196 protein-coding genes, 3 tRNA genes, 3 pseudogenes and 3 riboswitches (2 of these 205 only partly in view) are annotated in these 229,087 nt (G+C 71.3%); of the genes and pseudogenes, 86 read left to right on the top strand and 116 right to left on the bottom strand.

Annotated features, from left to right (window positions below):
* Together ACZ7LE_RS01235 and ACZ7LE_RS01230 are read right to left on the bottom strand one after the other, a co-directional pair.
* Positions 1-292, bottom strand: the 5' portion of a protein-coding gene (locus ACZ7LE_RS01235) for a transglycosylase domain-containing protein (RefSeq protein ID WP_470401584.1). The gene continues 2,270 nt to the left of window position 1, outside the view; 292 of the gene's 2,562 nt are visible here — the first part of the coding sequence; the start codon lies at positions 290-292; the stop codon falls past the left edge of the window.
* Positions 293-519: 227 nt separating this feature from the next.
* Positions 520-2,901, bottom strand: a complete 2,382-nt coding sequence (locus ACZ7LE_RS01230) for a transglycosylase domain-containing protein (RefSeq protein ID WP_470401583.1) — start codon at positions 2,899-2,901, stop codon at positions 520-522.
* A gap of 453 nt (positions 2,902-3,354) precedes the next feature.
* On the opposite strand from ACZ7LE_RS01230, the gene ACZ7LE_RS01225 reads away from it, so the two are divergent.
* Both ACZ7LE_RS01225 and ACZ7LE_RS01220 read left to right on the top strand, forming a co-directional pair.
* Positions 3,355-4,002: a PadR family transcriptional regulator gene (locus ACZ7LE_RS01225; RefSeq protein ID WP_470401582.1), complete on the top strand. Its 648-nt coding sequence runs from the start codon at positions 3,355-3,357 to the stop codon at positions 4,000-4,002.
* A complete protein-coding gene (locus ACZ7LE_RS01220; protein ID WP_020013536.1) occupies positions 3,999-5,090 on the top strand; it encodes an inositol-3-phosphate synthase in 1,092 nt (363 codons plus the stop codon). The genes ACZ7LE_RS01225 and ACZ7LE_RS01220 overlap by 4 nt, the downstream gene beginning before the upstream one ends.
* Before the next feature lie 201 nt (positions 5,091-5,291).
* Here the strand turns inward: ACZ7LE_RS01220 and ACZ7LE_RS01215 are convergent, their stop codons facing one another.
* Positions 5,292-9,302, bottom strand: a complete 4,011-nt coding sequence (locus ACZ7LE_RS01215; RefSeq protein ID WP_470401581.1) for a carboxypeptidase regulatory-like domain-containing protein — start codon at positions 9,300-9,302, stop codon at positions 5,292-5,294.
* Positions 9,303-9,781: 479 nt separating this feature from the next.
* On the opposite strand from ACZ7LE_RS01215, the gene ACZ7LE_RS01210 reads away from it, so the two are divergent.
* The gene (locus ACZ7LE_RS01210; RefSeq protein ID WP_470401580.1) at positions 9,782-10,585 is read left to right on the top strand and encodes a winged helix-turn-helix domain-containing protein; all 804 of its coding nucleotides are present in this window, start codon (positions 9,782-9,784) and stop codon (positions 10,583-10,585) included.
* 31 nt (positions 10,586-10,616) lie between these two features.
* Here ACZ7LE_RS01210 and ACZ7LE_RS01205 read toward each other — a convergent pair whose 3' ends face one another.
* Positions 10,617-11,960 (bottom strand): MATE family efflux transporter, encoded by a 1,344-nt coding sequence (locus tag ACZ7LE_RS01205; protein ID WP_470401579.1) that lies wholly within the window; start codon positions 11,958-11,960, stop codon positions 10,617-10,619.
* A gap of 382 nt (positions 11,961-12,342) precedes the next feature.
* Between ACZ7LE_RS01205 and dnaB the strand changes: the two genes are divergently transcribed.
* On the top strand, positions 12,343-14,931 hold the full coding sequence (dnaB, locus tag ACZ7LE_RS01200; protein ID WP_470403263.1) for a replicative DNA helicase: 2,589 nt from the start codon (positions 12,343-12,345) through the stop codon (positions 14,929-14,931).
* Positions 14,932-14,983: 52 nt separating this feature from the next.
* Here dnaB and ACZ7LE_RS01195 read toward each other — a convergent pair whose 3' ends face one another.
* Positions 14,984-15,202 (bottom strand): hypothetical protein, encoded by a 219-nt coding sequence (locus tag ACZ7LE_RS01195; protein WP_470401578.1) that lies wholly within the window; start codon positions 15,200-15,202, stop codon positions 14,984-14,986.
* Between the two features lie 120 nt (positions 15,203-15,322).
* Positions 15,323-15,994, bottom strand: coding sequence for a Type 1 glutamine amidotransferase-like domain-containing protein (locus ACZ7LE_RS01190; RefSeq protein ID WP_470401577.1), 672 nt, complete (start codon positions 15,992-15,994; stop codon positions 15,323-15,325).
* 140 nt (positions 15,995-16,134) lie between these two features.
* On the opposite strand from ACZ7LE_RS01190, the gene ACZ7LE_RS01185 reads away from it, so the two are divergent.
* Entirely contained in the window at positions 16,135-17,325 is a 1,191-nt protein-coding gene (locus tag ACZ7LE_RS01185; RefSeq protein ID WP_470401576.1) for an AI-2E family transporter, read from the top strand.
* A 40-nt stretch (positions 17,326-17,365) separates the two neighbouring features.
* Positions 17,366-18,643 carry a cytochrome P450 family protein gene (locus ACZ7LE_RS01180; protein ID WP_470401575.1) on the top strand — a complete coding sequence of 426 codons (1,278 nt, stop codon included), beginning with the start codon at positions 17,366-17,368 and terminating at the stop codon, positions 18,641-18,643.
* Between the two features lie 27 nt (positions 18,644-18,670).
* Here ACZ7LE_RS01180 and ACZ7LE_RS01175 read toward each other — a convergent pair whose 3' ends face one another.
* Together ACZ7LE_RS01175 and ACZ7LE_RS01170 are read right to left on the bottom strand one after the other, a co-directional pair.
* Entirely contained in the window at positions 18,671-19,876 is a 1,206-nt protein-coding gene (locus ACZ7LE_RS01175) for a cytochrome P450 family protein (RefSeq protein ID WP_470401574.1), read from the bottom strand.
* Between the two features lie 80 nt (positions 19,877-19,956).
* Positions 19,957-20,889 (bottom strand): alpha/beta hydrolase, encoded by a 933-nt coding sequence (locus tag ACZ7LE_RS01170; protein WP_470401573.1) that lies wholly within the window; start codon positions 20,887-20,889, stop codon positions 19,957-19,959.
* Positions 20,890-20,993: 104 nt separating this feature from the next.
* On the opposite strand from ACZ7LE_RS01170, the gene ACZ7LE_RS01165 reads away from it, so the two are divergent.
* Both ACZ7LE_RS01165 and ACZ7LE_RS01160 read left to right on the top strand, forming a co-directional pair.
* Positions 20,994-21,869, top strand: coding sequence for a helix-turn-helix domain-containing protein (locus ACZ7LE_RS01165; RefSeq protein WP_470401572.1), 876 nt, complete (start codon positions 20,994-20,996; stop codon positions 21,867-21,869).
* On the top strand, positions 21,866-22,231 hold the full coding sequence (locus tag ACZ7LE_RS01160; RefSeq protein ID WP_470401571.1) for a DUF2255 family protein: 366 nt from the start codon (positions 21,866-21,868) through the stop codon (positions 22,229-22,231). Before ACZ7LE_RS01165 ends, ACZ7LE_RS01160 begins: the two co-directional genes overlap by 4 nt.
* Here the strand turns inward: ACZ7LE_RS01160 and ACZ7LE_RS01155 are convergent.
* The 7 genes and pseudogenes from ACZ7LE_RS01155 to ACZ7LE_RS01125 form a co-directional block, all read right to left on the bottom strand.
* Entirely contained in the window at positions 22,218-23,078 is an 861-nt protein-coding gene (locus ACZ7LE_RS01155; RefSeq protein ID WP_470401570.1) for an alpha/beta fold hydrolase, read from the bottom strand. The genes ACZ7LE_RS01160 and ACZ7LE_RS01155 overlap by 14 nt on opposite strands.
* A 28-nt stretch (positions 23,079-23,106) precedes the next feature.
* Positions 23,107-23,523: a VOC family protein gene (locus ACZ7LE_RS01150; RefSeq protein ID WP_377229095.1), complete on the bottom strand. Its 417-nt coding sequence runs from the start codon at positions 23,521-23,523 to the stop codon at positions 23,107-23,109.
* A gap of 139 nt (positions 23,524-23,662) precedes the next feature.
* Entirely contained in the window at positions 23,663-24,271 is a 609-nt protein-coding gene (locus ACZ7LE_RS01145) for a DinB family protein (protein WP_470401569.1), read from the bottom strand.
* A 78-nt stretch (positions 24,272-24,349) separates the two neighbouring features.
* Positions 24,350-25,477: an RDD family protein gene (locus ACZ7LE_RS01140; protein ID WP_470401568.1), complete on the bottom strand. Its 1,128-nt coding sequence runs from the start codon at positions 25,475-25,477 to the stop codon at positions 24,350-24,352.
* Positions 25,478-25,516: 39 nt separating this feature from the next.
* Positions 25,517-26,632, bottom strand: coding sequence for a mannonate dehydratase (locus ACZ7LE_RS01135; protein WP_470403262.1), 1,116 nt, complete (start codon positions 26,630-26,632; stop codon positions 25,517-25,519).
* A gap of 133 nt (positions 26,633-26,765) precedes the next feature.
* Positions 26,766-27,941, bottom strand: a pseudogene (locus ACZ7LE_RS01130) (beta-galactosidase small subunit-related protein); the annotation flags it as partial.
* Between the two features lie 99 nt (positions 27,942-28,040).
* Positions 28,041-29,744: pseudogene (locus ACZ7LE_RS01125) on the bottom strand (glycoside hydrolase family 2 TIM barrel-domain containing protein); the annotation flags it as partial.
* 107 nt (positions 29,745-29,851) lie between these two features.
* Between ACZ7LE_RS01125 and ACZ7LE_RS01120 the strand changes: the two are divergent.
* The 4 genes from ACZ7LE_RS01120 (at position 29,852) to ACZ7LE_RS01105 (ending at position 32,760) form a co-directional block, all read left to right on the top strand.
* The gene (locus ACZ7LE_RS01120; protein WP_470401567.1) at positions 29,852-30,340 is read left to right on the top strand and encodes a nitroreductase family deazaflavin-dependent oxidoreductase; all 489 of its coding nucleotides are present in this window, start codon (positions 29,852-29,854) and stop codon (positions 30,338-30,340) included.
* Between the two features lie 30 nt (positions 30,341-30,370).
* Positions 30,371-30,700: a TfoX/Sxy family protein gene (locus tag ACZ7LE_RS01115; RefSeq protein ID WP_470401566.1), complete on the top strand. Its 330-nt coding sequence runs from the start codon at positions 30,371-30,373 to the stop codon at positions 30,698-30,700.
* A gap of 88 nt (positions 30,701-30,788) precedes the next feature.
* Complete coding sequence (locus ACZ7LE_RS01110; protein WP_470401565.1) at positions 30,789-32,183, top strand: AAA family ATPase; 1,395 nt, start codon at positions 30,789-30,791, stop codon at positions 32,181-32,183.
* Between the two features lie 58 nt (positions 32,184-32,241).
* Complete coding sequence (locus tag ACZ7LE_RS01105; RefSeq protein WP_470401564.1) at positions 32,242-32,760, top strand: RloB family protein; 519 nt, start codon at positions 32,242-32,244, stop codon at positions 32,758-32,760.
* 17 nt (positions 32,761-32,777) lie between these two features.
* On the opposite strand, the gene ACZ7LE_RS01100 is transcribed toward ACZ7LE_RS01105, so the two are convergent.
* A complete protein-coding gene (locus ACZ7LE_RS01100; protein WP_470401563.1) occupies positions 32,778-34,193 on the bottom strand; it encodes an aminotransferase-like domain-containing protein in 1,416 nt (471 codons plus the stop codon).
* Between ACZ7LE_RS01100 and ACZ7LE_RS01095 the strand changes: the two genes are divergently transcribed.
* The 5 genes from ACZ7LE_RS01095 to ACZ7LE_RS01075 all read left to right on the top strand — a co-directional run bounded on the left by ACZ7LE_RS01095 (position 34,192) and on the right by ACZ7LE_RS01075 (position 37,893).
* Complete coding sequence (locus ACZ7LE_RS01095; RefSeq protein ID WP_470401562.1) at positions 34,192-35,121, top strand: DMT family transporter; 930 nt, start codon at positions 34,192-34,194, stop codon at positions 35,119-35,121. The two genes, ACZ7LE_RS01100 and ACZ7LE_RS01095, sit on opposite strands and share 2 nt — an antisense overlap.
* Positions 35,122-35,185: 64 nt before the next feature.
* A complete protein-coding gene (locus tag ACZ7LE_RS01090) occupies positions 35,186-35,548 on the top strand; it encodes a DUF3817 domain-containing protein (protein ID WP_470401561.1) in 363 nt (120 codons plus the stop codon).
* Between the two features lie 63 nt (positions 35,549-35,611).
* Positions 35,612-36,118, top strand: a complete 507-nt coding sequence (locus ACZ7LE_RS01085) for a VOC family protein (RefSeq protein ID WP_470401560.1) — start codon at positions 35,612-35,614, stop codon at positions 36,116-36,118.
* 22 nt (positions 36,119-36,140) lie between these two features.
* Positions 36,141-36,959 (top strand): MerR family transcriptional regulator, encoded by an 819-nt coding sequence (locus ACZ7LE_RS01080; protein ID WP_470401559.1) that lies wholly within the window; start codon positions 36,141-36,143, stop codon positions 36,957-36,959.
* 427 nt (positions 36,960-37,386) lie between these two features.
* The gene (locus tag ACZ7LE_RS01075) at positions 37,387-37,893 is read left to right on the top strand and encodes an FBP domain-containing protein (protein ID WP_470401558.1); all 507 of its coding nucleotides are present in this window, start codon (positions 37,387-37,389) and stop codon (positions 37,891-37,893) included.
* Positions 37,894-37,986: 93 nt separating this feature from the next.
* Here the strand turns inward: ACZ7LE_RS01075 and ACZ7LE_RS01070 are convergent, their stop codons facing one another.
* A complete protein-coding gene (locus ACZ7LE_RS01070; RefSeq protein ID WP_470401557.1) occupies positions 37,987-38,244 on the bottom strand; it encodes a hypothetical protein in 258 nt (85 codons plus the stop codon).
* 91 nt (positions 38,245-38,335) lie between these two features.
* Here ACZ7LE_RS01070 and ACZ7LE_RS01065 point away from each other — a divergent pair, with 91 nt between their 5' ends.
* The gene (locus ACZ7LE_RS01065; RefSeq protein ID WP_470401556.1) at positions 38,336-38,854 is read left to right on the top strand and encodes a mycothiol transferase; all 519 of its coding nucleotides are present in this window, start codon (positions 38,336-38,338) and stop codon (positions 38,852-38,854) included.
* Positions 38,855-38,919: 65 nt separating this feature from the next.
* Positions 38,920-39,687, top strand: a complete 768-nt coding sequence (locus ACZ7LE_RS01060; RefSeq protein WP_470401555.1) for a GH25 family lysozyme — start codon at positions 38,920-38,922, stop codon at positions 39,685-39,687.
* A 21-nt stretch (positions 39,688-39,708) separates the two neighbouring features.
* Here ACZ7LE_RS01060 and ACZ7LE_RS01055 read toward each other — a convergent pair whose 3' ends face one another.
* Positions 39,709-40,224, bottom strand: a complete 516-nt coding sequence (locus ACZ7LE_RS01055; protein ID WP_470401554.1) for a GNAT family N-acetyltransferase — start codon at positions 40,222-40,224, stop codon at positions 39,709-39,711.
* 131 nt (positions 40,225-40,355) lie between these two features.
* Between ACZ7LE_RS01055 and ACZ7LE_RS01050 the strand changes: the two genes are divergently transcribed.
* Positions 40,356-41,546 carry a cytochrome P450 family protein gene (locus tag ACZ7LE_RS01050; protein WP_470401553.1) on the top strand — a complete coding sequence of 397 codons (1,191 nt, stop codon included), beginning with the start codon at positions 40,356-40,358 and terminating at the stop codon, positions 41,544-41,546.
* A 40-nt stretch (positions 41,547-41,586) separates the two neighbouring features.
* Here the strand turns inward: ACZ7LE_RS01050 and ACZ7LE_RS01045 are convergent, their stop codons facing one another.
* Positions 41,587-42,858 (bottom strand): cytochrome P450 family protein, encoded by a 1,272-nt coding sequence (locus ACZ7LE_RS01045; RefSeq protein WP_470401552.1) that lies wholly within the window; start codon positions 42,856-42,858, stop codon positions 41,587-41,589.
* Positions 42,859-42,966: 108 nt separating this feature from the next.
* Entirely contained in the window at positions 42,967-44,076 is a 1,110-nt protein-coding gene (locus ACZ7LE_RS01040) for a DNA glycosylase AlkZ-like family protein (protein WP_470401551.1), read from the bottom strand.
* A 77-nt stretch (positions 44,077-44,153) separates the two neighbouring features.
* Here ACZ7LE_RS01040 and ACZ7LE_RS01035 point away from each other — a divergent pair, with 77 nt between their 5' ends.
* The 4 genes from ACZ7LE_RS01035 to ACZ7LE_RS01020 all read left to right on the top strand — a co-directional run bounded on the left by ACZ7LE_RS01035 (position 44,154) and on the right by ACZ7LE_RS01020 (position 47,452).
* A complete protein-coding gene (locus ACZ7LE_RS01035) occupies positions 44,154-44,795 on the top strand; it encodes a SigE family RNA polymerase sigma factor (protein ID WP_470401550.1) in 642 nt (213 codons plus the stop codon).
* Positions 44,792-45,928, top strand: coding sequence for a PASTA domain-containing protein (locus tag ACZ7LE_RS01030; RefSeq protein ID WP_470401549.1), 1,137 nt, complete (start codon positions 44,792-44,794; stop codon positions 45,926-45,928). Before ACZ7LE_RS01035 ends, ACZ7LE_RS01030 begins: the two co-directional genes overlap by 4 nt.
* Before the next feature lie 76 nt (positions 45,929-46,004).
* Positions 46,005-46,454, top strand: a complete 450-nt coding sequence (locus ACZ7LE_RS01025; protein WP_470401548.1) for an SRPBCC family protein — start codon at positions 46,005-46,007, stop codon at positions 46,452-46,454.
* 347 nt (positions 46,455-46,801) lie between these two features.
* On the top strand, positions 46,802-47,452 hold the full coding sequence (locus ACZ7LE_RS01020) for a C40 family peptidase (RefSeq protein ID WP_470401547.1): 651 nt from the start codon (positions 46,802-46,804) through the stop codon (positions 47,450-47,452).
* 95 nt (positions 47,453-47,547) lie between these two features.
* Here ACZ7LE_RS01020 and ACZ7LE_RS01015 read toward each other — a convergent pair whose 3' ends face one another.
* Both ACZ7LE_RS01015 and ACZ7LE_RS01010 read right to left on the bottom strand, forming a co-directional pair.
* Entirely contained in the window at positions 47,548-48,609 is a 1,062-nt protein-coding gene (locus ACZ7LE_RS01015; RefSeq protein WP_470401546.1) for a S8 family serine peptidase, read from the bottom strand.
* Between the two features lie 139 nt (positions 48,610-48,748).
* Positions 48,749-49,642, bottom strand: a complete 894-nt coding sequence (locus ACZ7LE_RS01010) for a hypothetical protein (RefSeq protein ID WP_470401545.1) — start codon at positions 49,640-49,642, stop codon at positions 48,749-48,751.
* Positions 49,643-49,807: 165 nt separating this feature from the next.
* Positions 49,808-50,001: riboswitch (cyclic di-AMP (ydaO/yuaA leader) on the top strand.
* 1 nt (position 50,002) lies between these two features.
* Here ACZ7LE_RS01010 and ACZ7LE_RS01005 point away from each other — a divergent pair.
* Positions 50,003-50,737 (top strand): C40 family peptidase, encoded by a 735-nt coding sequence (locus tag ACZ7LE_RS01005; protein WP_470401544.1) that lies wholly within the window; start codon positions 50,003-50,005, stop codon positions 50,735-50,737.
* A 178-nt stretch (positions 50,738-50,915) separates the two neighbouring features.
* Here ACZ7LE_RS01005 and ACZ7LE_RS01000 read toward each other — a convergent pair whose 3' ends face one another.
* Together ACZ7LE_RS01000 and ACZ7LE_RS00995 are read right to left on the bottom strand one after the other, a co-directional pair.
* A complete protein-coding gene (locus ACZ7LE_RS01000; protein WP_470401543.1) occupies positions 50,916-51,851 on the bottom strand; it encodes a hypothetical protein in 936 nt (311 codons plus the stop codon).
* A gap of 5 nt (positions 51,852-51,856) precedes the next feature.
* Complete coding sequence (locus ACZ7LE_RS00995) at positions 51,857-52,123, bottom strand: GlsB/YeaQ/YmgE family stress response membrane protein (protein ID WP_470401542.1); 267 nt, start codon at positions 52,121-52,123, stop codon at positions 51,857-51,859.
* A gap of 211 nt (positions 52,124-52,334) precedes the next feature.
* Here ACZ7LE_RS00995 and ACZ7LE_RS00990 point away from each other — a divergent pair, with 211 nt between their 5' ends.
* Positions 52,335-53,171, top strand: a complete 837-nt coding sequence (locus ACZ7LE_RS00990; protein ID WP_470401541.1) for an ion transporter — start codon at positions 52,335-52,337, stop codon at positions 53,169-53,171.
* Here the strand turns inward: ACZ7LE_RS00990 and ACZ7LE_RS00985 are convergent.
* Positions 53,168-55,156, bottom strand: coding sequence for a class I tRNA ligase family protein (locus ACZ7LE_RS00985; protein WP_470401540.1), 1,989 nt, complete (start codon positions 55,154-55,156; stop codon positions 53,168-53,170). The two genes, ACZ7LE_RS00990 and ACZ7LE_RS00985, sit on opposite strands and share 4 nt — an antisense overlap.
* A 450-nt stretch (positions 55,157-55,606) precedes the next feature.
* Between ACZ7LE_RS00985 and ACZ7LE_RS00980 the strand changes: the two genes are divergently transcribed.
* The 3 genes from ACZ7LE_RS00980 to ACZ7LE_RS00970 all read left to right on the top strand — a co-directional run bounded on the left by ACZ7LE_RS00980 (position 55,607) and on the right by ACZ7LE_RS00970 (position 59,316).
* Positions 55,607-55,996 carry a hypothetical protein gene (locus tag ACZ7LE_RS00980; protein ID WP_470401539.1) on the top strand — a complete coding sequence of 130 codons (390 nt, stop codon included), beginning with the start codon at positions 55,607-55,609 and terminating at the stop codon, positions 55,994-55,996.
* Between the two features lie 184 nt (positions 55,997-56,180).
* Positions 56,181-57,659 (top strand): RNA polymerase sigma factor, encoded by a 1,479-nt coding sequence (locus tag ACZ7LE_RS00975; RefSeq protein WP_470401538.1) that lies wholly within the window; start codon positions 56,181-56,183, stop codon positions 57,657-57,659.
* A gap of 199 nt (positions 57,660-57,858) precedes the next feature.
* The gene (locus tag ACZ7LE_RS00970; RefSeq protein WP_470401537.1) at positions 57,859-59,316 is read left to right on the top strand and encodes a sigma-70 family RNA polymerase sigma factor; all 1,458 of its coding nucleotides are present in this window, start codon (positions 57,859-57,861) and stop codon (positions 59,314-59,316) included.
* Here ACZ7LE_RS00970 and rlmC read toward each other — a convergent pair.
* From rlmC to ACZ7LE_RS00940, 6 genes are all read right to left on the bottom strand, one after another.
* The gene (rlmC, locus tag ACZ7LE_RS00965; RefSeq protein ID WP_470401536.1) at positions 59,283-60,455 is read right to left on the bottom strand and encodes a 23S rRNA (uracil(747)-C(5))-methyltransferase RlmC; all 1,173 of its coding nucleotides are present in this window, start codon (positions 60,453-60,455) and stop codon (positions 59,283-59,285) included. The genes ACZ7LE_RS00970 and rlmC overlap by 34 nt on opposite strands.
* A 69-nt stretch (positions 60,456-60,524) precedes the next feature.
* The gene (locus ACZ7LE_RS00960; protein WP_470401535.1) at positions 60,525-61,730 is read right to left on the bottom strand and encodes a M15 family metallopeptidase; all 1,206 of its coding nucleotides are present in this window, start codon (positions 61,728-61,730) and stop codon (positions 60,525-60,527) included.
* A gap of 198 nt (positions 61,731-61,928) precedes the next feature.
* Positions 61,929-62,552, bottom strand: coding sequence for a DinB family protein (locus ACZ7LE_RS00955; RefSeq protein WP_470401534.1), 624 nt, complete (start codon positions 62,550-62,552; stop codon positions 61,929-61,931).
* A gap of 29 nt (positions 62,553-62,581) precedes the next feature.
* A complete protein-coding gene (locus ACZ7LE_RS00950) occupies positions 62,582-63,277 on the bottom strand; it encodes a DUF2306 domain-containing protein (RefSeq protein WP_470401533.1) in 696 nt (231 codons plus the stop codon).
* A complete protein-coding gene (locus ACZ7LE_RS00945; protein ID WP_470401532.1) occupies positions 63,264-64,037 on the bottom strand; it encodes an ABC transporter permease in 774 nt (257 codons plus the stop codon). Before ACZ7LE_RS00945 ends, ACZ7LE_RS00950 begins: the two co-directional genes overlap by 14 nt.
* Positions 64,034-65,005 (bottom strand): ATP-binding cassette domain-containing protein, encoded by a 972-nt coding sequence (locus tag ACZ7LE_RS00940; RefSeq protein WP_470401531.1) that lies wholly within the window; start codon positions 65,003-65,005, stop codon positions 64,034-64,036. The genes ACZ7LE_RS00945 and ACZ7LE_RS00940 overlap by 4 nt, the downstream gene beginning before the upstream one ends.
* 119 nt (positions 65,006-65,124) lie before the next feature.
* On the opposite strand from ACZ7LE_RS00940, the gene ACZ7LE_RS00935 reads away from it, so the two are divergent.
* The gene (locus tag ACZ7LE_RS00935) at positions 65,125-65,973 is read left to right on the top strand and encodes a TetR/AcrR family transcriptional regulator (protein ID WP_470401530.1); all 849 of its coding nucleotides are present in this window, start codon (positions 65,125-65,127) and stop codon (positions 65,971-65,973) included.
* Between the two features lie 120 nt (positions 65,974-66,093).
* Positions 66,094-66,735, top strand: coding sequence for a DNA-3-methyladenine glycosylase I (locus ACZ7LE_RS00930; RefSeq protein ID WP_470401529.1), 642 nt, complete (start codon positions 66,094-66,096; stop codon positions 66,733-66,735).
* Between the two features lie 3 nt (positions 66,736-66,738).
* On the opposite strand, the gene ACZ7LE_RS00925 is transcribed toward ACZ7LE_RS00930, so the two are convergent.
* Positions 66,739-67,611: an LLM class F420-dependent oxidoreductase gene (locus ACZ7LE_RS00925; RefSeq protein WP_470401528.1), complete on the bottom strand. Its 873-nt coding sequence runs from the start codon at positions 67,609-67,611 to the stop codon at positions 66,739-66,741.
* A 52-nt stretch (positions 67,612-67,663) separates the two neighbouring features.
* Positions 67,664-68,284, bottom strand: coding sequence for a TetR/AcrR family transcriptional regulator (locus tag ACZ7LE_RS00920; protein ID WP_470401527.1), 621 nt, complete (start codon positions 68,282-68,284; stop codon positions 67,664-67,666).
* Positions 68,285-68,433: 149 nt separating this feature from the next.
* Between ACZ7LE_RS00920 and ACZ7LE_RS00915 the strand changes: the two genes are divergently transcribed.
* Positions 68,434-69,708 carry an NYN domain-containing protein gene (locus ACZ7LE_RS00915; RefSeq protein WP_470401526.1) on the top strand — a complete coding sequence of 425 codons (1,275 nt, stop codon included), beginning with the start codon at positions 68,434-68,436 and terminating at the stop codon, positions 69,706-69,708.
* 60 nt (positions 69,709-69,768) lie between these two features.
* Here the strand turns inward: ACZ7LE_RS00915 and ACZ7LE_RS00910 are convergent, their stop codons facing one another.
* From ACZ7LE_RS00910 to ACZ7LE_RS00895, 4 genes are read right to left on the bottom strand one after another with little or no spacing between them, the layout of a single operon-like run.
* Positions 69,769-70,887, bottom strand: a complete 1,119-nt coding sequence (locus ACZ7LE_RS00910) for an App1 family protein (RefSeq protein WP_470401525.1) — start codon at positions 70,885-70,887, stop codon at positions 69,769-69,771.
* Between the two features lie 17 nt (positions 70,888-70,904).
* Positions 70,905-71,816: a carbohydrate ABC transporter permease gene (locus ACZ7LE_RS00905; RefSeq protein WP_470401524.1), complete on the bottom strand. Its 912-nt coding sequence runs from the start codon at positions 71,814-71,816 to the stop codon at positions 70,905-70,907.
* Between the two features lies 1 nt (position 71,817).
* Entirely contained in the window at positions 71,818-72,792 is a 975-nt protein-coding gene (locus ACZ7LE_RS00900; RefSeq protein WP_470401523.1) for a carbohydrate ABC transporter permease, read from the bottom strand.
* A 14-nt stretch (positions 72,793-72,806) separates the two neighbouring features.
* A complete protein-coding gene (locus tag ACZ7LE_RS00895) occupies positions 72,807-74,105 on the bottom strand; it encodes an extracellular solute-binding protein (RefSeq protein WP_470401522.1) in 1,299 nt (432 codons plus the stop codon).
* 206 nt (positions 74,106-74,311) lie between these two features.
* Between ACZ7LE_RS00895 and ACZ7LE_RS00890 the strand changes: the two genes are divergently transcribed.
* The 3 genes from ACZ7LE_RS00890 (at position 74,312) to ACZ7LE_RS00880 (ending at position 78,182) form a co-directional block, all read left to right on the top strand.
* Positions 74,312-75,349 (top strand): LacI family DNA-binding transcriptional regulator, encoded by a 1,038-nt coding sequence (locus tag ACZ7LE_RS00890; protein ID WP_470401521.1) that lies wholly within the window; start codon positions 74,312-74,314, stop codon positions 75,347-75,349.
* Between the two features lie 164 nt (positions 75,350-75,513).
* Positions 75,514-77,388 (top strand): glycoside hydrolase family 2 protein, encoded by a 1,875-nt coding sequence (locus tag ACZ7LE_RS00885; protein WP_470401520.1) that lies wholly within the window; start codon positions 75,514-75,516, stop codon positions 77,386-77,388.
* 152 nt (positions 77,389-77,540) lie between these two features.
* A complete protein-coding gene (locus tag ACZ7LE_RS00880) occupies positions 77,541-78,182 on the top strand; it encodes a lysophospholipid acyltransferase family protein (RefSeq protein WP_036958689.1) in 642 nt (213 codons plus the stop codon).
* Between the two features lie 97 nt (positions 78,183-78,279).
* Here ACZ7LE_RS00880 and ACZ7LE_RS00875 read toward each other — a convergent pair whose 3' ends face one another.
* From ACZ7LE_RS00875 to ACZ7LE_RS00830, 10 genes are all read right to left on the bottom strand, one after another.
* Complete coding sequence (locus tag ACZ7LE_RS00875; RefSeq protein ID WP_470401519.1) at positions 78,280-79,443, bottom strand: golvesin C-terminal-like domain-containing protein; 1,164 nt, start codon at positions 79,441-79,443, stop codon at positions 78,280-78,282.
* 179 nt (positions 79,444-79,622) lie between these two features.
* Entirely contained in the window at positions 79,623-80,078 is a 456-nt protein-coding gene (locus ACZ7LE_RS00870) for an Hsp20/alpha crystallin family protein (protein ID WP_470401518.1), read from the bottom strand.
* 139 nt (positions 80,079-80,217) lie between these two features.
* Positions 80,218-81,162, bottom strand: coding sequence for a methylenetetrahydrofolate reductase (locus ACZ7LE_RS00865; protein WP_470401517.1), 945 nt, complete (start codon positions 81,160-81,162; stop codon positions 80,218-80,220).
* A 4-nt stretch (positions 81,163-81,166) separates the two neighbouring features.
* Positions 81,167-81,283, bottom strand: a riboswitch (SAM riboswitch).
* 94 nt (positions 81,284-81,377) lie between these two features.
* Positions 81,378-82,301, bottom strand: coding sequence for a carbohydrate ABC transporter permease (locus ACZ7LE_RS00860; protein WP_470401516.1), 924 nt, complete (start codon positions 82,299-82,301; stop codon positions 81,378-81,380).
* On the bottom strand, positions 82,301-83,176 hold the full coding sequence (locus ACZ7LE_RS00855; protein ID WP_470401515.1) for a carbohydrate ABC transporter permease: 876 nt from the start codon (positions 83,174-83,176) through the stop codon (positions 82,301-82,303). Before ACZ7LE_RS00855 ends, ACZ7LE_RS00860 begins: the two co-directional genes overlap by 1 nt.
* Positions 83,177-83,247: 71 nt before the next feature.
* Positions 83,248-84,492 carry an extracellular solute-binding protein gene (locus tag ACZ7LE_RS00850; protein WP_470401514.1) on the bottom strand — a complete coding sequence of 415 codons (1,245 nt, stop codon included), beginning with the start codon at positions 84,490-84,492 and terminating at the stop codon, positions 83,248-83,250.
* Between the two features lie 218 nt (positions 84,493-84,710).
* Positions 84,711-85,565 carry a hypothetical protein gene (locus tag ACZ7LE_RS00845; RefSeq protein ID WP_470401513.1) on the bottom strand — a complete coding sequence of 285 codons (855 nt, stop codon included), beginning with the start codon at positions 85,563-85,565 and terminating at the stop codon, positions 84,711-84,713.
* 191 nt (positions 85,566-85,756) lie between these two features.
* Complete coding sequence (locus ACZ7LE_RS00840) at positions 85,757-86,614, bottom strand: hypothetical protein (protein WP_470401512.1); 858 nt, start codon at positions 86,612-86,614, stop codon at positions 85,757-85,759.
* A 178-nt stretch (positions 86,615-86,792) separates the two neighbouring features.
* Positions 86,793-87,011 (bottom strand): hypothetical protein, encoded by a 219-nt coding sequence (locus tag ACZ7LE_RS00835; protein ID WP_020013596.1) that lies wholly within the window; start codon positions 87,009-87,011, stop codon positions 86,793-86,795.
* Between the two features lie 9 nt (positions 87,012-87,020).
* A complete protein-coding gene (locus ACZ7LE_RS00830; RefSeq protein WP_470401511.1) occupies positions 87,021-90,509 on the bottom strand; it encodes a phosphodiester glycosidase family protein in 3,489 nt (1,162 codons plus the stop codon).
* A 338-nt stretch (positions 90,510-90,847) separates the two neighbouring features.
* On the opposite strand from ACZ7LE_RS00830, the gene ACZ7LE_RS00825 reads away from it, so the two are divergent.
* Complete coding sequence (locus ACZ7LE_RS00825) at positions 90,848-91,669, top strand: 2-phosphosulfolactate phosphatase (protein ID WP_397390429.1); 822 nt, start codon at positions 90,848-90,850, stop codon at positions 91,667-91,669.
* On the opposite strand, the gene ACZ7LE_RS00820 is transcribed toward ACZ7LE_RS00825, so the two are convergent.
* The 6 genes from ACZ7LE_RS00820 to ACZ7LE_RS00795 all read right to left on the bottom strand — a co-directional run bounded on the left by ACZ7LE_RS00820 (position 91,666) and on the right by ACZ7LE_RS00795 (position 98,544).
* Positions 91,666-92,109, bottom strand: a complete 444-nt coding sequence (locus ACZ7LE_RS00820; RefSeq protein WP_470401510.1) for a (deoxy)nucleoside triphosphate pyrophosphohydrolase — start codon at positions 92,107-92,109, stop codon at positions 91,666-91,668. The genes ACZ7LE_RS00825 and ACZ7LE_RS00820 overlap by 4 nt on opposite strands.
* A gap of 113 nt (positions 92,110-92,222) precedes the next feature.
* A complete protein-coding gene (locus ACZ7LE_RS00815; protein ID WP_285100614.1) occupies positions 92,223-92,447 on the bottom strand; it encodes a helix-turn-helix domain-containing protein in 225 nt (74 codons plus the stop codon).
* A gap of 207 nt (positions 92,448-92,654) precedes the next feature.
* Positions 92,655-93,026 (bottom strand): glycine cleavage system protein GcvH, encoded by a 372-nt coding sequence (gene gcvH / locus ACZ7LE_RS00810; protein WP_377229829.1) that lies wholly within the window; start codon positions 93,024-93,026, stop codon positions 92,655-92,657.
* A gap of 20 nt (positions 93,027-93,046) precedes the next feature.
* A complete protein-coding gene (gcvT, locus tag ACZ7LE_RS00805) occupies positions 93,047-94,216 on the bottom strand; it encodes a glycine cleavage system aminomethyltransferase GcvT (protein ID WP_470401509.1) in 1,170 nt (389 codons plus the stop codon).
* 87 nt (positions 94,217-94,303) lie between these two features.
* Positions 94,304-97,252 carry an aminomethyl-transferring glycine dehydrogenase gene (gene gcvP, locus ACZ7LE_RS00800; protein WP_470401508.1) on the bottom strand — a complete coding sequence of 983 codons (2,949 nt, stop codon included), beginning with the start codon at positions 97,250-97,252 and terminating at the stop codon, positions 94,304-94,306.
* Positions 97,253-97,412: 160 nt separating this feature from the next.
* A riboswitch (glycine riboswitch) is annotated at positions 97,413-97,531 on the bottom strand.
* A gap of 107 nt (positions 97,532-97,638) precedes the next feature.
* Entirely contained in the window at positions 97,639-98,544 is a 906-nt protein-coding gene (locus ACZ7LE_RS00795) for a LysR family transcriptional regulator (RefSeq protein WP_285100610.1), read from the bottom strand.
* Between the two features lie 188 nt (positions 98,545-98,732).
* Here ACZ7LE_RS00795 and ACZ7LE_RS00790 point away from each other — a divergent pair, with 188 nt between their 5' ends.
* Complete coding sequence (locus tag ACZ7LE_RS00790; RefSeq protein ID WP_470401507.1) at positions 98,733-99,125, top strand: CBU_0592 family membrane protein; 393 nt, start codon at positions 98,733-98,735, stop codon at positions 99,123-99,125.
* Positions 99,126-99,225: 100 nt separating this feature from the next.
* Positions 99,226-99,636: a VOC family protein gene (locus ACZ7LE_RS00785; protein WP_470401506.1), complete on the top strand. Its 411-nt coding sequence runs from the start codon at positions 99,226-99,228 to the stop codon at positions 99,634-99,636.
* A gap of 49 nt (positions 99,637-99,685) precedes the next feature.
* On the opposite strand, the gene ACZ7LE_RS00780 is transcribed toward ACZ7LE_RS00785, so the two are convergent.
* Positions 99,686-100,558, bottom strand: coding sequence for an endonuclease/exonuclease/phosphatase family protein (locus ACZ7LE_RS00780; RefSeq protein WP_470401505.1), 873 nt, complete (start codon positions 100,556-100,558; stop codon positions 99,686-99,688).
* Between the two features lie 116 nt (positions 100,559-100,674).
* Here ACZ7LE_RS00780 and ACZ7LE_RS00775 point away from each other — a divergent pair, with 116 nt between their 5' ends.
* Positions 100,675-102,720, top strand: a complete 2,046-nt coding sequence (locus tag ACZ7LE_RS00775) for a SigE family RNA polymerase sigma factor (RefSeq protein ID WP_470401504.1) — start codon at positions 100,675-100,677, stop codon at positions 102,718-102,720.
* A 39-nt stretch (positions 102,721-102,759) separates the two neighbouring features.
* On the opposite strand, the gene ACZ7LE_RS00770 is transcribed toward ACZ7LE_RS00775, so the two are convergent.
* Positions 102,760-103,446 (bottom strand): PAS and ANTAR domain-containing protein, encoded by a 687-nt coding sequence (locus tag ACZ7LE_RS00770; protein WP_470401503.1) that lies wholly within the window; start codon positions 103,444-103,446, stop codon positions 102,760-102,762.
* A gap of 200 nt (positions 103,447-103,646) precedes the next feature.
* On the opposite strand from ACZ7LE_RS00770, the gene ACZ7LE_RS00765 reads away from it, so the two are divergent.
* Positions 103,647-104,447: an SDR family oxidoreductase gene (locus tag ACZ7LE_RS00765; protein WP_470403261.1), complete on the top strand. Its 801-nt coding sequence runs from the start codon at positions 103,647-103,649 to the stop codon at positions 104,445-104,447.
* Here the strand turns inward: ACZ7LE_RS00765 and ACZ7LE_RS00760 are convergent.
* From ACZ7LE_RS00760 to ACZ7LE_RS00740, 5 genes are all read right to left on the bottom strand, one after another.
* Complete coding sequence (locus tag ACZ7LE_RS00760; RefSeq protein ID WP_470401502.1) at positions 104,444-107,080, bottom strand: PEP/pyruvate-binding domain-containing protein; 2,637 nt, start codon at positions 107,078-107,080, stop codon at positions 104,444-104,446. The two genes, ACZ7LE_RS00765 and ACZ7LE_RS00760, sit on opposite strands and share 4 nt — an antisense overlap.
* Complete coding sequence (locus ACZ7LE_RS00755) at positions 107,077-107,892, bottom strand: TetR/AcrR family transcriptional regulator (protein WP_470401501.1); 816 nt, start codon at positions 107,890-107,892, stop codon at positions 107,077-107,079. The genes ACZ7LE_RS00760 and ACZ7LE_RS00755 overlap by 4 nt, the downstream gene beginning before the upstream one ends.
* A 107-nt stretch (positions 107,893-107,999) precedes the next feature.
* Positions 108,000-109,547, bottom strand: coding sequence for a hypothetical protein (locus tag ACZ7LE_RS00750; protein WP_470401500.1), 1,548 nt, complete (start codon positions 109,545-109,547; stop codon positions 108,000-108,002).
* Between the two features lie 89 nt (positions 109,548-109,636).
* The gene (locus ACZ7LE_RS00745; protein WP_470401499.1) at positions 109,637-110,797 is read right to left on the bottom strand and encodes a hypothetical protein; all 1,161 of its coding nucleotides are present in this window, start codon (positions 110,795-110,797) and stop codon (positions 109,637-109,639) included.
* Between the two features lie 245 nt (positions 110,798-111,042).
* Positions 111,043-112,596: a hypothetical protein gene (locus ACZ7LE_RS00740; protein ID WP_470401498.1), complete on the bottom strand. Its 1,554-nt coding sequence runs from the start codon at positions 112,594-112,596 to the stop codon at positions 111,043-111,045.
* 152 nt (positions 112,597-112,748) lie between these two features.
* Between ACZ7LE_RS00740 and ACZ7LE_RS00735 the strand changes: the two genes are divergently transcribed.
* Entirely contained in the window at positions 112,749-113,213 is a 465-nt protein-coding gene (locus tag ACZ7LE_RS00735) for a DUF6328 family protein (RefSeq protein WP_470401497.1), read from the top strand.
* 35 nt (positions 113,214-113,248) lie between these two features.
* Here ACZ7LE_RS00735 and ACZ7LE_RS00730 read toward each other — a convergent pair whose 3' ends face one another.
* Together ACZ7LE_RS00730 and ACZ7LE_RS00725 are read right to left on the bottom strand one after the other, a co-directional pair.
* Positions 113,249-114,418 (bottom strand): aminotransferase class I/II-fold pyridoxal phosphate-dependent enzyme, encoded by a 1,170-nt coding sequence (locus ACZ7LE_RS00730; RefSeq protein WP_470401496.1) that lies wholly within the window; start codon positions 114,416-114,418, stop codon positions 113,249-113,251.
* Positions 114,419-114,470: 52 nt separating this feature from the next.
* Positions 114,471-116,426: a SigE family RNA polymerase sigma factor gene (locus ACZ7LE_RS00725; RefSeq protein WP_470401495.1), complete on the bottom strand. Its 1,956-nt coding sequence runs from the start codon at positions 116,424-116,426 to the stop codon at positions 114,471-114,473.
* Positions 116,427-116,542: 116 nt separating this feature from the next.
* On the opposite strand from ACZ7LE_RS00725, the gene ACZ7LE_RS00720 reads away from it, so the two are divergent.
* Entirely contained in the window at positions 116,543-117,178 is a 636-nt protein-coding gene (locus tag ACZ7LE_RS00720; RefSeq protein ID WP_470401494.1) for a DnaJ family domain-containing protein, read from the top strand.
* 7 nt (positions 117,179-117,185) lie between these two features.
* Here ACZ7LE_RS00720 and ACZ7LE_RS00715 read toward each other — a convergent pair whose 3' ends face one another.
* The 4 genes from ACZ7LE_RS00715 to ACZ7LE_RS00700 form a co-directional block, all read right to left on the bottom strand.
* Positions 117,186-117,479 carry a hypothetical protein gene (locus tag ACZ7LE_RS00715; RefSeq protein ID WP_470401493.1) on the bottom strand — a complete coding sequence of 98 codons (294 nt, stop codon included), beginning with the start codon at positions 117,477-117,479 and terminating at the stop codon, positions 117,186-117,188.
* 89 nt (positions 117,480-117,568) lie between these two features.
* Positions 117,569-118,759 (bottom strand): alpha/beta hydrolase, encoded by a 1,191-nt coding sequence (locus tag ACZ7LE_RS00710; protein WP_470401492.1) that lies wholly within the window; start codon positions 118,757-118,759, stop codon positions 117,569-117,571.
* Entirely contained in the window at positions 118,756-119,691 is a 936-nt protein-coding gene (locus ACZ7LE_RS00705) for an NAD(P)H-binding protein (protein WP_470401491.1), read from the bottom strand. The genes ACZ7LE_RS00710 and ACZ7LE_RS00705 overlap by 4 nt, the downstream gene beginning before the upstream one ends.
* A 58-nt stretch (positions 119,692-119,749) precedes the next feature.
* Positions 119,750-120,247 carry a low molecular weight protein-tyrosine-phosphatase gene (locus ACZ7LE_RS00700; protein WP_470403260.1) on the bottom strand — a complete coding sequence of 166 codons (498 nt, stop codon included), beginning with the start codon at positions 120,245-120,247 and terminating at the stop codon, positions 119,750-119,752.
* A gap of 419 nt (positions 120,248-120,666) precedes the next feature.
* Between ACZ7LE_RS00700 and ACZ7LE_RS00695 the strand changes: the two genes are divergently transcribed.
* Positions 120,667-121,497: an alpha/beta fold hydrolase gene (locus ACZ7LE_RS00695; protein WP_470401490.1), complete on the top strand. Its 831-nt coding sequence runs from the start codon at positions 120,667-120,669 to the stop codon at positions 121,495-121,497.
* Here ACZ7LE_RS00695 and ACZ7LE_RS00690 read toward each other — a convergent pair.
* On the bottom strand, positions 121,487-123,487 hold the full coding sequence (locus ACZ7LE_RS00690) for a hypothetical protein (protein ID WP_470401489.1): 2,001 nt from the start codon (positions 123,485-123,487) through the stop codon (positions 121,487-121,489). The genes ACZ7LE_RS00695 and ACZ7LE_RS00690 overlap by 11 nt on opposite strands.
* 244 nt (positions 123,488-123,731) lie before the next feature.
* On the bottom strand, positions 123,732-124,580 hold the full coding sequence (locus ACZ7LE_RS00685) for a class I SAM-dependent methyltransferase (RefSeq protein ID WP_470401488.1): 849 nt from the start codon (positions 124,578-124,580) through the stop codon (positions 123,732-123,734).
* Between the two features lie 71 nt (positions 124,581-124,651).
* Here ACZ7LE_RS00685 and ACZ7LE_RS00680 point away from each other — a divergent pair, with 71 nt between their 5' ends.
* Positions 124,652-125,908 (top strand): anhydro-N-acetylmuramic acid kinase, encoded by a 1,257-nt coding sequence (locus tag ACZ7LE_RS00680; RefSeq protein WP_470401487.1) that lies wholly within the window; start codon positions 124,652-124,654, stop codon positions 125,906-125,908.
* A gap of 597 nt (positions 125,909-126,505) precedes the next feature.
* Entirely contained in the window at positions 126,506-128,851 is a 2,346-nt protein-coding gene (locus tag ACZ7LE_RS00675; RefSeq protein WP_470401486.1) for a hypothetical protein, read from the top strand.
* A gap of 181 nt (positions 128,852-129,032) precedes the next feature.
* Here ACZ7LE_RS00675 and ACZ7LE_RS00670 read toward each other — a convergent pair.
* Positions 129,033-129,116 (bottom strand) — tRNA-Leu (locus tag ACZ7LE_RS00670).
* Between the two features lie 240 nt (positions 129,117-129,356).
* Here ACZ7LE_RS00670 and ACZ7LE_RS00665 point away from each other — a divergent pair.
* Genes ACZ7LE_RS00665 through pknB form a run of 7 tightly spaced genes read left to right on the top strand, consistent with a single transcriptional unit; the run spans position 129,357 to position 139,015 of the window.
* The gene (locus tag ACZ7LE_RS00665; protein ID WP_020017306.1) at positions 129,357-130,073 is read left to right on the top strand and encodes an FhaA domain-containing protein; all 717 of its coding nucleotides are present in this window, start codon (positions 129,357-129,359) and stop codon (positions 130,071-130,073) included.
* A gap of 10 nt (positions 130,074-130,083) precedes the next feature.
* The gene (locus ACZ7LE_RS00660) at positions 130,084-130,575 is read left to right on the top strand and encodes an FHA domain-containing protein FhaB/FipA (protein ID WP_470401485.1); all 492 of its coding nucleotides are present in this window, start codon (positions 130,084-130,086) and stop codon (positions 130,573-130,575) included.
* Between the two features lie 7 nt (positions 130,576-130,582).
* Complete coding sequence (locus ACZ7LE_RS00655) at positions 130,583-132,106, top strand: PP2C family protein-serine/threonine phosphatase (protein ID WP_470401484.1); 1,524 nt, start codon at positions 130,583-130,585, stop codon at positions 132,104-132,106.
* Positions 132,103-133,608: an FtsW/RodA/SpoVE family cell cycle protein gene (locus ACZ7LE_RS00650; protein ID WP_470401483.1), complete on the top strand. Its 1,506-nt coding sequence runs from the start codon at positions 132,103-132,105 to the stop codon at positions 133,606-133,608. Before ACZ7LE_RS00655 ends, ACZ7LE_RS00650 begins: the two co-directional genes overlap by 4 nt.
* Positions 133,605-135,140: a peptidoglycan D,D-transpeptidase FtsI family protein gene (locus tag ACZ7LE_RS00645; RefSeq protein WP_470401482.1), complete on the top strand. Its 1,536-nt coding sequence runs from the start codon at positions 133,605-133,607 to the stop codon at positions 135,138-135,140. Before ACZ7LE_RS00650 ends, ACZ7LE_RS00645 begins: the two co-directional genes overlap by 4 nt.
* Positions 135,137-136,993, top strand: a complete 1,857-nt coding sequence (locus ACZ7LE_RS00640) for a protein kinase domain-containing protein (RefSeq protein WP_470401481.1) — start codon at positions 135,137-135,139, stop codon at positions 136,991-136,993. The genes ACZ7LE_RS00645 and ACZ7LE_RS00640 overlap by 4 nt, the downstream gene beginning before the upstream one ends.
* The gene (gene pknB, locus ACZ7LE_RS00635) at positions 136,994-139,015 is read left to right on the top strand and encodes a Stk1 family PASTA domain-containing Ser/Thr kinase (RefSeq protein ID WP_470401480.1); all 2,022 of its coding nucleotides are present in this window, start codon (positions 136,994-136,996) and stop codon (positions 139,013-139,015) included.
* 60 nt (positions 139,016-139,075) lie between these two features.
* Here pknB and ACZ7LE_RS00630 read toward each other — a convergent pair whose 3' ends face one another.
* Genes ACZ7LE_RS00630 through ACZ7LE_RS00615 form a run of 4 tightly spaced genes read right to left on the bottom strand, consistent with a single transcriptional unit; the run spans position 139,076 to position 141,551 of the window.
* Positions 139,076-139,738 (bottom strand): aminodeoxychorismate/anthranilate synthase component II, encoded by a 663-nt coding sequence (locus ACZ7LE_RS00630; protein WP_470401479.1) that lies wholly within the window; start codon positions 139,736-139,738, stop codon positions 139,076-139,078.
* 9 nt (positions 139,739-139,747) lie between these two features.
* A complete protein-coding gene (locus ACZ7LE_RS00625; protein ID WP_285100577.1) occupies positions 139,748-139,906 on the bottom strand; it encodes a hypothetical protein in 159 nt (52 codons plus the stop codon).
* On the bottom strand, positions 139,906-140,739 hold the full coding sequence (locus ACZ7LE_RS00620) for a class E sortase (RefSeq protein WP_470401478.1): 834 nt from the start codon (positions 140,737-140,739) through the stop codon (positions 139,906-139,908). Before ACZ7LE_RS00620 ends, ACZ7LE_RS00625 begins: the two co-directional genes overlap by 1 nt.
* Positions 140,736-141,551 carry a DUF881 domain-containing protein gene (locus tag ACZ7LE_RS00615; protein ID WP_470401477.1) on the bottom strand — a complete coding sequence of 272 codons (816 nt, stop codon included), beginning with the start codon at positions 141,549-141,551 and terminating at the stop codon, positions 140,736-140,738. Before ACZ7LE_RS00615 ends, ACZ7LE_RS00620 begins: the two co-directional genes overlap by 4 nt.
* Before the next feature lie 144 nt (positions 141,552-141,695).
* Between ACZ7LE_RS00615 and ACZ7LE_RS00610 the strand changes: the two genes are divergently transcribed.
* Positions 141,696-141,968 carry a cell division protein CrgA gene (locus ACZ7LE_RS00610; protein ID WP_285100574.1) on the top strand — a complete coding sequence of 91 codons (273 nt, stop codon included), beginning with the start codon at positions 141,696-141,698 and terminating at the stop codon, positions 141,966-141,968.
* A gap of 122 nt (positions 141,969-142,090) precedes the next feature.
* Here ACZ7LE_RS00610 and ACZ7LE_RS00605 read toward each other — a convergent pair whose 3' ends face one another.
* Together ACZ7LE_RS00605 and ACZ7LE_RS00600 are read right to left on the bottom strand one after the other, a co-directional pair.
* Positions 142,091-142,972, bottom strand: coding sequence for a rhomboid family intramembrane serine protease (locus tag ACZ7LE_RS00605; protein ID WP_470401476.1), 882 nt, complete (start codon positions 142,970-142,972; stop codon positions 142,091-142,093).
* A gap of 82 nt (positions 142,973-143,054) precedes the next feature.
* Positions 143,055-143,594, bottom strand: a complete 540-nt coding sequence (locus tag ACZ7LE_RS00600) for a peptidylprolyl isomerase (RefSeq protein WP_285100572.1) — start codon at positions 143,592-143,594, stop codon at positions 143,055-143,057.
* A gap of 122 nt (positions 143,595-143,716) precedes the next feature.
* On the opposite strand from ACZ7LE_RS00600, the gene ACZ7LE_RS00595 reads away from it, so the two are divergent.
* A complete protein-coding gene (locus ACZ7LE_RS00595; protein ID WP_470401475.1) occupies positions 143,717-144,721 on the top strand; it encodes a hypothetical protein in 1,005 nt (334 codons plus the stop codon).
* A 75-nt stretch (positions 144,722-144,796) separates the two neighbouring features.
* On the opposite strand, the gene ACZ7LE_RS00590 is transcribed toward ACZ7LE_RS00595, so the two are convergent.
* Entirely contained in the window at positions 144,797-145,999 is a 1,203-nt protein-coding gene (locus tag ACZ7LE_RS00590; protein WP_470401474.1) for a beta-1,3-glucanase family protein, read from the bottom strand.
* Between the two features lie 350 nt (positions 146,000-146,349).
* On the opposite strand from ACZ7LE_RS00590, the gene ACZ7LE_RS00585 reads away from it, so the two are divergent.
* On the top strand, positions 146,350-146,856 hold the full coding sequence (locus tag ACZ7LE_RS00585; RefSeq protein ID WP_470401473.1) for a hypothetical protein: 507 nt from the start codon (positions 146,350-146,352) through the stop codon (positions 146,854-146,856).
* A 161-nt stretch (positions 146,857-147,017) separates the two neighbouring features.
* On the opposite strand, the gene ACZ7LE_RS00580 is transcribed toward ACZ7LE_RS00585, so the two are convergent.
* The 6 genes from ACZ7LE_RS00580 to gyrB form a co-directional block, all read right to left on the bottom strand.
* Positions 147,018-147,090: transfer RNA gene (locus ACZ7LE_RS00580), tRNA-Ala, on the bottom strand.
* 12 nt (positions 147,091-147,102) lie between these two features.
* Entirely contained in the window at positions 147,103-147,222 is a 120-nt protein-coding gene (locus tag ACZ7LE_RS00575; protein ID WP_253874143.1) for a DLW-39 family protein, read from the bottom strand.
* A gap of 35 nt (positions 147,223-147,257) precedes the next feature.
* Positions 147,258-147,331 (bottom strand) — tRNA-Ile (locus ACZ7LE_RS00570).
* 139 nt (positions 147,332-147,470) lie between these two features.
* Positions 147,471-148,709, bottom strand: a complete 1,239-nt coding sequence (locus ACZ7LE_RS00565) for a DUF3566 domain-containing protein (protein WP_470401472.1) — start codon at positions 148,707-148,709, stop codon at positions 147,471-147,473.
* The gene (gene gyrA, locus ACZ7LE_RS00560) at positions 148,709-151,369 is read right to left on the bottom strand and encodes a DNA gyrase subunit A (protein ID WP_470401471.1); all 2,661 of its coding nucleotides are present in this window, start codon (positions 151,367-151,369) and stop codon (positions 148,709-148,711) included. Before gyrA ends, ACZ7LE_RS00565 begins: the two co-directional genes overlap by 1 nt.
* A gap of 142 nt (positions 151,370-151,511) precedes the next feature.
* Positions 151,512-153,590, bottom strand: a complete 2,079-nt coding sequence (gyrB, locus tag ACZ7LE_RS00555) for a DNA topoisomerase (ATP-hydrolyzing) subunit B (RefSeq protein WP_470401470.1) — start codon at positions 153,588-153,590, stop codon at positions 151,512-151,514.
* A gap of 700 nt (positions 153,591-154,290) precedes the next feature.
* Between gyrB and ACZ7LE_RS00550 the strand changes: the two genes are divergently transcribed.
* On the top strand, positions 154,291-154,983 hold the full coding sequence (locus ACZ7LE_RS00550; protein ID WP_470401469.1) for a hypothetical protein: 693 nt from the start codon (positions 154,291-154,293) through the stop codon (positions 154,981-154,983).
* Positions 154,984-155,151: 168 nt separating this feature from the next.
* On the opposite strand, the gene ACZ7LE_RS00545 is transcribed toward ACZ7LE_RS00550, so the two are convergent.
* From ACZ7LE_RS00545 to dnaA, 5 genes and pseudogenes are all read right to left on the bottom strand, one after another.
* Positions 155,152-155,667, bottom strand: a complete 516-nt coding sequence (locus tag ACZ7LE_RS00545) for a DciA family protein (RefSeq protein WP_400537132.1) — start codon at positions 155,665-155,667, stop codon at positions 155,152-155,154.
* 19 nt (positions 155,668-155,686) lie between these two features.
* Positions 155,687-156,925, bottom strand: coding sequence for a DNA replication/repair protein RecF (recF, locus tag ACZ7LE_RS00540; RefSeq protein ID WP_470401468.1), 1,239 nt, complete (start codon positions 156,923-156,925; stop codon positions 155,687-155,689).
* A 26-nt stretch (positions 156,926-156,951) separates the two neighbouring features.
* A pseudogene (gene gnd, locus ACZ7LE_RS00535) lies at positions 156,952-157,920 on the bottom strand (phosphogluconate dehydrogenase (NAD(+)-dependent, decarboxylating)); the annotation flags it as partial.
* Between the two features lie 43 nt (positions 157,921-157,963).
* Positions 157,964-159,097, bottom strand: a complete 1,134-nt coding sequence (dnaN, locus tag ACZ7LE_RS00530; protein WP_470401467.1) for a DNA polymerase III subunit beta — start codon at positions 159,095-159,097, stop codon at positions 157,964-157,966.
* Between the two features lie 659 nt (positions 159,098-159,756).
* A complete protein-coding gene (gene dnaA / locus ACZ7LE_RS00525) occupies positions 159,757-161,193 on the bottom strand; it encodes a chromosomal replication initiator protein DnaA (protein ID WP_108492793.1) in 1,437 nt (478 codons plus the stop codon).
* A 432-nt stretch (positions 161,194-161,625) separates the two neighbouring features.
* On the opposite strand from dnaA, the gene rpmH reads away from it, so the two are divergent.
* From rpmH to rsmG, 6 genes are all read left to right on the top strand, one after another.
* Positions 161,626-161,763 (top strand): 50S ribosomal protein L34, encoded by a 138-nt coding sequence (gene rpmH, locus ACZ7LE_RS00520; protein WP_010849920.1) that lies wholly within the window; start codon positions 161,626-161,628, stop codon positions 161,761-161,763.
* A 3-nt stretch (positions 161,764-161,766) separates the two neighbouring features.
* Positions 161,767-162,144, top strand: a complete 378-nt coding sequence (gene rnpA, locus ACZ7LE_RS00515; RefSeq protein ID WP_470401466.1) for a ribonuclease P protein component — start codon at positions 161,767-161,769, stop codon at positions 162,142-162,144.
* Entirely contained in the window at positions 162,141-162,449 is a 309-nt protein-coding gene (gene yidD / locus ACZ7LE_RS00510; RefSeq protein WP_285100560.1) for a membrane protein insertion efficiency factor YidD, read from the top strand. The genes rnpA and yidD overlap by 4 nt, the downstream gene beginning before the upstream one ends.
* An 83-nt stretch (positions 162,450-162,532) precedes the next feature.
* Positions 162,533-163,741 carry a membrane protein insertase YidC gene (gene yidC, locus ACZ7LE_RS00505; protein ID WP_470401465.1) on the top strand — a complete coding sequence of 403 codons (1,209 nt, stop codon included), beginning with the start codon at positions 162,533-162,535 and terminating at the stop codon, positions 163,739-163,741.
* Between the two features lie 11 nt (positions 163,742-163,752).
* Positions 163,753-164,304 (top strand): Jag family protein, encoded by a 552-nt coding sequence (locus tag ACZ7LE_RS00500; protein WP_377234796.1) that lies wholly within the window; start codon positions 163,753-163,755, stop codon positions 164,302-164,304.
* A gap of 111 nt (positions 164,305-164,415) precedes the next feature.
* A complete protein-coding gene (rsmG, locus tag ACZ7LE_RS00495; RefSeq protein ID WP_470401464.1) occupies positions 164,416-165,087 on the top strand; it encodes a 16S rRNA (guanine(527)-N(7))-methyltransferase RsmG in 672 nt (223 codons plus the stop codon).
* Positions 165,088-165,199: 112 nt separating this feature from the next.
* Here rsmG and ACZ7LE_RS00490 read toward each other — a convergent pair whose 3' ends face one another.
* A complete protein-coding gene (locus ACZ7LE_RS00490; protein WP_470401463.1) occupies positions 165,200-165,697 on the bottom strand; it encodes a hypothetical protein in 498 nt (165 codons plus the stop codon).
* Positions 165,698-167,086: 1,389 nt separating this feature from the next.
* Between ACZ7LE_RS00490 and ACZ7LE_RS00485 the strand changes: the two genes are divergently transcribed.
* Both ACZ7LE_RS00485 and ACZ7LE_RS00480 read left to right on the top strand, forming a co-directional pair.
* Positions 167,087-168,850: a ParA family protein gene (locus tag ACZ7LE_RS00485; protein ID WP_470401462.1), complete on the top strand. Its 1,764-nt coding sequence runs from the start codon at positions 167,087-167,089 to the stop codon at positions 168,848-168,850.
* 94 nt (positions 168,851-168,944) lie between these two features.
* Positions 168,945-170,225 (top strand): ParB/RepB/Spo0J family partition protein, encoded by a 1,281-nt coding sequence (locus ACZ7LE_RS00480; RefSeq protein ID WP_470401461.1) that lies wholly within the window; start codon positions 168,945-168,947, stop codon positions 170,223-170,225.
* Between the two features lie 120 nt (positions 170,226-170,345).
* Here ACZ7LE_RS00480 and ACZ7LE_RS00475 read toward each other — a convergent pair whose 3' ends face one another.
* From ACZ7LE_RS00475 to ACZ7LE_RS00440, 8 genes are all read right to left on the bottom strand, one after another.
* On the bottom strand, positions 170,346-171,371 hold the full coding sequence (locus ACZ7LE_RS00475) for a D-alanine--D-alanine ligase family protein (protein ID WP_470401460.1): 1,026 nt from the start codon (positions 171,369-171,371) through the stop codon (positions 170,346-170,348).
* A gap of 98 nt (positions 171,372-171,469) precedes the next feature.
* The gene (locus ACZ7LE_RS00470; RefSeq protein WP_470401459.1) at positions 171,470-172,780 is read right to left on the bottom strand and encodes an aminotransferase-like domain-containing protein; all 1,311 of its coding nucleotides are present in this window, start codon (positions 172,778-172,780) and stop codon (positions 171,470-171,472) included.
* Positions 172,781-173,002: 222 nt separating this feature from the next.
* Entirely contained in the window at positions 173,003-173,329 is a 327-nt protein-coding gene (gene trxA, locus ACZ7LE_RS00465; RefSeq protein ID WP_377227371.1) for a thioredoxin, read from the bottom strand.
* 68 nt (positions 173,330-173,397) lie between these two features.
* Positions 173,398-174,393, bottom strand: a complete 996-nt coding sequence (gene trxB / locus ACZ7LE_RS00460; RefSeq protein ID WP_470401458.1) for a thioredoxin-disulfide reductase — start codon at positions 174,391-174,393, stop codon at positions 173,398-173,400.
* 241 nt (positions 174,394-174,634) lie between these two features.
* Positions 174,635-176,506, bottom strand: coding sequence for a protein kinase family protein (locus tag ACZ7LE_RS00455; protein ID WP_470401457.1), 1,872 nt, complete (start codon positions 176,504-176,506; stop codon positions 174,635-174,637).
* Positions 176,507-176,675: 169 nt separating this feature from the next.
* Positions 176,676-178,406, bottom strand: a complete 1,731-nt coding sequence (gene murJ / locus ACZ7LE_RS00450; RefSeq protein WP_470401456.1) for a murein biosynthesis integral membrane protein MurJ — start codon at positions 178,404-178,406, stop codon at positions 176,676-176,678.
* Positions 178,407-178,491: 85 nt separating this feature from the next.
* The gene (locus ACZ7LE_RS00445; RefSeq protein ID WP_470401455.1) at positions 178,492-180,735 is read right to left on the bottom strand and encodes a DUF6049 family protein; all 2,244 of its coding nucleotides are present in this window, start codon (positions 180,733-180,735) and stop codon (positions 178,492-178,494) included.
* Positions 180,732-181,367, bottom strand: coding sequence for an NUDIX hydrolase (locus tag ACZ7LE_RS00440; protein WP_470401454.1), 636 nt, complete (start codon positions 181,365-181,367; stop codon positions 180,732-180,734). The genes ACZ7LE_RS00445 and ACZ7LE_RS00440 overlap by 4 nt, the downstream gene beginning before the upstream one ends.
* 258 nt (positions 181,368-181,625) lie before the next feature.
* Here ACZ7LE_RS00440 and ACZ7LE_RS00435 point away from each other — a divergent pair, with 258 nt between their 5' ends.
* Both ACZ7LE_RS00435 and ACZ7LE_RS00430 read left to right on the top strand, forming a co-directional pair.
* Positions 181,626-183,062, top strand: coding sequence for a CCA tRNA nucleotidyltransferase (locus ACZ7LE_RS00435; RefSeq protein WP_470401453.1), 1,437 nt, complete (start codon positions 181,626-181,628; stop codon positions 183,060-183,062).
* An 85-nt stretch (positions 183,063-183,147) separates the two neighbouring features.
* Positions 183,148-183,441, top strand: a complete 294-nt coding sequence (locus tag ACZ7LE_RS00430) for a GIY-YIG nuclease family protein (RefSeq protein WP_470401452.1) — start codon at positions 183,148-183,150, stop codon at positions 183,439-183,441.
* Positions 183,442-183,503: 62 nt separating this feature from the next.
* Here the strand turns inward: ACZ7LE_RS00430 and ACZ7LE_RS00425 are convergent, their stop codons facing one another.
* Entirely contained in the window at positions 183,504-184,454 is a 951-nt protein-coding gene (locus ACZ7LE_RS00425; RefSeq protein ID WP_377227364.1) for a ribose-phosphate diphosphokinase, read from the bottom strand.
* Positions 184,455-184,514: 60 nt separating this feature from the next.
* Between ACZ7LE_RS00425 and ACZ7LE_RS00420 the strand changes: the two genes are divergently transcribed.
* Positions 184,515-185,858, top strand: a complete 1,344-nt coding sequence (locus tag ACZ7LE_RS00420) for an SMI1/KNR4 family protein (protein ID WP_470401451.1) — start codon at positions 184,515-184,517, stop codon at positions 185,856-185,858.
* Between the two features lie 268 nt (positions 185,859-186,126).
* Here ACZ7LE_RS00420 and ACZ7LE_RS00415 read toward each other — a convergent pair whose 3' ends face one another.
* The 9 genes from ACZ7LE_RS00415 to ACZ7LE_RS00375 form a co-directional block, all read right to left on the bottom strand.
* On the bottom strand, positions 186,127-187,650 hold the full coding sequence (locus ACZ7LE_RS00415) for an MDR family MFS transporter (protein WP_470401450.1): 1,524 nt from the start codon (positions 187,648-187,650) through the stop codon (positions 186,127-186,129).
* A gap of 151 nt (positions 187,651-187,801) precedes the next feature.
* Positions 187,802-189,094, bottom strand: a complete 1,293-nt coding sequence (locus ACZ7LE_RS00410; RefSeq protein WP_470401449.1) for a M23 family metallopeptidase — start codon at positions 189,092-189,094, stop codon at positions 187,802-187,804.
* Positions 189,091-189,717 (bottom strand): hypothetical protein, encoded by a 627-nt coding sequence (locus ACZ7LE_RS00405; protein ID WP_470401448.1) that lies wholly within the window; start codon positions 189,715-189,717, stop codon positions 189,091-189,093. The genes ACZ7LE_RS00410 and ACZ7LE_RS00405 overlap by 4 nt, the downstream gene beginning before the upstream one ends.
* A complete protein-coding gene (locus tag ACZ7LE_RS00400) occupies positions 189,717-191,714 on the bottom strand; it encodes a hypothetical protein (protein WP_470401447.1) in 1,998 nt (665 codons plus the stop codon). Before ACZ7LE_RS00400 ends, ACZ7LE_RS00405 begins: the two co-directional genes overlap by 1 nt.
* On the bottom strand, positions 191,711-194,242 hold the full coding sequence (locus ACZ7LE_RS00395; RefSeq protein WP_470401446.1) for an ATP-binding protein: 2,532 nt from the start codon (positions 194,240-194,242) through the stop codon (positions 191,711-191,713). The genes ACZ7LE_RS00400 and ACZ7LE_RS00395 overlap by 4 nt, the downstream gene beginning before the upstream one ends.
* 6 nt (positions 194,243-194,248) lie before the next feature.
* The gene (locus tag ACZ7LE_RS00390) at positions 194,249-195,031 is read right to left on the bottom strand and encodes a hypothetical protein (protein WP_470401445.1); all 783 of its coding nucleotides are present in this window, start codon (positions 195,029-195,031) and stop codon (positions 194,249-194,251) included.
* 115 nt (positions 195,032-195,146) lie between these two features.
* Positions 195,147-195,431 (bottom strand): hypothetical protein, encoded by a 285-nt coding sequence (locus ACZ7LE_RS00385; RefSeq protein ID WP_285100538.1) that lies wholly within the window; start codon positions 195,429-195,431, stop codon positions 195,147-195,149.
* A gap of 14 nt (positions 195,432-195,445) precedes the next feature.
* Positions 195,446-196,594: a hypothetical protein gene (locus ACZ7LE_RS00380; RefSeq protein WP_470401444.1), complete on the bottom strand. Its 1,149-nt coding sequence runs from the start codon at positions 196,592-196,594 to the stop codon at positions 195,446-195,448.
* Complete coding sequence (locus ACZ7LE_RS00375) at positions 196,591-196,926, bottom strand: hypothetical protein (protein ID WP_470401443.1); 336 nt, start codon at positions 196,924-196,926, stop codon at positions 196,591-196,593. The genes ACZ7LE_RS00380 and ACZ7LE_RS00375 overlap by 4 nt, the downstream gene beginning before the upstream one ends.
* A gap of 229 nt (positions 196,927-197,155) precedes the next feature.
* Here ACZ7LE_RS00375 and ACZ7LE_RS00370 point away from each other — a divergent pair, with 229 nt between their 5' ends.
* From ACZ7LE_RS00370 to ACZ7LE_RS00320, 11 genes are all read left to right on the top strand, one after another.
* A complete protein-coding gene (locus ACZ7LE_RS00370) occupies positions 197,156-198,013 on the top strand; it encodes a hypothetical protein (RefSeq protein WP_470401442.1) in 858 nt (285 codons plus the stop codon).
* Between the two features lie 437 nt (positions 198,014-198,450).
* Positions 198,451-199,149, top strand: a complete 699-nt coding sequence (locus ACZ7LE_RS00365; protein ID WP_470401441.1) for an SAF domain-containing protein — start codon at positions 198,451-198,453, stop codon at positions 199,147-199,149.
* Between the two features lie 4 nt (positions 199,150-199,153).
* On the top strand, positions 199,154-200,071 hold the full coding sequence (locus ACZ7LE_RS00360) for a hypothetical protein (protein WP_470401440.1): 918 nt from the start codon (positions 199,154-199,156) through the stop codon (positions 200,069-200,071).
* On the top strand, positions 200,068-201,723 hold the full coding sequence (locus tag ACZ7LE_RS00355) for a CpaF family protein (protein ID WP_470401439.1): 1,656 nt from the start codon (positions 200,068-200,070) through the stop codon (positions 201,721-201,723). Before ACZ7LE_RS00360 ends, ACZ7LE_RS00355 begins: the two co-directional genes overlap by 4 nt.
* On the top strand, positions 201,720-202,598 hold the full coding sequence (locus ACZ7LE_RS00350; protein WP_470401438.1) for a type II secretion system F family protein: 879 nt from the start codon (positions 201,720-201,722) through the stop codon (positions 202,596-202,598). The genes ACZ7LE_RS00355 and ACZ7LE_RS00350 overlap by 4 nt, the downstream gene beginning before the upstream one ends.
* Position 202,599: 1 nt before the next feature.
* Positions 202,600-203,520 carry a hypothetical protein gene (locus ACZ7LE_RS00345; protein ID WP_377227349.1) on the top strand — a complete coding sequence of 307 codons (921 nt, stop codon included), beginning with the start codon at positions 202,600-202,602 and terminating at the stop codon, positions 203,518-203,520.
* Between the two features lie 85 nt (positions 203,521-203,605).
* Positions 203,606-203,893, top strand: coding sequence for a hypothetical protein (locus tag ACZ7LE_RS00340; RefSeq protein ID WP_470401437.1), 288 nt, complete (start codon positions 203,606-203,608; stop codon positions 203,891-203,893).
* 11 nt (positions 203,894-203,904) lie between these two features.
* Positions 203,905-204,282 (top strand): TadE family protein, encoded by a 378-nt coding sequence (locus tag ACZ7LE_RS00335; protein WP_377227347.1) that lies wholly within the window; start codon positions 203,905-203,907, stop codon positions 204,280-204,282.
* Positions 204,282-204,719, top strand: coding sequence for a TadE/TadG family type IV pilus assembly protein (locus ACZ7LE_RS00330; protein WP_470401436.1), 438 nt, complete (start codon positions 204,282-204,284; stop codon positions 204,717-204,719). The genes ACZ7LE_RS00335 and ACZ7LE_RS00330 overlap by 1 nt, the downstream gene beginning before the upstream one ends.
* Before the next feature lie 38 nt (positions 204,720-204,757).
* Positions 204,758-205,204 (top strand): pilus assembly protein TadG-related protein, encoded by a 447-nt coding sequence (locus ACZ7LE_RS00325; protein ID WP_470401435.1) that lies wholly within the window; start codon positions 204,758-204,760, stop codon positions 205,202-205,204.
* The gene (locus tag ACZ7LE_RS00320; RefSeq protein ID WP_470401434.1) at positions 205,204-209,817 is read left to right on the top strand and encodes a LysM peptidoglycan-binding domain-containing protein; all 4,614 of its coding nucleotides are present in this window, start codon (positions 205,204-205,206) and stop codon (positions 209,815-209,817) included. The genes ACZ7LE_RS00325 and ACZ7LE_RS00320 overlap by 1 nt, the downstream gene beginning before the upstream one ends.
* Before the next feature lie 80 nt (positions 209,818-209,897).
* Here the strand turns inward: ACZ7LE_RS00320 and ACZ7LE_RS00315 are convergent, their stop codons facing one another.
* Positions 209,898-210,104, bottom strand: a complete 207-nt coding sequence (locus tag ACZ7LE_RS00315) for a hypothetical protein (RefSeq protein WP_470401433.1) — start codon at positions 210,102-210,104, stop codon at positions 209,898-209,900.
* Between the two features lie 285 nt (positions 210,105-210,389).
* On the opposite strand from ACZ7LE_RS00315, the gene ACZ7LE_RS00310 reads away from it, so the two are divergent.
* Entirely contained in the window at positions 210,390-210,983 is a 594-nt protein-coding gene (locus ACZ7LE_RS00310) for a DUF6318 family protein (protein WP_470401432.1), read from the top strand.
* 44 nt (positions 210,984-211,027) lie between these two features.
* Complete coding sequence (locus ACZ7LE_RS00305; protein ID WP_470401431.1) at positions 211,028-211,903, top strand: PKD domain-containing protein; 876 nt, start codon at positions 211,028-211,030, stop codon at positions 211,901-211,903.
* Between the two features lie 24 nt (positions 211,904-211,927).
* On the opposite strand, the gene ACZ7LE_RS00300 is transcribed toward ACZ7LE_RS00305, so the two are convergent.
* On the bottom strand, positions 211,928-212,452 hold the full coding sequence (locus tag ACZ7LE_RS00300) for a PDDEXK nuclease domain-containing protein (protein ID WP_470401430.1): 525 nt from the start codon (positions 212,450-212,452) through the stop codon (positions 211,928-211,930).
* A gap of 287 nt (positions 212,453-212,739) precedes the next feature.
* Here ACZ7LE_RS00300 and ACZ7LE_RS00295 point away from each other — a divergent pair, with 287 nt between their 5' ends.
* Positions 212,740-213,405: a hypothetical protein gene (locus ACZ7LE_RS00295; protein ID WP_470401429.1), complete on the top strand. Its 666-nt coding sequence runs from the start codon at positions 212,740-212,742 to the stop codon at positions 213,403-213,405.
* 488 nt (positions 213,406-213,893) lie between these two features.
* The gene (locus ACZ7LE_RS00290) at positions 213,894-214,376 is read left to right on the top strand and encodes a hypothetical protein (RefSeq protein ID WP_470401428.1); all 483 of its coding nucleotides are present in this window, start codon (positions 213,894-213,896) and stop codon (positions 214,374-214,376) included.
* 15 nt (positions 214,377-214,391) lie between these two features.
* Here the strand turns inward: ACZ7LE_RS00290 and ACZ7LE_RS00285 are convergent, their stop codons facing one another.
* Positions 214,392-215,282, bottom strand: coding sequence for an HNH endonuclease (locus tag ACZ7LE_RS00285; RefSeq protein ID WP_470401427.1), 891 nt, complete (start codon positions 215,280-215,282; stop codon positions 214,392-214,394).
* A 153-nt stretch (positions 215,283-215,435) separates the two neighbouring features.
* Between ACZ7LE_RS00285 and ACZ7LE_RS00280 the strand changes: the two genes are divergently transcribed.
* The gene (locus tag ACZ7LE_RS00280; protein ID WP_470401426.1) at positions 215,436-215,852 is read left to right on the top strand and encodes a DoxX family protein; all 417 of its coding nucleotides are present in this window, start codon (positions 215,436-215,438) and stop codon (positions 215,850-215,852) included.
* 13 nt (positions 215,853-215,865) lie between these two features.
* On the opposite strand, the gene ACZ7LE_RS00275 is transcribed toward ACZ7LE_RS00280, so the two are convergent.
* A complete protein-coding gene (locus ACZ7LE_RS00275) occupies positions 215,866-216,588 on the bottom strand; it encodes a response regulator (protein ID WP_470401425.1) in 723 nt (240 codons plus the stop codon).
* A gap of 39 nt (positions 216,589-216,627) precedes the next feature.
* Positions 216,628-219,900: a DEAD/DEAH box helicase gene (locus tag ACZ7LE_RS00270; RefSeq protein WP_470401424.1), complete on the bottom strand. Its 3,273-nt coding sequence runs from the start codon at positions 219,898-219,900 to the stop codon at positions 216,628-216,630.
* Between the two features lie 96 nt (positions 219,901-219,996).
* Between ACZ7LE_RS00270 and ACZ7LE_RS00265 the strand changes: the two genes are divergently transcribed.
* Positions 219,997-220,806: a hypothetical protein gene (locus tag ACZ7LE_RS00265; protein ID WP_470401423.1), complete on the top strand. Its 810-nt coding sequence runs from the start codon at positions 219,997-219,999 to the stop codon at positions 220,804-220,806.
* Between the two features lie 8 nt (positions 220,807-220,814).
* On the opposite strand, the gene ACZ7LE_RS00260 is transcribed toward ACZ7LE_RS00265, so the two are convergent.
* Entirely contained in the window at positions 220,815-221,219 is a 405-nt protein-coding gene (locus ACZ7LE_RS00260; RefSeq protein ID WP_470401422.1) for a hypothetical protein, read from the bottom strand.
* Between the two features lie 105 nt (positions 221,220-221,324).
* Positions 221,325-222,626, bottom strand: a complete 1,302-nt coding sequence (locus tag ACZ7LE_RS00255; protein WP_470401421.1) for an MFS transporter — start codon at positions 222,624-222,626, stop codon at positions 221,325-221,327.
* A 126-nt stretch (positions 222,627-222,752) separates the two neighbouring features.
* Between ACZ7LE_RS00255 and ACZ7LE_RS00250 the strand changes: the two genes are divergently transcribed.
* Positions 222,753-225,176 (top strand): esterase-like activity of phytase family protein, encoded by a 2,424-nt coding sequence (locus tag ACZ7LE_RS00250; RefSeq protein WP_470401420.1) that lies wholly within the window; start codon positions 222,753-222,755, stop codon positions 225,174-225,176.
* Positions 225,177-225,273: 97 nt separating this feature from the next.
* Here ACZ7LE_RS00250 and ACZ7LE_RS00245 read toward each other — a convergent pair whose 3' ends face one another.
* From ACZ7LE_RS00245 to ACZ7LE_RS00235, 3 genes are all read right to left on the bottom strand, one after another.
* A complete protein-coding gene (locus ACZ7LE_RS00245; protein ID WP_470401419.1) occupies positions 225,274-226,713 on the bottom strand; it encodes an alpha-amylase in 1,440 nt (479 codons plus the stop codon).
* 154 nt (positions 226,714-226,867) lie between these two features.
* Positions 226,868-227,056: a PspC domain-containing protein gene (locus ACZ7LE_RS00240; RefSeq protein WP_285100509.1), complete on the bottom strand. Its 189-nt coding sequence runs from the start codon at positions 227,054-227,056 to the stop codon at positions 226,868-226,870.
* A gap of 110 nt (positions 227,057-227,166) precedes the next feature.
* On the bottom strand, positions 227,167-227,364 hold the full coding sequence (locus tag ACZ7LE_RS00235) for a PspC domain-containing protein (protein ID WP_470401418.1): 198 nt from the start codon (positions 227,362-227,364) through the stop codon (positions 227,167-227,169).
* Positions 227,365-227,613: 249 nt separating this feature from the next.
* On the opposite strand from ACZ7LE_RS00235, the gene ACZ7LE_RS00230 reads away from it, so the two are divergent.
* Positions 227,614-229,087 carry the 5' portion of a hypothetical protein gene (locus tag ACZ7LE_RS00230; protein WP_470401417.1) on the top strand. 890 nt of this gene lie beyond the right edge of the window, so only the first 1,474 of its 2,364 coding nucleotides appear in the window; it begins with the start codon at positions 227,614-227,616; its stop codon lies beyond the right edge, outside the window.

Raw genomic sequence — 229,087 nt, 5'->3', positions numbered from 1 at the left:
GGATCGTCCGGTCGACGGCCGCGAACTTCCCCATCACCTTGCCGTCCTCGTAGTAGACGGTGGTGGTCTCCGAGCCGATCTCGGCGCGCGCGTCCGGCACCGGCCAGCCGATCCACCCGGCGGTGAACACGCCGACGGCGAGCGAGAGCAGGGTCAGCCCGGTGCCGACGACCACGCGCCAGGACGGGATCCACGCGCGCAGGCCCGTACGGTGCGGCCGGGGGTAGTTCCAGATGCCACGCCGGCGTCGGGGCGTCTGCGGCCAGATCGGAGTAGGACTCCAGTTCGCCACGTCTTCCTCGTTCCTCGAATCGGTCCAGCGAGAGCGCCGGACAGGGTCCAGTGAGGGCACTGAACCGTCGAAACGATAGAGGATCGATGTTGGCAGCAAGTAGCACAAACGCGGTTTCTCTGTGTACGCCCCGTGTCCGAGACACAGGTCTCAACGGGCTCTGCCAGCACTTTTCGGGCCTTTTCACCCGGTACTTCACCCGACGCCGGCAGAGCCCGCCCGACCCCCTACCCGAAGATGCCTCCGCCGTCCCCGGACGGGTCGTCGGTCGGGTCGTCACCTGACCCGGTGGAGATCACGAGGGTCACCTCGCTGCCCTTCGGCACCTCGGAGCCCTCGCCCGGGTCCACCGAGATCACCGAGCCCTCGGGCACGGTGTCCGACGGCGCCTCCTGGATCACCGGCGTGAGCTCCGCGTCCTGGAGCTGCTGCTCGGCGTCGCCCTGCTCCCGGTTGGTCAGGCCCCACGGCACCGTGGTGGTCTCCACTTCGGCCTGGGACCCGTTGGAGACCTGGACCTCGATCTCCGAGTTCCGGTCGACCTCCTCACCCGCGTGCTCGACGGCGAGCACGGTGCCCGGGGGCTCGGCGCTGTCCACGTCCACCTGCACGGGCACGAGCTGCAGCCCGCCGAGCACCGCCGCGACGGCCGCGAACTGCTGGTTGACCAGGTTGTCGGGCACCACGACCGTCTCCTCGGGCTCCTCGGAGGGGCTCGTGGACGGCGACGGCGTCTCGGAGGGCTCCGGCGCCGGCGGCGTGTACTCGGGGAGGGGCAGGACGTCCATACCCTCGGTGGCCTTGAGCATGTAGGCGGTCCACGCCGTGACCGGCCAGGTACCACCGGTGATCTGCTCGTAGCCGCCGAACGGCTTGATCTGCTCGTACCTGTTCGCGTCGGTGTTGTACTCGTAGAGACCGACGACGGTGGTGAGCTGCGGCACGAAGCCGGCGAACCACGCCGACATGTTGTCGTTCGAGGAGCCGGTCTTTCCGGCGGCCGGCCGCTCGAGCTCCAGCGCCGGCATGCCGGACCCCTCCTCGACGACCTTGCTCATCGCGTACGTCGCCGCGGCCATGACCTCGGGGTCGAACATCTCCTCGCTGGTGCTCGAGCCCTCGTAGATCAGCTCTTCGCCGTTCTTCACCTCGACCACCATGTGCGGCGTGGTGCGGTAACCCTGGGCGGCGATGGTGGAGTAGGCGTGCGCCAGGTCGACGTTGGTCACGTAGGCGGTGCCGAGCACGTTGGCCAGGTTGCCGCCGATGGCGCAGCAGTCGCGGGTGTCCGGGTCGTCATCGGCCTGCGGGATGCCGAGGTCGTAGCCGACCTGCGCCGTCGCCTCCGGGCCGATGTCCTTGTTGAGCTGGCCGTAGACCACGTTCACCGAGTTCGCGGTGGCGTCGACCAGGTCGAGGCTGTTCCACGAGTCGTTGTTGAAGTTGTACAGCGGCACGTCGGGGCCGTCGGGCGTCTGCTTCCAGCCCTCGATCACCGTCCCGTCGACCGCGCTGTATCTCTTGTTGAGCTGGAAGCCCTCCGTCAGCGCCCCGATCAGGGTGAACGGCTTGAACGTCGACGCGCCCTGCGCCTCGAACGTCGCGGCGTTGGTCGGGTAGACCGAGTAGTCCGGGCCGCCGTACATCGCCTTGATCTCGCCCGTCGCCGGGTCGATCGACGTCAGCGACGCGCGCGCGTACTTGCTCGCGTCCTCGGGCAGCTTCATGGTCTCGGCCGCGGCGGCCTGCATCTTGCGGTCGATCGACGTGTGGATCTCGTAGCCCATCTTGGTGAGCTGGTCGGCCGCGATGCCCTTCCGGTCGAGCTCGTTGGCCACCTGCTCCAGCAGGTAGGCGGTGCGGTTGTCACCGGAGCCCTGGGTGTACTTGACGAGCTTGGGGTACTCGGCGGCGTTCTGGTCGTCCTGCGTGATGTAGCCCTGCTCCACCATCAGCCTCAGCGTGCGCTCCCAGCGCGCCTTCGCCTGCGCCTCGGCGCCCTCGCCCTGCCGCGGGTCCCAGTAGGTCGGGTTCGGGATGATGCCCGCGAGGAACGCGGACTCCGAGATGGTCATCTCCTTGGCCGAGTGCCCGAAGTACGCCTGCGACGCGGCCTCGACGCCATAAGCACCACGACCCAGGTAGATGGTGTTGACGTACCCCTCCAGCACCTGGTCCTTGGACTGCTGCTGCGTCACCTTGAGGGCGATGATCGCTTCCTTGAGCTTGGTCGCGTACGTCGCGTACTCCACGCCCACGTAGTAGTTCTCGACGTACTGCTGCGTCAGCGTCGACGCGCCCTGCCGGTCGCCGCCGGTCACGTTGTTGAGCGCCGCACGGGCGATGCCCAGGGGGTTGATCCCCATGTGGGTCCGGAAGCTCTGGTCCTCCGACGAGATGATCGCCTCCGTCACCTGCGGCGGGAGGTCGGCCAGGGCCACGATCGTGCGGTCCTGCGCGGCGAACTTCCCGAGCGGCTTGCCGTCGGAGTAGTACACGGTCGTCGTCTCGGAGCGCACCGTGTCCAGCTCGCCGGGGACGGGGACGCTGACCCAGGCGGCCATCAGGACGCCGGCGACGAGCGACGTTCCGGTGAGCAGCGTTCCCACGACGAACCGCCACGACGGGATCCACGCACGGATCCCGGTGCGGTACGGCCGGGGATAGTTCCAGATCCCCTCCCGGCGCCGGGGCGTCTGCGGCCAGATCGGAGGGGGACTCCAGTTCGACACAACAGCCTCTTCCTCGTTCGGACTCGGAGCCCGCCGGTGTGCGGTCGACGCACCTGCCACGGCGGACCACCCGAAACCATAGGGGATTCACCCTCTAGCGCAGTAGCCGGATCCGTCCACATCACCCCACGCGTGATATTTCACCGCATGGTCAGCCCAGTCCGTCTGCCCTCACTTCACATTTCTTTCACCTCTGCGATGGAACCCCCGCACGACCGCGACGGATTGCGCACCGACGGCACCATGCTTATTCTCTCGATGTATCGACTCGATACATCGTGTAGAAGAAGTTGACCCGGCCTACCGGGTTCTTCCGGGGAGGAGGTCGCCGTGCGTAGTCGGTCCGACGTGCTGGAGACCGCCGTCCTCGGCCTCCTCAACGAGTCCCCGTTGCACGGCTACGAGCTCCGCAAGCGCCTCAACCTGGTGCTGGGCTCGTTCCGTGCCTTCTCTTACGGCACGCTCTACCCGGCCCTGAAGGGCCTGGTCACACGCGGTCTGATCGCGACCACCGAGAGCGAGCCGACGCCGCCGGCACCCCGCAAGGGGAAGGCCGGGATCCCCGGCCGGACCGCCAAACCCATGCCCCTCGGACGCCGTCGTGTGGTCTACGAGCTGACCGCCGAGGGCAAGGAGCACCTCCAGTCCGTCCTGGCCAGCGCCGGGCCCGCGGCCTGGGAGGACGACAACTTCGACGTGCGGTTCGCCCTCTTCGGGCAGACCGACACGGAAACCCGTCTCCGCGTGCTGGAGGGCCGGCGCACCCGGCTGACCGAGCGCCTGGAGACCCTTCGGGAGTCGACGACGCACCCGCGTTCGCGGCTCGACGAATATGCGCTCGAGCTCCGGCGCTTCGGGCTCGAGAAGGTCGAGCGCGAGGTGCACTGGCTCGACAGCCTCATCTCCACCGAGCGGGGACGCGCCGCGGCGCAGAGCCCCGCACCGCAGCAGGAACAAACGAAGAAGGAGCGAGGATGACCTCCATCCGCGTGGGCATCGTCGGCGTAGGAAACTGCGCCTCGTCCCTGGTCCAGGGCGTGCACTACTACCGTGACGCCGACCCGGCGAGCACCGTCCCGGGCCTCATGCACGTGCAGTTCGGCGACTACCACGTGTCGGACCTCGAGTTCGTCGCGGCGTTCGACGTCGACGCGAAGAAGGTCGGGTTCGACCTGGCCGAGGCCATCAACGCGTCCGAGAACAACACCATCAAGATCGCCGACGTCCCGCCGACCGGCGTGACGGTCCAGCGGGGCCCGACCCTCGACGGCCTCGGCGACTACTACCGCGCCACGATCGACGAGTCCACGAAGGAGGCCGTCGACGTCGTCGCCGCGCTGCGCGCCGCCGAGGTCGACGTGCTCGTCTGCTACCTGCCGGTGGGCTCCGAGGAGGCCGCCAAGTTCTACGCGCAGTGCGCGATCGAGGCCGGTGTCGCGTTCGTGAACGCCCTGCCGGTGTTCATCGCGTCCGACCCCGAGTGGGCCGCGAAGTTCGAGGAGGCCGGCGTGCCGATCGTCGGCGACGACATCAAGTCGCAGGTCGGCGCCACGATCACGCACCGCGTGCTGGCCAAGCTGTTCGAGGAGCGCGGCGTCGTCCTCGACCGCACCTACCAGCTCAACGTGGGCGGCAACATGGATTTCAAGAACATGCTGCAGCGCGACCGGCTGGAGTCGAAGAAGCTGTCCAAGACGCAGGCCGTGACGTCCAACCTCACCGGCCCCCTGGCCGGCAAGAAGGAGGACCGCAACGTCCACATCGGCCCGTCGGACTACGTCGCCTGGCTCGACGACCGCAAGTGGGCGTACGTGCGGCTCGAGGGCCGCGCCTTCGGCGAGGTGCCGCTCAACCTGGAGTACAAGCTCGAGGTGTGGGACTCGCCCAACTCCGCGGGCATCATCATCGACGCGGTGCGGGCGGCCAAGATCGCGAAGGACCGCGGCGTGGGCGGCCCGATCCTGTCGGCGGCGACCTACTTCATGAAGTCCCCGCCCGTGCAGATGGAGGACACCGCGGGCCGGGCCCAGCTGGAGGCTTTCATCCGCGGTGACATCGAGCGCTGACGCGGAGTGCAGCGCAGGCTGGAGGCCGAGGAACGAGGCATCCGGCCGGAGCGGAACGCAGCGTCAGCGCGACCAGAAGCGTTCGAGAGGTGACACGGAGCGCCTGACGCGCCGGACGCCCGCCCGGCCGGCCGCCCTGTCGATACCCAGACCTCGACAGGGCGGCCGCCGGACGGGCGACCTACTTCGTGGGACCGCCTGTCACAGCGCGGTCAGCCCGAAGTTGTAGACCGTCGTCTGGCCCGCGATGATCTGGGCCTTCTTGGTCGCCGGGACGTACCCGTCGGCCGAGACGGTCACCTGCAGCGGGGCGTTCGACTTCTGCATCCAGTACGAGTACGTACCTTCGGCGTCGGTCCGCAGCACCACGTCGTACGAGACGCCGTCGAGGGAGACGACCGCGTCCTCGATCGGCGCGCCGCCGCCGCTCACCGTGCCCGTGATCTTGCCCCAACCCGCGGGCGCCTTCACCGACATGGTCGCCGTCACCGGGGTGACGTCGTACGGCGTGTTGTTCCCGATGTTGATCGACGCCGTGTAGGTGCCCGGCTGGTCGACGGCGGCCGTGATGGTCGCCACCGCGGTCACGCTCTTGCCCGGCGCCAGGGTGAACGACGGCGGCTGGACGTCCAGCCACTCGACGCCACCACCGCTGCCGGCCACCTCACCGGTCACGTCGATGACCAGGTTGGAGTCCGGGAAGCCCAGGCTGTCGGCGGTGGTCGGCTCCGGCGTACCGCAGCCGTCCGAGGCGAGGTAGGTCGGGCTCGTCTCCGCGGCGGGGTTGCCGCCCACGTAGATGGCCGCGCCCGCGACCTCGACCACCAGGATGTCGTCCGGGGCGATGGTCGCCGAGGCGTCGATCGGCACCGTGTACCAGGAGCCGAAGTCGTCGGTCACGGTGACCTGGCCCGACCCGATCGGGGTCAGGTTGGCGTACGTGAACGCGCCCGAGAGCGTGTAGAGGGTGACGGTTGCCGTGGTCGACGGCGTGGCCACCTCCTGGATCCCGAACGTGACGCTGGTCGGCTGGAAGCCGGCCGTGATGCCGAAGTCACCCGGGGTGTAGGTGCGCAGCAGCTTGGTGATGCCCGACGGGCAGGCCACCGAGCTCGCCGCGACGATCTCGTGCGAGGTCGAGTGCGACAGGACCACCTCGTCGGCGGCCACGTCCGGGTAGGCCGCCGCGGCGACCTGGCCCGTCGCGGCGCCTGCGGAACCGCTGCTGCGCAGCCCGGTGAGCTTGCTGCCGCCGGACGAGAACGGCAGCTTGGCCGCCGTCGCCTTGCCCTGGACACCCTTCACGACGCCGCTCGTGGACGCGGTGTCGCCACCGAGCACGACGTACTCGCCGCCGCGCGCAGCCAGGTCCACCTCGGCCGGCGCGGAGCCGGTGTTGGTGATCTTGATGTTGCGCGACGCGGAGCCGCCGATCGCCAGGCTGGCGTCGATGGCGGTCTTCGAGACCGTCAGCTTGCCGGCCTTGAGCTGCGCGCTCACGGTGACGTCGGAACCCTCGCCGACCACGGACGCGCTCTTGGTGGCCGATTGGTAGTCGTCCGCCGCGATCTCGACCGCGTAGTCGCCCAGGCTCACCAGGGTGGAGTAGGTGCCGTCCGCCGCGGTGGTCGCGGTGACCTCCGTGCCGTCCGCCGAGGTCAGGGTGACGTCGGCGCCCTCGATCGGCTCCTGCGTGTTGTAGTCCTCGACCACGCCCGCCACCGTGGCGACCGGCGGGGCGTCGAACGCGATCGACAGACCCTCGGACAGCACCGCGGAGTTGTACGAGAACTGCGTGGCGACGGTACCGCTCGCGTTCTCCACACCGATGGTGGCCGAGTTGCCCTTCGCGCCGGCGGAGTCGGTCACGGCCCCGTACCCGAAGGTCACGTCACCGTTGGCCAGCAGCGTCACCGAGAAGTTGAGCCGGTCGGTCGCTTCGTCGTACTTCCGGATGTTGCGCCACTCCAGCACGTAGGCGTCCACGCCGTCGACCGTGGTCGTCGCCGAGTACAGGCCGGCGGCCGAGTCGAGGTTGAGGTCGTCCCAGTACGGGTAGAGCGCCGCGTTGGGCACGGCCGCCGACGGGATCGTCGTGTTGGCGTACGAGGTGGTGGCGGCCAGGAAGTTGATGTGGCCGTTGGTCGTCACGAACGCCCGCGCGTACTCCTCGCCGTAGAACGGGAAGGAGAACGGCAGGTTCACGGACGTCGACGCGTCGTCGCCCGACAGGGTCACGCGGGTGTCGCCCTGGCGGTAGTCGGCGGTCGTGACCGAGCACGAGTAGCCGCCGGCGTCGACGTTCGGGACGATCGCGATGTCCACGTCCTCCGCGCCGTCGACCACGAGCTCGCCGTCGTACGGAGCGGCGCAACCGCCCAGCTGGACGGACAGCGAGTAGGTGCCCTCGGGCACGTCGGCGAACGCGAACGTGCCGTCCGCACCGGTCGTGACCGGCTCGAACGGTGAGCCGCGGAGCGTGACCGGCGTGCCGGCGACCGGCTCGCCCGAGCCCTCGAGCTCGACCGTGCCCGTGACGGCGTGGCGCGGGGCCGACTCCAGGGTGATGGTGACCGTCTCGGTCTCGTCCACGTCCACCGTCACGGCGGCGGGCGCCGAGGTGAGGTAGCCGAAGGCCGAGGCCGACACGCTGTAGTCGCCCGCGAGGACCGCGGCCGACCAGGCGCCGGACTCGTCCGTGGAGACCGTCCGGTCCCGCTCGCCGTCCACGACGACCGACGCGTTCGCGATCGGCGCGCCGGAGGCGTCCACGACGGTGCCCGAGACGGTGCCGGTACCGGCCGTCGGAGCGGCGTCCACGAGCGCGGCGACGTCGAGCTTGCCCTCGCCCCAGACGTTGTTGCGCTCCGGGGTACCGCCGCACGAGAGGTCCTCGGTGTCGACGGCGGTCTCGTCGAGGAGCGCGATGGTGCCCTCGATGTCGCCGACCAGCGACGGGGCGGCGCTCCACAGCAGCGCGATGGCGCCCGCGAGGTGCGGGGTGGCCATGGACGTACCGCTGTAGTTCGCGTAGCCACCACCGGGGATGGAGGAACGCACGTTCACACCCGGGGCCGCGATGTTCGGCAGCAGGGTGCCGTCACGCCCCGGACCACGCGCCGAGAACGACGCGATGGCACCGTTCACGTCGAACGCGCCGACCGAGTAGGTGTGCGTGAACGTGCCGGGGAACCGGCCGGACTCGCAGGACGGGCCCTCGTTGCCGCCGGCCCAGGCGCCGAAGATGCCCGCGGCGTTCCAGGCCTGCGTCTCGGCGCTCATCCAGTCCTGGGGCAGGTTCACGCCCGGCGGGATGCCCCACGAGTTGCTGACCACGTGCGGCCGCTTCGACGGGTCCGCGTCGCTGCCGTCCGTGCGGGTCGGAGCGAGGAACCACTGCGCGTTGGCGAGGTAGTCGTCCCACTCGCAGCCGGCGTTGTCGATGCAGTTCGAGGCGATCCAGGTGGCGTCGGGCGCGACGCCGATCTGGTTGGTGCCCGTGCCGCCGACGATGGTGCCCATGGTGTGGGTACCGTGCTCGCCGGAGTCGCAGGGGGCGCCGCCGCCGCAGGTGTCGGGGATGTCGAAGTAGTTGTAGTCGTTGTCGTACGTACCGTCGGCGTTGTACCCGCGGTACTTGCTCTGCAGCGCCGGGTGCGTGCCGTCCACGCCGGTGTCGAAGTTCGCCACCACGATGCCGGCGCCGGTGTAGCCCTGCTCCCACACCTCGGGTGCGTTGATCGCGTCGAGGCCCCACTCGACGGCGGCCGCGGTCTTCTCGCCGGACGGCGTCTTCTCGACCGGCTTCTCGTACTGCATGGTGATCTGCTCGTGGATGCCGGCGACCGTGCTGCTGGACGCGAGGCTCTCGGCGAGCGCGAGCGAGCCGTCGTCGACGAAGATCGCGTTGTTGATCCAGTAGCTCTGGTAGCTCGCGCCGGCCGCCGTCAGCTCCTTGGCCACCGCGGCCTGGGACTTCTTGGCCGTGGCGTGCAGCGCGTCGTAGACGAACTGACCACGCTCGTCCCAGTCGGCGATGTCCTCGGCCGGGGCCAGGTCCGCCTTGTCCGTGAACTGGATCCAGAAGTCCGCGGTCTTCTTGTCCTCGAGCTGGGCGAGGACCTTGGCGCTGAGCTTCTCCTCGGGCTCGTCGGCGGCGGCAAGGGTGGTCGTCGGGACGGTCTGGGCGAGCGCTGCTGGCGCAACGGTCACCGCTGAGGTTGCGAGGAGCGCGAGCGCCGTTGTGACGGCGGTCGTCGCCCTCCCTGCAATTTTCCTGCGACGGTACATGGGGCCTCCATGCTCGGGCGCACCCGCTGCGTTTCGGCGGGAGCGCGCGACGGCGATCCACTTGCTGTGAACCGCCCCCTACCGTCTGCTGGACGCCTCCTGGGAACAAGGTCGATTCGCGGTCGAGCAACGGTCAGTTTCCGGTCAAGACACGGGCGAAGCCCGGCGGCCGCCCTTGTCAAGAGTCCGGAATTGATTTCACCCCAAGAGCCGTAAAGTTCACCCTATATGACTTCAATTGACGCAATACCGTCACCCGGGCGGGAATGCGCCATATCCCGCACGCAACGGGCAGGTAACGAAAAATTGACCCACGCGGTACGACTCGGGGGCAAACTGGCGCGCGCCGGCCAGGTTTAACCCGGTCCGCGCCTGAACGGTCGACCATGGAGGGTGAGTCAATGACGCACGACCCCGCACCAGGATCCACCCCCGGCCTCGTCGTCTGCGTGGGCCTCCCCTCCGACCAGATCATCGAGATCGCCCGGCTCCTGCGCGGCCAGGCCACGGTGCTCGCCACGCCCGACGCCGACGGGGCGCGCGCCGTGCTCACCCCGCAGACCGCACCACGGCGCGCCGGCGACGCACCCTGGCGCGGCCTCGGCGCGCAGCCCGAGCGGTTCGACAACCCCGGGCCGGCGGACGAGCGGGCCTACGGCCGGCACCTCTCCGGGCACCCGACCGACCGGCTCCCGGACAACCTCACCGACCCGGTGGTGCACCCCGCCCCGGAGTTCCTGCCCGCGCAGTGGACGGCGTCCCCCGTGCTGCCGGTGGCGACGATCCCCGCACCGGCCCGGCCGGTGACCGGCACGATGCCGGTCGTCACCGAGGCGATGCGTCCCGTCACGGGTCCGGTTCCCGCCGTGACGGGTGCCGTCCCGATGGTCGCGCCGCCCGCGCTCGACCCGCTGGTGGCCGGGCCGCTCCTCGTGGACCTGGCCGCCCGGGAGGTCACGGCGCTGGGCCGGCGCGTGTACCTGTCGGCGCGGGAGTTCGACCTCCTCGCGACGCTCGCCCTGGAGGCCGGCCGGGTGTGGTCGTTCGCCGAGCTCACGGCGCGGGTGTGGCAGCTGCCCTACCTCGGCGACTCCGACCCGGTGACGTCCGCGGTCAAGCGGCTCCGCAAGCGGCTCGCGCCGGTGCGCGACGTGGAGGTCGCGTCGGTGCGCGGGGTGGGCTACCGGCTCAAGGTGTGGGCCTGACCCGAACCGGCAGGACAGGGGGCGCCGGGCGTCAGGCGCCCGTCACCAGCCACCGGTCGCCGCGGGCGCGCCAGCCGGTGGTCACGGCGCGCGCAGCCATGAAGACGCCCGCGAACGCGAGCCAGAGCCAGGCGAGACCACGTGCGCCGTCGGGCGCCCAGGCGGCGACCGCGAGCGCGAACGGGAGATAGACCACGAGGGTCGCCATGCCCGCCCAGGCGAGGAAGCGACCGTCGCCGGCGCCGATGAGGACGCCGTCGAGCACGAAGACCCAGCCCGCCATCGGCATGAGCACGCCGCACACGGCGATGCCGAGGGCGATGGCGACGCGGACGTCGGGGTCGGGCGAGAAGAGGGGCGCGATCCACCAGCCGGCGGTCGCCAGGAGCAGGCCGAGCACGGCCCCCGCGCCCACGCCCCACTGCAGGCAGCGGCGCAGCACGCCCCGGACGTGGCCGACGTCGCCGGCCCCGAGACCGTGCCCCACCAGCGCCTGCGCGGCGATGGCGAGCGCGTCGAGCGCGAACGCCGCGAGGCCCCACAGCGAGCTGACCACCTGGTGCCCGGCGAGCGCGACGTCGCCGAGGCCGGTCGCGATCACCACCGTGAGCAGGATCGCGGCACGCAGGCTCAGGGTGCGGACCATCAGCGGCGCGCCCGCGCGTGCGCCGGACAGGATGCCGGCCCGGTGGGGCCGCAGGCTCGCGCCGCGCCGGCGGGCGCCGCGCACCACGATCGCGCCCAGCACGACGGCCATGAGCAGCTGGGTGATCGCCGTCCCGAGGCCTGACCCGGCGATCCCCATGCCGACGCCGTACACGAGCGCGATGTTGAGCACCGTGTTGAGCACGGCGCCCGCGGCGGCGACGACCAGCGGGGTGCGCGTGTCGCGCAGGCCGCGCAGCACGCCGGTCGCGGCCTGGACCAGGAGCATCCCGGCGAGCCCCGGCGCGGACCACCGCAGGTAGGTCACGGCATGGTGGGCGACGTCGCCGTGGGCGCCCAGGGCGGTCACGGTCAGCGGGGCGGCGAGCAGCAGGAGGACGACGAGGACCGCCCCGATCCCGAGCGCGAGCCACATCCCGTCGATGCCGGACTGCAGGGCCTGGCGTTCCCGGCCCGCCCCGGTCAGCCGGGCCACCGAGGCGGTAGTGGTGTACGCGAGGAAGACACAGAGCCCGACCAGCGTGAGCAGCACGTTGCTCGCGAGCGAGAGCCCGGCGAGCTGGGCCGTGCCGAGGTGACCCACGACCGCACTGTCCACGAGGACGAAGACGGGTTCGGCGATCAGGGCCCCGAGCGCAGGTACCGCGAGGGCGAGGATCTCCCGGTCGATGGACCGCGAGGAACCGGGGGTGTGGCGAGGCTCGCCCAACTTTCTTTCCTCCACAGGCTGGGGGTTACGTCAACGCAGGTCAGAGGGCATGTCGATGTTTTACACAGGGGTTATCCACAACTGGGGACAGGGTTGTCCACCCGCTGTGCACAGCCCTGGGCCACCTTTCCACATGGATGTGCACAGGCCTGTCCACAGGTCTCGTTGCGCTCGGGTGCGCGGAGGCCTAGCGTCAGCGGGGCTGGCTTGCTGGTCTGATGTCCGGGGACTGTCGTGCACGACACAAAGGCGTGTCGGGGCCGATGTCCCGAGAGTGTCGGTGGCGAGGAGTAGAACAGGTGTAGGACATCGACCGGACGCACGCGTAGCGTGTGCCCGGGTGTCACGGGATGTCATGAGATCGGGAAGGCTGGAGGCGCGGATGTCGATCGAGGAGCTCGAGTCGAGCTACTCCGGCGGGAGCCCCGGCCTCGACCGGACGCCGCCGCAGGACGTCCCCGCTGAGATGAGCGTGCTGGGCGGCATGCTGCTGTCCAAGGACGCGATCGCCGACGTGATCGAGCAGATCCGCGGCAACGACTTCTACCGGCCCGCGCACGAGGCCATCTACGACGCGATCATCGACCTCTACGGCCGAGGCGAGCCGGCCGACGCCATCACCGTGGTCGCCGAGCTGCAGCGCCGGGGTGAGCACGCCCGCGTGGGCGGCGCCCCGTACATCCACGACCTCATGGCGGGCGTGCCCACGGCCGCCAACGCCGGGTACTACGCCAAGATCGTGCGCGAGCGCGCCATCATGCGCCGCCTGGTCGAGGCCGGTACGCGCATCGTGCAGATGGGCTACGCCACCGACGGCGGCGAGGTGGACGACGTCGTCAACAACGCGCAGGCCGAGGTCTACGCCGTGACCGAGCGGCGCGCGTCCGAGGACTACCTGCCGCTGGCCGAGATCATCGGGCCGACCTTCGACGAGATCGACGCCGCGCAGGGCCGTGGTGAGGGACTCACCGGCGTGCCGACCGGTTACTCCGACTTCGACCGCCTGACCAACGGCCTGCACGGCGGCCAGATGATCGTCGTGGCGGCCCGTCCTGCTGTGGGTAAGGCGCTCGCGCTCGATACCCCGCTACCGACACCGTCGGGGTGGACCACCATGGGCGAGGTCAAGGTCGGCGACCTCGTCCTCACGGCGGACGGCGCCCCGACCCGGGTGGTCGCGGCGACCGAGGTCATGCAGGGCCGCCCTTGCTACGAGGTAGAGTTCGACGACGGCACGGTGATTGTCGCGGACGCCCAGCACCAGTGGGTGACGAGCACTCGCGTGCAGCGCCGCAAGGTTCGCGTGGGTACCGCGCCGGAGACCTCCGTCCACACCACCGAGGAGATCCTGGCGACGCTGCGGACCGCGACGGTCGACCAGCGTGCCAACCACTCGGTGTCGACCGCCCGCCCCCTCGTCCTACCTCCGGCGGAACTGCCGATCCACCCCTATGCCCTGGGCGTCTGGCTGGGCGACGGCACGTCGCGGCGTGCCGAGTTCACGTCGGCGGACCCCGAGATCGCGATGATGATCGAGGGCCTGGGCTACGTGGCGCAGCCTCGGGGCACGGCGAAGGGTGCGGCTCGCACCTACTCGATGCTGCTTCCGGAGCCCAAGGCTCAGACGCGGGCGTGCATCGTCTGCGGCACTTCCTTCGTGCCGAAGATGGCTTCGCTGCTCGCGTGCAGCAAGTCCTGTGCGGCGCGCTCTCGAGGCATGGCCCGCCCCGCGCAGCCGACCTGCCCCGATTGCGGCAAGCCAGGCTGGGGGTTCCGGCGGTGCCAGTCGTGCCACAACACGAACGGCACGATGGGCGGCCGGCTGCGCAGCCTCGATCTGCTCCAGAACAAGCACATCCCGACCACGTACCTCCGTGCGAGCGAGGACCAGCGGCGTGCTCTGCTCGCGGGCCTGCTCGACTCCGACGGGACGGTCAACCCCCAGGGCAGCGTCCAGATCGCGCTGACCAACGAACGGCTCGCCCGGGACACACGTGAGCTGATCCTGTCCCTCGGGTACCGCACAGGCTGGTCAGAGAAGCGGGTCAACGGTCGTACCGAAGCATCTTCCACCGTGTTCACGATCACCTTCACGACCGAGGACGACGTCTTCACCCTGGAGCGCAAGCGGCTCACGCACAAGGACCGCCGCCGGCCCGCGACCGCCAAGCTCACCTCGCGGTTCGTGGTCGACGTCCGGCCGATCGAGTCGGTGCCGGTGCGCTGCATCGAGGTGGAGGACCCGTCGCACCTCTACCTCGCGAGCCGGTCGATGGTCCCTACCCACAACTCGGTGCTGGGCATCAACGTCGCATCTCACGCGGCGATCCACCACGACATGGCCTCCGTCATCTTCTCCCTGGAGATGAGCCGCAACGAGATCGTCATGCGAATGCTCGCCGCCGAGGCGCGCGTGCCGCTCACCAAGATGCGCAGCGGCAACATGGACGACGGCGACTGGCAGAAGCTCGCCGCCACCATGGGGAAGGTGTCCGACGCCCCGCTGTTCATCGACGACTCGCCCAACATGTCGCTGATGGAGATCCGCGCCAAGTGCCGGCGCCTCAAGCAGAAGCACGACCTCAAGCTCGTGGTCATCGACTACCTCCAGCTCATGTCGTCCGGCAAGCGCGTCGAGTCGCGTCAGCAGGAGGTCTCCGAGTTTTCCCGGTCGCTCAAGCTGCTCGCGAAGGAGCTCGAGGTGCCCGTCATCGCCATCTCGCAGCTGAACCGAGGCGCCGAGCAGCGCAGCGACAAGAAGCCGCAGATGTCAGATCTTCGCGAATCGGGATCTATCGAACAGGACGCCGACGTCGTGATCCTGCTGCACCGCGAGGACGCCTACGAGAAGGAGTCGCCGCGCGCCGGCGAGGCCGACCTGATCGTGGCCAAGCACCGTAACGGCCCCACCGACGTGATCACGGTCGCGTTCCAGGGCCACTACCAGCGCTTCGTGGACATGCAGGTGTGAGCCCCTGGCGGTGCCGACGAGGCGCAGGGCCGACCTGCGCCTCGTCAACAGGTCACGGACGATACCTGTCGTACTGGCTGGGCACCTCGGCCTGCGCCGTGCAGGCGTTGCAGTACAGGGTCGATGTGACCGACCTGACCCCGTCGACGCGCGTGAACCGCTGACCCAGCTCCACGGTCGGATCGTCGACGTCGCACACCGGACAGGTCCAGGGGCCGTGGCCTGCGTCCCGTACCGAGCGGAAGATGACGTTCCACTGTTCGTCGCTCACGACGAGACCGTACCGGTCAGCCGAACCGCTGGACGCCGATCGCCGCGAGGAGCTCGATCTGCCCGGCGTCAGGGCCGGCGGGGACGGACCGGGCACGAGCCGGGGCCGTCCCCTGCCGGCTCAGCCGCCGAGGTACCTCCACTGCCCCTCCGAGGCGACCTCGACCGCGCCGTCGACCACCGCGATGGCGGTGTCGTCGTCGATCGCGTACGCCGGACCATCGAGCCCGGCCGCCCATCGTTCGGCCGCCGCCATCGTGTTCTCCGGCAGCATCGGGTGGTCGACGTGCGGGAAGATCGAGAAGTCGACGATCCCGAGCGTGGCGTCGTCCCCCGACGGGGGCGCCCACTCGACGAAGTCCTGGCCCACGCGCGGTGTCAGCACCATGCTGCCCGCGCTCATCCCCACGTACACCGTCTCGGTCAACGACGGCAGGAGCCCGGCGAAGCCCGACTCCCGCATCCAGTGGCTCAGGTACAGCGCGTCGCCGCCCGACACGAGCAGGACGTCCGCGTCCCGGACCAGCGGCACCCAGTGCTGCTCGTCGATCGAGGGCAGCGCGGTGAGCTCCAGGACTCCCACGGACTTCCAGCCCAGCTCGGTCATGGGCTCGTCCGACCGGCCGGCGATGAATCTCCACGCTCCGGCTCCCGGTCCCACCTGGGGGTGCCCGTACATCGCCGTCGGGATGCAGAGGGCGTGGCACTCGGCGATCGGCCGGCCGAGAAGGCCGAGCAGGGCGTCGTGGATGCTCGGGTTCCTGATGCCTGCCGAGGTGAGCAGTAGGCGCATGACGGCTCCTGGGTCGGACGAGGACGAGACCATCGGTAGACCTGGTTCGGCCAGGAGAGTCATCGGTTCCGTCGCGCGACCTGAGCGTGACGGCACTAGCGTCGGCACGGCCGGTACCAGCTGCACACGGAGGACAGGCGATGGGACTTTTCGGCCGCCGCACACGACGCCCTGCCGGCGCGGACGCACAGGACCAGCCGGAAGAGCTCCGGGCGCCCGCCGAGAGCCCCGCGTCCCGGCTGTGGTCCGACGGCTTCGGCCGGGTCGGCACGCGGTCGCTGCAGATCCTCGCGGTGGTCGCGATCATCGCCGTCTTCGGGTACGTGGGCACCCGCCTGACCCTCGTCGTCATCCCGGTGCTCATCGCGCTCGTGCTGGCGGCGGCCATCTCGCCGCTGGTGTCGTACCTGCGCCGCCACGGGTGGCCCTCGCTGCTGGCCACGTGGGTCTCGCTCCTGGCCCTGGTCGCGATCCTGTCCGCGATCGTGTGGCTCGTGGTGCGGGCCGTCGCGGACCAGTGGGACGAGCTGGGCCGACAGGCGCTCGACGGGTTCGACTCCCTGGAGACGTACATCCAGAACCTGCCCTTCGAGATCACCGACGAGCAGATCGCGTCGGTGCGGGAGTCCGCGCTGAACCTGCTGCAGTCCGACACGGTGGGCTCCGGCGCCATCGCGGGCGTCTCCCAGACCGCCGACTTCATCGCGGGCTTCTTCATCATGATCGTCGTCCTGTTCTTCTTCCTGAAGGACGGTCCGGCGATGTGGGAGTTCCTGCTGCGGCCGTTCGAGGGCCACCGGTACGAGCGCGGGCAGCGGGTAGGCGCCGCGACCGTCAGCACGCTCGGCGGCTACGTGCGCGGCACGGCGATCGTGGCGCTGGTCGACGCCGTCGGCATCGGGATCGGCCTCGCGATCGTGGGCGTGCCGCTCGTCGTCCCGCTGTCCGTGCTCGTGTTCCTGCTCGCGTTCATCCCCCTGGTCGGCGCCACGCTCGCCGGCATCATCGCGGCCCTGGTCACGCTCGTCGCCGTCGGACCGGTCGAGGCGCTGATCGTCGTCGCGATCGTGGTCGCCGTGAACCAGCTCGAGGGCGACTTCCTCCAGCCGATCGTCATGGGCCGCACCCTGCGGCTGCACCCGCTCGTCATCCTGTTCGCCCTGACCGCGGGGACGGTGCTCGCCGGGATCACCGGCGCCGTCCTCGCCGTGCCGGTCGCCGCGTCGATCTGGCGCGCGATCCAGGTGTGGGACGGGCCTGACCTGCCGGCTCGCTTCGCCCGGCAGAAGCGGCCCGAGACGGTGACCGGTCTTCGAGATGAGAAATCCTGAGGCCTTCCGCGCACACGACGGTCGTGGTCAGATGTCGCCCATGATCCCGCAGACGACCCGGAGCACGGCCGCGCTGGAGAGCCACACCGGGCTCACCTCCCTCACCGAGATCACCAGCAGCCCGGACCCGCAGGAGCACTACGCGCGGTTGCGCGCACAGTGGGGCCCGGTGGCGCCGATCGAGATCGAGCGCAAGGACGACGTCGTGATCCCGGCGTGGCTGGTCCTGGGCCACTCCGAGAACTGTCACGTGATGCGCTCCGAGTTCGACTTCAGCAGGAACGCGGCCAACTGGCGGTGGAACGCCGAGCACCTGCTGCCCGCCGGCACGGCGATCGGCATCTACACCCCGGCGGAGCCACGCCCGACGGCGTTCTACCACGACGGCGACGAGCGCAAGCGGCTGCGCGAGCCGCTGGACGACGCCCTGGCGGCCCTCGACGAGCGAGTGGTCCGCGAGCGGACCACGGACATGTGCGAGCGCGTCATCGACCGCATGGGCCCGTCGGGGAGCGGTGACCTGGTCAAGGCGTACTGCCGGCCCATCGGGTTCCTCGCGATGACCACCACCCTCGGGTTCGACCTGGAGACCGGGGCCATGCTCATGGCCGACGCCGCGGCCGTGGTGAGCGGTGACGGCGACCAGGTCGCCCGGGCCCAGGCGAACACGGCGGCGATCGTCCTGGAGCACATCCGCCGGCGGCGGCAGGAGAGCGGGGACGACCTGGTCTCATACCTCGCGGTCCACAAGAACTTCGCGCACGACGGCGAGATCGCCAGCAGCTCGATCGTGCCCGTCAGCGCGGCGGCGATCTTCCTCACCGCGTGGATCACGCAGACGCTGCACCAGATCCTGACGGACCGGAGCCTCGCCGCCCGGGTCGCCGGCGGCCGCCTGACGCTCGACGGCACGCTCGACGAGGTGCTGTGGCGCAGGTCCCCCATCGCCCAGTCGCCCGCGCCGCGGTTCGCCCTCACTGACCTGGACCTCGGCGGACACCGGATCCGCCGGGGCGACGCCCTGGTCCTGGCGATCGCCGCGGCGAACCGGGACCCGGCCGTGCACACCGGCGACGTGTGGGACGAGGTCGACAACCGCTCCCACCTGTCCTGGGGCACCGGGCCGCACGCCTGCCCGGCACCCCGGCTGGCCCGGCTGATCGCCCGCACCGCCGTCGACCAGCTCCTGCGGCACATGGACGTGCAGCTGACCGGGTCTCCCGACGACCTGCCCTGGGCGTCCTCGGCATGGGTGCGGCACGCCGAGCGGCTGCCCGTGACCTGGCAGGCCGCCGACCACGGCGTGGTCGGCGGCTGACGTTCGGCGGCTTGGCCCGCGGGCGCGTCAGCCCGCGCGCTCGGCGCCCAGGACGGCCGGCACGCGGGCCGGGCCGTTGGCGACGAACCCGGGCACCTGGCCGTGGTCGCCGTCCGGCTCGGCGAGCCGCAGGTCGGGGAAGCGGTCGAACAGCGCCGGCAGGGCGGTCTCGGCCTCCAGCCGGGCCAGCGGCTCGCCGACACAGTGGTGGGCGCCGGCGCCGAACGCCAGGTGCGTCCGGTCCGCACGCGCCGGGTCGAACAGCGCGGCATCCTGGTGCACGGTCTCGTCACGCCCCGGAGCACCGAAGACGGCGATGATCGGGTCGCCCTGGCTGATCGCCACCCCGCCGAGCTCCAGGTCCTCGACGGCGAAGCGCAGCGGGATGTAGATCACCGGCGGCGCCACCCGCAGCGTCTCGTCGACCACGGCCGACCACGTGACCTCGCCGGCGCGGACCGCGGCGAGCACGTGCGGATGGGTCAGCAGCAGGTGGACGGCGGAGGCCAGCAGGTTCACGGTGGTCTCGTGGCCCGCGACCAGCATCAGGTTGCTCGTGGAGACGGCCTCGTCGTCGGCCAGCTCGGCCGCGACCGTGCTGATCAGGTCCTCCGCCGGGTCCGCCCGCTTGGCGCGGACGAGCGCGCCGAGCAGCTCGCGCAGCTCGGTCTGGGCGGCACCCTGGGCCTCGCGCGTGGCACCGGTGTTGATCAGCGTGTCGGCGCACCGGCGCATGTCCTGCCGCTGACCGTCCGGGACGCCGAGCAGGTCGCAGATGACCTCGACCGGGATGGACGAGGCGAACACCTCGCGCAGGTCCACGACCGCGCCGTCGGCGCCCTTCGCGGCGAGCTCGTCGAGCGTCGCGGTGACGGCGGCCGTGACGCGGGGTTCCATCGCCCGCGTCCGGCGCGCCGTGAACCCGCGCGCCACGACCTTGCGCAGCGCACGGTGCGTGCTGCCGTAGGCGTTGAACATCGACGTGCCGGTGACCCAGGTGTACAGGGGCCACTGCGGCGTGATCTCGCCGTCGATCAGCGCCGTCCAGTGCTGGCGCGAGTCCTTCGAGATCCGCGGGTCGACCAGCATCGGACGGAGCAGGGCCAGGTCGGTGACCGCCCACGCCTCCACCCCGCCCGGCAGGGCGACCCGCGTCACCGGTCCTCGCTCGCGCAGCCGCGCGACCTCTTCCAGCGGTGCCCTTCCAGCGGCATCCAGGACCAGGGTCTCCACGAGCACTCCTCACGCCGAACGGGCAGGTCAGTGGCCACAGTCTTTGCGGAGATGCCCGCTTTGTCCATGTCGACGGACGGCTACGCCGCGGCGAGCCCCTGGGTGAAGAACCCGGTCAGCTTCTCGACGACCGGCCCGGCGAACTCGGGCCGGTCGTAGAGGTCCACGTGGCTGGCCCCCTCGACCCAGTGGAGCTCCTTGGGCTCGTGGGCCTCGGCGAAGGCGAGGGTGCCCATGTGCTTGGTCACGGCCTCCGTCCCCTGGACGACGAGCAGCGGTCGCGGCGCGATCAGGCCGACGAACCGGAACTGGTCGGACGTCGCGATGCGGTCGACGCTCGACCAGGTGAACTCCTTCGCGGAACGCGGGTGCGCCCCGCGCTCGGTGCGGTAGTACTCGAAGCCCTCGAAGCCGTGCCGGCCGCCGAGCACCCGGGCCTCCTCCGCGGTGTCCGGGAAGACCGGGAACATGCCGACACCCTCGCCTCGGACCTCGGCGGTGCGGGCGGCCGCGGCGGCGTCGAGCATCCCCTGGACCACGGCCGGGGGCTGGGCCCCGTCGGCGCCGTCGCGGAACTGGCGCCCGACGTCGACGCCGCTCACGGTGGCCAGTGCCCGCACCCGGTGGTCGCCCGCGGTCGCCGCGATGCCGTAACCGCCGGAGGCGCAGATGCCGAGCATCCCGATCCGCCCGGCGTCCACCTCGGGGCGGGTGGTGAGGTACGAGACCGCCGCCTTGAGGTCCTCGACGCGGTGGGCGGGGTCCTCGAGCCCGCGCGGCAGTCCGCCGCTCTCGCCCTGGTAGGCGGCGTCGAAGGCGAGCGTGACGAAGCCCTGCTCGGCCAGGCGCGCGGCGTACGTCCCCGCGGTCTGCTCCTTGACCCCGGTCCCGGGGTGGCCGACCACGACCGCGGGGAGCGGGGCGGCGTCGGCGGCGGCGTCGGGCGACGGAAGGTAGAGGTGGCCCGCGAGGGAGATCCCGGCACTGTCGAAGGTGACGTCTGTTCGGTTCATGCGACCAGGTTGTGCCGCTCGCTCGCACCGCAACAGCGTCGGGTTCTTCCCCGGGAAGGATCCTGCCCTCCCACGGCCGCCCGGCCGCTCGCAGAATGGTTCGCATGACCCCACCCGTCGACCCCGACGAGCTCGGCGCGTTCCTCAAGGCGCGCCGGGCCGAGCTCGACCCCCACGCCGCCGGCCTCCCCGAGACCCTGTCCCGCCGCAAGGTGCCCGGGCTGCGCCGGGAGGAGGTGGCCCAGCTCGCGGCGATCAGCGTGGACTACTACACCCGCCTCGAACAGGGTCGCGTCGCGGCGTCCGCCGCGGTGCTCGCCACGCTCTCGTCGGCCCTCCGCCTCGACGAGGACCAGCAGCGCTACCTCTACGAGATCGCCGGCAAGGCCGATGCCCGGCCCCGTCGGCGCCGCGCCCGCCAGGCCCTGCGCCCGGCGATGCGGCGGCTGCTCGACCGGCTCACCGACACGCCGGCGATCGTGCTCGGCAAGCGCATGGACGTCCTCGCCTGGAACGCCGCCGCCGCGGCTCTCTTCGTCGACTTCGGGGAGATCCCCGCCGCGCGACGCAACTACGTCCGGCTGCTCTTCACCGACCCGACCGTCCGGGCGCTCAACGTCCGGTGGGAGCACGACGCGCGGGACGCCGTCGCCGCCCTGCGCATGGAGGCCGCCGCCGACCCCGACGACCCCGACCTCGCCCAGCTGGTCGGCGAGCTCGCCGTGGCCGACCCCGACTTCCGCCGCTGGTGGGCCGAGCACCGTGTGAACAGCGCCACGTACGGCATCAAGCAGTACCGGCACCGCGTGGTCGGCGACCTGACGCTCGACTGCGACACCTGGTCCAGCCCGGACGGCAGCGGGCAGCGGCTGATGGTGCTCACCGCCGAGGCGGGCTCGCCGTCCGACGAGGCGCTGCGCATCCTGGCCTCCTGGACGGCCGACGCCGACACCACGACCACCGCGACGGACGCGCGATGACCACGTGGACCGCACCCACCCCCGCGACGCTCCGCGACGCACCGTCGCTACACCTCTCCGCCGGCCCCGTCGACCCGGACGCCCGGGCCCCGGAGGTCGAGGTCGGCATGGTCCTCGTCGACGGCGAGCTCTACGTCCGGTCGCAGCGCGGCACGACGTCGGAGTGGTATCGCGCCGCCGTCAGCCACGGTTCGGGACGGGTCCGGGTGGCCGGCGAGACCGTCGCGGTGCGCTTCGATCCCGCCGGGCCGGCCGCCCGGGCGGCCGTCGACGCGGCCTACCGGCACAAGTACGGCGCGCTGGCGTCGTTCGCCGTCGGCGAGCCCGCGCGTCGGGCGACGCTCCGCGTCACACCCCGCTGAGCCCCGCCGCCAGCCCCGCCAGCACCTCGGCCGCCGCGCGCGGGCGGACCAGCCACGACAGGTGGCTGGACGCCAGGGTGTGCACGTCGTACGGGTTGCCGGGCGTGAGCGCGTCGGCCTCACGGATCATCCGGTCCTGCATCGCGAGCGGGATGCTCGTGTCGGCGTCGAGGCGCACGTAGGACCGCGGGATCGTGCCCCAGGTCTCCGCCCGGGCCCGGTCGTCCGACCTGCCGACGTCGAGGTTCTCGTCCGGCTGGAACGTGGCGAGGAACGCGCGGAGCTCGTCGTCGGTGCCGTCGGCGAGGAACGCCTCCTTGAGGCCGGCGAGCACCGCCGGGTCGGCCGTCCGGAAGTTGGCACGCAGCAGGCCCAGCGCCGCCGGGTCGCCCGCGAGGACGGCCGCGAGCGCCCCCGCGTCGACGTCGGCCATCTCGGGCTGGGCGTAGTAGTCGCTCGCGCCGAGGTCGACGGGGGCCCAGGCGGAGACGTAGACGATCCGGTCGACCAGGTCGGGGCGGGCGTTGCCGACGGCGGTCAGCGTCATGCCGCCCCGGCTGTGGCCGACGAGGATCACGGGGCCGTGCTCCTTGGCGCGTTCGAGGGTCTCGATGACGCGTGCCGCGTTGTCGGCGAGGGTCACGCCCTTGATGACGCCGGGTGTGGTGGCGAGGCCGGCGGGGTCCTGCGGTGCCTGGTAGGCGGCCGGGTAGGTGGCCTCGAACCCGTGGCCGGGCAGGTCGACGGCCGCGGAGCGGTGTCCGTGCAGGGCGAGCTCGGCCTGGAGCGGCGCGAACGAGAACGAGTTGGCGAAGGCGCCATGGACCAGGACGAACGTGGGTGACATGGCGCCAGAGGCTACCTGGGCGGCCCGGTCAGCCGCCGGGATTTTCGAGGAACGCCTCCATCCCGCCGCCGTCGGCGAGGCCGATGATGTTGCCCGCCGGGTCGGTGAACCAGGCGCCGTCGCCGCCCTCCATGAATCCGCGCACGATGCCCTTCTCGTCCTGGTCGAACCCTTCGTAGTGCTGGAAGGTCACGCCCTTGGCGGCGAGCTCGTCGACCACCTCGTCGACGTCGTCGACCGTCAGGTGCATGACGGTGAACGGCGCGGGGACGTGGTCGTCCTTCTGGTAGACGAAGACGGCGGCGCCGTCGCCGAGGTCGAGCACGATGCCGGCCCCCTCGTCCAGGGTCGACACGCTCATGCCGAGCGTGTCGGCGTAGAACGCGCGCACCGCGTCGATGTCGTTCGCCGCGAACGTCGGCAGCACATTTCGAACGTTGACCATCGCTGTCTCACTCCTTCGTGATCTCCGGCGACCGCACGGCGTGTTCCCGTCGGGAGCGCCGGACACTTTCCAGGCTGCCACCGTCGGGCGCGCGCGCAAGCGGCCGGCGGGGGCCGGCCCGGACATCACCCGCGGGCGGTCACTGGCCCACGCGGCCGTCGATGCGTTCGCGCAGGATGTCGGCGTGCCCGCAGTGCCGCGCGTACTCGACGATCTGGGACACGATGCCGTCGCGGACCTGCAGGTCGCCCCCCTCCGGCCCGAGGTCGGAGACGCCGACGTTCCAGCTCTCGAGGTCGGTCACCGTGTCGAGGTAGCGGTCGGTGGCGGCCATCTCGGTGTGCCACTGCTGCCAGGCGTCCTCGGCGACGGCCGGGTCGGCGACGGCGCCGTTCCAGTCGCCGTCGCGGTCGTCGTCGGTCCGGTAGAGCGGCGGTGCGTCCTCGCCGGCCAGGACCCGCCGCAGGTGTCGTTCGCCGTCGGCGAGGTGTCGCACCAGCCCGAGCAGGGACATGGTGGACGGCGGCGCGGACCGGCGGGCGAGCTGCTCGGCGTCGAGCCCCGTGCACTTGAGCTCCAGGGTGAGCCGGTAGTAGCGGAGGTAGTCGAGCAGCATGGCGCGCTCGTCGCCGGGTGGGACGTCGGTCTCGCGGGGGTCGTCGTCGGGGTCCACCCACATGTCGGGGAAGACGGTCGAACCGGTCCACCGGGTCGCTGGTGCTTCAGTGTCGTGCTCCGTGGGTTCCATACGACCCAGGGTGGACCGTGCGGGGCCCACGGACCACGGGATTTCCGCCGGACCTGGTCTCAGGCCGACGCCCGCGGGCTACGGCGCGGTCCAGGCCGCCGCACCACCGCACGCCACGAGCTCCTCGCCGTCGGCGAGGATGCGCACGTCGAACCACGTGCCGGCGTCGACGTCGAGGTCGGAGCCCGGTTCGGCGAGGTTGACCTCGGCGTCGTGCCGGTCCTCGTCCGCCGAGTCGATCCGGCTGTGCGTGAACCCGGCGTCGCCCTCCCCGGAGTCGACGCTGCCCGTGCCGATGTCCCAGGACCGGGAGACCACCGGTTCCTCGCCGGGTCCCGGCCGGACGTCGAGCTCGACCCGGTACCCGGTGTCGCGCGCCGACGGGTCGCTGGTCCACGCGATCGTCGCGCCCGGGCTCACCGTGCGGGTCTCCCGGACGGTCCACATCCGGCGGTCCCCGTTGACCGACACGGACGCGGCCGGGGTGATCTCTCCGCTGGTCAGGGCTGGTCCGGCGTGCTCCACCTCGCACAGGGGCTCGCCGACCAGGCTCTCGCTGCTCGCGCTGCCGATCGGCACGCAGTAGCCGACCCCGAGCGCGCAGGTGACCGCCGCCGCCACGTACACGGCGACGCGCGGCCGCCGCGGGAGGTCGAGGACGTCGCGCACCACGACGGTCCGCGCGATCGAGTCGGCGAAGGTCTGCCGCTTCGCGTGCCAGAGGGGTCGCAGGTAGCCGATCAGGAAGATCGCGTCGAGCACGTGCAGCACCCAGCGCGCCGCCGTCCGCCACAGCCCGGCCGGCCGGTGCTCGTCCTCGCGGACCACCCTGATGCCGGTCACGAGCTTGCCCGGGGTCCAGCCCGTCAGTGCCTGGAGCACCAGCAGGGCCACGAGGGCCGCGACCGGGATCAGGACGAGCGGGCCGCGCCCCCAGTTCTCGGTGCCGGCCGCGGCGAACACGGGCGTGAGTGTGACGGGGGAGAAGCCCGTCCCGAGCGTCAGCCAGGTGACCCCGGCCAGGATCGCGTCGTCGAGGATCGCCGCGACCACACGCTGCCCCCAGGTCGCGTACGCCGGCCTGTCGACGGCGGCCGGCCCCGCGGGGACGGCGTCCGGCGCACCGCCCGGCACGACGGCCACGCCTGACCGTGCGTCACCGGACGGCGCACCGCCGTCGGGCCCGGGCCCCTCGCTGCTCACCATCCCTGGATCATGGCAGCCAGGGCGCCCGCCCGCGACGAATCAGCCCTGGTAGCGGTACGCGTCCCAGGCGCCGAGCAGGTACTGGATGCCCAGCGCCCGGTCGTACAGGCCGTACCCGGGGCGGGGCTTGTTCGTGGTGTTCTCGTCCCACAGGTGCCGGCCGTGGTCGGGCCGGATGTAACCCTCGTAGCCGGCCTCGGCGTACGCCTTCATGATGCCGGTGGTGTCGACGCTGCCCTCGCACGCCCGGTGCGCGACCTCGGTGAAGTCGCCGTTGTCGAAGTGCTTGATGTTGCGCACGTGCGAGAAGTGGATGCGGTCCATGAAGGTCCGCACCGCGTCGACAGGGTCCTGCTCCGGGTTGGCGGAGAAGCTGCCCAGGCACAGCGTGAGGCCGTTGTACGGGCTCGGGTTCAGGTCGAGCACGCGCGCGATGCCCTCCTTGGTCGAGACCACGCGCGGCCAGCCGAAGACGTCGAAGGGCGGGTCGTCGGGGTGCACGCCGAGCTTCACGTCGACCTCCTCGCAGGTGGGGATCACCGCGTCGAGGAAGTACTTGTAGTTGGCGTACATGTCGTCGTGCGTCACGCCCTCGTACGCCGCGTTCAGCTCGCTGAAGCTCGCCAGCCGCTCCGGCTCCCAGCCCGGCAGGGTGAGCCCGTGCGTGTTCGCCTCCATGTCGGCGATCAGACTCTCGGGCGACATCTTGTCGACGACGGCCTTCTCGTAGAACAGGGCGGTCGAGCCGTCCGGCAGCGGGTGCCACAGGTCGGTGCGCAGCCAGTCGAAGACCGGCATGAAGTTGTAGCAGACCACCTTCACGCCCGACTGCCCGAGGCGGCGGATCGTCGTGACGTAGTTCTCGATCGCCTCGTCGCGGCTCAGCCCGAGCACGGTGCGGCCCAGCTTGATCGACTCGTGCACGTTGACGGACTCGACCACCTCGGCGTCGAACGTCTTCGTGATCCCCTGGGCCCGGGCCGCGTCCGAGAGGCCCGTGATCTTCGCGATCTCGGCGTCGATCTCCGCCTGCTCCCACACCTCGCCGGCCTGCTTGTGGTGCAGGCTCCACACGATGGTCTCCACGCCAGGGATCTGGCGCACGTGATCCAGGGTCACGGTGTCGTTGCCCTCGCCGTACCAGCGGAAGCCCATCTTCACAGCGGTTCTCCTCGTCGTCGTCGTCCAGCCGCTCTTGTATACATCATGCCCGCCCCGGCGGGCGGGGCGGGCACGATGCTCACGGAGCGGTCCGCACGGGGGTTCCCCGAGCTGGTCCGACGGCGGCTCAGCGAGCCGTGAACCGCAGCCGCATCCGGACAGGCGTGGCGTGCAGCTGGGCGTTCGGCAGCACGCCCGGGCCGCAGGCCGCCGTGCCGACGCCGTGCTGGGCGGCATCCAGGTGCAGCCACAGCCGCCCGTCGGGCACGAGCTCGTGCGGGTGGGCGGCGGCCTCGAGCGCCTCGTCGGACCAGGGGCGCAGCGACAGCTCGAATCCTGTCCGCTCCCGGCCCCCGACCAGCACCTCGCCCGCGTCGATCCGCAGGCCGGAGCCGTCCGCGAAGGACAGGTCGGCGCTGGTGACGCCGCGCCGGGCACCGTTCTCCTGCGGGTGCGTGTACCGGGTCTGCCAGTCGGCGACCGTGTGCTGCCACGCCCCGCCGAGCGCCGCCGCCGTCGAGTCCGCGTACGACTCGTCCGGGCCGAGGCCCGTCCAGCGCACGCCGGCCTCCGCGGCCCGCGGGTCGTCGAGGGCCAGCAGCAGGCCGAGCCGCGCGACGCTCTGCGGTGCCGGGCCCTCGGGCCGGATGTCGACGAGCAGGTCGACGGCATCGGGCTCGTCGGTGACCGGCTGCCAGCGGTAGTGCGTGGCGAAGCCCGTCCGGACGGCCGGCCCGGCGACGCGCGCGTCGATCCGCAGCGCGCCGTCCGCGCCGACGTCCACCCCGGTCCTGCGCTCGCCGAGCAGTGTCAGGCCCGCGCGGTACCACACCGCCGCGTCGGCCTGGTCGCCCCGGCCCGGACGCCGGTCGTTGTCGGTCGAGGCCCGCCAGGCATCGGCGCGGAACAGGTGCACCGCGCGGCCCGCGAGCTCACGGAGCTCACCCCGGCCGTCGAACCGTGCCGGACCCGCCCGGAACCCGCCGTCGGCCTCCTTCGTCACGCGGCCCGCCGGTTCCGCGAGCGCCGCGCGCTCCACGAGGCGGAGCTGGCCGGACCCGAGCACGAATCCTGGTTCGAGCCAGGTGTCCTCGAGCTCGTCGGGCTTGTCCTGGACGGCGCGCAGCGTCCACCAGACCGGTGCCTCGCCGGGCTCCGGCAGGGTCAGGTCCGCGGGCGGGCGGACGACGGCCTGGGCCCCGGCGTCGAGCACGAGGTCGAGGGTGCCGGTGGCGAGCTCGTCGTCGCCGCGGTGGAGCGTCCAGCGGAGCTCGGCGTGGCTGGTGTCCCGGAACGCGTAACGGTTACGCACCAGCAGGGTGCCGTCCGGCTGTGCGTCGATGCGGACCGGTGCGAACACCGCGGCGGTCTCGCGCAGCCCCGGCGAGGGTGTCCGGTCCGGCAGGAGCAGCCCGTCGGCGATGAACGTGCCGTCGTGGAGCCGTTCGCCGAAGTCTCCGCCGTAGGCGGAGAACAGGGTCCCGTCGGTGTCGGCGCGGGTCAGGCCGTGGTCGATCCACTCCCAGATGAACCCGCCGAGCAGCCGGGGGTACCGGTCGAACAGGGTGTCGTAGTCGGACAGGCCGCCGGGGCCGTTGCCCATGGCGTGCGCGTACTCGCACTGGAGGAACGGCATCGCCCGGCGGCGGCCGTCGGACTCGGCACGCTCGAACGGTGGCTCGATGCCCTGGCCGATGAGGTCGACCTCCGCGGTCTCGGCGTACATCCGGGAGTAGACGTCCACGTGGTCGCTCGACCAGTCGCCCTCGTAGTGGATCGGGCGGCTCGGGTCGAGCGCGCGGACGGCGGCGGCCATCGCGGCGAGGTTGCGGCCGACGCCCGCCTCGTTGCCCAGCGACCACATGATGATGCTCGCGTGGTGGGCGTCGCGGCGGACCATCCGGGTGACGCGGTCGACGAGCACGTCGGTCCAGGCCGGGTCGTCGACCGGGTTGCGGGTCCAGCCGTCGACCTCGAAGCCGTGGGTCTCCAGGTCGTTCTCGTCGATCACGTAGAGCCCGTGGCGGTCGCACAGGTCGAGGAAGTGCGGGTGCGGCGGGTAGTGGCTCGTGCGGACGGCGTTGATGTGGTGCCGCTTCATGAGCAGCACGTCCTCGAGCATGCGTTCCGGCGTCACGGACCGGCCGCGCAGCGGGTCGAACTCGTGCCGGTTGACGCCGCGCAGCTTGATCGGCCGCCCGTTGACGAGGAAGACGCCGTCCTCGATCGAGATGGTGCGGAAGCCGACGGCGAGCGTGACCGTCTCGGTGTCGGTCGCGACCACGACGTCGTAGAGCCGCGGCCGCTCGGCGCTCCACGGCTCCACGGTCATCTCGACGTCGACGCCGGACGTGGACTCGATGCCGAGCTCGGGCACCGTGACCCGTGCGGCCACCACGCCCGGCGCACCGACGACGGCCGCGGCGTCCACGCGCAGCGTGCCCACGCCGGTCGCGTGGTCGTAGGCGGCGTGCACGCGCACGTCGTCGAGGCCGCCGTCGGGGCGGTGCTCCAGGGCGACGCTCCGGAAGATGCCCGAGAGCCACCACTGGTCCTGGTCCTCGACGTACGACATGGCCGACCACTGGGTGACGCGAACCGCGAGCAGGTGCTCGGCACCCGGGCGCAGGCGTCCGGTGAGGTCGATCTCGGTGGGCAGGCGGGAGCCGTGCGACGTGGCGAGGAGCTCGCCGTCGAGCGAGGCCTGGAACCAGGAGTCGACGCCCTCGAACCTCAGCACGGTGCGGCCGCCCTCGGGCCAGTCCGCGGGCAGGCGCAGCGTGGTGCGGTACTCGCCCGTCGGGTTGTCGTCGGGCACGTGGGGCGGCTCGACGGGGAACGGGAACACCACGTTGGTGTAGGCGGGCGTCCCGTACGGCCAGGCATCGGGGGAGCCCGCGAGCTGCCAGTGCCCGGGCACCGCGAGACGGTCCCAGTCCTCGCCGGGCTCGGCCCGGTCCACGCCTGTGTCCGCGTGCGGGAACAGCCGGAACCGCCAGTCGCCGTCGAGCGACAGCGCGGTGGCGCTGGAGGCGCCGGCCGGCGGGCGGAACCGCGGTGCGACCACGCCGTCCGGCGGGGCGACGGTCTCGTGGGTGGTGGTCATGACTCCTCCAGGCGGCGTCGGGTGGGGAAGCGGGCGGCGGGGACGCCGGTCGTGACGCTACCCCGCATCGTGGTGCCGACTGCGCCACCGCGTCAGATCATGGACAGATGTCCAGCCTGCTGCACGCCGTCCGCTCGGCGGTCGCCCCGTTCACCCGCACGCGGTTCTTCCGCACCGTCGGCCCCGTGGTCCTGCCACCCGCCGAGCGGGTGCTCGCCTGGGGCTCCGGCGGGCGCCTGCAGATCAGCGCGCTGCTGGTGCCGTCGCTCGTGCTGCACACCCGGGGCGCGCGGTCCGGGAAGCCGCGCGACACCTACCTCATGTACACGCCGGACGGCCGGGACCGGGCGATCGTCGCGGGCTCCGCCTTCGCCCAGGACAAGCACCCCGCGTGGACCTACAACCTGCTGGCCCACCCCGACGCGAGCATCAGCGTGCGCGGCCGCCACATCCCGGTCCGGGCCACCCTGATCGAGGACGGCGAGCGGGACGCCGTCTGGGCGCAGATCGAGCGGCAGTGGCCCGGGTACCGCGGCTACGAGCGGACGTCAGGGCGGGAGGTGCGCCTGTTCCGCCTGGAACGGCCGCAGCGGTAGAGCGACCGCAGCGGGCGTAGCCTCGCAGGCATGGCGTACGACCAGGTCCTGGCCGACGAGATCCGGCATGCCCTGGCCGGCGAGGACGGGCTGTCCGAGAAGCGCATGTTCGGCGGGCTGTCGTTCCTGGTGGGCGGCAACCTCGCCGTGGCGGTGCGCGGCGGCGGCCTGCTGGTCCGGGTCGGGGCCGACGACGCCGCAGAGCTGGCGCGCACCACGACCGCCGAACGCGCGGTGATGGGCGCCCGCGTCATGGCGGGCTGGCTGGCCGTGCCGGCGGACGCCGTCGCCACCGAGGCCGACCTCGTCACGTGGGTGCGACGCGGGGTGAGCTGGGCCCGTACGCTGCCGGCCAAGTGAGCCACGTCGCCTGCGCTCGTATCACGTTATCCACCCGATTTTGGTCGAACTTCGACCGATCAACCCGTGTTAGTGCAATCATTGGCCCATGATCCTCCTGCGCTTCCGGGTCGAGAACCACCGAAGCATCCGCGACGAGGCCGAGCTGTCGCTCGTCAGGCCGTCGCTGACCACCGTGCGCCCCAAGGACGGGGACTGGGCCGGCGCCACGACTCGGGTCGCGGGGATCTACGGAGCCAACGCGTCGGGCAAGTCCACGGTCGTGGACGCGTTGAAGTTCTTCCGAGCGATGGTCGTCGAGTCCGCGACGTCGTGGAGCCTTCGCAAGAGGCTCCCGCAAGAACCGTTCAAGCTCACTGCCAGCACCACGGTGCGCCCATCGGGTTACGCGGTCGATTTCGTGCTCGACGAGGTCCGCTACCAGTACGGCTTCGAGATCGACGAGGCCGCCGTCCGACAGGAATGGCTCTACGACTATCCCAGCACGAAGCACAGGGTTCTCTTCGAGCGCGAAGGCGGCGAATACAAGTTCGGACGCACCTTGATCGGCGCGCCCCGGCGCCATGCGGCGGTAACAGGCGACAGGATGCTCTTCCTGTCCAAGGCCGCGGGGAACGGGCACGCACTGCTGGGCCGACTTTCGACCGCCTTCGCAGACCATATTGCTGTCGCCGACTTCTCGGAACAGGACCGTCAACGTCGCCTTGAGCAGATCATGGACGGGATCGCCGAGGAAGAGATCGACCTCGGCGACGTGAAGACGCTCCTTCAGGTGGCCGATATCGGCATTACCGACGTCAGTATCGACGAATCCTCCGTGTCAGGACCCCTTGGCGAAGCCTTCAGAGTCATCAACGACCTCGCTGCCAAGAAGGTGGAGGTCATTCCCCGGTACGTCGTGACAACAGCGGAGAACACGAAGCGGACGGTGAGGATCGATACCCCCGCCCGGGACCCGAACGATCTTCAGGAGCGCAACATCGGGTTCGTCGAGCACGCCCTGATGTTCCAGCACGCGGGTCACGACGGCGCCTTCGCCCTACCTCTCGGCGAGCAGAGCACAGGGACCCTCTCCTGGCTCAGCCTCGCCCTTCCAGCAATCAGGATCCTGCGCTCGGGCGGACTGCTGGTCGTCGACGAGATCGACGCCAGCCTGCATCCGCAGCTGTCACAGGTGATCCTGCGGATGTTCAAGGACCCCGACTACAACCACACCGGCGCCCAGTTGGTATTCACGACACACGACACGTTCCTGCTCTCCAACCAGTCGGACTCGATGCTTGCTCCGGAAGAGACGTGGTTCACGGAGAAGGGTCGCGACGGAGCCACGTCGCTCTTCTCGCTCTCGGACTTTCCAACCCGCGCGGACCAGAACTTTTCAAAGCGCTACCTCGACGGCCGTTACGGCGCTGTGCCCAGAACAGCCCGGTCGTTCCTCGCGTCTCTTCTCGACCCAGAGGTACGGGAGACGACGGATGCGTAAGGGCGGTTCCCTCGTCAGGAACCGCCCGACGCGTCAGGAGAACAGGAGGCTCCTGGTCGTGACCGAGGGCGAGATCACGGAGGTCCAGTACCTGCAAGGACTGCTCCAGCACTTGCGGAGGGCGGGTGTCACGGTGGTCCCCCATGCGCTCAAAGGCGGCGGCGGAGAACCCTCACGAGTCCTGGCCAAGGCGCGCAAGCTCGCGGCGAAGGATGACTACGAGGCGGTGTGGGTCGTCGTCGACGTCGATGATCACGCCTCGTTGAACGACGTCCTCCGCGAATGTGCCGGAAGCGCCGAAACAGTAGTCGTCTCCAACCCACAGTTCGAGGTCTGGCTGCTCTGGCACCTGACCGACAGCGGCGCGGCGCACACGGCGACGTCGCTCAAGAAGGAACTGAGACGACACGGGTTCACGGGCACGTGCAAGCACCTCCCCACCGGTTTTCCGTTCGACAACGTCGAACAGGCGGTCGCCATGGCAACGCACAGGAATCGCGCAACAGGCCTGAACAGCCGTGGCCCGAACCCGTCGAGCGCGATGCCACACCTGGTTGAGGCGCTCCGTGGCCGTTGAGAATCCGCGGGACGGACTTACTGGTCCATCTGCCGGGCCAACATCTCGCCGATCACGCGCGCGCCCTCCGGGAACGCGCCCGGATTGGGGCCGGAGTAGTTGAGCCGCAGGTAGGCGCCGGTCGGCTCGGCCGGGAACCACTCGTGACCCGCCGCGATGATCACGCCCGCCGCCTCGCAGTCCCGGACCAGACGGGCGACGTCCGTCGGGTCGGGCAGCCGCACCCAGAGGTTCAGGCCGCCCCGGGGCACTGCCTCGACACGCGCGGCCGGGACGTGCTCCCGCAGCGCCCCGAGCAGCAGGTCGCGCCGGCCGGCGAGCTGCTGGCGCAGGCCGCGCAGGTGGGTGCGCCAGGCCGGCTGCGTCACGACGTCGAGCGCGACGGCCTGCAGCATGCCGCTGACGTACATGGACTCGGCCTGGGCGCCGGCGAGGATGCGGTCGCGAGCCGGCCCGCGCGCGACGAGTCCCGCCACCCGCACCGCCGGCGAGACGCTCTTGGCCAGGGAGCGCAGGTAGACCACGTGGCCGTTGTCGTCGCGGGTCGCGAGGGGCACCACGTCCTCGGCGATGCCGAAGTCGTGCGCCCAGTCGTCCTCGATCACGTACGCGCCGTGCCGCCGGGCCAGCCGGAGCACCTCGTCGCACAGGTCGGGCGACCAACGGGCGCCCGTCGGGTTGGCGAAGTGCGGCTGGGCGTAGAAGGCGCGCGCCCCGGTCTGCTCGAACGCGCGCGCGAGCGCCTCCGGGTCCGGACCCTCGGGACCGCTGGGCACGGGTACGACCCGCACCCCGACCTGGTCGGCCGCGAGCAGGGCGCCCCAGTAGGTGGGCGACTCGACCAGCAGCGGTCGGCCCTCGCCGACCAGGGCGCGGAAGGTGATGCTGAGGCTGCTCTGGCTGCCGGGGAAGACGACGACGTCGCTCGGCGCGGGCGGGGCGACACCGGCCGGTGACGCACCGCCGACCTCGGCCGCGAACCAGGCCTGCAGCTCCGGGACCCCGGCGGCAGGCGACCGGGTCACTGCGGCCTCGCTGCGCGCCGCGCGGGTGAAGGCGGCACGGACCAGCCGCTCGGGCAGCAGCTCGCGGTCCGGGTAGCCCGAGTGCAGGGCTATGACGTCGTTCGGGACGGTGTGCTGGGCCCGGGAAAGCTGCTGGGCGGGCTGCTGGCGGGGGCCGAGCGCCGCCGTCTGCCAGCCGAAGTCGTGGGGGCGGGCCACCCGCACGGCCCGGACGAACGTGCCGACCCCCGGCCTGGTCTCCACCACGCCCTGCGCCACCAGCGTGCGCAGCGCCTTCTGCACCGTGACCGGGCTCGCCCCGTAGCGCGCCACGAGCTCCCTGCTGGACGGCAGGCGCGCGCCGGGGGCGGCGGTCGCGATCCAGTCGTGCAGCCCGGCGACGATCCGTCCACTGCTATCGTCATACATGACAGCCAACAGTAGCGCTACCCTCACGACAGACCACCCGCTATCGGCCTCGCGCGCCGGCCTCTGGTGGGGGCTCCTGGGGGTGCTGGCCTTCTCGTTCACCCTCCCCTTCACCCGCGTGGTCGTCGGCTCCGGCGCCATGTCGCCGCTGTTCGTGGCGTGCGGGCGCGCGGTCGTGGCGGCACTGCTGGCGGCGGCCGCGCTCGCGATCACGCGGCAGCGCCGGCCCCGCGGCGCCCAGTGGGCGCGGTTGGCGGTCGTCGCAGCCGGTGTGGTGGTCGGCTTCCCGGTGCTGACGTCGTTCGCGCTGACCACCGCGTCGGCCAGCCACGCGGCCGTCGTGATCGCGCTGCTGCCCGCCGCCACCGCGGTGCTGGTGGTCCTGCGCGGGCGCGAGCGGCCCCGGACGTCGTTCTGGGTGATGGCCGCACTGGGCGCGGTCGCGGCGATCGCCTTCGCCTCGGTCCAGGGCGACGGGTTCGGCGGCCTGCACGGGTCGGACCTGCTCCTGCTCGCCGCTGTGGTCGCCTGCGGGTTCGGCTACGCGGAGGGCGGGCTGCTCTCGCGCGAGCTCGGTTCGTGGCAGACCATCTCCTGGGCCCTGGTGCTCGCCGCGGTGCCGATGACGCTGCTCACGGCGGTCGCGGTGGTGCGGCAGCCGCCGTCGGGCACGCCGCTCGACTGGGCGCTGTTCGGCTACCTGGGGGCGGTGAGCATGTTCCTGGGCTTCGTCGCCTGGTACCGCGGCCTCGCGATCGGCCCGATGGCGCAGGTCAGCCAGGTGCAGCTGGTCCAGCCCGTGCTGGGGATCGGCTGGGCGGCGCTGCTCCTGCACGAGCAGATCGGCTGGCCCACGGCGCTCGGCGGGGCGGCCGTGATCCTCTGCGCCGGCATCGCCGTCCGGTCCCGCCTGCGGCAGCCCGGCTGAGGCGCACCGTCCGGCGTCGGGCAGACTGGGCGCACACCCCGACCCTCCTCCGGAAGGATCCCGCATGCCCCCGATGTCCCGCCTGGGCCGCCTGTTCGCCGTCGTCGCCTGGATCGAGGCGTTCACCTGGGCCGGACTGCTGGTCGGGATGTTCCTCAAGTACGTCACGGAGGCCACCGAGACCGGCGTGTGGCTGTTCGGGCGCCTGCACGGCGGGGCGTTCGTGCTCTTCGTCGTCGTCACGCTCGTCGTGGGCGTCCGGCTGCGGTGGGGCTGGTTCCGGACGCTCGTCGCGCTGGCGTCGGCAGTCCCGCCGCTGACCACGCTGCTCGCCGAGTGGTGGCTCCGGCGCACGGGACACCTCGCGGACCCGGCCGACCGCGAGGCTGCCCGCGAGCCGGACGCGGAGCTCCAGCCGACGCGCTGACCGCGCGGGCCTTCTCCCGGACGGCCTTGAACCTCACGCCGCGTGAGGGCCCAGCCTGGCGTCATGATCGACACCTACCCTGCTTTCGACGTCAGCCCTGTCCCCGTTCCCGGCCCGGACGCCCGGGCCCCCGAGCCGTTCCACGGCATCTACGGCATGCCGATGTTCGTCTCGGTGCCGACCGCCGACCTGGCGGCGTCCACGGATTTCTGGGTGCGCGGGCTCGGCTTCTTCGAGCTCTTCTCCGTACCCGGCCAGGTGGTCCACCTGCGCCGCTGGACGTTCCAGGACGTCCTGCTGGTCCCGACGGGCCGGCCCGCCGAGGCGCCCGCGCTGAGCGTGACCTTCTCGTGCGTGCTCGACCAGGTCGAGGGCATCGCCGCGGCCTGCGAGGAGGCGCTGCCCGGCAGCACCACGGGACCCCGGACGATGCCCTGGGGCTCGGTCGAGCTGGAAGTGGTCACACCGGAGAACGCGCGGGTGGTCATGACAGCCGCCCGCCCGTACGACCCCGAGAGCCCTGAGGCCCAGCACCTGCGGGACATGGGGATCGAAGGGCCCGGGGAGTGACCCGCCTGCGAGACTGGGCCGGATGACGTACGCGAGCGCCACCGACGCGGTGCCGCCGGACGGGCTGACCGTCGGCGGCGCCGCGTCCGTCGTGGGCGTGACCGTCCGGACGCTGCACCACTGGGACGAGGTGGGCCTGGCCCGCCCGTCGCAGCGCACGACCGGCGGGCACCGGCTCTACGACGCCGCCGACGTCGCCCGCCTGCATCGGGTGCGCCTCTACCGCGAGCTGGGTCTGCCGCTGGCGGACATCGCGGCGCTGCTGGACGCGGCGGCCGACGACGCCGAGCAGTCCCTGCTGCGGCAGCGGGACGAGGTGCACGAGCACATCGCGCGGCTGCGACGGTCGGCGGACGCGCTGGACCGGATGATCGAGGCGCGCCGGTCCGGGGTGCTGCTGTCCGCCGAGGAGCAGGTCGCGATCTTCGGGGAGCAGTGGCAGCCGTCCTGGGCGGCCGAGGCGCGCGAACGCTGGGGCGACAGCGAGCAGTGGGCCCAGTACGCCGAGCGGGCGGCGGACCGCGGCCCCGAGGACTGGCGTGACGTCGCGGCGGCCGTCGACGCGCTGCACACGGACCTCGCCGCGGCTTGTCGTGCCGGCGTGCGGCCAGGCAGCGCAGTGGCGGACGACCTCGCCGAACGCCATCGCGCGTCGATCGGCGCCTACTTCGACTGCACCCGCTCGATGCAGGTCTGCCTGGGCCGCACCTACGTCACGGACCACGGTTTCCGGTCGTTCTACGACGGCCTGGCGCCGGGCCTGGCCACCTGGCTGCGGGACGTGATCGACGCGAACGCGCGGGAGCACGGCATCGACCCGGAGACCGCCGGCTGGGCATGACGGCGAACGCCGTCGTCCCCGGGCAGGGCGGGACGTGCCGAAAAGCACATGTCCCCCGCGGGTCCCTGGGCGTAGCATCAGGTGGTCGGCTGTGCGGCACCCAGCCCGGCCGACCGACCGGTCACACACGAGGAGCGAGAGATGCGGGTATTCACCGCGGGAAGCGGGGCGGCCGTCGCGGCCTGCTCGGGCAGCTTCCTCACCCGCGCTCAAGCTCTCTGACCTGGCACTACGCCGCACCGCCCCGACCACTCGAGCGGTGGTGCGTGCTGCGGCCGGGTGTCGGAGGGCGGGCGCGACGTCCCCTGCCCTGCCGCCCGCCGGCCCGGTACGCCGACCATGTCGGTGACCGCGGCGCCGTCGTACACGTCTCGCGACGGCGGACGCCGGCCGGTGGCCTCCGCACGACCGGAAGCCGAGAAACCTGATGAACCCCCTGACCGAGAAGCAGATCCGCGCGTCGTTCCAGAACGCGAGCAAGCGAGAGGCCGCGCAGGCGACCCTCCCCGACCTCGACGCCCTCGACTGGGAGCGCCTCGACTACCTCGGATGGCGTGACCGCAAGGCGCCGCTGTCCGCCTACGTGGTGCTCGAGCTCGACGGCGAACCGACCGGGGTGCTGCTGCGCTCGACCGACGCCAAGGCGGGCGGCAAGCGCACCAAGGGCGTCTGCGCCTGGTGCGAGGACGTCGTCGTCACCGAGGACGTGTCCCTCTACGTCGCCAGGCGCGGCGGCGCCTCGGGCCGCAACGGCAACACGATCGGCACGCTGATCTGCACCGAGTTCGTCTGCTCCCGCAACGTACGGCGCACGCCCACGTTCACCGAGGCCGGCAACGACCCGGCCATGCGTGAGCTGATCACCGACCGCCGCATCGCCGGTCTGCGCGAACGCGCCGCTCGGTTCGTGGCAGAGGTCGGCAGTACGCGCTGATCCTCGCGTCGGGCGCACAGGCCCCGCGGGCCTGTGCGTCCGACATCCGCGGGTGCGGTGCGGACGCCCGGACCCAGGCGCACCGGTGCCGGTTCACGCCGGCACGCCGTCCTCGGCCCGCAGGCGCGCGGCGGCCGCAATCGCGGCCTCGCACCACACGACGGCCGGCCGGTCGACGGCGCCGCGCATCACGATCTGGCGGCACAGCTCGCCCAGGCCTTCGGTCGCCGCCCGTTCGGCGTCCACCCCGGGGAACATCCGGTGCACCGAGAAGACGACGGCGCGGCGGTGCGCGGCCCACTCCGAGGGGTTCGAGGCCAGTCCGTAGGTCCTGCTCTTCGTCGCGGTCATGCCCTACAGACGCGTCGACCCGGCCGATGTCACAGCACTTCGGCAACTTGCTTCGCAGCGGTTTCCCGGCGTGGCGACGTAACCTCGCCCCGTGCCCCTCTCCGACCGCGAGCCCCGCCTCGACTCCGCCGACACCCCGGTCCTCTTCGCCGCCTACCTGGACTACTACCGGCAGGCCGTGGACCGGAAGGTGCGCTCCCTGCCCGACGCCGACCTGCACGCCTCCCGGCTGCCGTCCGGCTGGTCGCCGCTCGAGCTCCTGATCCACCTGGTGCACATGGAGCGCCGCTGGTTCCGGTGGGGTTTTCTGGGCGAGCAGGTCGAGCGGCCCTGGGGCGACCACGCGGGTCAGGATCCGCACGGACCGTGGGCGGTGCCCGACGGCGTGGGCCCGGACGAGCTCCTCACCGCGCTGCACGCCGGGGGCGACGCGACGCGCGAGGTGCTCGCCACCCACGGCCTCGCGGAGCACGGGGCGCTCGGCGGCCGGTTCACCGAGGACCCGCCCACGCTCGCCTGGATCTGCTTCCACGTGCTGCAGGAGTACGCGCGGCACGCGGGCCACCTCGACATCGCCGCCGAGATCGCGGGCGGCGCGACGGGCGAGTAGCCGCCCGCACACGACCTGCACGGATGTCCGCCGTGGCCCGCGCATCTCGCGGCTAGCCTCCGGGCATGCGCACCCCGCCCGAACAGCGCCCGGCCAGGCCGGCAGCACGCACAGCCCTGTGGACGACGGCGGCCGGGGTGGCCGTCGTCGCCGTCCTCGGCGTGCTCGTGGCGACCGGGACCGTCTGGCCCAACCGGATCCCAGCGGCCGCCTACGAGGTGCGGGGCGTGGACGTCTCGCACTACCAGGGCGAGATCGACTGGGACGTGCTCGCCGCGCAGGACCTCGACTTCGCGTGGATCAAGGCGACCGAGGGCGCGTCGCACACCGACCCGCGGTTCGCGGAGAACTGGGCGGCCGCGACGCGGACGGACCTGCTCGTGGGGGCCTACCACTTCATGAGCTTCGAGAGCCCGGGGGCGGAGCAGGCCGCGCACCTCGCGAGCGAGGTACCCGCGACCCCGGGCACGCTCCCGCCCGTCGTCGACCTCGAGTTCTACGGCCCCTGGTTCGACGACCCGCCAGCACCGGAGCAGGTGCGCGCGATCCTCGACCCGCTCGTCGCGGGCATCGAGGAGCACTACGGCGTGCCGCCGATCGTGTACGCGACCAAGGAGGCGTACGACCTCTACGTCGCGGACCGCTACCCCGACCTGCCGGTCTGGATCCGGTCGGTCGCGTGGCCGCCCCGGCTGTCCGACGGCCGGGACTGGACCGTCTGGCAGTACTCGAACCGCGACCGGCTGGCCGGGTACGACGGCGTGGAGCCGTACATCGACCTCAACGTCTTCGCGGGCACGCGCGAGGAGCTGGCGGACCTCACCCTGCCGTGACGGCCCTTCTCCGAACGAGGGTCAGGGCAGCGTGAGGGTGCCGACCAGGCCGCCGTCCTGCTCGGCCACCTCGAAGCCGATCCGCTCCAGCGACCGCCGCGCCCGCGCGCTCGCCACGGTGCGCGCCACGAGCCGCCGGGCGTCCATGGTCCGCGCCGCCGCGAGCGCCCAGTAGGCGACCTCGCCGGAGATGCCGTGCCCGCGGTAGGACTCGCCGAGCCAGAGCCCGACCTCGCGTGCGCCGGGGTCGCCGTCGACCAGGGCGAGCCGGGCCGCCCCCACGATCCGGCCCCTGGCCTTGACCGCCCAGGTCACCTCGGGAACGGGGGTGGTCGGGTTGAGGCGGCACCGGCGGTGGTAGTCGCGGAACGCACCCTTGCGCAGCTCGGTCCACGTGGTTCGGGCCTCGTGGGCGGACTCACCGGAGGCGGGCGGCATCACCTCGCCGGGCTGAGCCTCGGCCACGGCCAGGGCGAGCAGGTCTTCGAGCACGTCCTCGCCCACCGGAACGAGGTCAACCATCATCTGTGATGTCACGTCGCGGATGATAGTCCGATTTCGTAGCACCCGATGCTACTGAAATATTCAACCACTTCCGGTATGGACAAAGCGGGCATGCCGGAAAAGACTGAGACCACCGTTTCTGGACCTGATCATGAGGAGTGCTCGTGGAGACCGTGGTACTTGACCCCGCCGGCGGGGCCGTGCTTGAGGAGGCCGCTCGCCTGCGCGCGACGGGCCCGGTCGCACGCGTCACGCTGCCCGGCGGGGTGGAGGCGTGGACGGTGACCGACGTGGCGCTGCTCCGCCCCCTGCTGGTCGACCCGCGGATCTCCAAGGACTCCCACCAGCACTGGACCGCGCTCGCCGCCGGCGAGATCACCCCGCAGTGGCCGCTGTACACCTGGGTCACGAGCAAGTCGATGTTCAACTCCTACGGGGACGAGCACCGTCGCCTGCGCCGTTCGGTGGCCCGCGCCTTCACGGCGCGGCGCACCCGGGAGATGCGGCCCGCGGTCGAGGCGGCGACCGCCGCCACGCTCGACCGGCTCGCCGCGGCGGGCGCCGACGGCGCGGTGGTGGACCTGCGCGAGCTGTTCGCCTACCCGATCCCCATCGAGGTGATCTGCGACCTGATCGGGGTGCCCGCCGAGGTGCGCGGCGACATGCGTCGGTGCGCCGACACCCTGATGGACACGAGCACGACGGCGGCGGAGGCCCTGGCCACCCAGATCGAGCTGGGCAAGCTCATCGCGAACCTGGTCCAGACCAAGCGCGAGACGCCCGGCGAGGACCTGACCAGCACGGTCGCGGCCGCACTCACGGACGAGGAGGCGGTCTCGACCGTCCGGCTGATGCTCATCGCCGGCCACGAGACCACCGTGAACCTGCTGGCCTCGGCCACCCGCCTGCTGCTGACCCACCCCCAGGTGCTGGCCGCGGCCCGCGCGGGCGAGGTCTCGTGGTCGGCCGTGGTCGACGAGACCCTGCGGGTCGCCCCGCCCGTGGTCTACATCCCGCTGCGCTTCGCGGTCGAGGACCTGGAGCTCGGCGGCGTGCAGATCCGGAAGGGCGACCCGATCATCGCGGCGTTCGGCGCCCCCGGGCGGGACCCCGCCGTGCACCGGGAGCCCACGGTGTTCGACCCCGCACGGGCGGACCGGACGCACCTCGCGTTCGGCGGCGGTGCGCACCACTGCCCGGGTGAGCCGCTGGCGCGCCTGGAGGCCGAGGTCGCGCTGCCCGCGCTGTTCGAGCGCTTCCCCGACCTCCGGCTCGCCGAGCCGGACGGCGACCACGGGCAGGTGCCCGGCTTCGTGGCGAACGGCCCGGCCCGGCTTCCCGCGTACCTGTCCTGACGGCGGCGGGCCGGGCGCCGCAGCGGCGCCCGGCCCTCCGTCAGGCGTTGACGTCGCCGTAGGCCGGGGCCCGCCGGTAGGTCACCGGCATCCGCTCGGGGTGCCGCACCCAGGGCGAGTGCGCCCAGGGCAGGCCCTCCTCCGGCACGTGCAGCTGCAGGTCCATGTGGCGCAGGAGCTGGTCCACCGCGATGCGCGCGATCAGGCGGGCCTGACGCGGCGCCGGGCACGCGTGCGGTCCGGTGCCCCAGGACAGGTGGGCGCGGTTGCCCACCTCGTCCCACGGGTCGCTGGTGTGCACGGCCGGGTCGCCGTTCGCGGCCGCGATCGACAGCACCAGGGCGTCACCCTTGTTGATCAGTCGCCCGCCCAGCTCGACGTCGTTGCGCGCGAACCGCAGCGCCGGGGACTGCGCGATCGGGGACTGCCGCCACAGCACCTCGTCGAGGGCGTCGTCCAGCCCGACCCGGCCGCCGGTCACCCGGGAGGCGAGCTGCCGGTCGGACAGCCGCAGGTGCAGGGTCTGCGTGATCCACGCGGTGAGGAAGATCGCGGCGGCGTGCATCGGGACCACGGCAGTCGAGGCGATCTCGCCGTCGTGCGCGAAGTTCTGGTGGACCGCGAGGAACGAGATCAGGTCCTGCCCGCCGTCCTGCCGACGCTGCTGGATGTGCTGCAGGATCGTGCCGGCGACCCGGGCCTGCGCGGCGGCCACCTCGTCGCCGTCGGCCACGACCACCTTGGCGGAGTCGGCCATGAGCTGCGCGCCCGTCTCGAGGTCGAACCCGAGCAGCGTCGTCATCGCGAGGAAGCCCATGGGCTGGCAGAACGCCCGGACCAGGTCGGTGGTGCCGCTCGGGCCCATGCGGTCGATGATCCGCCGGCACAGGTCGGTGATGCTGTCCCGGACGACCCGCTCGTCGAGCTGCTCCAGGGCGTCGTCCAGCGGCTTGCGGAGCCGGCGCCGCTCCTCGCCGTCGTGGTGGAACGACGACGGCCGCGGGTCGGCCGGCGCGAACGTGGCGATCGCCGTGCCGGGCGGCAGCAGGCCCTCCTCGTTCCACCGCCAGGTGCGCGGGTCCTTCGCGAAGGCCGCCTCGGAGCGCATCACGTGGCAGCTCTCCTGGTGGCCCATGACCAGCCACGCGGGCACCCCGGCCTCGATCTCGACCGGAGCCACGGCACCCCAGCGTGCCCGCAGCGCCTCGTACGCCGCCTGCGGGTCCGGACTGCTGGTCAGCGCCGTCAGGGAGACCAGACCCGTCAGGTTCGTCAACGAGTCCGTCTCGTACCGAATTGTCCGCTGCGTCATGGCCGCCATCCGACCACAGGCACCCGGCCGCCCGGAAGGTCCAGCCAGCACCGTGCCCGGGTGGTTTTTCCTCCCGCCGGATCCATTCCGGACGGGCCGCGCGTGCCGCTAGGCGGACCGCGCGTAGTCGACCCGGCCCAGCCCGAGCCACGTCGCGAGCCGCTCGATCTCGGCGTGCACCGCGTCCATCGTGGCCCCGTCGAACGGCAGGTCCTCGTGCACCGCGAAGACGTTCAGCACACCCTCCTTGCGGTCCGCCTTCGCGTCGAGCTTTCCCACGAACCGCTCGCCGTGCAGGATCGGCAGCGCGAAGTACCCCCAGCGCCGCTTCCCCTTCGGCTTGTACATCTCCAGCGTGTACTCGTAGCCGAACAGGTCGAGCAGCCGCGCGCGGTCGGCGGCGATCGCGTCGAACGGGGACAGCAGGGCGGTGCGCGGCTCGAACTCGTCGTCCACGTGGTCCAGCAGCTCCGGATCCACCCGCCACTCGCCGTCGACGCCGTCGACCTCGACCACCTCGCCCGGCAGGTCGACCCACCACGCGCCGTCGCCCGACCGGCCATGCGCCCGCTTGCGCGCGATACCCTCCGCGGCCAGCCGCCGGTCCACCCGCTCGCGCAGCGCGTCCGCCAGCGGCACCGCCTCGACCTGCGGATAGACCCGGTCGGCGAGGTCCCAGAGCCGCTGGCGGCCCTTGCGCCCCACCATCGCGAGCTTGCCCTGCATGTTCAGCGCCTCGAGCATCTCGGCCACGCTGCGCCGGCTGCTCCACCCCTCGGCACCCCACGTGAACGGGACCCGGGCCGTGTCGGGCACGTCCTTGGCGAGCACCGGCCCCTCCGCCTCGACCAGCGCCAGCACCTCGCGCTCGAACTCGGCGTTGTCGGCGAGCCACTGCCGCATGGTCTCGTTCTGCGGCCACTGCGCCATCTGCTCCAGGTACAGCGGCAGGTCGCCCATCGACCGCACGGTGCCGCGGAGCTGGAACAGCATGCGGTCCGTGATCGCGTCGTCGACCGCGCCCACCCAGTACTCGTTCCCGAGTCGCGACCAGGCGACGAGGTCCACGGCAGGGGCCACCGCCGACGTCGGGTCCACCGCGAGGAACGTGAGGTCCTCCACGAGGTGCACCAGGTCGACGGGCCGGTGGGCGTCGAGGAGCTGGGCACGGAGCGCGACGCGGCGCGCCTGCTGCACGGTGAGCCGGTGGGTGGCCATGCCGCGAGGATACGGAAGCACACCGACAGTCACCCGGACCCGCTCAACCTTTCGCCGTGCCGAACCGTGAAGGAGGCATGAGCATGCCAATGGTCGCGGGGCGCTCGAGCCCCGACCCGGTCCACACAGGCGAGACCGCCGCCGCCCTCGGCGACCCGACGGTCGACGTCACGGTGGCGCGCGACAAGGAGGCCGAGTTCGCCTCCTTCATGTCGCGGTCCGCCCCCGCTCTCGCCCGCACCGCCTGGTTGCTGTGCGGCGACACGCACCAGGCCGAGGAGCTGGTGCAGCAGGCCCTGATGAAGACGTACCTGGCCTGGCCGAAGGCCCGGCAGGGCGAGCCGCTCGCCTACGCGCGGCGCGTGCTGGCGAACCTGCGGATCGACGGCTGGCGGCGCCGGCGCCGGGAGGTCCTCATGGCCTCCGACGCCGTGCCCGACCGGCCGGACGGCGCCGGGAACACCGCCGACCTGCACGCCGAGCGGGACCGCCTGGTCCGTGCGCTCCGGCTGCTCCCCACCAGGCAGCGCCGGATCGTGGTGCTCCGGCACCTCGAAGGCCTCCCCGAGCGCGAGGTCGCCGAGGCGCTCGGCGTCACGGTCGGGACCGTGAAGTCCACCGCGTCCCGCGGCATCGTGCGCCTGCGCGAGATCCTGCAGGGCTTCGACGCGACCGACGCGACGGATCGGCCCACCGACAACGAGAGGAGCGGGTCATGAACCCCGACGAGCAGTTCGCCGAGTCCCTGCGCGCCCAGGTCACCCGGGTCGCACCGAGGATCGACGTCGACGTCACGCGCGTCGTCCCCGCCGCCCGACGACGGCGGGCCGCCCGGGCGGGCGGCGTCACCGTGGCCCTGGCGCTCGCCCTCGGGGGCGGCGCCTGGGTGGCCACGTCCCTGGTGCCCATCACGGTCGTGCCGGGCGGGTCGACGACGATGCCCGTCGAGCCGTCGCCGTCGCCGACCGGGCCGCCCCTGACGTCGAGCGAGGGCGATCGGCTGATCGACCGGTCCGACAACCGGCCCGAGGGCCCCGTCGTGCCACCGGACGGCTGGCGGGACGCGACGTACTTCCACGTCGTGACCAGCAGCATCACGACCAAGGAAGGCGAGGCGGACGACGACTACACGCCGCTGGGGATCGAGCGCTGGTACGGCGACGGCGTCAGCTTCGACCTCCTCGGACACGGCCCGGAGCTGCTCGACGTGCCCGGCTACCTCAACCTCGGGCACAACGAGGGCAACGTCAGCCTCACCTGGACGGAGGTCGCCGTGCTGCCCACGGACCCCGCAGACCTGCACACCGCGCTGCTCTCCATCTACGAACCGACCGGCGAGGGCGAGCAGGCCGTGCTGTATGCCGGGGCCGGCCTGGTCACCGATGCTCCCGCACCGCCGGCGGTGCGCGCCGCCGCGTGGGAGATGATCACCGGCCTGCCCGGCGTCGAGGTCGAGGACGACGTCCGGGACTCCGAGGACCGCCCGGGCACGGCCGTCAACTTCGAGCAGTGGGACCGGACGACGACGATCATCTACGACGAGGAGCGCGACATCGCGCTCGAGTCGACGGAGTCGATCGGCAAGATCCACAGCAGCCGGCTCTTCCTCGAGGCCGAGTTCGGGCCCCTCCCCGACGAGGTCGCCGACAGTGTTGTCGAGGTGCCCGACCTCACCGCGATGACGCCCGAGGACGTCGAGGTCGCGTGCCTGCAGAAGCATCTGACCTGTGTGCTCGAGGAGGCCGCGTCCAACACGGTGCCCGAAGGGACCGTCATCTCGTCCGACCCGGCGCAGGGGGCGCTCGTCAGCTGGGGCGCCCTCGTCACGGTGGTGCTCTCGACGGGACCCTGACCAGCACTCACCCGAAGGTCCGCCACGGGCCCCGGGCTGCGCCGGATGCTCCCGAGCCCGGCGTAGCCTGGGGCCCGTGGCTCACGCCTACCGCACCGGCGCCAGGATCGAGGCGCCCGCCGACGTCGTCTGGCAGATCCTGTCCGACGTCGAGCGCATGCCCGCGTGGACCACCGCCATGAGCCGCGTGACGCTGCTCGGCCCGGAGACGGCGCTCGTCGTGGGCTCCCGGGTCGAGATCGACCAGCCGGGTCTGCCGACCGCGGCCTGGGAGGTGGACGGCCTCACCGAGGGGCAGGGCTTCTCCTGGTCGAGCAGCTCCACCCCCGGCGTCCGGACCGGGATCGCGCACCGGGTCACGCCGCTGGGCGGCGCCACGTGCGAGGTCACGACGGCGGTGGCCCGGAGCGGGATGCTCGCCGGGCTGACCGACCTGGCGGCGGGGCCGAGATCGCGCGAGCTCGCCGACATCCTGCTGGCCGATCTGAGGGCGACAGCGGAGCTCCGGGTGCGGGACAAGGGCTGACACACCGCCGGAGAGGCGCGTGTCGCATCATTTCGTCCACTGTTCTTTCATAGCCGTCAGGACGGCATTTCGGCGTTGAAAATGCTCCTTACGCTGGGAAAAGGCATCTGGTCGAAAAGTTACGCGCGTTTCGGACAGGCCGATACTTCACGACAAGTGTTATCTGATCGAGACAAGGTGGGTACCCGTATGTAGCGTCAGATTCGCCGCGCCACCGGAGGCGCAGCCGCGGACCCCATTCCCCAGACCGGTACGGGACCGCGCAACCGGCGACTTGGAGAACTTCGGTGAGTACCACCGTCCGACGCGGTCGACACCGCGCCGATCACGCTCCTAGCACTCACTTCATGTCCGTCACACGCACCGCAGCACGTTCCGGCGCAGTGATCGCGGCATCATCCGGACTTCTCGCCACGGCGTTCGCACCCAGCGCACACGCGATCGCGGGAGACGGTTCGAACCGACTGGCCAAGGAAGTCGCGACGGCACCAGCCGTGCAGGTCGCGAACGACGCGCGGCTCACCATCGAGAGCAAGGCCGTCAAGGTCACCCCCGCTCCCGAGCCCGAGCCCGAGCCGGTCGTCGAGACCACCACAGAGCAGGTGACCGCAACGGCCGCGGGCACCGAGACCGAGCTGGCCACCCCGGACTACGCGTCCGACGGTTCCATCGGAGCCCAGGCCGTCTCGATCGCGATGCAGTACATCGGCATCGCCTACGCGTACGGCGGCAGCTCGCCCGCCACCGGGTTCGACTGCTCGGGCCTGGTCAAGTACGTGTACGCGCAGCTCGGGGTCGAGCTGCCGCACTCGTCGTCGTCGATGGTGGCCACCGGGTACCAGGTGTCGTCACCGATCCCGGGCGACATCGTGTGGACCCAGGGACACGTGTCCCTCTACGCCGGCGACGGCATGGTGGTCGAGGCCGCCAACTACGGCAGTCCTGTGCGCTACACCGAGCAGTGGCAGGACTACGCGGTCTACATCCGGCCCTACTGAGCCGCACGCGCAACGCACCCCCCAACCAGAGCGAGGGAGCACCGCGGCGCGTGCCGCGGTGCTCCTTCGCGCTCGTCCCACCGGTCGCGACGGCGTCAGTACCCGACCGCCGCGGCCGCGTCAACGACGCCGTACCCGTACAGCGGCGTCCACAGCCCCGTGAGACCCAGCAGCGGGTCGTGAGCCGTGCGGAGGATGGCACGCTCCACGTCGTCGACCGACCGCCCCTGCGCGAACAGGAGCGCCGCGACCCCGGCCACGTGCGGCGTCGCCATCGACGTGCCCGCGTACGAGTCGTAGCTGCCGCCCGCACAGGTGTCGGACCCCGTCCCCACGGGAACCGTCGACCAGACGTCGCCGTCGCAGCCGGTCAGCCCGCCCGACCCGCCGGGCGCCGAGACGCTCTTCAGGTCCAGCTTGACCGGCAGCTCCGAGTAGTAGGAGTGGAGGCCGGCCGAGTCGGTGGCCCCGACGCAGATCGCGACGCTGGTGAACGCCGGGTCGCTGCAGAGCGGGGTCGACGAGTTGCCGGCCGCCGCCACCGTGAGCACTCCGCGCTCGCGCGCGTAGGCGATGGCGTCCCGCATCAGGGTGTCGACGCCGATGATCGTCAGCAGCTGCCCGCCCAGGCCGGAGCCCAGGGAGAGGTTGATGACGTCGGCACCGTGGTCGGCCGCCCAGCGGATGCCGTCCGCGATGTCCTGCGACGAACCCGACCCGGCCTCGAGCACCTTGACCGGGAGAATCCTGGCGTCCGGCGCCACGCCCGCGACGCCGATGCCGTTGTCCGTCGCGGCGGCGACGATGCCTGCCACGTGCGTCCCGTGCTCGTCACCGTCGTTGGTGCCGTCGGGGCCCCTGAAGTCCCCGTCGCCGCACGGTCGGACGTCCGCGCAGCCCGTGAAGGTGGCACCCGGCAGGAGCTGCCCCGCCAGGTCGGGCTGGTCGAAGTCGACTCCGGTGTCGACCACGGCCACCACCGCGCCGTCGCCGGTGCTGGCCGCCCAGGCCGCCTCCGCGTTGATCTGGTCCAGGCCCCACTGCTTGTCCCGGAGGGGATCGCTGGTCGCGGCCTGTGCGCCCGGTGCGACGGCGACCAGTGCCGCCACGACGAGCGCCGCGGAGGTGGCGGCGCCGACGAGTGACTTCCTGTTCATATATGCCCCCATTGTTCGCACAGGGGCTGATTACCCCTGAACTGGGGCAAACCTAGGGGGACCTGGTCGGCGCCGAACAGGCCTCGGGTCCGGTGAGGGGTGAAATTTACACAATCGCAATCAGTAGGGGCACGACGTATCAGGCCCACGCCTCGGAGAGCTCGCTCTCGTCCGCGGCCTCCCGGGACAGCCGGAGCGCCGCGATGGCCGCACCGAGCAGCAGGGCGACCACCCAGGCGCCGAGCTGGTGCCCGTCGGCCACGATCGCGGCGGAGGCGATCTTGCCCGCGGCGATCGCCACGGCGGACAGCGGGTCCTCGGTGAGCGCGGAACCCGGCCAGATGTTCTCCTGCACGGCGAGGAGGGCGGGTCCGGCCGCCTGGAGCACCCACACGGCACCGGCGGCGGGCAGCCAGCCGAGCAGCTCGATCGGCCTGCTGTCCACGGTGAGGCCGAACGCGATGCCGAGCGCCACGGCGAAGACCCACCACGTGCCGGTCGGGGACACCTCGTTGCCGGGCACGAAGCCCCAGAACCAGCCGTCGACGAGCACCACCGGCAGGGCGAGGGCGACACCGCGCAGCGCCGCCGGCCCGAGGCCCGCCAGGAGCCCGGCCCCGAGGCCGACGATCCCGGCCGCGCAGGTGACCACGAGCATGCCGAGCGGCATGGCGTCGCCGGGGACGGTCTCGCGGGCCGCGAGCCACCAGGAGGCGCCGCCGGCTCCGGCCATCGCGAGCAGAGTCCCGGCGATCGCGGCCCCGGCACCCCCTCCGGCCGAACGGGCCAGGCGGGCGGTGGCCCCGGCGAGCACACCACCGAACAGCGCCATCACGACGAGGCCGACCACCGCGCCGTCGGCCGTGAAGGGAAGCGGAAGGATGCCCGCCGCGGCGGCGTCAGAAGCCTGCGCAACGCCGGTGACCTGGTACGACAGCTGCGCGAGCCAGGGCAGAAACCCACAGATCCACCAGACGATCGCACTGATGGGAAACACCCACCAGGCGGAGATACGGGAGTGCGATTCGCCCATGCCGCCGAACGCTAGCGGATGTGTGATGTCGGTCATAACCCCTGACGCCCGGAACGGCGCAAATCTGCGTCTTCGTTGGGTCAGACCGTAATGCGTAACCCGATCGTGACTTTTTCCGTGAACGTGTGTACTTTGACTTCTGCTCCACCCCCACGGTGGAGTCGCGATCCGGACGCCGAGTCCTGTCACCGGTTCGTGACCAGACGTTCAAGACAGGAGCGGGGGACCCATTCCCGGGCGACAGCAGGATCGTCGTCCTCGGGGTGAAGCCGGACGGAAACCCCCCAGTAGCCGTGCGGCCGGGTTGTACTCCTACCCGAACCCGACAGCTGACCTCGCAGGCGGTACAGGAGACATTAGGTGACGAACTCCCTCCGCGGACGGCATCGTGACAGCCGCCCGGCCCAGACACCGCTGACCATCCTCGCTCGTACCGCCACCGAGAACGCCGGCACTGTTGCCCGCCGCGGCGCGCTCGCCGCAGCCGCCGGTGGCGTCCTGATCTCCACCATCGCGACGACGGCCCACGCGGCCCCGGCGATGGACCTGAAGACCGACGTCAAGACCGCGAAGCTCAACTCGGTCGACCTCAACTCCCTCACCGCGGTGGCCAAGCAGTCCGTCGCCGCCGCCCCCACCGTGACCGTCCCGGCCGACGCGAAGATGCCGATCGAGATGGAAGCCCTGGGCGCCTCCACGGGGGCCGACGGCGAGAAGGGCGAGGGCCCGGCGGTCGTCTCGGTCGACGCGCCGGACCCCGTGCCGGTCGGCCAGCAGGCCGTCAACATCGCCTTCAACTATCTGGGCATCACCTACGTGCTGGGCGGCAACTCGCCGTCGGAGGGCATGGACTGCTCGGGCCTGATCCAGTACGTGTACGCGCAGCTCGGCGTCTCTCTGCCGCACTCCTCGAGCGCGATGCTCAGCTCCGGCTACCAGGTCACCTACCCCGAGCCGGGCGACATCGTCTGGACGCCAGGCCACGTGGCCCTCTACGCGGGCAACGGCATGATCATCGAGGCCTGGGCCGCCGGCATGCCGGTGCGCTACACCGAGATGTGGCAGAACAGCCCGACCTTCATCCGCGTCGTCTGAGCCGGAGGCGCAGCGCAGGGTGAGGGCCGAGGAACGAGGCACTCGCCCGGAGCGGAGCCGCAGGCTCAGACGACAAGAAAACAGAGCCTGAGCCGCCAGCAGGACCTTCGCGGGGCGCCGCCTTCGTACCGAGCCCGGTACGGAGGCGGCGCCTCTCGCGTGCGCCCGGGACGGCGGGCTACTCCGGCCAGTCGCAGCTGTCCGCGATGAAGGCGAAGAGGTCGGCGCGCGCCGAGTCCGGCATGGGCACGTAGACGACGTGCTGCGGCACGCCGTCGACGCTCGCCGTCACGGGCAGAAACGTGCCGCGCTTGTCCTCGCCCACGGCGTGGGCATCGCAGCGGGCAGGCACCACGGGCAGGGTGACGCTGCCGGAACGCTGCCCGTCGAGCGCGGAGCCGGTCCAGCCGGAGTCCTCGCCGTCCGGGTCGGGGTTGTTCATGATCGTGGTCCCGGCGATCCGGTCGACCGTGACCTCTGGCCCGCCGTCCACCGGGTCGACCCGCAGCGTGACCAGGGCGGTGAGCTCTCCGCCGCGCGTCCCGACGGGGATGTCCGGTTCGACGGCGAAGCTCGCGCCCGCCGCGACCGCGGCCGTGGCGCAGTCCACCGCGTGGTTCCGTGCGAGGTGCCCGCCGGGGTCGCCCACCTCCGCGACGACGACGTCGGAGGCCGGACCCAGGTCGTCGAACTCGCCCCGGGCCAGCGTGATCGTGGCCGACGGCGCGGCGTCCGGCACCGGCTCCTCCGGACCCGCCGGGAAGCCCGCGCACTCCGCCTCGCCCAGCTCGACGTAGACGTCCCGCGTGGTACCGGGCCGCAGCGCCGGGGTGCGGTTCTCCTTGGTGGGGTGGGACGGCCCGAAGCCGTCCGCGTCCAGGGCCCCCGACACCAGCGTGAGCGTCTCGTCCGAGTCGTTGGTGACCGCGAGGACGACCTCGCGGGCGGCGTACTGCGTGCGCCCCTGATCCACCTGGACGCTGAGGTGGTCGGCGATGTCGTCGGGTACGGGCCCCAGCGTCGACGACGGCGTGGGCGCGCCCGAACATGCGACCGCGGCCGCCCCGACCAACGACGTCAGGACGACGACGAGGGTGGTGCGGCCGCGGGCCACAGCGGTCAGGCGGTCTTGCGCCGACCGAAGATCGCCTGGGCGATCAGGATGACGATGATCGCGCCGATGACCGAGAACAGCCAGCTCTCCCACGACCAGAACTCGTCGAAGTTGATGTTGAAGATGAGTCCGCCCAGCCAGCCGCCGAGCATGGCGCCGAGCACGCCGAGAAGCAAGGTGACCCAGAAACCGCCCGGCTGCTTGCCCGGGATGACGATGCGAGCGATGACACCGGCGATCAGTCCGAGGATGAGAAAGGCCCAGAAGCCCATGGCATTTTCCTCCAGTCGTGTTGCTTGCTTGTGCTCTACTCAAGCACTGATTTGACTCAGTTGCCACCGGACCCGCCGATCAGTCCCATATCGGGACATTGCGCCCAGACAAGTCAGGGCACACCGCCGCGCTAAGGTTCGCCCGGGCAAGGGGCCCTGAGGCAAGGCCGGAGCGTGGGCTCCGGGCACGGAAAGTGGAGGAACACACCCGATGAACCACGAGATCGGCACCCAGGCCGCGCCGCGGACCGGACGAGAGCGGCTGCGTGCCTTCCTCGACCAGAAGTGGGTCACCAACCTCGTGCTCGGGGTGATCCTGGCGAACGCGCTGGTCCTGGGCGCGGAGACCATGGTGCACGGGGAGGCGCTCGAAACCCTGCGCGACATCGACCACGTCATGCTGGGCTTCTTCGTGCTGGAGCTGCTCCTGCGCCTGATCGCCTACGGCTGGCGCTTCTTCCGCGACCCGTGGAACGTGTTCGACCTGCTCGTGGTGGGGGTCGCCGTGCTGCCGGCCACCGAGTCGCTGTCCGCCCTGCGTGCCCTGCGGGTGCTGCGGGTGCTGCGGGTCATCTCCGCGGTGCCCGCGCTGCGCCGCGTCGTGGACGGACTGCTGCGGGCCGTGCCCGGCATGGGCGCCGTCGGCGCGCTGCTGGTGCTGGTCATGTACGTGTCGGCGGTCATCGCGACCGGGCTGTTCGGCGCGTCGTCCCCGGAGTACTTCGGCAGCCTGTGGATATCACTGTTCACACTCTTCCAGGCCATGACGGGCGAGGCCTGGCCCGACATCGCGCGCTCGGTGATGGAGAGCCATCCCGCCGCGTGGATCTTCTTCGTGCTGTACATCCTGGTGGTCAGCTTCGCGGTCCTGAACCTGTTCATCGCCGTGATCGTCAACGGCATGGAGGAGATCGCCGAGGAGGAGCGTGAGGACGACGAGCAGAAGGACGAGCGGCTCGACGCCCTGGCCGAACAGAACCGTGAGATCCTCGTCGAGCTCCGCGCCCTGCGCGCGAAGCTCGACGAGAACGACGGCGCGGCCGCCTAGCCTGGCGTCACATCGGGCGCCACGCCCGGCGTCCAGCCCGGCCCGGTCACGACGTTGACCAGGTGCGGCGGGCGGACCACGACCCGCCGCACCGGCCGGCCGCCCACAGCCCGCGTGACCGCCGGTCGCGCCAGGGCAGCCCGCTCCAGCTCGGCCGGGGCGACGTCCGCCGGGACCGGCATCCGGTCCCGCACCCGGCCGTCCACCTGGACCACGGCCTCGACCTCGGACGTCCCCAGGTACGCCGGGTCCACCTCCGGCCACGGCTGGGCCGCGACCGGCGTCGTGCGCCCCAACCGCTCCCACAGCTCCTGGGCGGTGAACGGCGCGAACAGGCTCAGCAGCACCGCGACGGCGGAGACGGCCTCGCGGTAGGCCTCCGCCCCGTCGTGCGTCGCGCCGTCGGACGGGGCCGCGCGCCGGACCTCACCCACCAGCTCCATCAGGCGCGCGATCGCGACGTTGAACCGCCCGGCCTCGACCAGGCCGTCGACGTCGTGCACGATCCGGTGCACCGTGCGGCGCAGGGCCTCCGCCGCGTCCGCCGGCCGAGCCTGTCCGTCTGCTGGTCGAGCCTGTCGAGACCCGGGTCTCGACAAGCCCGACCAGCGATGCTCCAGCCGCAGCACGCGCGCCAGGAACTTGCTCATCGCCTCGGGCGAGACGTCCGCCCAGTCGACGTCGTCCTCCGGCGGGCCCGCGAACAGCATCGCCAGCCGGACGGCGTCGACCCCGTGCCGGTCCAGCTCGGCCGCCAGGTCCACGCCGTTGCCCAGCGACTTGCTCATCGCGCGGCCGTGGTTGACCACCTGCCCCTGGTTCATCAGCCGGGCGTACGGCTCGGGCGACGGCACCAGGCCCATGTCGTACAGCACTTTGGTGACGAACCGCGCGTACAGCAGGTGCATCGTCGCGTGCTCGACGCCGCCCACGTACAGCGCGGCGGGCATCCACCGGGCGGCGTCCTCGGGCCGGAACGGTCCGCCGTCGTACCCGGGCGACAGGTAGCGCAGGAAGTACCAGGACGAGTCCACGAACGTGTCCATCGTGTCCGTGTCCCGCTCCGCCGGGCCGCCGCAGCGCGGGCACGTGGTCTCGACCCAGTCGCGAGCAGCGGCCAGGGGCGAGACGTCGCCCGGGGCCAGGCGGTCCCCCTCCAGGTGCGGCAGCTCGACGGGCAGCTCGTCGTCCGGCACCAGGACCTCCCCGCAGGGCGGGCAGTGCACCACCGGGATGGGCGCGCCCCAGTACCGCTGCCGGGAGATCAGCCAGTCGTGCAGGCGATAGGTGTGCTCGCCGTCCGGCCCCGTGGAGCGGCCGATCCAGTTGCGCTGCATCGTCAGCACGTGCGCGGGCCAGCCCGGCTCCAGCAGCGTCATGTCGTCCAGCAGCCGGTCCGCGTACGCGGTGGTCCGGAAGAACCACTGCGTCAGGCTGCGTGCGACGACGGCGGTGCCGCAGCGCTCGCACGCGCCGTCGACCACCTGCTCGTTGGCCAGGACCGTGCGGTCGTGCGGGCACCAGTTCACCTCGGCCGCGGCCCGGTAGGCCAGGCCCCGCTCGTGCAGGCGGGCGAACAGCCACTGCGTCCAGCGGTAGTAGCCCGGTTCGTGGGTGTGCAGCCGCCGCGACCAGTCGAACGAGACGCCGTAGCGCTCGATCGATGCCGCCTGCGTCGCGATGTTGGCCTCCGTGAACACGGCCGGGTGCTCGCCACGGCGGATCGCCGCGTTCTCGGCCGGCAGGCCGAACGAGTCCCAGCCCACCGGGTTCAGCACGTCGAAGCCCTTGGCGCGCCAGTGACGGGCGACGACGTCGGTGATCGCGAACACCTCGGCGTGACCCATGTGCAGGTCGCCCGAGGGGTACGGGAACATCGTCAGCAGATAGCGGCGGGGCCGGGCGCCGTCGTCGGCCGCCGCGAACGGGCGGGCCGCGGCCGGGCCGCCACGGGTGGGTCCAGGGGTGGTGCGCTGCTCGCTCATGGTTCTCGCTCTCCGGTGCGTCGATCGGGTTCCGGGCACGAAAAAGCCCCTCGCAAGGAGGGGCGGCCGCACCGGGTGTGCCCGCTCAGGAGCGGAACCGGTGCGGCTAGCTAAGCAGCGAGCGTGTCGTGCGCATGGCTCCACGGTACGCGGGCCGGCCGAGCCGGGTAAAGGAAGTTCGTGGGTCCCTCCGACGGCGGGGCCGCGCGGGACGGCCCGCGCGGGGACCCGAGCGCCGGATCGGTCCGCCGCCAGCGAGGTCCGAGCCGGCGCTCGCGCCGGAGAGCGGGAGATCGTGGCTCGGCGTGCCCCCAGCGCACTCCGAACCACGGTCTCCCACCCGACGCGCCGGAGCTCGGCCCGCCCCCAGCGAGGTCCGAACTTCGTCCGCGTCGCAGCTAAGACGCGGGCACGTCCCGGATGTCACAGCACTTTTCGATGCATTCACATGTGGCCTGGATCACAGACCTACCGGATGAAATTGCATCGCGCGCGCTGAACGGTGCCCTGGGCACCCATTTCGGACGCCGAGATCGGCCCGAACCGGACGCCACAGAACAATCCGAAGAAATTTCCAGAAGTGCTGTGACATCCGGGCGACTCGCGCGTCTGGGCTGCATGGAACACACCGAGCACCCCGAACTCGTTCGTCTGGGCGCCCAGTACCTGCGCGCGTACGCGGAGGGCGATGCCGTCAACCTCTATCGCCTGGCCGACGCATGGGGGGCGAGCGACCTGATCGCCGCCACCTGCGAGGTCGCACTCGCGATCATCCACGCGACGTCCGGACCGCAGGGCCTCGACGCAGTATCGACCACGTTCGCGACCACCCGGAGGTGAGCACCTGATGGAGACGACCAGGCCCGCGCCCGAAACCACGTCGGAGGCCCAGCCGGCCGCGCCCCCCAGCGGCGCCGGCACGCCGTCCGATCACGCCGGAAAGTTGCACAAACGTGCATCTGTGGTGCGATCATTGCCGAGCGAGTCGAAACCGGACACTATGCGCAGAGGGGAACAGGTTCGCGTGACGACCACAGGTGACCTGCGGATTGACGACTGGGTGGTGCATCGCCCCAACGTCGTGCGCTCCGTCGCAGCACGCGTACCCGGCATCGACGCCGAGGAAGCCACCAGCCGCGCCCTCGAAAAGATGGTCCGGATCGTCTCCACCGGCGGCACCATCGACGACCCCGCCCCCTACTGGCGACGCGCAGCGGTCAACGAAGCCATCAGCATGACCCGCGAGGCCGGCCGCACCCACCCCGTCGAGGACGACACCCTCGACGGCCTGACACCCCCCGCCGCCGGCGCCGAGCTCGACGCCGAACGCGAAGCCGACGTCTCCATGCTCCGCACCGCCCTGTCCGACCTCGGCGACGACGACCGCAAGATCCTCCTGGACCGCCACGTCCACGACATGGCCGTCACCGACATCGCCACCGGCCTGGGCGTACGACCCCACGCCGTGACCATGCGCCTCCGCCGCGCCGAAGAACGCCTCGCCGGCGCGTTCGCCGCCGCCCACGCACAAACCGTCAACGAACCCGAGTGCCGCACCACCCGCGCCGCCATGCACGACTACCTCAAAGGCCGCCTCCTGCCGCGCCGGCAACGCCGCCTGGAAGTCCACATGGACAGCTGCGGCGAATGCACCCGCGCGTTCATCGACGTCCGCGAGGTCTCCTGGATGCTCCGCGACCTCGGACAACACCTCATCGCCGGCGGACTCCTCACCGGCACCGCCGCCGCGGGCGCGGCGGGTGCCGCCGGTACGACCAAGCCCCGGTTCGGCAAGAAGGAGGCCGCCGTCGCGGCGAGCGTGCTCGCCGCGCTCGCCATCGGCGGCAGCGCCGCGGCCCTGATCGCCCATCAGCTCGGCGACCCGCCCGTCCAGGCCACGGACGACGCCGGGGCAGCCGGCGAGGGTGGCGGCGCGGGCGGTGCCGGTGGCGGCGACGGTGCAGGCGGGGGCGGCGGCGACGGCACGGACTCGTCCGACACGCCGGAGAAGCCGCCGACGGACGAGAAGCCCCCGTCGATCCCGCCGACGGACCCGCAGCCGCGCCCCGCGACCACGCCCAAGGAGGACGGCGCTGCCGCGCCCGCCGACGCGCCGGTGATGGCCGAGCCGGCGCCGGAGCCGGACTCCGGCGGCACTCCCGCCGACGCCCCGAACCCGCCCGCGGACTCCGGGCCGGACCCCGACTCCGGGTCGGGCCCGGACGGCGGCTCGGACGAGCCGGACCCGCCCCAGGAGCCTACGGAGCCCGAGGAACCACCGACCGAGACGGAGCCGCCGGCCGAACCGCCGGAGGTGCCGGAGGAGCCTGAGGAGGAGACGCCGGGCCTGGGTACCGCCCTGGACGACCTGCTCGCCAGCCTCGGGCTCTCCGACCTGCCCGGCATCGATCTCGCGACGACCACGCTGGACGAGATCTGGCAGCTGCTCTTCGGCACGTTCTCGGACGCGGCCGACGACACAGAGTCGGCGACCGGGGACTGATGGTCGTGCGGGCCTCCCACGGGGCCCGTGTCCTCTCCTTGCTGTGCCGAGGCACAGGTGATCTGGGCGCCGGCCCAAGATCGTCCCGCCATCACGGGGGACCCTTCCATGCGCATGCATTCTTTGCGAGCATGCACGCCCGGGGGCACGCGCGTCGAGGTGCCACGGGGTGCCACGTCGCGTGCAGGAGGGGGGCCGCGTGACCGTCACGAGCGCCGACCTCGGCCTGTGGGCGGCACACCGCCGCGCCGTGGTGTTCACGGTGTCCCGGCGGGTGCCGGGCATCGACCCCGAGCTCGCGACGAGCTGCGGCCTGGAGCTGCTCTGCGCGGAGCTCCTCAAGGCCCGCGACCTCGCCGACCCCCTCGCGTACTGGAGCGCTGCATCCATCGAGGTGGCGCAGCGGATGGCCCGGGAGCAGGAGCTGGCCGCCGAGGGATCCGACGGCGCCGCCGACGTCGCGCCGCAGCACGCCCTCGACCTCGAGGTGCTGAACCTCGCGATGGAACGGCTGCCGGCGGGCGAGCAGCAGCTCCTCTGGGACCACCACGTGGGATCCCGGCCCGTGGCGGCGATCGCCGACGAGATCGGCGTGCTCCCCTACGCCGCCAAGCGGCGCCTGCGCCGGGCCGAGAACCGGCTCGCGAGCACCTTCGCCGAGACCCACACCGGCACGGCCCCCGACCTCGAGTGCCGGACCACCCGGGCCGCGCTGCACGACTTCGTCCGGAACCGCCTGCTGCCTCGCCGGCGGCAGCAGGTCGAGGACCACATGGTCGGATGCGCCGGCTGCACGCGCGCGTTCGTCGACGTCCGGGAGTCCTACTGGATGCTGCGCGCCGCGGCCCCGGCCCTGCTGCTCGGCGCTGCGGCATCGGCGGGTCCGGGCGCGACGGCCGGTGTCGCGGCCGGGGCGGGCGGCGCGGCCGCTTCCACCGCGGCGGGTGTGGCGGGCGCAGGTGCCACGGGTGCCGGAGGCTGGCTCAGCGCCGTGGGGGCCCGGGCCGTCGTGACCGCCCGGAGCGTCCTGACCGACCCGATGAGCCTGACCGCGACCGTCGCCGGCGGCCTGTTCGTCACCACGGCCGTCACCACCGGGGTCGCGGGCGGCATCGACGCCGCGGCGTCGCTCCCGGAGACCGGCATCGTCTCGGTCTTCGCGCCGGACGACACGGGACCCGCCGTCCGGCAGGCCGCGCAGCTCTCCCCGCGCACGGATCCGGCGAACGTCCCCGACCTGACGGATGTGACCCCGACGAGCCTCGCCCCTTCCGCCCGGGCGACGACGGTGGAGGAGGACGACGTCCCGCCGGGCCTCGCGAAGAAGGACGGCGTTCCGCCTGGTCAGGCGAAGAAGGACAAGGTCCCGCCTGGTCAGGCGAAGAAGGACGACGTCCCGCCTGGTCAGGCGAAGAAGGACGACGTCCCGCCTGGTCAGGCGAAGAAGGACGACGTCCCGCCCGGCCAGGCGAAGAAGGACGACGTCCCGCCCGGTCAAGCGAAGAAGGACGAGACCCCGCCGGAGCAGGAGAAGAAGGACGAGACCCCGCCGGAGCAGGAGAAGAAGGACGAGACCCCGCCGGAGCAGGAGAAGAAGCAGGGCAAGAAGGAGGAACCGCCCGGTCAGGCGCGCTCGAGGAGCACCAGGACCTCGTAGTGCGAGGTCTGCGGGAACATGTCGAGCAGCCGCGCCCGCACGGGCCGGAGCGACGGCATGGCGGCGAGGTCCGTGGCGAGCGTGGTCGCGTTGCAGCTCGAGTACAGGACGTGGTCGATCCCCGAGGTCTCCAACCAGTGCGCCAGGTCCGCGCCGATGCCTCGCCGAGGCGGGTTCACGATCACCATCTCGGGCAGGTCGGGACCCTGCGGCCCGACGGCGAACGCCGTCGCGTCACCCGCGGCGAAGGCGACGTCCCGAAACCGGTCCGCCTGGCCGCCGTCGCGCAGCCGCTCCACGGTGCCGGACGCCGCCACGACCGCCTCGGCGCTGATCTCGATGCCCGTGACGGACCGGCCCGGCGCGGAGCAGTGCAGCGCGAAGCCGCCCACCCCGCAGTAGAGGTCCCAGAGGCTGCGTGGGCCCACCTCGTCGACCCAGGAGCGCGCCTGCCGGTACAGCTCGGTCGCGACCGCCGTGTTGGTCTGGAAGAAGCTCTGCGGGCGCAGGTCCAGCGTGATGTCGTCGATGCGCATCGGGAGCGTGGTGCGCTCGGTCAGCGGGATCTCGAGGTCGCCCTCCAGCACCGCGGCGTGCGCGGGCTGGATGTTCGCCGACGCCACCGCCAGGGCCGGGAGCTCGGCCTGCAACCAGGCCAGGTGCTTGCGGATCCGCGCGATCGCCTCCTGCGAGCGCAGCACGAACCGGACCATGAGCTCGCCGTCCGGCGACAGCGTGACCAGGAGGTACTTGAGCTCCCCGCGCTGCTGGGCGCGCTTTCCCGCGCCCGAGACCTGGTAGGGCTCCAGGTTCGCGCGTGTGACGAACGTCGTGAGCGGGCCGAAGGACGCCTGGAGCGCCTCGGGGTAGAGGCCGCAGTCGGTCAGGTCCACGCCGTGTCCGGCTCGGTCGAGGATGCCTAGCACGGGCTCGGCGACCGTGCCGCTGACGACCATTTTTGCCTTGTTCCGGAAGGCGGACTCGACGCTGCGGACCGCAGGGAGCCAGGTGGTCCCGTCGGAGACCGGGTCGAGGAGGTCGGCGACGTGCCGCTCCTTGTCGAGCACCTGGGTGGGGTAGGCGATCTCCAGGAGGGTGCACGAGCGGCAGCGTCCGGCGTCGTAGTGAGGGCACTGCACTCCCCCATTATCCAGTGCCCGCGCGCCGCCGCGGTCGGCGGCGGCGCGCGGTCGCACCGGAAGGGACGGTCAGCCCTCGTACTCGAAGTGCCAGGGCTCCTCGCGCCCGGCGCCCTGGCGGGCCCACTCCGGGTGCACCCAGCCGAACTGCGGCCCGTTGGCGGCGAGCCACTCGTACTCGGGCTGGCCGAAGCGGAAGCCGTCGTCCACAGGTACGTCCACAGCGAGCGCCCAGCCGTGGTTGGAGGTGCCGGGCGCCGCGACCTGCCCGCTGCCGAACTCGTCGAGCGCCTGGAGCTGCCAGTCGTAGGGCCGGTAGCCGTACTCGATGCGCAGCGGCTTGCCCAGCTCCTCCTCGAACGCCGCGCCGAGCTTGCCCCAGGCCTCGGCCGCGTCACACCGGAGGTACTGGTCCTGCCCCTCGGGACCGACACCCACCAGGCAGAGGTCGGCCTGCGCGAGCCGGCCGTTGGAGTCGTCGGCGACCGCAGCGCGGGCGGCCCACGCGGCGTCCTCGAGCGCGACGCGCGCCGTCTCGCGCTGCTGGCCGAGGGCCTTCACGGAGTTCAGCTTGCTCGTGTTCACGCCGGCCGCGAGCGCCGCCTCGCCCTCGGCGCGGCGGGTGGCCAGGGCCGAGCGGACGCCGTCGGGCGCCCCTACCTCCGCCGTCCAGTCGAGCGTGTACGCGGAGTCCCGCACGGAGATCTTGAGCTGGTCCGTGACCGTGGCGAGCGACGCCTTGGCGTCCTCGAGCTGCTGGGCCGTGCTCGCGGCCTGGTCGGCCTCCGACTGGGCCTGCGCCTGGGCGTCCTTGCGGTCCTGCTGCCACTGGCGGTAGGAGGCCTGCACGTCCTTGATCGCCGCCGTGAGCGTGGTCGAGGCGGTGCGCATGGACATCGACCACTCGGTCGCCGCGGCCTCCAGGGCGTCGAGGTCCTCGGGCGTGTCGAGGCCGGGGGCGCCGACCTCGGGGATCGACGGCGCCTCCTGTGCGCCGAGCTCCTTGGCCTGTGTGACGTGTGCGGCCAGGGCGGTGCGCACGGCGTCGTCGGCCACGCGGCCCTCGGAGGCCGCGAGCGTCTTCTCCGCCGCCGCGACCTGCTCGGCCAGGCCCTCCTGGGCCGTGCGCCCCTCGTCGACCGCCTGCACGACGTCGGCGCGCGCGGTGCTGAGCTGGTCCTGGTCACGCTCGCCGCCGACGTGGACGAGCGCGAACGCGATGCTGCCGATCAGCGCGGCCGCGGCGGCGACCAGGAAGACGAAGAGCGGACGCATGGAGCCGCCGTCGGGCCGCCCACCCGCACCGCGCGGCGGGACGATGTCCGATCTACCCGACGACATGTCGGGCGTCGGCGCGGACCGTGCGGGCTTCGGCGCTTCCGCGGGGGCTGGTGCGGGCGAGGGCCCGGAGGATGTGGACGGCTCCACGTTGAGGGGCATGGCCCGCAGTTTGGCGAATCTCGGACGCGGGCGCTAGTTGCCTGCCCGCTCGGCGAGATTCTTCAGCTTGTTGACGTATGCGGCCATCTGGTCGCCCTGCCAGTCGGGGATGTTGGTGTTGCCGGCGTAGAGCCCGACGGACCGGTCGGTGAGCTCGCGCAGGATGTCCGCGTGACCGGCGTGCCGGGCGATCTCGTCCGTGACGTGCACGATGATCCGGAACAGCGTGACCTCGCCGTTCTTCCACCACGGAACGCGCCCGACGGTGCCCAGCGGGAGGGCGTCGATGGTCTCGTCGCAGAACGCCCAGGCCCGGCGGTAGAGGTCCACGACGGAGGCGACGGACTCGTCCTCGGTCGCGTACCAGTCGGCCTGCGGGTCCTTCTCCCAGTTCTCCTGCGAGACGATCTCCGCCTGGTTCGGCCAGGGCCGCCCGAAGCACTCCCCGAGGTAGCCGATCTCGATGTTGGCGCAGTGCTTCACGATGCCCAGCAGGTTGTTGCCCGAGGGCACCAGGGGCCAGCGCGCCTGCTTCTCCGTGAGGCCCTCGAGCTTCCACACGAGGGCCTCACGGGTCTCCTGGAGGTACTTCTTCAGGATCTGCTTCTGCTCGAGCTCTGCCGCGTCGCCCGCGGTCCCGTCGTTCGTCTGTGTCATGGGGACAGTGTGTCCCCCGCCACTGACGTTCAACGAGACTTTTGCACGCGGGCCCGCCGCTTCGGCTTCCGGTGGAGCCACCACTCGGCGAACAGGAGGTTCACGGCGAACGACACCCAGGCCGATGCGGCCGCCGCACCGGCGATCTCGGGCGAGCCGAACTGGATGTCCGGGTCCGTGAGCGCTCCGGGCACGTAGACCGCGATGAGGAACGTGGACCAGAACCGGTTGGTCACGATCGAGAAGGCCAGCGCGGTGCTCCGGACCATCCACTCCCGGTGGTCGCCGAACCGGTGCTGTCGTACCGCCCGGTAGCCGAGCAGGGTGAACGTCAGGAGCAGCGTGCCCATCATCGTGTTCGCGACCTGCTGCGCCACGCCGGCGCTCGGGAACTGGGCGACGACCAGCGCGGCGATGGCGGTCGGGATCGCGGACGCAACGTAGACGCGCCCGCTCCACCGGTGCACGCGGGGGTGGTGGGCCCGCAGCCACGGCCAGAGCTGCAGCACCGCGGCACACAGCATGACCGACCCCGTGAAGATGTGGGTCACGAGGGCCGGGTAGAACGCCGGACCCCGGTCGGTCGGGACCAGGGACTGCGCCGGGTCCAGGCCCACGTAGCGCGGCAGCGCAGTCGCCAGGAAGACCGCCGTGACCACGGCGAGGGGCGCGATCCAGGGCCGGCGCCACCAGCGAATGGCCCGGGTCGGCTCAGCGCCGGGCACGGAACGCCACCCCCGCCGCCACGGCGAACACGAGCCCGAGGCCCACGCACCAGGTGATCGCCAGCGCTGCGACACCGCCCGGGTCGGTGACCCCGGCGCCGGCGGCGTCGCCCGCGAGCAGCCCGCGCACCGTCTCGATCACCGGCGTGACCGGCTGGTGCTCCGCGAACCCGCGCAGCCAGCCCGGCAGCGTGTCGACGGGTACGAAAGCGCTGGACACGTAGGGCAGGAACATCACGAAGAACGAGAAGCCGCCGGCGGCGTCGGGCGAGCGGACAAGCACGCCCACGAGCGTGGCGAGCCAGGTGATCCAGCCGACGAAGAGCAGGATCATCCCCACCGCGGCGAGCCATTCCAGGGCCGTGGCCTCGGGCCGGAACCCGAGCAGGATCGAGACGCCGAAGACGATCGCGGTGGTGGCCAGGTTCTTCACCAGGCTCGCCACCACGTGCCCGGACAGCACGGTCCAGGAGCTCACGGGCATCGACCGGAGCCGGTCGACCATGCCGCCGGACATGTCGCGCTCGACCGCCATCGCCGTGTTCGCCGCGCCGAATCCGGCGGCGAGCAGGATCACGCCCGGGGTCACGTAGTTGATGTACTCCGTGCCGGTGTCGAGGGCCCCGCCGAACACGAGGACGAACATCAGCAGGATGATGACGGGCAGCACCACCGCGGTGATCATGGCGTCCGCGTCCCGTGAGACGAGGCGCAGGCCGCGGGTGGTCATGGTCGAGACGTCGCTCAGCACGTGGCTCATGCCGCCACCCCCGCCGTCCGGGCCGGCTGGTCGGCCTGGCCGGCGTGCCCGGTCAGGGTGAGGAAGACGTCGTCGAGGCTCGGCGCGCGCACCTCCCAGTGCTCGGGCGCCACGCCGGCGTCGTCGACCACGGACAGCACCGAGCGCACGTGCGCGACCGAGCCGTCGGTGGGTACGCGCACGCGGGCGCCGTCGACCGTGGCGCCCACGAGCGCGGGGACGACCCGTTCGACGTCGGCCGCGGCGGCGAAGGTGAGCTCGACGCCCGCCTCGCCCACCTGGCGCTTGAGCTGGGCCGGCGTGCCGTCGGCGACGATCCGGCCGCCGTCCACGAGCGCGACCCGCTGGGCGAGGCGGTCGGCCTCCTCGAGGTACTGGGTGGTCAGCAGCACGCTGGTGCCGTCGGCGACCACGCTCCGGACGACGTCCCACAGCGCCTGCCGCGACCGGGGGTCGAGCCCCGTGGTGGGCTCGTCGAGGAACATGACCCGGGGCCGGGTGAGCAGACCCGCGGCGAGGTCGAGCCGCCGTCGCATGCCGCCCGACCAGGTGCCGACGTGCCGGCTCGCGGCATCGGCGAGGTCGAACGCCGTGAGCAGCTCGGCCACCCGGTCCCGCACGACGCGGCGGGGCAGGTGGGCGAGCCGGCCCATCATCGTGAGGTTCTCGGCGCCCGACAGCTTGTCGTCGACGGCGACCTGCTGCCCCGTGAGGCTGATGATCTCGCGCACGCGCCGCGCGTCCCGCACCACGTCGAACCCGCCGACCGTGGCGCGGCCCGCGTCCGGCCGCAGCAGCGTGGACAGGATGCGGACGGTGGTGGTCTTGCCCGCACCGTTGGGGCCCAGCAGCGCGAGCACCGCGCCCTCCTGGAGCTCCAGGTCGAGCCCGTCCAGCACGGGCGGGCTCGTCGAGCCCTTTCTCCCGAAGGACTTGCCCAGTCCCTCGGCCGTGACGATCGCAGTCATGGTCCCTCTCCGATCCGGTTACTGTTTATGACCTACGCGTTTTAGTGTGGAGCGTAAACAGTATGCGGTCAAGAGAGTTTCGGGTCGGATCTCGCGACGCGGCAGGGGAGGATGAGCCGATGCACACCGACAACACGTCCGAAGCCGCCGGGCAGGCCCAGGAGCTGCCCGTCGTCGTGCAGCGCCTGTGGGGGGACGCGGCGCCGCGGCGCCGCGGGCCCAAGCCCGCGCTGTCCGTCGCGCAGATCGTGCAGGCCGCCATGGCCCTGGCCGACGCCGAGGGCCTCGCCGCCGTCTCGATGGCCCGGGTCGCCGAGGCCGTCGGCTACACGCCGATGGCTCTGTACCGGCACGTGTCCGGCAAGGACGAGCTGCTGATCCTCATGTCGGACGCCGTCGCGGCCGACCTGCCCGACGTCCCGGCGGACACCGGCTGGCGTGCCGGGCTGGAGGCCTGGACCCGGGCCCAGATCGACATGGCCCTGACCCGGCGGTGGATGCTGGAACTGCCGCTGTCGGCCACTCCGCCCGGTCCCAACCGGGTGCGCTGGATCGACCAGGCCTTCGGCGTACTTCAGGACGTCGACCTGCCGGCCGACGAGAAGCTGGGCATCGTCGGCCTGCTCGCCCAGCACGTCCTGGGCGAGGCCCGCGTGCACGTCGAGACCCACCGCGCCGCCGCGCAGAAGGTGCGGCACGACGCCGGGGTGCCCGACGACACCCCCGAGGCCGAGCTCGACCCGGCCGCGATCGAGGCGGCCAACCCCTATGCGGACTTCGAGACGGTGCTCGGCCGGTACGCAGGTCCGGCGACGTACCCGAACCTGTTCGCCGCGTTCACCTCGTCGCCCGGGACGGCGATCGCGTCGCCCGCCGACGACGACATCTCGTTCGGCATCACCGTGGTGCTCGACGGGATCGAGGCCTACCTCCGACGCCGGGGCGCGATCGGCGACGCCGCCTCCTGAGACCCTCGGCACGGGACTGCAACGGTCCTGGCGCGACCACAGGCAGCGGATTTCGGACGTCGTGCACAGTCAGACGGCCGGCCGGTGCGGAGGGTCGGCGACGTGAGACAGAGTGGTGCCGTGACCAGTGACCACGTGACAGAGATCAGGACGGCGGCGGACGACGGCGCCGCCCCGGCAGTGCGCTGCTTCGGCGACGGCGACCCGCTCTACTCCGCTTACCACGACGACGAGTGGGGCGTACCCGTGCACGGCGAGGCCGCCCTGCTGGAGCGGATCGCCCTGGAGGGCTTCCAGTCCGGGCTCTCCTGGATCACCGTGCTGCGCAAGCGCCCGGCGTTCCGCGAGGTCTTCGACGGCTTCGACCCGGAGCGCGTCGCGGCGTTCGGACCGGACGACGTCGAGCGCCTGCTCGGCGACGCCCGCATCATCCGGAACCGCATGAAGATCGAGGCCACCGTCGACAACGCACGCGCGGTGGTCGCGCTGCACGACTCCGGGCGCACGCTCGACGAGCTGATCTGGTCGTTCGTCCCGGACCCGGCCCTCCAGGTGCGGCACGCCACGTTCGGCGACGTCCCCGCGTGGACGGCGGAGTCCAAGGCCCTGAGCAAGGCGCTCAAGAAGGAGGGTTTCCGGTTCGTCGGCCCCACCACGGCGTACGCGGCCATGCAGGCGTGCGGCCTGGTGGACGACCACCTGGCGACGTGCCCGGTGGTGCTCGGCCGGGCACGTGCCGGGGACGCCGGGTCGGCCGGCTGAGGGTCACAGGTCGGCGCAGGGCTCCACGACGGGGAGCACGGCGTCGCGCACCCACGCGGCGAGCGACGTGCCCGGCGGCCGCAGGATCACGGTGTCCACGCCGTGGCCGGCGAAGCCCCGCATCTCCTCGACGAAGGCGGCGGTGTCGTCCGGGCCGATCGGCCGCCCGCGGTGCAGCATCGTGATGCGGATGCCGGCGGGGTCGCGCCCGACGTCGTCGCAGTGCCGGTGCAGCACGTCGAGCAGGTGGCGCAGCCGTTCCGGCGTCTCGGCGAACAGGTTGCACGCGTCCGCGTACTGCGCCACGAGCCGGAGGGTCTTCCGCTCGCCGGAACCGCCGATCATGATCTCCGGACCCGACAGCGGCGGCGGCGAGCACAGCGTCTCGGCCAGCTGGAAGTGCTTGCCCTCGAACGGGCCGTTCTCCTCCGGGTCGTACATCTGTCGGGCGATCCGAACGGTCTCCTCGAGCATCTCGAACCGCTCCTTGACCGGCGGGAACGGCACGCCGAGCCCCGCGTGCTCCTTGTCGTACCAGGCGGCGCCGATGCCGTAGGTGGCGCGCCCGCCCGAGACCACGTCGAGCGACGCCACGATCTTGGCCAGCAGACCGGGGTACCGGTACGTGACGCCGGTGACCAGGGCGCCGAGCTGCGCCCGCTCGGTCACGCCGGCCAGGTAGCCCAGCGTCGTGTACGCCTCCAGCATCGGGTCCGACGCCGGGAACCCCTGGTGCTCCATCTGGAAGTAGTGGTCCATCACCGAGATCCACGAGACGCCGCCGTCGTCGGCATACCGGGCGGCGTCCGCCAGCTCGGTCCGCATCCGGGCGGGCTCCATCGAGTCGAAACGCATGAAGTGGGTGCCGATTCGCATGCCTCGATCCTCCTCCGCCGACGCGGGGCGTCAAGCGCGGGGCGTGGAGCGGTCAGACGCCGGTGGGGGCCAGCTCGTCCGCACGGCCGAGGACGCACGCCACGAGCCAGGTGATCGACTCGGCCGTCTCCCGCGGGGACGCCGTCGGCTGCATGACGTGGCTCAGCGCGGACCGCACCACGATGTCGATGACCGCCGCGATCCGCTCCGGACCCAGATCGATCTCGTACTGGTCCACCCGGTCCTGGACGACCACCTTGACGGTGCCGAGCAGGGCCTCCGAGTGCGTGGTGAGCAGCGGCAGCAGCTCGGTGTCGGCGCCGTGGGTCGCCGAGACCACCGCGCGCAGCAGCGCGTTCCCCTCGGCGAACGTGAGCGTGCTCTCCACCGCGTCGCGGATCGCGGGCAGCAGGTCGCCGGGGTGCCGGTCGAAGGCCTCGACGATCCGGAAGATGAACTGCGCCGACTCGGTGAGCACCATCGCCTCGGCCAGGTCGTCGCGGCTGCCGACGGCGTTGTAGACCGTCTGGCGGCTCACGCCGGCCTCGGTCGCGAGGCGGCCCATCGTCACCTTGGACCAGCCGTCCGCACAGGTCAGACGCGCGGCAGCACCGATGATCCGACTCCGGTTGGAGATCGGGTCGTCGTCGTTCGCGGCGGTCGCCTCGGCCATGGCCCGATCCTAGGCAACGGGTGAACTTTCGGGCCGATCGGGCGTCCTCGACACGGCATATTTCACCCGCTCTTCATTTCGCCCTGCGGAGCGGCGGCCCGGTGCGGCTGCGCCACCTCCCGCGCCGGTAACCCCCTAGAGTGGCGGGCATGGACCAAGAGGAACGCCTGGCAGTCTTCATCGACTACGAGAACCTGGCGCTCGGCGCCCGGGAGCACCTGGGCGGGATGCAGTTCGACTTCGGCCCGATCGCCGACGCGCTCGCCGTGCGCGGCCGGGTGGTCGCGCGCCGGGCGTACGCCGACTGGTCGTACTTCGACGAGGACCGGCGCATGCTCACGCGCCACCAGGTCGAGCTCATCGAGATGACGCAGCGCATGGGGGCCTCCCGCAAGAACGCCGCCGACATCAAGATGGTGGTCGACGCCATCGAGATGGCCTTCGAGCGCGACTACATCTCCACGTTCGTCATGTGCACGGGCGACAGCGACTTCTCGCCGCTCGTCCACAAGCTGCGCGAGCTGAACAAGCGCGTCATCGGCGTGGGCGTCGAGAAGTCGACGTCGCGCCTGCTGCCGGCCGCGTGCGACGAGTTCCTCTTCTACGACCGGCTCGAGGGCGTCGAGGTGCCCGACGAGGACCAGGGCGCCCCCGCCCCGAAGCGCGGCTCGCGCACCCGCAAGACGAGCACGACGGAACGCGCCGCCGCGCAGAAGGCGCCCGCCGCCTCGCGCCGCGCGAAGGCCGCCGAGGCGGTCGCGGAGGCCGTCGCCGGAACGACGTCGCCCGAGGCCGCGGCCGAGCCCGAGACGCCGGCCGAACCCGAGGCGAAGCCCGCGACTACCCGCCGGCGCAAGAAGGCGGAGCCCGCGCCGGCCCCCGTGGACGTCGCGCCCGAGGCCGAGCCGGACGTCGACGTCGCCGAGCAGGACGACGCCCCGGCGGCGGACGACGTGCCCATGGAGGTGCGTGTGGCACAGACCCTCGGCGACCTCCAGTCCTCGACCAGCGGCCCCGTCACCGCGTCCGCCCTCAAGCGGACGCTGCTGCGCAAGGACGCCACGTTCAGCGAGTCGGACTACGGCTTCCGCACGTTCGGCGAGTTCCTGCGGTTCCTCGCGGACCGCGGGTTCGTCGAGCTGGCCCCGGGCCCGTCCGCGGGCGACCCCGAGGTCTCACTGCCGGAGCAGGGCGACACCGACGCAGCGTTCGCGCTGCTGCGTGACGTGGTGCAGGAGTCGAACGGCTCGGCGGCCCTGTCGGGGCTGAAGAACGCCGTGCGCAAGCGGCGCCCGGACTTCTCCGAGAAGGCGCTCGGCTTCCGCGGGTTCCTCCAGTTCGCGAAGGCGGCGGAGACCGCGGGCACGGTGTCCCTGGCCTGGGACGACGACGCGGACGACTACCTGGTGACCGCCTCCTCCTGACCGGAACCCACGGGGCTCGGGCAGCCGCTCGGGCGGCTCCCGAGCAGCCCGGAGCGGGGCCTAGTCCGCGTCCCGGTCGTCGAGGACACCCGGGACGGACGCGAGACGGTCGGCGAGCTCGTCCCCGTCCCGGCCCGCGACGGTCGGCACCCGCTCGGCGGTCGGCACCCGCTCACCGGCGAGGGCCGCCGTCGTCGGGCCGGCGTGCGAACCGTTCCCCACGTGCGGGGCGTTCCCGGCGAGCACCTGCTGCCCGCCGGTGAGCTGCCGGATCGCGACGACCCGCACCCGGTCGGGGCGACGGCGTGCGACGTCCTCGTAGATCTCGACGTCGTGCTGGCCGTCGTCGCCGATGAGCACCCAGCGCACGTGCGGGAACCACGACATGAGCAGGTCGAGGCTGGCCCGCTTGTGGGCCTGGCCGCTGCGGAACCACCCGGTGAGCGTCGGCCCCCAGTCGGTGAGGAGCAGCGGGCCCGGCGGGTAGGCGTGCCGCGAGAGGAACGCGCGCAGGGTGCCCGCGGTGTTCCAGGCACCGGTCGAGAGGTAGAAGAACGGCGCGTCGGGGTGCGCCCGCTGGAGCGTCCGGTACAGCTCGGGCATGCCCGGCACGGCGCGTCGCGCGCTGGAGTGCCGCACGAACGTGTTCCACGCCGCGAGCAGCGGCCGGGGCACGGCGGTGACCATCGTCGTGTCGTCGATGTCGCTGACCACGCCGGTCCGCGGGCGCTCGTCGAGCACCCGGAGCGGGGCCTCGGCCTCGGCCGGTTCCGGCCCGTCGAGGCAGGTCAGCAGGGCCGTGTGCCAGCCGTCGGACAGCGGGGCGTCCGTGGGGTGCTCGACGTCGACGTAGCCGGCCCGGTCACTCGTCACCTCGGAGGAACCGCCGCCCACCTGGAGCCGCACCCGGCGGTGGGGCGCGGGCACGGTGAGGAAGTGCCGGAACCCGCGCCGGCCGGCCCGGAGGGCGTCACGGTTCGGGGTGCCGGGCCGCCGCGGTGAGAGCACCACGCGGGCGAGCACCCGGACCCGGTCCGGCGTGCCGTACCCGGCGTAGGCCTCCAGACGGGGACGCCAGCCCGCGCGGACGAGCACCCACCCCGCCGCGGCGTAGAGGTGGTCCTCCACGACCGCGGCGAGGTGCGGGCGCTGCGACGGGTGCGGGGTCGGAGTGGCCATCACCCGATTGTTGCCTACTACTGACCGCCCATGCCCGTGGTCGCGACACCCTGGACGATGCGGCGCTGGAACAGCATGAACACCACGAGCAGGGGCAGCGCCGCGATCATCGCGGAGGCCATGTTCTGCGCGTACTGCACGCCGTAGGCGTTCTTCACGGTGGACAGGCCGACGGGCAGCGTCATGAACTGCGGGTCGGTGGTGACGATGAACGGCCACAGGAAGTTGTTCCAGGCGCCGATGAACACGAAGATCGCCACGGCCACGAGGATCGACCGCGAGAGCGGCAGGACGATGGTCCAGAACAGCCGCCAGGTGCCCGCCCCGTCGATGCGGGCGGCATCGAGCAGCTCGCTCGGGATGGCGTCGAAGAACCGCTTGAGGATGAACACCATCACGGGCGCCACGACCTGCGGAAGGACGATGCCCGCGAACGTGTCCACGAGGCCCATGACCTGCATCTGCCGGAACAGCGGCACGATGAGGATCTGGCCGGGCATCATGATCGACGCGATCGTGAGCCACTGGAGCAGTCTCCGGCCCTTGAACACCGTCTGCGAGAACGCGAAGGCGGCCATCGCGGAGATCAGCACGGTCAGGAGGGTGACCAGCCCGGCGACGACGAGGCTGTTCCACATCCAGATCAGCAGGTCGCTGTTGCTGAGCACCTGCTGGTAGGCGTCGAGCGTCCAGCCCATGGTGGGCCACCACGACGCCGGCAGCGCCGCCTCGGCCTCGTGCTTGAAGCTGGTGACCGCACCCCAGGCCACGGGGAGCAGCCAGAGGGCGGCGAGGACGACGAGGGCGGCCAGGGAGGCGACACGCACCCAGGGCGAGGGCCCGATCGTCAGCTTGGTGAGGGCCCGGTTCTCGGCGCGCTCCAGCTGCGCCTTGGTCCGGCGGTCGGCGACCAGTTCGGCGACGGACACGTCAGGCCTCCTTCCTGGACGGCAGGAGCCGCACCAGTGCGAACACGAGAATCAGGGCGAAGAACACGTACGAGATCGCGGAGGCGTACCCGAGCCGGTAGTTGGTGAAGCCGGTGTCGTAGACGTACTCCAGGATCGGCCGCGTGCTCCCGTTCGGGCCGCCCGCGGTGAGCAGGTAGATCTGGTCGAACACCTTGAGCGACGCGAGGAGCTGCAGCACCACGATGACGCCGGTGATGTTGCGCAGCTGCGGCAGGGTGATGGAGAAGAGCCGGCGCCAGCCGCCCGCGCCGTCGATCGTCGCGGCCTCGTACTGCTGCTGGGGGATCCCCTGCAGGGCGGCCAGGTAGAGCAGGAAGTTGAACCCGACGGTCCACCAGACGGTGACGGCGGCGATGGAGAACATCGCCACGTTCTCGTCGGTGAGCCAGCCCACGGGCTGGAGCCCGAGCGCGGCGAACCACGTGTCGAGCAGGCCGATGTCGGGCTGGAACAGCCAGCTGCTCAGCGCGGACACGACGGCGCTCGTCAGCAGGTACGGCGCGAAGAACGACATGCGCCACACCCACTGGCCGGGCAGGCCCGTGTGCACGAGCAGCGCCATCACCAGGGCGACGACCACCAGCGGGACGGTGCTGAGCACCGTGAACCAGACGGTGTGCCACAGCGTCTGCCAGACCTGGGGGTCACTGAAGGCCTCGGCGTAGTTGGCGAAGCCGATGAACTCGGAGCCGGTGCCCGTGAGGCTCTGGTTCGTGAAGCTCATCCACAGGCCGTACAGCGTCGGCAGCAGCAGGAACAGGCCGGTCGCCACCGCGAACGGCGCGACGAAGAGGTAGCCGGACTTGTCCCGCTCACGCAGGGACTTGCCGGTCGAGGCGGTGCGGGTACCGGACCCGGAACGGCCGGAGGATTTCCGCGAGTCGGGCAGGGCCCGCCCGGGGGGCGCCGTGACGCCGGCGTTCGAGACAGTCATCGTCGTCCTCTCGATCAGGCGGGGTTGGGCTGGGAGAGGAACCGGTCCATCTCGCTCAGCATGCGGGTCACGGCGGTGCGCGCCGGGGCCTTGCCGGCCAGGGTGTCCGTCATGGCGTCGGCCATGCGCGTCTGGAAGTCGCTGCCGCCGCCGGTGAACCAGGCGTCGGGGTCGAAGACGGCGACCTCGGCCGCGGGCGCGTAGTCGCGCTGCGGGGTGAGCTCCTGGTAGGCGGGCTCCTTGACGATGGGCTGGTAGGCCGGGATGTGGCCGGCCGAGGCCCAGGTCAGGCCCTCCTTGAGGAGGCCCGCGAGCACGCGGTAGGTCGCCTCGCGCTTGGCGGGGTTCGGCGTGCCCTGCTTGGGCAGCACGAACGCGTGCGAGTCGGCGTAGTTGGCCGGGGTGTCGAAGATCGCCGGGAACTGCGTGGCACCGACGTCGGGGTTCGCACCCTGGAACATCGGCAGGTCCCACTCGCCGGCGAACATCAGCCCGGTGCGGTTCGACATGAAGCGGCCGGACGCGGCGTTGCCGTCCTGGTTCTTCGCGGCGACCTTGCCGTCGACCATCGCCTGCAGGAACTCGAAGACCTCGGTGGCGGCCTCCTCGTCGAGCGCAGCAGGGCGGCCCGGCGTGAGCTCGTAGTCGCCGCCGTTCTGGGAGTACAGGCCCCAGAACATGCGCCAGCAGCCGGCGGGGTCGCGCTGGTAGCCCCAGCTGACCCCGGTCTCGCCCGTGACCTCGGCCATGGCTCGCCCGGCTTCCAGGAAGCGGTCGGCCCCGGCGACGGCGGACAGGTCCAGCTTGCCGTCCGGCCCGGCGAGGCCGGCCTGCTGGACGATGTCGGGGTTGTGGAACGCGATGTACGGGTGCGTGTCCAGCGGCAGGGCGTAGAGCTGCCCCTCGAACTGGGCCTTCTGCCACACCGCCGGAGCGAAGTCGGCCTCGGTGATCCCCAGCTCGGCGAGCGCGTCGAGGTCGAACGGCTCCAGGAGCCCGCCCGGCGCATACCCGGCCAGCCGGGACATGTGCATGACGGCGGCCTCCGGCGGTCGACCGCCGGACGAGGCCATCGCCAGCTTCGTGTAGTACGGCGGCCCCCAGGCGAGGGTCGTGGTCTCGACGGCGATGTCCGGGTTGGCCGCGGCGACCACACCCGCCATCTCCTGCATGAGGGCGCCGTCACCGCCGGAGAAGAGGTCCCAGACCATCACCGAGGTCTTGCCCGCGCCGGCGGCGCTGGGGGTGGCGCAGCCCGCGAGCGCGCCACCGAGCGCGACCCCGCCGGCCCCGATCAGGGCCGCGCGGAGCACATCTCGCCTGCTCAGCCCTCCGGAACTACCCACGAGACTGCGGGCTCTCGACGCAGCCTCGGGGCTTCCTTGGCCCGGGATGCCACGTCCTCGTACTACGGTCATCATCGACCTCCAATGGTGCAACGTTGCGCTCCAACGTTGGATCACGATGGACTAGGACGGGCGTCCAGTCAAGAGGGCACATGGTGGAAGGAAGTGAAGGCTTGGCCGAGCAAGCGGGTCGACGGGTAGGGATCAAGGAGGTGGCCGCGGCGGCGGGCGTCTCGTGGAAGACCGTCTCCAACGTCGTCAACGACACGGGCCGGGTGGGGGACGTGACGCGGGCCCGGGTGGAGGCGGTGATCGCCGAGCTGGGCTACCGGCCCAACCTGGCCGGCCGGCAGCTCCGGCGGGGCCGCACCAACACGCTCGCGCTCGCGGTGCCCTGGGTGCACGCGCCGTACTTCTCGGTGCTGGCGCACGAGGTGATCGACGTGGGGAGCGCCCGCGGCTACCGCGTGCTCATCGAGGAGACCAGGTCCTCGCGCGACACCGAGCTGGAGGTGGCGCGCGGCTTCGACGTCCAGGCGATCGACGGCATCATCTTCTCGCCGCTGGAGCTGACCCCGGCCGAGATCGACGAGGTCCGCGGGCCCGTGCCCCTGGTGCTGCTGGGCGAGCGGGCCGACCCGGACCCGACGCGCGAGCGGCGCACGGACCACGTGAGCATCGACAACGTCGACGCCGCGGCGCAGGTCACCACGCACCTGCTCGACACGGGGCGGCGCCGGCTGGCCTTCCTCGGCGCCGAGCCGCGCGGCGCCGGCCGGACCGGGGCGCAGCGCGTGCAGGGCTTCTTCGACGCCCACGCGGCGGCCGGGCTGGAGGTCGACGAGCGCTGGGTGCTCCAGTGCCCGCAGTTCTCCCGGCCGTCCGGCGCCGCCACGATCGAGTCGGTGCTGCCCCGGATCGACCAGATCGACGGGATCGTGTGCGCCAACGACGAGCTCGCCCTCGGCGCGCTGCACGCGCTGCGCCTCAACGGTGTGCGGGTGCCCGACGACGTGGCGGTGACCGGCTGGGACAACACCGAGGACGGCCGGTTCTCGAACCCGACGCTGACGACCGTGGCGCCGGACCTGCGCGCCATCGCGGAGACCGCGGTGGACCGCATCATCGCCCAGCTCGAGAAGCCCGGCGTCGACCCGGTCGACGAGGTCGTGCCGTACCGCCTGCTGGTCCGCGAGAGCAGCCGCGTCTGACCAGGTGACGGCCTCGGCGCGGGCCCGCGGCGGGCCGGCCGACCGGCCGCCGACGGACCCGTCCGGCCGCCGTCGCCGGGTGAGGCCAGTGATACAACGTTGCATTCTGGTCGGAAGACGTGTTGAATCGCCGCGCACCTGTCGTAGACGCAATGGAGCAGCTGATGACTTTCCTCGACCGCTTCTCGCCCGAAGGGGCGCCAACGGCGACCGCCGTCCCGCGCCCCGAGTACCCGCGGCCCCAGATGGTCCGGGACCACTGGCTCAACCTCAACGGATCCTGGCAGTTCGAGATCGATCCGGGTGACTCCGGTCTCGAGCGGGGTCTTGTCGAGCGGCCGCTCCAGGACGAGATCACCGTGCCCTTCGCCCCGGAGTCCGAGCTCTCCGGGATCGAGAACACCGACTTCCTCGAGGCGGTCTGGTACCGCCGGGAGATCACCGTGCCCGCGGACTGGTCCGCCGTCGGCGACGACCCCCACGTGCTGCTGCACTTCGGGGCCGTGGACCATGACGCGACCGTGTGGGTCGACGGCACCGAGGTCGTGCGGCACCGCGGCGGGTTCACCCCGTTCGTGGCCGACCTGCACGGCATCGCCGCCCCCGGTGACACGGTCACCGTCGTCGTCCGGGCCCGGGACACGCGCCACGGGCCGCAAGCCCGCGGCAAGCAGTCCAACCGGTACGCCAACTTCGAGTGCAACTACACGCGCACCACGGGGATCTGGCAGACGGTGTGGCTGGAGCCCGTGCCGGCGACGCACGTGCGCCGCCCGCGGATCACGCCCGACCTGTCGAGCTCCGCGTTCGACGTCGTCGTGCCGCTCTCGGCCAACCGCCGGGGCCACACGGTCTCCGTCACGGTGACCGACGCCGACGGCGAGGTCGCGAGCGCCACCGCGCGCGCCGACCTCGATCTGGCGCCCGCGCTGCGCGTCGTCGTCCCGGCGGACCGCGTGCGCACCTGGGGCACGGAGGACCCGCACCTGTACGGGGTGGACATCGAGCTGCGGGACGCCGCCGGCGCCGTCGTGGACACGGTGCGCTCGTACGCGGGCCTGCGGTCCGTCTCGATCGACGGCCAGGCGATCAAGATCAACGGCGAGCACGTCTTCCAGCGGCTCGTGCTGGACCAGGGCTACTGGCCGGAGTCGCTCATGACGGCGCCGTCCGACGCCGCGCTGGTGCGCGACATCGAGCTGGGCCTGGAGGCGGGCTTCAACGGCGCCCGCCTGCACCAGAAGGTCTTCGAGGAGCGCTACCTGTTCCACGCGGACCGGCTCGGCTACCTCGTGTGGGGCGAGTTCGGCGACTGGGGCGTCAGCGGCTACGGCACCCCGCAGGACGGCCAGCGGCAGACGACGTCGTTCGTCGCCGAGTGGCTGGAGGCGCTGCAGCGGGACCACAACCACCCGTCGATCATCGGCTGGTGCCCGCTCAACGAGACGCACCAGGACCTGCACGACCGCATCACGCAGCTCGACGACGTGACGCGCGCCATGTGGCTCGCCACCAAGGTGGCGGACCCCTCGCGACCGGTGCTCGACGCCAGCGGCTACTCGCACCGCGTGCCCGAGACGGATGTCTGGGACTCGCACCTGTACGAGCAGGACCCGGCCAAGTTCACCGAGCTGGTCGGCGGCCTGGCCGACGGCAAGCCCTACGGCAACGAGCGGGACAACGGCACGCCGATCTCCCAGCCGTACAACGGGCAGCCCTACTTCGTCAGCGAGTACGGCGGCATCTGGTGGAACCCGGAGACGGCGGCCAGCGCGTCGGGCAACTCACCCGACTCGTGGGGCTACGGCCAGCGCGTCGTGGACGAGGAGGAGTTCCACACCCGGTTCGCCGGTCTCACGGACCCGCTGCTCGACGACCCGCTGATGTTCGGCTACTGCTACACGCAGCTCACCGACGTGTTCCAGGAGGAGAACGGCATCTACCGGTTCGACCGGAGCGTCAAGCTCGACGTCGACCGCGTCCGCGCCGTGCAGGTGCGCCCCGCGGCGTTCGAGAAGGGCACCGACGAGGCCTCCTGACCTCGCCCCTCCCCGTGTCAGACGTACAGGTCACCCGGGTGACCTGTACGTCTGACACGTCTACCGGACTGTGCACCTTGTAGGTCTCTTTAGTCTTTTTCACCACATAACACCCCACCCACAGCGACGCTTGGGGGGTGCACAATAGGCCGGTGACGTACCGGTTCCTCAAGCTCATCCTCTCGATCCTCGTGCTCGTGCTCCTGCGCCCGCGCGTGACTGGGCTGCAGAACATCCCGAAGCGTGGCGCCGTGATCCTCGCGAGCAACCACCTGTCGTTCATCGACTCGCTGCTGATCCCGATCATGGCTCCGCGGCACGTCGCGTTCCTCGCCAAGGCCGAGTACTGGACCGGCAAGGGCATCAAGGGCCGCCTGTCCCGCTGGTTCTTCACCAAGATGGGCGACATCCCGGTGCAGCGGGACGACCCGCGCGCCGGGCAGCGCTCCCTGGAGGACGCCCTCGCGGTGCTGCAGCGCGGCGGCGCGTTCGGCATCTACCCCGAGGGCACCCGCTCCCGGGACGGCAAGCTGCACAAGGGGCACACCGGCGTCGCCTGGCTCGCCCTGACCGGCAAGGCCCCCGTGGTCCCGGTGGCACTGCTCGGCACGGACAAGGTGAAGCCCATCGGCAAGATGCCGCGGTTCGCCCGGGTCGAGCTGCACTTCGGCACGCCGATCGACCCCTCGCGCCAGATCGCGGCCGGCACCAAGCCCGCGCAGGCGCGACGCGAGCTGACCGAGCAGGTCATGCAGTCCATCCAGGCGATGAGCGGGCAGGAGCGCGCGGACTGAGCGCGGCGCGGCACTCCTTGTTGCCGAGATAGAACCCTGGCGAGGTAGAACCCCGCTGCGGTTCTACCTCGCCAGGGTTCTACCTCGGCGGGGTGGGTCAGAGGCGGGTGATGCGGATCGCGTCGGCCACGACGTACGCCGTGCCCTGGGTCCAGCGGCTGACGGCGACCACCGTGCGGGTGCCCGCCGTCATCGCGTAGGTGCCGAGCGAGAGCCACGCACCGCCCGCAGCGGACTGGTCCACGCGGATGGTCGACGAGCCGGTTCCGGTGTAGACGATGAACGGCGTCGACGTGTTGTAGCCGGCGATCCCCGGGAACCACGCCTCCACCCGGTACGAGCCGCTCGACGGGATCGTGGCCGAGTACGTCGCCAGGTCGCTGACCTCCGCCGGTGTCGCGTAGCGGTAGTCGGCGCCGTACCGCTCGGCCGAGAAGGACGACGTCAGCCAGGAGGAGCCGGCGGAGAAGCCCGCCGAGGTGTTGTCCACGATCACCGACCAGCTCGTGCCCGCCAGGGCTGCCGCGACCTCGGACCGGAGCTGCGGCAGCATCGAGTACAGGACGTCGCCCGGGCAGGCCGTCGCCGTGTAGTCCCGGTGCCCGTAGATCTGGGTGGGCGCGATGCCGTACTGGTCGCAGATGTAGGCGCACAGCTCGACCAGCCGGCTCCAGAGCTGCGCCGGCGGCGTGGCACTCGTGTAGGTGCCCTGGTTCTCGATGCCGATGGCCTGGCTGTTCTGCCCGGGCGCGTGCGCGCCCACGACCGTGCCGCTGCCGTTCTGCAGCCGCGACAGCGATCCGTGCCGGCCCTCCATGACGTACCCGCCGCGGCTCACCGTGAGGTGCTGCCCGGTGTCCACCCAGCCGTTGGCGAAGTGCCACTGCTGGATGTCGCGGGCGATCTGGTACCCGGCGGCCTGGGAGTAGTCGGTCACGTTGGCCGACGCCGTGTGGTGGATCAGGATCTTGTTCGGGTTGGTCGAGACGGTGTCGATGGTCCCGCGGGCCGCCGCGGCGCCCCAGGTGGCGCAGCTCGCGATGGCCGGCGCGGCCACCTCGACCCCGGCCGCGGCGCCGGGCGGCGCGTCGGCGGGCGCCTCGGGGTCGGGGGCCAGGGACGGCGGGGCTCCGGGAGCGGCGACGGCGGGCGCGGCGGTCGTCGCGCCGGCGGCACCGATGCCGAGGACGACGGCGCCGCGCAGCAGGTCACGCCGGTCGAGCGAGAGGTGGTCGGTGGAGCTGTGGTCGTGGTCGTGCACGGTGGGGCCTCCACGGGTCGGTCGCGCTGGTACGTGCCGATTTCATCCGTAGTATCGGCCGACGCCACGACGCCCGGGTACATCACATCCGGGCTATACCGCGCGCACGATGCCCGTGCCCCGAACAGTCAGACGCCCAGGCCACCCGAGTGACCTGGGCGTCTGACAGGCTCGAACAGCTACTGCTCGATGGTCTGGCGACCCTCGGACGAGCCCTGGCCGATCGGCGTCGACCCGGCCGAGTGCGCCACGTCGATCTTGCGCGGCTTCGCCTCCTCGCTGACCGGGATCGTCAGCGCGAGCACGCCGTCGGCGTACGACGCCTCGATCCTGTCGAGGGCGAGACCGCGGCCCACGGTGAGCTGCCGGGCGAACGTGCCTGTCGGCCGCTCGCGCACGAGCCACTGTGCGCCGTCGTCCGAGCGCTGCGTGCGCTCCGCACGGACCGTGAGCGTCCGGTCCTCAACCGAGACGTCGATCGTGCCGGGGTCGACACCGGGCAGGTCCATCGAGAGGACGTAGTGGTCACCGGTGCGGAACAGGTCCATCGGCATGGCACCGGACTGCCGTGCGTTGCCGGCCATCGTGCTGAACATCCGGTCCATCTCCTGGAACGGGTCCCAGTAGGTAGCCATCGCGCATCACCTCCTACGACGACACGGCCCTGGCCCCTCCAGGGCCGCAGCGATCGGCGACGGCCCTGGCCGCCGCCTGGCTACCCTCCAATTCTGGCACTCGACACCCGAGAGTGCCAACCCCCGTGCCGGCGATCCGTCAGGCGGCGGCGCGGCCCGTCAGGCCCACCCGGTCCAGCAGGTCCAGGGCGGGGCGATGCTTGTTGAACGTGTACACGTGCAGGCCGGGCGTACCGGCGTCGAGCACCTCGCGCGCGAGCGCCGCGGAGTACTCGATGCCGTGCGCGTGCTGGGCCTCGGGGTCGACGGCGCCGTCGGGGGCGGTGAGCCGGTCGAGGTCGCGCAGGAGCTCCGCGGGCGCCGCCACCCCGGTGAGCTCCTGGACGCGGCGCAGTCGGCGGGCCTCCGTGGTGGGCAGGATCCCGGCGAGGATCGGGATGGTCACGCCCTCCGCCCGGGCCGCCTCGACGAACCCCGTGTACGAGTCCGCGCGGTAGAAGAACTGGGTGATCGCGAAGCTCGCGCCCGCCTCCTGCTTCTCCAGCAGCCGGCGCACCTCCTGCTCGCGCGTGGTGCCGGCCCCCGGGTTGCCGTCCGGGAACGTGGCGACGGCGATGGCCAGCGGCCGGGCGGCCGAGCGCAGCGCCGTGCTGACGTCGGCGGCGCACCGCCGTTCGTCCACCTGCCGCAGGAGTCGCACGAGGTCCACGCTGGAGCGCACGCCGTCGGCCGGCGGGCGCCAGTCCGGCTCGTCGCGCGGCGGGTCGCCGCGCAGGGCGAGGAAGGACCGCACGCCGGCCTCGAGGAACTCCTCGATCACCGCGGACACGTCCTCGCGCGAGGCGCCCACGCAGGTCAGGTGGGCCACGGGCAGCACGGGCGTGCCACGCAGCAGGGTGGCGAGCACCTCGCGCGCGGTGGCCCGGTCGCCGCCGGCCGCCCCGTACGTCACGGAGACGAAGTCCGGGCGGGCCGCCACGAGCCGCTGCGCCGTCTCCCAGAAGTTGGGCGCGGCGTTCGGCCGACGCGGGGGCATCAGCTCGAACGACACCGTGGGGCGGTGCGGGTGTACCTCGGCGACCATGGCTGCTCCATCGAACCTGGCGTGAGCACCTTGCGTCCCTCGCGCCGCGGCGACGCGGCGGAAGGTCGGCAGGTTGCTGCGGTGTCAGGGAGCCAGGACTCTCGACCGCTCTGGATGGGGTTCGCCACCATGCTAAGCGACCGTCCAGCACTGGGACAGAATTCGTCCGGAGGTCGAGACGGCCCGGTCCACGGTGTGTGGACCGGGCCTGCCCGCTACTTCACCGACCCGGCCACCAGGCCGCCCACCAGGCGCTTCTCGATGATCATGAACAGGATCACCACGGGCACGATCGCCACGACGGACACCCCGAACACGTACTGCCAGGACGTCTCGTACTGGCCCACGAACTTGGTGAGCGCCACGGACAGCGGCTGGTTGCCCGCCGTCGTCAGCAGCACCAGCGAGGCCGCGAACTCGTTCCAGGACGCGACGAACGTGAACACCACCGCCGTCACGATGCCCGGCCAGACGAGCGGCAGGTTGATCTTGGTCAGGACGGCGAACGTGCCGGCGCCGTCGAGCTGCGCCGCCTCGTCGACCTCCTTCGGGATGCCCGCGAAGAAGCTGTGCATGATCCAGACCGCGAACGACAGGTTGAACGCGGCGTTCACCAGGATCATCGCGACCCACGTGTCGAGGATCCCGATGGCGATGAACTGCCGGAACAGGCCCGACGTCAGCACCGCGGGCTGCACCATCTGGGTCACGATCACGAGGAACAGGAAGAAGAGCCGGCCCGTGAACCGGAACCGCGCCGTGTAGTAGGCGGCGGGCAGCGCCACGGCCAGCACGAGCAGCGTGGCGCACAGCGAGATCACCAGGGTGGAGATCAGGTTCTGCGCCAGCGGCGTCTCGGGCGTGGACCACATCGTGACGTAGTTGTCCCAGTGCCACTCGGTGGGGAAGTAGGTGGGGTCGACCGACCTGATCTCGGCCTTGGTCTTCACGGAGCCGAAGAACATGATCAGGTACGGCAGCAGGAAGACCACGAGCACCACGAGCCCGGCGAGCAGCCGGAGCAGCAGCGACCCGAGCGGCACCTGGTCCGTCGTGTACTTCCGCACCCGCCGCCGGTTGTCCGACGGCGGCCGGGCCGCGCTGCGCGCGGTGGTCCCCGAGTCCGTGATCGCGGTCATCAGACCTCCTCCAGGGGGCGGACGACCCGCACGTAGACGGCGACGATGGCGATGACCACCAGGAACGCGATGACGGACAGCGCGCTGGCCAGGTCGATCTGCCGCTGGTTCTGCATGTACTTGAAGATCATGGTCATGACGGTGTCCGCGTCGTAGCCGGGGATGGACCCCGTCATGACGCGCAGGATCGGCAGCGAGTTGAACACGTTGATGATGTTGATGAGCACCGCCACCGAGATCGCGCCCCGCAGCTGCGGCAGCACCACGCTGAAGTAGGTGCGGAACCCGCTGGCGCCGTCGATCCGCGCGGCCTCCACGGTCTCGCCGGGCACCGTCTGGAGCCCGGCGAGCACCGTGTAGGTGGTGAACGGCAGCGAGACGAACACGGCGACCGCCATCGCCCACGCGAACGCGGTGCCGGGATGCCGGGTCCAGCCGTAGCCCTCCGGCGTGCTGATCAGGCCGACGTCCACGAGGAACGAATTGATGATGCCGAAGTACGGCTCCAGGCCGTAGTGCACCACCAGCGTCGTCATGACCACGCTGGAGGCCCACGGCACGATGACGGCCATCCGCACCAGCCGGCGGCCGGGGAACGCCTTGTTCAGCAGCGCCGCGAGCGCCAGCGACCCGATCAGGGTGCAGGCGACGACCACGACGACCCACACGACCGTGCGGCCGAGGATGGGCCAGAAGTACTGGAAGCCGATCACCGTCGCGAAGTTCGCGAGGCCCACTCCCCCGTCGTCCACGCCGCTCTGGCTGATGTCGCGTGTCGAGTTCCAGAACATCAGGCCGACCGGGAACAGGACCACGGCCGCAATGAGTGCGACCGCGGGCCCGATCCACGGCAGGGCCTTCAACAGGTCCTTCACCAAGTTCCCCGTGCTTTCGGTTCGGCGTTGCGTGTGGTCAGCCGTGCCGGGCACGGCGGTCGGTGCGGGCGTCAGCCCGCGTCGACCTGCTCCTGGATCTCGGTCAGGACGTCCTGCGCCGACTTCTTCCCGTCGAGCTGACCGAAGAGCGCCTTGAACGCGGAGTCGGCCGCGGCCCAGTCCGGGTTGGTGCTCGGGTAGAACTGCGCGTCGGGCAGCACCTCGAGGAACGGCGCGAGCGCCTCCTCGCCGGCGAGCTGCTCGGAGCCCGAGAGGGTGGTGGGCAGGAAGCCCTCGGCCTGGACCCACGGCACGTAGACGTCGGCGGAGTAGAAGTAGTCGAAGAAGGCGGTGATGGCCTCCTGCTTGTCGCCGTCGTTCTGGAACGCCATCAGGTGGTCCGCGACGCCCAGCGTGAACGGCGAGCCGTCCTCGGTGGGGATGGGGTGGATCGAGTACTCCAGGTCCGGGTTGTCGGACTCGATCTGCCCGACGCTCGGCGGCAGGCCGATCTGCATGCCGACCTTGCCCTGGACGAAGATGTCGAACAGCGGGCTGCGGTCCGTCGCGCCGGCGTCGGCCTGCGTGGCGCCCTCGTCGATCATCTTCTTGGCGAACTCGGCGCCCGGGAGGTTCTCCGGGGTGTCGATGGTGATGGCCTCGGCGTCGCCGAAGGTTCCGCCGCCGCCCCACAGCCACACCGCTGCCTCGGCCTGCGCCTCCTCGGAGCCGAGCGGCATGCCGTAGCCGGCCACGCCGCCGCCGAGCTCGGAGACCTTCTTGGCGGACTCGAGCAGCTCGTCCCAGGTGGTGGGGACCTCGGCGCCGGCCTCCTCCAGGAGCGCGTCGTTGACGAACAGCGCGCGGGCGGAGGCGATGAACGGCAGGCCGTAGGTGGTACCGCCCACCTGGGCGTTCTCCAGGAACGTGGGCTGGAAGTCGGCGTAGGTCTCCTCGGAGGTGACCTCCTCGACCGGGTAGAGCAGCTCGTCCTCGGCGAAGCCGGCGAAGGGGCCGCCGTTGTAGATGTCGGGTGCGTCGCCGCCCTGGATCTTGGTGGCGATGACGGACTCGAGGTTGTCCCAGGACTCGACCTGGAGGTTGACGTCGATGTCGGGGTTGGCCTCCTCGAACCCGGCGATCACGTCGTCCCAGTTCCCCTGGGTGGCGTCGGAGTAGCTGGGGACGAGCAGGTCGAGAGTCGTCCCGTCGCCGGTCGCCTCCCCGCTGGACCCGCCGAACCCGCAGGCCGTCAGTCCGGTCGTCGCGGCGAGCGTGATCGCCATGATCCCGCCAAGCCTCTTGTACTGCGCCATTGCCGTCCCTCTCCTTCGTGGTGGTGCAGGTCACGTTTTCACTCGGGTCGTAATCTGTCAATGGTTCTAACAAACCTGTGACACACGGGTGACATGGCGTTTCCAGACCTGCTCCTGGGGCAGTCGTGGGGCAGCGAAAAGGGCCGCAGCCTGCGGCTGCGGCCCTTCTCCTGGCGGTCTTCCGGGCCGACGACGAGGCTCGCCGCCGGCGGCTGGGATCAGCAACCGCACTCGTCGGGCATGCCCTGTCCGATCCATGCCACGGACTCGGCGAAGCGAGAGGTCCCCGGGTACGTGACCTTCCAGTACCCCCTGCGGGACTCCACGACCGTCGTGATCCGCGCGTCGGAACCGATCTTCAGGTCCCGCACGAAGACGGGCCGCTTCGGCTCGTACGGCCCGTCCGGGTCGAAGGAGAGGATCGCCGCGCTCGAGCGGATCCGCAGCCACGAGAGGGAGCCGTCGTCGGCCACCCGCAGTACCTTCGCCAGCGCCTCGATCCGCGCCGGACGGCCGTCGGTCGCCTGCGACGAGATCTCACCGTTGACGTACGTGTAGCGCCGGAACTGCACCCGCTTCGCCTGGTCCACGTCGATGAGATGGCGGACCCGGGTGCCGTCGGGCTTGCGCACGACCGTGAAGATCTCGACACCCGCCCGGTAGGTCCCCGGGACGATCTTGCCGCTCAGATCGATGATGCCGCGGCTCACCATGCCGCTGCTGGTGCGCTTCATCTTGATCGTGCGCTTGCGCACCGGCTCGCGGTCGATCTTCTGGAGCGTGACCACGGCCTCCGCGCCCAGCAGGGTCCCGCCGGTGGCCTTCAGGGCGACGGAGTACCCGAACTCGGGCGAGTAGAGCACCTGCCGGTCGACGTCGCCGTTGATGACGGAACCAGAGGCGAACATCGACGTGGTGACCGTCGTGCCCTGGCGCGTGTGGACGTCGACCACCGGCAGCGCCTGTGCCGCCGGGGCCACGACGAGGCCCCCGGCGAGCAGGGCCGCGGCTGAAGTCAGCGCGACCAGGCCACGGCGGAGGAGAGAGCTACGAGACGTGCTGTGCAGAGACATCGTGCTGTTCCCGTCTTTCGGAGGATGCCCGCCCCGAGCACGTCGCTCGCCGTCGGGCCTTGTACACACCAGTACGGGAAGGTGCCGCGAAACGTTGTGGGTGAAGACGAGAGAGGGCCGCGGCCCACGGCCGCGACCCTCCCTTGTCCTACCTTCGTCCGACGGCGGAACCCGCCGCCGGCCCGGTGCGTTCAGCAGCCGCAGCCCACGACGCCCTGCCCGATCCACGCCACGGAGGTGCCGCGGCTGGACGTCCCCTCGTAGGTGACCTTCCACCAGCCCTTGCGGGACTCGACGACCGTCGTGATCCGGCCGTCGGTGCCGATCCTCAGGTCCCGCACGAAGACGGGCTTCTTCGGCTCGTTCGGACCGTCGGCGTCGAAGGAGAGGACGGCGGTGCCGAAGTGGTTCGGCGACCACGCGAGGGTCCCGCGGTCGATGGTCAGCATGCGCGTGGTGGCGTTGATCCGCGCGAGACGACCGTCCGTCGCCTGCGTGCTGATGGTTCCTTCGGTCAGAGTGTCGCGGCGGAGCTGCACCGACTTGCCGTCGCTCACGTCGACGAGGTGCCGGACCCGGGTGCCGTCCGGCTTGCGCACCACCGTGAACACCTCGACACCCACGCGATAGGTCCCCGGCTGGATGACCGCGGCGTTGAAGTTCAGGGTCCCCCGGCTCAGGAACCCGGTGGTGGTGCGCTTCATCTCGATGGTGCGCTTGCGCACCTGCCGGCTGTTGATCTTCTGGACCGTGACCTCGACCTCCGCGCCCAGCATGGTCCCGCCGGACGCCGCAAGGGAGACCGTGTAGCCCACCTTGGCGGGGTACAGCTTCTGCTGCTCCACGTCGCCCGTGATGATCGAGCCCGACGCGAACATCGACGTGGTGACCGTGGTGCCCTGGGACCGGTGGACATCGACCACCGGCAGCGACGAGGACTGCGCCGACGGGGCGACGACGAGGCCCCCGGCGAGCAGGGCCGCGGAGGTGGCCAGGGCCACCAGCCCCCGGCGGAAGAGCGGGGTGCGAGACGTGTTGAGCAGAGACATCGCGAGGTTTCCTGTCTGTTCGACGTACCTGTCCCACCGCGCACACCGCTCGGCGTCAGGCTCCACCGCGTTCCACGGACGGGAGCACCAGAACGTTGTGGGTGAAGAAAACACGAGAGCGCCCGCCCGGTCGAAACCGGACGGACGCTCCTCGGCTCGCGCTTCTACCGCGCGGTGCTCAGCGCTCCGTGGCGCCGATCATCGGCAGGCCGAACGACAGCCCGACGGCGAGGATGCCGCCCACGAACAGGTACGGCGACGACGCCGCGTCGCCGATCGAACCGACGGCCATCAGCGCGAACCCGCCCAGGAACAGGGCGAAGCACACGATGAAGCGAACCACCAGCGCCGCCGTGGGCTCCTGCTTCTGCCTGCGTGCCACCTCGAAGTTGCTCATGAGCCAAATCTACCGGCTCACCGTGACCGGCAGCTCGTCCCGCGCCCCGTTGACCGTGACGGTCACCGTGGCCCGGCCCGCGCGCAGGGCCGTCAGCTCGTGCGTCGCGGGGTCGAGCGCGACCACCGCGTGGCGGGAGCAGTCGCGCAGGGCGAAGCGGCCCTGCTCGTCCGTCACACACACGCCCGGGCCGTCCCAGCGCGCCGAGACGGGCCAGGCCACCGGCACCTCCCGGGTCTCGTCCTGCACGACGACGGCGCTCACCGCCGCGGTGCCGCCCACCTCGAGCGACTCCGGCCCGGAGACCGTCACCTGCGCGGCGCGGGTGTTGACCTCCCAGGCCAGCCACGGGTCGGCGGACCGGCCGCCGCCCGACGACGCCGGTACCCGACCCGACGCCGGGTGGACACCCAGCATGGACCAGCCCGTGAAGCCGCCGTCGGCCGGGGTGCTCGCCGGGCCCTTCCCGGAGTTGCCGTTGACCAGGTACGGCACGCCGTCCTGCGTGCTCGCGTGGAAGACGCCGACGTGCGAACCCACCGAGGCGATCGACTTGCCCGTCGTCTCCTCGAAGTCCTCGAACCATCCGCGCAGCGTGTCCGCCTCCAGGCGGTCGGTGAGCTGGCTGGCCTTGGTCGGCAGCGGGTCGTCGAGGGGGTGGTGCGCGAACACCAGCACGCCGGTGACCGTGCGGTCGGTCGCGGCGTCGTCGAGCGCCTCGCGCAGCATCTGCACCTGCGCGAAGTCCGTGCCCAGGCGGCCTGACGACGAGTCGAGCATGACGAGCCGCGTGGTGCCGCCACCGGGGCGACCGGGCCGCCCTGGCGTCGGAACGTCCAGCACGCGGGTCCGGTCGCCGAACTCCTCCTCGAAGTTGGCGATCGAGCCGCCCATCACCTCGTGGTTGCCGGGCAGGTAGTACCAGGGGAAGTCCGCGTCGGCGAGCTCCTCGGTGAGGACGCGCCGGGCGAGGTCGAAGTCCTCGGGCGCGGCCTCGTCCACCAGGTCGCCGTTGATGACCAGCAGGTCCGGGTCGTCGGCGACGATCTCGCGGAGCGCGTCCCGGGCACCCGCCACCGCACCCGACCCGGGGTCGCGCGCCACGAACTGGGCGTCCGACAGGACGGTCACGCGCAGGGGTGCGTCGTCCGTGGCGCCGTCGGCGGCCACGACCGGGTCCTCGACGCGGGGCGCCTCGGGGGCGTCCACCGCGGGTGGCACCTGCGCGGCGATCGTCGACAGCGTCAGCGCGCCCGTGTACTGCTCCCCGGCCGTCGTCTCCAGCGCGCGCACGCGCTGCAGCTTGAGCGGGAACGCGACGCCGTCGGGCACCGGGAAGGTGACCTGCCGCCAGCCGGTCCAGGTGACCTCGGGGCCGTCGAGCTGCGTGACCACGCCGTCGCCCTGCCGCACCTGGAGGCGCAGCCAGGCGCCGTGGCCGTCGCCGTCCACCCACATCGTCACCGCGCGCGGCGCGCCGGGCAGCTCGCGCCCGCCCGCGGCGGCCTCCGGGAGCACGACGTACTGGCCGCGGGTGGCCGTGGACCGCGTGAAGTCGTACGTCATCCGCAGGCCCGCGGCGCCGTCGTGCCCGGCGGCCGGGGCGAGCGAGCCGCCCGGGGCACGGTCGTTCGCCGAGGTCCAGGAGGCGGCGTCGGCGAAGTCGGCGACGACGTCCTCCTCCAGGCTGACCGTCACGGCCACCTCGGTGGTCAGGTCCGTCCCGCCGGGGCCGGGTACGGACAGCTCGAACGTGGTGCCGCCCACCGCCGCGAGCGCGCGGACCTCGAAGGACCCGTCGGCCTGGGGGACGAGCTCGGCGACCGGTTCGCGGGTCGCGCGCACCCCGGCGATCCGGGGCTCGCCCGGCTCGACGGCCGTCACGGTGACGTCCCGCGCCTCGATCGGCGCCGAGAACCCCTGTGCGTCGTAGCCGGTCAGCACGAGCGGCGCGGTCGCGTCGGCGTTCTCCAGCCCGACGACGGGGGTGTCCACGCCCGTGCGGACGAGGTCGCCCAGCACCTCCACCTCGGTGGTGCCGGCCGCGAGGCCGAAGCGGCTCAGCGAGGCCGCCGTCACAGTGGTGCTGCCGGTCCGGCGGCCCGTGACCACGCCGTCCCGCACGGAGGCGACCCGCCCGTCGCGGGCGCGCCAGGACGAGGGCTCGGTCGCGACGGGGCCCATCGCGTCGTCGTACCCCTTGCCGGTCAGGGTGCGGTGCAGGCCGGGGAACACGCGGTCGGCGTCGTCCGCCGGGACCGTGGTGCGCACGTCGTAGGCCGCGACGCGGCCCGAGCCGGCGGGGACGTACAGGCCGAGGCCGTTCGCGTCGGACCGCTCGTAGCCGTCGGACGGGCTGTTCAGGATCGTGGTGGCGGCGTCGCCGGGCAGCCGGGCGACCATCTCCGAGGAGCCGCCGCCGTCGAGGTTGATCGCGTCGTCGGCGCCGAGCTGGGCCATGAGCTCGCCCAGCTCGTAGAGGTTCATCCCGATGCTGTGGGTCTGGCGGCCGTCGACCACCACGAAGTACGCGCGCGTGCCGGACGCGTCGAAGCCGACCGCGGTCCGCGGGTGGCGCAGCTCCACGTGGTCGCCGGTCGCGGAGGTGACCTCGCCGTCCTCCAGCAGCGGGTCCTCCGGCCCGCCGCCGATCGCGACGGCGACGTCGCCCGCGTCCGCGCGCACGCCGTACGCCAGGTCCACGTGGTCGCCGGGCCGCAGTGCGGCCAGCGCGTCGGCCGCGGCGCCCGGCCGGGCCACGACGGCGCGCGTCCCGTCCGGGAGCTGTCCGTCCCCGGGGCGTCCGACGGCGGTCACGGTGCCGTCGGCGTCGACCGTCACCTCGATCCCCTGCTCGCCCGCCGCCAGGGGACGGGCGCGGGTGAAGGCGCCCCACCCGGCGTCGAACACGGCGGCCCCGCCCTGGGGCACGGCCGTGACGTTCAGGCCGCTGACCGGGACCTCGGTCCGGGCTGCGGCGTCGCCGCCGGACGCCGAGCCCGAGGCCCAGCTCACCGAACCCTCGAGGAAGATCTGGGCGAGCCGCCCCACGCCGTCCGCCCCGAACGCGACCGAGCGCTCCCGGCCGGGGGACGCGGACTTGACCAGCGTCCCGTCGTCGACGCTCGCGCCGAGCGCAGCACCCGAGTTGTTGATGTCGAAGTAGTCGCCGTTGATCGCCGCGATCGCGCCGCGGGAGGCGGCCATCTCGGAGACCGGCGCGGTGTCGGCGACGCGCTCCGGGCCCACGTAGCCGACGCGCACCGTGCCCCGGGGCACCTGCCCGTCCGCGCCCGCCGCTCCGAGGTCGGCGACGAGCACCTCGCCGCTGAGCCAGCCGTCCGCGCCCAGCCGCGCGAACCGCGTGAGCTCCAGGCCGGGCGCGATCCGCCGCTCGTCGCGGCGGGTGACAATGGCGTCACCGTCGTCGTCGAGCCGGAGCGGGGTGACTTCCCCGGAAGTTTCCGTGGATCCACCAGACGGCAGCGAAGCGCTCACGAAGGGCGTCGGAGCGGTCAGTGCCGTGTCCGCACGCGGGACGTCCTCCGGTGCGGGGAGGGGCGCCGCGAAGGCGCCGCTCGCGGGTGCCACAAGAAATGCGGTGGCAACTGTGCAGGTCAGCGCTTTGGTGAGTATTCCTCGCGGCTTTTCCGGCCGCGCGCCGGACAGGACTCGTCGCATGCTCGTTCCTTCTGGGGAGTCGGGGGGAGCGTTCTGCGGCAGGGTTGCGCGGCGAGGTTATGGCCCAACGACCAAAGTGTGAATATCACCCGAATCGCAACGTTGTTCACTGAACGCGAAACATGGGCGAGTTCGGGTGACACTACGATGCGTTCGTGGCAAACACGTCCCCGGCCTTCGACCAACGTCCTGCCCGTGTGCGCACGGACTGGGGCATCTCCGGTGCGCTCGCCCTCACCGCCACCGATGCGCGCTCGTCGCTGGTGGTCGTGGTGGACGTGCTCTCCTTCTCGACCACGGTCACCGTCGCCTGTGAGCAGGGCGCCGGCGTGTACCCGTTCCCGTACCACGATCCCGCCGGGGCGGCCCGGCTCGCGCGCACGATGCGCGCGGCCCTCGCCGGCCCGCGGTGGGAGGACGGCATCAGCATCTCGCCCGCGTCACTGCAGGACCTCGACGCCGAGCGCCTCGTGATCCCGTCCCCGAGCGCCGCGCAGATCTGCCACACCATCGCCAACCGGGGCGCACTGATCGTCGCCGGCAGCCTGCGCAACGCGAAGGCCGTGGCCGGCCTCGCCGCCGCGCACCTGGCCGCGTCCGAGCGGCACGACGTCGTGCTGGTCCCCGTGGGCGAGCGCTGGCCCGACGACACGCTGCGCCCCGCCCTGGAGGACTACCTGGCGGTCGGCTCCATCGCCGCGCGGCTCACCGCGATGCTGCCCGACGTGAGCATCTCCCCCGAGACCGAGGCCACGGTCACGCTGTGGAAGGGCACGCAGGACATCGTCGACTCCGTGGGCGGCACGGCCAGCGGCCGCGAGCTGCTCGACTCCGGGTTCGCGGACGACGTCATGATCGCCACCGAGGTCGACGCCACCGACGTGGTGCCGGTCCTGATGGACGGCGCGTTCGTGCCGCTCGGGCACCGCGTCGCCGCGGCCCGCAGCCGTCGGAACGTGGGCGCGAGCGCCCGCTAGCCCCGCGTGAGCCGGCCCGCGAGGGTCGTCACGACCTGGACGTCGCCGTCGAGCCAGGGCACGTCGTCCAGCTCGGCGGCCGTGAGCCAGCGCAGCTCGTCGTGGTCCTGGAGCGGCTCGGGCGTGCCGTCCGCCGGCAGCACGAACCACACCCGCATGCGGTGCCGTTCCGTGATCGGCCAGGCGCCGTCGTCGGGCCCGGGCACCTCGGCGCCGACGTCGACCCGTACCCCGAGCTCCTCGACGAGCTCGCGGCGCAGCGCGTCGACGTGCGCCTCGCCGGGTTCCACCTTGCCCCCGGGGAGCTCCCAGCGGCCGGCGAGCGCCGGGCGGCGCCGAGCGCCGGGCGGCGCCGAGCGCCGGGCGGCGAGCAGCCGGGTCGGCCGGTCGAGGTCGTCCACGATCGCGGCGGCGACCACGTCGATGAGGGTCTGCTGCATGCCGAGCAGTCTCCCACCCGGTCCGTCCGGCCCGAGGGACGAGTCACCGCGGCCGGACACAGCACGACGACGGCGCCTCTGGGGATTGGCGCCGTCGTCGGGGTGGCTGCGTGTCAGGCGACGATGTCGAACTCGTTCGCCTTGGCGATCGCCTCCGCGCGTGAGGACACGCCGAGCTTGCGGTACACACTGCGTACCTGCGTCTTCACCGTGTTGCGGGTGACGTAGAGCCGTCGAGCGATCTGCTCGAGTGTGGCGTCCTCGGTGAGGTTCGCCAGGATCACCCGCTCACGACGGGTCAGGCTGGGGAGACGGTGGTCAAGGGTCATCGCGGTCATGGTCGTTTTCCTCCACACAGCGGCCGGTTCTGGGGTTCCGGCCTACGGTTGCTGCTATGAGAAGGACTCAGCCGCCGCAACTTCATGACGCGGTTCTGAAAGAACTTCTTGACTGTTACCTTTCCGAGATCAAAACCGCCCCCCGAGCGCACGAAAGTGCATCTCAGGGGGCGGTTTCGCCCGCGGCCCGACCAGCCCCGGGACCGGTCAGGCCCCCGTGTGCTCCGCGTACTGCGCCGCGGTGAGCAGCTCGCCCGCGCCGGACACCTCGACCTTGAAGAGCCAGCCCTTGCCGTACGGGTCCTGGTTGACGATCTCCGGGTTGTCCACGGCCTCGGTGTTCACCTCGGTCACGGTGCCGCTCACCGGGGAGTAGAGCTCGGACACCGACTTGGTGGACTCGATCTCGCCCACCACGGAACCCGCCTCGATGGTGGCGCCCACCTCGGGCAGCTCCAGGTAGACCACGTCACCGAGCGCCTCGGCCGCGACGTCGGTCACGCCGATGACGGCGGGGGTGGACTGGTCCAGCCACTCGTGCTCGGTGGTGTACTTCAGGTTCTCGGGGAAGTCAGCCATGACAGCTCCTTGCGTGTAGGTCAGTTCTGAGGACGACGGTAGAACGGCATGGGCACCACCACGAACGGTTCGGCCCGGCCGCGCACGTCGACGGCGAGCTCGGTGCCCTCGGCCGACACCTCGGGCGTCACGTAGGCCATCGCGATCGGGTAGCCGAGCGTGGGCGACGGCGCACCGGACGTCACGCGGCCGACGACGGCGCCCACCTCGGTGCCGACGCCGCGCTGCACCACGTCGTAGTCCGCGCGCGCGGGGCGGCGCCCCTCGCCGCGCAGCCCGACGAGCACCCGCGCCGGCGCCGACTCCTTGCGTGCCGCCAGCGCGTCCCGGCCGACGAACGGGATGGGCGTGCCGTCCTCGGTCGCCTTGTCGAGCCGCACCACGCGGCCCATCCCGGCCTCGAAGGGCGTGGTCGTGGTGTCGAGCTCGTGGCCGTAGAGCGGCATGCCGGCCTCGAGCCGCAACGAGTCGCGGGCCGAGAGGCCCGCCGGGACCAGCCCGAGGGGCTCGCCCGCGGCGAGCAGGGCGCGCCAGAGCGCGACGGCCTTCTCGGCGGAGACCCAGAGCTCGAACCCGTCCTCGCCCGTGTAGCCGGTGCGGCCCACGAGGAGGGGCTCGCCCTGGAACCGCATGCCCATGCACGCGTAGTACTTGAGGTCGGCGAAGGCGGTGCCGCCCGAGATCTCGGCGTCCTCCACGAGGCCCTCGGTGGCGAGCAGGATCTCGACGGCCCGCGGACCCTGCACCGCGATCAGCGCCTGGCCCGGCTGGACGTCCTTGAGCACCACGTCGAACCCGGCGGTGCGCTCCTGCAGCTTGCCCAGCACGAGCTCGGCGTTGGCGGCGTTCGCGATGACGGAGTACGCACCGGGGGCGTCGTGGTAGACGATCAGGTCGTCCAGCACGCTGCCGTCCTCGGCGCAGATCATCGAGTAGCGGGCGCCCATCTCACGGACCTTCGAGATGTAGCCGACCAGCGCGTGGTCGAGGAACGCCGCGGCGTCCGGCCCCGTCACGTTGATGTTGCCCATGTGCGACAGGTCGAACAGGCCGGCAGCCTCGCGCACCGCGCGGTGCTCGGCCAGGTCGGACGTGTAGCGCAGCGGCATCAGCCAGCCGCCGAACGGCGTCATCGAGGCGCCGAGCGCCACGTGCTCGTCGTACAGCAGAGTCCTACGGTCCTCACCCATCGATCAATCCTCTCGTCGGCGACGTGTCAGACGTACGGGTCACCCGGGTGACCCGTACGTCTGACACGGGCGGCGTGTTCTGGCAGGTCACTCGGCGAAGGCCTCGACGGGCGGGCACGCGCACACGAGGTTGCGGTCGCCCTTGGCACCGTCGATGCGGCGCACCGGCGGCCAGTACTTGTTCCCACGGAGCGACGCCACAGGGAACGCGGCCAGCTCGCGTGAGTACGGCTTGGTCCACTCGTCCGTCATGACCGACGCCGCGGTGTGCGGCGCACCGCGCAGCGGCGAGTCCTCGGCGGTCCAGCGGCCGGCCGCGACGGCGTCGATCTCGCCGCGGATGGCGATCATCGCGTCGACGAACCGGTCGAGCTCGGCGAGGTCCTCCGACTCCGTGGGCTCCACCATGAGCGTGCCCGGCACGGGGAACGCCAGCGTGGGGGCGTGGAAGCCGTAGTCCATGAGCCGCTTGGAGACGTCCTCCGCGGTCACGCCGGTCTCGGCGGTGATCTTGCGCAGGTCGAGGATGCACTCGTGCGCCACCAGGCCGTTCGGGCCGGTGTAGAGCACGGGGAAGTGCGGGTCGAGCCGGCTCGCCACGTAGTTGGCGGTCAGGACGGCGGCCTTGGTCGCCTCGGTCAGCCCGTCCGGCCCCATGAGGGCCACGTAGGCGTACGAGATCGGCAGGATGCCGGCGGAGCCGTACCGCGTCGAGGCCACGGGGATGCCCGCGGCACCAGCGCTGGTCGAGCCCGTCGAGACACCCGGCGTCGGGTCGCCCGGGAGGAACGGCACGAGGTGCTCGGCCACCGCGACCGGGCCCACGCCCGGGCCGCCGCCGCCGTGCGGGATGCAGAACGTCTTGTGCAGGTTCAGGTGCGAGACGTCGCCGCCGAACTCACCCGGCCGGGCCAGGCCCACCAGCGCGTTCAGGTTGGCGCCGTCGATGTACACCTGGCCGCCGGCCTCGTGCACCAGGTCGCAGACCTCGCGCACGTGCTCCTCGTACACCCCGTGCGTGGACGGGTAGGTGATCATGATGCCCGCGACCTGGGGGCCGTGCTGGTCGAGCTTGGCGCGCAGGTCGTCGAGCAGGATCTCGCCGTCGTCGGCCGTGGACACCACGACGACGCGCAGGCCCGCGAGTGCGGCGGAGGCCGCGTTGGTGCCGTGCGCGGACGCCGGGATGAGCACGATGTCGCGGTGCTCCTCGCCGCGGGAGGCGTGGTAGCCCTTGATCGCGAGCAGGCCGGCGAACTCGCCCTGGCTGCCGGCGTTGGGCTGCACGGAGACGGCGGCGTAGCCGGTGATCTCGGCGAGCTGGGCCTCCAGCGCGGTGACGAGCTCGGTGTAGCCCTGGGTCTGGTCGACGGGGGCGTACGGGTGGATGTCCGCGAAGCCGGGCCACGAGATGGCCTCCATCTCGGCGGTCGCGTTGAGCTTCATGGTGCAGGAGCCCAGCGGGATCATGGTGCGGTCCAGCGCGAGGTCCTTGTCCGAGAGCTTGCGCAGGTAGCGCAGCATGCTGGTCTCGGAGCGGTGCTGGTGGAAGATCGGGTGGGTCAGGTACGACGTCGTCCTGGTCACCTCCTCCGGCAGGGCCGAACCGAGGACTGGGCCGGACACGTCGAAGGGCTCGTCCGAGAACACTGCGAGGACGTTCGCGACGTCCTGCGCCGTGGTGGTCTCGTCGGTACTGATCTGCACGTGGTCGGCGTCCGGCACGAACAGGTTGTACCCGGCGTCGGCCGCGGCACGCGCGATCTCCTGCGCCCTGCCCGGGACCGCGACGCGGACAGTGTCGAAGAAGACGTCGTGCTCGACCTTGACGCCTGAGGCGTGAAGACCCTCGGCGAGAGACAACGCGTACCCGTGGACCCGGGTAGCGATCGCCTTGAGGCCCTCGGGGCCGTGGTAGACCGCGTACATGCTGGCCACGATGGCCAGCAGGGCCTGGGCGGTGCAGATGTTGCTCGTGGCCTTCTCGCGGCGGATGTGCTGCTCGCGGGTGGCCAGCGCGAGGCGGTAGCCCGCGGCGCCGTCGACGTCGATGGAGACGCCGACCAGGCGGCCGGGGAGCTGGCGCTCCAGACCCTTCTTGACCGCCATGTAGGCGGCGTGCGGGCCGCCGTAGAACAGCGGGACGCCGAAGCGCTGCGCGGAGCCCACCGAGATGTCGGCGCCGAGCTCGCCGGGGCTGGCCAGGAGCGTCAGGGCGAGCAGGTCCGTGGCGACGGTGACGAGCGCCCCGGCGGCCTTGGCCTCGGCGATCACGCCGCGGGCGTCGAACACGCGGCCGGAGGCGCCGGCCTGCTGCAGCACGAGACCCACGAGCTGGCCGGCGGGCAGCTCGGCGGGGAGGCCCGCCTGCAGGCCGTCGGAGAGGTCCGCGACCACGACCGGGAGGCCGATCGCCTCGGCGCGGCCCTTGGCCACGGCGAGCGACTGCCCGAACAGGTCGGCGTCCAGGACGACGTAGCCCTCCTTGGCCCGCGAGGCGCGCCACATCAGGGCGACAGCCTCGGCGACGGCGCTGGCCTCGTCGAGCAGGGAGGCGTTGGCGATCTCGAGGCCCGTGAGGTCCTCGACCGCGGTCTGGAAGTTGAGGAGCGCCTCGAGCCGGCCCTGGCTGATCTCCGGCTGGTACGGCGTGTAGGCCGTGTACCAGGCGGGCGACTCGAGCACGTTGCGCCGGATGACGGCGGGCGTGTGCGTGCCGTAGAAGCCCTGCCCGATCATCTGGGTCTTGACCTGGTTCTTGCCCGCGAGCTCGCGGAGGTGCGCGAGCACCTCCGCCTCGGTGCGGGCGGCCGGCAGGTTCAGCGGCGCCTGGCTGCGGATCGCCTTGGGGACGGCCCGGTCGACGAGGGTGTCCATCGTGTCGATGCCGAGCTGGTCCAGCATGGTGCGGACCTCGCGGCCGCGCGGGCCGAGATGCCGGTCGGCAAAGACGTCGGGGTTGTGGGGCGTGCTCACGGCGGGCTCCTGGCTGTCCGAGGGCGTGGGGACGACTGCGGTCCCTCCCCGCTCTGTCATCGGACCCGTGCCCGCTCGCGGGCATGCGTCGACCTGAGAGTTTTGCCGGTCCGTCATGTTCCCTCCCGGACAGCGGGGAGGAGGGCGGGACGCGCCGGCTTGCACCGTCGGTGGAGCCGCCGCACCGGTTGCCCGGCGGCGGCTCGCTTTCCAGAGTTGCCTCGCCGCGGCGGTACGGGGGCCTGAGAGATTCCCGGGGAGGAAATTGCTCCTTCGGCGCCGGGTCGCGCGGCGTCTGGACGACGACGGCGCGGGGCCGGACTCTCCCGCCGCGGTTCTGGCGGCACGGTCCTGGTCGGGCTGATCGAGATCGAGCCGATCGAGCCAGGGCCGTTGAAGATGTTCAGTTATGCGGACATCGTAGCGGCGCGCGCAGGGTGGCGGCGCTACCCCAGGTCGATCTCCCGGGCCGCCACGACCATCTCGTCCACCACGGCCCGGACGATCGGGCCGGGCTCGTGCCGGTTCTGCCGGTGCCGCACCACGAGCCGCCGCGAGCCGAGCCCGGCGAGCGCCACCACGGCGACGCCGTCCGGCACCTCCTGCTGGAGGGCCAGGGCCGGCAGCATCGCGACGCCCTGGCCGGCGGCGACCAGGGAGATCGCGGTGTCGAAGTCGTTGTAGGCGTGGCGCGTCTCGAACGTGGTGCCGAGCTGCGCGGCGAGCCGGCTCGCGGCTCGCTCGGCCGCCGAGCCGGCCTGCGGGCCCACCCACGTGAGCGTCGCGAGGTCGTCCAGCCGCTCGGGCTCGGGCAGGCTGGTGGGGACCACGATGCGCCACGGCTCGTCGAGCAGCGGCACGTCGTGCGCACCGCGCGGGGCCGGGGCGTCCACGGCGACGTCGCGCTCCAGCACCACCGCGTCCAGGTCGCCGGCACGCAGCCGGCGCACGGAGTCGGTCGGGTCGTGCTCCTGCACGTCGACCTCGATGTGCGGGTGCCGTTCCGCGAGCGAGACGAGCATCGGCGCGACGACCGTGCGGATCGCCGTCTGGATGGACCCGACGGAGATCCGGCCCGTCAGCTCACCCTCCAGCGCGGCCACGGCCTGCCGCGCCTGGACCAGCTCCGCCTCGATACGTTCGGCCGCGTCCGCGAGCACCCGGCCGGCGGGCGTCAGCGTCACCCCACGCGGCCCCCGGTCCAGCACGTCGATCCCCTCTTCGGCCTCCAGCCGGGCGATCTGCTGGGACACGGCGGACGGCGTGACGTGCAGCAGGTCGGCCGCCGCGAGCACCCCGCCGGCACGATGCACGGCAAGGAGGAAAGCGAGTCTTCGCGGGTCAGTGGCCATGTAGCGATGCTACATCCCGGAGTCACAAACATTCGATTGTGCTGAAGGCGCAAGTGACTCATGATTGACCCTGGCAGCGGCTGGACCCAGCTCCTCCCGGACCGCCGGCCACCCCTTCCCCTGGATACCGGTTCTCGGTCTCCGCCACATCCTCGAATCGTTTCGAGCAGTTTCCCCAGGAGTTCCTCATGTCCCTCATGCTGGTCGTCACCGTCCTCGGCTGGGTTGGCGCCATCGCCGGCCTCGTGGCCTATGCCATGGTCAGCCGCGGGCGCTGGAGCGCCGATTCCCTCGCGTTCCAGGGCACCAACATGCTGGCGGCCGGGACCCTGCTGACGGTGGCCGCGGCGAACGGCATCTGGCCGTCCGCCGCGTCGAACATGGCCGCCATCCTCATCGGCGTGAACGCGGTGTACACCGTGGTGCGGGCCAAGAAGCGCGCCGCGAAGGAGGCGGCCGCGCTGCGGGTCGTCGAGGACGCCGTCGACACGGTGCCGGACCACGTCCCGGACCACCTCGCCGACCACGCACCCGCGCCGCGGCCCGCCGTCAGCTACCGCGCGTTCGCCGAGGCCGCCTGACGGCTCCCCCGTTCCCCGCTCCGTGGGATCCGGTGTCTCCCCCCGGATCCCGCGGAGCGCGTCCCGTTGCAGGGTGTGCACGATGTGGTGCGCTGGGGTCATGACCCCGCGCATCCGACAGGTGGTGTTCGACACCACCGACGCACGTGCACTCGCCGAGTTCTACCGGGAGCTCTTCGGGCTCCGGTACCGCCCTGGCGACGAGAAGCCGCCGGAGGGCGTGTCCGACCCGAACGGCAACGACTGGCTGGTCCTGCGCAACGACGACGGCGCGCACCTGGCGTTCCAGCAGGTGTACGACCTGCCGCGGTCGACCTGGCCGGAGTCAGGCATCCCCCAGCAGCTCCACCTCGACACGACGGTGCCGGACGTCGACGCGCTCGCCGAGGCACGCGACCACGCCCTCGCCCTCGGCGCGACGCTGCTCTACGACCGGTCGGACGATCCCGAGGAGCCGCTCTACGTCTTCGGCGACCCGATGGGCCACCCGTTCTGCGTGTTCGTGGGCTGACCGGCTCGGGCCAACGCCGAACGCGTGGGCGGACGCCGGACGCGTGGCGCTACGCCGTCGGACGGGTGAACGACACGTCCACGACCAGCGCGCAGTGGTCCGAGACCCCGGTGTCCACGACCCGGCCCTCCACGGAGCCGATGCCCCCGCCCGGGACGTCGCCGTCCGGCACCTGGGGCACGCCCTCGTCGAGGAGGACGTGGTCGATCTGGAACCGCGGGTCGTGCCGCGGGAACGTGTCGCCCGTCGCGAGGGGGCGCCAGCCGGTGCGGTCGGCGGGCACCGAGCCCCGCAGGTTGAAGTCGCCCAGCAGGACCAGGGGGCGTCGCAGCCCGACGAGCCGACGGCGCAGGTAGTCCACCTGACGTTCCGCGTGCCGCTCGCCCGCGGTGCCCCGGCGGTAGCCGGCGACCCGACGCGCCATCCCGCCCGCCCAGCTCACGGCGGAGAACTGATACACGCTCAGGTGCGTGCACACCACGGTGACCGGGCCTGACGGCGCGTCGACCCGGGCCGCGAGCGCCACTCGCGGCTCGTCCGTGCCGAGCTGGACGCGGCCCCACACCCAGGGCGTCGCGGGCGGCAGCAGCACGGTGTGCCAGCTCAGGACGGGGAACCGGGACAGGAGCGCGATGCCGTACCCGGGCGCGCCGGGCCGCTCCGCCCGGCGGGCGCGGCGTCGGATGCCGGGATAGCGGAACGGGCCGGCCAGCGCGGGCCGGAACCGGTGGTCGACGGCGCCCATCGCGGCCGCGCAGAGTGCCGCCTGGTCCGCGCCCCCGGATCGCACCTGCCCCTGGTCGACCTCCTGCAGCCCCACGATGTCGGCGTCGAGCGCGGCGACAGCCCGGGCAAGGCGGTCGTTGTCGACGCGGCCGTCCGGGCCGAGGCCGTGCTGGACGTTGAACGTGGCGATGCGCACGTGTCGATCCTGTCCTCGGCGTGCGGCGGGCGCCACCCCGGCTCGCGGGACCCGTGACCCGAACCTTTCTGCGGCGACCGTGCAACCTTTGACCCAGGTCCGCCGTAGTGGGTGGCATGACGCAGGAGAGCGGGGCGACCGTGGGCAACCTTCGGACGGGCGAGCCGTCGGGCGACGACCGGACGGGCGACGTGCAGGTCTCGGTGGTGCGCTCCCGCGACGCGGAGTTCACCGAGTTCGTCCGGGACTGCGGGCCGTACCTCTACCGGACGGCGTACCTGCTGTGCGGCGACCCGCACCGCGCGGAGGAGCTGGTCCAGTCGACGTTCGAGCGGGTCTACCGCACCTGGGCCAAGGTCAAGCCGGGCACGCAGCGCGCCTACGCGCGCCAGATCCTGGTCAACCTGCGGATCGACGGCTGGCGGCACACCCGCCGTGAGTCGTTCCCGGGCGACGACAAGATCCCCGTCGCGCCGGCGTCGGACCATGCCGGACACGTGGTGCTGCGCGACGAGCTGGTCCGAGGCCTGGCGCAGCTCCCGGTCAGCCAGCGGCGGGTCGTGGTGCTGCGGCACCTGCTGGACCTGCCCGAGGCCGAGGTCGCCCGAGAGCTCGGCATCGCCGTCGGCACGGTGAAGGCGGCCAACTCCCGCGGCCTCGCCCGCCTGCGGGACCTGCTCGTCGCGCAGACCGAGACGATCGAGCCCGCGACCTTCGACGAGCAGGCCGTGCTCGACCGGAGCCGGGCCGCGCTGCGCCGGCGCCGGGCCCGCCAGGCGGTGGGGGCCGCGTGCGTGGCGCTCCTGCTGGCGCTCGGGGTCGTGACGCGCGGGCCGGTGCCGCTGCCCGTCGTGGGTCCGGTGGTGCTGCCGGGCGGAGACCTGATCGCGCGCCTGCTCGACGACGGCCGCACCGAGGGGTTCACCCCGGGCCCGGCGCCGGACCTGGCGGGCGCCACCCCACTCGCCTGCCCCGAAGAGGTGCCCGCGCCGTCGCCGGCGCGACCCGCCGAACCGGGCGAGGACACCGGAGTGCTCGGCGGCGCCGCCGTCGTGGTCGACGCCGCCGACGCGCGCCCCTTGACCTGCTTCGACGTCAGCATCGAGGCGGTCACACCCGGCTCCCTCGACGACGCGGGGCTGCCGGTCGCGGCCGACGGCGACCCGCTGCCCGAGCCCCACGGGCTCTCGGACACCGGCAAGATCTGGAACTTCGACGACGCGCGCATCCGGACGAGCACATGGGCGGGTGACGGATCGATGTCATCCACCTCCCTGACGCGGTACCAAGGCCGGAGTACGTTCCCGACCGGCCTGGCCGTGACCGGGGAGCATGTGGTCTGGAGCGAGTACGGTGCGGCGGAGACGTCGCCGCGCCAGAGCTTCCTCCGTACGCTCAACCTCTCCGGCGACACCTTCACCACCGTGGTGGACCCCCTGGCCACCACCGAGGACAGCCTGTGGCTGCTGGCCACCACCCAGGACCGTGCCCTGTGGACGGTCGGGGCCACGGCTGACGACACCCGCCTGTTCACCACCACCCTCGACGGCGACGGCACGCCGACCGAGCTCGCGGCAGGCATCACCGCGCTCCCCTCGGCCGGCGTCACCGCGCTCGCCGCGGACGACGACGAGGCCGTCGCCGCCATCCGGACCCCCGGTGACGGCGGGACCAGCACGACGGCATTCCACCTGTTCGACACCGAGGCCGCCGGAGGCCTCGGTGGCAACCTGATCGCCGAGATCGATCATGACGCGTCGGTCCGGGTCACCGCGATCGCCATCTCGGACGACGTCATCGCGTGGACGGTGATGCCCGCCGACGCCGGATCCGGATCCGGCTCCCTCTACGTCCTCAACCGGGTCGGCGGCTTCGACAGCGTCGTACGGCTCCCCGACGGTGTCGTCGGCGACCTCCGCGCGTCGGGCAGCCTGATCTCGTGGACCAGCACCGACACCACCGCCCAGGACCCGAAAGACCTGGCCTACCTGTACCGCTCCGGGCAGTCGTCGTCCGGGTACGACGGTCCCGACCTCGCCCGCCTCCCGGGCGGTTCGGTGACGACGAGCGTGGCCGGCAACCGCACCGCCTGGCTCGAGACTGCGGATGCGCGCCTGTGGCTCGTCGAGGGCACCCTCGCCCCGTCGCTCGACCGCGGTTGACGGGCGCGTCCGGTCCGGCCGCGGTCGCCGCGGACCGTGTCAGAGGTCGCCGGGAGCGATCGGGGCGGCCAGGAACTCGTCGATCGCCTCGCGGGTGGGGAACACCGTCACGCCCGGGCCGGAGAAAAGGTGCACCAGCGTGAGGGCGATGTCCCGGACGGCGATGTTCGCCGCGTTCGACGCCTCGCGGAGCAGGTCGAAGGCCGCGTCCTCGTCGGCGCCGTAGACCACCATGAGCACGCCCTTGGCCTGCTCGATCACCGCGCGGCGCTCCGCCGACGCCCGGATCGAGGCCGTCGCGTCGCGGGCCGCCGCCTCCCGCTGCGAGTCGGTCACGTCGATGAAGTACCCGAACAGCTCGGTCACCCGGTCGGTCTCGGGATCGCGCCGCCCCTGGCCCGTCACCGCGAGCGTCCGCGTCTCGCCGTTGGCGTCGAGGATCCGGTGCACCGAGCTGAAGGGCTGTCCGGTCTCGGCCGCCTCCCGCAGCACGCCGTCCACGCGGGCGCGGTCGTCGGGGTGCTTGTGGGACAGCATCAGCGGAGTCGTGGGCACGATCTGACCCGGCTGGAAGCCGTGCATCTCGTACACCTCGTCAGACCATTCCCACTCGCCCGTGGCCAGGTCGAGCCGGTACCGACCGACCGGGGACGACTTGCCGGCGGCGAGCACCTGCTCGACGCCGTCCACGATCGCGGGCTCGCCGGGAGTCGATGAAGAGTTCACGAAACTCCTTGCAGGGTGATGTTCCGGGCCTGGTGGGACCGAGAGTACGGGATGTGCGGCCTGACGAGGCACGGGCTAGCGTGAACAAAGGTCGAAGAAGATCGCGTCGGCCGGGACCTCGCACGACGACGGAGGACTACGTGAGCCATGAACAGGCGTTCCCACCGCAGCAGCAGACCCCGCCGGGCGCCACGGACCAGATGGTCCCGACGCCCGACCACGGCGAGACGAGCTACGTCGGCACCGACAAGCTCCTGGGCCGGAAGGCCTTGGTGACCGGCGGCGACTCGGGTATCGGACGCGCGGTCGCCATCGCGTTCGCCCGGGAGGGCGCCGACGTCGCCATCTCCTACCTGCCCGAGGAGGAGCACGACGCGCGGGCGACGGCGGAGTGGGTGCGCGAGGCAGGACGCCAGTGCGCGCTGCTCCCGGGTGACCTGCGGGACGAGCCGACGGCGCGTGGCGTCGCGCACCGGGCGGCGGGCGAGCTGGGCGGCATCGACGTACTGGTGAACAACGCGGGCTACCAGATGGCGCGCCGCGAGTCGGTCGCGGACGTGACGACCGAGGAGCTCGACCGCGTGCTCAAGACCAACCTGTACGCCCTGTTCTGGGTGACACAGGCCGCGCTCGGGCACATGGGCGAGGGCGGCGCGATCATCAACAACTCGTCGATCCAGGCCTACCAGCCGTCAACGTCGCTGCTCGACTACGCGGCCACCAAGGCCGCGATCAACAACATCACGGTGAACCTCGCCGCCGAGCTGGGGCCGCGCGGCATCCGCGTGAACGCGGTGGCGCCCGGGCCGATCTGGACGCCGCTGCAGCCGGCCACCCAGCCCGAGGAGAAGATCGAGTCGTTCGGCAGCGACACCCCGCTGGGCCGGGCGGGGCAGCCCGCCGAGGTCGCGCCGGCGTTCGTCTTCCTGGCCTCGCCGACCACGGCGTCGTACGTGTCCGGGACGGTGCTCGGTGTGACGGGCGGCAAGCCCGTCTTCTAGGAGCGGGCCGAGGAGCGGTCGGCCGGCGCGATCACCTCGACCGTGCCGTGCTCGCCGTCCACCCGCACCAGGTCGCCCGTGTGCAGGCGCATCGTCGCGTTGCCGCACCCGACGACCGCCGGGATGCCCAGCTCGCGGGCCACGATCGCGGCGTGCGAGAGGGGCGCGCCGACGTCGGTCACGACGGCGGCGGCGCGCGGGAAGAGCGGCGTCCAGCCCACGTTGGTCACCGTGGTGACCAGCACCTCGCCGGGCTCCAGCGCCTCGCCGTCCTCCACCGAGCGCACCACCCGGGCGACTCCCTCGGTCACGCCCGACGCCCCGGGGAAGCCCCGGACCTGGTCGGAGCGTGCGGACTCCCGGCCGTGCTCGTCGTAGACGTCCGACCGCCGGTCGGGGTCGGCGGCCCACCGCACCGGGTCGAACCGGCCACGGATCACGGCCGGGTACGCCGGCAGGCTCCGGTACAGGTCGTAGGTGGCGCGGCGCACGGGGACGACCTCGCGCCCGCTCTCCCCGGTGCGCGACCCCGTGCCGGCGCGGAGCACGTCGAGCAGCTCGTCGACGGTCAGGTAGAAGACGTCGTCGCCGAGGCCGGTGAGATCGCCGGCCCGCACCGCGAAGGCGCGCAGGGCCCAGAACGTGCGGATCACCTCGGACCGCGCCCGCTCCCGGTCCCGCGCGTTCCGGGCCCACCGGTCGAGCTGGCTGCGCAGGCGTGCGGCCTTGCGCGGCGACAGACGTTCGAGCCGCTCCCAGACGGCGGCCCGCGCCCCCTCCTGCCGGTCGAGCAGCGCGTCGACATCGGTCCCGGCCGCCGCCGCGATCTGCCGGTCCAGCCAGGCGGGGTCCTCCGCCGGGCGCGGCCGGGAGACCTCGAACTCGTCGACGCACCGGTGCCCGTACCGCGTCACGTACGTCTCGCGGTCGAGCCGCCCGAGGGCCACCTCGCGCAGGTTGACCAGCGTCTCCATGCTGGCCAGGTGCTGTCCGCCGGAGGACAGGCCGGACGTCAGGGTCTCCGTGTCGGCGTCGCCGAGCAGCGTGCGCAGGTCGCGGCGCAGCGTCAGCAGCTTGGTGCCGTCCTGCCGGGCGGCGCCGCGCAGCACGCGCGAGGAGGCCTCCAGGTAGGGGCCGAGCTCCGCGGTCCAGAACTCCGCCAGCCCGGCCGGGTCGCCGACGTCAGCCGCGCGCCGGCGCAGGTCGGTGCCGCGCTGCTCGGCGGTGCCCAGGAATCCCGGCACGGCGCGGACGTCGCGCACGAGCGACGTGAGGTTCCGCCCCACCATCGGGAGGAGCCGCCGGAGCAGCTCCCCGCGGCCGATCGGGACCACCGGGATGTCGGGCTGACCCGGGAGCCGCCCGAACACCTCGCGGTACGCCGCGTCCACCGCCTTGCGCATGCCGAGTGCCTGGGCGACCGTCTCGGTGGTGCTGAGGTTCATGTAGAACCGGCCGCCGATGGTGCCGTACGCGGGGACGCCGATATCCGTGTCGGCCATCGCGTTCGCCATGAAGATCCGGACGAGCGACCAGGTCAGCGGTGTCATCACGCTGGGCAGCGCCTCGCCCAGGTTCGCGTTGGTCCACAGGAAGTCGCCCAGCAGGCTGTCGTTCCACACCTCCGTGACCGCGACCTGGCCCGCCGCACCCGTGACGGGGCGCGCCTGGAGGATCGCGGGGGCGCCGTCGTGCAGCGCCCACTCCACGTCCATCGCCACGCCGTACAGCTCCTCGATGCGGACGCCGAGCGCGGCGAGCCCCGCGGCCTGCTCGTCGGTGAGTGCGGGCTCGTCCCGCAGCGCGGCGGGGACCGGCTCGTTCCGGGTCCCGTCGGGGGTCCGCACCGTGCGGACCTCCTTGGTGCTCACCGTGCGCTCCACCGCGCCGCCGACCCGCGCCACCAGGAAGGTGTCAGGCGTGACCTGCCCGCCGACCACGGCCTCACCCAGCCCCCAGGTCGCGTTGATCAGCACGCGGTTGCGGGAGCCGGTCATCGGGTCGACTGTGAACAGGATGCCGGCGGCGTCGGCGTCGACCAGCCGCTGCACCACCACCGCGAGGGTGACCTCCTCGGCGGGGATGCCATGGCGCGCGCGGTAGCCGATCGCGCGCGCCGTCCACAGGGAGGCCCAGCAGTCCCGGACCGCCCGGAGCAGGGCGTCCTCGCCCCGGATGTTGAGGAACGAGTCCTGCTGGCCGGCGAACGACATGCCCGGGAGATCCTCAGCCGTGGCCGAGGAGCGGACGGCGACGGCGGGGGCGTCGTCCGGGGTGCCCGCGGGGGCGCCGTCCGCGGCGCGCAGGCTTGCGTACCCGGCCCGGACGGCGTCGGCGACCGCCGCCGGGATCTCCAGGCCGGCGAACACCGCAGCGATCCGGGCCGCCGCGGCCTCGTGCGTCTCGGGGCGGTCGGGGTCCACGTCCCGGGCCGCGGCGACGATCGCCTGCTGCGGCGCTCCGGCGACCACTGCCCGGTAGGCATCCGTGGTGACGTGGAAGCCGCCGGGAACCGGCAGGCCGGCGGCGGCCAGGCGGGCGAGGGACGAGCCCTTGCCGCCGGTCGCCGCCAGCTCCACCGCCGCGGGATCCGCGAGCGGCAGCGTGAACGAGTGCGTGACCTCGGTGCTCACGACGGGTCTCCTTCTGCTGGCGTGGGGTCTTCCTCGGGCGTGGGGTCTTCTTCCCCTGGGAGGTCGTCGTCGGGCGGGAGGTCGTCGCCGAGCGACTCCCGCAGCCGGGCCCGCGCCACGGCGTAGGCCTGGTCGACGAAGGCGCGGGTGGCGTCCGCGCAGACGACGCGCGCGGCGTCGGACGGCGGGTGGTCCGCGGCGAAGGCGCGCGCGAGCGCGTCGCCGATCAGCTCGCCGGCGCGTTCGTCGGACACCCGGAGGGAGTCGGGCATCATCCGCAGCGAGACGAGTGAGCCGTGCAGCACGGCGGCGACTAGGGTGAGGTGGTCCTCCAGGCTGAGGTCGTCCCGCACCAGGCCGTGCTCGCGAAGCGTGGCGAGGTACGCGCCGAACGGCGCCACCATCTCGGGCGTGGTCGTACTGGTCTGCTTGCGGGCCACGAGCTTGCCCAGCACCGCGGAGTCCTGGACCATCGCGGCCTGCAGCAGCGGACGCCGGTGGAGCTCGTGGGCGAGCAGGCCGAAGAGCCCGGGCAGGGTGGCGGACCCCGGGTCCTCGCGGAGCCGATTGCGGACGGCGCCGACCATCTGCGCCCGGTCCCACCGCATCAGGGCGGCGAACAGGTCCTCGCGGCTGCCCCAGTGCAGGTAGATGGTGCCCTTGGCGACTCCGGCGAGCCGGGCGACGTCGTCGATGGTGGTCTTGTCGTAGCCCCAGCGCAGCACCAGCTCGGTGGCGGCGTCGAGGATCCGCTCCGCGCGTTCGAGCCTGCGCTGCGCGGTACCGCGTCGCTGCGTCGTCGTCGCGCCCATGCCTGGTGCCTCCACCCCGGCCTCGTGAAAATATGACCAGATTCGTTCATCTGGTCATATTTGAGGCTAGACCCGCGCCGAGCAGGAGGTCAACCTGCTTTTTCGGGCTACCTGACCGTGATGGTCACGGCGTGCTGGGACGGCGCCTGGAGGGACGTACCCGGGTACTCGGCGATCCAGCGACCGGAGATGCTCGTGCCGACCTTCGTGGTGTAGGTGCCGCCCGAGCCCGTCTTCACGGTCTTCTTGTAGACCGGGCCGCGCGTGCCCGCGGGGTCGAAGTACAGCTTCACCGGGGTGTTGGGCGACAGCCGGTTCTCGACCTTCGTGTCACCGACCAGCTGAACCTTCCGCACCGCACCGCTCAGAGTGATGGTCTTCGGCCCCGTGAACGTCTTGGCCGACGCCGAGACGCTCGTGCTGCTGGCGCGCTTGACCGTCATGGTGGTGATGGTGCGGTCAACCAACACGAAGCGTGTCGAGCAGCCGGCGCGCCCGAACAGCGGAACCGCCGTGCAGACGGCGACGTGCTGTTCGTTGATCCCGACGTCATACACCCCGGCGGGCATCCACGGGCTGATCCGCACCTCGGCGTGATCCGACTGGGACTCCGGGGCGACCGAGCCGTCGGGCAGGACGGCCGCCGGCCAGTGAAGCTGCGGGCTGAACCCCGCACCGTTCGGGTACTTGCCCTCGCCGCGCCTGCTCTCGATCGACATGTGACTCGAGCTGCGCGTCCCGCCGAAACCGACGAATGCCAGGTCGAACCGTGCGGTCACGGAATGGAGGCCGATGACGACGTCGGGAGCGATGATCCGCACACCGCCCGAGTAGGTACCGACCGCCTTGACCGCCGAGCCGGAACGGACAGGTCGGTTGATGGCGCGGGTCTCCTGTGTGGCGTCCACCGGCGTCGACTCCACGTACCGGTCGGACTTCGGGACCACGGCCCGCCAGGTGCCGTCCGACGGCGCGACCAGCGTCTTCTCGAAGTAACCCCGAGCGTCGGGCGTCGCCGAACCGCGATACACCCGCGGCGCCGTGCCCTTCGGGTCGAACCAGATCTGGACCGGCTCACCGACCAATGGCGTCCACCCGGATGATCCGCGCAGCGCGATGCCCGAGACCACAACCTTCTTGCCTGCGGGAACGTTCGGCGGGGTCGTCTGGAAGTCACTGAGCCTGGCACTCGTGCGCACGAAGAACTCGACAATGTCCGTGCCCGCGACGCGGACCTCCACCGACCCGGCTTCGGTCTCCACATCGACGATCGCGTCGAACGAGACCAGGTACCGACCGAGATCCAGACCGATCGGAAGGTCGAAGTCAACGGCGTTCCACACCGTGCCACTTCCGTATTCGAACGCGGTCTCCCGAGCGTAGATCTGCTCGCTCCGCGGATCCATCACCCGGATCCTCGCACTGGTCAGACTCACGGAGGTCCCGTTGTGCCCGAGCCGGACGGACATGCTCTGACCGCCGTCGGGCACATAGATCTGCGCTGTGACCTGGACGTCTCCGTTCGAGCCGGTGATCGTTCGGACATTGGCGCTGGCAGATGCGGTACCGACCACCAGCCCCGCGCCCGTCAGGACCAACGCCGACAGGACACCTACTACTCGTCGCACCGACGCGCGCATGAACAGCCTCTCCACCTACCAAGGAATGTGCTCGGGATCCTGCCAGGCCCTTCGGCCTCCAAGACTCGATTCCGGGCCGGGGCCCGGGTGAATTCGCGACGCCGCTACTTCACCGTGATCGTCACGGCCCGCTCGGACGGCGCCTGGAGGTCCGTGCCCGGGTACTTCGCGATCCACTGGCCGGACCGGGTTGTGCGGTACGTCGTCGTGTAGACGCCCTTCGAGTTGGTCCGCACTGTCTTCTTGTACTGCGGCCCCGTGGCGCCGGCCGGGTCGAAGTACAGCTTGACCGGCGTGTTCGGCGACAGCCGGATCGCGGCCTTCGTGTTGCTCACGAGCTGCACCTTGCGCACCGCGCCGCGGAGCGTGATCGTCTTCGACCCGGTGAACGACGTCGCCGAGGCCGCGATGGTCGTACTGCTCGCCCGGCGGACGCGCACGGTGGTGACCACGTCCCCAGGCATCGAGACACGCGCCTCCCGGGCGTCCCAGCGATCCGTGTAGACGGCCATCTCGCCCGTGAACCTGACGTCGTACAGACCGGCCGGATGCACGGCGGACAGCCGGTAGGCGCGCGTCGCGCTGTAGTTCGTCCGCCACGGGAACTCGCCGCTGCTGTAGTAGACGTCGCCCGCACCGAACCGCCCTTCCGCACGGCGGTTGGTCATGAAGGGACCGGAGAACTTGAGGTTCCCGGGGTATCCCGCAGTCAGGAGCCCCGCGTCGACGTAGACCGTCTGCGGCTCGATCCGGGTCACGACGTCCTGCACGATCACCCGCGCCTTCGCGGTGTGCCCGTTCTTCGTACCGGACACCACGACCGACCGGACGGGCTGGGTGACCTTGCGGCTCGTGAATGTCGCGGTGCCCGGACCTAGGAGCGTGTCCTCGTCCTCGCCCGGCCGGACGATGTCGTAGGTGCCGGAGGTGCTGGGCCGCACGGTCTTGGCGAACCAGCCGTCGGCGTCGGTCGTCACGGTCGCGACGGCCTCGCGAGGCGCCGTCCCGACCGGATCGAAATAGATCGTCACGGGTTCCCCGGCTGCGGGCGAGTATGGACCGTGTCCGACGAAGCCGTGGACCTGGACCGGCGAGCCCGCCGGCGCCACGTTCGGGGCGAGGGCGATGTCGTTGTAGGTGTAGGTGGACAGGCCCACCTCGTCCTCGCCGGTCGGTGCCCCGACCGCCGCCGGCCCGCCCAGCAGGCTCCCGACGAGCGCCAGGCCGAGCACCTGACCGAACGACTTCCGGGCACGGACGACCATGGATACCTCGCAGGTGGGGGGTGGCCCGGCAACCGGGAACAGGCCTGATCCTGTCAGGCGCTGCGACAAAAGGTACGAGTCGGCTGAGAATCCCCGGGGTGAACTTTTGGGCACGCGGACAGCACAAAGGTCCGCCCCCACCAGGCAGTCAGGCATGGATCCGCGTGAGAACCCATGCCTGACCGCCTGGCGGAGGCGGACCTCCAGCCGGTCGCCGACGCCCGGTAGCCGCCGACGGCGGCGAGCTAGCCGACCGTCACTGTCACGGTCGCCTGCGACTTCGCCAGCAGGCTCGTGCCCGCGTACTTGGCGATCCACCGGCCGGACGAGGCGGCGTTGACCGACGTCGAGAAGGTGCCGTCAGAGCCGGTGGTGAGCTCCTTCTTGAGGACCGCGGGTGACGATCCCGTGGGGTCGAAGTACAGCTTGACCGGCGTGCTCGGCGCCGGCCGGATCGCAGCGCCGCCGCCGCTGACCAGCTGCACCCGCTTCACGTCGCCGCTGATCGTGATGTTCCGCGGCGAGGGCACCGACGTCTGCGAGGCCGCGACCGTCGTGGTGGTCGCCCGCTTGACCACGATGGTCGTCACCGTGGGGTCCTCGACGAGCACGTTGTGCGTGCAGTTGCTGGTGCCGCCCTCGAGCCCGTCCCAGTCCGGCGCCGAGCACGCCTTCATCGCGTCCCGGATGCCGATGTCGTAGATGCCGGCCGGCAGCGTGGGATTGAAGGTGAACGTCACGTGGCTCGTGCCGATCCCGGAGTGCGTGAGCTCGCGCTGCACCCGGTACCCGTCGGGGAAGCTGCCCTCGCCGCGCCGGCTCTCCGCGCTGACCCAGCCGGACGTGCCGCCCACGGTGAAGTCAAGGCTGCCGACGTCGACCCGCCGCTGTACGGGGGCGAGGCCCAGCACGACGTCGTGCGTCATGAGGTGGTCGCCCGCGGTGAAGCCGCCCTCCGTGGCGCTGACCGTCCCCTGCCGCAGCGTGGTGTCGCGGGCCCGCTCGGCGGAGGTCAGGGTCCACACCGCCTTCGCGCCGGTGTCGGTCATCGGCATCTCCGCCCGCCACTTCCCGGACGCGCCCGGCTGCTGCCGGGTCGTGAAGTAGCCGCGGTCGTCGGTCGTCAGGGTGTCGATGAAGACCTCCGGTGCGTCGCCCGTGGGGTCGAAGTACACCTTGACCTCCTGGCCGGTCGCCGGCTCGTAGTCGCCGGTCCCGAGGCTCCGGATGTTCGCCGCTCCGGAGAAGGAGACGGTCGAGCCCGCGGGCGCGCTCGCCGGCGAGGTCCAGATCAGGGGGATGTTCCGCTTCGCACGGAAGGGCACCAGCACCGGGTCCGCGGTGCGGATCGGCACCTTGACCACGCCGTCCGTGGTGGTCACGTCGATCTCCGCGGACACGGACACCTCGTAGACACCGGGCTCGGCGTCGGCCGGAAGGGTGACCTTCGAGGTCCAGGTGTTGGCCGTGCCCGACGCCACGAACTGCGCGCCGGTCAGGCTGCGGCCCTCCGGGTCCACCATCGTCATGCGCCCGGACCGCATGGCCGCGGAGGACCCGTTGTGCGTGATGGACATGGTGCCGGTGATGGACCCGACCACGTCCCCGCCGGGCGGCAGGGAGATCTTGGCGGAGACGACGACGTCGTCCACCTTGTTGGTCACGCGATCCGCCGTGACGCCCGGCGGCGGTGCGGTGCTCACCTCCGCCGCAAGGCTCGGAGTCGTGGCGACGCCGGACATCAGCAGTGCGGCCCCGAGCGCCATGCCCAGCGACGCCCGCATCCTCGATCTGTTCAAAGCAACCCCCCTCGTCAGAGGGACGCGGACGCGTCCCGCCCAGCCGCATGTTCTCCCGGCGCCCAGGGGCAGGCCACGGGAGGCGGTGATGCGAGCGGGTGAATTTCCCTCGCCGCGGACGCTAAATCGGACGTTGAGTGAGAATGGGGATTATGCAGACCGACGGGCGGCAGGAAACGCAGAACGAACGCGCGGACCGGAACTGGAACGAGCTCCTCCAGGAGCTGCGCGTCATGCAGACCGGCGTGCAGATCCTCACCGGTTTTCTGCTGACCCTGCCCTTCCAGTCGCGGTTCGCCGACCTCGACCGGTACCAGGTCGTCGTCTACCTGGCCCTCGTCGTGGCAGCAGTGGTCGCGACCGCTCTCATCGTGGCGCCCGTCAGCGTGCACCGGGCGCTGTTCCGCAAGCAGATGAAGCGCAACATCGTCACCCTGGCCGACCGGATCACCCGCGCCGCCCTCGGGGCCCTCGCCCTGGTGATCACGGGCGCCTCGCTGCTCGTGTTCGACGTCGTGGTCGGGCGGACGGCGGGGATCATCGCAGGCGCCGGTGCGCTCGTGGTGATGGCGGTCCTGTGGGTGCTGCTCCCCGAGGTGCTGCGCCGACGGGGCTGAGCCGGCGCAGCCGCCCGACCAACTTCCCGCCGACGTCAGAGCGTCTTGTGCCAGGCCGCGATCCGGTCCACCGCACGCGACACCGTGTCGAGCGACGACGCGAACGACAACCGCACCCACTCCCCGCCGTGCACACCGTCGAAGTCGGTGCCGGGTGTGATCGCCACGTCGGCCTCGGCGAGCAGCCGGGCGCAGTACGTGACGGAGTCCAGCCCGAACGAGGCGATGTTCCCGTAGAGGTAGAACGCGCCGTCGGCCGGGGCGACCGGGCGCCAGCCGAGCTCGCCGAGCCGCTCCAGGAGCAGCCTGCGGGACGCCGCGTACCGCGCCACGTTCTGCGCCGCCGCCTCGTACCCCTCGGGGGTGAACGCGGCGATGCCCGCGTGCTGCGCGAGCGCGGGCGGCGAGAGCGCCACGTTGCTGGCGAGGGCGTCGACGGGCGCGACCAGCTCGTCCGGCAGCACGAGCCAGCCGAGGCGCCAGCCCGTCATCGCCCAGTACTTGGAGAACGAGTTCACGACGACGGCGCCCTGGTCGACGAACGTGGTCGCCGTCGCCTGCGCCACCTCGTCCGAGTAGGCGATGCCGTGGTAGATCTCGTCGCTGATCAGGCGCACGTCGTGGTCGGCGCACCACCCGGCGATCGCGGCCAGCTCGGCCGGCGTGATCATCGTGCCGGTCGGGTTGGCGGGCGAGGCGACCATGACGCCGTCGAGCCCGCCGCCGTAGTAGGCCTCGTTGAGCTGCGACACCGTGGGCTGGTAACGCGTCTCGGGGCCACAGTCGAGCTCCACGACCTCGCAGCCGAGCGCCGACAGGATGTTCTTGTAGGCGGGGTAGCCCGGACGGGCGAGCGCCACCCGGTCGCCGACGTCGAACGACGCGAGGAACGCGAGCACGAACCCGCCGCTCGACCCCGTGGTGACGGCAATCCGCGCGGGATCGACCTCGACGTCGTACCAGCGCCGGTAGTGGCCCGCGATCTCGGCGCGCAGCGCCGGGACGCCCATCGCCTCGGTGTAGCCGAGGTTCCCGTCGCGGAGCAGCGCGATGGCGCGCTCCCGCACCACGTCGGACGCGCCGGTCGACGGCTCCCCCGCACAGAGGTTGAGCACGTCCGCCCCGGTGGCCCGGCGCGCGTTCGCGGCGGCGAGCACCTCCATGACGGCGAACGGGGGCACGTGGGACCGGCGAGAGACCTTCATGCGGCCATCATGGCCCACCGAGGTGCCCGACGGCGGCGCGAGCCGGCGAGGTTCACCAGCGCACCCGGGCGAACGTCAACGACGCGACGCCGTTGTCGTCGAGGGTGGTCCAGGCGATGTGGTCGCCGTCGACCCCGACCGCGGCCTGCTCGCGAGACAGCCGGATGACGCCCGGCGCGCCGTCCCGGTCCACCATCGCGTAGGCCGAGCCGTCCTCCGTCGACCAGGCAACGGTCCCGGCGGACACGTCCAGGGCGGTGACGGGCGAGGTGCCGCGTACCTGGTAGGCCGTCTGTGCGAAGAGGTCCATCAGGTACAGCCGGTCGCCGGCAGAGAAGGCGAGCCACCCGACGTCGTACCCGAGCGCGGACACCGGCTCGCCCCCGAGGTCCTCGTCCCGGATCGAGAGGAGCCGGAACGAGTCCATGTCGTCCGGACCGGAGATCAGCGCGAACTCCGTCGTCGAACCGGGGCCGGCCCCGACACCCGGCTCGCCGGAACGCTCTCGGTACGCGACCAGCAGAGCGTCCGGCGTCGACCCCAGGGCGCAGACCTGCTTCCGGACACTCGTTGTGACCGGCGCGGACCCGTCGAGCGCGGCCGTGTGCAGGGTCTGGGTGCAGCTGGTCCGCGCGACGTTCGGCGCCGTGGTCCACCCGAGCAGCGTGTCCGCGAGCGCCGCCGTGCCGGCCTCCGCGTCCTCCAGCGCTGACGAGTCGCTGACGGTCGTCACGCCCCCGTCCTCGCCCAGGACCCGCAGGGTCCACGGCAACGTCCCAGCGATCTGGGTGTTCGGCGTCTCGAACCAGGCGGCCCGGTCGCCCTGCCGGACCAGACCCAGGGCCTGCGGCCAGCGTCCGTCGACCTGCTCGGTCTCGGCCACCGCGAGGCCGTCGTGCCCTCCCTCACCGTCCGGGGCCTGTGCCTCCAGAGTGGACGGTCCCGAGATGAGGTCGCCGTCGAGGGCCCCAGCGACCTCGGACCAGCCGAGCACGCTCTCACCCTCACCGAGGGTCGCGGCCTGCACACCGACCCTGCTCCCCAGCGACCACCGGTGGTCGACGATGACGTCGACGCACCGCTCGACGTCATGTGCGTCAGCGGTGTCGATCATCCCGACGACGTTGAGCTCGCCCCAGCCGTCGGACCTGGTCTCGACCGGGGTCGTGGGGGCATCGTCGTCGGGCCGGGTGCACGCCGCGGTGTCCGCGTGATCCGAGGGCAGGGCGGAGATGCCCCGGCCGTCGAGCCCGAGCACCTCGCGCAGCCACTCGCTGCCCGGGAGCGCGACCGGCCCCAGGCCGGGAACCCGGACCGGCCCGGCCAGCAGCAGGCCGACGACCAGCACGAACACCCCCGCGACGGTCACCACGGCCTGGACCGCCCGCCGACGTCGGGCTGCCGCCCGGGCCTGGAGCAGCACCCGGTCGCCGTCCGCCCGGAACTCCGGGACGGCCTCGATCGCCGAGGTGCTGAGCAGGGAACGCAGCCGCGCGAGACCGCGCGCGTTGGCGGACTTGACCGAACCGAGCGAGATGCCGAGCTCCTCGGCGACCTGCGCCTCGGACAGGTCGAGCAGGTGCCGCAGCACCACGACGCGTCGCTGCCCGAGGGGCAGTGCCCGCAGGGCCCTGCCGAGCTCGTCCCGGACGGCGACGTCGTGCGCGTGGTCAGGGGCGGGCGAGAGCGGTATGACACCGTCGTCCGTCGTCGCGGTGCGCCGGTCCTTGCGCCAGCCGTCGATCCGGAGGTTCATCAGGATGCGCCGCGCGTAGGCCCGTGGCTCCCCCGCCCGGGCCTTGGCCCACGCCCGGTACGTCCGCTCGAACGTGGCCTGGACCAGCTCCTCCGCCTGGTCGACGTCACCGGACAGGAGGTAGGCCGTCCGGTAGAGGTACGCGCCCGCCGACGTCACGAAGTCCACGAACTCCGCGTCGAGGTCGGGGGCGACCAGCACCCTGGCGCGTCCCGGATCGACGACGGGCTGATCGGTGGTCTCCGCTCTCATACCGCCCACCACGGCCGAACCGGCACAGAGGTTGCCTCGTCCTCGGAAACGACCATGCGGCGCATCCGGTCATCATGCCCTTTCGGGCCGCTTGTGAAAGTTGTAACATGCTTGCCATGGCGCCGGGATCGCGCGAGGACGCAGACAACGACCCCCTCCGCCGAGCCGCGCAGTACCGCGTGGACCGGGAGGCAGCCGCCGAGCGCGCGGAGCAGCCCGGCTCCCCCGACGACGCGGAGCCCGGCGAGGACGACGCCAACGAGGGCAAGCGGCCCGGCAGCATGACCGTCGAGGAGCGCTCGCGCTACGTCGACGTGGTGATCGACCAGGCGATGCGCCGCGGCGAGTTCGACAACCTGCCCCTGCACGGCAAGCCGATCCCGGGCATCGGTGGCAAGCACGACCCCGACTGGTGGGTCAAGGGCCTGATCGAGCGCGAGAACATCACCGGCCTGCTGCCCTCGGCCCAGCTCCGCAAGGACGACGCCGAGCTGGACTCCCGGCTCGACCTCGAAGCCATGGAGGAGCGCGTCCGCGAGATCGTCACGGAGTTCAACGCGCGCGTCGTGGACGCCCGGCGTCAGCTCCAGGGCGGCCCGCCCGTCGTCACGCCCACCCGCGACGTGGACGAGCAGGTGCGCAGGTGGCGGGAGCGCCGGGCGGCGCGGCGGGCCGCGGCGTCGGCGCCCTCTCCCGACCCGGCGCGCACGCGGCGGACGCCGGACGACCGGCCGTGGTGGAAGTTCTGGTGACGGCGGGTCAGAACCCGTAGGCCGTCACGATGACGACGGCGGTCATCAGCCAGTAGGGCACCGACCCGAGCGCGAACCCCAGACCCGCCGCGATGGCCATCCGGCCCCGGTGCGCACCGAACCGGCTGGACACTGCTCCCACTGCCATCGTGAGACAGCCCACGATCGTCACACCCTCGGCGGCGCCCTGCGAGATCAGCATCCCGAGGATGAGCGCGACCACCCCGACGACGGCCTCGTTGCGCGCGAGGTACGGTCCGCCTCGGCGGGCCCGCGGGTGAGTCTCCTGGTGCGTTGTCATGGCGCATCGCCCCTCGTGCCCAGCATCGGTGAGGGCACCTCTTTTCCAGGATGGCACCATGGCCCGTTCTTTGCCAGGCGCCGACGGGCTCAGGCGCGGGGCGCCGCGGCGTCGGCCGGGGCGAGCACGTAACCGCGGAACCATCGGGCCGTCTCACGCCAGACCTGCTCGCGTGCCGGCGCCGCCGAGAGGGTCGCGTCGTGCAGGCCGCCCTCGATGCGTACCAGGGTGGTGAGGGAGCCGACGTCGGGTACGCGGCGGGCGATCCCGACCACGTCCAGCACCGAGTCGGTGTGCCGCATCTCCTCGGTCCACCGCGTCGGGATGCTGCTGCGGGCGCTGAGCAGCACAAGGACCGGCACGTCGATGCCGAGGCCCCGCGCGACCTGGTCCTGCCCGCGGAAGATCGCGGCCAGCCAGGCGGGGGTGGCGCGCCACCCGGCGTCGGGCCGCCAGGCGACGTCGTAGTCCCACTCGCCGTCGAACCGCGAGGAGATCGAGCGGGCGTAGAGGCCGCGGTCCAGGTTGACGAGCTGGCTGCGGGGCACCAGCACGGACTGCACCCGGATGCCCGGCTCCATGAGCTTGCGCCCCGCCTCGCGGGTCTGGAACTCCAGCCACGGCCCGTTCAGCACGAGCCCCGCGACGCGTTCCTGGTGGCGCGCCGTCCACAGGCTGAGGATGAGCCCACCCGTGGAGTGGCCCATGAGCACGAGCTTGCGGTCGGGGCGGTCGTCGGGGCCGTGCCCCATGGCGGCGAGCGCCGCCTCGATCTCCTCGTCGTAGGTGGTGAGGCTGCGGACGTACCCCGGCGTCTGGCCCTCGCGCAGGCTGCGCCCGTAACGCCGCAGGTCGAGCGCGTGGAAGCGCACGCCGAGCGACTCCCAGAAGTCCGCGAGGTGGGTCTGGAAGAAGTAGTCGAGCCAGCCGTGCACATAGAGCACGTCGACGCCGGCGTCGGGTGGTGCGGCGGGTGTCGCGGCCGGTTCCCCGTCCGTGTGCTGCCGTCCGGCGACCGGCAGGCGCAGTCGCCGGCCGATCTCCGACAGCTCGTCCCAGAGGCGCGCGACCTGCGGGTTGTCCGCGCCGATCCGCCGGATCCCCCGGTGGTGATCGGTGTCGGCCGGCCGGGCGCGGCGCACCAGCGTCGCCACCACCTCGGGCTCGTCCTCGTCGGGCTCCAGCGGCAGGGTCAGGCGTTCGAAGCCCGGCAGCACGTCGGGCTCCCAGACCGGCTCCGGCGCCGGCCCGTCGTCCACACCGGGGGAGAGGCTCGTCATCTGACCGACGGTAACCGGAGGTGCGCCCACTCCGCCGGGTAGTCGTCGAGCCAGACCTCGAACGAGCGCGCCGCACGGCCTGCCAGATGCCCGACGTCGGGGCTCACGTTCGCGAGCACTCCCGCCTCGATCGCCTGGCACCGGGTGATCCAGTCCTCCACCTCGGTGGCGGTCGACCGGTAGAACTGGGCCCGCGCCTGCTCCACGGTCTGGGGCACGTACCGGATGGTGCGGCCGACGGCCGCCGACAGCGTCGCCGCGATCTCGTCGAAGGTCAGCGCCTCGGGGCCCGTCAGGTGGTAGGCCCGGCCCGCGTGCCGGCCCGGGTCCTCGTCGAGCAGGACCGCGGTGGCGACGTCGGCCACGTCGTCGTGCGACACCGTGGCGACCCGGCCGTGGCCGGCCGGCGCGCGCAGCAGCGCCTGCTGCCCGGAGCCGGACGACTCGTCGTGCACGGCGAAGGTGGGGGTGCGGTGGAACATGCTGGTGCGCAGCATCGTCCACGTGAGGTCGGTACCCCGCAGGTACTCCTCGGTGAGCCAGTCGTCGCGGGCGCCGGACGCGATCGCGTCCGGCGCGGCACCGATCGACGAGACGTAGACCACGTGCCGCACGCCCGCGAGCACCGCGGCGTCGATCGCCGCGCGGTGCCGGGCGAGCCGTCCGGGACGCTCCCGGCCCGGTACGAGGAACACGGCGTCCGCCTCGGCGAACCCGCTGGTCAGCGCCCTGGTGTCCGCTTCCGTCGGGATCGCGACGACCTCCGACTCGGGCAGCGGGGTGCCGTCGGGCAACCGGGGGGCGGCGCCCCGGCCGGCGACCAGCAGGCGCTGGTGTCCGCCCGCCGCGGCGACACGGAAGGCGAGTCTGGAACCCAGCCGGCCGTCGGCCCCGGTGAGGACGATCAGCCGGTCCGGCGACGCGGGCGTCATTCCCACACCGTAGACGGCGGACCGGCGACGAGCCGGTCGGGACGGGGTGAAATGTCGATCAGGCGCCCGAGGGCACGCCCAGCTCCGCCCGGACGAAGTCGACGACGCCGTCCGCCGCCGCCTCGATCTCGGCGAGGCACTCCTCGAAGTCCTCGGGACCCCCGTACCAGGGGTCGGCGATGTCGAGCTGCTGCTCGGACGCGCCCTGCGCTGCGGGATCGAACGACCGGTACATCCGGATCGTCGTGTCGGCCTGCGCACGGCCCGCGAGGTTCCGCAGGGCCCGCGCGTGACGTGCGGTCATGGCCAGGACCAGATCCCGCGAGCCGACGTCGTCCCTGGTCACCTGCCGGGCCCGGTGACCGTCGCCGGTGGGGTAGCCGTGCTCGGCGAGGACGGCGCGAGCGCGCCGGTCCACCGGGTTGCCGTGCTCCTCGTCGCTCACGCCGGTCGAGTCGACGACCACGGCGTCGCCCAGGCCGGCGGCCTCGAAGCGGTCGCGCAGCACGATCTCGGCCATCGGGGACCTGCAGATGTTGCCGGTGCAGACGGTCATCACGCGGTAGGCAGTCACGCGCCCATTCTCCCTTGCGGCTCTCCCGGACTTCTCCGGGCGCGGGAAAGCCCGCGGGGCGACATGTGTCAGCCGTGCTGGACGAGGGCACGGCACCCGCGGGCTCCGGTGGTCGCGAGGAAATCGCCACCAATGTCCCGTTGCGCCTGAGCGTCCGGAAGGCCCCGTGCTGAGCCGTCCGACCGCCGTCGGCGCGAAACGCTTACAGCGTCACGCGACTAGCGCGCGACCACCTCATGGGTCCGATGTGAAATCACTTCTCGGATCACCTCCCTTCTCATGTGCCCATGAACCTACGCCGCCTCATTGCGTATGCACAGGTTTTTTCCTCGCGGCGAAATTCGTAGCCCCGGGCATTCTGCCGAGCGACGACTTTCGGGGGACCGGCCCGTCTGCCCTGCATGACCATCACCACCGTCGACGCGTTCACGACGTCGGCCGACGGCACGCGGATCGCGTTCGACCTCACCGGCCCGGCCCGCGGCCTGGCGCCGGCGGTCGTCGTGATCGACGGCGTCCTCGCCCACCGGATGCCCGTCACGCTCGCCGTGGCGGCGGAGCTGGGCGACCGCGTGACCACGCTGCGCTACGACCGGCGCGGACGCGGCGGGAGCGACGACACCCCGCCGTACAGCGTGGACCGGGAGGTCGACGACATCGCCGCGTTGTTGCAGGTCACAGGCCCGGCCATGCTGCTGGGCATCTCCACGGGCGCGTTCCTGGCGCTGCGCGCGGCCGCCGACCTGGGCTCCGTGGTCACCGGGGTGCTCTGCTACGAGCCGGGCTACGACGTGGCCGGCGGCGAGCCGCCCACCGATCCCCGGATGATCGCGGGGGTGGAGGCGTGCGTGGCGGCGGGGGACCCGGGCAGCGCCGTCGAGCTGTTCCTCGACGTGGTGGGCATGCCGTGCCGGCTGGTGCCGCGGATGCGGGCGTCGGCGTCGTGGGCGGACCTCGAGTCGATGGCGCCGACCATCGCCTACGACGGTCGCGTCCTCGCGGCCGTCGCCCTGGGGCCACGTGCCCTGATGTGTCGCTGGGACCTGATCACCCAGCCGGTGCTCGTGGTCCACGGCGCCGCGAGCGCCGCCGCCGTCGCGGCGGCGGCGGGCTCGCTGGTGGCCGTGCTTCCGGCGGCACGCCGCGTGACCGTTCCCGGTCACGGGGCGGACGTGCCGCCGGAAGCGATGGCGGAGGCCGTCGTGGGCCTCCTCGGTGCCGTCAGTCCGTGAGCGAGGCGCGCGAGCCGACGACGGGGGACGAGCCGATCAGGGCGTCGAGCTGCGACGAGCCGGCAAGCGTGCGAGCCGACCCGGTGCGCGCCGTGTCCAGGCTGTCGTACTTCACGTACTGGTGGTACACCTGGCCGTCCGACCGGTCGGTGACGCGCCAGCGGCCGCCCACCCAGACGGACCGCGGGGCCTCGGTGTAGGCACGGAAGAAGCCGCACCCGTCACCGTCGAGCGGGACGCCCCAGGAGATGTGGTCGGGCTGCTCCTGGCCGGCGCCGGGGTAGGTCACGCCGTTGCTGCCGACGAACTGCACGGAGATGTCGCTGCTGGGGTAGTAGCCCGGCGCGGCGCAGACGCCGACCTCGGCCGTCAGGTAACCGGCGTACTCGTAGGACTCGCTGACCGCGGCGTTGTAGTTCCACAGGCTGAACCACTGGTAGGCCGCGAACGGCGACGACAGCGAGGAGCGGACCCACAGGTAGGTCCGGTTGCTGGTGTCCTTGCCGGCCATGTTCGACACGACCACGCGGAACTGGTTGAGCTCGTGCGCGGGCGCCGCGGTGAACCGGTACGTGGAGCTGTTCGACCCGATGTTGGTCCAGGTGCCGCTCGCCGGGGTCCAGCGCTGCCACTGGTATCTGAGGCCGCCACCCGTGGCCGAGACCTTGAGCGTGACGGTCTTGCCCACCGTCGTGTCCACGTAGCGCGTCGGCTGCGTCGTGACGTTCGGCGTGCTGATACCGACGGGCCACTTCACCTTGGCCGTCGCCGAGCTGAGGCGCGACGCCGGCAGGTAGGCGTACTTGCGACCGGTGATCTGCACCGAGATCAGCTTGCCGTGCTCCTTGGTGGTGAGCCGGTAGGTGCGGCTGGTCGCGCCCGCGATCGGCGTGCCGTTGGCGCGCCACTGGTAGGTGACCACCGACGGGGTGGGCGACCAGGTGCCGCGGTTCGCGGTGAGGGTCTGGCCCACGCGGGCGGTGCCGCTGATCGTCGGTGCGGACGTCCGGGAGAACGGCTTGGAGACAACCGCGGCGGCCGACGTCAGGCTCTTCGTCGTGTAGCCCGCCTTGGAGCCGGTCACCGTGACGGTGAGCTTGTCACCGTGGAGGCGGCTGGGGATCGTGTAGGTGCGGCTGGTCGCGCCCGAGATCGGGTTCCCGTTCGCCTTCCACCGGTAGGTCAGCGTGGCCGTCGGCGAGAAGTGGCCGGTGGTCGCGCCCACGAGGCCGCCGACCTTGACCGTGCCGTTGATCTTCGGCGTCGTGGTGACGAAGCTGGCCTTCGCCACGGTCGAGAACGCGCTGTAGGCGGTCTTCGGGGCGTAGCCGGCCTTGGTGCCGGTCACGACGAGGCGCAGGGTCTTGCCCGCGTGCGCGGCCTGCGGGGTGAACGTCGTCGTGGTGGCGACCGTGGTGCCGCTGATCTTCCACTGGTAGGCGAGGGAGGTGCCCTCGGGCCAGGTGCCGGGCCGGGCGGTGAGCTTCGAGGCGACCTTGACCGTGCCGGAGACGGTCGGGGTGCCGGGGGCGAGGTCGCCGAGGGACACGACGCCGGAGGCCGCCGCGACGGGGCCGCTCGTCAGGCCACCGGCGGTCGCCGCGACGGTGCCGATCACGTACTGGTCGAGGTAGGCGGGCAGGACGTCGAGCGTCGGGTCGCCGGCACCCTCGACGAGGGTGTCCGCGGCGTCGAGGACCGCGTCGGCGCTGAGGTACCACGCGTAGGCGACGGACTCGGGCTCGGGCGTCCAGGTGCCGCCGGTCTCGTCGAGGGCCAGCGTGGAGCCGACCACCGCCGCGCCGTTCACCGCGAGGGTTCCGGTGAAGACGGGCGCGTCGGCCTCCGCGGCGGACGCCGGCACTGCGGCGAACGGTCCGGCGACCAAGGCGAGCGTGGCGAGCGATGCGCCGGCGCGCCAGCGCCGGGCCGTTCTCGGGGTGGGGGCGGCGAACGCGGGGTGGGCGTCGCCGAAGAGCTTCTGCTTCATGGGGGGGTCCTTCGCGATCCGTGACAGGACGGGGCACCGGGGACCGCCGTCGGCCCCGGGCGTCGCGAACGTAACGTGCCGCGAATGCTGCCGGAAGCAACATTGTGCGGGAATCGGCTTAAAACCGTCGAAGTTCACCCCTGGATTCACCCGCCGCACATTCTTTGGCCCAGCAGGGGCCGTCGGGACGTGTGTCCCGACGGGCCCTGACGGTCTCAGAACGGGGCTCGCAGAACGGCCGGCCTCAGAACGGGCGGCGCGCCGTGACCAGGATCCGCGGCGCCTCGTCCACGAGCACGTTGCCCGTCGCGAAGTGCATGTGCAGCCCGCGCAGCGCCGCCTCGTGGCGGGCTACGGCGGCCGGGGTGAGGTCGGCCAGGTCGGGCACCTGCCAGGCCGCGACCCGCAGGTACCAGAGCACGGAGGAGAGGTCCTTGAACGTGCGCGTCCCCGCGTACTCGGTGGCCTCGACGATCTCGAGGCCGGAGGCGACGAGGCCGTCGGAGATCACGTCGATCGTCACGCCGTCCGGGTCCCAGCCCAGCGGCACCCGCAGCACCTGGTTCAGGACGAAGCCGTCGCGGGTGTCCACCTGCTCGGTGAGGAACGTGCCGCCCGGCTCCAGCACACGGCCCACCTCGTCGGGGTCGATGCTGCTGAACCGGCTGAGCACCGCGCTGAACTGACCGTCGAAGAAGGGCAGCAGCACGTCACCCGTCCACGACGGCTCCACGCGGCGCACGTCGATGCCGAGCGGCTCCAGGCGCCGTCGGGCAGCGAGGAAGGCCGGACCGAGCTCCGTGGCGGCCGAACCCTTGGGAAGCGGGCCGAGGCCCGCGAAGAAGTCGCCGTCACCGGTGCCGATGTCGAGCACGGCACCCCGGGACTTGAGCACGATCTCGCGGGCCAGCGTGGGGTAGTCCCACTCCGGCGCGTCGATCGTGAGACGGTCGTCGACAAGTGCGTTGTCGAGACCACCCGTGAACAGCGCCGCGGGTGTAGCAGGAGTCGCAGGGGCGTTTCGCGCCCATTCGACGTGGTCCTCGAACGGCGCGTCCGGCGCCGGAGCAGGGGCGATCGAGACGTCAAGCATGTGGGAGATTGTGACGCAAACGGGGAGTAAGGGCTAACACTGGTGCAAACACGACCGGAGGCGTCGCCGTGATGGTGAATCCCATACCCGCGTCGCACATTTCACCGGCCGATGCGCAGTTGTCGCTGCGGGTGGTCGGCCTGATGTCCGGCACGTCCCATGACGGGGTCGACGCCGCGGCGTGCGACCTCCGGCTCGCCGGCGACACGCTGACGCTCACGCCCCTCGGGCACCTCTCCGTGCCGTACCCGGAGGCGCTGCGGTCGTCGCTCGTGGCGACACTCCCGCCGGCCGCCACCACTGCGGAGGCGGTGTGCCGGCTCGACACCGGGATCGGACAGACCTTCGCCGACGTCGCGGCCCGTGCCGTGGCCGAGCTCTGCGGAGGGCGAGCCGACCTGGTCGTCTCCCACGGCCAGACGCTCTTCCACTGGGCTCCCGCTGGTGAAGCCGTACGGGGCACCCTGCAGATCGGCGAGCCCGCGTGGATCGCCGAGGCGACCGGTCTCCCCGTCGTCTCGGGCCTGCGCACGCGCGACGTCGCCGCGGGCGGGCAGGGCGCCCCGCTGGTCGGCCTGTTCGACGCGCTGTGGCTCGCCGGCCGCCCCGGCGCCGTCGCGCTCAACCTGGGCGGCATCGCGAACGTGACCGTGCTGCCGTCGGCAGGCGATGCGACCGCGGGCGCGCCCGCGGTCGCGGCGGTCGCCTTTGACACCGGCCCGGCCTGCGCGCTGCTCGACGCCGCGACCCGCCACATCACGGCCGGACGCCTCGCCTACGACGCCGACGGCGCGCTGGCTGCCCGCGGCCGCGTGCTCCCCGGTCTGCTGGAGCGGCTGCTCGATGAGCCGTACTACGCCCGGCCGGCGCCCAAGTCGACGGGCAAGGAGCTGTTCCACCTCTCCTACCTGCTGGATCGGCTGGGCCCGACCGAGCCGACGGCGGAGGACCTGCTCGCCACGCTGGTGGCGCTCACCGCCCGCACCGTGGCGAACGCCGTGCGACACACTGCCACCGAGGTCGTCGCCTCGGGCGGCGGCACCCGCAACCCGACGCTCATGGCGGCGCTCCGGTCCGAGCTGCCCGGGGTCGCCGTCCGGACCTCGGACGAGCTGGGCGTGCCGAGCCAGGCCAAGGAGGCGCTGGCGTTCGCGGTGCTGGGCTGGCACACGTGGCACGGCCTGCCCGGCGTGCTGCCGGGGGCGACCGGGGCAAGGCATCCGAGCGTGCTGGGGTCGGTGACGCCAGGAGCGGACGGGCAGTACCCCCCGGGGCGGAGTGCGGGCGTGGGACGGCCGAGGCAGCTGGAGATCTTGCCGCCAGGCTGAGGCGCCGTGACTCGCAGGCCTGATCCGAAGCGGCGCCGACGGGTGAAAGCGGAGCAGGGCGCCCGATTTTGACTGAAAAGCCGCCCTGCAACCGATAAAGTCACGCGACTTGTCGTCCCGCGTGTGGACCACGCGCGGCTACTGATGGAGCGCTCGATGTCGACCTCGGTAACACGGCGGTTCCTTCCCTCGGCCCGGCGGACTTGCGCGTCGCTGCTGGCCTCAGGTCTCGTACTCGGGCTCGGTATGACGTCCGCTGGTGTGTCACCTGCCCAGGCAGCACAGTCTCGGTCGGGCGTCCCGACAGCGATTGCTGGAACGAACGGCGACTCCCTCGATCCCGCGTTCGTGCAGGAAGGGACGCCGAGCCAGCACGGCGGCCAGGTTGTGGTGTGGGGCAATCGAGAATGGGCCTACGACCCGGTGGTCAGTCCAACCGCGCCGGCCGCGATTCCGGACGGCGCCCATGCAACAGCCATCTCGTCCGACGGGTCAGAGCTCCTAATCCTTCGCAACGACGGACGGGCGTACGACCCTTCGCACGCAGACTCGCTGATGACAGCGCCTGATGGCATGAGGTATGTGGCCGTCACTGCAATGTCGTTCAACTCGGGACGGCTGCTCCGCTCCGACGGCGCTGTCGTGTCACAAGGCGGGCAATACGTCGCCGAGCCACGTGACGGGATCACGTACACCGCAATCTCCGGCCGGTACGTGCTGCGGTCCGACGGCGCGCTGGAGGTTCCGGAGAGTGACGCCTTCTGCCCAGATGGTCTGATCCCCGAGCCGGGTCTGCGCTACACGGCCATATCAGCAAGCGAGTATCCGCACGGATGGGCGGCGCTCCGGAGCGACGGCGCCTATGTCTACTGCGACGGGCAGAGCACCGGCAGCGGACACCTGGTCCGTCCGCCGTCCGGAGCGCGTTTCACCGGTATCGATATGGGCCAGAGCAAGGTCCTGGCCGCGACCGACGACGGACGGGTCATCTCATCAGACGGCTCACAGGCGGCGGCCGCCCCGTCGGGCCGAACGATCATCTCGCTCGCGGCCATGCAAGACGACCAAGGCGCGGCAGCACTCGACGACGGAACGATCGTGAGCTGGGGCATGAGCGCAGAGGATGCCGAGCTGCCCGCAGTACCCGCAGACCGTGCCGTGTTCTCGGCTGTCGGCGGAGACGACGGATATGGCATCCATTGGGCGATCATGACCGGAGACGCGATCCCGGTCGAGGTCACGGTCGCGAACGACGTTCCCGTGAACCGCGCGTTGCGTGTGACGGACACGGTCAGATTCCGCACCACGGCCACGCTCGCAGATGGCACACCTGTAGACGGCAAGGTGGCCCTGGACGTTCGGGCGCCCGACGGCCGGAAGAACGAGACCCGCAAGAGTGGTGCGTACGGCGGTGTCGGAGAAGCGGTGTTCCACCTGCCCGACCACGAACAGGTCGGTACCTACGACATTGACGTGACGTTCTACGGCTCCCCGTATGCGACCACGACCATCAGCACCACCCTCGACTTCGCCGAGCCCAGCCCGGTCGTCATCACGCCGTCCGGCCCGACGAACTGGCCGGAGACCTCGCAGGAAGACGAGACGCTGTGTCTTAACCTGGCCACAGCCGACGGTTCCCCTCGCTGGTGGCCGCACGACGAAATCTTGATCACTGTGGAAGGTCACCCGGGGTGGGGCGACTCCAGCGGTAACACCGATCAGATCTGCCTGGACAGGCTCCAGCTTCGCCAGGGCTCCTACACCGTGCACATCCGGTACGAGGGTTGGGGCACCGCGGACTCGACGTCACTCACGACGGACATCGTGGTCCTGGCACCTCGAACGACACGCATCGAGAGCGACCTACCAACCTCATGGCGCTACGGCCAGATGCCGGACTTCGTCTCGTTCGACGTGCTGTCCGACTCGCTCGCCCCGGTGGGCACAGCGGTCCTGGAGCTCGATGACGGAAGGCGCTTCGGCACCGGTGCGCAACTCGACTCGGCAGGCCACGGCCGGCTCGCCATCGGGCATGAGGACGATCTGGTTCCTGGCACCTACTCCTTGGCCGTGCTGTATCGGGGCGGATACGGCTTCGCTCCCGCCCGTCTGGAGCGGACGGTCACCGTCGAGCCTGGCGTCTTCGGCGCAGCAGCGCCGAGGGTCACGGGAACGGCGAAGGTCGGCGCGAAGCTGTCGGCGTCCACCGGCATCTGGTCGCCGACACCCACGAGCTTCCGCTACGCGTGGAAGGTCGATGGCGTCGCCGTCACCGGCGCGACGTCGAGCACGTTCACCGTCCCCGCCTCGGCGGCGGGCAAGAAGGTCACCGTCACGGTCACCGGCCTCAAGCAGTACTACGAGTCGTCGGCGACCAGCGCCCCCACCGCCGCCGTCGCCCCCGGGACGCTCACCGCCCCGAAGCCCACGATCAAGGGCACGGCGAAGGTCGGCAAGACCCTGACCGTGAGCCGTGGGACGTGGTCGCCCACGCCGTCGTCGGTCAAGTACGTCTGGAAGGCGAACGGAACGACCATCTCCACGCGGACGTCGAGCACGTTCGTGGTGCCGGCGTCGGCGAAGGGGAAGCGGCTGACCGTCACGGTGATCGGTTCGCGTACGGGCTACACGACGAGATCGGTCGCGAGCTCCGCGACGTCAACGGTCGCCGCGGGAACCTTCACGGCGCCGCGGCCCATCATCACGGGGACCAAGCGGGTCGGGTCGATGCTCACGGTGAGCCGCGGGACGTGGTCGGCCGCGCCGTCGTCGGTGAAGTACGTGTGGAAGGCGAACGGAACGACCATCTCGACCCGGACGAGCAACCGGTTCGTGATTCCGGCGCAGGCCCGGGGCAAACAGCTGACGGTGACGGTGACCGGTTCACGGACCGGGTACACGGCCAAGTCGGTGACGAGCACCCGGACGGTGACGATCCGCTGACACGCGCGGCGGCCCGCACCAGCCGGGGTGGCGGCGTCCCACGACGTCGCCACCCCGGCTTTTGCGCGCATGACCCCAGAAATATCGGGGGAGAAGTACCCATCTCGGGCACGCGGCCGGGGTCCGAAGCCGGGCAAGACGAAGGCCCCGACTCATCTGAGTCGGGGCCTTGCGTACAACGTGCGCGAGGGGGGAGTTGAACCCCCACGCCCTTTCGGGCACACGGACCTGAACCGTGCGCGTCTGCCTATTCCGCCACTCGCGCGCTGCGAGGAAGACGCTAGCACGACTCGGAGGGCAGTTCCGAATCCAATAACAGTGAAGTGGTTCACGTCCCGCCGCAGGTCTAGTAGCGTGCGGATCCGCCCACGTCTCTCCTCGCCGCGCCACCTGAGGGAAGATCGGAGAAGATCCGCAGGACATCCACAGTATTGGAGTCTGCGGGGACCTACCGGTCTATACGATCTAGGTAGTCTGCCCGGCGCAGACCCTGGAAGGAGGTGGCATGGGCGCCCTGGACCGCTTCGAGAAGAGCGTGGAGCGCATGATGAACAACGCGTTCGCCAAGGTGGGACGTGGCGAAGTGAAGCCCGTCGAGCTGGCGAGCAGGCTGCGGCGTGAACTGGACGACCGTGCCGCGGTCGTGGGACGCGACCGTACCGTCGCACCGAACGAGTTCACGATCGAGCTTGCTCCCGACGACTTCGCCCAGATCGAGGCGTGGGGTGCACAGACCCTCGCCGACGAGCTCGCGTCCAACATCACGGCGTACGCCGCGACGCAGCACTACGCGTTCGTGGGCCCCGTGAGCGTGACGTTCGACGAGCAGTACGAGCTGGTGCCCGGCCGCTTCACGGTGCGGTCGCGCAGCGTGCAGGGAAGCGTCGCCCCGGCGACCTCCGGCGCGCCGACGGGACGGCACCCGCTCATCGACATCGATGGTCAGCGCTACCTGCTCACCGGACCGGTGACCGTCATCGGGCGCGACGCCGAGGCGGACATCGTGGTGGACGACCCGGGTGTCTCCCGGCGTCACCTCGAGATCCGCGTGACGCCGGACGGCGTCGTGGCGACCGACATGGGCTCCACCAACGGCCTGTACGTCGAGGGCCACCAGGTTCCTGCCGCGACCCTGCTCGATGGCAACACGATGACCATCGGCCGTACCCGCATCATGTTCTGGACCGGCAGTGCGTCCGGTGCGGACAACGAGGACTGGTGAATAAACCGAAATGAGTGAGCTGACGTTCACCCTGCTCCGGCTGGGCTATCTCGTGCTGCTGTGGGTGTTCGTGCTCTCCGCCGTCGCAGTGCTCCGGCGCGACCTCGCGGGGCCACGCACGTCCAGCGGCCGGCGGCGCCGGCCCGAGCTGGCGGGGCCGGCCCCGACGCCGACCCCCGGCGGCGGTGCGCCGCGCGCGCCCCAGCGCGGTGGCCCGTCGCGGCTCGTCGTGGTGGCCGGCCCGCTCACCGGGACGACCATTCCCCTCACCTCGTCCGGGGTGCTGATCGGCCGCGCGCCGAGCTGCACCCTCGTGCTCGACGACGACTACTCGTCGTCGCGCCACGCACGGATCTTCCCCCAGGGCGGCCAGTGGTTCGTGGAGGACCTCGGTTCCACGAACGGCACCTACATCGGCGAGGAGCGGGTCCAGGGCGTGCTCCCGCTCGGCCTCGGTGTGGGCGTGCAGATCGGACAGTCCGTCGTCGAGCTCCAGGGATGACCACCACGTGACCGTGACCTTGCGGTATGCCGCGCGCTCCGACGTCGGCCTCGTCCGCTCCAACAACCAGGACTCCGCGTACGCGGGGCCCAACCTTCTCGTCGTGGCCGACGGGATGGGCGGACACGCAGGCGGCGACGTCGCGTCCGCGCTGACCATCGCGGCCCTGGTGGGCCTCGACCGGCCCGACCACAGCTCCGACCAGTCGATGTCCGAGCTGGAACGCTCGATCGACCGCGCCCGGCAGGACCTCGTCGACGCCACCACGGCCGACCCGGACCTGGCCGGCATGGGCACCACCGTCACCGCGCTGCTGAAGTCCGGCAACACGCTTGCCATGGCCCACCTGGGCGACTCGCGCGCGTACCTGCTGCGGGACGGCACGCTCGCGCAGGTCACGGTGGACCACACCTTCGTGCAGCACCTCGTCGACACCGGCCGCATCACGCCGGACGAGGCCGAGAGCCACCCGCAGCGCAACGTCGTCATGCGGGTCCTCGGCGACTTCGACCTGGACCTCACCCCCGACCTGTCGATCCGCGAGGCGGTGCCCGGCGACCGCTGGATGCTCTGCTCCGACGGCCTGTCCGGATTCGTGCCGGACGGCGAGATCGCCGAGGTCCTCAGCACCGTGCCCGACCCGTATGACGCCGTCGAGCGGCTCGTCTCGATGTCCATGCGCGCGGGCAGCACCGACAACATCACCGTCGTCGTGGCCGACGTCCTGGACGACGCCGCCGCGGCGGGCACCACGGCCACCGTCACCCCGGAGATCGTCGGCTCCGCCGCCCTCGCGGGCGTGACCGCGGCCGGTGGCGGCACACCCGCCGCGAGCGCCGCCCCGCACTCCGAGATCGACGGCGACACCGTGACCGGCTTCAGTCGCGGCGGCGCGACGAACGGCGGACAGCAGGCGCCGGCCCCCGTGGCGGTGGGCGTGCTGACCGACCCGGCGGCCCAGGACAACCTGGCCGACACGCTCGAGCAGGCCATGATCGCGGGCGGCACGGACGAGGAGCAGTACCGGCCGGACATCCAGCCCGACGACGACCTCACTGAGGAAGCCGGCGAAGAGGCGCCGACGCGCAAGAAGCGCGTCTGGCTGACCGTGGTCGGCGCGCTGCTGCTCGTCGTGGGTCTCGTCCTGGCGGGCTGGGGCGGCTACCGCTGGACCCAGACCCAGTACTACGTGGGTGAGTCCGACGGCCAGGTCGCGGTGTTCCGCGGCATCCCGGCAACGGCCGGACCCCTGACCTTCTCGACGGCGGTCGAGCTCACGGGCACCCGCGTCGACGACCTGCCCGCGTTCGTCGCGGACCGGGTGAACGAGACCATCCGCGCCACGTCGCTCGAGGACGCCCGCGGGCGCGCCGAGCGGCTGATCGCCGAGGCGACCGAGGAGACCGAGCCGTCGGCCTCACCGTCGCCCTCGTCCACCCCGACGCCGACCACGAGCGAGCCGGCGAGCACCTCGTCGCCGAAGTCCACGCCCACCGCCTCCAAGGAGACCACGACGGGAGGGAACGGATGAGCGTCCTCCAGCCCGAGGAGAAGGCCCCGACCCGCGTCGCGGAGGCGATCCTGCTGGTCGTCGCGCTGGCGCTCGGCATGGCCGGCATGTGGATGGTCGGTTACTCCATGGAGGACGGCCTGCCCGAGGGGTTCTGGACGTACTCGCTCGTCCTGGCCGCGCTGGCCTTCACCGCGCACATCGTGCTGCGGCTGCGGGCGCCCTACGCCGACCAGGTGATCCTGCCCGCCGTCGTGCTGCTGAACAGCGTCAGCATGGCGATGGTGCTGCGGCTCGACCTGTCGCAGCACATCGCCATGGCCGGTGCCAACGCGCCGCGGCACATCATGTGGTCCGCGATCGGCATCATCCTGGGCTGCATCGTCATCTTCGTGATCCGCGACCACCGCAGCCTGCGCCGCCTGACCTACACGGCGATGATCGTCGGCATCGTGCTGGTCGTCCTCCCCCTGGTCCCCGGCCTCGGCAAGGAGATCAACGGCGCGCAGATCTGGATCTTCATCGGCCCGTTCTCGCTGCAGCCGGCGGAGTTCGCCAAGATCGCGTTCGCCGTGTTCTTCGCGGGCTACCTCGTCGCGAACCGCGACACGCTGGCCCTGGCCGGCAAGAAGTTCCTGGGCCTGCAGCTTCCGCGCCTGCGTGATCTCGGCCCCATCCTCATCGTCTGGGCCGTCTCCCTGGCGGTCCTCGTCGGCGAGAAGGACCTCGGTACCTCGCTGCTGTTCTTCGGCCTGTTCGTCGGCATGCTCTACCTGGCCACCGACCGGGTCGGCTGGATCGTCATCGGTCTCACGATGTTCGCCGCGGGCGCCGTCGTCGCCTGGTCGATCTTCAGCCACGTGCAGGGTCGCGTGGACGTGTGGCTCGACCCCCTGAACGCCGAGCTCTACGACCGCGACTTCGGCGGGTCCTACCAGATCGTCCAGGGAATGTTCGGCATGGCATACGGCGGCATGTTCGGCGCCGGCTGGGGCGAGGGTTTCCCCGACCGCGTGCCGTTCGCGTTCTCGGACTTCGTGTACGCCGCCCTCGGCGAGGAGCTCGGCCTCACCGGCCTGCTGGCGATCCTGCTGATCTACCTGGTGATCGTGCAGCGCGGCCTGCGCCATGCGATCGGCGTGCGTGACGGTTTCGGCAAGCTGCTCGCGGGTGGCCTCGCGTTCGTCATGGCGCTGCAGCTCTTCGTCGTCGTGGGCGGTATCACCCGCATCATCCCGCTCACCGGTCTGACCCTGCCGTTCATGGCGCAGGGCGGATCGTCCCTGCTCGCGAACTGGATAGTCATCGCCCTCATGCTGCGCATCTCCGACGCCGCCCGGCGACCGTCGGCCCTGCCGACCCGCGGCACCCTTGCCGACCCCGCGCCCGCCGTGGTGGGCGGCGGCGCGATCGAGGTAGGGGGGCCGGGCGCGACCCCGGTCCAGGCGGGGACCGACGCCGGTGCGGGCCGCGGCCCGACGCCCAACGAGGCGACCCAGATCGTGCGGGGGGTGGACCTGTGAACGCGACCCTGCGCCGCCTGTCGACCGTCGTCATGGTGATGTTCCTGGCCCTGATGGTCTCGACCACCTGGATCCAGTTCGTCTCGGCAAAGAGCCTGAACGAGGACCCCCGGAACGTCCGGGGCACCTACAGCGCACTCGGCCGGGACCGTGGCCCCATCGTCGTGAGCAACGGCGACCCGATCGTCACGTCGGTCCCCGTGGACGACAACTTCAAGTACCAGCGCACCTACTCCGACGGCGACGCGGGTGCGGCCGCCGTGTTCGCGCCGATCACGGGTTACTTCAGCATCAACGGCTCCATCACCGGCATGGAGCGGTACGCGAACAGCTACCTGGCGGGCGAGGACGACTCGCTGTGGCTGGACCGCCTCCAGAACCTCATCACGGGTGAGGAGGCGCAGGGCTCCTCGGTCGAGCTCACGATCGACCCCAAGGTGCAGAAGGCCGCCTGGGACGCCCTGGGCGACAACGTCGGCGCTGCCGTGGCCATCAACCCGAAGACGGGCGCCATCCTCGCGATGGTCTCCAAGCCCTCGTTCGACCCGAACGCGCTGTCCTCGCACGACAGCAAGGCGGCCACCGCCGCCGCCGAGGAGGTCCTGAACGCCAAGCCGCAGGTCAACTCGATCGGCGGCGAGGAGCGGCTCAGCCCCTACGGCCCCACCATCAACCGCACGATCAACGCGATCTACCCGCCCGGCTCCACGTTCAAGCTGCTGACGTCGGCCGCGGCCATCGAGTACGACGGGATGAACCCCGAGACCAGGATCCCGGCGAAGGACGTCTACCAGCTCCCTGGGACGACCGGGGATGGCGGCCGGGTGCAGAACTTCGACGGCGAGACCTGTGACGCCAGCGGGTCGATGACACTCAAGGACGCCCTGCGGATCTCCTGCAACACCGCGTTCCTGGAGCTGGCCAACACGGTCGGCAAGGACGGCATGCAGCAGATGTTCCAGGACTTCGGCTTCACCGAGTCCCTCGAGATCCCGATGACCACCTCGGTCGGCGTCTACCCAGGTCTCTCCGACACCGCGACGGACGATTCCGACGCCCGCATCGCGCTGTCCGGCATGGGCCAGGGCGACCTGCGCCTGACGCCGCTCCAGGTGGCCATGATCTCCGCGGCCATCGCGAACGACGGCGACCTCATGGAGCCGTACCTCATCCAGAGCGTGCGGGACAGCGATCTCGAGCTCGTCAGCCAGACCAAGCCGAACCGCTACAAGAGCCCGTTCTCCTCGTCGACGGCCGACTCGCTGACCGAGATGATGGTCGCGGTGGTCGAGGACGGCTCCGGCACGGGCGCGCAGATCCCCGGTGTCCAGGTGGCCGGCAAGACCGGTACCGCGGAGGACGACCCCCGGTCGCCCACGCTGTGGTTCACCTCGTTCGCGCCGGCCGACGACCCGCAGGTCGCCGTGGCCGTGGTGCTGGAGAACGAGGGCCAGTCCACCAACGAGACCACGGGTGGCGCCCTCGCCAGCCCGATCGCCGCGCAGATCATGCAGGCGGCGATCTCGAAATGAGACCGGTCGAGGGTCTGTCGCTGGGCGATCGCTACAAGCTGGTGCGGCGCATCGCCATGGGCGGCATGGGCGAGGTGTGGGTCGCGCGCGACGAGAAGCTCGCGCGCGAGATCGCCGTGAAGGTGCTCCGCGAGGAGTACACGGGCAACGAGGACTTCCTCCGCCGCCTGCGCACGGAGGCACGGAACTCGTCGACCCTCGTCCACCCCAACATCGCGCAGATGTTCGACTACGGCGAGGAGAACGGCGCCGGCTACCTCGTCATGGAGCTCGTCCTGGGTGAGCCACTCGCCGACCTGCTCGAACGGGAGCCGGTGCTGCAGCCGGCCCGGCTGCTGCCGATCCTGGCGCAGACCGCACGCGGCCTGCACGCCGCGCACCTCGCCGGCGTGGTGCACCGCGACGTGAAGCCAGGCAACATCCTGCTGGAGCACTCCGGCACCGTGAAGATCACCGACTTCGGCGTCTCGGTCGCCCAGAACCAGGTGCCCATGACCGCCACGGGCATGGTCATGGGCACCGCGCAGTATCTGTCCCCCGAGCAGGCCGTCGGCCAGTCGGCCACGGGTGCCTCGGACATCTACGCGCTCGGCGTGGTCGCCTACGAGGCGACGGCGGGCCGCCGTCCCTTCACCGGCCGGACGCCGGTGGACATCGCGATCGCGCACGTCAACGCACCGATGCCACTGCTGCCGACTTCGGTGCACCCGGGGCTGGCCGAGACCATCACGCAGATGCTGGAGAAGGACCCGGCGCAGCGGATCGCCTCGGCCGACCAGCTCGCGCGGCACCTGGACATGCTCGCCGCGGAGATCGCCGAGGACCCGTTCGGCAGCTCGCGCTACGCACGCCGCTCGCGCCGCGACGGTCAGACCTCCTCCACGCAGCGCTCCGGCAACGGCCGGTCGAGCGCGCCGCAGCCCGGGCCCTCGCACGCCCGCAGGCAGTCCCCGTTCGGCCCGACCAGCGGCGGGCGGCACACGACCGTGGCCAACGCCCAGTCCGCGCCGCCCCAGCCGTCCCCCGGTCCGGGGGCGCCCGCCGGCGGTTACGGCTCGGGCTCCGCGGCGGGTGGCTTCGGTTCCGGGAACCCCGCGGGCGGTTACGGCCCCGGCACCCCGGCAGGCGGCTACGGTTCCGGGCCGTTCGGCTCCGGCTCCTACGGTTCCGACTCGGCCGGGTACGGCACGACGTCGGGCACCTACGGGACGGACGCCTACGGACGTCCCTACTCACCGGCTCCGGGCACGCCGGCCGGCAGTCCCGCCTCCGGGGGATACGGTTCGGACTCGGCCGGGTACGGCACCGACTCCGCCGGATACGGTTCGGACTCGGCGGGGTACGGCACCGACTCGGCCGGGTACGGCACGACGTCGGGCGCCTACGGCTCCGACTCCTACGGCGGGCCTGCAGCACCCGGGTACGTCCCCCCGCCCTCGGGCACGGGGAACGGGGCCGCACGGGCCTATCCGTCGCGGCGCGACCTGCACTCGACACGCCAGGACGGGCGGCGGGTCCCCCAGCAGGGGCGCTCGGGAGGGCACCCTGGGAAGGGACGGCGGAGCCTGTCGTCCGACATCCAGGGCTGGGTGAACGGGATCGAGGATCGCCTGGGGATCCGCGTGTCCTGGCCGCTCGTCGCGCTGGTCGGGCTGCTGCTCGTGGTCATCCTCATCATGCTGGTCACCGGGGGCGGCGACGACGGCGCTCTGCGGGAGCCGTGGGGTTCCTCCGAAATCTACGCCGAAACGCTGAATCCCCCGGCAGCGGCCGGACTGGCCGCTTCTGGGATGATGCTCCTCAACGAGTCGTATGCCCTGAGGCAGACGGCCACGACATCAAAGGACCTATGAGTGGTGGAGAACACGCCCCGCGTACTCGCCGGCCGTTATGAGGTCGGCGAGCTCGTCGGCCGTGGCGGCATGGCCGAGGTACACATCGGCCACGACACCCGTCTCGGTCGTACCGTCGCGATCAAGGTGCTCCGTTCCGACCTCGCCCGCGACCCGTCGTTCCTCACCCGGTTCCGGCGTGAGGCGCAGTCGGCTGCCGCGCTCAACCACCCCGCTGTCGTCGCCGTGTACGACACCGGGGAGGACATCCACCAGAACGCCGCCGGCGAGGACGTGCACGTCCCGTTCATCGTCATGGAGTACGTCGAGGGCCACACCGTCCGCGACATCCTGACCGACGGCGCGGCGGTGCCGATCGAGGAGGCCGTCGAGATCACGGTCGGCGTCCTGAGCGCGCTGGAGTACTCGCACCACGCGGGCATCGTGCACCGCGACATCAAGCCCGCGAACGTGATGATCACGCCCACGGGCGCGGTCAAGGTGATGGACTTCGGCATCGCCCGCGCCATGGCCGACTCCGCCGCGACGATGACGCAGACCCATGCCGTGATCGGCACGGCGCAGTACCTCTCCCCGGAGCAGGCCCGCGGCGAGCAGGTGGACACCCGCTCCGACCTGTACTCCACCGGCTGCATGCTGTTCGAGCTGCTCACGGGGCGGCCGCCGTTCCAGGGCGACTCCCCGGTCGCCGTGGCCTACCAGCACGTGGGCCAGGAGCCGCAGCGCCCGTCGGAGGTCGCCACCGACGTCCCCGAGGTGCTCGACCGCATCACCCTCAAGGCCCTCACCAAGGACCGCGACCATCGGTACAGCACCGCGGCCGAGTTCCGCCGCGACCTGGAGGCCGCGATGCGCGGCGGCCAGGTCACCGCACCCATGGTCGGCGCCGCGATGATGGGCGCGACCCAGGTCGCCGGCCAGCCCGCGTACGGGGCCACGCAGGTCATGACGCCGGGCCAGGGCAACTGGGGCCCGGCGACCGCACAGCAGAGCCCGATCACGCCGGGCAACGGCTACCCCGGCCCGCAGACCCGCAACGGTCAGCGCGAGCCCGAGAAGAAGAGCAAGGCCCTCATGTGGTGGCTGCTCGGCATCGCCCTCGCGGCGGTCGCGGCCATCATCATCGCCATGGTCATCAACGGCGGTGGCGAGGATGAGCCGACGACGATCGCCGTGCCCACGATCTCGGAGGGCCTCACCGCCGACGAGGCGAAGGCACAGATCGAAGCCGCCGGGCTGACGTTCCAGTCGGCCATCGACAAGGAGTCCGACCTCGACGAGGGCCAGACGACCGGCACGACCGAGCCGGGCGCGGGCGAACAGGTCGAGCCGAACTCGACGGTCACCGTCTACGTGGCGGGCGCGCCGGGACAGGTCACCCTGCCCGAGCTGAAGAACCTGTCCGAGGCGGACGCCCGGGCCAAGCTCGAGGAGCTGAACCTCTCGGTCAGCGGCACCGAGTCCGAGAACAGCCCCGACGTCAGCCAGGGCCAGGTCACCAAGACCGAGCCGGGCGCGGGCCAGACCGCGCAGGAGGGTTCGGACGTCGTCCTGTACCTCTCGACCGGCAACACCACGCTCCCGAACGTGATCGGACAGTCCAAGGAGGGCGCCGAGGCACAGCTCGCGAACCTCGGTCTCGGCACCATCCAGTGGGACACCGAGGAGAGCGACGAGGTGACCCCGGGCACGGTGTCGCGCACGGACCCCGAGGCCGGCGACGTGAAGCAGGGCACCTCGGTGACGGTCTACATCGCGGAGGCGCCGGCACCGACGGAGACGACCGTCCCCGCGGACCTCGTCGGCAAGACGCTCGACGAGGCCCAGGTCGCGTGCACCGGCGTGCAGATCACGTGCCAGCAGGCGTCCGAGGAGCCCTCGGACATCCTCGCCGCCGGCCAGGTGATCCGGTCCGACCCGGCTCCGGGCTCCACCGTCGACGTGGGCTCGTACATCAACCTCGTGATCTCCACCGGCCCGGAGGGCGGCGGGGAAGGCGACGGCGAGGACATCATCCCGTAACGCAGTCGGCCCCTGACCGGGGAACCGGTCAGGGGCCGCACCGCACGACGGCGTCGCAGGTCACGAGATGACCAGCGGCGCCATTCCCTGTGCCCGCTCCACGGCGCCGTCGAGCCCGCAGGTCTCCAGCCAGTTCGCCAGCAGCCGGTGCCCGCCCTCGGTGAGCACGGACTCGGGGTGGAACTGCACGCCGTGCAGCGGCAGCTCGCGGTGCTGCAGCCCCATCACGATGCCCGACGCCGTCGAGCACGTCACCTCGAGCTCGGCCGGCACGCTGTCCGGCGTCACGGCCAGCGAGTGGTAGCGCGTCGCGGTGAACGGCGCGGGCAGGCCGGCGAGGACACCCTGGCCCGAGTGCTCCACGAGGCTCGTCTTGCCGTGCATGAGCTCCGGCGCGTGCGTCACCTTGCCGCCGAACACCTCGGCCAGCGCCTGGTGCCCGAGGCAGACGCCGAGCATCGGGGTGCGCGACCGGGCGCAGGCCCGGATCACGTCCTCGGAGGCGCCGGCCTCCGCGGGAGTACCGGGGCCGGGGGAGACGAGCACGCCGTCGTAGGGCACGGGCGTGCCGTCGTCGCCGTCGTACCAGAAGCGGCCGTCGGCGTCGGGGGTGGGCACGGCGTCGTTCCGGACCACCACGGTCCGGGCGCCGATCTGGTCGAGATAACCGACGATCGTGTAGACGAACGAGTCGTAGTTGTCGACGACGAGGATGCGCGTCATGCAGGCATGCTACGCGCCGACGGTGGTGTCGTTGAACGGCATGTAGTCGCTGAGCCACGGGAAGAACTGGGTGAAGCACACCGCGATCACGCCGAACGCCAGCACGAGGCACACCAGGAACTTGAACCAGCCAGGGCCGGGGATGGCCCGCCACAACAGCGCGTACATCAGCTCACCAGCTCCTTCGGCTTGCCCTCGCCCACGGGCGACCAGTACTCGAGCTCACCGTGCACGATGTACCGCTCGGTGGCGGAGAACATCGGGTGGCAGGAGGTCAGCGTGATGAACCGCTGGGTCAGCTCGGGCATCTGCTCGTCGGCGGTCACGCCCGGGACCGGCGCGATGACCTCGACGTTCTGCGGGTAGACGATCTGCGACTCGGTCACCTTGTACACGTACCAGGTGTCCTCGGTGCGGACGACCAGGGGATCGCCGGGCTTGAGCTCCGCGATCTGGTTGAACGGCTTGCCGTAGGTCGTGCGGTGCGCGGCGACCGCGAAGTTGCCCAGGTCGCCCGGCATCGCGGTACCCACGTAGTGCCCGATGCCGATGGTGTCGAGCACCGTCGCCTTGTCCGTACCCTCGGCGATCGGCTTGACGTAGTCGTCGCCGAACCGCGGGATGTACATCTGCGCGAAGAGCGTGCCGGCGTCCGGCGGCTCCGCCATGACCGGTGGCGGCCCGTGGTTCTCCTCGGCGGTCTGCGGGCCGGTCGGAGGGGCCTCCCAGTCCATCTCGGCGATGATCTCGTTCTGGGCGCGCGCGCCCTCGACGTCCGTCCACCAGAGCTGCCACACGACGAACAGCCCGAGCACCAGGCCTGCCGTCACGAGGAGCTCACCCATCACGCCGATCAGCCACGCGACGGGTCGCATGGGGGATCCCGACGACTGGGGGCGCCGCGCGTTGCGCGGCCCCATCCCGGACGGACCGCGCTGATAGGCGATGGGGAACACCTCCTGGGGCAGCGGCACGTTGTGGCCGGCCTGCGCGTGGGTCATCCAAAGACCTCCGTACCATCGGGAACCGTCGCGTACTGCAGACCGCCGCCGTCGTACGCGGGGAGGTCCAGGTGGTCGCTACGCCGCACGTCCCAGCCCAGGTGTACCCAGTCCACGTACTCGAGGTACGTCTGCACACCCTCGGACTCGTCGAGCGACGCCTCCATCTTCGCCGGGTCTCCCACTGCCGTCACCTTGTACGGTGGTGAGAAGACCTTGCCGTGCAGCAGCAGGATGTTTCCCGAGCACCGGAACGCCGACGTCGACGTCACCCGCTCGCCCTGCAGGGTCATCGCCTCGGCCCCGCCGGCCCAGAGCGCGTTGATCACGTGCTGCAGGTCCTGCTGGTGCACCACGAGGTCGTCCGGCTGCGGCTCGACGCCGCCGGGCCCCGCGCCGACCGACGTCGACGGCGCGTCGTCGAGCGTCACGGTCAGCCCGGCACCCCGTACCGGTTCGGATCCCGACACCACGCCCTCGCGCCGCACCAGGTCGTCGTCCAGCGTCGGCACGGTCGTGCCGGCACGTGCGCTCAGCCCCTCGATCTCGCGGTCCAGCTCGGTGCTGCGCTCGGTGAGGTCGGTGACGCGGTTCGTCTCGGTGTCCACGAGCTGCGCGAGATCCTGCGGGTCGCGGTTGCCGGCACCGCCGCCGTCGGCCAGCCGGGCGCTGGCACTGAACATGAGGCCGGCCAGCACGGCGACCGCCCCCACGCTGAGCCACGAACGCCATCGCGCGTGGGTCAGGGCACCAAGAAAGCCTCCGGCACCGCCCTTGGACGACGGCGCGGGCGTCGGCTCCGGTCCGATCACACGCGTCCCTCCTGCAACATTCGACAAACCCGCGGACGCGTCTGGTCACGACTCGGGCTGTCGACCACTACGCTAGTCCACGAGCAAGCAGACGTCGGCTCGGCACACCCGTCGGGCAGACCCCCCAGGACAGGAGCCCGCCTCGTGCCCGAGTCGAAGTCCCGCAACAAGAAGAAGGCCACGCCCAAGGCTGACAAGGCCGAGGCCAAGGTCGCGCTGCCCGGCGAGGCGGTCAACCCCCGTTGGCTCGCCCCCGTCATGGTCGGCCTCATGGTCCTCGGCCTCGCCTGGATCGTGACGTACTACCTGACCAGCGCAGACCTCGCGCTGCCGATCCCGCAGATCGGCCAGTGGAACCTCGCGGTCGGCTTCGGCCTGATCATCGTGGGCTTCGGGCTCACCACCCGCTGGCGCTGAGAACGGCGGCTCCGCGGCCGCGCAGACGCGACCGCGGAGCTGTGTACCCATTTATCCACAGCTGTGGGTAAAGCTGGGGAAAAGAGAGCGGTGATACACCGCCAGCTGCTCCGCCCGCCTGTTCACAGGACGCCGGCGGAGCTGTAGCGCCACACCGCCAGCGCGATCAGGACGGCGATACCGGCCACCGGGACCAGCCATGCGACGAGCGCGCGCCGCTCCTTGGGTGCGTACGCGTACGCCGTCGCCACCAGCGCACCGGTGACGAGACCGCCGAGGTGCGCCTGCCACGAGATGTTCGGCACGAAGAACCCGATGGCGCCGTTGATCGCGAGCAGGACGAGCACCTGACCCATGCTGCGGCCCAGGCGACGCATCACGGGGAGCATCGCCCCGAACAGCCCGAACACCATGCCGGACGCGCCGACGACCGGCGTCACCCAGGCGGCCGACGTGAACGGGTCGCCGGCCAGGAGCAGCACGCCGACCGACCCGCCCACGGCGGACAGCAGGCACAGGACCGCGAACCGGGACCGGCCGAGCAGCGGCTCGAGGAACTGGCCCGTGATCCACAGCGCGTACATGTTGAACAGGATGTGCAGCGGTGACGTGGAGTGCAGGAACGACGCCGTGAGGAACCGCCAGGGCTCCATCGCGCCGCCCCAGGGCCAGAACCACAGCGCCTGCGTCCACTCACCCCTCGTCACCAGCTGCAGCAGCCAGCTCACCACGCAGATGCCGATGATCGTCAGCGTGACGACCGGCCGGCCCTGGGTGGCGGTGCTGGTGGCCGCGCCGCCGAAGACCGTCCGGACGCGCGGGGCCGCACGCTTCGAGTCCCGGACGCAGTCGACGCACTGGACGCCGACCGCGGCCGGTCGCTGGCACTCCGGGCACGTCGGCCGACCGCAGCGCTGGCAGCGCACATAGCTCACCCGGTCCGGGTGTCGCGGGCAGACGGGAGCCGCGGCCTCGGTCGGCTCCTCGGCGGCCGGGTCGTTCATCGTGATACGTCCTCAGTCCCCTCGGTCCTCAGTGCTCAGGTCGTACGTGTCCGGTCCAGGACGGCGTGGGCGCCGCGGCGGATCAGGGCTCGATGGTGACCGACTCGATGACGATGTCCTCGACGGGACGGTCGCCAGGACGCGTGCGCGTCTTGCCGACCTTGTCGACGACCTCGCGCGACGCGTCGTCCGCGACCTTGCCGAAGATCGTGTGCTTGCCGTTCAGCCACGGGGTCTCCGCGGTGGTGAGGAAGAACTGGGAGCCGTTGGTGCCCTCGATCTCGCCGGTGACCGGGTTCCGGCGCTTGCCGGCGTTGGCCATCGCGAGGATGTACTTCTCGTTGAACTGGAGCTCGGGATGGATCTCGTCGTTGAACGTGTACCCCGGGCCGCCGGTTCCCGTCCCGAGCGGGCAGCCGCCCTGGATCATGAAGTCGTCGATGACGCGGTGGAAGATCAGGCCGTCGTAGAACGGGTCCTTGCGCTCCTCGCCCGTGCGCGGGTCCGTCCAGGCCTTCTCACCCGTCGCGAGGCCGACGAAGTTCTCGACAGTCTTGGGCGCGTGGTTCGGGAAGAGCTCGATGCGGATGTCACCGGAGGTGGTGTGCAGGATTGCGAACATGTATCAATCCTCCCACGGAGCGGCCCGCGGATGCTGCAGCGTCGCCGCCTTACCTCGCTAGTAAGGGCAGGCGATGGCAGAGTGGCACCTTGAGGAGTATTGAACAGTTCGGGGGGAGTTACATGACCCGCAAGAAGGTGACCGACTACGTGGACACGAGCAAGATCGACACCGAGAAGGTCAAGGAGAGGGCCGCGGAGGCCACAGCTCTGCTTTCCGACGTCAGCTCCAAGGCCGCGACACAGGCCGGGTCCTTCGCGGCCCAGGCCAAGGACCGGGCCTCGAACGCGAAGGACTGGGCCCAGCCTCGCGTGAACGACTTCATCGCATGGCTCACACCGCGCGCCGAGAAGGCCTGGCAGGACAGCCTGCAGGCGGCCGCGCCCCAGGTCGAGAAGGTGGCGGGCAAGGCTGCGCCCCTGATCGACTCCGCACACGACAAGCTCGTGGACGACCTGCTCCCGAAGATGGTCTCCGCGTTCAACGCCGCCGCGGCCAACGCCGCGGCAGCACAGGGCAAGACCTCGCTCGCCGAGACCGTCACGGACGCGGCGGACAAGGCCAGCAGGAAGAGCTCCAAGAAGGGCTGGCTCATCGCGCTGGCCGCAGGCGGCGCAGCCGTCGCGGGCTACGTGTTCTGGAAGCGCGCGCAGCCGCAGACCGACCCGTGGGCCGAGCCCTGGGAACAGAGCTCGGGAGCCGACTACTCCGACGGCGCCGCCAAGCACTCCTCCGGCGTCGGCTCGGCGGCAGGTTCCGCGATCGCCAAGGGCAAGGAGGCCGGGGCCAAGGCCGCGCAGACGGCCAAGGACCTCGGTGCCCGCGCCTACTCGGCCGCGAGCCCCGCGTTCGAGGCGGCAAAGGAGAAGGCCGGTCCGGTGCTCGAGAAGGCCGCCCCGGTGATCGACGCCGCCAAGGAGAAGGCCGGTCCCGTCATCGACGCCGCGAAGTCCACGGCGCAGAAGGCGAGCAGCGCGGTGTCCGACGCCGCGCAGAAGGCTGGCTCCGACAGCCCCCAGACTCCGGTCAAGGCGACGGAGCCGAAGGACGCCAAGCCGGCTCCGCCGGCCAAGGACGAGCCGGTCGTGGACCAGGTCCCGCCGGGGGAGAGCAAGCAGGGCGGCTGACCGCCAGCCTGCCTCGTGCACGCCAGGAGGGCCCGGCCGACACGACCGGGCCCTCCTGTCCTGTGCGGGTCGCGATCACCCGCCGATCGGCGTGGCCGCCCCCGCGAACGGGTCGAGCTGGATGAAAGCCTCGGTCGGGTCACCGTCGTGCACCAGCGACTCCTGCGCCACGACGTCGTCGAACGCGAACGCGTAGGCCTTGCCGTCCGCCATCTGCTCGTGGATGTACTTGGCGTAGTAGTTCGTCACCGAGTCCTGGTAGAAGCCGGCCGGATCCTGGGTCGGCTGGGTGCTGCTGTCGAGCAGCGAGGACCGGTTGAATCCGGCGCACAGCGTGCGCGCGATGGCACCGATGTCGTTGTTCGGCGCGGCGAGGTCGCCCGCGCAGCCGAAGATCGACTCGCCCGAGGGCTTCGGGAACGTGGTGACGACGGCGCCCGACGTGTCGGTGAACGTCATCGTGTCGCCGGAGACCGTCCCGAGGAACTTCTTGTCCGGCTGGTCGCCGTACGGCACGACGGTGAGGGTCTCGCTCGCGTACTTGCTCCAGACGCGGTCGACGTAGTCGGACAGGACGTTCGCGTCGACCTGGCCCGTGCCGACGCCGTGGCCGGGGGACAGGACCCGCAGCACGGATCCGTCGGGTCCGGTCTGCGCGAGGCCGTCCCAGCCGTCCTGCTGGGAGAGCGACGAGACGACGTTGTCCCAGCCGTCGGGCTTGAGCATCCCCGTGTGCAGCAGCTCGCCGCTCGAGGAGCGCAGGCCCGTCTGGTAGGGCGCGGAGAAGAAGTCGACCTGGGTGCTGTTGATCCACAGGCCGGAGTCGTTGAGCGTGTACTCCGTCCAGTTGAACAGGATGTCGCGGTTCGGGTCGCTCGGGTTCTGCACGGCCGGCTGCACGAGCCGCCCGTCGTTGACGATCTTGAGGTCGAGCTTGCTGCCGTAGGAGAAGTACACGCGGCCGGACAGCTTGGGCATCTGGATGGTGACGTCCTGCCCGTCCGCCGGGCCGGCGATCGATGCGTCCGGCGCCGGCTCGGGGACGCTCCCGGCGTCCGGCCAGGGGTGGAACGTCCCTTGGGCGTCGGCGTAGCCGAGCTGGCCGCCCGTCTCGCCCAGGACATAGATGAACACCTGGTCGCCACGACCTGAGTCGTTGGTGATGGTGAGCGGGATGGTGTCGGGCACTGCGGTGGCTGTCGGCGTGGCGACCACGGCAGCCGACAGGGCTGCTGTCACTGCGGCGGCGGTGCCGATGAGCTTCCTGGTCAGGGACACGCTGTCCTCCTCGGATCACGAGGGGCCGAACAGTTGGGTGGTGCTGCCCCTCGCGCTCGACGATATGGAAGGGGTCCTGCCTTGTCAGTAGCCCGAGACGGATCGGGGGTGAAAAATTCGCCGGACCGGCCGAACGTACGGGTATCCCACAACGGGCGCCTACGTGATCCCTCGGACACGGTGGCGTCCGACCACGGCAGAGCGGGCCGACCGACCCCGGGAACGACAAGAGCCCGGAGGAACAGTGGCACCACGGTGCCTCGGTCCTGTTGATTCCGGCAGGTGTCCACCGGAGGGCACGACCTGCACATGAAGAGAGGGCTCGACTGTTGACCAGGTAGGTTGCGGCCATGGTGAGCGGAGAACTGCGACGAGTCGGTGTCACCATCGTTGAGGTAGTCGCATATGTCCTGCTGTCGGTCGGAGCCGTGATCACCGTCGTGTCTGGAGTCTCGGGCACGGTGAACAGCTGGGATGCGGAGCATGGCGGTGAAGCCGGCACATTCACGCCCGTCGAACAGGTCTGCTCCCGGCACAGGGCCACGGTGCGCTGCTCATGGAATGGCACGTGGGTTTCCGACGTCGACGGACGCACTATCCAAGACGTCCTCCTTGAGGACAGCCTCGGCTCCCAGGAAGGGGACCCCCCGCCGGAGCCTGTTCACCCAACACTGCACAGCGACAAGCTCGCCGACCCCCAGGTGGCCTACCTCCCTGGTGAGCGGACGTGGCTCCTGGCGCCGGCCGTGTCGATCCTGCTCATCGGGATCCAGTGCGCCTTCGCTTGGCGGGTGCATCGGTGGGCAGGCGCGAGGCGTGCGCCACGGCTGGCCGAGAAGCGCGATACGGGGATCTAGTACCCGATGTCGGCCAGGAGCGTAGATGCTGCCAGGGCCGTGCTCAGCGAGCCGAAGGAAGGCGACGATGACGCTGCACAGGCTCCCGGACAGGCACCTTCCCAGCCCGGAAACTGAAAAACCCACCTGCACCGATGAGTATCGGTGCAGGTGGGACAGGGTGGAGCCAGGGGGACTCGAACCCCCAACCCCCTGCTTGCAAAGCAGGTGCGCTACCAATTGCGCCATGGCCCCGACGAGGGCCGCTCAGTCGATCGAGTCGGTGACCTCGGACCAGAGATCGCGGCCAGCCGCGTCCTCACTCAGCTTGCGCCAGAGGACGTAGCCGGCGCCGGCCGCCAGCAGCACTATCAGCAGCTTCTTCACGAGTTCCTCCTGGGGAGCCTCTGCAGGTCCGGGAGTGGGGCTAGGAGGACTTGAACCTCCGACCTCTTCCTTATCAGGGAAGCGCTCTAACCGTCTGAGCTATAGCCCCGGACGAGCGTTACGCACGCTCTTGCGACACTGGAGATTACCCCAGGTCGGGACGATGTCCCAAACCGAAATGATGGTCCGCGGTGTGACGTGCGCCGAGCCGTGCGTGAGAGCGCACGAGAACGCTCTGGCAGTGCTGGTCAGTCGTCGGTCAGCGTCATGTGCACGCCGCCGACGAGTGCTGCCGTGATGTTGTACAGGAACGCCATGATCGTCGCGATCGCCGTCAGCAGCACGATGTTGCAGATGCTGATCAGGGTCGCGAGGGAGATGACGCGCGGGAACTCCACGAACTGCGTGAGGTTCACGTTGCTCTGTGGGCCTACGGCGTCCTCCACGAAGCTCTGCACCGTGGTGAAGACACCGAGGCTGTTGAGCACCGACCAGAACACCGCCGTGGCCACGACGGTCATGATCGCGACCGCGACCGCCAGCAGGAACGCCAGCTTCATGACGGACCACGGGTCGACCCGGGAGATCGCGAGCCGTACGCGGCGCGGGCCGGCCGGAGCTGGGCGTGGCACCTCGGGCGTGGGAGCCGACGCCGGGTGCGCGGGCTGGCCCTGCGCGCCGTCGGCGGGCGTACCGACCGGAGCGGCGGTGCCGCGCACGCCACCCGCGGTGTAGTGCATCTCGGGCCGCGGCTTGGGCTCGTTCTGAGCCGCCGTCTGCCCATCGTCGTCAGGCATGATCGAGGACACCTTCTTCGCCGCGCTGCGAGCCGCGTCGAGGGCGGCCTGAGCGGCCTTCATCGCGCCGGCCTTCACGCCGTCCGCGGCCCCCGTCGGAGCGGCCGCCGGGGTGGTGCCGCCCGGCGTGCCGGGCGCCGGGACCCGGTTCCACGACTTCGCGTCCGGCTCTGCCGCGGGCGCGCTCTGCGACGCCGCGGTGTCGGTCTTGGTCGAGGCCCGCCCGATCGCCGAGACGAGGCCCGCGGAGTCCTTGGACCCGCCGTTCGACTCCGCGGCGGTCTTCTGCTCCTTGCCCTGCTTGCCCGCCTCGTAGGCGGACCGCCAGACCCCACCGGTGGTGGGGACGGCCGTGTCGGCCGCGGCGGCGGGTTTCGGGGCCTTACTCTCCGTGGGCTGGTCCGCCTTCGCGGCGGGGGAGGCGACCACGACGGGCTCGGACAGCTTCTCGCCGCCCGTGGCCTGGCCGGCAGCGGCGCCGTTCGACGCGCTGCCGCCGTCGGCGGGCTTGTCCGTGGCCGAACCGTTCGACGCGGAGGTCTTCTCCGAGCCGGCCCCTGCCGACTCCGCGCCCGTGGTCTCGTCCGTGTCCTTCTCCTGCGTCACGGCCTTGCGATCCCGGGTGATCTCCAGGTCTTCTTCGAGCGAAGGCGTCGCGATGCGCACGTGCCCGTTCTTGTCACTCGTCATCAGCTGTCCTCGCGTCCGGTGCTGTCCTGCTCAGGGGTGCTCGGAACTTCGTCGGGGGTCGGATTCTCTTCCACGGTAACCCGCTCGGCGGGTTCACCGTCGGAGTTCTCGTCGGTGGCAGCCACCGCATCGCCCGCGTCCTCACGCTCCGCGTTGCGCGCGACGGCGATGATCCTGTCCCCCTTGTCCGGCTTTGCGAAGGTTACCCCCTGGGTGTTCCGGCCGGTGAGGTTAACTTCCGCGACGGCCGAACGCACGATCTTGCCGCGCTCCATGATCACCAGCACCTCGTCGTCCGCGTGGGTCACGAGCGCGCCCACGAGGTCGCCGCGCGCCTCCACCAGGTTGGCGACCTTGATGCCGAGCCCGCCACGGCCCTGGATCCGGTACTCCGAGATCCGGGTGCGCTTGGCGAACCCGCCCTCGGTGACGACGAACAGGTCGGCGCCGTCGATGACCACGTCGGCGGACAGCAGCTCGTCCTCCTCGCGGAACTTCATGCCGGTGACGCCGGACGTCGCGCGGCCCAGCGGGCGGATCGACTCGTCGTCCGCGTGGAAGCGGATCGACTGGCCCTTGCGCGACACGAGGATGAGGTCGTCGTCCGCGTTCACGAGCCGGGCCGAGACCAGCTCGTCCGCGTCGCCGTCGGCGTCCTCCCGGAGGTTGATCGCGATGAGGCCGCCCGACCTCGGCGAGTTGTACTCGCTCAGGCGCGTCTTCTTCACCAGCCCGCGCCGCGTGGCCAGCACCAGGTACTCGGCGGCCTCGTAGTCGGGGATGTCGAGCACCTGGGCGATCTTCTCGCCCGGCTGGAAGGCCAGCAGGTTCGCGACGTGCTGGCCCTTCGCGTCCCGGCCACCCTCGGGCAGCTCGTAGCCCTTGGCCCGGTAGACCCGGCCGAGGTTGGTGAAGAACAGCATCCAGTGGTGGGTCGTCGTCGTGAAGAAGTGGTCCACGATGTCGTCCTCGCGCAGCTGTGCGCCGCGCACCCCCTTGCCGCCGCGCTTCTGCGAGCGGTAGTTGTCCGTCCGCGTCCGCTTGGCGTAGCCGCCGCGCGTGATCGTGACGACCACGTCCTCCTCGGGGATCAGGTCCTCCATGGACATGTCGCCGTCGTACGGGAGGATCGTGGTGCGGCGCTCGTCGCCCCAGCGCTCGGTGACCTCGTCGAGCTCCTCGCCCACGATGGTCCGCTGACGCTCCGGCTTGGCGAGGATGTCCAGGTAGTCATCGATCTCGGCCCGCAGCTTGGCGTGCTCGTCGAGGATCTTCTGCCGTTCGAGGGCCGCCAGCCGGCGCAGCTGCATCGAGAGGATCGCGTTGGCCTGCTGCTCGTCGATGGTGAGCAGGTCCATCAGGCCCGTGCGCGCCTCGTCGACGTCGGGGGAGCGCCGGATCAGGGCGATGACCTCGTCGAGCGCGTCGAGGGCCTTGAGGTAGCCCTCGTAGATGTGGATCTGGTCCTGGGCCTCCTTGAGGAGGTACTCCGTGCGCCGGCGGACGACCTCGATCTGGTGCGTCGTCCAGTGCCGCACGAACGCGTCGACGCTGAGCGTGCGGGGCACCTCGTCGACCAGCGCGAGCATGTTGGCGCTGAAGTTCTCCTGCAGCGGCGTGTGCTTGTAGAGGTTGTTCAGCACCACCTTGGCCACGGCGTCGCGCTTGAGCACGATCACCAGCCGCTGGCCGGTACGGCCCGACGTCTCGTCGCGGATGTCCGCGATGCCCTGGATGCGGCCGTCGTTGACGAGGTCCGCGATCTTCGAGGCGAGGTTGTCCGGGTTGACCATGTACGGCAGCTCGGTGACGACCAGGCAGATCCGGTTCTGGATCTCCTCGACGTTCACGACCGCGCGCATCGTGATCGAGCCGCGGCCCGTGCGGTACGCGTCCTCGATGCCCTTGTGGCCCAGGATCTGCGCACCGGAGGGGAAGTCCGGGCCCTTGATGCGCTGCAGGAGCGCCTCGAGCAGCTCCTCGCGCGAGGCGTCGGGGTGGGCGAGGTGCCACCGGACACCCTCGGCCACCTCGCGCAGGTTGTGCGGCGGGATGTTGGTGGCCATGCCGACGGCGATGCCTGCCGAGCCGTTGACGAGAAGGTTCGGGATGCGCGCCGGAAGGACGACGGGCTCCTGCGTACGGCCGTCGTAGTTCGGCCGGAAGTCGACGGTGCCCTTCTCGATGTCGCGCACCATCTCGAGCGCGAGCGGCGCCATCTTGCACTCGGTGTACCGCGGGGCGGCGGCCGGGTCGTTGCCCGGCGAGCCGAAGTTGCCCTGCCCGGCGACCAGCGGGTAGCGCAGCACCCAGTCCTGCACGAGGCGCACCAGGGTGTCGTAGATCGCGGTGTCGCCGTGCGGGTGGTACTTGCCCATGACGTCACCCACGACGCGCGAGCACTTGGAGAACGCGCGGTCGGGCCGGTACCCGCCGTCGTACATCGCGTAGATGACACGGCGGTGCACCGGCTTGAGGCCGTCGCGCACGTCGGGCAGCGCGCGCCCCACGATCACGCTCATCGCGTAGTCGAGGTACGACCGCTGCATCTCCAGCTGCAGGTCGACCTGCTCGACACGACCGTGGTGGACCGCTACCCGCGCGTCCTCCAGGGGAATGCCGTCGTCGGAGTTCTCCACGCCGGGGGTCTCGTCCGTCACCGTCTGTACTTCCTTTCCACGCCGCTGGGCGTGTCACTTCGTCTCACGTCGATATCTACCGGAGTTCGCGAGCCCGTTCCACGAATGACGACTCGGACATCCCTGCCCACGTCGACCGCGTCCCGGGCCCGCGCCTCACACGTCAGATATCAAGGAACCGAACGTCCTTGGCGTTGCGCTGGATGAAGGTGCGGCGGGACTCCACGTCCTCGCCCATGAGCACCGAGAAGATCTCGTCCGCCGCGGCCGCGTCGTCCATGGTGACCTGCAGCAGCGTCCGGTGGTCGGGGTCCATCGTGGTGTCCCAGAGCTCGGAGTAGTCCATCTCGCCGAGACCCTTGTAGCGCTGGATGCCGTTGTCCTTCGGGATCCGCTTGCCCTGCGCGGCACCGGCCTCCAGGAACGCGTCGCGCTCCCGGTCCGAGTACACGTAGTCGTGCGGGGCGTTGCTCCACTTGATCCGGTACAGCGGCGGCTGCGCGAGGTACACGTGGCCGTGCTCGATCAGGGGTCGCATGTACCGGAACAGCAGCGTCAGGAGCAGGGTGCAGATGTGCTGGCCGTCGACGTCGGCGTCGGCCATGAGCACGATCTTGTGGTACTTCAGCTTCGAGATGTCGAAGTCCTCGCCGATGCCCGTGCCGAAGGACGTGATCAGCGCCTGGACCTCGGCGTTGGACAGCGCCTTGTCCAGGCGCGCCCGCTCGACGTTCAGGATCTTGCCGCGCAGGGGCAGGATCGCCTGGTTGTGCGGGTTGCGCCCACGCACCGCCGAGCCGCCGGCGGAGTCACCCTCGACGATGTAGATCTCGCACTCGTCGGGGAAGCGGGACTGGCAGTCCTTGAGCTTGCCCGGCATGCCGCCGCCGTTGAGGATGCCCTTGCGGCGGGTCGCCTCGCGGGCCTTGCGGGCCGCGATCCGGGCCTGCGAGGCCTGGATCGCCTTGCGGATGACGTCGCGGGCCTCGTTCGGGTGCGCGTCGAACCAGTCGACGAGCTGCTCGCGGACCACGCGCTGCACGAAGGTCTTGGCCTCCGTGTTCCCGAGCTTGGTCTTGGTCTGGCCCTCGAACTGCGGCTCGCCGAGCTTCACGGAGATGACGGCGGTCAGGCCCTCGCGGATGTCGTCACCCGTGAGGTTCTCGTCCTTCTCCTTGATGATCCCCTTGTCCCGCGCGTAGCTGTTGACCAGCGTGGTCATCGCCGCGCGGAAGCCCTCCTCGTGCGTGCCGCCCTCGGTGGTGGAGATCGTGTTGGCGAACGTGTGGACCGACTCGCTGTACGCGCTGGTCCACTGGAGCGCGACCTCGACCGAGATCTTCCGCTCGGTGTCCTCGCTCTCGAACGAGATGACGTCGGGGTGGATGAGCTCCACCCGCTTCGCCGAGTTGAGGTGGTGCACGTAGTCCATGAGGCCGTCGTCGTACTTGAACGTGACGGTGCGCCAGGCGTCCGCGTCCTGCGACGTGCCCTCGGCGTCCGGCTGACCGTCGGCGCCCGCGACCTCCTCGACGCCGTCGACCGTCGCATCGGGCTCGGCACCCGTGACCTCGTCCGTCGCGGACGAGTGGCCGGCCCGCTCGTCGGTGAGCGTGATCTTCAGGCCCTTGTTGAGGAAGGCGTACTGCTGGAACCGGGCGCGCAGCGTCTCGAAGTCGTACTCGGTCGTCTCGAAGATCGACCCGTCGGCCCAGAACGTCTGCGTGGTTCCGGTGTGCTCGTCGGGGCCGAGCGGCCCGAGCTTCTCGACGCCGGTGATCGGGTTACCGCCGTCGGTGTACTCCTGACGCCAGTTGAACCCGTCGCGGCGCACCTCGGAGACGAACCGGGTGCTCAACGCATTCACCACGGACATGCCGACGCCGTGGAGGCCGCCGGAGACGGCATATCCGCCGCCGCCGAACTTGCCACCGGCATGCAGGATCGTCATCACGACCTCAAGCGTCGGCTTGCCCTCGGTCGGGTGCATGGCGACCGGAATGCCTCGGCCGTCGTCGGAGACTCGCACTCCGCCGTCGGCCAGAAGGCGCACGTCGATCTCGGTGGCGTGACCCGCAAGGGCCTCGTCCACAGCGTTATCCACAATCTCGTACACAAGGTGGTGGAGCCCACGCTCACCGGTCGATCCGATATACATGCCCGGTCGCTTACGAACGGCCTCGAGACCTTCCAGGACTGTGATGTTCCCGGCGTCGTAGCCGCCGTCGATTCGCTCTGTCACGGGCGGGGTTGCTCCTCGTCTTTCAGGCACACGATGTGCACGACGACGGACGTACCAGCTGCTGCGCGAGCGGCTCGGACCAGGTGAGGTCCATGCCGTGCTCGGGTGCCACGTACGGTCCGACGGCTCGTCGGTGCTCAGCGTTCCGGGCCCTCAGGACGTTCCTGGGAACCCGGCGCGGTTGACCCCCTCATACTACCTTCTGAGCGGCGAAAACCCGGGATCCTGGGGTGTTTGTAGCCACTCCTCCACAACCTTTCTCCACAGGGTGATTTCTGAGGGCTGGAAGCGGTTCCCGAACGGCGTCCGGAGCGTCGATCCGACCCCCGCCGGAGGTCCCGTCCGGGGGTCCGGTCCCGTCCTCGGACGGGCGCGGTCGACGACCTCGACGACGCCACTCCGGACGACTCGTCGAGAGTGCGTCCCGGCATGCGATTGCCCTTCGGATCGTCATGTCGCCGTCTGTTGAAGGTCAGAAAATTTGCACGCAGAAGGTGACATTTCGTTGATTTGTCGTTTTCTGCTCTAATAGCGCCGACCGGTCACATGCGCGCGCACGCGCACTCTCACTTCGAAGGGCAACAGAGTGAAGAAGCTTCTCGCCGGCGGAACTCTCGCCATCCTGGCATTCGGCGGCATGATTGCCAGCGCCGCACCCGCCTCCGCACACACGCCGAGCGTCTCCGCAGACTGCGGTTTCGTGAACGTTGATCTCAAGTACTACAACGGGGCCAAGGTCACGGTCGTCATCGACGGTCAGACCTTCGAGGACACCGAGTTCTCCAACGGCTTCCAGAAGCTCTACCCGGACCTCGCGCTCGACAAGGCGCACGAGTGGACCGTCACCGTCGACGCCTACGACGGCCGGGACGGCACGCAGTACGACTGGTCGGAGTCCGGCTCGATCGGTGTCTGCCAGACGCCCCCGCCGGCCGAGGTCGTCACCCCGGTCATCCCGGAGGCCGTGGCCGGTTGCGCCGCCAGCCTGGACGACGTCGTCATCCCGGAGAGCACCGAGGCCATCACCTACACCAAGACCGAGGCCGGCATCGTTGCCACGCTGAACTCGGAGGAGTACACGTTCCCCGAGGAGCTCGGTGCCTACCAGCTCCAGGAGGACGGTTCGGCGCTGCTGCCGACCGAGGCCATCGTGATCGAGGAAGAGTGCGCCGAGCCGACGCCGGAGCCGTCTCCGTCCGTCGAGCCCAGCGAGGAGGCCTCCGTGCCACCCGCCGCCGAGCCTTCCGCGTCGCCCAGCCCCGAGGCTGAGGAGCCCGCCGAGCTCGCCGCGACCGGTGCGACCGTCGGTGGCGCCATCGCGTTCGCCGCTCTGCTCGCCCTCGGTGGCGTCGCCCTGGTCTGGGCCCGCAAGCGGATGCAGCAGAACGCCTGATCACACAGCTCCTGGCTGACGCTACGGCGTAGCTGAGCGACGAAGGGCTCCCCGGCCTCGGCCGGGGAGCCCTTCGTGCGTCTGCGGGCCGTTCCGGACCGCGTACGGGCACGTGTGCGGTGGCCGCCGGCCGCCGGCGTGGAGCCTGTGGATCGTGGACCGGTGCGGTCAGCCCCAGGTGTCCCGAGGGCCGGGGCCGCGCACGGACCGGGGCCCGCGCCGGAACCCGGGGCCGGCCGGGCCGAGCACCGTGACCTCCTCGACGACGCCCTCCCCGATCTCCTCGGCCATGCGCCGGATCAGGGTCGGCACCAGCAGCCGGAGCTGGGTGGCCCAGGCCGTCGAGTCGGCGCGCACCACCAGCACCTTCTCCTCGAACGTCTCGGGGGTGCAGTGGTCGGCGATCTCCGAACCCACCACCTCGCGCCAGCGGCCCACGACGCCGCCCACCGACACCTCCTCGGTCCAGCCCTTCTCGCGCAGCAGCCGGCCGACGACCGCGCCGAGGAGCTGTGGATCCCGGGCACCGGGCCCCGAACCGCTCGACCGGGGCTCGGCCAGAGGAGACCGCCGGGAGGGGGATCCGGGCCGCAGACCACGGGCCCGGGCCGCCGCCTTCGCGCGGTTGAGGGCGGCGCGAGCGACCTCCGACGGCGGCGTCAGAGCGGGCTCAGAGTTATCCACAGGCCCCTGTGGAGATTCGTCAGTCACGGGTCACCGTCCCGGGTTCCACGTGAAACCGTACGCCGTCCAGAGCCGACGGGATGTCCTCCGGCACGGCCGCCGTGACGAGCACCTGGCGAGCAGGGAGGACCAGGTCCGCAAGACGTTCCCGGCGTCGTACGTCGAGCTCGGCGAACACGTCGTCGAGGATGAGCACCGGGTCGGCGTCGGTACCCAGTTCGGGATCCCAGAAAGTGGGTGAATCCGCCGAATTCTGCGGATCCCCGCCCAGCAGCCGGAACGACGCGAGCCGCAGCGCGAGCGCGAACGACCACGACTCACCATGGCTCGCGTACCCCTTGGCAGGCAGTCCGCCGAGCGTCAGCACGAGGTCGTCGCGGTGCGGGCCGACGAGGCTCACACCGCGCTCCAGCTCCTGCGGGCGGGCCTCGACGAGGGCGTCGAGCAGCAGGTCACGGAGGCGTCCGACTTCCGAAAAGTTATCCCCAGAGGCTGTGGACAACTCCGGTGGATTGTCTGCCGAGAGGGCCGGCAACGACGACCGGTAGGTGATCTCCGCGTCGCCGTCCGCATCACTCACCTGCTCGTACGCGGCGGCGACCGCGGGACGCAACGCGTTCACCAGCTGCACGCGTAGCGAGAGGATCTCCGCACCGAGCTCGGCCAGTCGCGCGTCCCAGACGTCGAGCGTCGCCAGCTCGGCGGCCGCCGAGCTCTCCGACCGCGGCGACCCACCGGAGCGCCGGGCCGACCGAGCTGACTTGAGCAGTGCCGAACGCTGCCGCAGGACCCGTTCGTAGTCGGACAGCACGGCGGACACCCGCGGCATCATCAGTACCAGGAGCTGGTCCATGAACCGCCGGCGGCCGTCCGGGTCGCCCTTCACCAGGGCAAGGTCCTCGGGCGCGAAGAGCACCGTGCGCAGGACCCCCAGAACGTCCCGCGCCCGGACCGGCTGGCCGCGGTTGATCCGGGCACGGTTCGCCTTGCCCTGGGTGATCTCCAGCTCGATCGTGCTGGCCCGGTCGCCCCGGACGATCCTCGTCCGGACCACGGCACGCTCGGCGCCCGATCGCACCAGCGGCGCATCTGTGGCGACCCGGTGCGAACCCAGCGTGGCGACGTAGCCGATGGCCTCGACCAGGTTGGTCTTGCCGCGGCCGTTGCGCCCGACGAACGCGTTGACCCCGGGTTCGAGCTCGAGGTCGGCTGACGCGTACGACCGGAAGTCCAGCAGGGAGAGGTGGGAGACGTACATCGGTAGGAGATCGTACGTCCCGACCGCTACTCCGCCGACTTCACCGCGTGCCCGCCGAACTGCTGGCGGAGCGCGGCGACGGCCTTCATGGCCGGCGACTGCTCCTGGCGCGAGGCGAACCGCGCGAACAGGGCGGCGGAGATCACGGGGAGCGGCACGGCCAGGTCGATGCCCTCGTCCACGGTCCACCGGCCCTCGCCGGAGTCGTCGACCCAGTCGTCGAGCAGGGCGAGCTTCGGGTCCTCCTCCAGGGCCTTGACCATCAGGTCGAGCAGCCAGGAGCGCACGACAGTGCCACGGCTCCAGGCCCGCACCGTGCCGTGCACGTCGGCGATCAGGTCGGACTTGGCCGCCAGGAGCTCGTAGCCCTCGGCGTAGGCCTGCATGAGTCCGTACTCGATGCCGTTGTGGACCATCTTGGCGTAGTGGCCGGCGCCGACACCGCCGGCGTGCACGAAGCCCTCCTCACGGGGCCCCTCGGGGCGCAGCGCGTCGAAGACCGGCAGCACGCTCTCCACGTCCGCGGCCGAGCCGCCGACCATCAGGCCGTACCCGTTCTCGAGGCCCCAGACTCCGCCGCTCACACCGACGTCGAGATAGCCGATCCCGTTCTTCGCGAGCTCGGCAGCCCGCTCCTGGTCCTCGACATAGTGCGAGTTGCCGCCCTCGATGACGATGTCACCCTCGGAAAGGATCTCTCCGAGCTGGTCGAGCACGCCGCGAGTGGGTTCACCCGCCGGAACCATCACCCAGACGACCCGCTTGTCCTCGGGGAGCGCGGCGGCGAGATCCGCGAGCGTCGCGACGTCCGACACCTCGGGCCGCGGGTCGAACCCGGTGACCTCGATGCCGCCCTTCCGCAGACGGGCCCGCATGTTGTTGCCCATCTTCCCCAGGCCGACCAGACCGATGTGGGTAACCATGTGCGTGAAATCCTCCTGGGTCGTTCGACGGGGTCGCTCGTGGCGGCCGTCCTTGGTGCTGGCTGACGTCGGGTTGCGGGCGCGCGCCGTCGATCAGGACGGTGCGTCGAGCTCGTCAGCCGGTGAAGCGGATCGGCACCAGCAGGTACCGGTAGGCGGAGTCGTCCTCGCCGTCCAGGCTGCCCTGACCGGTGAACTCGACCGGCTTGTTCGGGTGCGTGAAGGACAGCCGGACGAAGTCCGTGCCCAGGGCGCCCAGGCCGTCGAGGAGGAACTGCGGGTTGAACGCGACCGCGATGTCCTCACCGACCAGGACTGCCTCCAGCGCCTCGGAGGCCTGTGCGTCGTCCCCCTGGCCGGCATCCAGCACGACCTGCCCCTCGCTGAACGAGAGCCGGATCGGCGTGTTGCGCTCCGCGACCAGGCTCACGCGCTTCGCCGCCTCGATCAGCGGGGCTGTGGCGACGACGGCGTGGATGGGCGTGCTGTCCGGGAACAGGCGGCGGACGGCGGGGTAGTCACCGTCGACGAGCTGGGAGGTGGTCTGCCGGCCGCCGGCCTCGAACCCGACGAGGTCGAGGCCCTGGCCTGTGGACAGGCCGACGTTCACGAGTCCGCCGCCCGAGCCGAGCGACTTGGCGACGTCGTTGAGCGTGCGTGCCCGCACGAGCGCGACGGCAGAGAAGCCCGGCGTGGCCGGGGTCCACGTCAGCTCGCGGAGCGCCAGGCGGTAGCGGTCGGTGGACAGGAGGGTGATGCGCTCGCCCTCGATCTCGACGCGTACACCGGTCAGCAGGGGGAGCGTGTCGTCGCGGCTGGCGGCGACGGTCACCTGGGCGACGGCGTGGGTGAACGCGTCACCCGACACCGTGCCGCTGACCTCGGGGAGCCCCGGCAGCGCCGGGTACTCGTCCACAGGCATGGTGAGAAGTGTGAATCGGCTGGCCCCACAGGTGACGACGACCTTGTTGCCCTCGAGCGCGACATCCACAGGCTTGTTGGGCAGCGCGCGAGAGATCTCGGCGAGCAGCCGACCGGAGACCAGCACGGTGCCCGGCTCCGCCACCTCGGCGGGGATCTCGGAGCGCGCGGACGTCTCGTAGTCGAAGCTCGCGAGGTTGATGACGCCCTGCGGGTCGGCTTCGATCCGGACACCGGCAAGCACCGGTGCCGGCGGGCGCGTGGGGAGCGTACGAGCGGTCCATGTCACGGCATCGGCGAGAACGTCGCGCTCGACCCTGAACTTCATGCCGTTACATCTCCTCTTGTTCCTGGGCTGTCGAGGGAAACCCTACGCGAGTTGGGGACCTCTCGGCACTCGATAGGTCCAGGCTGTGGATGGACTTTCCGGCACAACTCGTACTAGTGTTCGAACGGGTAGCCGAGGCGCTCGACCGGCTTATGAAGGCGCGTGGATTCCCCCTGATAGATAACTGTCGTCGTAGTAGTAGGTGTTGTGGAAACTGGGGAAATCGTGTCTTTCCGCAGGTCAGAGGCCATTTTCTCCTGTGGAGGAGCTGTGGGGCTATCTGTGCATGAACTGGGGACCGCTGTGGACGGCCAGTTTTTACACACAGGCTGTCCACCGATCGGGGTCTCGTCGCCCACAGAAAACAGGCGCTTGTCCACACCCGTCCACAGGCTTGTCCCCAGGTGTGTATCGGCTGGTCAGCGCGACGCCGTAGGTTCTGCACAGGTTGTGTCCACAGCGCTGGGGACAAGCGATGGAGAGCCCAAGGAATTCGCCGATCTGCATGTGGACAGTCCTGTGGAGGTGCGTATACGCAACACCCCCGCGCACCGGTCCGGCTGTGCACAGGGGTGTTGAAAGGTGTGGAAGTGGGTTCTATGCCCGGATTTTCGGGCAGCACGAGGCCAGGGAAGGCTGCACGTGTGAGGTGCGACGTGTCAGCCGCGCTGCTGCTGCTTGATCCGGCTCGTGAGCTCGGTGACCTGGTTGTAGGTCGAGCGGCGCTCCGCCATCTGGCCGGCGATCTTCTTGTTCGCGTGCATGACCGTCGTGTGGTCGCGGCCGCCGAACTGCTGCCCGATCTTGGGAAGTGACAGGTCGGTGAGCTCACGGCACAGGTACATGGCGATCTGCCGGGCGGTGACGAGCACGCGTGACCGCGACGAGCCGCACAGGTCGTCGATGGTGAGGCCGAAGTAGGCGGCCGTCTGCGCGATCACGACTGCGGGTGTGATCTCCGCGGTGTCGTCGTCGTCCGTGATGAGGTCCTTCAGGACGATCTCGGCGAGTGCCAGGTCGACCTGCTGGCGATTGAGGTTGGCGAACGCGGTGACCCGGATGAGTGCGCCCTCGAGCTCACGGATGTTCGTCGAGATCCGCGAGCCGATGTAGGAGAGAACGTCAGCCGGCACGTCGAGGTGCTCGCTGGCAGCCTTCTTGCGCATGATCGCGATGCGCGTCTCCAGGTCCGGGGGCTGGACGTCGGTGATGAGACCCCACTCGAACCGGGACCGTAGCCGGTCCTCGAAGCCGTTGAGCTGCTTGGGCGGGACGTCGGACGTGATCACGACCTGCTTGTTCGCGTTGTGCAGCGCGTTGAAGGTGTGGAAGAACTCCTCCATCGTCTGTTCCTTGCCCTGCAGGAACTGGATGTCGTCGATGAGGAGCACGTCGACGTCGCGGTACCGGCGTTGGAACGCGCCCGCCTTGCCCTCACCGATGCTGTTGATGAAGTCGTTCGTGAACTCCTCGGAGTTCACGTACCGCACGCGGATGTGTGGATAGAGGTTGTGGACGTAGTGCCCGATGGCGTGCAGCAGGTGGGTCTTGCCCAGTCCCGAGTCGCCGTAGATGAAGAGCGGGTTGTACGCCTTGGCCGGAGCCTCTGCCACGGCGACGGCCGCCGCATGCGCGAACCGGTTGGACGAGCCGATGACGAACGTCTCGAAGATGTACTTCGGGTTCAGTCGGGTGGGCTCGGCCGACGGTTTGGGCGCGGGCTGCGGCGCGATCGGCATCTGCGCCTGCTCGGGCTCCGGGGGCTCGTGCTCGAGGGAGAGAGCCGCCGGGCCGGAGATCTGGGACGGGCCGGCGAGCGTGCTGCTGCTCAGCTCGGGGTCCACGGTGATACCGAAGCGGACGTCGCGTCCCAGGACCGACGACATCGCGGAGACCAGGTCGTCGCGGACGGCCGTCTCCAGGTAGGTCCGCGTCTGCTCGTGAGGGACGGCGATGAAGACCATGTCGTCCAGCACAGCCATGGGCTTGGCGAGACGGATGAAGGCGAGCTGCCGGGGGCTCATGTCGGGCCGGGCCTCGAGCGCTGTCAGGGTCTGCGCCCAGACATCGCCGATGTTCTCGTCCGGGTTGGCCACTGGCTTTCCTTAGTCTCGTGCGTGGGGTGGTGCGCGACGCTGGGGGTGTGTTGGAGTCTGCCATGATGAGGCACCGTCCACACAGTTGTCCACAGGTTGTGGATGGCGCGGATCATGCCTGGGTAAGTGGTACGTAGCCAGGCAGGACGGGCCGGCGGGGTAGGCCGGCGAGGCGCGCGGTGTGGCGCGTCCGACACGCATGATCCTGCGGTTCTGGTTTGACCCGGGGGCCCCGCCCGGCGTAACGTCAGACAGCCGTTCCAGGTACTTCTGCGCGCCCATACACGGATTCGAGCCACGTCCTCCGACGTCGGCCAGGACCGATGGGCCAGGCCCCGGGTCGGCTCGGTCGATCGAACTACTGAGCGACCACCATTCACTGCATCGTCGAGGACAGACGGTGTGCCTACCCCGACGTTCTTGGAGTACCTCGTGAGCAAGCGGACCTTCCAGCCGAACAACCGCCGCCGTGCGAAGACCCACGGCTTCCGGCTGCGCATGCGCACCCGTGCCGGCCGCGCCATCCTGGCAGCTCGCCGGCGTAAGGGTCGCGCCGAGCTCTCAGCCTGAGCCATGTTGCCCGCGGCGCACCGTTTGCGCCGTTCCGTCGACTTCGAGCGGACGGTGCGCCGCGGCACGCGCGCAGGTCGATCGACCTTGGTGGTTCACCTCCTGGTTCCGGACGAAAACGTCCAGGACGCAGGATCGGGAACTCCACAGGTCGGTTTTGTCGTTTCCAAGGCTGTGGGTAACTCCGTGCAGCGCAACCTGGTGAAGCGTCGGCTCCGTGCCGCCGCGTTCGGCCAGCTCTCCGTGCTGCCCAGCTCCGCTCGTGCGGTGGTGCGCGCGCTGCCGCCGTCGGCAGACGCGACCTACGCGGATCTCGACCGCGACCTCGACTCGTGCTTACGGCGCGCTGTCGCGCGCGTCTCCGGAGACGGGAAGAGATGACCACCATCCCTGCCCCCGAGGGTGAGGCGCCGACGCGTGAGCCATCGCTGATCGGTCGGCTCCCGGTGACCCTCCTTGTGGGGATGGTCCGGTTCTACCAGGCGTTCATCAGCCCGATGAGCCCCCCGAGCTGCAAGTACTACCCGTCCTGCTCGCAGTACGCCCTGATCGCGCTGCGTCGCCACGGTGCGCTGCGCGGGCTCGGTCTCGCGCTGTGGCGCCTGCTGCGGTGCAACCCGTGGAGTCTCGGCGGCGTGGACGACGTGCCGCCCGCGCGCGGCACGCACACTCACGCCGAGAGCTGACCTGCCTCGGCTCGTGCCGCCGTACACGACCCCCTCGCACCTACCGCAGACTTCGCGTCACCAACTCTGGAGCTTCTTGACCGATGGACTTCTTCGCCTTCCTCTACCCCATCGAGTGGGTCGTGGCCTGGATCATGTACGGGTCACACTGGCTGTTCACGACGCTGGGGATGTCCAGCGGCCCAGGGACCGCGTGGGTGCTGTCGATCGTCGCACTGGTGATCGTGATCCGTGTGCTGCTCATCCCGCTGTTCTTCAAGCAGATCAAGGCTTCGCGCGGGATGCAGATGATCCAGCCCGAGCTGCAGGCCGTGCAGAAGAAGTACAAGGGCAAGACGGACCCGGCGTCCCGCGAGAACATGACTCGCGAGACCATGGAGCTGTACCGGAAGCACGGGACCAACCCGTTCGCCTCGTGCATGCCGATCCTGCTGCAGTCGCCGATCTTCTTCGCACTCTTCCGGGTGCTCAACGGTCTGGAGCCGATCTCGACCGGTGCGCAGGATCCGATCGGCCCGATCACCCGTGAGGTCGCGAGCGACATCGAGTCGTCGACGCTGTTCGGTGCGCAGCTGAGCGACGTCTTCCTGCAGACCGACTCGATGACCTCGCGCATCGTGGTGATCGTGCTGATCGTCGCGATGAGCGTCACGACCTTCACGACGCAGCGCCAGCTGACGATGAAGAACATGCCGCCGTCGGCTCTCGAGGGCCCGATGGCGCAGACGCAGAAGCTGATGCTCTACATGCTGCCGATCGTCTTCGCGATCTCCGGCGTGAACTTCCCGGTCGGTGTGCTGATCTACTGGACCGTCACCAACCTGTGGTCCATGGGCCAGCAGTACTACACGATCAAGCGGATGCCGACGCCTGGTTCCGTCGCCGAGAAGCAGATGAAGGAGCGGCAGGCTGCCAAGGCCGCGAAGAAGGCTGCCAAGAACGGCCGGGTCATCGAAGAGGACGTCCCGGTGGTAGAGGAGCCGAAGAGCGGCCAGCGCGTCCAGCCCAAGCGGAAGAACCGGCAGAAGGGCGGGACCCGTCCGGAGCCCGCGCGCCCGGCGATCGCACAGGCCGCTCCGCAGGACGCCACCGACGCGCCGGCCGACGGCTCGACCGGCAAGCAGCAGGTCGGCACGTCGAAGCAGTCGAGCGGGTCCAAGCAGTCCGGTACGCCGAAGCAGTCCGGCTCACCCAAGCAGTCCAGCACGCAGCCCGGATCGAAGCCCAAGCCGTCCGGCACCGCGCCTGGGGCGACCCCGGCGTCGTCGGGCAAGCGCAAGCAGAAGAAGTAGGAGGAGACGCGATGAACGCGAGCACAGGTACGGCCGCACCCGATCCCGCGGCCACGGTCGCGGATCCGGAGGACCGCACCAAGCGCCTCGAGGAGGAGGGCGAGATCGCCGCCGACTACCTCGAGGAGTTCCTCGACATCGCCGACCTCGACGGCGACATCGACCTGGACATCAAGCACGACCGCGCGGCGGTCGAGGTGGTCGCGGACGACCCCGAGTCGCTCGCGCACCTGATCGGTCGCGAGGGTGAGGTGCTCGACGCGATGCAGGAGCTCACCCGCCTGGCGGTGCAGACCCGGACGGGGGACCGGAGCCGGCTGATGCTCGACATCGGCGGTTACCGGGCGGCGCGTCGTGTCGAGCTCACGCGGATCGCCGAGCGGGCCGTCGAGCAGGTGCAGGAGTCCGGCGCCGAGGTCGAGCTCGAGCCGCTCAACGCGTTCGAGCGAAAGGTCGTGCACGACGCCGTCGCTGCTGCCGGCCTGGTCAGCGACTCGCGCGGTGTCGAGCCGGAGCGGTACGTCGTGGTCCAGCCGGCCGGGACGGCCGCGGTCACCGACTGATCCGATGGTTTCGGCCGAGGGCCGGTGCGCGTCCCGAGGACGTGCACCGGCCCTCGGTGTGTTTGGCTTCTTTTGACAGCGAGTGGAGGGACGGACGTGGAAGGTTCGGACGTGGAAGGGGAAGCCGGCTCGACCGACGTCGAGGTGTTCGACGGCGAGACGCTGGGTGCCAGTGCTGCTGTCAGGGCGTACCTGGGCGACGCCTACGACGGCGTCGTGCGCTTCGCGGAGCTGCTCCGTGATCAGGGGGAGCTGCGTGGACTGATCGGTCCTCGGGAGGTACCGCGCATCTGGGAGCGGCACATCCTCAACTCGGCGGCCGTCGTCCCGTACCTTCCCGCGGCCGGTTCGGTCGCCGACATCGGATCGGGCGCCGGACTGCCGGGCATCGTGATCGCGGTGATGCGGCCCGAGCTGCAGGTGATCCTGGTGGAGCCGATGGAGCGCCGGACGACATGGCTGGCCGAGGTCGTGGCCGAGCTCGGGCTGGCGAACGTCGAGATCAAGCGTGGGCGAGCCGAGGAGTATCACGGCGCCTTCGAGGCGGACGCCGTCACCTCGCGGGCGGTCGCCGCGCTGTCGAAGCTGGTCCGGATGAGCATGCCCCTTGTCCGGGTGGGCGGCGAGCTGGTGATCCTCAAGGGACGCAACGTGGCTCAGGAGATCGAGCCGGCACGAAAGGTCCTGCGGAAGTACGCAACGGGGGATCCGGAGATTCTCGAGGGGGCCACGGTGGAGGGCGTCGAGACGACGACGATCGTCCGGGTGCGCCGCGGGAAGTAGGTTTTCGGGCAGTCATGTTTCACGTGGAACGGGAGCGATCGCCTCTGGCGATCGCTCCCGTTCCTGGTTCTCGAAGGGTCCCGTGCTGCGCGGCCGGGCCGGCCTGCCGGGCTCAGCAGCCTCCGCAGTTGTAGTAGAGGATGTCCCAGTGGTTGCCCTCGTCGGTGTAGAGATTCCCGGCGCCGGAGCGGTACTGGTAGCCCCAGCCGGAGATGTATCCGACGTACGTGAAGTTGTTGCTGATATAGCTGTCGAGGCAGGTGCTCTGCCGGGTGTCGAGCTTGTAGCCGTTCCAGTGGCTGTAGGTGCCGCTGGAGTGTCCGGTCTCGGTGCCGCCGGTGATGGTGATGGCGCATCCGCTGGCCGAGTGGAGCGTCTTGATCCCGTCGATCGTGGTCTGCCGCACCTGGTCGAAGGAGGTGCATGTGGCGACGTTCCGATTGCTGCATCCGCCGCTCGACGTCCAGGAGATGCCAGCTGCGCTGAGCTGGGCGGTCGCCTGTGCGTGAGTGAGGAACGTCGCGGCGCTGGCGGGGGCCGCGAAGGCGAGCACGAGCGCTGTGGTGAACGCAGTGATCAGTGCGGTGGCTCGGGTGATGGGTCCGGACAAGACGCCTCCCTGCGTGGAGTCAGACGTACCTGGGCGATTCGAGGATAGGTGGAGACGGGATAGTTCTGGGCATACCAGTTCTGACATAGCGGCGGCGGACTGGCGGGGTGCTGACCTGGGGTGGCGCCAGCCGCGGAGCCAGACCGTGCGGGCGGGACAAGCCTGAAGAGCTGGGCGGACCTGAGCGGCGGTAGATCGGGACGGAGGCGGGCCGGCACGGAGTTTGGTCGAGCCGGAGTCGGGCCGGAGCCACGCTGGGCCGGAGTTGCGCCGGGACGGAGTTGCGCCGGGACGGGGTCGAGCCGCGAGGGAGCCAGACCCGGCCGCGCCGAGTCAGATCACGTCCTGGCGGGCCAGATCGAGGCCGAGTCGGACGAGCCGAAGTCGATCGGGTCCCAGCCGAGCCGGGACAGGCCCCAGCTTCGCCGTCCGCCAGGGAATGGCGAGCCGGAGCCAGGGGCCGCGGAGGTACCTGCTGCTGCCTGTCGTAAGTCCTGGACCCGGGGACGATGAGGCATGCGGTCTGAGCCCGTTTCACGTGAAACAAGCGAGCTGGCGTGAAGCGGGGCGGAGCGGGTATGCCCAGCCGCCCAGGATCCACGTGGTGCGCCGGAGGCGTTTCACGTGAAACCGAGCGATGGCCGCCTGGGAAACGACGAGCATGCGATCGGCCGTGCGTGCGAGACGGAGTGGCGGTCAACCTCTCTCGGCTTGGTTCGCAGGGTTCCAGACCCGACGGAGCGCATCGGTGCGCCTCGGCCGTCGAACAGGATCTGATCGCCTTCGCGACGGCGTTTCGGCACGCTCGAACAGGGACCCGACCGTAGCGTTACACGGGTGTGCTTCTTCAGACGAAAGTCCAAGCGAGCGGCGGCGGCTGCGGCTCTGGCGGCGTCCGCCGCGAAGGCAGATACGCCCGACTCGTCCGCTTCGGAATCGGCGGCGGGGGTCCCGGACGCCACTCCTGTGGACTCCACGTCACGAGCGGCGCCGTCTACGGCGCCCTCTGCAGCAGGGGTGACCGATGGGCCTCCGGCGGAGGTCGAACCGGCGGCGGCGTCAGCACCCAGCACACCTTCGGCTGAACCTCCGGCCGAGGAAACGGCGGCGGGCGCAGCAGCTGCCGAGGGCAACGGACCGCGCTGGGTCCCGGACGAGTCCAGGGATGGATCGTCCGCCGTCGCCGTCCTGAACGGAAACGCGAGTGACGCCTCCGAGGACGTCCCGGGCAGCGCCGCACCGGACGGCGCCCAGACCGGGGCCACGCTCCGCGCGGGGAGCGACACTCCGGACGACGCCGGGAACAGCACCCGGGCCTCCAGCGCCCAGGCGCAGGCTGACGCAGCGACACAGGCACACTCCGCGGCGTTTGTCTCGGCAACCGGGGCGGTGAGCGACGGAACTGCGCCCGGCACGTCCAGGACCTCGGCTGAAGAGGAGCGGGGCGGCGAGGCCGCTGCCGGGACGAACCAGGGGGCGACCGACGCTCCGGCGTCGGGAGCGACGTTCCTGGAGAGTTCGGAGGAGGGCCCGGCCGAGGACACCAGTGTGCCGTCGTCCCAGGACATGGCACCACCGCCCGCCGAGATCGTGACGGGTCGGCCGCGTGACGAGGTATGGGGCCAGGACAAGCCGGATCCCGAGGGAAAGAACGTGGCTGAGCTCAGCCAACTGATCGAATCCGTGACGAGGTCGGCAGCGGCCGACGACGACGACGCCACGAAGGTGGCAGAGGTACTGGAGATCGACGAGATGACGGAAGTGCTGGAGCCGGCGCCGGAGCAGGTCGAGGTGCCGGCCCTGTCAGAGGCAGTGGCGCACGACCCGGATCTGATGGAGGAACTGCCCTCGCGCCGTCCGATTCCGGCAGATGCGATCAAGCGGGCGAGTGAGGCACTCGACGCGGCAGTGAACGCTGCCCCCGCGGTGATCGGCTCGGCGACCATGACGGTCGACGACGAAATGGTCGACTTTGTCGACGCCGAATTCACACATTTCGACGGAGAAACCGACCCCGAGGCCAAGCCAGAAGCGGGGGCCAGCGATTACAGTGTCCGCGTGACGGATCCGATTCCTGTGCAGAGCCTCTCCGCTCCCGGTGTTTCACGTGAAACGACCGGGTCCGTGCAGACGCCCCATGGCACTCAGCAGCCCACGGGCGGCCCGCACGGTGGCGATGACGAGCGGCGATCGGCCCTCATCGCGACCGTCCCGGCCGTTGACGAGACGACTCCTGTCGCCGCCGAGCTCGCAATGGACGCTCGCCGACGCATCGAACTGCAAGGGCGGAAGTTCCCGCGCCCGCCGAAGACCCGCATCATCACGGTCGCCAACCAGAAGGGTGGCGTCGGCAAGACGACCACCACGGTCAACATCGCGGCCGGGCTCGCGCAGTCCGGCCTGAACGTCCTCGTGATCGACAACGACCCGCAGGGCAATGCCTCGACGGCGCTCGGGATCGAGCACCGGGCGGGGACGCCCTCGGTCTACGAGATCCTCGTCGAGGGCGAGCCGCTGGCGAACACGATTCAGCAGTGCCCGGACATCCCGAACCTCTGGGGCGTTCCCGCCACGATCGATCTGTCGGGTTCTGAGATCGAGCTGATCTCTCTTGTTTCACGTGAAACGCGACTCCGCAAGGCGCTCGACAAGTACCTGGCCGACCGAGTCGCCGCAGGGGAGGAGCGCATCGACTACGTGCTCATCGACTGCCCGCCGAGCCTCGGCCTCCTGACGGTGAACGCGTTCGTCGCGGGCCGGGAGGTCTTCATCCCTGTCCAGTGCGAGTACTACGCGCTCGAGGGCCTGAGCCAGCTGCTCAAGACCATCGACCTGATCCGCTCCCACCTCAACCCGGAGCTCCGGGTCTCGTCCATCCTGCTGACGATGTATGACGGTCGGACCAACCTGGCGCAACAGGTGGCAGGGGAGGTGCGGTCGCACTTTCCCGCCGAGACGTTCAAGACGACGATCCCGCGGTCGGTGCGGATCTCCGAGGCGCCGAGCTACGGCCAGACGGTGATGACCTACGACGCGACATCCACGGGGGCACTCGCGTATCTTCAGGCGTCCCGAGAGCTGGCCGAGCGTGGCCAGGGCGGATCGAGCCCGCGCCGCGCGCTGAAGGCGGAGCCGGTCGGGGCGCAGGACTGATGCTCGGCAGTGACGAACGAGATGCGTTGCATCTTGTGTTGGAGATGAAGCCCGTCCGCGCTCCGCGCTGGACCGGAACCTACGAGGAGACACGATGACTGCGAAGCGACGCGGGCTCGGGCGGGGCCTGGGCGCCCTGATCCCGACGGGTCCAGAGCTGGACGAGCGGGCTTCCGGAGCTGGGGAGTCGGACGGCGCGGACAGCGCGCTGGGCGGCTCGGTCGCTACCGTCGTCGAGGAGCGTCCGGCTCCTGTCGAGACCCCGGCCGACGAGGTGCCCGTGGGCGCCGTCTCCGCCGAGACGATCGGGGATCAGGCTCCTGAGCAGGTCACGGAGAAGAAGGCCGCTCCCAAGAACACGGGACCGCGTCCGAGCACGGTGAAGTGGGACTCCGCGATCGCCAGCGGCCGGCTGTCGGTCGCCAACGAGGCGAGCGAGGGCACCGGGGCGTCGGCGCTGGACGATGCGTTCTTCAGCCGGGAGGAGAGCGCACCCGAAGCCGTTTCACGTGAAACACCGGACCTCGTCCCCGTGCCGGGCGCGCGGTTCGCGGAGCTGCCCGTCACCGCCATCCGGCCGAACACCTGGCAGCCGCGCACGGTCTTCGACGAGGGCGACCTCGACGAACTGGTCGACTCGATCAAGGAGATCGGTGTTCTCCAGCCGATCGTCGTCCGCCCGGACAAGGAGCACCCGGGGGAGTACGAGCTCATCATGGGCGAGCGGCGCTGGCGCGCCACACAGGCCGCCGAGCTGGAGACCATCCCGGCGATCGTTCGCGACACCGACGACGGCGACATGCTCCGGGACGCGCTCCTGGAAAACCTGCACCGCTCGAACCTGAACCCGCTCGAAGAGGCCGCCGCGTACCGCCAGCTGCTCGACGACTTCGACTGCACGCACGAGGAGCTGGCGAACCGGATCGCGCGCAGTCGTCCGCAGATCTCCAACACCCTCCGGCTGCTGCGCCTGCCCCCGCTGGTGCAGCGCCGCGTCGCCGCGGGCGTGCTCTCGGCAGGCCACGCGCGTGCCCTGCTCGGCCTGAGCGACGGTGCGGAGATCGAACGCCTCGCGCAGCGCATCGTGTCGGAAGGTCTCTCGGTCCGGGCGACCGAGGAGATCGTGATGCTCACGGAGTCCGACGGCAACGGCACGAAGGCGCGCAAGACGCCGCGGGCCGGCACGCGCAGCGAGGCGGTCGACGAGCTGGCGACCCGGCTCTCCGACCGCTTCGAGACGCGGGTCAAGGTGGCGCTCGGCAAGAACAAGGGCCGCATGACCGTCGAGTTCGCCTCGGTCGAGGACCTCAATCGCATCCTCAACGTCATGGCACCCGAGGAGCGCGGACTGCTGCGACCGGCCGCCGAGGACTGACGCACCCGCGCAACGGACAGACACAAGGCTCAGGGCCGGCACTCACGAGGGTGCCGGCCCTGAGCCCTTACCGGGCCTGCCGACACACCTCGGCAGGCCCGGACGTACGAGAACGACCTGCTACCGCGCGGACACCAGGGCCGTGTCGATGATCGCCCGGTACAGCGTCGACAGGTCGTGCCCGCTCGCGGCAACCGCCTGGGGCAGAAGTGACATCTCCGTCATACCTGGCGCGACATTCACCTCGAGCACGTGCGCCGTGCCGGACCGGTCGAGAATCATGTCGGTGCGCGAGAGGTGCCGCAGGTGCAGGGCACGATGTGCGCGCACCGCCACGTCCGACACCAGGTCAGCCTGCTGCGGGGTGAGCCGGGCAGGCGCGAAGAACTCGGTCTCGCCGGCCACGTAGCGTGCGGCGTAGTCGTATCCGCCATCGGCCACGATCTCCACCGCAGGGAGGGCCTCGGGACCGTCGGCCCCCTCGATCACGCTGACCGCGAGCTCCACACCGTCGATCGCGCGCTCGACCAGCGCCGTCTCGCCGTATGCGAAGCACTCCACCATCGCGCGCGGCAGGTCCTCGGCGCGGGTCACGACCGTGACGCCGAGCGCCGAGCCGCCCTCGGTGGGCTTGACCACCAGGGGAAGGCCGATGCGCCGCAGGATCGTGTCGAGCACCGGCTGCGCGCCGAGGTCCCGGAACAGGCTCTGGGGGAGCGTCACGTAGTCCGGCGTCGCGAGCCCGGCGTCGAGCAGCGCGGCCTTCGAGATCGGCTTGTTCCAGACGACGCGGCTCGCGCGCGGCCCGGTGCCCACGTACGGCAGACCGACCATGTCGAGCACGTCGCGCACGGAGCCGTCCTCACCGGAGGCGCCGTGCAGCAGCGGCCAGACGACGTCGGGCCGGGTCGTGCGCAGGAACGACAGGAGGTCGGCGTCGACGTCGTGCAGCAGGACCTCCAGGCCGGTGGCGCGCAGCGCCTCGGCGACCCGGCGCCCGGAGCGCAGGGAGACGTCCCGCTCGTGCGACAGGCCACCGGCGAGGACGACCACCAGGGGCGAGCGGCGCCCGGCGTCGTGCGGCTCGGGGTCGAGGGGTGCGCCTGGCGCGGCCGGCTCGGTCGGGACGGGGGCGGAACTGGTCATCGAGGACTCACTCGGTCGGGACGGGGAACGGTCAGCTGCCATCGTGTCAGACGCGCAGGTCACCGGGGTGACCTGCGCGTCCGTCGAGCGTCGGGGGCTCACGCCAGGTCGGGAGCAGGGCCCTCGACGTCGTCCGGGCCGGTGCCGGGCTGGCCGGAGGTGCCGAAGATCTGCACCAGCTCGGACTCGCCGTTGACGACGCCGGCCAGCCGCCGCACACCCTCCCGGATCCGTTCCGGGGTGGGGAAGCAGAACGACAGGCGCATGTGGTCGGAGCCGCTGCCGTCGTAGTAGAACGCCGTGCCCGGGACGTACGCGACGCGGGCCGTGACGGCGCGAGGCAGCATCGCCCGCGCGTCGAGGCCCTCCGGCAACCGCACCCACACGAAGAAACCGCCCTGCGGCACGTTCCACGACGCCCGGGGCAGGTACTCACCGAGTGCCCCCACCAGCGCGTCACGCCGCTCGCGGTAGGTCTCGCGGTACGCCTTGATCTGGGCCTTCCAGTCGCAGGTCTCCAGATACGTGGCCACGGCGAGCTGGGAGGCGTTCGAGGGGGACAGCACTGCGGACTCGCTGGCAAGCACGAGCTTGTCGCGCACCGCGTGCGGCGCGATCACGAAGCCGACGCGGTAGCCCGGCGCGAACGTCTTGGAGAACGAACCGAGGTACAGCACGCCGTCGGTGTCGTAGGAACGCAGCGCCGGCATCGGCTCGGTGTCGAACCCGAGCAGCCCGTACGGGTTGTCCTCCACCACGAGCACGCCGTGCCGGCGGCAGATCTCCAGGATCTGGGGGCGCCGCTCGACGGAGAGCGAGACGCCGGCGGGGTTCTGGAAGGTCGGCACGGTGTACAGGAACTTCACGCGCCGGCCCTCGGCCGCCAACCGGGTCAGCGTGGCGTCCAGCTCCGCCGGGACCAGGCCGTCGGCATCGAGCGGCACCTGGACGACGTCGGCCTGGTAGGACCGAAAGACCCCCAGCGCACCCACGTACGACGGCGCCTCCGCGAGGACCACGTCGCCCGGGTCCACGAAGATGCGGGTCACGAGGTCGAGCGCGGACTGCGAGCCGGTGGTGACCACGACGTCGTCGGGGTGGGCGGAGACGCCCTCGAGCGCGACGACCTGGGTGATGTGCTCGCGGAGCACCTCCTCGCCCTGGCCTGAGCCGTACTGGAGCGCTGTCGTGCCCTTGGTGACGATGAGGCGCTGCATCGCGTCGGCGATGACGTCGAGCGGCAGGCCTTCCAAGTACGGCATCCCGCCGGCCAGAGACACGACCTCGGGGCGGTTGGCCACCGAGAAGAGCGCTCGGATCTCCGAGGCGCGCATGCCGTGCGCTCGCGCCGCGTACGAACCGAACCACGGGTCGAGGCGGTTACCGGCAGTCTCGGGAAGCTCGTTCACGCCCGCCAGTCTCGCACGCACCGTGTGCTCGGCCCAGTACCCGTTCGTGGCGAAACGGTGAGACTACGCGGCTCCCGTGCCGAGCCAGGCGTCGAAGCAGGGCGCCGGACCAGTGCACCGGCCCACCGGTCCGGACCAGGACGAACGAAGAGCGCGTGCCCGGTGCCGCACCCCGTGCGGGGTGGGCCGGACACGCGCTCGATCACGCGGAGGGCAGGCGGGTCAGCCTGCGAGGACCTCGTCGATCTCCTCGGTCAGCGCGCGCTTCGGACGCGCGCCGATGATCGACTTCACGACCTCGCCGCCCTTGTAGACGTTGAGCGTCGGGATCGAGACGATGCCGTAGTCCATGGCGGTCTGCCGGTTCTCGTCGGTGTCGATCTTGACGATCTTGATCTTGCCCTCGTACTCGTCGGAAAGCTCCTCGAGGATGGGCGCCACCATGCGGCACGGGCCGCACCAGGTAGCCCAGAAGTCCACGAAGACGGGAATGTCAGAGTCGAGGACCTCGCTCTTGAAGGTGTCGTCGGTGACCTTGATGGTGCTCATCCAGCATCTCCTTGTTCATGGCCCCGTGGGGGCCCAGTGGGGCGCGGCCGGTGGCAGCCGGCCGGAGATCAGTCGTTCAGCGAGTCGAGGAACGCCTGGGCGTCGAGCGCCGCGGAGCAGCCCGAGCCGGCGGCCGTGATCGCCTGGCGGTAGGTGTGGTCGACGGCGTCGCCGCAGGCGAAGACGCCGGGAAGGTTGGTGCGGGTGCTCCGGCCCTCCACGAGGATGTAGCCGTTCTCGTCGAGGTCGACCTGACCCTTGACCAGGTCGGTGCGGGGCTCGTGACCGATCGCGACGAACAGGCCGGTCGCGTCCAGGTCCCGGACCTCGCCGGTGACGGTGTCGCGCAGGCTGAGCCCGGCGACCTTGTCGTCGCCCGTGATGCCGGCGATCTCGCTGTTCCACGCGAACTCGATCTTCGGGTCCGCGGCGGCACGCTCCGCCATGATCTTCGAGGCGCGCAGGTCGTCGCGGCGGTGCACCACGGTGACCTTCGAGGCGAACCGGGTCAGGAACGTCGCCTCCTCCATCGCGGAGTCGCCACCGCCGACGACGGCGATGTCCTGGTCGCGGAAGAAGAAGCCGTCACAGGTGGCACACCACGAGACACCGCGGCCGGAGAGCCGCTTCTCGTCGGGCAGCCCCAGCTCGCGGTAGGCCGAGCCGGTCGCCAGGATCACGGAGCGGGCGCGGTAGGTGTCGCCGCCGCCCGTCACGATCGTCTTGACGTCGCCGGTCAGCTCGACCTGCTCCGCGTCGTCCCAGATGACCTTGGCGCCGAACTTCTCCGCCTGCTCCCGCATGGCGTCCATCAGGTCAGGACCCTGGATGCCGGCGGGGAAGCCGGGGAAGTTCTCGACCTCGGTGGTGTTCATGAGGGCGCCGCCCGCGGTGACCGAACCCGCGATGACCACGGGCGCGAAGCCGGCGCGAGCCGCGTAGATGGCCGCGGTGTATCCCGCGGGACCGGACCCGACGACTACGACGTCGAGCACGGGGGCGTCGGTGGTGCCGGCGGCCGGAGCGGTGGTCTGATCGGTCAAGGTGTTCTCCTCGAGTTCCATGGGCACACGCAACAACACGCGAGCGGGTCCCAGTGTTCCAGCCCAGGTCCCCTGGGGCTCGGTCGTGGACGTGAATCTCGCCACACAACATCGACATCCGTCGATGCGTTCTGTATCCGAGCCGATCCTGTCACGAAAGAACGCCGGCGGGAACGAACCATCGACGTGATGTGGTTCGGACCTGCCGGCGTTCCGTACTGCTTGTGGCCGTCAGTTCGTGGTCGTCGGCGACGACCGTCGGTCAGCTCAGCACGACCTCGCTCAGCTCGAGCCGGAAGCCGTCCGAGACCTGCGGCAGCTCGGTGACCCAGATCGTGAACGAGTCGCTCACGACGGGCTCCGGCAGCTCGAAGGTGGTGGTCTCCGCGAAGGTGCCCTCGGCGAGCACCTCGCCGCCCTCGCCACCCTTGAGGATCTGCACCTTGCCCCCGGGGGTGTTCGTGAGCAGCTCGATCTTGGAGACCGACGCCGGCTCGCGGAGCCGCAGCTCCATGCCCAGGAAGTCCTTGAACCCGCCGAACGCCGCCCGCTGGTAGGTGGTCGTGAAGTAGAACGTGGCCGGGTCCGTGTCGAAGGCCCGCTCCACCGCCTCGGGGTGGTCGAGGGTGCTGCCCTCCCAGTCGAGCTCGCCCAGGAGCGTCCCGGAGTCGATCACCGGACGTGCCTCGGTCTCGGTCGGCGCCGACGGCTCGCTGCTGCCCCCGTCCGCACCCGCGGAGGTGGAGACTGTCGGTGACGGGGTCGCGTCGGCGATCACGTCGGGGGTCGGCGAGAGGACGGCGTTGATGGCCCAGATGAGGCCCGCCACGACGGCCACGCCGACGAGCCCGAGCACGATAGGCGTCGGGTTGACGCCGCCACGCTTGGGCGCGGGCTGGGTGGCGAAACCGCCGTCCTGCTCGTAGTAGCCGCCAGAGTTCGGGTCGTAGCCGCCCGGCGCGTAGGACTGCGGGGGGTACTGCTGCGGCGGCTGCTGTTGCTGCGCGTACTGGTCGTACCCGGGCTGGGCCGGTGCGACGGGCTGGCCGTACTGGTCGTAGCCTGCCGGCGGGTAGCCGGCCGGCGCCGCCTCGGGCGGCGGGGGAGGCACAGGCGCGTGCTGCCCGTAGGCCTGGGGTTCGTAGGTGTAGTCGTTCTGGGGCTCGGGATAGCCGGCGGGCACGTTGCCGCCCGCCCCCATGGCCATTGTCTCGTCGGTACGTGCGATCCGGCCGGTGACGGGGCGCCGCGCGGGCGGAGCTCCTTCGCCTCCGAAGGCGTCGGCGATGGACTGCCGCCGCGGCTCCTCCGGCTCGGGCTGCACGAATCCAGGCAGCGATGCCACTACGGAAACCTCTCCCCACGGCTGGAGAGCCGCGGTGACGTCGTCGGGGTTCTTCGGCCCTTCGGTGCCGCCGGACGCGTCGAACGTCCGGGCCACCAGGCCGTCGATCTCGGTGTCCACGTGCGGGACCAAGCTGGAAAGAGGCGCCACGGCGCCGGAGTCGTCGAGCTGCGCGGGCAGCGGGATCAGGGTGTCCTTCGCGATCCAGTCGGCCTCGAGGTCCTGGCCGGGCCAGCGCGCCGTCATCGCGTAGTAGAGGAGAGCCACGAGGCCCTGGGCGTCGAGCTCCGCGGGCTTGACGTTGAGCGTGTCGCCGGAGGCGAGCCCGCCGTCGAGCCCGAGGCCCGTGACGCGGACCTGGTGGCCGTCGACCCGTACGGCCTCCGGGCGGAGCGCGGCGTGGTGCACGCCGCGGGCGTGCGCGACGGCGAGGGCGCCGGCAGCCTCGCCGACGATCGCGCGGGCCTGCTGCTCGTCCACGAGGCCGCTCGAGATGATCTGGGTCAGCGTGGTGCCGGTGTAGGGCTCGGTGACCACGTACTTGCGTCCGTCGGCGTCGGACCCGGCGTCGAGCACGCGGACCAGGCGGGGGTCCGTCACGAGCGCCGCACGCCGGGCGGCGTCCAAGGCGTCACCGGTATAAGGCCCGGTCACAAGGGTGACGCGGACCTCGCGGTCCAGGATCAGGTCGTGCGCCTCCCAGGCGGTCGCCGCGGCAAGGTCGGTGGACGCCTGCTGGCGCAGCCGGTATCTCTCGACCAGCACGGTGCCAGGTTCGACAGTGCTCACGCGGACCTCCTCGCTCGGTCGGGGGACATTAGCAGGTACGTGACCGCGACCGTCACGCACCGTCGCCATGCTACGCGGAACCGCTGCCCACCCGCCGAGGCATCGTCCGTATGTACGAAAGCGCAGCCCACGCGCGCGGGCTGCGCTTCCTGTACGACGGCGGGGCGGATCAGCGCCGCAGGCGCGCGAGGACCGGGCCGAGCAGCCCGTTGAGCTCCTCGACGCGCAGCAGGCGCAGGAGCAGAACGTAGACGGCGAGCATCACCAGGCCGCAGAGCGCCGTCACCCAGAGGCCACTGAGCATCGTGAACAACCAGCCCTTGCCGAACGAGAGGACGTCGAACCCGCCGACCAGCTGGTAGACGCCCCATCCGGCGCCGCCGGCGACCGCCGCGGCGAGCACCGTCTTGGCGTGCAGCATGAAGATGCGACCGCCGTCGAGGCGCCCGCCGAGCTTGCGCTTGAGGCCGCCCGTGCGGAGCAGCACCGTGATCCAGTTGGACAGGGCGTAGGCCCCACCTGCCGCGATGACCCAGAGTTCGATCGGCAGCCAGATCTGCGCCGCGACCAGGCCGGCCACGAGGGCGACCGTGGACGGCACGGTGATCCAGAAGACCGAGCGGCCGTCCTCGTAGGCGTAGAAGACCCACTTCATGAGCGCCATGCCGCCGAGCGGCACCAGCCCGAACGACAGCGCGACGAGGACGGGCGCGATGAGCGCCGTGCCCTCCTCGCCCGCGGTCGGGACGATGAACGCCGTGGCCGGACCGGCGAGCACGACGAGGGCTGCCGTCGCGAAGACGGTGAAGACGCCGATGGTGCGCAGGCCCAGGGAGAGGTCGTCGCGGACCCGGTCGGTGTCGCCCGCCTGCGCGGCCTTGCTGATCCCCGTGAACAGGGCCGTCGCGATGGAGACCGTGACGAGCGAGTGGGGCAGCAGGTAGATCAGGAGCGCCTGGGTGTAGGAGCCGTTACCTGCGATCGCATCCGTGGGCGTGCTCGCGGCGCCGGCCTCGGACGCGACCCGGGTCAGGTAGAGGACGCCCGCCTGCTCCAGGACCACGGCCGCGAACGTCCACAGGGCGACGGCCCCGGCCGAGCGAAGGCCGATGCCCCGCAGACCCAGGCGGAGGTTCCAGCGGAAGCCGGAGCGCAGCAGCGGCACGAGCAGCACCAGGGCCTGCGCCACGATGCCGAGCGTGGCCGTGCCGGCCAGGAGGATCGTGCGCGGGGTGTTCCACTCGGAGACATCGTTGATGCCCGTGTCGGGGGCACCGCCGAACACGATCAGGAACACGGCGAAGCCGATCACCGAGACCACGTTGTTGGCCACCGGCGCCCACATGAACGGACCGAACTGCTCGCGGGCGTTCAGCACCTGGCCCAGGAGCGTGTACAGGCCGTAGAAGAAGAGCTGGGGGATGCACCAGTACGCGAAGACGGTGCCGAGCGCGAGCTGCTCGGCCGACCAGCCGTCCGTGTAGAGCATCACGACCCACGCGGCGGCGCCGGTCAGGACGGCGGTGATGGCGAGGATGCCGACTGCCGAGACGGTGAGCAGCTTGTCGACGCGCTCCTGCGCGTTGTGCGCGCGGAACGCCTTGACGATCTGCGGCACCAGGACGGCGTTCAGCATGCCGCCGGCCAGGATCGCGAACAGGACGTTGGGCAGCTTGTTCGCGACGTCGAACGCGTTCGCGACCGTGCCCGCGGAACCGATGGCGGCCACCAGCATCATGTTGCGGACCAGGCCACCGAGGCGGGACGCGGCCGTGCCGGCCGCCATCACGATCGAGTTGCGCCCCAGGCTGCTGGTCGACGACGGGGGCGTCGCGGGCGTACCCGGCCCGCCCGCGGCCTCGGCGCTGGGATCCGACGCGGGGTCGGTCGGTGCGGTCACGGCGTTCTCCTGGGTCAAGCGACTACTCCCGTGGTCTGGGCCCCTGCCCGGCGCTGTTCGGCAGACGTGTGCGGCGGCCGAAACATTACTCTGCCCGGGCAGCCACGGAGTCCGCTCTTGCCGCGGGGGCCGGCTCCGGAGCCTCGGCGGCCGCACCGGTCGCCTCCTCGACGTCCTTGCTGGTGGCACGGTACGGGGAACGGCCGCGACGCACGGTGCGCCAGATCCCGGACAGGAACAGCAGCGCGACAAGGCCGGCGGCGATCCAGGTGCCGAGCTCCTCCCAGCCCGCGCGGACGCGGACCTGGAACGACGAGTCGTCGCTGATCTTGGCGCCGGTCGGGGTGAGCACCTGCGCGGTCACGGCGACGTCGCCCGAGCCGATGGCCCGCACCGGTACCTGCACGTCCATCTCCTGGCCCGCGGGGATGACCTCGGTGCTGCGTGCGTCGACGGTCAGGCGCGGGTGGTCGGGGCGCAGCACCACCGTCACGGTCGCGTCCACGCCGAGGGTGTTGCGCACGCGCACCGGGATGTTGCCCTTGTCCGTGATGAAGTTGACGTCCTGGCGCGGCACCACGGTCACGGACTGCTGCGTGAGGGCGTTCGACGCCTCCAGGGTCTGCTTGACGAGCGCCTCCCGGAGCCCGGTGTCGGCGCGGTGCGCGACGGCGAGCGGGGCGATCAGGCGAGTGACACCCGGCCGCCAGATCTGGGAGGAGTGGTCGACGGCGACCGACGAGAACGTCACGACGGCGTCGCGCGCCCGCTCCAGGGCCGCGACGTTCGTCGCGCCGAGCTCGCCCTTGGCCACCGTGCGCTTCGAGAGGGCGGTGCGGGAGACGTCCGGGGCGTCCTGCGCGAACAGCGTGTCGATGGTCGTGACGTCGACCCAGCTCGCGTCGTCGAGCTCGTTCAGGATCTTGCTCGCGCCCTCGGCGTCGGGCGTCCAGGTCCGCGGCGCGACGATGGTCAACGACGGCGGGTCGACCGGCGTCTGGGTCACGACGGCGGCCGTCTCCGCGAGGAGCCGCTGCGCGCCCTCGGTCGGGGTGGACGCGGTGCTGGCGGCATTCGTCGAGGCGGAGCTCTCCGTGGACGTCACGTCGTCCGCGCCCGACAGGTCGGTGGCGGCGAGGAAGGTCCGCGTGAGGTTGGTGTCGGCCACGACCGCGCGCGCCATGCCGGACGGCGTGCGGACGTCCGCCCGCCCCGTCACGGTGCCGGCGCCCTCGTACGCGAGCCCGCCGCTGCCGACGACGGCGTGCCCGCGCTTCGCCGCGACCCCGAGGCCGAGGGTCTCGACGTCGGGCACGACGCCGTCCGCGGGCCAGGACATGTTGTCCTGCCAGGCCTCCGGGACCTCCCAGTTCCCCTTGCGCGGCGCCTGGAGGAAGCTGCGCGCGCCGGTGGTGCGCACGTTCGCGTGGGCGAGCGCGGCGAGGTCGGGGTCGTGGCTGGGGAGGGAGTACGTGGTCGTGCTCGCGGCGGCCGTCGTCATGCGCTCGGACCACTCGATGAGCGCCGGGTCGTCCGAGGCCGCGGCCACGGCGATGGTGTCGGGGTCGATCGCCAGCGACAGCGTGGTGCTCTCCGCGACCTGCAGCACGCCGTCGAGCCGCTGGCCGGAGGCGGCCTGCTGGGCCAGCTCCAGCTCCGCGGTGCTCGGGTCGGCCGGGTCGACGGCGGGGCTCGTGACCGCGGCCAGGACGCTGACCTGCATGGGTTCGCGCTCCAGGCCGTCGGCGTCGTACACGAGGAACGAGCGCGCGATGCCGAGGCGACCCGTGGCGTCGCCGGCGGCGACGGCGAGCTTGCGCGCGCCGAAGCCCTTGAAGGTCTCGGCACCCGGGTCGTAGGTGAACGAGACGTTCTTGGACGCGCCCGGCGCGAGGTCGCCGATCGGCTTCGCGATGGGCCTGCCCCGGGCCTCGTCGTACAGGTCGGCCGTGACCCACTCCTCGATCTCCGTGCGCGAGGTGATCGCCACGTAGTCGATGGTGAGCTGGGCCTCCGCGTCGGACACCGTGGCGTCGCTCGTGTTGGTGACCTTCGCTCGGATGGTCACCTCGTCCCCCGGGTGCGAGACGGGGTGCGAGATGTCGGTGACCGCGACGTCGAGCGACCCGGCAGTGGCCGCGGTCGTGGCGAGCGGCTGGGCGGCGGCGTCCGCAGTGGTGCGCGCCGCCGTCGGACCGGTGGCCCAGGCCGCGGGCAGCGTGGACCCGACGAGCAGCGCGCCCGCCAGGAGCACGGCGCCGAGCGCGCCGGTACGGCGGGCCGCCCGGTTGCGGGCGGGACTGCGGGAGAAGTCGGCGTGCTGCGTCATGGCAGGTCTGGGCGCTCCGTGGGGAAGGCGTCGGCGCGCAGTGCGTCCCGGAGGTTCCTCGACGAGACGAGGAGATCCAGGGCGGCCGCGGCCAGTCGCTGCTCGTTCGGGTACGACAAACGCTCGGCGAGCTCGTCGACCCTGACCCAGAGAGCGTCCTCGGCTTCGCCGTCCGGATCGTTCTCCACGGTCAGGTGACCGCCTTCCGCGCGCAAGAGGTAATGGTGCACCACCTTGTGCACCCGCCGGTCCTCACCGGTGAACCAGTAGTCGATCACGCCGAGCTCGGCCTGGATCGAGCCGCGGATCCCGGTCTCCTCGCGGATCTCGCGGATCGCGGCCTCCTGCGGCGTCTCGCGGCCCTCCAGGTGCCCCTTGGGGAGGCACCACTCCAGGCGGCCCGTGCGGTTGCGGCGCAGCAGCACCGCCGCGCTGAACTCCTCGGGCCGGTCGGACTCGGCGCGCAGGACGAGCCCGCCGGCCGACGTCTCGTCCACGATCGGCAGATGTACCGGGGCGCTCGTCGCGGCGGCACGCCGGGCAGGATTCACCCGCAGCGGCGCCCCGCCGGGCGGCGTGGGCACCTCCGGGCGACCGTCTGGTCGGTCGCTCGCCGGAACAGGGGTGGACATGCCCCAACACTACCGACTGACCACCGTTGATCTGGTCAGGCGCGGGGTGCGGGCGGTTTCGGGCACCGGGTCGCCCCGGCACGTCCGCACCATGTCCGCATGAGGGCGCGGCGGGCCCGCACGAGGGCTTCGCGGGGCCTCGCTGGGGCCTCGCGGGGGCCGGCGCGTGCTTCGCAGTTGCCTGACGAGAGTGCGGCGGGTGCCCGGCGCGTGCACTCGGTGAGTGAGGCCGTGCCGGGTCTGGGAGAATCTTGGGCTGTGTCTACCCCTGAACAGGATCTGTTGCGCCGTGCGCTCGGCGTGCTGACCGAGATGGCGCCTGCCGCGCTCGAGCTGGGCGAGCAGTTCCGCGCCGCCGGACACGAGCTGTCGCTCGTCGGCGGTCCGGTCCGTGACGCCTTCCTCGGCAGGACGAGCAACGACCTCGACTTCGCGACGTCGGCCTCACCCGACCAGACGCAGCGGATCCTCGCCAAGTGGGGGGACGCGCACTGGGACATCGGCAAGGAGTTCGGCACGATCGGGGCGCGCCGGGGCGACGTCGTGGTCGAGGTGACGACGTACCGCACCGACAAGTACGACCCGGCGTCCCGCAAGCCGCTCGTGGAGTTCGGCGACAACCTCGACGGCGATCTGTCCCGGCGCGACTTCACCGTCAACGCGATGGCGGTCCGCGTGCCCGACCTGACCTTCGTCGACCCGTACAACGGGCTGGGTGACCTTGCCGCCGGGGTGCTCCGTACCCCGATCGCGCCCGAGCGCTCGTTCGACGACGACCCGCTGCGCATGATGCGCGCCGCGCGGTTCGCCGCCCAGCTCTCGTTTCACGTGGAACCAGGGACGCTCGCCGCGCTGGTCGCGATGGCCGAGCGGATCGAGATCGTCTCGGCCGAGCGGGTCCAGGCGGAGATCACCAAGCTGATCCTGAGCGACAACCCGCGCGCGGGCCTCGAGGTGCTGGTCGACACCGGCCTCGCCGAGCAGGTGCTGCCCGAGCTGCCGGCCCTGCAGCTAGAGATCGACGAGCACCACCGGCACAAGGACGTCTACCAGCACTCGCTCACCGTGCTCGACCAGGCGATCGCGCAGGAGACCGGGGCCGACGGCGCGGTGCCTGCGCCGGACCTGGTGCTCCGCCTCGCCGCCCTGCTGCACGACATCGGCAAGCCGGCCACGCGTCGGTTCGAGTCCGGCGGCGGGGTGAGCTTCCACCACCACGAGGTGGTGGGCGCCAAGCTCACCACCAAGCGGCTCCGGGCGCTCAAGTACGAGAAGCAGGTGGTCAAGGACGTGTCGCGGCTCGTCGAGCTGCACCTGCGGTTCCACGGGTACGGCGACGGCGCGTGGACCGACTCCGCCGTCCGGCGCTACGTGACCGACGCCGGCCCGCTCCTGGAGCGGCTGCACCGCCTCACCCGCGCCGACTCGACCACGCGCAACAAGCGCAAGGCCAAGCGACTGTCCGACGCGTACACCGACCTGGAGAACCGCATCGTGGCACTGCGCGAGCAGGAGGAGATCGACGCGATCCGGCCGGACCTCGACGGGACGCAGATCATGGAGATCCTCGGCATCTCGCCGTCGCGCGCCGTCGGCGAGGCGTACAAGTACCTGCTGGGTCTGCGCATGGAACGCGGCCCGCTGGGCGAGGACGTCGCGGCCGAGGAGCTCAAGAAGTGGTGGGCCGAGCGGTAGCAGCACCGCTGGTCGAGCTTGTCGAGACCACGAGTTATCCACAGACTCGCCCACACCGCGCCGCTCCAAGTGCCACTCTCGGTCGATGGCCCACATGTACATCCTCAGATGCGTCGACGGTTCCTTCTACGTCGGCAGCACGGTCGACCTGGAGCGTCGAATCGGTCAGCACAACGAGGGCGAGGGCGCCGCATACACCCGGCGTCGTCGGCCTGTGGAACTGGTCTACTGCGAGGAGTTCTCCCGCATCGACGATGCGTACCTCCGGGAGAAACAGGTACAGGGATGGTCGCGGGCGAAACGCCTTGCTCTGATCGAGGGCCGGTTTGATGATCTCCCGGACCTGGCACGTTCTCGGGTGGTCGAGATCGACGAGTGATCTGGTGCTGGCGGGGTCTCGACAAGCTCGACCAGCGTGGGGTTGGCCTGCCGGGTCTGCCGTCAGACGTGCGTCGGGTCGAAGAGGGCGCTGACCGACTCACCGCTGTGGATCCGGCGGACCGCCTCGGCGAAGGCCGGGGCCACGCTGATCACGGACAGCTTGTCGTGCGCCAGCAGCCCGGTCGACGGCACGGTGTTGGTGGTGACGATCTCGACGACGTCGGGGTCGGCCGCGATGCGGTGTGCGGCGTCGTTGGCGAAGATGCCGTGCGTGCATGCGATCCGGACGCTGCGCGCGCCGTGCTCGCGGAGCAGGTCGAGGATCGCCAGGATCGTGGACCCGTTCGCGATCTCGTCGTCGAGCACGATGATGTCGCGGCCGGTGACGTCGCCGATCAGGGACGTGATCTCGACCCGGTCGCCGTCGAACCGCTCCTTAGCGGCCGCAGCGACCGGCACCCCGAGCATCTTCGCGAATGCCGACGCGCTCTTCGCGTTGCCCAGGTCGGGGGAGACCACCGTGGCCTTGGACAGGTCGCTCGGCAGGAAGTGCGCCGCGAGCTCGCGCAGCGCGTTGAGCTGATCGGTCGGCACCCGGAAGAACGCGTGGACCTGCGGCGCGTGCAGCGTCATCGTGAGGATCCGGTTCACGCCCGCCGTCTCCAGCAGGTCCGCGACGAGGCGGCCGCCGACCGAGATGCGCGGCGCGTCCTTCTTGTCCGAGCGCGCGTACGCGAAGTGCGGCATGACGGCGGTGATCCGGGCGGCTGACGCGCCCTTGGCGGCGTCGATCATCAGCAGGAGCTCCATCAGGCTCTCCTGGGCGGGACGCACCACGGGCTGCACGAGATAGACGTCGCGCTCGCGGCAGTTCTCCAGGAGCTGGACCTGCAGGCAGTCGTTCGCGAAGCGCTGGATGTTGATCGGGCTCAGCGGGACGTCGAGATCGGCGCACATCTCCCGGGCGAAACGCTGACCACCGGTACCGGCAAAGACCCTCACCTCGGCCATGGCTGGAGTCTACGGAACGTCGAGCCGACACGCCCAGCAGGAGCAGGCATCATGTGGATCGTGAGCCTCACCGAGTGGCAGACCTGGGAACCGTTCGTCGACGCGTTGCGCAGGTCGGCACCGCCCGGGACGGACGTCAGCGAGTTCGTCGGCACGCTCGGCCGCGGCGCGTGGGACGGCACCTACGCGGACGACGGCGACGCCGCCGCCCGCCGCGCGCACTACCGCGAGGCCGCGCGGGAGGCTGCGCGGACCGGCGGGCGCGGGCCGAAGGCCGAGCTCGACGACGCGCTGCGCGCGATCGCCGGTCTCCTGCCCGACACCGAGCAGGTGGTGCGCGTCGTCGCCGGTGCCCACCCCGACGACGACGCGGTCGAGCTCGTCGCGCTCCCGTCCGCGGTCGTTCCGGGGCCGGTCACGCCGGTGCTCGAGGTGGTGCTGGAGCCGGGCGCGCTCCCGGCGCAGTACGCGGCGACGATCGCGCCGCCGACGGACGGTGCGCCGGCGGCGTCGGCCGATCCCGGCGCCGTGGCTCAGCTCGTCGCGGAGCGGCTGCCCGACGCCGTCGGCGCACCGCCCGCGGAGATCGACGAGGCCGAGGCCGCGCTGCCCGCCGGCGCGCGGCTGCCCGACGAGGTACGGGCGCTCTACGGGGCTGCAGGCTCGGGCAGCCTCAAGCTCGCGGAGGAGCCGGGCCGGTTCGCCGGGTTCGAGATCGTGCCGCTCAGCGGGAGCTTTCTCCGCGAGGCGTTCCTGCCCGCGGCCCGCTTCGACACCTGGAGCGCGGACGCCGACACGTTCGCCCCGAAGGACCCGGCCGGCCGGGTGCAGGCCGCGATCGGGTCGCCGCTCTGGTGCCCCGTGGGGACCGACGGCGCCGGGAACGTCTATGCCGCCGACCTCGCGCCCGGACCGCACGGGTACGTGGGTCAGATCGTGCTGCTCGACCACGAGCAGCACGCGGGGGCGGGGTATCGGGCGGAGAGCCTCGCGGCCCTGCTCGTGGGGGAGGAAGCGGTGACGTCCGCCGCGGGGGAGCAGGTCTCCGGCGAGCCTGCGGACCGGCGGGACGGCGACCGGCCGGACGGCGACGGCGCGGGACCGGCGTCGGACGTCGAGTTCCTGAACCTGGACCCGGCCGGCTGGACGGCGCGGCTCGACGCCGGGTCCGTACCGCTCGGTCTCAAGGCCGCCGGGCTCCTGCCCGATCGGGCGCACCCGCCGGCGCTCGCCGACACGATCGCGGTGGCGAACCGGCTGCTGGAGCTGCGCGGTCAGTCACTGATCGAGGTCACGCGGCTGGTTCGTCCGGCCGGCGAGGCGGGTGCGGAGCGAGCGCCGTCCGTGGAACGCGCAGGTCACGTGGAGCGGAAAGGCCTGCTCGGCCGGCTCTTCGATCGCTGACGGGTCCGCTCCGACGGAAGGCTCATCCGGTCAGAGGGTGCCGGGGGAGCTGAACTTCGGCCGGCCAGGAACCAGGAAGTCCGGCTGCGCTGAACAGTCCGGCACAGCCGGATATGTCGGGGCCAGCCCGAATGAGATTCAGGAGCGCCGACAGGTGCTGGTCGGGTGCCCCCTTGCCCTCGGCCGCTCGGCCGTCAGACGCGACGAGGGCGGGAACCCGGGTGGGTTCCCGCCCTCGTCAGGCGCGCGGCGGCCGGCCGCTCAGGGGTCAGTGCCCGCCGTGGAACTCGCCGTCGGTCTCGGGCCGCTTGATCAGCGCGGCCAGAGCGATGGTCAGCGCCATGACGCCGGCGCCGATCCCGAACGCCAGGCTCGCACCGGACGTGAGTGCGTCGGCAGCGGACTCCCCGGCGGCGGTCAGCGTGTCCGAGCGGAGCGTCATGATCGCGATGAACAGCGCGATACCCGCGGCACCCGCGACCTGCTGCACCGTGTTGATCGTGGCCGAGCCGTGCGAGTACTGGTGCGGCTTGAGCACCCCGAGCGCCGCGCTGAACAGCGGCGTGAACACCGCGGCCAGGCCCAGGCTCAGCAGGATGTGCGCGGCGAGCACGTAGAACGGCGAGATGCCGGGGTGCAGGAACGCGAGCATACCGATGCCGAGCGTCACGAGCACCGTGCCGGGCACGAGGATCGGACGCGGTCCCACGCGGTCGTACCACCGGCCCACGACCGGGCCCAGAAGACCCATCGCGAGCGCGCCGGGCAGCACGATCAGCCCGGACTGGAGCGGCGTCAGGCCCATCGCCTCCTGCAGCACCAGCGGCAGGACGATCAGGGTGCCCAGCATCGCGAGCATCGCGACCGCCATGATGCCGATCGCCACCCGGAAGTTGGGCTCGAGGAACGTGCGCAGGTCCAGCAGCGCGGAGTCGGTGCGCTGCCGCACGATCTGCCGCCACACGAACAGCCCGAGGAACACGATGCCCGCGCCCAGCGGGATCCACGGGTTCACGCCGCCACCCGCGTGCGCGCCCTCACCGAGACCCGACAGGCCCCACACCAGGCCGCCGAACGCGACCAGGGTGAGCAGCAGGGACAGCGGGTCGAGCGTGTGGTGCTCCTTGTCGTTGACATCGCGGATCCAGAGCAGGCCGGCGACCAGCGCCAGCACCGAGATCGGCAGGACCACGCCGAACACGCCGCGCCAGCCGAGCGGCTCCAGGATCGCGCCGGACAGCGTGGGGCCGAGCGCCGGCGCCGCCGCGATGACCAGACCGACGTTGCCCATGACCCGGCCGCGCATGTGCGGGGGCACGATGGTCATGATCGTGGTCATGAGCAGCGGCATCATGATGGCTGTACCGGTCGCCTGCACGACGCGGCCCGTCACCAGGACCCCGAACCCGGGCGCGATCATCGCCAGGGCGGTGCCGACGGTGAACAGGGACATCGCCAGCAGGTACGCGCCACGTGTGCCGAGCCGGTTGATGAGGAACCCGGTCGCCGGGATGACGACCGCCATCGTCAGCAGGAAGGCCGTGGTGAGCCACTGGCCGACCGTCGGGGTCACGCCCAGCTCGTCCATGATCGGCGGCAGGGCCACCGACATGGTGGTCTCGTTGAGGATTACGGTGAAGGCGCTCGCCATCAACAGCGCGATGGCACGGAAGTGGCCGGGGGCGAGCTTGTCGGCGCGCACCGGTGCGGGCGCGTCGACGCTGCCCGACGGCGGTCGGGTGGCTGAACGGTCGTCCAGCGGATCAGCGGTGTCAAGGATTTCGGTCGTCACGGGGTATGCCCTCTCGGTACGGAACGCGGGCCGAGATCGAGAGCGACATTGCACACGACCTACGTCTAACGACGCCGGATCATCGTCCGGTATTCCCGATGACGATCGCGACCTGTTTTTGTCGACGTCTGCGGTCAGCAGAAATCATCGGTCAGTTCGCCGAGGCATCGGTGCCGTCCGACCGGTCCGACCCGTCCGGGGCGACGGGCTCGGTGACCGGCGTCGCGACGCCGAGCGTCACGCCCTGCCCGGCCATGAACGGTTCCGGGTCCACGGCCTGGCCGTTCATCCGCACCTCGTAGTGCAGGTGGCAGCCCGACGACGTGCCGGCGCCCGCCGGGTCGATGCGCGAGTCACCGCCCATCGAGGCGATCTGCTGACCCGCCTGCACCGTCTGGCCCACGCGCACCAGGTTGGTGCCGGTGAGCAGGTGGCCGTACGTCGAGTCGAGGCCCATGCCGTGCTCGATGCGGATCGTGTTGCCGGTGCCCCAGCCGGTCGCGCCCGAGATCACCACGCGCCCGGCCGCGGCCGCGTACACCTGGGTGCCGCAGGACGCCGCGATGTCCTGGCCGAGGTGGTAGGTCGACGCCCCGGCGATGCCGGTGCTGCGGGGACCGAACCCGGACGCCTTCGACCCGACCGCCGGGTTGGCCCAGCCGCCGGCGCTGACGGCGGCCTGCCCGATGGAGCCGGACATGCAGGGAGCGGCAGCCGCGGAGCCCTGGATGGACCGGGAGATCGCTTCGAGGTCCTCCGAGTCGGCACCGCTGACCAGCTGGATCACCTGGAGCGCCTGGTCCCAGTACTTCTGGTAGTGGTACGGGTCGGCGTTGCGCTGCGCCTTGTGGGCGGCGATCGTCGGCTCCAGCGTCTCCCAGCCGGTGACGGCGAGCAGCCGGTCGTAGAACCGGCCGGACGACTGCACGGGGTCGAGGCGCTCCTCGACCGTGCCGTACCACTTCTGCTCCTGGAACATGCCGATCGAGGAGGTCAGCGAGCCGTCCGGGTTGCGGACCCCGAAGCGGTCGTCGCCGTAGTTCAGGTTGCGCATGCCGGACTCGCCGAGCGCCGTCATCACCGCGACGGCCTGTGCGCGGGCCGGGACCCCGCGCTCCTGGCCCACCTGCAGGATCACCGCGGCGTTCTGCAGCTGCTCACCCGTGAAGCCGCCGGCCGCCGGCAGCTGGCCGCCCGCCGGCACCACCGACGCCGACATGCTGCAGCCGTTCTGCGACTGGTTCTCGCTCACGGCGCCGCCCACCAGCACGACCATCGCGACCACGGCCGCGGGCACCGCCAGGACGGCCGCGACCAGGACGGCCAGCACGAGCACCGCGCGCCGGGTCCCGTCGTCCTTCTTCCTGCCGTTGCCCGACCGCGCGGACCGGGCCGCCTGCGACACGACCCGCGTCGCCAGCCCGACGGTGTCCCGCCCGCTCACGACCCCTCCGGCGGCCTGATCTGCTCGGCCAGCCAGGGCGCCCCGCCGTCGGCCCGGGTCAGGAGCACCGTGTACGGGCCGACGTCGGTGGGTACCGCGACCTCCGCGAGCAGCGTGGACGTCTCGTCGGTGACCTCCGGGTCACCGGTCACGTCGGTGACCGGGACGAGGCGCGGGTCGACGTCCTGGTAGACGGGCTGCGCCTGCGGCGTCAGCAGCGGCTTCAGACCGTCCCACCACGCGTCCTCGGCCTGGTCGGTGGCGGCGAACGCGCTGATGGTCGCGACCGCGGCGTCCCGGGCGGCCTGGCGCACGGTGTCGTTCCACGTCGCCTCGATGGGCTCGGTGGGCGCGGCCTCGTCGAACTCCGGCTCGGCCGTCACCTCGACCGCTGGATCGCCGGCCGCCGGCTCGCCGTCGACCTCCTCGGTGGCGGCCGCGTCGTCGGCGTCGTCGGACGTGCCCACGGGGTTGTCGAAGTCGTCCTGGCTCCCGGGAGCGACGGCACCCGGGTTCACCTCCGCGGTCGGGTCGGCCGCGGGACCGCCCTCGCGGGGCCAGCCGATCCAGGTCCCGATCGCGAGGGCGACCACCGTCAGCACCACGATCACCGTGCGTTTCATCAGCGGCCCAGCTCTCGCATCTGACGTCGTCCCGGGTTGTGCACGATGGCGGAGGGCTGCGGTCCGGCGCCTGGTGCCGCACCGCCCTGGCGCGCGGCGTTGAGGGACTGGGCGAGCCGCGCCGCGCTCTGCGACCGCTCGCCCCGCCGCCCGAGGCCACGCACGGCGCCCAGCACCTGCTTGGCCTGTCCGGCCTTGCGGACGACGGTCAGGGCCTTGGAGGCGCCGGCCGCCGCGGCGGACGTGCCGCCGCTCGCGACCATCGCACCCGCCTGCAGCGCGATCGACGTCCCCGCGCGGCCCGCGCTGCCGAGCCGGTCGCTGAGCCGTTCGCCGGCCGTCGGCGGCAGGTGGGGAGACGGCTCGTTCCCCGCCTTCTCGCCGACGTTCGTCGCGTCGGGCACCTGGTCGCCGGCCCCGCGTCCGCCGTCGGGCGAACCGTCCTGGACGGTGCGGGCGGCGGTGCTCCAGGCGTTGCCGCCACCGGCTCCGGTGCCCGGCCCGCCGTCGGGTCCGGCATCGGGTCCGGCGGCGTCGACCGGGATGGGGACCGTGCGGTTGTCGTCTCCTGCTGCGCGCCCCGCGACGGCTCCGGCGGCCGCCCCTGCCGCGGCACCGCCGACGGTGCCCCCACCGGGCGTGCCGTCCATGGCGGACGGTCCTGCGGCCGGCGCGTCGTCGCCGTCGACCTCCACCGCGTTGCTGTTCGGCTGCACCGGGGCCGGGCCGAGCCCGACGCCCGCCCAGGACTTGGCCTTGTTGTACCGGTCGCGCCACTTGGCGGTGCCGTCCCACGGCATCGCGGCGGGCTCGCCGATCTGGGAGGGCACGCCGGCGGCCGCGAGCTTGTCGGCCAGCGTCCGCAGGCCCTGCCGCACGCTCGCACCCATGAGCACGTAGAACACGGCGCCCGCGACGACCAGGGTGTTGAAGAGGTACAGGCGCACGAGGAAGGGCAGGCCGCTCGTCGCGTCGTAGAAGCCGAGCAGCATCTTCATCCAGGCGACGAGGAACATCGTGGCCATCGCGACGAGGATGCAGCCGAAGCCCACGCTCGCGAACGTGCGGAAGAGCTGCGCCCGCGTGCCGCTGGAGATCACGCCGACCGGTAGCTGCCAGAGCAGCTTGATGGCCGACCAGCCCAGCAGCAGCACCGCGAAGATGGTGCCGCCCACGATCACCACGGACAGCAGCAGGAACACGAACCCGGTGGTGAGCAGGCTGAGCGTCGAGACGACCGTGCCGGCGTCGACCGTGGAGGCCGCCTCCTGGTAGGCCGCGTCGCACCCGCCGATCTCGTCGACGGCGTTCTCCCGGCCCACGTTCTCGGTGTAGACGTCCTCGCAGCCCGTGCCGTCGATGACCGAGCCGTAGTTGATGATCTGGTGCGGCGCGCGCAGCAGCGTGTCCACGAGCTGGCCCTTGAGGCCGTCCCGGATCACGGTGGAGTCCCGCTGGAACGACGCCCCCTCGGTGGCGAAGCCCGTGGCGATGTCCATGCCGGCGTTGCGGGACTGCATGATGACGCCCTGCTCGCCGCCGATGGTCGCCATGGGGTTGGCGAGGAACCCGGTGGCCAGGGCGGCGATGACGCAGCCGATGAGCAGCTCCATGAAGCCGCCCGCGTACCGGCCCTTGAGCAGCCAGAACCCCACGACGAACGCCAGGATGATGAGCATCAGGTTGAGCAGGCCGATCTGCGCGACCATGCCCTGCACGATGATGCTCAGCCCGGCCAGCGGCGCCAGGATGTAGCCGAGCCAGTCCATGCCGAGCACCCAGTCGAGCACCCAGATCTGCACCGCGACCATGTCGCGGTACCAGACCCAGAACATGCCGGCGAGGGTGGAGAAGATCTCGGAGTCGACGTTGAGCGGGTTCCACGGCGAGCCCGTGTCCCACTGGAGCATGAACCGGTCGACGGCCACGCCCTGGGTGTCCTCCAGGTTCAGCCCACCCTGCGGGTCGGCGAACGGGAGGGGCGCCAGCCCGATCATGCCCCGATCACCGCACCGGTCGAGCTGGTCGGCGTCGTCTTGACCGTCTGGGCGCGCTTCTCCACGAGCGGCGCCATGACCTTCGCCCGGCCGTACCGGGCCTGGAAGTCGCGGATGAGGCACTCCCCGCGGCGCTCCTCGACCACGCCGACGGCGGCGTCCGTCACCGGGGCGGTGCCCTCGGTGACCAGCTTGACCAGGCCCTCGTCCACGGGGGCGTCGGTCGGCAGGCCGTGCAGCCAGCGCAGGCCTCTGCGGGCGAGGTTGGAGTCGCGGTGGCGCAGCAGCACGCGGAACGGGATCAGACCGCGCACCACCTCGTTGCCGAAGTCCTCCTCGGCGTCGTGGCTGCCGAGCAGCAGCGCGGCCTTGTGCTTACGGCCGTCGCGGATGAACGTGCCGATCTCCTCGGCCGCCTCCGGGGACGACATGGTCTTGGACGCCTCGTCGGCGGCGAAGATGTCGAGCCGTGAACGGTCCGCGAAGCAGCGGTAGCGGGCGAGGGCCGCGATGAGCGCGAACGTGGCGCGGCCGAACACCTTCTCCGCCTTGAGCTCGGCGAACAGGTGCCCGTGCTCCATGTCGGCGCGCGAGGGCAGCTGCATCTTGTGCGTGTGCAGCACGATCGCGGGCGAGCTCAGGTCGAGCGGGGGCAGGGTGTCGTCGAAGAGGGCGCGCCCGAAGTCCAGCTCGGAGAAGATGCGCATCTCGTCGGCCAGCATCCGGGCACCCGGGTACTCGCAGTCCTCCTCGAGGTGCCGGGCGAGCGAGCCGAGCGACGTGATCTTGTGCCGCCACATGTACTCGGTCTGCAGCACCTTGGACAGCAGCACGTTCTGCTCGGACTTGGTCTGCACCGACAGCAGCACCGTGAGGAAGGCGCGCGCGACCCGCGGTGCCTGCGCGGGCGGCAGGATCCGCAGCGGGTCCATGGACACCGTCGCGTCCTCGGAGATCTCCACGACCTGCGAGCCGGGGATCTCCGAGACGGCGATGCCCCACTCGCCCATCTCGGTGTGGTCCACCGCCATGAGCGTGGCGCCCATGTCCACGTTGTCCATGGCCACGGTCTTCATGCTCACCGACTTGCCCGAGCCCAGCTCGCCCACGAAGCCCATCGCGAGCGCGACGTCCAGCTTGTCGGTGGCGCCCGCCAGGTTCACGAACACCGGGTTGGGCCGGGCCGCGCCGTTGGAGATCTCCAGGGCGAACAGCGCGCCGGAGGTGTCGCCGAGCTCGGTCGTCGCGAAGGGCACGGCGGCGGAGAAGGCCCGCGCCGTCGTGATCTGCGAGTACTCCCGCACCGCGCGCGGCGTGGGCATGCCCGGCAGGGTGGCCTCGAAGAGGGTCGGCTGGATCGTGGGGTCCGTCCGCAGCGAGAACTGCATGGCCGCGAAGTACTTGGTCAGGTCGCGGGCGTCGTCCAGGGCCTGCTCCGGGGTGTGGCCCGAGACCGTGAACATCGTGGTGGCGTCGACCTCGACCTCCAGCTCGTCGGCGTCCATGACCGCCTGGTACTCGCCCAGCGCGCGCGCCGTCGTGTCCAGGGACGACCCGGCCCGCTCCTCCTCGGAGCGCTGGTCGAACTGGTCGTTGAGGGTCCGCACCGCGCGCCGGTTGCGGTTGGTCACCTCGTCGCGCGAGCGCACCGTCATGCGGATGGCCCAGTCACAGGGCACACCCGACTCGTCGACACGCCCGATCCACTCGCACCCCGGGTAGACGATCCCGCCGGACGGCGTGTCGCTCACCACGAGCGTCGTCTGGTACGACGCGAGCTCGGGGTTGGTCGGGTCGAGCACCTTCACGTACGGCCGCTTCAGGATCTGCAGCGGCCCCAGCTTCTTCTCCGAGTCCGTCTGCCCGGCCGGGTCCACGAGCGCGGACGGCAGGACCGAGGGACCGGACAGGTGCATCTCGGCGTCCAGCGACCCGTCGACCGGGACCGCCGTGTCCAGCCCGAGGCCGCGCTGCATCGCGTGGCCGAACATCCAGGCCATCTCCGCCACCGACGCCGGCTGGGGGTCGAACGCCGAGGGCATCTCCTTGCGCAGCGCCTCCGCCTGGGCGGCCCGCTCGCCGATCGCGTGCCGGCCCGGCACGGACCGCGGCATCATCAGCGTGTCCTGCAGCGTGGTCCAGCTCGCCTGCAGCGGCTCCAGGAACGCCTTGGCGCCCGGGTTCGCCAGCGGTGCGGCGATCCAGTGGACGCGGCGCCCGATCGGGATCTGCTCCAGGAAGTCGAGGGTGGCCTCGCACTCGGCGGCCCAGGCCTCGCGCTCCGACAGGTCGACGCCCTCGATCATCGAGAGCACCACCGACGCCGGGTCGGTGGCCGCCGTCAGGCCGAGGTGCAGGGACTCGCCGCGCAGCGCGCGGTACAGCGCGGTGTGGTGCCGCCGCGCGGCGTGCTTCTTGTCGTCCGGCTGGAACGCGTAGGGAACGGGTGACACGCGCCAGACCGCCCACACGGTCCCGGTGCGGGTCCACATGAGGCCGTCCGTCAGGGCCGAGATGTGGCTCAGCATGGGGGCTCAGTCCTCTCGCGGGGTGGTCGGTGCGGGGCGGTCGGTGTTCTTCGGCTTCCCGGCCAGCAGCTGGCCGACGCCGGTGAGGTCGGCGTTCCTGCGGTCCGCCGCGGCGGTCGCGGCTGCTGCCGCCCAGTCCGCCGGCGAGCGTCTGCCGGGAGGTGCGGCGGGTTGTGCTGCGGGCTGCGGGTCCGGTTGCCGTCCTGGTTGGTGGCCGGTCCGCGGCCCGGGCCCCGGGTCGAGCCGGCGGCCCTCGAACGTGGCGTCCGCGGGACCGCGGCTGGTCAGCTCCGGCAGCAGCTCGGTCGGCACCGGCTGCACGACGACGGGTCGCGTCGCCCCGGCAGTGCCGACGGGTACGACGATGCGCGGCGTCGGCTCGGTGAGCCGCTCGCTCCGGACCGCGGCACCCGGCACCACGACCATGACGCGGTGCGTCAGCAGGCGGGGCTTGGGCAGGGAGACCTGTCCGCCCACGAGACGGCCCGGGCTCGACGTCAGGTTCATCGCGTCCATGACGAACGCGACCGGGTTGCGCCCGGAGCTCGGCAGCTTGCCGGTGGCCCAGACCACCCCGACGACCACCCCGACGGCGACCACGATGTTCATGAAACCGCCGAGCTGCGCCCACAAGGGGGCGGTCTTCCACAGGGCGAACGCCACCACGGCGCCCGCTCCCACCTGGGTGATGGTGTACGGACCACCCCAGATGCGCCCGCCGCTGGGCAGCTTCCCCACGAGCATGGGGATGCGTCGGGCCTTCGTGTAGAACTTCGCGGTCTCGGTCACCGGACACCCTCCTCACCACACGCCGGGCGCGCGAAGGCGCCCGTCCGACCAACCCTGTGTCTTGCCCCCAGCGCCATGCCCATGTTCCTGACCTGCTGCCCTGCTCCCGCGACCGTCAGAGGACGGTCTGCGTGTTCACGATCGCCGGAGCGGAGTCGAACTCGTCCCGGGCGAGCTCGGAGGTGACGTTGATGCCACCGTTCACGAGCCACAGGACGATCCCGCCCACGATCGCGGACATCAGGATGGCCGCGATCGACATCTTGGTCTTCACCGCGGTGATGACGACCATGAGGATGACGACCACGAAGGTCACGGACTCGATCGCGCTCTTGACCTCCTCGGACTTCACGGTGATGAGGTCGAGGAAGCCGTCGGCCATAACGATCTCGCTGATCATGGTTCTCTCCTTCGTTACTCCCCGGCGGTGCCGGGGTCGGTCGTGCCGGTTGGCGTCGTGTCGATACGGACAGCCGGCTCAACGCCGGCAACCTCCCAGCGGCCGTCCCGCGCGACGAGCGTGAGGACGTACTGGGCGGTCGTCTTGTTGCCGTCGAGCCGCGTGAGCTCGACGGTGGTGAGGGCGTGCGTGCCGTCGCCGTCGGCCGGGTCCTCCGTGACCTCGTGCGAGCCCTTGATGCCCGTCACGGCCACTGCCGTGTACGGGGCCGGGGTCACGGCCGAGACGGAGGTGCCGGGGCGCAGGTAGCGCGTGATCTCGCCGTCGCCCGCGACCATGGCCGCGAGGAACCCGGCCACGGACTGGCCCGCCGGCGACGTCGGGGAGATGGTCTCGGAGTAGTCGAGGTCCGGCGGGTCGGCGGCGGCCGCGGGACCGGGGACGGGCGACGGCAGCGCGAGGGCCGTGACCGCGAGGTCCGGGCCGGAGTACCGGGTGTCCGTGCGCTGCACGAGGACCGGCACCTGGAAGTAGCGGCGCACCCACACGAGCGGGACCTCGGCCTGCTCGCCTTCCTTCGCCTGTGCGTCGGCGGGCGGGGGCGTCGAACCCGGGGCGGGCTCGGCGACGTCGACGCCGACGGTCACCGACCAGACGTCGTTCTCCGCCTCCTCGACCTGTGCCACCGACGAGTCGCGGATGGTCTGGCCCTCCTGGGGGAGAGTGCCGACCGGTGCGTTCGTCAGGGAGGCGATGAGCTGCTGGTCGTTGCTGTCGGCCCGCAGCCAGGTCTCCACGAGCTCGACCGCGCGCTCGGTCGCGGCGGCGGACTCCGCGGTGCTCGCCGTGCCCGCGGCCGCGGTGACGGGGGCCGGCGCGGGCCGCAGCGCGGTCCACACCAGGGCGGCGGGTCCGGCGAGCAGCGCCAGCGCGAGCAGCGCGCCCCAGGCCTTCGTGGCCAGGGCGGGACCGTTGGACCACTCCACGACGGCGGGCGGCGGGTCGTCGTCCGCACCTCCGCCGCCCGACGACGCGGGCGGTGCGGGCCGGTCGGGACCGCCCGCCCAGGGGGAGGCGGTGCCGGTGGCGCCGTCGGCGGGGCCGGGCAGCTCGGCCGGCTTGGCGGCCTTCTTGCCCCGACGGCGCACGAGGAGCGAGCTCATCGCGTGTGCACCTCGTTCTGCAGGTCCGCCCGGATGCGCGCGCGGGCCTCGCGCGCGCTGCGCACGCGGGGGCTGTCGAGCGCCTCGGTCAGGCGGATCGTCGTGTCGTTCTCGCCGAGGGGGTCCTCGGCGAGCGATGCGATGAGGTCGCGCACCACGGGCGCCACCTCACCGCGTGCGGCATGCACCTCGGCGGTGTCCCGGAGCAGGGACCACGTGTGGTCGAAGGCCGTCGGACCGGGGTCCGCGGCCTGCAGATCCGTATCCGTACTGCCGAGGTCGGTGCTGCCGAGTCCGGCGCCGGGCGCCTGGTCGAGCTCGTCCTTGCTCATCTCGCCTCTCCCGTTGATCCGTCAGTTGCGTCTGCTCAGCACAAATGGCTGGTGATGTGTTCGTGTGACATCGGTCGAGCAGGGGTTTTGGCCGAGTGTGACGCAGGTCACATGGGCCTGGAACGAGCGGGCAACAGTGGCGGGCAACACCCTCCCGATGGACTCGGGGCAGACGGAGGGGGGAACCGCCATGCCTGCACGCACACCGGCGCCGGCATCAGGAACGCTGATGCGAGAGCTTGACCACGACTGGGCAGACCTGGTCCGTACGCGATCGTTCGCCACCGAGATCGACCGCTTCGTCGCACGGTTCCCCCGGCTCGCGGGACTGCGGCGGGGTGAGCCCGTGCGGCTCGCGCCCGACGAGGCGGACGAGGTGCTGTACGCGCTCATCGTCGAGCACGCGAGCGGCAGCTTCGCCGCCGGGCGCGCGGTGCTGCAGTGCATGCTGCCCGCGGTCCGCACCATCGTGCGCCGGTCGCGCCGGCACTACCCGGACGTGCAGGACCTCGAGCAGGAGGCCGCCGCCGCGATGTGGGACGCGATCACCCACTACGACCTCGAGCGCAGCAGCCGGGTCGCGATGCGGCTGCAGGGACACACACTGACGCGCGTCGTCGGCGACCGGGCTCCGCACGCCCGGGGCGGCCGGGCGAGCCGCGGACCCCAGGTGGCGGAGATCCCCACCGACACGGACATGCTGACCGTCCTCGAGCGGCCGACCGTGCCCGAGCCCGGACCCGACGCGGTCTACTCGCTCGCGAGCCTGTCCCTGGGCCCCACGGGCGAGGTCCTCGACGTCATCGCGTGGGGGCTGGACAAGGACGTCCTCACGCGGGACGAGTCAGCACTTCTGGCGCGGCTCTACGCGCCGGACCCCGATCTCCCGGAGTACGCCGAGCTCGGCTCGGGTCGCGGGAACTATCAGCGGCGGGTGGCCCACGAGCTGGGCATCTCGCACGCAGCCTTGCGCCAGCGGGCGAGTCGCGCAGTGCGACGGCTGGCGGAAGCCGTTCAGTCCGGTGGTCTGTCTGGGGGACAACCGGGCGAACGGGATGGTGAGGGACGACGACGGCCGACGGGCTGAGCACTGGGGGGTGCGTGATGCCCTGAAGTCGTCCGAAGTTCGCCTCATCGCGAGAGGGTCCCACCGCCAGCGGGGCCCTCTCGTTCTGTCCGGGACCCGCTATCTCATGCCTGACCTGCAGAGTCAATGCCACAACTGTGGTTCTGACGTGCCATCGAAGGATTGTCTGAGGGTCACTCAATATTCAAGCCATCTCCACACTTTTGAAGTCTCCTTGACCTGGCGAGCACCCGGAACGCTGATTAGCGTTCAACCTGCCGGGTTAGCCCGTCTGGATGAGGATTACCTGCGGTGACACGCGTGTGACACCGCAGGAAGCCCTCGACAGCACGGGCGGGAGCACGGTGGAGACAGGCGCAGGCATGGGATCCTCGACGGGTTCCGCTCCGGGAAGACCCCTGGCGGACTCTGTCGATGGGCTCGGAGGAGACGGCACGGTGAGCAGTGGCACGAAGGTCGCGAACCAGGAACAGCACGCCCGGTCCGCGGCAAGACCCCAGCGACCCGCACCCCCCGGGCCGCTCAAACCCACGCGCGCCCGACGTCGGCCCGCCCTCATCGCCCTGGGTCTCGCGCTCGTGGCGCTGAGCGTGCTGGCGAGCGTCTACGTGACCAGCATGTTCGGCGAGACCACCCAGGTGCTGGCCGTCAACACGAACATCGCGCGCGGCACCGCGATCACGGCGGGCGACATCGTGACCGCCGAGCTGCCGACGGGACCGAGCTCGCTCAGCACGGTCTCTGCCGACGACTTCAAGCTGGTCGAGGGCAAGATCGCCACGGCCGACCTCAAGGCGGGCCAGCTCCTGACGCCCGACAGCTTCGCGGAGGAGCTCGCGCCGCCGTCCGGGCAGTCCATCGTGGGCGTCGCGCTGACGCCCAGCCAGATGCCGACCACCCCGTTGCAGGCCGGCGACGCCGTGCGTGTCGTCGAGACGCCGGCCACCGGCGGCGAGCCGCCGGTGGAGGCCCCGTTCGCCATCACCGCCACGGTGGTCCAGGTCAGCACCGACGCCGCGCTCGGCGACCAGACGGTCGTCGACGTGCAGGTGGCTTCCGGCAACGCGGCGGGTCTCGCGGCCCGCGCCGCGACCGGCCGGGTCGCCATCATCCTCGACGCCGTCGGGGCCGGGTGATCCGGTGGCACTCATCGCCCTGGCCAACGCCAAGGGTTCGCCGGGCACGACGACGGCTGCCCTCGTGCTGGCGCTCCAGTGGCCTCGCCCCGTGCTGCTCGTGGAGGCCGACCTTGCCGGGTCGTCGATCCTGGCCGGGTACTTCCGCGGTCAGCTCCCGCACGACCGCGGCCTGCAGCCGCTCGCGATCGCACACTCCCACGGCGATCTCGAGGCAGCGTTCTGGGAGCAGACGATTCCCCTCGTTCGAAACGATCCGGACAAGAAGCTGCTCCCCGGCATCGTCAGCCCGCACACCGCTCCCGCCGTCGCGAACCTCTGGGGGCCGCTGGCCAACCAGCTCGTGGCGCTGGAGCGCGGGGGCATCGACGTGCTGGTCGACCTCGGCCGGCTCGGCACCGGCGGTGCCGTGCGCGAGGACCGCGAGCCGATCGTCCGCCTCGCGGACCAGGTGCTCATCACCACCGGGTCCCGCCTGCCCGACATCGCGGTGACGCGCGAGCTCGTCAAGTCCCGCACGTCCGTCGTCGACGCCGCGGCACGCGACCTGACCAACCTCACGGCCCTGACCATCGGGCCCGGCCGGCCCTACGACGCGAACGAGATCGCGCGGACGCTCGGCCTGGGCACCGTCGGCTCGCTCGCCTGGGACCCGGTGAACGCCGAGGTGCTGTCGGTGGGCTCGCCCGCCGGACGGCGGTACTCGACGTCCCCGCTCGTCCGCTCCGCCGCCCCGGTGATCTCCCGCCTCCAGGACCGTACGGAGAAGCGGCGCGCCCGGTTCTCCACCGGGCCGCGCGAGGTGGGCCGGGGGACCGGCCCGCGGCGTCCGCCCGAGCAGTTCGGTACGAGCGCACGCTCCGCGTCGTGGAGCGTGCAGGGCGCCGGACCGTGGCCGGGCGACGGAAGGGGTGACGCGTGAGCACACCCGAGTTCCCCGACCTCTCCTCCCTGCCGATCTTCCACGACGCGGACGACCGGGCCCCGGCCCTTCCGCGTCGTGCCCCTGCCACCGATGCGGAGACCATGCCGGGCCGACGCCCTGCCGCCGTGCAGAACACCTGGACCCCGCCGGCCGCGGAGCCGGGCAACGGCGGCACCCGCACCGTCGAGCCCGCGGGTGCCGGGCTCGCGCCACCCGCGGGAGGTGCGCCGCCGTCGTCCGGCGGCGGGACCTCGCCCTGGGTCGGGGCGGTGGCCCGGGCCGAGCGGGAGTATCACGGCCAGCCCGGCAACCCGCGGCTGCGCGACTCCGAGTTCTGGCGCCAGGTCAACAGCCTGCGCGGCGAGGTGTCCTCCCGGCTGACGACGGCGCTCGCGGCACGCGAGCTGGACGAGGAGCAGCGCGAGGCCCTGGGCCAGGAGCTGATCCAGCAGGTGGTGCGCGACCACAACGACGCCCTGTTGTCGGGCGGTCAGCGCAACTGGACCACCGAGTACCAGGTCGAGGTGACGCGTGCCCTGTTCGACGCGCTCTTCCGCCTGGGCCGGCTGCAGCCGCTCATCGACACGCCCGACGTGGAGAACATCGAGATCACGGGCACCGCACCGGTGCTCCTGCTGATGGGCGACGGGCGCCGCATGTACGCGGAGCCCATCGCGGACTCCGACGCGGAGCTCATCGACTTCCTGCAGTTCCTCGCGGCGCGCGACCCGGCGAACGAGCGGTCGTTCACCCGGGCCAACCCGTTCCTCAACCTGGACCTGCCCGGGCGCGTGCGCCTCGCCGCCGTCGGCTGGGTGGTCCCGTGGCCGCGCGTCACCATCCGCCTGCAGCGCCTGCAGTCGGTCGACCTCGACCTGCTGCGCGAGAACCACACCATCGATGCCGTGCTGGTCGAGTTCCTCACGGCGGCGGTGCGTGCGCGCAAGTCGATCGTGGTGTCCGGCCAGGGCCAGGGCAGCGGCAAGACCACGCTCCTGCGCGCGCTCTGCGCCGGGCTGGACCCGTGGGAGTCCATCGCGACGATCGAGACCGACTACGAGCTCTACCTGCACCTCGAGCCCGACAAGCACAAGCGCGTGGTCGCCCTGCGCACGCGCGAGGGCTCGGGCGAGATGAACACGTCGGGCCGCCGCGTGGGCGAGATCAACACGAACGTCAACGTGTACGAGTCGCTACGGCACAACATCTCCCGCGTCATCGTCGGCGAGGTGCGCGGGCCCGAGATCGTGTCCATGTTCCAGGCCATGCAGATGGGTAACGGCTCGCTGTCCACGGTGCACGCCGACGGCGCGCGCGACGTCGTCGAACGCCTGGTCGGTATGGCCGTGCAGGACTCGACGCTGTCGGAGACGTATGCGTACCGGCAGGTCGCGCAGTCGATCGACCTCATCGTCTTCCTCCGGGTCGACTCCGGGGGCGACGGGCGGCGGGTCCGCTACGTCTCCGAGGTGATCGAGGTGACGCGCGGCGAGGCCGGCAACCCGGTGGCGATCACCGACGTGTTCGAACCGGGCCCGGGCGGTCGCGCGGTGCCCAAGGTGACGCCGTCGTTCCTCGCGGACCTGGAAGCCGAGGGCTTCGACGCGAGCCTGCTCAACTACCGCGACGGGCTCTGGGAGACCTCATGACCACCCTGATCGCGGTGCTGACCGGCCTCGGCCTGGGCCTCGGGGTGTGGTTCGTCGTCGTCGGCGCGCAGCGGTACGAGCCGACGCCGAGGCCGAAGCGCACCACCCCGCCGTTCCACGGGCTGCTCCGCCTGCTGGGCCTGACCAAGGGCGGGCCGCTCTACCCGCAGCGCAAGATCCTGGGCATCGGCGCGGCCGTGGGCCTGGTGGTCGGGATCGTCACCGGCTGGTGGTCGCTCGTGCTCATCGTGCCGGTGCTGATCGTGGGCCTGCCGTCGCTGTTCCGCACCACCACCCAGTCCAACGAGGTGGAGAAGCTGACCGACCTGACCGCCTGGGTGCGGTCGCTGATCGGCGTGCTGTCGGGCGGCGCCGTCGGGCTGGAGCAGGGGATCGCCGCGACGCTGCACAGTGCCGCGCCGTCCGTGCGGCCGTCGCTCGCCCGGCTGGTGGCGCGCCTGGAGGCGCGCCAGCCCATCAAGCCCGCCCTGTACCGCTGGGCGGAGGAGATGGACGACTACTCGGCCGACATGATCGCGTCGGCCATGATCCTGGAGTCGGACAACCGGACCGGCGCCGTGGCGCCCGCGCTCCGGCAGCTCGCCGAGTCCCTGTCGGCGCAGGCCAAGGCGCGGCGCGAGATCGAGACCGAGCGCGCGACCGGTCGGGCGACGGTGCGCTGGGTGACCATCGTGACCCTCGTGGTGCTGGTCGCCACGGCGATGTCCGGGTACCTGAGCGGGTACGACTCGCCGCTGGGCCAGGTCGTGGCCGTGGTGCTGTTCTGCGCGTACGTGGTCTGCCTGCTGTGGATGCGCAGGATCAGCCTCGGCCAGCCGATCCCGCGGTTCCTGCCGCACGAGCGGGAGGTCTGACATGTGGCCCTGGGCAATCGGCAGCGGCCTGGTCGCGGGACTCGGCCTGTTCCTCGTCGTGCGGGAGCTCCTTCCGTCGACGCCGCGGCTCCAGTCCGCGCTGGACCGGATGAGCGGCGACGACAAGGTCGAGCCCATCACGGTGTCCGACGGCACCGAGCTCACCGCGACCCAGCGATACACGCAGGTGTTCGGGGCATGGGCGCAGCGCCGGCTGCCGCTCTCCCTGCTGGGCCGCGGCGGTCCGACCCGGGCCGACCTGGACCTGATCGGCAAGACCGCGACCGACCACTACGGCGAGAAGGCGCTGGGCACGGTGATCGTGCTGGTGGCGGTGCCCTTCCTCGGGCTCTGTGTCGGGCTGCTCAACCTCGGGATGCCGGTCTCGGTGCCGTTCGGGGCGGCGGTCGTGCTCGCCCTCGGCGCCTGGTTCCTGCCCGACCTCGACGCCCGGTCGAAGGCCAGGCGAGCCCGGCAGGAGTTCGCGCGGGCCGTGTCGACCTACCTCGAGCTGCTCGCGATCGAGCGCGTCTCCGGGGCGGGTGCCACCCAGGCGACCTTCGCCGCGGCGCAGGTGGCGGAGTCGTGGCCGTTCCGGCGGATCTCCGCGGCGCTCGAACGCAGCCGCTGGGAGGGCCAGGCGCCGTGGGTGGCGCTGCGCGAGCTGGGCGAGGAGGTCGAGGTGGACGCGCTGGGCGAGGTCGCCTCGATCGTCGAGCTCGCGGGTACCCAGGGCTCGGCGATCCACGACCAGCTGCAGTCCAAGGCGGCCGCGATGCGGGACGCGCAGCTCGACGTCGAGCAGCAGCTCGCGCACGACGCGACGGTCCGGATGACCGTCCCGGGGACACTTACCGTATTTGTGTACTTTTTGATGCTCATCTTTCCAATCGGGGTCACTATGTTTCAGACTGCACCCTGAGCCGGCTCGCCCCCGGCGGCGTCGCGGTGTCACACGAACCGCTTCTTACCCATTTGTTGAAGTCGACATCACCCCAGGAGTCACCATGAACCAGCACCTGAGCCAGGGCCGGACGGCGGCGTCGCGAGTCGCTGCCCGGGCGTCGCTGCGCGCGGCCGCGGCGCGCGGTCGCGTCGACGCCCTCAACGTCCGCTTCGTCGAGCGCTCGGCCGAGCTCCGTCGTCGCCTGACGTCCGGCCGTGCGGGCGAGCCCGACGACGCCGGCCTGGAGTCCATCGAGGTGGTCGTGCTGTCCGTCGTGGGTCTCGGTATCGCCATCGCGCTCGGTGCGGCGATCAAGGGCCTGGTCGACGAGTACATGGCTCAGCTCTAGGGATGTAGCGGATGAACGAGCGCGGTGCCGCCTCCCTGCAGACCGTCCTGACCTACCCGATCGTGCTGATGCTCATCTTCGGGATGGTGCAGGGGGTGCTCTACTTCCACGCGCAGAACACGGCGCAGTCCGTGGCCAACGGGGCCGTGCAGGCCGCGCGCGTGGAGGGCGGCAGCGTCGACTCGGGGTACGCGGAGGCCGCCTCGCGGCTCGCGCGCGGGGGCGACGCGTTCGCCTCGGTCCGGGTCTCGGTGACGCGCGGCGAGGAGATGGCGACCGCGACGGTGACCGGGTTGGCGCCATCGATCGTGCCGGGTTTCCGCGGGCTGCGGGTGGAGCAGTCGGCGACAGGGCCCGTGGAGCGGTTCACGTCGGCGGTGAACGGCTGATGAGCGGGCCCGAAGGAGGCGCGGACGAGCGCGGGAACGTGGCGATCAACACCGCCGTGATCTTTCCCGTGCTGCTGCTGATCGGGCTGCTGCTCATCATGGCGGGCCGGATCGTGCTGGCCGAGGGCGTGGTGCAGTCGGCCGCGAACGAGGCCGCGCGGGCGGCGTCGATCAGCCGGACGGCAGGCGTGGCCGGGGTGCAGGCGACGTCGACGGCGACGTCGACGCTGGTCAACTCCGGGGTGCGGTGCTCGTCGACGTCGGTCCGGCCGACGACGGACGCGTTCGACCTGCCGCTCGGGACGGTCGGGACCATCACGGTGCGGGTGGAGTGCGTGGTGCCGTTGCGGGATCTCGGGCTGCCGGGAGCACCCGGTTCGCGGACGATCAGTGCGACCGGGACGTCGGTGCTCGACGCCTATCGGGGGCGGTCATGACCAGGGGGGCTGGGCGCATGTTGGTGCGGCGTGGGTGGATGCGACGTGGGCGGACGCCGGCGGGGGCGCGGAGGGTGCGGGAGCGGGGCGAGATCAACATCCTCGCGGCCGGCATGGTGCCGGCACTCATCATCGCGATCGGCCTCGTGGTCGACGGCGGCGGGCGACTGCACGCCGAGGACGAGGCCGAGTACGCCGCCGACCAGGCGGCCCGGGCCGCCGCACAGCAGATCCGGATCGACCGCGCGCAGCTGGGACTGCCCCCCGAGGTGGATCCCGGGCGCGCGACACAGGCTGCCGCCGACACGCTCGGCGCGTTGGGGGTGCAGGGCGGGGTGACCGGCGTGAACGGCGCCACCGTCACCGTGGGCACCCAGGTCACCTACAAGACGACGTTCCTGACGTTGATCGGAATCAGCTCGCTCCGTGTCACGGCGGATGCCGAGGCGCGGGCGGTCCGCGGCATAGGACAGGAGGAATCCTGATGAGCACCTCGACAGTGCAGGGTCGTGCGGTGACCGGTAAACCCGGCGGACCGCGGCGGGGTACGGGCGCGCGCGTGCTGAGAGGGCTCGGTGCGGCGCTGCTCCTGTGCGCGCTCGTCGTCGGGATCCCGGTCGGCCTGTGGGTGCTCGGCGGGCCGATCTGGACCGGACCCGTGAGCGTGGGCCAGATCATCTCGATCCTGAGCAGCCCCGACGTGACCGGTTCGGTGCTGATCGGGCTGATCAAGATCGTCGGCTGGGTCGCGTGGCTGACCTTCGCGATCGCGGTGGTCATCGAGGTGGTCGCGGCGCTGCGCGGGCACCGGTCGCCGCACGTGCGCGGGCTCGGCGCGCAGCAGCGCGCGGCCGCGGTGCTGGTGGGTGCGGTGATCACGATGCTGGTCGCGGCACCGTCCGTGTCGCCCGCCATGGCGGCGACGACGCCGGTGGAGGTCGCCGAGACCGGGACGGTCGTGACGGCGCCGGTCTCGTCGGAGGCCGCCCTCCCGGCGGACGTCTCGACGGGAGCGACGGAGCAGAAGGATGGTGCGGACGAGGCGCCGTCGCCCACCTACACCGTGCAGCCCGGCGACTCGCTGTGGCGGATCGCCGAGCAGACCCTGGGCGACGGCGCGCGGTTCAAGCAGATCGCCGACCTGAACTACGGCGTGCCGCAGGCCGACGGCAGCGCGCTCGACGCCGGCAACTGGATCGAGCCGGGCTGGGTGCTGCGGCTGCCCGCGGAGGCTGCCGGGGGCGCCGACGTCGTCCTCACCGGTGCGGACGGCGACGATCCCGTCGGGATCGGCCCGTCGAAGGCCGGCCCGGACGACGAGGACGCCGTCGACGTGACCCATCCCGGGAAGGCCGCAGCCGAGGTGGTCGTCGAGCCGGGCGACACCCTGTGGGGGATCGCCGAGGAGGAGCTCGGCGACGGCACGAAGTACCCGGAGGTCTTCGAGGCGTCGCGTGCCACGGACCAGCCGGGCGGGGAGCGGCTCACCGACCCCGACCTCATCTACCCGGGCTGGACGGTGACCGTTCCGGGCGCGGGGGAGGCCGTGCCGGACGAGGAAGGCACGCGGGGCGACGACGCCGCGCAGCCCGCGCCGGACGACACCGACGAGTCGGCGTCCGACGGGGAGTCCACGGACGCGGGTGCGGAGCAGCCGGCCGATTCGGACGCCGGTTCGGACGCCGCGACGCCGGGCGAGGCCGGGTCGGCACCGGAGGCGGAGGGCTCGCGCGACGAGGCCCAGGCCGACGGCGGCCTGTCGGGCGCCGTGGGTGCCACGAGGATCGGCCAGCGCGCCGACGCGAAGGAGCCCGCTCCCGAGCCGGCCACGCCGTCCGCCGAGGTGACGCCCGAGGGATCGGTCGAGGTCGAGCCCGAGGACATCGAGGAGCCGGGCGGCGCGGGGAACGACGTCGTGCAGGACGAGCAGACGCCGTCGGACGAGCGGCCCGCCGGGGAGGCCCCGGCCGCCGACGAGCCGAACCGTGCCGGGCAGAACGCCGCCCCGCGGTCGCCGGCCGACGGCGCAGCCGGCGAGCGGCGGGACGACGCGGGCCGTGCCGGTGCCGACCAGCCCGACCCCGCGGACGTCGCGACCGGTACGGCCGGTATCGGCGGCCGGGACGCCGCCGCGGACGACGCCGACAAGGACAACGCGGGCAAGGACAACGCGGGCAAGGACGGCGCCGGCGCCGGGGGCGGCAAGCCCGAACCGAAGCCGGAGCAGACCGCCGAGGGCAACCTCGTTCCGGAGGCCCCGCCCGCACCGCAGGAGACCGAGGGTCCCCAGTACGACGAGGTCACGCCCGAGGACCTCGAGAACGAACCGAACCTCGAGCCGGACCAGTCGGCGCCGGAGGGACGTTCGCTCGACGAGTCGATCCCCGGCAGCGGGCTGATCGCCGACGAGCTCCTCCCTCAGGACCAGGGCGATGAACCAGCCGCTGACGAGCCGGCCGCGCAGGAGACGTCGTCCGGGAGCGGTACGACCTGGGGCGGCGATCCGGCGTCCGGCGACGAACCGGCGCCGGGCAACGCGTTGGACGGCGTGATCGAGGAGCCAGCCCAGCTCGTCCCGGAGGACGAGGTCGAGCCGACCACGGTCGGGGGCACGGGGATCGACTCGCCCCAGGGTGCGGACGACGTGCTGCCCGAGGACATCGCGAGCGACGAGCCCGTCGCGGGGGAGTCCGTTCCCGAGGTCGCCGTCGAGTCGTCGCCGCCCGTGGAGGCGGCGGCACCGGTGGAGGCTGGTGCCCCGGCCGAGCCGACCACCCCGGACGTCCGGTCCGGCGCCGTGGCGGCCGGGACGGCGGCCGCCGCTGCCACGACTGCCGCCGCGAGCGACCCGTCGCTCCTGGACTCGGCGACCGACGTCGCCTCCGACCTCGTGGAGGACATCGACGAGTCGGTGGGTGTGCGCACCGCGGCCGGCGTCGGCGGCCTGCTCGCCGCGGGGCTGCTCGCGCTGGTCGCCGTGAAGCGGCGGCGGGTGCGCAAGGGCCGCGAACCGGGCGAGACCATCGTGGTACCCGGGCCGGAGACGCCGGCGGGGTCGCTGGAACGCGACCTGCACGGCGTCGAGGACCCCTTCGGGCGCGACCAGGTGGACCGCGCGCTGCGCAGCCTCGCGCTGTGGCACCGCGAACGTGGCCTGCCGCTGCCGGGGGTGCGCATCGCGCGGCTCAAGACCGGCGAGTTCATCGAGCTCTACCTCGACCGCGCCTCCGACCTGCCCGAACCCTGGGCCAGCACGACCGACCGGTTCATCTGGCAGCTCGCGGCGGGCGACTCCGACGCGGCCGCGCAGGTCGGCTCCGCCCGGCTCAGCGCGACCGAGGACGGGGAGGCGCCCTACCCGGCCCTCGTCACCGTCGGCCACGACGACGAGGACGCGCACCTGATGCTCGACCTCGAGAACCTCGCGTGCCTCGACATCCGCGGCACGGACGCCGCCGCGCAGGCCACCCTCGCGGCGCTCGCGGTCGAGCTGGCCACGAGCCTGTGGGCGGACGACCTGCAGGTCACCGTCGTCGGAACGCTCGGCGAGCTGCCGGGCGTGGTCGACACGGGCCGCGTGCGGCACGTCGCGGGCCTTGCGGAGATCGTGCGCGAGCTCGAGGCGCGCGCCGCCGACGTCGACCGTACGCTGGCGCAGGTCGGAGCCACCTCCGTGGCCGAGGCGCGCGGTCGCGGGTTGGCGACCGACGCCTGGACGCCGGAGATCCTGCTCGTCGGGGAGCGGCTCGGGCTGACCGATCGCGCCAGGCTGGAGAGCCTCGTCGAGCGCGTGCCGAGCGTCGGGATCGCGGCCGTGACGTCCAGCGCGGAGGTGGGGGACTGGGTGCTCGACCTGACCGGCGACCTGACCAACGGCGACACCACCCGCGGCATCCTCATGCCGGCCTACATCGCGGTGCGCCCGCAACAGCTCGACGCCGAGACCTACGCACAGGCCCTGGCCCTGCTCGCCGAGCCCGAGACCGCGCCCGGCCCCGAGTGGAGCCGTTCGATCGACCGCACCGAACCGACGCTCGAGGAGATCCCTGTGGAAGCTGTCCGCGCTGGTGCCGCGGATTCGGACGTGGTGGTCGGTGAGGCGACGGCGCTCGCGCCGTCCGCCTACGGCACCGGGACGGGGACGGCGGCTGGTCCCGCGACCCCGGCGACCCACGGCAGGGTGCCCGAGAGCTTCTCGCCGTGGGCGCGGGCCGCGGTCAGCGTGGCGACGCCGCCGCTGGGGACGCCCGTGATCGGGACGGGCGGGCCGGCTGAGACGTCGGGTCCGGCCGAACCGGCTCCGGAACCGGTTGTGGCCGAGCCGCCGATCGTGCGGGTGCTGGGCAATGTCGAGCTCGCCGGGACGACCGGTGTGGAGCTGCCCTCCACGCACCAACGCCAGGCGACCGAGCTGATCGCGTTCCTGGCGTTCAACCCGGGCTCGCGGGGTTCGGACATCTCGAAGGCGCTGTGGCCCTCGCGCGAACCCAACCTGGCGACGCGGCGTTCCGCCGTCTCGCGGGCGCGCCGCTGGCTGGGCACCGATCCGAGCGGTTTCGAGTACCTGCCGCGCTACTGGTCCGCCGACGACGGCGGCCAGGCCGACGTCGAGTCCGCCGGTTACCGCCTGCGCGGGGTCGCTACGGACTGGCACAAGTTCTGCGACCTCGTGGGCCCGGACCTCACGCAGACGCCGACGTCGGACCTGCTCGCCGCGCTGGACATGGTGCGGGGCAAGCCGTTCGAGGGTGTGCCGCTGCGCAAGTACGTGTGGGCCGAGCAGCTGATGCACACGATCTCGTCGGGTGTGGTGGACGTGTCCCACGAGGTGGCCCGTCGCGCGCTCCTGGAGGGCGACGTGGCGACCGCGCGGCACGCGTCCCAGGTGGGGCGGCTCGCCGACCCGGTGGACGAGCGGTCGTGGCGCAACGGGATCCGCGCGGAGATCGCCTCCGGCCGGCGGGACGCGGTAGGCCGGCTCGTGGACCGGCTGCGCGACCATCTGGAGCAGCTCGCCATGGATCCCGAGCCGGACACCGAGGAACTGCTGGCGCAGGTGGACGAGCAGGAACGGCGGCGGGAGCGCACGGGGGGCTGATATCGGGCTCTGTGGGACGGTTGCCGCTGGAGCGGTGTTACGGACAGTAGACAACGTCTACTGTCCGTAACTCTGTGCGCTCAGTCGAACCCGCCGGGGCCGGGGATCGGCGCGAGGTCGATGGCGAAGCTCTCGATGTCCTCACCCGTGATCCGGGCGAGCATGGTGCGGAGGGCGGTCTCGGCGTCGTCCAGGAAGACCGCCTGGGTGACGGCGCCCGGGACACCGACCGCGCGCAGCGTCCAGCGCTGGTCGTCGCGGTATGCGACCACGGTGTACCTGTTCATTCTGGGCTCGCCGGCCGTGGCGTGGTGGTGCCGACGCGATGAGGTGTCATGGTGGTAAGCCTGTAGAGGAACAATGTGATCCGCTACTTGAAACGTATATTGGCCACCCTTTGGCGGTGCTATCGGCAGATATGTCGGGTGCGGCGGGCGGTTCCCGCGGGCAGCAAGCTGCTCTGTCCCCAAGGTTTTCCACAGGGTGCACTTTCCGGATCCCGGGGGCCGGGCTAGCGTCATTCCCGGCCGTTGCGGATACGCAACGGCGTGGCCGAGGGGGCGGGGTGCGGGATGAGCGGCATGGTGATGCGCGCGGTCGGGCTGGTCGTGACGGCTGGCTTGGCGCTGACGGCGTGCACGGGATCGCCGCCGGAGCCTGATCCTTCTCCGTCCCCGACCGGTGTCCCGAAGCCCGCGGCAAGCGCGAGCCCGTCTGCGTCGTTGCCGGCCAAGCCGAAGCGTCCCGAGGCGATGCAGCGCAAGGACGCGGAGGGGGCTGCGGCAGCGGCGGAGTACTTCATCGAGCTCTACCCGTACGTGATGGCCACGGGGGACACGGAGGAGTTCGAGGCGATGTCGCACCGGGCGTGTGAATACTGTCAGGGGACCATCGAGAACGCGGCTTGGCTTCAAGACACGCATGGTTCCTTTGAAGGCGGCTTGACAGAAGCGACGCTCGAGAAGACGTACCAGCGAGATGACCTGACCGGCATCGTTCCCTTTGACTTCCTGACGTCACAGAGCGAGATCCTGATTTGGGATCAGAACGGGAGGCAGGTAGACCGCGTCGCCAGCACCAGCTTTACCGCCCGAGTTGAGGTCGGCCGACGCAACACTGAGTGGGTCATCGTGGAAATTGCGCCTCAGCCAAGCGGTGACCGATGACCAAGTCGTCATGTCACGCTTGGAAGTACGCTCTACTGCTTGCGATGCTCATGAATGTGGGCACGGCGCTGCCGGCGTCCGCAAGATCCGAAGATCCGCCTCATCCGTGGGGGGTCGAGGGTCAAGCGCAGGAGTCGTCGATAACAGTTGAGGCGCGCCTTCCTGCGGCCACGCCGTATGCAGCATCCGAGTCATCACCCCGGCACGCACCGAATCCGCAGTCTCCGCCCGTACGCCAATGGCGCATCACTCCCGCCCTGTGCTTCCTGCGGGACCTTGGTGGTGCCACAGTTCTTGCCGAGTCGTGCGACGAGGGTCACCAGCTCGCCTACGAGGGCATCGAGTGCGGGGACGACGAGCAGGCAGTCGGCGCCTTGTTCGAGCAGCGTCAGGTGTCGGGCGAGTGGTCGGACGCCGCACTGGTCGAGGATGAGTCGTGCTTGGCCGAACGGCGTCGCCAGGTCGACATCCCGGCCGCGGCGGCACGGGCGTTCCAGGAGATGCAGATCGCGCCGTCGGAGGTGAACGTACAGCCGCCGGACGGTTGGACCCTCGTCAACGCCGACACCATCGCTTTCACCGATCGGGAACCGCGAACCGTCCGCACCGAACTGTTCGGTATACCTGTGGATATCCGCGCAGTTCCGACCAGCTACTCCTGGGACTTCGGCGACGGCACGGCTCCGCTGAGCACTACCGACCCGGGCGCTCCGTACCCCGCACACACCATCGCGCACTCCTACCTGAGGCAGGGCACGGCGACCATCTCGCTCACCACCACCTGGAGCGGGCAGTTCCGGCTAGCCGGCGAGCCCACCTGGCGTGACGTGCCAGGAGAGGCGACCACCGCGTCGTCGTCGGGCAACCTGGAGATCTTGGAGGCGCGCGCCCGGCTGGTGGAGGACCTGTACGGCGGCTGAGGCGGGCGCCCGGGGCGGATCGGCTCACGACATCGCATGCTTGGCGGTCGTGGTGTCGAGACAGCGGTCCACCAGTTCGGTGAGCTCGAGCGGCAGCGGCAGATTCGCCTGTTCTTCGTCGGAGAGATCGTCGTACAGGGCGACGGCGACCGGGCCTGCTAGGTGGTCCGCCGGCGCGTCGGTGCAGAGCAGGATCCCGACTGTCGGGCGGTGCGTCTCGGGGATGCGTACGAGGTCGTCCACCAGCGACACCGTGTATCGGGTCCGGCCGATCAGGACAGGATTGAAGCGACCGACGTGAACCTGGATCGCGATGTAGCGCAGCTGGGTCACATGGAAGAGCAGCAGGTCCACGGTGTAGTCGCGCTCGTCCTCCATCAGCTCCATGTGCCGGTCCACCACGCACATGTGGCGGTGCGGCAGGGCGAGGATGTCCTCCAGGTGGTCGACGACGATGCCGGTGAAGGTGCGGCGAATCGACTCGGTGATCTCGTCGATGACGTCCTCGAACCCCTCGGGGCCGGATTCGGTGCGCCGGAACATGTTCATCGCTCACCGGTCCGGTCGCTGGGCTCGGCACAAGCAGTCAGAAGGTTCATGGCTCAACCCTGTAGAGGGATTGCAACATTCGCCACCCGAGTTGCGTATACGCAACGAATCGACACGTGCGTCGCCGTGGTCGAGGTCAAGACATGGCAATCCTGTGGCTCATGCTTGCCCTGTGTTGGCGAGATGTTGTGAATTATCACGGAGGCGCCTTGCCGAGAAGACGGATGTAGCGCACCCTTATTCCGGCCGTGTTCACTGAGTTGTGCCCGAAGTTGAGGGAGTCGCCGATGGTCTCGTCCGCCATCACGCCCAAGCGCACCATCGCCGTCCTCATCGGGGTCGCAGTCATCGCGGTGGCGGCGTTCGCGGTCGTGCGGTCGGGAGTGTTCGAGCCGGAGACGGTCCAGGGCGCGATCCCCGGGCCGGGATCATCGTCCCCCTCCGCGTCGGCTTCCGCGAGTCCTTCGACGACCCCGGCCCCGGAGCCGTCCGCGTCGCCGACGACGCCGGAGCAGATCAAGGCCAAGAACATCGCGGATGCGAAGGCGCGGCTCGTGAAGTACTACGAGACGACGGCGCAGGTTGCGAACAACGGCTACGAGGGCTGGCGCCAGGCCCTGGTGCCGTACTGGGGAAGCTTTGCGATTCGCGACGCCATGAGCGTTGTGTATACCCGTAGCGAGGACGCTGGCCAATACACAACCGGTGCCGCCAGCGTCGAATCAACTCGCGTTACGTCGTATACGCCCGCCGAGGAAGGTTTCGAGGAAGTCAGTCTTGAGGCGTGTGTTGATTTCTCGGAAGTCCAGACATTCAACTCCGATGCTAAGAAGATTGAGCGCGCGCCTGGTGCCCCTACCAGGTACTACCTGAGTTATGTGATCCGACACCACGGCCAGGATGGTGTCTGGGCCATCAATGCAGAAGAACAGCACGTGGAGCGCGCATGTTGACATCAAGCCGTTCGCGATGGGTACTGAGGCTTCTCGCGCTCGCGTTGGCAATGTTCGTCAGCGGCACCGTCTTGGCGCTAAGCAGCCGTGCAGAGGCTACGGAATGCGTGCCCGTGGTTGGACCTGACGGTGTTGTAATTCCCTGTGAGACAGAGGGTGAGCCAGGAAACCCGGGTGGCCCCGGTGAGGGTGATGGTGGCGGCAGCGGTCCCCGAGTGTGTCATCTTGACGAGCGCGAAGTTCCGTGTTCGAGCGACTTCGGTTCCTGGGATGGGAACTGCTATGTCCGTGCAGCTGTCGCCCCGGTCCCCCCCAAGGGCACCCCTGTTTGGGAAGGCAACGACGATGGCCTCATCGTCGAGTGCAATCCGTACGAGTGTCTCGATGGACCGAGTCCATGTCCGGGCCGCACGCTGGATTGGGCAGCAGAACCGCCAGCAGGTACTGGCCCCAGCGCCGAGCAACTCGCCCAGCAGGCGGTTGCCGCCATGAAGCTCTCCACGGGCGAGATCGGTTCCACCCCGCCGGCGTCTGCCAGCAACCAGAACGCGGTCGGAACTATCGGCCTGCCCATTTGGTTGTGGATCGCGAACCCCGCCGGTAACACCACTGGTCCGATCACGACCCAGTCCCCCGGCATTGGGCTGACCGTCACGGCCACGGGCACTCTCGATCGTGTCGAGTGGACCCTGACGTCTGCGGATGGCACAACGATTGGCGCCATCTCGTGCGACGGGACCAACGCGCCCGGCACGCCGTACGACGGGCGGAACAGCGCCGAGCCGTCGCCTACCTGCGGGTTCGGGGCCGACCTGAACAGCAGCCCGGGCACATTGACCCTCACCGGTACGGCGTACTGGAACGTCGAATGGCAGAGCAGCGGAGGGGAGCGCGGCCAGATCCCCTTCACAGCGACGCCGCGCACCACCCAGATCCAGATCGGCGAGCTCCAGGCGCTTCTTCGAGGCTGACACCGGCACTGCAGATCAGACGCTGACCCCGAACGACTCGTAACGCCACGCCAGGAATTCGGCGCTCGGACGGTCTGTACGGCGCTGGGGAAGTTGGATGGTCCGGCCGTGCATCTCCTGCAACCCATGCTTCAGCATCGGTCCATCGACCTTTTCGAGGAGGTCGCGGGAGATGCGCACCTGGTGGTCCGGCGTCACACCGAGCATGTTCTGGTCGTACGCCGCGTGGTGGATCTTGCACAGCGCGAAGCCGTTGTTCACTGTGGGGAATCCGCGCTCATGTGAATCCGGGATGATGTGCGCTGCGTCGAGCAACGATCCGTACTTCAGCTCGCACACTGCGCACTGCGTGTCGTACGCGATGATGACGCGCGTGCGAAAGGCCGGCTGATGCAGTCGCTCCTTCGCGAGTCGCAGTGCGTAGATTCGCTCAGGCTCCGGCATGTGCCGTACGTCGTCCACAAAGTTGAACGACTCGTCGAGAGCGATGATGAAGGTGCGTTCCTCCGGATAGTCCTCGACGACGTAGACCGGAGCCACGGGTGTGTAGATGTTCGGCACCTCCTTCCGGAACAGGATCAGCGGTGCGCCCGTGGCCATGGCGTTGCGAAGCTTTCGGTTGTCGCCCGACCAGGGGTCTCCCTCGCGGTACGCGTAGTGGAGCAGGCCGTCGGAAGACTCGGTGTCGTCGTACGGCCCGTCGGTGGCGCTGACGATGGACAGGGTCGACGCGAAGGATGCGGGGTTCCGGATCCCCCGTGAGTAGTCGATGATCGGGAGCTTCTGCCCGTCGATGTTGAAATCGAGAAGCTCGGCGCGCATGAGGAAGCCGCCGTTGGCCTCGGCACGCTCCTGGACCCAGGAGATGACACGTGCGCGCAGTGCCCTCTCGACGGCAGATTCCATGTGCACACCTCACCAGATCTGATCGCCCGGGGGAAGCTCTGAGCGAGGTGCGACGTTGCCACCTCGCGCCGCCGTGAGCAGCACGAACTGTGTCGTCGCGAGAATCCCCCGTGCGGGATGCCTGGTCGTTGCGTGGAGTCCAGGATGGACCCCATGGCATCCACCACCTCCGTCCTCCGCGGCATCGGCCAGGTAGCTCTCGGCGCCGCTCTTCTCACCGCCGGTGTCGCCCACCTGACCACGGCCCGCAAGGAGTTCCAGGCCCAGGTACCCAGCTGGTTCCCGGCCGATCCCGACACCGTCGTGGTCGGGTCCGGCATCGTCGAGATCGGCCTCGGTACTGCCCTGGTGGCCACCTGGAAGCAGCCGGCCCGACGCCGGCTGGGGGCGCTGGCTGCAGCGTTCTTCGTCGCGGTCTTCCCCGGGAACATCGCGCAGTACGCGGGACGCCGGAACGCGTTCGGCCTGGACACCGACCGCAAGCGCGCCCTGCGGCTCCTCGGTCAGCCGGTCCTTGTCGCGTGGGCCCTCGCGTCGACGCGGAACCGTTCCACCACGTCCGGGAGCTGACGCCGGCCGGGGGTCAGACGCCCTGGAGCATTCCCAGCTTGCTCGCGAAGTCGACCAGCTCGAACGTCGAGCCCGTCACCAGGGTCGCGCCGGCAGCTCGCGCCACGTCGGAGACGGGCTCGACGTTCCCGTAGAGAACGAACGGCAGGTGAGCGTCCGCCGCGCGGACCTCGGCGAGCAAGCGGAGTCCGGCGTCCGGCACGTCGACGCCGGACTCGTGCCGGCCCATGTCCGAGATCACCAGCCCGTACCGGCGGCTCCCGAGCAGGCGCATCGCCTCGGCCGTCGAGCGCGCGGTGTCGACCTCGGCGCCCTCTCGCCGCCACGATTCCGTGACCATCGCGTTGTTCTCCGGGTGGTCGTCGACCCAGAGGATCGGCAGGTTCGCGGGGGTCGAGACCCGTCGCTCCTGCTCCGGCGACGTCCAGGCGGTCTCATCCGGGCGCGGGGTAGCGCCCTGGGACTGCCCGGTGGCCCCGGCCTCGGGGTTCGGCACGACGCCGTCCAGCTGCCGCTTGAGCAGCGCCACCTCGCGCTGCAGGTCGGTGATCATGTCGGACTGCTGGTCCGTCGCCTGCTTGAGGTTGAGCCGCTGCCCGCCGATCTCCAGCGTGACGTCGTCGGAGTTGCGCAGCTTCGAAAGGAGCTGCCGGCCGAACACCAGCAGCACGACGACGACGAGCAGGGGCCAGAGGAGGCTGGCGACAGCCCCGATCAGGTCGGCAACGGGAGTCACGGGAGAAAACGTACAGGTCGGACGGCGGCCCGGCGGACGTCAACCCTCCAGCAGCCCCCGGATGTCCTCCGCCCCCAGCGCCCCCGCGAACGCGCCCGCGTCGTCGCTCAGCACCGCGTCGAACAGCCGGGCCTTGCGCTCCTTGAGCGCCATGACCTTGTCCTCGATCGTGTTCTCGGACACCAGCCGGAACACCATCACGTTCTGCGTCTGCCCGATGCGGTGCGTCCGGTCGATCGCCTGTGCCTCCGTCGCCGGGTTCCACCACGGGTCGAGGAGGTAGACGTAGTCGGCCTCCGTCAGGTTGAGCCCGAACCCGCCGGCCTTGAGGCTGATGAGGAACACCGGCGCCGACCCGTCCTTGAACCGGCCGATCACCTCCGGCCTCCGCCGCGTGGACCCGTCCAGGTACTCGTACGGGATCCCCAGCTCCTGGCACACCTCGGCTGCCTTGGTCAGGAACGACGTGAACTGGGAGAACACCAGCGCGCGGTGCCCCTCCGCCGCGACCTCCGCGAGCTGTTCAGCGAGCAGGTCCAGCTTGGCCGACCCGACGCCCTCGTACTCCGGGTCCACCAGCGAGGCGTCCAGGGCCAGGCGTCGCAAGGTCGTCAGGGCGCGGAACACCGCCACCCGGTTCTCGTCGAAGCTGTCCAGCAGACCCAGCAGGCGGGACCGCTCACGCTGCAGGTGGGTGTCGTAGATCCGGCGGTGCCGGGGGTCGAGGGTGACGCGGAGCACCTGCTCCTGCCGTTCGGGCAGCTCGGGCGCCACCTGGCCCTTGGTCCGGCGCAGCATGAGCGGCTTGATCCGGCGGCGGAGCCGGTTCAGCAGCGGCCCCGAGTCGCCCTCGCCCGCGACCGGCTTGACGTAGTCCTCCCGGAACTTCATCGCCGACCCGTACAGCCCCGGTGCGACGATCGCGAGCATCGCCCACAGCTCCATGAGGTTGTTCTCCATGGGTGTGCCGGTGATCGCCAGCTTGAACGGCGTCCGCAGGCGGCGCGCCGACTCGTTGGCGCGCGTCTGGTGGTTCTTCGCGAACTGCGCCTCGTCGAGGATCAGGCCGCTCCACTCCACCTCGGCGAACGCGTCGAAGTCCAGCCGGAAGATCGCGTACGACGTCACCACGACGTCGGCCCCCGCGGCGACGTCCGCCACCGAGGTGCCAGCCTTCCGCGCGGTCGTCGGGAGCGTCACCACCTTGAGGTCCGGCGTGAACCGCGCGGCCTCTGCGGCCCAGTTGCTCACCACCGAGGCGGGTGCGATCACGAGGAACGGCGGCCGAGCGCCCTCCTGACGGGCCTGGGCGACGAAGGCGAGGGTCTGGATGGTCTTGCCCAGGCCCATGTCGTCGGCGAGGATCCCGCCCAGCCCGTGCCGCCACAGGAAGGTGAGCCACTCGAAACCGTGCTGCTGGTACGGCCGCAGCTCGGCCTTGAGGCCGACGGGCGGCGGCAGCGGCTCGGGTCCGTCGACGCCCTCGGCGGTCAGCGCCACCAGGTCGCTCACCGAGCGTCGCCAGCGGTCGGACTGCTCGACGATGTCGGCGACGTCCTCCAGCTCGGCCCACAGTCCGGCGTTGAACCGGCTGATCCGCAGCTTGCCCGGCTGGTCGGAGAGCCGCTGCGCCTCCTCGATCAGGGCGCGGAGCTGAGCGAACACCGGCAGGTCGGTACGCAGCCAGGTGCCGTCAGTCAGCATGAACCGCTTCTGGTTGCGGGCCAGCGCGTCGAACAGCGACCCGAACGGGATCTCGCGCCCGTTGACCGTGACGGTGACGCCCAGCTCGAACCAGTCCATGTCGCCGCTGTCGGTGGCGCGCATGCTGACGACGGGCGCGGCCTCCAGGCCGCGGTACTCGGGCAGCTCGTCGCTCTCCACCCGGACGTCGGGCAGGGCGCGGAGCGCGGGCAGCGCCGTGGTGGCGAAGTCCATCGCCTGCAGACCCCGGAACACCTCGGGAGCCACCCGGAAGTGGCCGAAGCCCGGCACCTCGCGCACCGCGGCCACGGCCCGACCGAGCGTCGCGGCCTCCGCCGCGAGATCGCGCAGGTCGGATCCCGGTTCCAGCGCCGTGGTCAGCGGGTACTCCTTGTCCGACGGCGGATAGGCCCACCGCCACGTCACCCGGACCTCCGCTGCCGACACCGCCTCGACGGACACGACGAGCTCCGGGCGGGGGAGCTCCGGCAGCTCGACGCCGGCATCCGCCCGGACCCGCACCTCACGGCGCAGGAGCGGAAGGTAGTCCGCGAGGAACTCGTCGACCGCGTCGGCCGGGATCGCGACGTCGGCCAGGTGGACCGCGGCCCGCTCCTGGTCGGTGAGCGGCGCCGCCGTCGGGCCCAGGGTGATGATGCGGCCCGACGAGGACTCCTCCACCGCGAACAGGCCGTGGTGGCCCAGCGGGCCGACCGACGCCGTGTCCGGGACCACGCCGTCGAAGGCGACGGTCCGCTCGAGGCGCGCGCCGCCGTCGGGCAGCGAGAGGTCCAGCGCGACGGACGCCTCGCGGGCCAGGCGAACCGACTCGCGCCTCGACTTGCCGACGAGCTCGATCCCGAGCTCGGCGGCGTCGGCGAGGTGGTGCCAGAACGGGCGGGGCAGCACGTCGTCCAGGCTGATCCAGTCGCCCGTGCTGAGGTACCCGTAGCCGCGCGGGCTCGTGGCGCGCAGGGCGTCGAGCGTGGTGAACCACTCCCGGACGGCGGGGTCGACGCCGCGGAGGAAGCCATTGCGGATGTAGCTCCACGAGGCGTTGCCGCCGACCCAGGCTCCTCGGTCGTTGCGCTGCACGGGCCGCACCGACAGGGACAGGGTGTGTGCGGCGGCAGAACCGTCGATCCGGAGCTGCAGCGCCAGCGTCGTCTCCAGGTCGGTCGCCGGAGCGACCGGCGCGGTCGCGGTCGCCGCGGGCACGAGCTGCTGCACGACCGCCTTCCACTCCGGGACCTGGGGGGCCCGGTTCAGCGAGGAGGCGGGCCGGACCATCGACGCCAGACCGTCCGTGCCGGACTCGAGGAGCGTCGCCGCCACGTGCTTGCAGGCGGACCGGACCGGGCAGGTGCAGTCCGAGCCGACGACGACCGGCGGGCCGGGCGGGTCCGCCTTGAACTCGATGGAGCAGGAGTACGTGCTGCGGCCGCTGCCGCGTACCCACGAGATGAGCAGCAGGTCGTCCGGGAGCCACTCCCACGAGATGACCCGGCCCTGCTGCTGGTAGTCCTCGCCGCGCTGGAACGCGCCGCTGCCCACCAGCAGCCTTATGGCCGCGGGGTGGAGGCGCGGGGCGGGGGTCGGCGTGGGCACCCGTCCATGGTTCCACGGCGCACGGACTGCCAGGCTGAGTTATCCACAGCGTGCCGCACATCACGGAGTGTCAGTGGTCTCTGGGAAGGTGTCCCCATGAATCCGTTGCCCGACGCCGGCCGCCGGCCCGCCGCGCTCAGCATCCTCGCGCTCACCGTCGCGGCGTGGACGGCCGTGCCGCTGCGCCTGGTGATCCCGGGCACCGAGCTCGACCTCGGGTTCACCCTGAACAACGCGGTCTTCGTCGTGGAGAACGCGGCGACGGCCGGAACGGTGCTTCTGGCGCTGGGATCCGCGGCGCTCCGGGCCCGGCGGCTCCTGGTGGGGGCTGTCGTCGTGGTCGGCGTGCACCTGCTGCTCCAGGCCGGCACGGCGGTCGTGCAGCTCGTGCTCGGCGCCCGGCCCGACCTGCTCCTGGGCACTTTGGCGGAGCTCTTCGTGCTGGCTGTCATGGCGACCGGCGTGCTGCTCGCCCTGTTCCTGCGTGACCCGCGGACGGCTCGCCGGGCCGGCGTGGTCGTCACCCTGGTCGGGGCCGTCATCCACACCCTGTGGACGAGCGTGCTGCTCCCGGTCGTCTCGATGCTGTCCTACGGAAGCCTGCTGCCGGGGATGGTCGGTTCGCTGTTCCTGAGCGCGGCGCTGGGCCTGCTCGTCGTCGCGGCCGCCGTGCTGTGCGGATGGGCGTCGCCGGTGACGCGGCGGATCGGTGCACTGCTGGCGGCGGTGGTCGCCGTGGCCGGCCTCCTGGCCGCTGCCGGCTCCTTCGGCGTGCTGGGCGCCGGCTATGCCGTGGTGCAGATCCTGCGGGGGGTGTTGATGCTGGCCGCCGTGCCGTGCGCCGTCGTCGCGGCCCGGCGCCTGGCGGTGGCCGTTACCCCTGATCCGGCCACCGTCAAGGCATAGAACGTGTACTACTTCGCGGAGTTGGCCCGGATCTCTTCCAGTGCCACGACCTCGAGGATCTGCTTGACGATGATCGGACCGACCGACTCCCACGAGAGCATCTCGGCGATGACCATGTAGGACAGGTCGTCTCCGGTGAAGCAGCCGCCCCGGTGCAGGGCGTTGAGCAGCCGGTGCTTGGGCCAGCTGAGGTCGTCGAGCCGCTCGACCCGCCGCACTGCGGGGTAGAGGCGACCGACGGGAAGGGGCTTGAGCCGGGTCACCGCTGCGTCGGCAAGGCGCGCGACGCCGACATCGGTCTTGTTGTCGACCTTGCCGACGTACCAGGCGTCGTCTTCGGCCATGACCTCACGGAACCAGGGGAACACTTCTCCCCAAGTTGGCGTCGGTGTGACGGCGGGTGCGTCGGACATGAACTAGAACCTCCATTCCCTGTAGGTAACTAGTCTCAATCCTTGCACCGTTCGACCGGCAAAACAGGCATGTTCGCCTCAAAAGACCGGACCTCATCCATAAATTCACCCGCTTACCGGTTGCCGCACCAGCGCCGCCGTGCGAGTGCCGCGCGCCCCGAACAGGAACGCCGCTGCGAGGTACCCCAGGGAGAGGGCCACGAAGAGACCGGGCGACCAGCCGGCGTCGGGCACCAGGAAGGCCGCGAGGGCCGCCGCTCCCACGAAGGCGGCGTTGAACAGGACGTCGTAGAAGGCGAACGCGCGGCCTCGATAGGCGTCCTCGGAGTCGCGCTGCACGATCGTGTCGACGGCGATCTTGGCGCCCTGCGCCGCGAGGCCGAGCAGCCCGGCGGCGGCGATCACCGTGGCGAAGCCCGGCTCGGGCACCAGGAGGAGCTGGGAGAGGCCTGCGACCAGGAGCATCAGGGCGATCCAGGACTGCGGAGCCATGCGCCGGGCCAGCACCGCGGTGAGCAGGATCGCGAGCCCGCCGCCCACTCCGGTCGCGGCGATGACCGTCGCGAACGTCGCGAGCCCGGTCCCGGAGTCGTCGGGGTCCGCCAGCAGGTTGCGGGACATCAGGATCGACGCGATGAACACGACCCCGTACAGGAATCGGTGCACCGCCATGACGAGAAGCGCCTGCCCGGGCGTCCGGCGCGCGGCCAGGTAGCGTGCGCCGTCCGCCAGGCCGCGGGCGACGACCAGGATCTCGTTCCGGATCGAGCCCTCCGCGGGCTTCACCGGACCCAGCAGCGTGCGGGACATCCGCAGCCCCAGCAGCGAGGCGCAGCCCATGACGACGGACGCGCAGGCCAGCGCCGTCGCGTCGTGGACCCGGCCGGCCGGCATCGCGAAGCTGAGCGCGAAGCTCAGCCCGCCGCCCAGGAAGGCCGCTCCCGCACCGAGGGTCGGGGTGAGGGCGTTGGCCGTGAGCAGCAGGTCACCCTGGACCACGCGGGGCAGCCCCGCCGACAGGCCGGCGAGCAGGAACCGGTTGACGCTCAGGGCCGCCAGACCCAGCACCAGGATCGCCGGTGTGACGCCCTGGGTGAGCATGAGCACCGCCATCGTGCCGGTGATCAGTACCCGCACCGCGTTGCCCAGCACCAGCACCTGCCGTCGTTGCCACCGGTCCAGGAACACGCCGGCGAACGGGCCCACCACGGTGAACGGCGCCAGCATCACGGCGAACGCGCCGGCGATCGCGGGAGCCGAACCCTGCGACTCCGGGCTGAAGAACAGCAGGTTGGCCAGTCCCACCTGGAACATACCGTCGCCGGCCTGGGACACCAGGCGCACCGCGAACAACTTGCGGAACCCGGGAAGGCGCAGCAGCGCACGAAGCTCGGCAAGGACGGTCACGCCGTCGAGCCTATCCGCGGGGGTCGGGTTCCACCCGGTCCGTGCGCCTGGATGTTCACCTGCGAGACACCCCCGGGCCAGCCCGCGGTCCTCCCACCGACACCGGATCGCGCGACGGTGCCGAGCGTGTCTCCTCACCGCCGCCATGCGGCCTTCATCGCTTCCGGCGCGGTTCTCGCGCTCGGCCTGAGCACGCTTCCGGCGATCGCCGCCGGCCACCACGTCCCGACCGGATCGATCGGATCGTTCGGCGGGACCAGCGCACGCGAGACGTTCCACCGCCTCGCCACCTACCCCGTCTTCGAGAACGTCCCCGCGGGCACCGACCCCGCTGACGCGACCGTCGCCGAGATCTCCGCGGTCAGCGAGGACGGCCGGACCCTCGTCCACACCGACGCCGCCGCCCGGCGCATCGGCTTCGTCGACATCAGCGACCCGGCCGAGCCCAAGGGCCTGGGCACGCTGTCGCTCGCCGAGCTCGGCTCGGAGCACGACGAGCCGACGTCGGTCGCGATCGTCGGGGACCACGTGCTCGTCGTCGTCGACAGCTCGACGTCGTTCACCGCACCCTCCGGCCGCCTCGACGTCGTCGACCTCGCGACGCGCACCCTCGTGCGCTCGATCGACCTGGGCGGCCAGCCCGACTCGATCGCCGTGACGCACGACGGTGCCCACGCCGTCATCGCGATGGAGAACCAGCGCGACGAGGACGCGCTGCCCGACACGGGCGAGGGCGAGGAGGGCGACCTGCCGCAGGCGCCCGCCGGGTTCCTGCAGTTCGTCGACCTCCCCGGCACCGACCCCGCGGCCTGGCAGGTGCGCCCCGTCGCGCTCGACGAGGCGGCGCTCGCGGCCGCGGGCCTGGACACCCCGCAGGACCCGGAGCCCGAGTACGTCTCGATCAACCCGTCCGACACCAAGGTCGCGGTGACGCTCCAGGAGAACAACGGCGTCGCCGTGCTCGACGTCGTCTCCGGCGAGCTGGAGAACGTCTTCTCCGCGGGGTCCGTCGCGCTGGAGGGCGTGGACGCCGAGGACGACGGTGCGATCGACCAGACCGGCTCCGTCGAGGCGGCCCCGCGCGAGCCCGACGCGATCGGGTGGATCGACGACGAGCACGTCGCCACCGCGAACGAGGGCGACTGGAAGGGCGGGACGCGCGGCTGGTCGGTTTTTGAGGCCGCGACCGGCGACGTCGTCTGGGACGCGGGCTCCTCGGTCGAGGAGCTCGCCGTCCGCGTCGGCCTGCACAACGAGGACCGCGCCGGCAAGAAGGGCGTGGAGATGGAGGGCCTCGCGATCGCGACGCTCGACGGCGTTCGCTACGCGTTCGTCGGCTCCGAGCGGTCCAACTTCGTGGCCGTCTACGACGTCTCGCGCCCGGCGAAGCCGCGGTTCGTGCAGGTGCTGGCCACGACGAACGGTCCGGAGGGGATCCTGCCGGTCCCGTCGCGGAACCTGCTCGTCGTCTCCTCCGAGGAGGACGCGGCCGAGGACGGCGTCCGCGCGTCCGTCTCGGTGTTCGGCAAGGGGCAGCGGTACGCCCGCGTCGGCGGGACGGCTCTGCTCGATGCCGCGGCTTTGCGGGGCTCGCAAGCTCACTCCTCAGCCGCGGCCTTCCCGTCCATCGTGTCGGCCGACGCCCGCACCTCGACGGGCGACCGCAAGCCGATCGGCTGGACCGCTCTCGGCGCGCTCTCGGCCGACCCGGCACAGCGTGACCGTCTGTGGACCGTGACCGACGCCGCGAAGTCGCCGACGTCGATCCTCTCAGTCACGACCAAGGGCAGCCCCGCCGTCATCGACCGCGAGATCGTCGTGACCGAGGACGGCGAGCCCGTGGGCCTGGACGCCGAGGGCATCTGGGCGCGGCCGTCGGTCCGCGGCAAGGCGGGCGGGTTCTGGCTCGGCGTCGAGGGTGCGACCGGTCCGGAGAACGCGCTGGTGCGCGTCTCGGCGTCGGGCCGCGTGCAGGAGCGCGTCAGCCTGCCTGACGACGTCGCCGCCGGCCTCGGCAAGTGGGGCGTCGAGGGCGTGACCGGCACCGTGGACCGCGACGGCGAGCACCTGTTCGTCGCGCTCCAGCGGGGCCTGACCACGGACGACGGCGTGGGCGGCTACGCCCGCATCGGCCGCTACGACGTCGCGACGGAGGAGTGGACCTGGTTCGGTTATGAGCTGTCCGGGCCGTCCGCCGACGGCGACTGGGTGGGCCTGTCCGAGATCACGGTGGTGGACCGCGACACCCTTGCTGTGATCGAGCGCGACAAGCTCAACGGGCCTGCGGCGAAGCTCAAGGCCGTGTACACGGTGGACCTGCCGAAGCGTGACCCGCGTCCGGGGACGGTGCCGGTGCTGCGCAAGAAGCTCGCGATCGACGTCCTGCCCGCGCTCCGCGCCACCAACGGCTGGACGCAGGAGAAGCTCGAGGGCCTCACGATCGGCGGGGACGGCCGCGTGTACGCGATCACCGACAACGACGGCGTGCAGGACGCGACCGGCGAGACGGTGTTCCTCGACCTGGGCAGCGCCCGCAAGATCTTCCGCTGAGTACTGCCGCTGGTCGAGCTTGTCGAGACCCGCACCGGGTCTCGACAAGCTCGACCAGCAGGGTCGGGTCTCGACAAGCTCGACCACTGGGGTCGGTTCAGCCCCGCGCGCCCGTGTGGATCGCCAGGGCCCCGTAGGCCGGGACCGAGGCCGTGAACCAGCCGTTGCCGTCCACGGTCCGCTTCACCGAGCAGTTCGCCGCCGCGACGACGTCGCAGTACGTGCCGGCCGGAAGCGACGTCTGGAACGAGCGCTGCACGGTTGACGCCGTGTTGTTCAGCACTACGTAGCCCTTGGCGCCGCGGCCGTAGGAGACGAGGTTGCCGCCGTCGTCCCACCAGTTGGTGACCTCGGTGCCGGCCACCTCGTTGTGGAAGCCGACCATGCCGCGGATCTCCGTCCAGCGCTGCGTGCAGGTCCAGCGGCCCGTCCCGCAGGTCGCGTCCGGGACCGTGGTCTCGGTGGCGCCCGGCGCACCGGCGTCGTTGTTCGAGAACTCGTAGCCCGAGTAGACCGAGGGCGAGCCGTACGGCCACGACAGCAGGAACGTGTTGGCCAGGACGTACTTGGCGCCCCACTTGTAGTTCATCGACTCGCCGTTGCGCTCCGTGTCGTGGTTGTCCACGAACACACCGGCGCGGTCGTACGGCAGCTTGCCGTCGCCGATGAACCGCAGGTTCTTGATCTGCCCGTCGAAGTCACGCTTGAGCTGGCGGGCGTAGTCGAACTCGTGCGAGTCGCCACTGCCGAGGTACTCGGACGGCTGGACCGGCTCCCCGGCCGCGCCGATCACCTCGTGCACCCAGAACACGTTCGGGTTGCCCATCCGCGCCTTGATCGCCGCGAGGTCGGACGCCGGGATGTGCTTCGCGGCGTCGATCCGGAACCCGTCGACGCCGAGGGACACCAGGTCGTCGAAGTACGCGGCCAGCCGGCCGCGCACGTAGTCGGACCCGGTGCGCAGGTCCTGGAGCGAGACCAGGCGGCAGTTCTGCACCTGGTAGCGGTCGGAGTAGTCCGAGATGTTGCTGCGGCAGTCGTTGAAGTCGGCCGCGCTGTACGTCCCGGCGAAGTTGTCGTCCGAGAACTGCGTGCCCGCCACACCGGTGCCGGACTGGCCGGCACCCGCCATGTGGTTCACGACGGCGTCCGCGATCACGCCCACCCCGGCGGCGTCGCACGCGGCGACCATGCTCGCGAACTCGGCGCGGGTGCCCAGCTTGGACTCGATCCGGTAGCTCACGGGCTGGTACGACGTCCACCACTGCGAGCCGCGGATGTGCTCCATCGGCGGTGAGACCTGCACGTAGCCGAACCCGGCGGGCCCGACGACGTTCCTGCACTCCGCGGCGACCGAGTCCCAGGTCCACTGGAACATGTTCAGGATGACGTCCCCGTCGCCGTGCTCCGGGGTCGCTGCCCGGGCCGGCTCGGTGACGGGTGTGGCGGCGCTCGCGACCAGGCCCAGCGTGAGTGCGGTGGCGAACGTCGTCAGGGTGGCGAGCAGGCGTCGGGGCACGTTCGGATGGCGCGTCATGGCGGCTCCTTGCGGCGTCGTCCCGGCTCAGGCGCATGCGGCGTTGCACGGCCGTTTCCGGATCTTGCTGCAAAGCCTTGCAGAAACGTACGGCGACACGCCAGAGGCCCGGGTGAAAACCCGGGCCTGGCGTGTCGGGGAGACGGGAGCGGGGTCAGTCCTCGTTGGGCATGAGGATCCAGAACGCGATGTACGCGAGGAACTGGGGTCCCGGGATGAAGATCGAGGCGACGGCGAGGACCCGGACGAGCGTCGGGTCCCAGCCGAAACGGCGGGCGATGCCGGCGCAGACACCGGCGATCATGCGCCCCTGGCGCGGGCGGGAGAGTGTCTGTGTGGTCATGTCTTCGACGGTACGTGGGGGCCGGGCCGCCGGGTATCCGGCGATCCCCCGGACCGTCCCTGAACCGGCCCTGGGAACCGTCGGGGTGAGGCGAGAGCCCCGACTCCGGGTCAGGCCGCCGGGCGCTCGTTCGGGATGACGGCCCAGCAGATGAGGTAGGCGAGGAACTGCGGGCCCGGGATGAGGATCGAGGCGACGGCGACGACCCGCACCACGGTGGGGTTCCAGTCGAATCGGCGGGCGATGCCGGCGCAGACGCCGCCGATCATGCGGCCCTGGCGGGGACGGTAGATGGTCTGTGTGCTCATGTCTCGACGGTACGTTCGCCGTGTGCACGGCGACATCCGGGCTGCCCCGGAGATAGCCCCTGAGTGCGGGACGAGATCCCCGGTCGCCGCTCAGGGTGAACTTCCCGGAACTTCGTTGTTGTGGCGTTCTCACTGGTCCTAGTCTCAGCGAGGCTCCCAACCATCTGTGCGGAGCCTTGGCGACCCCTGAGGGGTCCTTGGGAGGACCACGACTTGAATCCCCTTCGATCCGTAGCAGCTCCGAGGCGGGTGCTGGCTCTCCTGACCGGGGCCGCGCTTCTCGCCGGGCTGATCATCGCTCCTGGGCTCCCGGCGTCCGCCGCGACAGTCGACCCGGCGCCCGCAGCGACGGAACCATCACCCTCGGCCACGGAGCCGGCTCCGTCGTTGTCGACCACGGTCAACGGTGAGGTCTGCGGCGCCGAGCCGGTCTGGTACCACGGCGACGGCACGTACCTGGTGCTCCGGTGGGCATCCGCGTTCGCCGGCCCCACGACGGCGACGGCCGTGCAGTACACCGTCGTAGCCCCGGATGGGACCGACGTGGACCGGGTCCCCGCACCGGTGGACGACGGCGTCGCCACCAGCGGGGAGCGCACGTTGAGGCTTACCAGCGAGACCGTCTACACCCTCGAGGTGCGGCTCCGTGACGCGGACGGGGCCTGGGCGGAGAACCCGGCGGCGTCGTGCGTCTTCGGCGTCCGTCAGCCGCCGGTCATCACGCGGGCGGTGCCCGTACTCGGTGCCGCCGCGGTGTACGTCTCCGGTGAGGCCCGCGGTGGTGTCGGCGTGGCTGGGCAGTACCTGATCGCGGCGCTGCTTCAGGGCGGCGAGGCTGTCTCGTACGAGTACGCCCTGACGGCGAGCTCGAGCCGGCCCACGACCTGGGAGACCGTCACCGTGCCGGACGCCGGTCCGACGACGGTCCCCGTTGTCCCGACGGCGTCGGGCACCCAGTATCTGCACCTGAGGGGTGTCGACCGGTACGGCGTACGCGGTCCGGTCTGGCAGAAGAGCCTTCTGGTCGGCGCGGCCGGTACCTCGAAGCCGGCACCGCCCGCGGTCGTCGTGTCCGAGGCAGACGACTCGGCGCCGGACGACGGCCGCATCCCGCTACACGTCACCCTGACGAACGACCTGGATTCCTGGCCGATGGGCGAGGCGGTACTCAAGCACGGGGCCCAGGAGGTGGGCCGCGCGACGATCGACACGCAGTCCGAGACCGTCCTTGTGGAGCAGTCCCAGCTGGGTACCGGGTTCCAGCAGGTGACCGCCGAGTACCGGCAGTTCGACGGCGCGCCCACGTTGAGCGCGACGGCCCGGATCTGCGCGAAGGACTGCCCCTTCACGGGCGGCAAGGCGACCATCACAGCGTTCGGCGACGTTCGTCTGGATCCGGAACTGTCCGTCGAGGTCTCAGGGTTCTCGCCCACGCCGACGGCCTACCGGTACGAGTGGGTCCGCGACGGCAAGGTGATCTCCAGTGGTGAAAGTGACGAGGATCGTCACTACCTCAGCCTTCCCCCGGACGAGGGGCGCACACTGACCGCGAGGGTGACCGCGTACGGACCGCGAATGGCGCCGAGAACGGTCACGGCCTCGGTCAAGATCGGCACCCGGAAGGACGCCGACGTCTGCTACGGCGGGAAGTTCACGGGGTCGTCCTGGCACGAGAACGACTCCTACTGCAGCCCGGACATCGTCTCGGCCGGTTACGAGGGGA

The sequence above is a fragment of the Promicromonospora sp. NPDC110617 genome (assembly GCF_055598465.1).
Note: the sequence above shows the minus strand (reverse complement) of the source record. Positions and strands in the feature narration are given on the sequence as shown.

What these genes read in the sequence shown, in the direction of transcription:
- ACZ7LE_RS01220 (WP_020013536.1), top strand. Translation starts at nt 3,999, where the DNA reads ATGACCTCCATCCGCGTGGGCATCGTCGGCGTAGGAAACTGCGCCTCG.
- ACZ7LE_RS01210 (WP_470401580.1), top strand. Translation starts at nt 9,782, where the DNA reads ATGACGCACGACCCCGCACCAGGATCCACCCCCGGCCTCGTCGTCTGC.
- dnaB (WP_470403263.1), top strand. Translation starts at nt 12,343, where the DNA reads ATGTCGATCGAGGAGCTCGAGTCGAGCTACTCCGGCGGGAGCCCCGGC.
- ACZ7LE_RS01190 (WP_470401577.1), bottom strand. Translation starts at nt 15,994, where the DNA reads ATGCGCCTACTGCTCACCTCGGCAGGCATCAGGAACCCGAGCATCCAC.
- ACZ7LE_RS01185 (WP_470401576.1), top strand. Translation starts at nt 16,135, where the DNA reads ATGGGACTTTTCGGCCGCCGCACACGACGCCCTGCCGGCGCGGACGCA.
- ACZ7LE_RS01180 (WP_470401575.1), top strand. Translation starts at nt 17,366, where the DNA reads ATGATCCCGCAGACGACCCGGAGCACGGCCGCGCTGGAGAGCCACACC.
- ACZ7LE_RS01170 (WP_470401573.1), bottom strand. Translation starts at nt 20,889, where the DNA reads ATGAACCGAACAGACGTCACCTTCGACAGTGCCGGGATCTCCCTCGCG.
- ACZ7LE_RS01165 (WP_470401572.1), top strand. Translation starts at nt 20,994, where the DNA reads ATGACCCCACCCGTCGACCCCGACGAGCTCGGCGCGTTCCTCAAGGCG.
- ACZ7LE_RS01160 (WP_470401571.1), top strand. Translation starts at nt 21,866, where the DNA reads ATGACCACGTGGACCGCACCCACCCCCGCGACGCTCCGCGACGCACCG.
- ACZ7LE_RS01155 (WP_470401570.1), bottom strand. Translation starts at nt 23,078, where the DNA reads ATGTCACCCACGTTCGTCCTGGTCCATGGCGCCTTCGCCAACTCGTTC.
- ACZ7LE_RS01150 (WP_377229095.1), bottom strand. Translation starts at nt 23,523, where the DNA reads ATGGTCAACGTTCGAAATGTGCTGCCGACGTTCGCGGCGAACGACATC.
- ACZ7LE_RS01145 (WP_470401569.1), bottom strand. Translation starts at nt 24,271, where the DNA reads ATGGAACCCACGGAGCACGACACTGAAGCACCAGCGACCCGGTGGACC.
- ACZ7LE_RS01140 (WP_470401568.1), bottom strand. Translation starts at nt 25,477, where the DNA reads ATGGTGAGCAGCGAGGGGCCCGGGCCCGACGGCGGTGCGCCGTCCGGT.
- ACZ7LE_RS01135 (WP_470403262.1), bottom strand. Translation starts at nt 26,632, where the DNA reads ATGGGCTTCCGCTGGTACGGCGAGGGCAACGACACCGTGACCCTGGAT.
- ACZ7LE_RS01120 (WP_470401567.1), top strand. Translation starts at nt 29,852, where the DNA reads ATGTCCAGCCTGCTGCACGCCGTCCGCTCGGCGGTCGCCCCGTTCACC.
- ACZ7LE_RS01115 (WP_470401566.1), top strand. Translation starts at nt 30,371, where the DNA reads ATGGCGTACGACCAGGTCCTGGCCGACGAGATCCGGCATGCCCTGGCC.
- ACZ7LE_RS01110 (WP_470401565.1), top strand. Translation starts at nt 30,789, where the DNA reads ATGATCCTCCTGCGCTTCCGGGTCGAGAACCACCGAAGCATCCGCGAC.
- ACZ7LE_RS01095 (WP_470401562.1), top strand. Translation starts at nt 34,192, where the DNA reads ATGACAGCCAACAGTAGCGCTACCCTCACGACAGACCACCCGCTATCG.
- ACZ7LE_RS01100 (WP_470401563.1), bottom strand. Translation starts at nt 34,193, where the DNA reads ATGTATGACGATAGCAGTGGACGGATCGTCGCCGGGCTGCACGACTGG.
- ACZ7LE_RS01090 (WP_470401561.1), top strand. Translation starts at nt 35,186, where the DNA reads ATGCCCCCGATGTCCCGCCTGGGCCGCCTGTTCGCCGTCGTCGCCTGG.
- ACZ7LE_RS01085 (WP_470401560.1), top strand. Translation starts at nt 35,612, where the DNA reads ATGATCGACACCTACCCTGCTTTCGACGTCAGCCCTGTCCCCGTTCCC.
- ACZ7LE_RS01080 (WP_470401559.1), top strand. Translation starts at nt 36,141, where the DNA reads ATGACGTACGCGAGCGCCACCGACGCGGTGCCGCCGGACGGGCTGACC.
- ACZ7LE_RS01075 (WP_470401558.1), top strand. Translation starts at nt 37,387, where the DNA reads ATGAACCCCCTGACCGAGAAGCAGATCCGCGCGTCGTTCCAGAACGCG.
- ACZ7LE_RS01070 (WP_470401557.1), bottom strand. Translation starts at nt 38,244, where the DNA reads ATGACCGCGACGAAGAGCAGGACCTACGGACTGGCCTCGAACCCCTCG.
- ACZ7LE_RS01060 (WP_470401555.1), top strand. Translation starts at nt 38,920, where the DNA reads ATGCGCACCCCGCCCGAACAGCGCCCGGCCAGGCCGGCAGCACGCACA.
- ACZ7LE_RS01045 (WP_470401552.1), bottom strand. Translation starts at nt 42,858, where the DNA reads ATGACGCAGCGGACAATTCGGTACGAGACGGACTCGTTGACGAACCTG.
- ACZ7LE_RS01040 (WP_470401551.1), bottom strand. Translation starts at nt 44,076, where the DNA reads ATGGCCACCCACCGGCTCACCGTGCAGCAGGCGCGCCGCGTCGCGCTC.
- ACZ7LE_RS01035 (WP_470401550.1), top strand. Translation starts at nt 44,154, where the DNA reads ATGAGCATGCCAATGGTCGCGGGGCGCTCGAGCCCCGACCCGGTCCAC.
- ACZ7LE_RS01030 (WP_470401549.1), top strand. Translation starts at nt 44,792, where the DNA reads ATGAACCCCGACGAGCAGTTCGCCGAGTCCCTGCGCGCCCAGGTCACC.
- ACZ7LE_RS01020 (WP_470401547.1), top strand. Translation starts at nt 46,802, where the DNA reads ATGTCCGTCACACGCACCGCAGCACGTTCCGGCGCAGTGATCGCGGCA.
- ACZ7LE_RS01015 (WP_470401546.1), bottom strand. Translation starts at nt 48,609, where the DNA reads ATGAACAGGAAGTCACTCGTCGGCGCCGCCACCTCCGCGGCGCTCGTC.
- ACZ7LE_RS01010 (WP_470401545.1), bottom strand. Translation starts at nt 49,642, where the DNA reads ATGGGCGAATCGCACTCCCGTATCTCCGCCTGGTGGGTGTTTCCCATC.
- ACZ7LE_RS00995 (WP_470401542.1), bottom strand. Translation starts at nt 52,123, where the DNA reads ATGGGCTTCTGGGCCTTTCTCATCCTCGGACTGATCGCCGGTGTCATC.
- ACZ7LE_RS00990 (WP_470401541.1), top strand. Translation starts at nt 52,335, where the DNA reads ATGAACCACGAGATCGGCACCCAGGCCGCGCCGCGGACCGGACGAGAG.
- ACZ7LE_RS00985 (WP_470401540.1), bottom strand. Translation starts at nt 55,156, where the DNA reads ATGAGCGAGCAGCGCACCACCCCTGGACCCACCCGTGGCGGCCCGGCC.
- ACZ7LE_RS00960 (WP_470401535.1), bottom strand. Translation starts at nt 61,730, where the DNA reads ATGCGTCCGCTCTTCGTCTTCCTGGTCGCCGCCGCGGCCGCGCTGATC.
- ACZ7LE_RS00955 (WP_470401534.1), bottom strand. Translation starts at nt 62,552, where the DNA reads ATGACACAGACGAACGACGGGACCGCGGGCGACGCGGCAGAGCTCGAG.
- ACZ7LE_RS00945 (WP_470401532.1), bottom strand. Translation starts at nt 64,037, where the DNA reads ATGAGCCACGTGCTGAGCGACGTCTCGACCATGACCACCCGCGGCCTG.
- ACZ7LE_RS00940 (WP_470401531.1), bottom strand. Translation starts at nt 65,005, where the DNA reads ATGACTGCGATCGTCACGGCCGAGGGACTGGGCAAGTCCTTCGGGAGA.
- ACZ7LE_RS00935 (WP_470401530.1), top strand. Translation starts at nt 65,125, where the DNA reads ATGCACACCGACAACACGTCCGAAGCCGCCGGGCAGGCCCAGGAGCTG.
- ACZ7LE_RS00925 (WP_470401528.1), bottom strand. Translation starts at nt 67,611, where the DNA reads ATGCGAATCGGCACCCACTTCATGCGTTTCGACTCGATGGAGCCCGCC.
- ACZ7LE_RS00920 (WP_470401527.1), bottom strand. Translation starts at nt 68,284, where the DNA reads ATGGCCGAGGCGACCGCCGCGAACGACGACGACCCGATCTCCAACCGG.
- ACZ7LE_RS00915 (WP_470401526.1), top strand. Translation starts at nt 68,434, where the DNA reads ATGGACCAAGAGGAACGCCTGGCAGTCTTCATCGACTACGAGAACCTG.
- ACZ7LE_RS00910 (WP_470401525.1), bottom strand. Translation starts at nt 70,887, where the DNA reads ATGGCCACTCCGACCCCGCACCCGTCGCAGCGCCCGCACCTCGCCGCG.
- ACZ7LE_RS00900 (WP_470401523.1), bottom strand. Translation starts at nt 72,792, where the DNA reads ATGACTGTCTCGAACGCCGGCGTCACGGCGCCCCCCGGGCGGGCCCTG.
- ACZ7LE_RS00885 (WP_470401520.1), top strand. Translation starts at nt 75,514, where the DNA reads ATGACTTTCCTCGACCGCTTCTCGCCCGAAGGGGCGCCAACGGCGACC.
- ACZ7LE_RS00870 (WP_470401518.1), bottom strand. Translation starts at nt 80,078, where the DNA reads ATGGCTACCTACTGGGACCCGTTCCAGGAGATGGACCGGATGTTCAGC.
- ACZ7LE_RS00865 (WP_470401517.1), bottom strand. Translation starts at nt 81,162, where the DNA reads ATGGTCGCCGAGGTACACCCGCACCGCCCCACGGTGTCGTTCGAGCTG.
- ACZ7LE_RS00860 (WP_470401516.1), bottom strand. Translation starts at nt 82,301, where the DNA reads ATGACCGCGATCACGGACTCGGGGACCACCGCGCGCAGCGCGGCCCGG.
- ACZ7LE_RS00850 (WP_470401514.1), bottom strand. Translation starts at nt 84,492, where the DNA reads ATGGCGCAGTACAAGAGGCTTGGCGGGATCATGGCGATCACGCTCGCC.
- ACZ7LE_RS00845 (WP_470401513.1), bottom strand. Translation starts at nt 85,565, where the DNA reads ATGTCTCTGCACAGCACGTCTCGTAGCTCTCTCCTCCGCCGTGGCCTG.
- ACZ7LE_RS00840 (WP_470401512.1), bottom strand. Translation starts at nt 86,614, where the DNA reads ATGTCTCTGCTCAACACGTCTCGCACCCCGCTCTTCCGCCGGGGGCTG.
- ACZ7LE_RS00835 (WP_020013596.1), bottom strand. Translation starts at nt 87,011, where the DNA reads ATGAGCAACTTCGAGGTGGCACGCAGGCAGAAGCAGGAGCCCACGGCG.
- ACZ7LE_RS00820 (WP_470401510.1), bottom strand. Translation starts at nt 92,109, where the DNA reads ATGCAGCAGACCCTCATCGACGTGGTCGCCGCCGCGATCGTGGACGAC.
- ACZ7LE_RS00815 (WP_285100614.1), bottom strand. Translation starts at nt 92,447, where the DNA reads ATGACCGCGATGACCCTTGACCACCGTCTCCCCAGCCTGACCCGTCGT.
- gcvH (WP_377229829.1), bottom strand. Translation starts at nt 93,026, where the DNA reads ATGGCTGACTTCCCCGAGAACCTGAAGTACACCACCGAGCACGAGTGG.
- gcvT (WP_470401509.1), bottom strand. Translation starts at nt 94,216, where the DNA reads ATGGGTGAGGACCGTAGGACTCTGCTGTACGACGAGCACGTGGCGCTC.
- gcvP (WP_470401508.1), bottom strand. Translation starts at nt 97,252, where the DNA reads ATGACAGAGCGGGGAGGGACCGCAGTCGTCCCCACGCCCTCGGACAGC.
- ACZ7LE_RS00795 (WP_285100610.1), bottom strand. Translation starts at nt 98,544, where the DNA reads ATGGCCACTGACCCGCGAAGACTCGCTTTCCTCCTTGCCGTGCATCGT.
- ACZ7LE_RS00790 (WP_470401507.1), top strand. Translation starts at nt 98,733, where the DNA reads ATGTCCCTCATGCTGGTCGTCACCGTCCTCGGCTGGGTTGGCGCCATC.
- ACZ7LE_RS00785 (WP_470401506.1), top strand. Translation starts at nt 99,226, where the DNA reads ATGACCCCGCGCATCCGACAGGTGGTGTTCGACACCACCGACGCACGT.
- ACZ7LE_RS00775 (WP_470401504.1), top strand. Translation starts at nt 100,675, where the DNA reads ATGACGCAGGAGAGCGGGGCGACCGTGGGCAACCTTCGGACGGGCGAG.
- ACZ7LE_RS00765 (WP_470403261.1), top strand. Translation starts at nt 103,647, where the DNA reads ATGGTCCCGACGCCCGACCACGGCGAGACGAGCTACGTCGGCACCGAC.
- ACZ7LE_RS00755 (WP_470401501.1), bottom strand. Translation starts at nt 107,892, where the DNA reads ATGGGCGCGACGACGACGCAGCGACGCGGTACCGCGCAGCGCAGGCTC.
- ACZ7LE_RS00745 (WP_470401499.1), bottom strand. Translation starts at nt 110,797, where the DNA reads ATGGTCGTCCGTGCCCGGAAGTCGTTCGGTCAGGTGCTCGGCCTGGCG.
- ACZ7LE_RS00735 (WP_470401497.1), top strand. Translation starts at nt 112,749, where the DNA reads ATGCAGACCGACGGGCGGCAGGAAACGCAGAACGAACGCGCGGACCGG.
- ACZ7LE_RS00730 (WP_470401496.1), bottom strand. Translation starts at nt 114,418, where the DNA reads ATGAAGGTCTCTCGCCGGTCCCACGTGCCCCCGTTCGCCGTCATGGAG.
- ACZ7LE_RS00725 (WP_470401495.1), bottom strand. Translation starts at nt 116,426, where the DNA reads ATGAGAGCGGAGACCACCGATCAGCCCGTCGTCGATCCGGGACGCGCC.
- ACZ7LE_RS00720 (WP_470401494.1), top strand. Translation starts at nt 116,543, where the DNA reads ATGGCGCCGGGATCGCGCGAGGACGCAGACAACGACCCCCTCCGCCGA.
- ACZ7LE_RS00715 (WP_470401493.1), bottom strand. Translation starts at nt 117,479, where the DNA reads ATGACAACGCACCAGGAGACTCACCCGCGGGCCCGCCGAGGCGGACCG.
- ACZ7LE_RS00710 (WP_470401492.1), bottom strand. Translation starts at nt 118,759, where the DNA reads ATGACGAGCCTCTCCCCCGGTGTGGACGACGGGCCGGCGCCGGAGCCG.
- ACZ7LE_RS00705 (WP_470401491.1), bottom strand. Translation starts at nt 119,691, where the DNA reads ATGACGCCCGCGTCGCCGGACCGGCTGATCGTCCTCACCGGGGCCGAC.
- ACZ7LE_RS00700 (WP_470403260.1), bottom strand. Translation starts at nt 120,247, where the DNA reads ATGACCGTCTGCACCGGCAACATCTGCAGGTCCCCGATGGCCGAGATC.
- ACZ7LE_RS00695 (WP_470401490.1), top strand. Translation starts at nt 120,667, where the DNA reads ATGACCATCACCACCGTCGACGCGTTCACGACGTCGGCCGACGGCACG.
- ACZ7LE_RS00690 (WP_470401489.1), bottom strand. Translation starts at nt 123,487, where the DNA reads ATGAAGCAGAAGCTCTTCGGCGACGCCCACCCCGCGTTCGCCGCCCCC.
- ACZ7LE_RS00685 (WP_470401488.1), bottom strand. Translation starts at nt 124,580, where the DNA reads ATGCTTGACGTCTCGATCGCCCCTGCTCCGGCGCCGGACGCGCCGTTC.
- ACZ7LE_RS00680 (WP_470401487.1), top strand. Translation starts at nt 124,652, where the DNA reads ATGGTGAATCCCATACCCGCGTCGCACATTTCACCGGCCGATGCGCAG.
- ACZ7LE_RS00675 (WP_470401486.1), top strand. Translation starts at nt 126,506, where the DNA reads ATGTCGTTCAACTCGGGACGGCTGCTCCGCTCCGACGGCGCTGTCGTG.
- ACZ7LE_RS00665 (WP_020017306.1), top strand. Translation starts at nt 129,357, where the DNA reads ATGGGCGCCCTGGACCGCTTCGAGAAGAGCGTGGAGCGCATGATGAAC.
- ACZ7LE_RS00660 (WP_470401485.1), top strand. Translation starts at nt 130,084, where the DNA reads ATGAGTGAGCTGACGTTCACCCTGCTCCGGCTGGGCTATCTCGTGCTG.
- ACZ7LE_RS00650 (WP_470401483.1), top strand. Translation starts at nt 132,103, where the DNA reads ATGAGCGTCCTCCAGCCCGAGGAGAAGGCCCCGACCCGCGTCGCGGAG.
- ACZ7LE_RS00640 (WP_470401481.1), top strand. Translation starts at nt 135,137, where the DNA reads ATGAGACCGGTCGAGGGTCTGTCGCTGGGCGATCGCTACAAGCTGGTG.
- ACZ7LE_RS00630 (WP_470401479.1), bottom strand. Translation starts at nt 139,738, where the DNA reads ATGACGCGCATCCTCGTCGTCGACAACTACGACTCGTTCGTCTACACG.
- ACZ7LE_RS00625 (WP_285100577.1), bottom strand. Translation starts at nt 139,906, where the DNA reads ATGTACGCGCTGTTGTGGCGGGCCATCCCCGGCCCTGGCTGGTTCAAG.
- ACZ7LE_RS00620 (WP_470401478.1), bottom strand. Translation starts at nt 140,739, where the DNA reads ATGACCCACGCGCAGGCCGGCCACAACGTGCCGCTGCCCCAGGAGGTG.
- ACZ7LE_RS00605 (WP_470401476.1), bottom strand. Translation starts at nt 142,972, where the DNA reads ATGAACGACCCGGCCGCCGAGGAGCCGACCGAGGCCGCGGCTCCCGTC.
- ACZ7LE_RS00600 (WP_285100572.1), bottom strand. Translation starts at nt 143,594, where the DNA reads ATGTTCGCAATCCTGCACACCACCTCCGGTGACATCCGCATCGAGCTC.
- ACZ7LE_RS00595 (WP_470401475.1), top strand. Translation starts at nt 143,717, where the DNA reads ATGACCCGCAAGAAGGTGACCGACTACGTGGACACGAGCAAGATCGAC.
- ACZ7LE_RS00585 (WP_470401473.1), top strand. Translation starts at nt 146,350, where the DNA reads ATGGTGAGCGGAGAACTGCGACGAGTCGGTGTCACCATCGTTGAGGTA.
- ACZ7LE_RS00565 (WP_470401472.1), bottom strand. Translation starts at nt 148,709, where the DNA reads ATGACGAGTGACAAGAACGGGCACGTGCGCATCGCGACGCCTTCGCTC.
- recF (WP_470401468.1), bottom strand. Translation starts at nt 156,925, where the DNA reads ATGTACGTCTCCCACCTCTCCCTGCTGGACTTCCGGTCGTACGCGTCA.
- dnaN (WP_470401467.1), bottom strand. Translation starts at nt 159,097, where the DNA reads ATGAAGTTCAGGGTCGAGCGCGACGTTCTCGCCGATGCCGTGACATGG.
- rnpA (WP_470401466.1), top strand. Translation starts at nt 161,767, where the DNA reads ATGTTGCCCGCGGCGCACCGTTTGCGCCGTTCCGTCGACTTCGAGCGG.
- yidD (WP_285100560.1), top strand. Translation starts at nt 162,141, where the DNA reads ATGACCACCATCCCTGCCCCCGAGGGTGAGGCGCCGACGCGTGAGCCA.
- yidC (WP_470401465.1), top strand. Translation starts at nt 162,533, where the DNA reads ATGGACTTCTTCGCCTTCCTCTACCCCATCGAGTGGGTCGTGGCCTGG.
- ACZ7LE_RS00500 (WP_377234796.1), top strand. Translation starts at nt 163,753, where the DNA reads ATGAACGCGAGCACAGGTACGGCCGCACCCGATCCCGCGGCCACGGTC.
- ACZ7LE_RS00480 (WP_470401461.1), top strand. Translation starts at nt 168,945, where the DNA reads ATGACTGCGAAGCGACGCGGGCTCGGGCGGGGCCTGGGCGCCCTGATC.
- ACZ7LE_RS00475 (WP_470401460.1), bottom strand. Translation starts at nt 171,371, where the DNA reads ATGACCAGTTCCGCCCCCGTCCCGACCGAGCCGGCCGCGCCAGGCGCA.
- trxA (WP_377227371.1), bottom strand. Translation starts at nt 173,329, where the DNA reads ATGAGCACCATCAAGGTCACCGACGACACCTTCAAGAGCGAGGTCCTC.
- trxB (WP_470401458.1), bottom strand. Translation starts at nt 174,393, where the DNA reads ATGGAACTCGAGGAGAACACCTTGACCGATCAGACCACCGCTCCGGCC.
- ACZ7LE_RS00445 (WP_470401455.1), bottom strand. Translation starts at nt 180,735, where the DNA reads ATGACGCAGCACGCCGACTTCTCCCGCAGTCCCGCCCGCAACCGGGCG.
- ACZ7LE_RS00440 (WP_470401454.1), bottom strand. Translation starts at nt 181,367, where the DNA reads ATGTCCACCCCTGTTCCGGCGAGCGACCGACCAGACGGTCGCCCGGAG.
- ACZ7LE_RS00430 (WP_470401452.1), top strand. Translation starts at nt 183,148, where the DNA reads ATGGCCCACATGTACATCCTCAGATGCGTCGACGGTTCCTTCTACGTC.
- ACZ7LE_RS00425 (WP_377227364.1), bottom strand. Translation starts at nt 184,454, where the DNA reads ATGGCCGAGGTGAGGGTCTTTGCCGGTACCGGTGGTCAGCGTTTCGCC.
- ACZ7LE_RS00405 (WP_470401448.1), bottom strand. Translation starts at nt 189,717, where the DNA reads ATGAAACGCACGGTGATCGTGGTGCTGACGGTGGTCGCCCTCGCGATC.
- ACZ7LE_RS00400 (WP_470401447.1), bottom strand. Translation starts at nt 191,714, where the DNA reads ATGATCGGGCTGGCGCCCCTCCCGTTCGCCGACCCGCAGGGTGGGCTG.
- ACZ7LE_RS00395 (WP_470401446.1), bottom strand. Translation starts at nt 194,242, where the DNA reads ATGCTGAGCCACATCTCGGCCCTGACGGACGGCCTCATGTGGACCCGC.
- ACZ7LE_RS00385 (WP_285100538.1), bottom strand. Translation starts at nt 195,431, where the DNA reads ATGATCAGCGAGATCGTTATGGCCGACGGCTTCCTCGACCTCATCACC.
- ACZ7LE_RS00380 (WP_470401444.1), bottom strand. Translation starts at nt 196,594, where the DNA reads ATGAGCTCGCTCCTCGTGCGCCGTCGGGGCAAGAAGGCCGCCAAGCCG.
- ACZ7LE_RS00375 (WP_470401443.1), bottom strand. Translation starts at nt 196,926, where the DNA reads ATGAGCAAGGACGAGCTCGACCAGGCGCCCGGCGCCGGACTCGGCAGC.
- ACZ7LE_RS00370 (WP_470401442.1), top strand. Translation starts at nt 197,156, where the DNA reads ATGCGAGAGCTTGACCACGACTGGGCAGACCTGGTCCGTACGCGATCG.
- ACZ7LE_RS00350 (WP_470401438.1), top strand. Translation starts at nt 201,720, where the DNA reads ATGACCACCCTGATCGCGGTGCTGACCGGCCTCGGCCTGGGCCTCGGG.
- ACZ7LE_RS00345 (WP_377227349.1), top strand. Translation starts at nt 202,600, where the DNA reads ATGTGGCCCTGGGCAATCGGCAGCGGCCTGGTCGCGGGACTCGGCCTG.
- ACZ7LE_RS00340 (WP_470401437.1), top strand. Translation starts at nt 203,606, where the DNA reads ATGAACCAGCACCTGAGCCAGGGCCGGACGGCGGCGTCGCGAGTCGCT.
- ACZ7LE_RS00335 (WP_377227347.1), top strand. Translation starts at nt 203,905, where the DNA reads ATGAACGAGCGCGGTGCCGCCTCCCTGCAGACCGTCCTGACCTACCCG.
- ACZ7LE_RS00330 (WP_470401436.1), top strand. Translation starts at nt 204,282, where the DNA reads ATGAGCGGGCCCGAAGGAGGCGCGGACGAGCGCGGGAACGTGGCGATC.
- ACZ7LE_RS00325 (WP_470401435.1), top strand. Translation starts at nt 204,758, where the DNA reads ATGCGACGTGGGCGGACGCCGGCGGGGGCGCGGAGGGTGCGGGAGCGG.
- ACZ7LE_RS00320 (WP_470401434.1), top strand. Translation starts at nt 205,204, where the DNA reads ATGAGCACCTCGACAGTGCAGGGTCGTGCGGTGACCGGTAAACCCGGC.
- ACZ7LE_RS00315 (WP_470401433.1), bottom strand. Translation starts at nt 210,104, where the DNA reads ATGAACAGGTACACCGTGGTCGCATACCGCGACGACCAGCGCTGGACG.
- ACZ7LE_RS00310 (WP_470401432.1), top strand. Translation starts at nt 210,390, where the DNA reads ATGAGCGGCATGGTGATGCGCGCGGTCGGGCTGGTCGTGACGGCTGGC.
- ACZ7LE_RS00305 (WP_470401431.1), top strand. Translation starts at nt 211,028, where the DNA reads ATGCTCATGAATGTGGGCACGGCGCTGCCGGCGTCCGCAAGATCCGAA.
- ACZ7LE_RS00300 (WP_470401430.1), bottom strand. Translation starts at nt 212,452, where the DNA reads ATGAACATGTTCCGGCGCACCGAATCCGGCCCCGAGGGGTTCGAGGAC.
- ACZ7LE_RS00295 (WP_470401429.1), top strand. Translation starts at nt 212,740, where the DNA reads ATGGTCTCGTCCGCCATCACGCCCAAGCGCACCATCGCCGTCCTCATC.
- ACZ7LE_RS00290 (WP_470401428.1), top strand. Translation starts at nt 213,894, where the DNA reads ATGAAGCTCTCCACGGGCGAGATCGGTTCCACCCCGCCGGCGTCTGCC.
- ACZ7LE_RS00285 (WP_470401427.1), bottom strand. Translation starts at nt 215,282, where the DNA reads ATGGAATCTGCCGTCGAGAGGGCACTGCGCGCACGTGTCATCTCCTGG.
- ACZ7LE_RS00280 (WP_470401426.1), top strand. Translation starts at nt 215,436, where the DNA reads ATGGCATCCACCACCTCCGTCCTCCGCGGCATCGGCCAGGTAGCTCTC.
- ACZ7LE_RS00265 (WP_470401423.1), top strand. Translation starts at nt 219,997, where the DNA reads ATGAATCCGTTGCCCGACGCCGGCCGCCGGCCCGCCGCGCTCAGCATC.
- ACZ7LE_RS00260 (WP_470401422.1), bottom strand. Translation starts at nt 221,219, where the DNA reads ATGTCCGACGCACCCGCCGTCACACCGACGCCAACTTGGGGAGAAGTG.
- ACZ7LE_RS00245 (WP_470401419.1), bottom strand. Translation starts at nt 226,713, where the DNA reads ATGACGCGCCATCCGAACGTGCCCCGACGCCTGCTCGCCACCCTGACG.
- ACZ7LE_RS00240 (WP_285100509.1), bottom strand. Translation starts at nt 227,056, where the DNA reads ATGACCACACAGACACTCTCCCGCCCGCGCCAGGGGCGCATGATCGCC.
- ACZ7LE_RS00235 (WP_470401418.1), bottom strand. Translation starts at nt 227,364, where the DNA reads ATGAGCACACAGACCATCTACCGTCCCCGCCAGGGCCGCATGATCGGC.